Raw genomic sequence first — 230,686 nt, 5'->3', positions numbered from 1 at the left:
GAAAACGGATGCGACGGTTTTAATTACAGGGGAGTCTGGAACAGGTAAGGAATTATTTGCTCAAGGGATCCATCTGGAAAGCAGCCGTGCTATTGGTCCTTTTGTTGCTGTTAATTGTGCAGCCTTTCCTGAAAGTCTCCTGGAGAGTGAATTGTTTGGCTATGAAGAAGGAAGTTTTTCAGGTGCAAGAAAAGGCGGTAAACAAGGACTCTTCGAATTAGCACATGGAGGGACCCTCTTTTTGGATGAAATTGGCGAAATGCCTTTGCAGATACAGGCGCACCTTTTGCGTGTTCTTCAGGAAAGGTCTGTACGCAGAATTGGTGGACAACGAACGATTCCTGTTAATGTTCGAATTATTGCAGCCACAAATTCAAATATTGAAGAAGGAATTACCAAGAAGGAATTTAGGACAGATTTATATTATAGATTAAATGTACTCTCTCTTGAATTGCCGCCTTTACGAAATAGACTGGGGGATATCCCTTTACTTACCGGACATTTTATTGAGCAATTCAACGAAATGCATCGCAGGCAAATAGTAAAAGTTGAAGAAGATTTTATTTCTGTTTTGCAGCATTACCACTGGCCGGGTAACATCCGTGAATTAAGAAATGTCTTGGAGCGAATTGTTTTACTGCAAAAAGGAACAGAAATTTTGGCTGAAGATGCTTCCTTTTTTTACCCTAAGCTTAGGAAGAACAACACAAGAACAATAGAGAGCAGTGCAATCACAATAAAAGAGAGTGAAAAAGAGTTAATTCAAGGAGCACTTCAAAAATATGAGAGCAAAGCAGAGGCAGCAAATGCTCTTGGGATTGACCGGTCAACTCTTTGGAGGAAAATGAAAGAATACCGATTATAATGTTTTATTTTGAAACGTTTGTTGTAAAACGCAACAAAAATTCTCTTCGGTACTATTTTTTTACGTGATAAGTTCAGAAAATTTAAAATTAACAGAATTGGCACGAAACTTGCAAAGTAATTATCATTAACAGAACAAAATGAGGTGATAACTTGAAGCATTTTTCGATTGCCGCCATACCTGGAGATGGAATTGGGCCTGAAGTGATGGCAGAAGGGTTAAAAACATTAAAAAGGATTGAGGAACTTCACGGAGGGATTCATTTTTCTATCGACTCCTTTGATTGGAATTGTGATTACTATTTAAAACATGGAAAGATGATGCCTGAAAATGGTTTGGAAATTTTGCGGGATTACGATGTCATACTGCTTGGAGCGATAGGAGCCCCATCTGTACCTGACCACATATCCGTTTGGGAGCTGATCTTGCCTATTCGGAGGACTTTTCAGCAATATATCAATTTACGTCCAATTAAACTTCTAAGAGGATTGGACAGCCCTCTTCGTTATAAAGCGCATGATGATTTGGATTTTGTAGTAGTCCGTGAAAATACGGAGGGAGAATACTCCAACATGGGAGGGCGGATACACGAGAATACTCCCTTTGAACTTGCTGTACAAAACAATGTGTTTACGAGATATGGAACCGAACGAGTGATCAAATATGCCTACTCCTTGGCTGAAAAAAGAACCAAAAAACGGCTGACCGCAGCTACTAAATCGAACGGTATTAATCACTCAATGCCTTTCTGGGATGAAATCGTAAAGGAAGTCAGCCGGAATCATCCATCTATACGAACTGATATTTATCATATTGATGCACTGGCGGCCTATTTTATTACACGGCCTGAAGAACTTGATGTTGTTGTAGGAAGTAACCTTTTTGGTGATATCTTAACTGATCTTGGGGCAGCTATTGTAGGTGGCCTTGGACTAGCCCCTTCAGGAAATATTAACCCTGAAAAAACGTACCCTTCAATGTTTGAACCGATTCATGGTTCTGCGCCCGACATCGCCGGAAAGGGAATAGCCAATCCCATTGCTCAGATCTGGAGTATCAGCTTAATGATGGAGCATCTTGGTTTTTCTGAAGTTGCGGACTTAATTGTAGACTCGATCGAAGAGGTACTCCTTGAAGGAAAGGTATCAACACCAGATCTTGGCGGGAAAAACACGACGAGTGAATTTGGAAGTGCCATTCATGAACAAATGACGTTTAAGAGTATGAATTTTAATTAGGGAGATGGATGAAGGATGACCGAGACACAAACTTCATTATTGAATGATAAAAAACTCTATTTGTACATTGATGGAAAACACGTTCAAACCGAACAAACTATTCCTGTTTATCATAAGTACACAGGGGAGGTGATTGCAAACATCGCTAAAGCAAGTAAGCTTCATGTGGATCAGGCAGTGTCTGCGGCTAAAAAAAACTTTAAGACCGACAAATTAACAGCCTTCCAGCGATCTACAATTCTTTCAAAAGCAGCTGATTTAATGGAGGAGAGACGCAGGGATTTTGAACTCTCATTAGTAAAAGAAGTGGGTAAGACCCAAAAAGATGCGGCGGGAGAACTTGACCGAACGATTAACACGATCCGTTTGTCCTCGGAAGAAGCCAAAAGAATCGCCGGAGAAATGATTCCGCTGCAGGCGACGGAAGGGGCAGATAACCGGTTAGGCTTTACAATACGTGTTCCAAAAGGGGTTATTGGAGTCATTACTCCATTCAATTACCCTTTGCTGTTAGGGGTTCATAAAATTGCTCCCGCTCTTGCTGCTGGAAATACCATTGTAATTAAGCCTGCTACCACTACCCCGCTGGCGACTTTTCAGCTAGTGGATCTTTTGGAGGAGGCAGGTCTTCCGAAAGGCTATGTAAACATCGTCACCGGTGCAGGCAGTGAGGTTGGTGAATGGCTCTTGGAAGATGAGCGCATTGCGATGTATACATTTACTGGTTCAGGTGAAGTCGGAAGGCATATTAAAGAACGAAGCGGTTTAAGGCCAGTAGCTCTTGAGCTGGGCAACAATTCCCCGAACATTGTTCATAGTGATGCAGATTTAGAGTTAGCTGCGAAACTTACGGCGAGCCGCAGTTTTCATAATGCCGGACAAGCATGCATAGCTGTTCAGCGCCTATATGTTCATCAATCTCTCCTGAATGATTTTACAGAGCGTTATTTACATTATGTACAACTATTGAAAGTGGGGGATCCAGAAATAGCAGAAACAGACGTAGGTCCGATGATCAGTGAAAAAGAAGCCATTCGTTCAGAGAAATGGGTGAATGAAGCCATTGAACAAGGAGCAAAATCCTTGTTGCCTGTAAAAAGGGAAGGTGCCTTATTATTTCCAACAGTACTCGTCAACACGAAACCTGAGATGAAAGTGGTATGTAAGGAAGTGTTCGCTCCCATTGTTAGTATCATTCCTTATCAGGATATTGAAGAAGCATTCCAATGCGCCAATCAATCAGAGTATGGGTTGCAGGCTGGCATTTTCACCCGTGATTTACAGCTGGCGATGAGAGCGGCTAAAGTTTTGCAATACGGCGGGGTAATCATAAATGATGTATCAACTTATCGTAATGATGTAATGCCATATGGCGGTGTGAAAAACAGCGGGATTGGAAAAGAAGGACCGCATTACGCCATTCAGGAAATGACAGATGAACGTATGGTGGTGATGAATCTATGACTGCAGGATTGCTAGAAGGAAAAACAGCTATAATTACAGGGGCTGGCTCGGGTATGGGGAAGGCTGCAGCTAAGGTGTTTGCAGCCCAAGGAGCAAAGGTCGTGTTAGCAGACTTAAACAGAGACGCTGCTAACCTTACAGCCGAAGAAATAGGACAAGCAGGAGAAGTAATGGTCGTTCAGACAGATGTGGGAGATGATGAAAGTGTCCAATACCTGATCAAGGAAGCCGTCGATAAATACAAAAATTTAGACGTCCTGCTAAATTGCGCGGGAGTTCCACAGTTTTTCACTCCCATTGAAGAAATGAGCATAGGTGAATGGGATAAGATTATGAACGTCAATGCGAAATCGATTTTTTTGACCACACGGCATCTTGTTCCTCATATGAAAAAAATGAGAAAAGGATCGATAATTAATATCGCTTCCATTGCAGGAATACGGGCCAGACCTGGATTAAACGCTTATTGTGCATCGAAAGGGGCGGCGATCATGTTAACCAAGGCACTGGCACTTGAATTAGCCCCTTATAAAATCCGGGTTAACGCCATTAATCCAGGACCAGCTGAAACTCCTATGCTGGGAAAATTCTTACCTGGTGATGAGGAAAAGGTTGAGGAAGACAAAAAGAAAATTTTTCTCGACAGCGTCCCTCTGGGCACTTTGATTCAACCGGAGGATATTGCGGAGGCAGCTTTATATCTAGCTTCTGATCTAGCAAAAGCCGTCACTGGTGAAATTATGAATGTCGATGGAGGCCGGGGAATCTAGTCTGAATTTAAGTATTAAGAAATCAGAATGAGAAGGGGAGGTTTTTATGAATCAACTTAATGTATCAATTGAAGAGCGTACAACAAAAAAAGTATTTTGGAGAATCATTCCGTTTATCTTTTTGTTATACATTGTTGCCTTTCTTGACCGAGTAAACCTTGGATATGCCGCATTAGATATGAACAAAGATTTAGCACTGGCAAGCTCTACGTTTGGTTTAATCTCTGGTATTTTCTTCTTTGGATACTTTCTGTTTGAAATTCCCAGCAATATACTCTTGCACAAAGTAGGAGCAAGAAAGTGGATCGCACGGATCATGATCAGCTGGGGATTAGTTGTTATTATGACAGCTTGGGCTCAGAGTGCTGCACACCTCTATGTTTTGCGTTTTCTTTTAGGAGTAGCGGAAGCGGGATTTTTTCCAGGAGTTATTTTATATATTACCTACTGGTTCCGGGCAAAAGAGCAGGCCAGAGCCTTCGCCTTATTTATGACAGCTCTTGCAGCTTCAAATATCATTGGAGCTCCATTATCTACTTGGATCATGGATTCTATTAATTGGGCAGGGATGCCTGGATGGCGCTGGATGTTCGTTTTAGAAGGAATACCTGCAATCATCATTGGAATTGTTACGTTTTTTTACTTAACGGATCGTCCACAAGACGCAAATTGGCTGGAAAAAGAAGAAAAAGAGTGGCTCATCCAGGAAATTCAACATGAAAACGGACAGAAAGGGAGCCTGAAACACCATTCAACTCGTCAAGTGCTAACCAACCCTCTGGTTTGGAAACTATCACTCATCTACTTAACGCTGGTTATCGGTCTATACGGCATTGGATTTTGGATGCCGACCATCATAAAATCATTCTCTTCGTTGCTCACTAACACCCAAGTCGGCCTTATTTCAATGGTGCCTTACATTGCTGGAGGAATTTGTATGATTTGGTGGGCCCGACGGTCAGATCGAACAGGTGAGCGAAGATTATTTACGGCTCTACCTCCTTTATTGGGGGCTCTAGGCTTAATTGGGGCAGGGATGACGTCTAATCCTTATCTTTCTATTTTAATGATGTCCATTGCAACCGTTGGAATCTACAGCTTTTTTGGTCCCTTCTGGTCACTCCCTGCTTTATTTTTGACAGAAGCCTCAGCAGCAGTAGGAATAGCACTGATTAACTCGATTGGTAACTTAGGAGGATTTGTCGGACCTTACATGATCGGTTATTTAAAAGATGCTTCTGGAAAGATGGAGGCAGGGCTATTTTTTCTAGGCTTTAGTTTAATAATGACGAGTTTGCTAGTTTTCAGTTTAAAAAAGCAAAACTCAGTTATGAAGGCTGATGAACCCCTGGTAAAAACGAAAACGTTATAGTTACCAGAGCATAGGGGAAAGGGGATTTTAATGACAAAACCTCTTATTCAAGTTAGCGACCTTAGTTTTGAATATAGTGTGAATAACAATACTTCCATACCGGTATTGAATGGAGTTACTTTTGATATTTTTCCAGGAGAATATGTTGCGATTGTTGGACATAACGGCTCCGGCAAGTCCACCCTATCAAAACACCTGAATGGAATTCTTAAGCCAAGTAATGGCGATGTGTTGGTAAGCGGTTACAATACAAAAGAAACGAATGTAATCCGGGAGATTCGCCAAAAGGTAGGTATGGTATTTCAGCATCCCGATAACCAGATTGTTGCGACAATCGTTGAAGACGATGTCGCCTTTGGTTTAGAGAATATTGAAGTACCCGCATCCGAGATGAAAGAAAGAATTGAATATGCATTGGAAGCAGTAGGGATGAGCGAGTTTCGAAAAAGACCGCCACATCACCTATCAGGCGGACAAAAACAGCGGGTCGCCATTGCGGGAATCATTGCAATGAAGCCAGATTGTTTAGTACTTGATGAAGCTACCAGTATGCTGGATACCCATGGAAGAAGAGATATTTTGGAAGTTGTCCGCAAACTGAATAACGACGGAATGACCATAATATCCGTTACCCACCATATGTCGGAAGTAGCAGAGGCCAGCCGGGTGATCGTTATTGAACAAGGCCAGATTGTAATGGACGGCCCGCCCAGAGAAATCTTTCAGCAGTATGAACTGTTGCATCAATTGAAGCTTGATGTTCCTGTTGCCAGTCAATTAGCAAGATTGATTCATGAATACGACGAAGAATTTCAGGCAGACTTAATCCAGAATAACGAGATTGTCCAAGAAGTTGTACGTCTATCAGCCAAAAGAGGGGTGATTGTAGGATGAGTGATCTTCCCATTTTAGAAGTGAAAGATTTATATCATACGTACATGGAAAAGACCCCTCTTGAATACCAGGCGCTTTCAGGGATTAATTTACAAGTGAAAAAAGGGGAATGCATCGCGATTATTGGTCATACGGGATCCGGCAAATCCACGTTAATTCAGCATTTCAACGGTTTGATGCGTCCTCAGCGCGGAGAAGTATTGGTGGATAGCCAAAATTTATCTGATTCAAAACTTGATGTAAAAGCTTTGAGAAGAAAAGTAGGCCTCGTGTTTCAAAACCCTGAAGACCAGATTTTCGAAAAGCTGATCGGTGATGATATCGCGTATGGCCCTTTAAAAATGGGACTCCCATTAAAAGAAGTGAGGGATCGTGTCAAGTGGGCAATGGAATTGGTCGGACTTTCTTTTGAGGGACTGAAAGACCGGGTGACCTATGCCCTGAGCGGTGGACAAAAAAGAAAAGTTGCTTTGGCCGGTGTTCTGGCATTACAACCCAAAATTTTGGTATTAGATGAACCTACAGCAGGTCTTGACCCCCATTCGAGACAAGAACTTTTGCACAAAATAGGTCAGTTGAACGAGAAAGAGAACATGACAGTCATTTTTGTTTCTCACAACATGGAGGAAGTGGCCTATTTAGCTCAAAGGATTTATGTGTTGGCAGAAGGGAAGAATCTGGTTGAAGGATCACCCCGAGACATTTTCGGTAATTCGGAAACCCTAGCTAAACACCATATTGGAGCACCTCAAACTGTAGAGATTCTCGCACGTTTAAAAGAACGGGGTTATCCAGTCAATCTTAAAGCATATGAAATGGAGTCTGCCGCACAGGAAATCGTTTCTATCCTTCATAGGAGGTGATAATGTTGGCTGGTTTTGAATTTGAATTAACACGCAATATAACGATTGGCCAGTACTTGCCTACTGGTTCACTTGTTCATCGTATGGATCCCCGCGTAAAGCTTTTAGCCTTCACGATTCTAGTCATTGCAATGGCTGTATGTGACACCTACGGAGGTAATATTATTGCTCTTGCTTTTGCCTGTTGGTTATTTTACATGTCACGTATTCCCATTAACTATGGTTTATCAGGAGTCAAGCCTGCAATCCCATTCATTTTGATATTAGCCGTGCTGCAATTGTTGTTCTATACCAAAGTTGCTTCTGGTGGAACGGTTTTAGTGGATTATGGATTTATCCTGATAACAAGTAACAGCATAAGGCTAGTCGTCGTTTCTGCCTTTCGTTTTATCGAGATCATCTTTTTAAGCAGTGTACTAACCTTAAGTACTTCTACAACACAAATTACACATGGGATTGAGAGTTTATTAAGACCATTAAAGCATGTAAAGTTTCCGGTTCATGAATTTGCGCTGATTATTACGATAGCAATCCGTTTTGTTCCAACGTTTGCTATGGAAATGGAAAAAATGATGAAGGCCCAAGCATCCAGAGGAGCGGAGTTTGGAACGGGTGCCTGGTGGAGAATTATCCAAAGAACAAAGGATGTATTCCCTATTATTATTCCATTATTCAATGTTGCTATGTCCCGGGCAGAGGACTTAGTGCTCGCAATGGAAGCAAGGTGCTATACACCAGGAAGTGAACGGTCAATTTACACAAAGTATAAGGCTCAAACCAAAGATTATATAGCTATTCTTTTTTGTATTTTATTCGCTGCATTCTTACTAGCATTCCCTTTTCCCTACTAGAATCACTACCAAACTATCATTTTTAAAAAATAAGGAGGGTAATCGAATGGAAAGAGGATTAACCACAAGAAAGATTGTCATTGCAGGTGTCTTAGGAGCGGTAGCTATTTTGCTTGGTGTCACTCGGTTAGGTTTTATTCCTGTTCCAACAGCAGCAGGAAATGCAACCATCATGCATGTTCCTGCAATCATTGGAGGAGTTATGCAAGGGCCATTTGTTGGACTGGTTATTGGATTAATCTTCGGTGTTTCATCTTTTTTGGATGCAACGATACCACTATTCAAGGATCCACTAGTGGCCATCCTTCCTCGATTGTTTATTGGTGTCACTGCTTACTTCTCTTATATTTCACTTCGGAGAGTCAACGAATATGCAGCTATTGGAGTGGCTGGCTTTATCGGAGCTTTTACCAATACGCTCCTCGTTTTAATCATGGCGGTGGTTAGAGGCTATATTGCACCGGGTGTTGCGGTTACAATTGCGGTTACTAATGGCATACCGGAAGCTATAGTCTCCGTTATCATTACCCTGGCAGTAGTTGTAGCTTGGAAAAAACTGGATCATAGCGGGAACAGAAAATCCAAGATTTCTGGAGATATGTAGTGGAATGTTTTCAAAATATTACGGATGTCCCTGGCATTAAAATCGGCAATGAAGAAGACCGTATAGGTTATACAGGATGTACTGTTTTAATAATGCAAAAAGGCGCCGTTTGTGGTGTGGATGTTCGGGGGGCTGCTCCAGGGACTCGGGAAACGGATCTGCTTAACCCCCTGAATCTCGTTGAGCAAGTGCACGGTATTTGCCTGGCAGGAGGAAGTGCCTATGGTCTGGATGCAGCAAGCGGGGTCATGAAGTTTTTAGAGGATAAAAGGATTGGTTTGGATGTTGGAGTAGGAGTTGTTCCGATTGTTCCCTCAGCTGTCCTTTTTGATTTGCCTGTTGGTGACCCTTCGGCAAGGCCAGATCGGGAAATGGGTTATCAGGCAGCATCCAACGCGGAAAGGGGACATTTTCCACTTGGTAATTCAGGAGCAGGATACGGGGCCACGGTTGGTAAAGTAGCTGGCCATCATCGAGCAATGAAGGGAGGTCTCGGTTCGGCGTCTTTAATTTTGCCCAGTGGTTTAATTGTGGGTGCTATTGTTGCCGTTAATGCCATAGGGGAGATTCGAAATCCTGAAACTGGAGAAGTCATTGCGGGTGCAAGAGATGACCAAGGGAATATAAGAAGCAGCTTAGAATGGATGATTGAGCAACCTGAAATTCCATTGACTGCTGGCACGAATACAACGATCGGAGTTGTCGCGTGCAATGCTAAGTTAACGAAGTCACAAGCTTCGAAAGTAGCCTCCATGGCTCATGACGGATTAGCGAGAACGATTTATCCTGTGCATACGATGTATGATGGGGACACCATATTTTCTTTGGCTACTGGAGATATGAGTGCTTCTGTTGATCTGATTGGAACCATTGCTGCAGACGTTTTAGCACAGGCAGTCATCCAGGCCATTATGAAGGCTGAAGGGATCAAGAACTTTCCATCAAGTAAAGATGTCAAAAAATCACTTTGGAAAGGAAGGGAGCAATGACAACTGCTATAGAATCTATTCTCCAATATGTTGATGAAAAAGAAGTAGTCGAACTGACAAGAAGCCTTATCCGTATTAAAAGTGTTTATCGCCCAAATCTTGAAGACGGAAACGAAGAAAAGGTAGCCCGTTTCATCGTTGATTATCTTAAGGACATAGGATTAGAAGTTTACTATGAAGAAGTAGTGCCTGGACGCCCGAATGTTATAGCAATCTATGACTCTGGTATTCCCGGAAAAACCCTTCTGTTTGAGGGGCATACAGATGTGGTAACTGAAGGAGACCTGGACTCCTGGACGTATGACCCCTTTGGGGGAGAAATCAGTAACGGTAAAATTTATGGAAGAGGTTCTTGTGATACAAAAGGGAATTTAGCGGCTGCAATTTCTGCTGTTCATTCTATGAAAAAATCAGGCGCAGCATTCAAAGGTAAAATTATACTTTGTATCCCATGTGACGAAGAAGGCATGATGATTGGTATTAAACATTTTATAAAGAATGGCTGGGCGAATGATGTGCATGGTGCCATTATTTGTGAACCAGAGGAGAATCAGCTATGCATTACCCAAAAAGGTGCGATGAGGATCGTTTTGAACACATATGGAAAAATGGCTCATGGCGCTATGCCGCTCACAGGAATAAATCCTGTTACAAGAATGGCTAAATTAATCGTAGAATTGGATAAACTGGAACAAACAGAAAAAGAAAGACTGGGAGAACATCCTTATCTCGGATGGCCAAGTATCACGCCTACAATTCTCCAAGCACCAGTAAAGGGGGAGCCGCAAATCAATGTAGTTCCTGCACAGTGTATGGCCACTCTTGATATTCGGACGGTACCGGGACAGGAGCACGAACAATTAAGAAGCAAAATTGAAGATATTATTGAGCGGCTTAGTGAAGATGATGATGATTTTAAAGCAACACTCGAACTGATTGAAGACCGTCCTTGGACTGAGACGCCAAAAGATCATGAATTTGTACAAGCGATGGCACAGGCATATACCCAAGTTACGGGCAAGGATCCTGTTTATAACGGTGTACCAGGTGCAACAGATGGTACTTTTCTTCATCTTGCAGGGGTGCCAATCGTTACAACAGGAGCAGGTGATCGGTATATCCCGCACCATGCCGATGAATATGTTGATATTAAAGAACTTGTTGAAACTGTGAAACTTTACACTCTTTCCGCACATAATTTTTTGAAATAGCTCCTAACAAATCATTAAAGGGGCTGTCCAAGAAGTCTGGTAGCTGTTGATCTCCGCTCCAGTCTGCTCGCTTTCCGCGGGGCGTGCGGTGAGCCTCTTGGCGCAAGCGCCTGCGGGAGTCTCACCTGTCACGCTAGTCCCGCAGGAGTCTCGCACCTTGCACTCCTATCAACTTTTCATTGAAGATTTTTCACGTCAAAGGAGCTGCCTGAAGGTCAATTTTCGACTTTCAGGACAGCCCCTTTTGAGGTTTGATGAAATCGGGGTTTAAGTGTGGGTAGAATCTTTCAATGTTACTGCAGCTAACTTCTTATGATGGAAAACGTACGAACCTGCAATCAAGATAAATCCAACAAAAAAGATTACCCAAGAACTGAAGGGATCTCCAACAGCGATCGTAGAATACATCGCACCGGCCAGATCGAAGAAAAAACCGGCATAGGCCCACTCTTTTAATCTTGGAACGCCTGGCACCAGAATGGCGATAACACCTAACAATTTGGCAATTCCGAGAAAAGGCAAAAGATAGTCAGGATAGCCCAAATGATTAAATAAATCCACAGCAGCAGAAACAGAGAGAATATCAGGAATGGAACCTGCGAGCATTAAGGCTGCTAACAATGCTGTGAAGACCCAATACCAGACACGAATTCGCTTCATCATCTCATTCCCCTCAAAATAATTTTGCATTGAATTTTTGTTTCACCATCATCCATATACAAAGGGAATGAGGAGTAGAATGAGACTTTCTATTCAATTTAATATAAGAACATTGAGTCTAGTAATGGTTTAAAAGTAAATGACGAAAATACAAAGATGAGGTAAAGGATATCCTGCATTTTGACTTTTAAGAATACTTCTTTTTTACAAGCCGAACTTAGGCAAACGTTTCTATGGTCTTCTTGTTCTTGCTGGATTCAACCATTTCTATAAGCCCTGTTACCTCAAATAATCGGCGGACGCGATTCGACATACCTCTTAGCATTAACGTACAGTTGTTCCTTTTCGTTGATCTAAGCACGCCAGCGAAAACTCCTAACCCAACACTATCTATGAAATCAATCTTTTCAACATCAATAATTATGTCTTGTTTAGTTTTTTCTGATAATGGGACAAGTATTTTTTTCAACTTGGGTGCCGTGTAGCTCTGAACTTCTCCTACTAATTCCAAATAATGAGTGCCGTTCAATTTTTCATGTGTAATTTTAAGATCCATAACATTCCCCATTGACATACTCATAAGGCAAAACTCCAGGAGAAAGACTTTACCGTAATTGCAGGGCCACCTGTTTTTGCTATGGCTCGTTGATGATCCGATAACTCAGTAAGAATTTGTTCGTTTGTTAATGTCATCGTTTCCTCCTTCAATGTTGTCTAATATCTTCATTAAACGTTTAATCGGTTACTGTCTGAGTCGCGAATATCGTCCAATCTACTACGTATTTTTGAGTGATGCAATGAAACACATGGTTAAGTTGCCGTTTGCGTAAATTACAATAGGCATTCATTACCGTTCTTTCAGTTAATAGTTTAATACGTAAATATAAAAGATTAGTGTGTAGATTATAAAGAATTATTAAATAAACACATTAAACCTGTATTTGGATCGCTTAGTTTTGTTTTTGGCAAACGCTCATTTCCCTGAGATCATCGAGGGCAACCATTAGCTTGTGAAAGAAATGGAAGAGGTTCGAAAGTTAGGTAATGGTCTAGAAAAGGCTTTTTATCTTTGGCTGTTTTCGTAACCTTTGTTGCTCTTAGGAGTGGTTGATTTCCGTTTCAGGATGCTCGCTTTCCGCGGGGCGTGCGGTGAGCCTCCTCGGCGCACGCGCCTGTGGGTCTCACCTGTCCCGCTTTTCCCGCAGGAGTCTCGCACCTTACACTCCAATCAACTTGTCAATGATGGCTGTTTACTAAAATGACCCAAAAGCAACAATCTTTTAGAAAAGAGCTTTATCTTTTTAAAGGTAGGCATTCACCCTTATATATGGTGAACATATGTTAGCAGAAAAGGGAAAGGATGATTGTATGGGTGGAAAAGTGCTTCATTATTATGCAGGTGGAAATACAGCTAAAGGATATATTAGTCTTTATGACTCTGCATTAAGGGGATTGAATCGTGTGTTTTTACTTCAAGGGGGGTTACGATCAGATAAATCTGCCTTCATAAATACAATAGGTGAAACATTAAGAGCAGAAGGACATACAATTGAATATTTGCATTGTGCATCTAATAATGATTGGACAGAAGGTTTAATCGTTCCTGATGCCGGTGTTGGAATTATTGACGATGCAGTACCTGAGATTCTCAAACAGGCAGCAAGCGAAAATTTGCAAATAACCATTCTTGAAAATGAAAGGACTACTAAACATCTTTCTGAACATAATGAGGAAATTCATCAGCTTAATATGGACATTTCCGCAAAATTCCAAAAAGCATATACAACATTTGCAGAATCACTTAAAGCACATGATGACATTGAAGATATCTATATCGCTAACATGAGTTTTGCTAAAGCCAATGAATTGACAAATGAGCTTATTGACCTTTTCTATGGAGAGGAGACTGCTGGAAAAACTTCAAATGTAAAACATCGTTTCCTAGGTGCTGCAACTCCAAATGGCGCAGTTGACTATATTCAAAGTCTAACAGAAGATATTTGCAAACGTTATTTTATTAAAGGCAGAGCGGGATCAGGGAAATCAACAATGCTGAAGAAGATAGCAGCTGCTGGAGAAGAAAAAGGATACGACGTTGAGATTTACCACTGCGGATTTGATCCAAACAGTTTAGACATGGTCATCCTTCGCGAAAAAGGCATCGCAATATTTGATAGTACAGCACCTCATGAATATGACCCTGAACGAGAAACAGATGAAATCATTGATATGTACGAAACTTGTATTACATCTGGTACGGATGAAAAGTTCGCTGCAGAAATCGAAAGAACAACCAAACCTTATAAAGAGAAAATGAGGGAAGCAATCTCTTATTTGGCGGAAGCAAGGAACATGATGGTTCAGATTGAAGATCTTAAATGTATAAGAAACTCTTCTATATCTGTTAGTCTTTATGACTTAGTGGAAGAGGAAATAAAACTGAGCCTGAAACAAAATAAGTAAAACAACTCAAGTAGAGCTAACGAACATTTAGCTCTATTTTTCATACTGTTAGTTTATAGAAACAATTCTCAAACGATTAAATTGTAGAAACGGGGAAACCACATAGAGTATGATTGGACTGTTTCAGGCACTTTCTTAAATTATCTATATAAAAGAAGCGTCATAAGTCCAAAACTGGACTCATGACGCTTTTCCTTAATACCAGAACGTTTTGCCCCCTTATAAGCATCACTGTTCGGTATGGCATGTTTGCCCTGTGCCTGCGATTTTCTTGGGGCATAATCATATACCATTCCTGTATAGCAGGAAGTTTGTCCTTTATTCACTGGCCGTTTCCTCCTGAACCGTCACACGTTAGGGCTTTGCCGTCCGTATTGCGCACAATTCTCGCATCTATATAGGATCAGAATTTAAAGCGTTTTGAATGGTTTCGAAGCTTTTTTCAATATGTGTGATCATTTCCTGTTCGGCTTTACTAGCTTTTCGCTCTTTAATAGCCAAATAAATCCGTTCATGATCATCTACAAAATCCGAGAAATTTTTAAAATGATTTTTTAAGACATTGTTCCTAATATAAAGCGTTTTTGTTTTGATCACCTCGCATAATTGGATGAGCTGTTTATTATGGGAGGCCAAGTCAATGATATCGTGAAACTCCTGATTTAGGTTGGTAAGTGTTTGGGTATCATTTCTTTTTACCGCCTTTTTTGATTCCTCAAGAACGAAGCCAAGCCGATTCAATTGCTCGTCCTGAATATGAGTAGTTGCCAATTTGACGGCAAGAGACTCCAGACTTTTCCTGCATTCATACACATCCACTATATCTTGAACACTAGGGTTGTAAACAAATATGACATTATTATCCCGTGTGAGCAAACCATCCTTTAACAGCATCTGAAAGGCTTCACGGACGGTTCCTCTGCTTACGCCAAGCTGTAAGGCGACCTTCGTTTCAACTAATCGTTCTCCAGGTTGAAATTCACTCTCCATGATCATTGCTTTTAATATCGTATAAACCTGACTATGCAAAAGTTCTGTTTTTTGAATTTCCCTCAATTCAAGCCCTCCTAAGCAACATGGGTTCAAGGCATTCTTTCTGTCTACTTATTAGTTTACATTAACTCGAGGGGTTGTTAAAGAATAACAGAAGCCATTCTTTAAAAAAATGTCAACGGTTAACCGTTGACAAAGAAACCGCTGATAACTATTATTATAATTATCAGAATTTTTATATAATACAAGATCAAATCCTTTAAGAAGTGACAGAAAAAGTGTTCGCTGCAATGGATGTAAAGCGCTTACATCCATTGCAGGTTAAACTACTAGAATGGAGTGGAAGTATGATGGATCATCAAAAGAGAGGGCCTTTAAAAGGACTGAAGGTTTTGGAAATAGGGAGTTTAATAGCTGGACCATTCGCAGGAAGATTATTGGCGGATTTCGGTGCTGAGGTTATTAAAGTTGAACCGCCAGGAAAAGGAGACCCCATTCGGAAATGGAGAATGCTGCATGAGGGGACTTCTTTATGGTGGTATGTGCAGTCCAGGAATAAGAAGAGCATCTCTTTAGATCTTCGCAAGGAAGAAGCGCAGGAAATTATTCGAGAGCTTGCTAAAGAGATAGATATTATTATTGAAAACTTTAAACCTGGCACGCTGGAAAAGTGGGGCATTGGTTATGACGACTTAAAGAAATATAATCCCTCGATCATTATGGTTCGTGTTTCAGGATATGGCCAGGACGGTCCTTATCGGAATAAACCGGGCTTTGGCAGTATTGGGGAGGCAATGGGAGGGATTCGGTATTTAACGGGCTATCCCGATCGGCCGCCGACCAGAGTAGGGATTAGTTTGGGAGATTCTGTAACTGCTCTCTATGCCGTGATGGGGGCATTGATGGCTGCCTATCATAGAGATCATACGGGAGAAGGGCAATGTGTGGATGTCGCTCTTTACGAGGCCATCTACAGCTTAATGGAAAGTGCCGTTCCAGAGTATGACCAATACGGGGTGATCCGTGAACGGACGGGCAGTACATTACCCGGAATTGCACCGTCCAATACGTACCTTTGCAGAGACGGAAAATATGTGGTTATCGGAGCAAATGGGGATGGAATCTTTAAAAGGCTGATGGATGCCATCAATCGAGAGGATTTGGGTGATGATCCTGATTATGCTTCCAATCATGGACGTGTACAGAAGTCCGAGTATTTGGATAAAGTCATAGGCGGCTGGACAATCCAGCATAACTTAAAGGATGCGCTGAAAATACTGGATGAGTACAACATTCCTGCCGGCTCCATTTATAGCGTGGAAGATATGATGGAAGACCCTCACTTTATTGCTCGTAAAATGATTTGCGAATTGGATGTAGATGGGTTAGGAAAACTTAAGGTCCCTGGCATTGTTCCAAAAATGAGCAAGACACCTGGAAACATTAACTGGCCTGGACCTAAGCTGGGAGAACATACGGAAGAGGTATTAAAAGGGAAGCTCGGGATTACAGACTCGCAATATGAAGAATGGCAAGAGGAAGGGATTCTCACCAATAATGAAACAGGCGCTCTAAAACGATAAGGGGGAGAGGGACTGATGAATTTACCAAATCGTGTAGAAATCATGGAATCGGGGCCACGAGATGGCATACAAAATGAAAAAACGTTTATCCCAACCGAACAGAAATTACAGCTCATTCATGCCTTAGGTGAGACAGGGATCAAAAGAATGGAGGCAACCTCGTTTGTGTCGCCAAAGCATGTGCCGCAAATGGCAGACGCCGATGTTGTCTATCGAAACATTAATCAAAAGCCGGATTTGCAATATCTGGTCCTCATTCCGAATAAAAGAGGATTTGAACTGGCAAGAGAAGCGGGCGCTAAAAACCTTGCTCTTGTTGCTGGTGTAAGCGAGACGTTTAATATGAAAAATGTTCGGATGTCCGTGGAAGAATCACTGCACCAATTATCGCTAGTGGTAGAAGAAGCAAAAAGTGAGGATATGTTTGTTAGGTTCAGTATTGCCACCTCTTTTCACTGTCCGTATGAAGGGATTGTAGCGGAAGAAACAACATTGAATATGGTGAAGACATTGGAAACGTTAGAGGTAGATGAGATTGTTCTATGCGATACGATCGGCCGTGCGAATCCACATCAGGTCTATCAGTTATTCTCAAAAACCTTAGACCTCGGTACAAAGGCTAAAGTTACAGCACATTTCCACGATACATACGGATTTTCAAAAGCTAATTCATTAGCTGCTTTGCAAGCTGGAATAACCTCTTTCGATACAGCCATTGGCGGTCTGGGTGGATGCCCATTTGCGCCAGGCGCTGCAGGAAATGATTCTACCGAAGACTTTGTATTTATGCTTAATGAAATGGGTATCGAAACCGGAATTGATTTTGAAAAGCTGATGGATTGCGTAAGTCTTGTAAAAGAAATGACAGAACGGAGGCTGACAGGCCACCTGCAGCAAGTGAGAGGGGGGAGTCTGAAACAGAGGGTATAGGAAAAATTGTAACCGCTTTCTACTCAACGAATAATAAGGGGGTTTAGGGAATGGCTATTTTAGGATTTTTAATGATTGCTACTTTTCTTTATTTGGTCATGACGAAACGGGTTTCAGTACTTATTGCTTTTGCACTCGTACCGATTGTATTTGGTCTGATTGGCGGCTTTAGGCTTGAAATGGGAGCGATGATGCTTGAGGGCGTCCAGAAAGTAACACCGACGGGCATCATGATCGGGTTTTCTATCCTTTATTTTGGATTAATGATTGATCGAGGATTGTTTGACCCGATGATCTCCCGATTGATTCGATTTGCTAAGGGCGATCCGCTTAAAATCGTGATGGCTACTGCTGTTATTACATTAATCGTTGCTTTGGACGGAGATGGTTCTGCGACATTTATGATTACAATCACAGCATTGCTCCCTGTTTATAAAAGGCTGGGCATGAATCCTCTTATCCTGGCAAGTACCGTAGCTCTTGGAGCGGGAGTCATGAACATTATTCCTTGGGGCGGACCGCTTGCAAGAGCCATGGTTTCACTAAATGCCTCTTCTTCACAACTATTTAATCCGATTATTCCTTCCATGCTTGCAGGTATGGCCTGGATTGTGTTTGTTTCTTATGTCCTTGGCAAGAAAGAGAGAAAACGTCTAGGGGTTGTTCAATGGACAAAACATCATGGGAAAAATGCTGAAGAGGAGACGGCAGCTGCTTTGGATATGCCAGCAACTGGACTCCCAAAAATGTTCTGGTTCAATCTTATTCTAACGGTGGTTCTTATAACGGTTTTAATCATGGAATTAATGCCAGTACCTGTCTTATTTATCCTTGCATTTGCCCTTGCTTTAATCGTGAACTTTCCAGATGTAAAGAAACAGAATGACCAAATCGCTGCACATGCAAAAAGCATGGTCTTAGTGTGCTTTACCATTTTTGCCGCAGGTATTTTCACTGGCGTCCTTTCAGGCACAAAAATGCTGGATGCCATGGCGGTGTCAATGGTCTCCATCATACCGGATTGGATGGGGCCGCACCTTCCGACTTTAATAGCCGTCATCAGTATGCCGTTGAGTTTAGTATTTTCTCCCGATGCCTTTTATTATGGAGTGCTTCCGATTCTGAGCGAATCAGCAGCCTCGTTCGGTATTGATCCTTTGGACATTGGCCGTGCCGCATTACTAGGAAACGCTACAACAGGGTTTCCGTTAAGCCCATTAAATCCATCTGTCTTTGTTCTTCTTGGTTTATGTAAGGTGGATCTGGGTGACCTTCAGAAGAGTGTTTTCTTCTGGGCATTTGGAACGACCATCGTTATGACGGTTATTGCGCTTATAACGGGTGCTATTTCTTTCTGAATTTCCTTACGCCCCACTCTAGCTATCAGAGTGGGGCGAGGTTTCGATTTATGAATAGAAAGGAGGATTTGAATGCTGCCGTTAGATGGGATAACAGTTGTTACGCTGGAGCAGGCAGTAGCGGCACCTTTTGCTTCCAGACAATTAGCGGATTTAGGGGCACGCGTCATAAAAGTAGAGAGGCCGGGCACCGGGGATTTTGCCCGACAATATGATTCAGCCGCCAAGGGCATGTCCAGCCACTTTGTCTGGCTCAATCGTTCAAAAGAGTCAATAACGCTTGATTTGCAACATCCAGATGGTAAATTCATATTGGATAAAATTCTATCGGAGGCGGATGTTTTTATTCAGAATCTAAAACCTGGGGCTGTTGATCGGCTTGGATTTTGTTCCGATGTTTTAAAAGAAAAGTATCCGCAGCTTATCATCTGTGGAATTTCGGGGTATGGATCGTATGGACCCTATAAAGATAAAAAAGCGTATGACCTTCTGATCCAATGTGAGACAGGGGTGGTTTCGATTACCGGTACAGAAGAGACACCATCCAAAGCAGGAATATCCATTGCTGATATAGCCGCCGGGATGTATGCGTACTCTGGTATTTTAACCGCCTTGATTTCCCGTTTTAAAACAGGAAAGGGGCAAGTGTTAGAAGTTTCTATGCTTGAGGCTCTTGGAGAATGGATGGGTTATCCCCTCTACTATTCTGAGTATGGAGGATCTGAACCGAAACGAACTGGAGCAAGCCATGCCACGATTTATCCTTATGGACCTTTTCTAGCAGGAGATCAAAAACTGGTTTTCATGGGGATACAAAATGAACGAGAATGGGCGAATTTCTGTGAGATTGTCTTAGAAGACCCTGCATTAAAGGCGGATACCAGCTTTAACAGCAATGCCAGGAGACTGGCCAATAGCAGTCAGCTGAAAGAAATCATTGATGCTGTATTCCAAAACCTGAGTGCAGAAGCAATTATCAGCAGGCTGGAAAAGGCTGAAATTGCTAACGCTCATTTGAATACGGTTCAGGAATTTGTTAATCATCCACAGTTGAAAATCAGAAATCGCTGGAGAGACGTCCAATCACCGGCGGGAATGTTGAAAGTTTTAATTCCGCCGGTAACGTTTGAAGATTTGGAACCGGCAATGAATCCGATCCCGGCAGTAGGGGAACATACAGAGTCAATTTTAAAAGAGTTCGGCATTGATGCATCAACAATTGATAAATATCGGACAACGGGAGTTTTGTGAGAGTTTAAAAGGGGGTGATGTGCTTGAATGAATATCGTACATGGATGTTTGTACCTGGGTCTGATGAAAAGAAATTACAAAAGGCAGGCAGCTTAAGTGCAGATGTGCTGATCTATGATCTGGAGGATGCTGTTTCTCCAGATGAAAAAGAAATGGCCAGAACAAGAGTGAGAAAAGCGATTGATCTTCATGCAAACAAAGTGAATTTTGTAAGGATCAATAGCTATCATTCTCCTTACTTTTATGAGGATCTGACGAATGTACTGAGGGCTGGTGTATCAGGGATTGTCTTGCCGAAGGCCGAAACCAGCGAACAAATCGTTTTTCTTGATCGCATAATCAGCGAATTAGAAACGAAAAGAAACATGGATTCATATCAAATTAAAATCGTTCCCATTATCGAATCAGCTCTAGGGGTCCATCACGCTTTTGAAATCGCGTCTGCAAGCCCCCGTGTAATACGTATGGCATTTGGTTCCATGGATTTTGCTTTGGACATCCGGGCGGATCTGACGAAAAGCGGAATGGAATTGCTCTATGCACGGTCGCACCTCGTGATTGCATCGAAGGCAGCAGGCATTGATGGCCCAATTGACACGGTGTACGTGGACATAAAGGATTGCGATGGTTTATTAAAAGAAACTACGTTGATCAAGCAACTGGGCTTTCATGGAAAACTGATTATTCATCCTGACCAGATTGAGCTTGTTAGCCAAGTCTTTGCTCCGACAAAAGAAGAGATAGAAGAAGCGGAACGACTAGTAAAAGCCTTTGAACGTTCATTAGTAAACGGCTCGGGTGTTTTGCAGCTGGACGGGAAAATGGTTGATCTGCCGATTGTAGATCGGGCCAGAAGAATATTGCAATCAGCAGGGGTTCATTCTTCTTAAAGGATAACGGATGGGAGATTAAAGTGTGAGGACGATAAGGATTGGTGCAGGTGCAGGCTATGCAGGCGACCGGATTGAGCCTGCCGTTGAATTGATGAAAAAAGGGCATTTGGATTATATCATTTTTGAATGTTTGGCTGAACGAACCATTGCCTTAGCTCAACAAGAAAAATTGAAGGATTCAGATAAGGGTTACAACCGATTACTGGAGTACCGAATGGATAAAATATTGCCCTTGTGTGCTGGAAGCCATATTAAAGTGATTACGAATATGGGAGCTGCCAATCCATTATCAGCAGCGAAAGCGGTCAAAGCAATGGCACAGGAACAAGGAATCCGCAACCTGAAAATTGCTGCTGTTACAGGAGATGACGTGTATTCGAACATCGAGCAGTATTTAGACTTACCCGTTATGGAAACCGGGGAGAAGCTGAAAGAAATTCAAACACCCATTATTTCGGCGAACGCTTATATCGGCATGGAGGGAATCGTTAGGGCTTTAAAAGAAGATGCTGATATCGTGATAACGGGCCGAGTCTCTGACCCTTCTCTGACGGTCGGTCCGTTAATGTATGAATTCGGCTGGGAGATGACGGATTACGAACGACTGGGAAAAGCAACCGCTGCAGGCCATTTACTGGAATGCGGCGCCCAGGTCACAGGAGGCTACTTTGCTGATCCAGGCTATAAAGAAGTAGAAGACCTATGGAATGTCGGGTTTCCAATCGCTGAAATTAATGAGGATGGAGATATTACTTTAACTAAGCTTGATGAAGCAGGCGGGGTTGTATCGACGAGTACGGTAAAAGAACAATTGGTATATGAAATTCATGATCCCGCGAGGTATTTAACCCCTGATGTGATCGCGGATTTTTCTCAAATTGAAGTGGAGGAGACGTCTTCTGATCATGTGTTTGTGAAAGGAGCGTCAGGAAAGAAAAAAAGCGGTTTTTATAAAACAAGCGTTGGGTATAAAGATGGATTCATTGTGGAAGCGGAAATCAGCTATGGCGGTTCAGGTTGCTTAAATAGAGCTAAACTGTCTGAGGAAATCATTAGGAAAAGAATCGATCACAGGGATATTAAGATACAGGATTTAACCATTGATTTTATAGGAGTGTCCTCATTATATGGAGAGTCAATATCAAGCTTATCAAGTGAGAACATTACACCTTCAGAGGTTCGTTTACGAATAGCGGCTAGGAGCAGCGAAGAGAAGGATGCTCTGGCAATAGGACAAGAAGTAGAAGCCCTCTATACGAATGGACCTGCAGGAGGCGGGGGTGTACGGGTAAACATTCAGGACATTGTTTCCATTGCCTCAATACTCATCCCTGAAAGTGATATCCAAATTGACGTGGAATACGAGGAGGTGTAAATTTTGAAACTAAAGGAAATCGCCCATTCAAGAACTGGAGATAAAGGAAATATCTCGAATGTTTCTGTCATCGTTTATGAAATGGGTGATTATGAGAAGGTGAAAAAATCTATAACCGCAGAGCGGGTAAAAGAATTTTTTCAGGAAATTGTAAAGGGAGACGTTATTCGATATGAACTCCCTAAGATCGGTGCTTTAAACTTTGTTATGGATAACGCATTAGGAGGGGGTGTGACTCGTTCCCTTTCATTAGATCGCCATGGGAAAAGTTTGAGTTCAGCGCTAATGGATATGGAAATCGTTCTATAAATTAAAATGGAAAGAGATAAACACTCCTGTTTTGACATTCTGGATTATAATGAAGTCATCCAATTATTGTTTATGAAAAAGGGGTGAGAAAAATTAATATAAATAAATTACTAGTCGTAAGCTCCATGTACGAAGAACTTAAGACTATTATAGAAAAGGAAGATTTACAAAAAGATTTCCGTTTTCTGCCTGAAGAACAGATGACGCAGGAGGATCTTGCGTGGGCTGATGCTTATGCTTCCTTTAATTTGAAGTCCGATTTTGACTATAGTTCAGTAAAATGGGTACACTCCCTTGGAGCGGGTGTTGACTGTTTTTTATACAAAAAACAGTGGAACGAAGATGTCTTATTAACCAGAACAATTTGTTCCTTTGGACAAAGAATTGCCGAGTATTGCTTGAGCTACATACTTAAGGATGTACAGTTACATGACCAATTTCAAGAATTAAGACACCAAAAAAAATGGCATCCCATTTCACCAAAATTATTAAATAAACAAAAAACCATGGTTTATGGAACCGGTGAGATCGGCCAAACGGCTGCAAAGATTTTCTCAGGATTTGGGATGGAAGTCTATGGGGTCTCTTTAAGCGGGAAGAAAAAAGAATATTTTAAAGAGGTTATGACTGTAGATGCCCATTTTTCACAGTTAGCTGAAATGGACTACATCCTTAATACTTTACCGTTGACCGAACAAACAGCCAATTTCTTTGATGGGCAGTTCTTTCATCATTTAACTGATGCGGGTTTTATAAATGTAGGAAGAGGTGCATCGGTTGATAATGATGCGATGATTCATGCTCTAGATTCAGGTCAAGTCAGATTTGCTGTGCTCGATGTATTTAACCATGAGCCGCCGCCAGACGACCACCCATTTTGGAATCATCCCGATGTTCATATCACTCCCCATATCTCAGCAGTTACCACACCTGAGGAGGGTGCAGCCTGTTTTGTAGAAACACTAAAAATGATTGAAGAAAACAGGGTGCTACATAATAAGGTTGATTTTAAAAGAGGGTATTAAACCGTCCTATAGCTTTCCTTTACTCCAGGACAATTCTCAGACATAAACACCCCTGTCGAATATCGAAATTCGACAGGGGTGTTTGAATGATATTGCAAAATATGTACTGATAAGGGGCTATACTGAGGTAGAGGTACTTCTGAATTTTCCTTGTCTTTTTGGGCTTGTATTCTCCCAATTTGACGTCCATGCGATTCCCATAGCAATCAAGAGAAAGATTCCTGTTACTAGAAATACGATGTGAATTGTGAAAATTCCACCAATAAAACCGCCCAGGACAGGACCAAGCATTCCTCCGATTTGATTCGCGGTTTGATTCAGTCCAAAGGCCCTGCCTCTAAAATCATCGGGTGTTAGTTTTACAACCAGACCATTTAATGCAGGAAAAACTGCGCAGAAAAAGATGCCGAACATAAAACGTACGATGGAGAATCCCCAGATCCCGTGAAATAAAATTTGTGCTAAAGTACCAAGTCCGCCCCCGCATAATCCAATAATTAAAACCGTGCGAAACCCGATTTTATCTGCAACTTTACCCCAAAACGCTCCGAATAAAATACTTGCAATTCCAGGTAAAGAAAAGATCACGCCTGCCAGGAATGAAATATTTTGGACAGAGCCTCCTAATTTTTTTATGTATAAAGGTAAGACAGGCTCAATGGTCATAAGCGAACAGACGGTCACCATCGTTAATAATAAGACAATCATAAATGGGCGGTTAGCTCCCGCTGTTTTGATATCATTAATGACCGAACCTCTCGTTGTACTGGGGGTGAAATTATCCTCTGTTACCATAAAGATTACGAGAATCGTAGAAAATAGTACCAATAATCCTCCGCTGGCAAACGACCATCTGTTTCCGACTAATGTGGATATACCGCCCCCGAGGAGAGGTCCGATGATCCCGCCTGAAGCCGTTGCTGTCGATATCATTGCCAGGGCGTATCCTACATTCTTCTTTGGTGTATTCGTACCAATTAGAGCGATGGCTCCCGGGATGAATCCTGTTAAAAGCCCTTGCATGATTCGCAGAAGCAGCAATTCATAAGGATTGTTCACAAAGGCGGTAAGTGTATAAATGACAAAAAGAGAAAAACCAGCTCTAATGATCATAGGCTTTCTTCCATATTTGTCCGCTAAAAGGCCCCAATAAGGTGAGGAGATGGCACCTGCCAAAAATGCTGCACTAAATAATACTCCCGCCCAGATCTCGGTGTGATGGTGCACACCAATCTGAAGAAGAAACAGAGGCAAAAAGGGGATAACCATAGAATAACTGGCCGAAGTGAAAAAAACTCCGATCCATAAAACCCACATATTTCTTTTCCAACGTTCCATCCGTCATCACTTCCTTAAAATTTGCATGTAGATTAATATTTAGCAATTATAACATTAAAGATAGTGGAATAATGGAACGGATTGAAGGATGTACCAAAAATAGAATTGAACACAAAAAGACGGATTTTTCTCCGTCTTTTTGCTGCTATGAAAAAGCAGCTCATGGGTGAAAGTGACAATAAGTTATTACTGATAGATGAGCCAGAAGCTTTTTTGCACCCAGAAGCAGTTAGAGCACTAAGTCGATCTCTATATGAACAACTGCAGCTGGTTCAATTGAAAAGTAAATAAAACAATCCGAAAAAATTTTGAGAGCATTTTTGTATCATTTTTTATTTTCGTCTCAATTTCAGTAGTAAACTTAACGATTGATACAGATTTTGTTCTATTCTGCATAGCTTCCTAGAATATATATTATGTTAACTAAAAAAACACAAAATTAGGTATTATTTATCTTTGCCTCTTTTTCATTACAGTCCCTTTCTGGTTTGGATTGAAATGATTCGGTTTCTTATATTGCTAGCGAAAAGAAATTCGACTGTAAAGTCATAAGAAATATAAGTAACGGGATCCGTTTTGGAGTGCGAAACCCAAAACAGCAGCCTAATTAGCACCACAATTAGTTTCACAAAGACGTTAAAAGTCTTGTCATAAATTTATGACGAGACTTTAAAATTTAAACGCTGGTGTGAGCTACAACACACTTGTTCAATTAATACACCCGTTACTTTAAGTACATCTTTTCACAAACTACTCCCAAATTTCATCTAATTTATTCGAGTAGAAATCAATTGCTTTTTTATAACCTAAAATTTCATCGTCTGTTGTTGTATCTGTTAAGCATTTTAATAATAACTCCATCGCTTTACTATGTTCGTTCAAATTATATAAGGTCATCGAATAGAAGATTTGAATTGCTTTATTGTTTGGAAATGATTCAATTCCCTTTAGAAATGTACTTTTGGACTTTTCATATTCTCCTAATGTTCTATATGTACTCCCTAATCCCAATAAGGCTCCCTCCAGGTCCTTTGAAGACAACCCTAATTTAATTGCATTTTCGTAAAAGGGGACTGCTTTCGATTCTTCCCCTAATAAATCAAAACTCCATGCACATTGATAGTTTATCGATGCATCATCAGGAAACTCCTGTACCAGTTTCATAAGTAATTTGTTGGATTCTTTATGGTTTCCACCTTTCCGTAATTCAATTGCTTTGTATAGCTCTTTTTCCATCATCTTCAACCCCTATACTTTATCTGTTTATACCACTAAACTGTTTTACGTTAGTTTAAGAAAAAGTGCCACCTCCAGCCTTGAAGAAAAGCACCCCTTTGTAAAAACAATTTACATATATTAACTTATTCAACACAATTGCAAAAAAACTTCTTATCTGCCCCGTAAGTTGAATAAGGTAATTTCTAATAATTAAGATATAAACGATCCTAAAGCAAGCAGCCTATTTGAATTTTTGCCAATGTTGTTTAATAAGATTAATTAGCCTCGTTATTTCTTCTTTTGAATGAATTTTTATATCTGGTTGGGGATCCTTAGAGTTTCCTAAATCAAACTGGTTGCTTGCAAGAATTTCTCTAGATAAATGTGAAAATATTACAATATGTATGTGATCATGTTTTCGCCGAGGTGCAGCACTTAACAATCTTCTCCTTTTTTTAGCGTTGTAGTAATAAACCATTACACCGTACTCTCTCCCCTTATCTGGTACAGGACTTTCACCAATTAGCTCAACCAATCCAGCACTAGCTTCTTTTTTATTACTTTCCATTAATTGATAACCTTCTACAAACAGGAGGTTTATAATTTAATTGTCTGAATAATATAAAATTTTGGGGGGCGATTTAGATTAGTAAAAAAATTTTAGCAGCTTTGCTTTGTTTAGGGTTAATTGTGGTCTTTTATTTTTTTTCATCACGTCCTAGCTCTGTACCTAGTCATGCACCTAGTCCTGGTAATGCATCCTTGGAAGATATAATCTGTTCAAAAGTATCAGCAAAACATATGGAATGCAAACAAATTCGTTTGATTGATATGAATTCAAATTTGGCCTTTGTAGAGACTGAATTCGGAATCCTTCCTGTTCTTATCAGCAAAGACCATACCGAAATGGTAAAAATGATTCCAGGATTGGATTTCCAAGAATTCAGAGAGGAAAAAGAAGAAAACGGACCCATAACCTCGAGAGTTGGAAATGATATCCAAAAGGATTTCTCTATTCTATACGGGTTTGCCAGAGACAAGGCAAAGACCATCATTATAAATAGTCAAGACAATATACAGCCCAATAAATTTTTCATTCGGGACGACTTGGCTGGTATGAACGGAGGACCAGGTACGGCTCCATTGTGGTTTTGGTATGTTACATCGAAAGATAAAATTAAATTGCCAGTTAAGTCAACAGTTTATGATTCAAACGGTCATATTATTTACGGAGGAAATGAAGAGGAATAGTGAAGGGTTAATGTTCGGGAACTAAGAAAAAAGATGGCTGTATCATCATGTTCAACTCGCTTTTCAAACGCCATCTAATTTGTTAAAAAACAGCAGCGATACGCTGCTGTTTTTTATGTGTGTTTTTATTCAAAGGAATATTCCACTTGTTGTTCGGGAGTAAAATTAATTTATCCTCTCCATCCGTAACTGAACGAGTAAGACGAATGGAGTTATTCGGAATAATAAAAAAGTATACTTTAGAAATTGACTATGAAAAATTAGGACTACCTATTCAATGTATAATAGAGGCAACAGTAAAAAATGGGGACTATAAACGATTTAAGAACTGCATAGAAAGTCTTCCTAATGTTGATTTTTGTTACCGAATAGCGGGTAATGCTTGCTATATGCTTAAAATGCAATTTGAAAATTTTTCTAAAGCAGAAGAATTCATTGAGACTGTAAATCCATTTGCTTCAACTGTTACACATTTTATATTTTCAGAAGTCCAGACAAGTTTGAAAATTGATTCACAGTGACTCATTTAACATTAAAAAAGTTCGTCAATATTTTGACGAACTTATCTTAAATAGATTATATCGTTTAAGTCGAACTGATAGACAGTTTCACAAACAAGGTCCAAAGAAAGGCATTGCTTCTTCATCTATCTTGCCAGTTAGTTGAATAAGATTTAGAAGGCTACAATGCTAAAACAGCGTAAAAAAAGAGAGGGATTTCTAATACCAGTGTCCCCACCGAAATCAAACCATTCCCTATCGATATCATATCCCTTAGATACTTTCATAATGAAAGGAAGGATAATTCCTTCCCCCCAAAAAAGAAAGTAATAAATAAAGTTGGTCACAGTTCCTGAAAATAATCGGTTAATGTTTGCTGAAGCGTACCTTTAGTTGATGCATACTCATCAAAAGAAACATCCAAATGAATCATTTTCCTGACGAGTTCTGCACGCAGACCCGTAATGACCGCCTCACATCCCATCAAGGAAACGCCACTCATCATTCTTTGAAAATGGTGGATTACCTCAATATCCATATCTGTAATGCCTGATAGATCCAAAATTAACGTCCGTACTTTCATCTTCGAAATATCCGTTAATACTTTTTCTTCAATGGTATCGATACGGTACACATCAATCACGCCGATTAGAGGAAGAACCGCTATTTGAGGACTGATCGGTATAATAGGAACCGATAAATGTTCAACCATTTTTCGCTGAGCGTTGATTAATTCATCTTTATAAGCCGAATAGCTTAGGAAAAAACTATTAAGAAATTTATCGAGGCCGTCATTGATCCGCATCTCCATCTTAAAAAACGAATCTCTATATTCTGAAATGCTGAGTCCATGTGTGTTCTGTTGATCATATTCAAACAGATAGTGCCATATCGTCCTTCTAATCGCATGTACCCACTCCAGCTTAAGAGTAAGGGTTAAAGAATGCTCTGCCCAGGCCACTCCCTCTTGCTCAGCAAAAGAAATAAGTTCGGTCTCTTTCCCTTTTACCACATACTTTACCATCTTCTCAGCGTTTTTCAAAAGATCAATATTTCCTGACTGTAAAATATCATGTATTTTACCTGCGACTTCCACAGCCTCGGATAACAGCTTATTTTGAAACTCTTCTCTGTGGCGGATGATATACTCCGTAATCTCTTGTTGCTGCTGCTTTTCCATTAGTTTTTCTCCTTCCAGTATTTAATAAATATTCAATATCTAAAATAAACAGAGCACCCACTTAGATGCACCGTCCTTTAAACTTCTAGTTCGCAAACTTCACAAAAACAGGCATTCTTAACAAACCCGCTTTAGTGTAGTTCCTGTACTTTACAGTACATCGTACCGTTGGTTTCAGATAGACAACATCTTCTGTTTCATTCGCAACCAAACCATCAATCATTTGATTAAATTTCATTCGAGCCATAGGTGGCACAAATTCGGTAACCCCCATCATATTCATCTTAACTTCTATACCCTTACCAAGAATCCATCCAAACTCCTTCCTACGATGACCCATGATAAATACGTCTTCATATTGATAATTGATGACTTTTATCCATGCTGGAGAGCGGTAATCGCTTTGATATTTGGAACTTGCCTTCTTTAAGACAATTCCTTCTAGCCCATTGTCCTGGCAAAGTGAAAACAACTCAATTCCTTTGCCGTTCAGCCAACGGATTTGCGTTAGACACTCACTTTCGCTAACCACGGAATCCAATAACTTTTTCCTTTCTAACAAGGGAAGGTTCATCACAGATTCACCTTCATGATACAGAATATCAAAGGCACAGAAATGAACAGGACAACTGCGGGAGAAGCGATGAATTCTGTCCTGGCTCGCAATCTGAAAACGGCTCATGATGGCCTCAAAATCAGGATGGCCATTTTGATCGGTTAAGATTAGTTCTCCATCTAGGACCGTGCCTTTAGGGATGCCCAAGTCCATTAATTCAGGGAACTTTTTCGTAACCTCGTTCTTATGCCTTGTATATAGTTTGACAGAATCCATATGGGAATAGATTAAACGGATTCCGTCGAGTTTAAGCTCACTTATAAAATCGTCATGATTGAATGGTTCTTCCATTCGTTGCAGTAACATTGGAGATACAAACAATTAACTCACCCAATATAAGTTTATCATTGGATGATTTTTGCAAGCTAATGTAAGGCACAAGTAATTTTTGGTAATAACCTCGCTTTATTGAACCAACACCCCCCGTTAGTTTAAGTGCATTTATTCACAATGTTCGCTGTCTATACAAAGAAGAAGCTTGCTGACTCTTACAAGTTAGTGAGACTAACAGCAAGTTTGCTTAAAATTTTAATTGTTGTAAAATAGTGTAAAGTAATTTTATTTTACGGAGGTTAATGAAAATGAAGATTTTGTATGATGAAACATACACTTCAAATGAAGGAAGGCGAGCAAGCAGGAATATTTGGTATGGAGATGCTGATATATCAGTTGATGGTGAGCATGGAAAAATCATTAATCTTAATGAAGATTTTATGGATAATTTATGCGAAATAATAAAAAATGATTTATCTAAAAATGCAGCAAATAAGCCTACTGAAACTAACTGGTATATTTATGGAAGTAGTGTAACTCTGGAAACTATTGGAGACAATAACCTTCCGACAATTATGATTCGTGAGAAGTCTGACGAGTTTATAACTAATTTTAATATCAGTGACCACGATTTTGCTGTAAATATTGATGCTATTCTGCTGTTTAAGGCTGAATTTGAAAAACGTTTAGCTAGTAATTGAGGAGTAATATCACTATAAGCATTTTCAAACTATTTGAGGGGATGATTTCATAATGAAATCATTCTCCTTTTTCATGTGATGGGAGTCTTTTTGTGTGGAGGAAAAGGACATTTGAAATACAGATTGTGAATAATTACACTTAAATTAACCTGCCCCTTTAGTTCCATAAGAAAAAGCTGCCTTATAGACAGCTCCAATCTTCAGCTAACGCACCCGATTGTGGAAGATAATAAAGATAAAGTATCATATACAACAATTGATCTTTTTCTTATCACCTAAACATAGTTAAGCTGTCAGGCGGTGTGGTGTGCAATAATAACGTATTCCAGTCCTGGACGATCAGGGGCTTCTCTTACACCTTCAACAGACAGTCCTACATCCCAAAGAGATTTGCTAATTTCCTTAAGACTCCTAAACCGCAAAGTTGAGTCTGATGTGATTATTGCACCATCGCTCTCAAAAACATAAGTCCATCGAAAAGACACCAATGAGCCTTGAACATCGGTAACATCAACCCAACCTTCGACAACGCCACTGTCAGGTATATCAATTCGCTTATTAAGCGTCTAAATCAGAACGGTCTGAATCAAATGGATCATAGATATCAGCCAATCTAGGGTTTTCAAAAATTTCATCAGCCATTAAACTTCCTCCCACCCAATTAATTTGCTAATTTAACATAAATAACGATATAAAACTCAACACTTATCTCAAAGTTTAACCCTCTTTTACTATCTTGCACTTTACTTCAATAAAAAAGTACACTTCTCCTTCTTAGAGAAATGCACCCGTTTATTGAAGAAAAAGGGATATTCTATTTAAAGAATACCCCTATAATTTAAGGATTGATTATATTTTAGTTAGTTCTGCTTATTACTTTAAGTTAGAAATGCATTTTCCCGTTTCCATACTGATTGGTAATGATGAATGTTGATGTATTATTTTCCAAGAATTATTTTCCTTTTTTAATCCAAATGTAAATCTATTAGTAATCTGGCGTAGTTTCTCTTCAGACCCATTGTAAGCTATTAAAGACATATTACTATATATGAAGGCAAGTCCCGCATTTTCTTCAACAACTAAATCATTCAACTCTACTTTGAGTTGAACACCTCCCTCTTTCAAGTGGTTGAACCAACCATTCACAGCTTCCTTCCACTTCGAAATACCTTTATACTCCCAGTCTTCCCAACAATCATAAACTTGAATGTTAGTTGCGTATGCTGATACAAACTTCTCAACATCCTGTTCATAAACGGCAGACTTATAATTTTCTATAACGTCCTGAACCTTTGTAAATCCATCATTCATACTATAACCTCCCTCGTAATTTTTTGATAATATAAAATAATGAGATAATATATAGTGGAGTTTAACATAATGTTGTAGCTAAATACATATTATTCCTTTATTTCCAAACTCTTATTAAACAATCCTGCCCGTTAGCACAATAAAAAAACGGGATCACCGCAGCCATCCCATTTTTAACATAAGCTACCCGATAGTGTAAGTACAATTCAAAAACTCATTAATTGTTGAGTGTACAATTGGCATTACCTTAGAGCTTCCAGGCTTCTTTTAATAACTTAATTCCTGTATTGATTTCAGTTTCCGTTAATCCTCCAAATCCAAGCAAAATTCTAGAACCTACGCTTCCTGTTTCTCCGCTATAATATATCGATAATGGATAAACCTACACCAACATTCATTGCAGCATTAATTAACCCGTCTTCTTATCCCTTTACGTACTTAGTACAACAACAATAAAAAATGACCTTCAAGTTAGCATCCAATTTAACCTCCTGAAATTCTTTTTATCTCGGTGTATATCTAAAAAGATTTTATCGAAAAATAAACAAAGGAGGTGTAAGAAATGAGGCATATTTTTAGAATTGTCATGAAGTTTATTGCAGCTGCTGTTGTTCTGGGCATTATCGATGCGTTGGGCTACGATTTGGGTGCTTCTGATATCCTAGGGATTTCAGCGGTATTAGCTATTGTTAGTTATGTAGTGGGTGACTTATTTATTTTACGGGTTACCAATAACACAGTGGCAACTATTGCTGATTTTGCCTTAGCGTTTGTAATTCTCTACCTATTGATCGATAATATGACCATTGAGGATGACGTGTTATCCGCTTCACTTATTGGCTCGATAGCAATCACAGCTTTTGAAATCTTCTTCCATCGCTTATTAGGAAGAGAACCTGGCAAACAGGCTTCCAATCAGCGACAAACCATGCAAACTGGAAGACCACAATTTCAAACAGAAGCGTCTTCTGAATTAACTCCTGTTAAACGGGATGTAAGAAGTGCTCAACAGGACAAGTCTCAGGAGAACCAAGATAAACAATAATAGTCAAAAAAGCGTACATTCCAAAGAATGTACGCTTTTTTATATTAGACCAATTATTCCGCTGGTGGATTTTCGACGGCAATTTGATATGCGTTCAAGATGGCATTGCTCTCTGCCGGGTTCGTAATTCCCACCGAAACCTATTACGATACATATCAATTTATTACCCATTTCTTCAACTATCCTGCCCCGATAGTTGCATTAGAAAAAAGCTGCCTTAACAGACAGCTCCTATCTGATTAAAACGAGAGATTTCATATAAGCAATATCTGGATACAATTCTCCAGCAAAATTCCCGATCTTAGGCACCAAAAATATGCACAATGCAAGAACTGGGATTCCAGCCAGAAAAATAAAGTTTGGCTACAACGAGTATTTATACGCATATCGATTTTGAACAGAAAAAGAAAGCCATTCATAGCTTTTTAATTAAGTAAGCAAAAAATCAACACAAAAAGATGCTCAGAGTCATTATGTTCTGAGCATCTTTTATTCTTGTGCTTATTCCATTAAAGCACCCGATTGATTGTGTAAGATCATTAAACTTCAGCTATAAGCTGCTTTAGCATAATAAAAAGATTCATACTTTGTTGGGCTGACTCAAAAGTTTAAGTCCGCCCCCCATTCTAATTCACCTATATTAAGTTTTTAATGCTAGTATTGAAATTCTTCTTTTAATAACCACATCACGACAGTGTCATAATATTTTCCGTCTATATACTCTTCTTTCCACAAACGCCCTTCTACTACAAATCCACATTTTTCATATGAACGAATGGCTTGAACGTTTCCACTCCATGTTTCAAGCTTAATACGTTGTAAATTCATCGTCTGAAATAAATAGTGAATAAGTGTTTTCATGGCATCCGTTCAATTTTGTTCAACAATCGGGCCATTTAGTTGAAGATCTCATCAGATAAGTAATAATAATTAAAGGAATAATTCATTCTGATTAAGAATATTAAAAAATGTGATGATAAGGAGGCGATTGTATAGCAAATCATGTAGAAAATCTATATAACTATCATGTATGGGCAAATCAACGGATTATTGATCATCTTAAGACACTTTCTCCTGATAAATATCAGAAGGAAATGAAAAGTGTCTTTTCTTCTGTTTCAAAGGTTTTATCACATCTCTATTTGGTGGAATATGGATGGCTTAATACCATCGAGGGTCAGAGTATGAATGAAGCAATGCAATCTTCATTTCAAATTCAAGAAAAGATTGAGAAACTGCCCATTGAAGACTTAGAAACGGAATTTCACACTTTAACATCTCGGTTTAAATCCTTTTTGAACAGACAGGAAGATATGGAAAAGAGAATAATGTTAGATAATCCATGGGCAGGATTAAGAGAAACAAGTATATCTGAAATGGTCTTACACGTTGTAAATCATGGAACCTATCATAGAGGGAATATTTCAGCTATGCTACATCAGTTGGGTGATTCTTCAGTTATGACTGATTATGCTTTTTATTGGTATTCTGAAAATGCTATTCCTAACGGATAACTTTAATTAAACAATTGTTAATCCAAAGTAATCTCACTTTTCTACGATATTTAACATTACCATCAAGAATAAGTTAATTGCTTCCACGATACCGGATAATATGAACTACTTGTTTATTCAAGAAAAGGACGCATTAATGAAGTAACTAAAGCCTAATTTCTCGGTGTTAAAAACGAGAAATTAGGCTTTTTTTTATATTTGGATTTCCTTACCGTTGTAAACCCGTATTTTCCTGATGTTACTCTCTTAGCGTATGTTTTCCGCGTTTTGTTGGTAGGACCCCTATTGGAACAAGACTATGGAGGAAGAAACTAGCACCAGCTACACTTGATCTCTAAGTATGCACACTTAGTTCAATAAGAAATCCCTTTCATCGATTTTGTTTACTAACACTTGTTACTTTCCAACCTTTTTGATCAACCCATTCAAGATTCACAACATACATCCAACTATCTTCGCCGTCAGGGCTCACTTTTCCCACTGATTTTTGCGGTCCCCCGCCATTTTCAATTCGCCAGATGTTCATGTTGTCCCCTAGACCTGTTGCCATTTGGATTGCTTTTACTTTTTCGTTCCAATCCACTGAATCCTCAACATAACTCGAAGTATGTGGTCCAGTCTGACTCGTTCCAATGGGTTCCGACGACCCAGATCCTGTAACTTTCTTCTCGTCTTGAGACCTTTGCTTATCGCGTTCTTCCTTGGCTTCTATTGCTTTCTGCTCTTCTCTGTCTTTTTCTGCTTTTTGTTCTTTTTTAGCTTCCTCGGAGTCTTTCTGGATTCGCTTAGCTTCTTGCTGGTCTTTAGTTTTTTTATTTTCTCTCAATTTTATCTCTTGGTTTTTCAAATCGGTCTCTTTATCTTTTCGGATCGTGGTGTCATTATTTTGTTGGTTATTTTGTTCACCTTTACTTCTGGTTTGATTTTGTGGGTTATTGGTTGAGGCCTCATTACTGTCTCCCCATATTATATTTCCTGCTACAATAAATATTAGGACCAATACGATACAAATTAAGGCGTTCAGACTAACATGGAGCTTTTTTCTCTTTTGGCGTTGAAATCTCGATCTCATCTTATCCCTCCTTCAGTTTTATCACTTCACCGCAATGGTTTTACAAAAGTTTTGATTTCTTCTTTACCAACGGAAATGATGTTGTTTGGATAATATTCGACAGGTTTTTTATAACATAAGGGGTAAAATAAAGAGGTAAAATATTCTTAACATTGGGGAAATGCGAAGTCAAAGGGGCTGTCCAAGAAGTCTGGTAGCTGTTGATCTCCGCTCCAGGCTGCTCGCTTTCCGCGGGGCGTGCGGTGAGCCTCTTGGCGCAAGCGCCTGCGGGAGTCTCACCTGTCACGCTAGTCCCGCTGGAGTCTCGCACCTTGCACTCCAATCAACTTTTCATTGAAGATTTTTCACGTCAAAGGAGCTGCCTGAAGGTCAATTTTCGACTTTCAGGACAGCCCCTTTTTTGGTACAAAATAGCCAGTTGAGAACATTTACGAATACCAATAGAGGTACTGGCAATTCGCTTAATACCTTCCCAATCTTTAAAAACCGTTAGAAACTCTGGGAACAGGAATGCTGCTCGTTAGTTCAATAAAAAAAAGAGCTGCGATGCAGCCCTGTTAAGATTTATTGTTTTCTCTGCTTTATTCGACAGGTTGTTTATCATTATTATACGCCCATCATATTCATTAATTGGCGGAGACCTTCTAGAGCAAATCCCCCTAAATATCTATACGCAATTAAAGCGATGATAGGTGAAAAATCAATTACACCAAGAGGCGGGATAAAACGCCAAAAGATAGCAAAGTAAGGGTCAACTAGTTTACTAATCCATATGCCAACTTTTGTGGCATAAAATTGCGGAAACCAGGAACCGAGAATGGATATTAACATTAACCAATAATAAATATCGTAAATATATTGCCCAATTTGTATAATGATAGAGCCCAATTTTTATTTCTTCCCGTCTATTATAATTTTTTTAAATACCATTAATACAATGAATGCCTGTGCTTTAATTTCCTTCTTATGATTCATATACGTTTTTATTTCCAATAAGGTTTCGATATTTCTTCCTTGTTCAAGATTAAAAGGATATTTGTTATGGATAACTATATTTCGTTAAAACATAAAGAGCTGTTCGAAAAATAGATGCCTGAAGATTTCCTAAAGCAAAAAGGGGCTGTCCAAGAAGTCTGTAAGCTGTTGATTTCCGTTCCAGGCCGCTCGCTTTCCGCGGGGCGTGCGGTGAGCCTCTTGGTGCAAGCACCTGCGGGAGTCTCACCTGTCACGCTAGTCCCGCAGGAGTCTCGCATCTTCCACTTCAATTAACTTTTCATTGAAGATTTTTCAAGCCAAAAAGGGGCGCCTGAATGTCAATTTTCGACTTTCTGGACAGCCCCTTATGAATTCAATACATTATTTTTTCTGCCCATCATTTATTTTTGGGTTTCGCCCAAACCAGATGGAAAACATCCAGCCAATGATGTTCTACTTTCTGGATCTCAATAGAAGAAAGGCTGATCAGTTCCATGATGTCTCTATTTTGATGGCACCCAATCGTTCTAACAGCCAAAGGATCTAATACCTTTTGTAACGTTGAGAAAATGAAATTAGAACTGATACCATGCTCCAATAACAATATTTGTCCCATTGGTTTACACCATTTACTTAGGTTCTCTAACGTTTTTAATGGTTGAGGGTAACCGCAGAATGAAAGCGTAGAAACAATGGTATCAAACTGATTCTCCTCAAACTCCAATTGATCAATGTCACTTTCAACAAATTCGATTGGAAGATGATATTGATGTGCTGCTACTCTTGCTTTTTCTAACATTTTAGGACTAAAATCCACCGCTGTAATTTTTTCAATCTCCTCACGGTTATAAAACGGGAAGTTTCCTCCTGCTCCGACTGCCACTTCTAGAACGGATCCTTGGGCCTCTTCAATTAATTTTTCTCTCCACTTCCTTTGGATTTGTTTTTCTCTTATTCGATCGTAAGTATTTGCTTGTTTATCAAACTTTTTTATCAGCTTCTTATTGTTCATGCTTGCCCCCTTACCTTAAACAACTACCGACAGTTAACTAATGGACAGCAATGGATATTCCTTTTTAGCTATTGCTTTAAAATGCAATTTTCAAATTAATATTTTCTATTGTGACTTTAATCAGATTTATATTTACAACCTCATTTAACGGGATTTCCAGTGTTCGTAACATCTTGTCGCTGTCCATTTCCCGCCTCCATTTTTATCTTATTCAATTAAAACAATAATACCATTCTTCAAAAAATCTGACCGTTGATACAATAAAAAAAAGCTGCCAGTGTTGGCAGCTTACATCTTAAAGCACCTGTTAGTTCAAGAGTAATTTTATTACCTTATACTGTGTTCATTTTCTGACGACACTCTAAGAACCATTCATATGGCAAAGAAACTTTGGATAAATCAAATTCCCTCAATTCTTTATGAGGATACTTATCCGACTAAATACAAATCCCACTGACATTCGATATACCAGCTTACGAATAATGCCTCTAGTCTAAAAAGTAGAACTCCAATATGAATACTGCCCTTTTACTTACTAACAGGTGAATTTCATGCATTAAAACTTAACTTCATCTTGATTTGTTACAACTAATAGCGTTTTTCCCTTGTCTAATTCTTCTTCTAGTTGTTCAGCCTTTGATTGGTCAAATCCAATTTCCTTCATTTTGGATCTTAATTTATCACCTTTGCTTTTGAACACATTTTTCGTCGCAGTGCCCAACCCAGTTACGTTGACCCCAATCTTATTGGCATCTGTTTCCTTCCTATCGCGTCTGACATGATCATTATCATGAGCAAGAATGTAGATATCATCATCTCGAATTCCATTGTTTCTAAGCTTGTCAATTGATTCACTCAAATGTTCATCATTGTGGAATATTTTAAATTTGGGATTCAATTAAATCACTCTCCTTAGGACAAAAAGTACCCGATTTTGAAAAAAACTAAACAATAGGATCGTGTTTTATATACCTAAGGATAAAATAGAGGCTCAGTCCCAAATGCACGATCTACGTCATAATTTTCTAGATAAATATGAAAATATTACAATATGTATGTGATCTTGTTTTCGTCGAGGTGCAACTCTTCTCCTTTATTTAGCGTTGTAGTAATAAACCATTACACCATAGACAAAAATAAAGAGGCTGACTAAAAAGGATTTACTATGATATTAGAGATTAATGAAAACTGGATTCCTCCTTCTTTTTAAAAATAGGTATTTATATATGTCCACTCCCATTTTGGATACATATCTTAGTAAGGGAGTTTATTTTGAGAATTTTGAAAGGAGAGGTTATTTATTTATCAATACGGTTCTCAACCATATGTCCAGCAGCAATATGGTTCTTATCAACCATATGTCCAGCAGCAATACGGTTCTTATCAACCATACGTCCAGCAACAGCAATACGACCCTTATTCACAACAGTCGAATGATTATTATCCTCATCAGCAACATGACCCAGATAGACAGCCTCCAATAAGGCAGCTTGAAAGGCGGGTTAATCAGCTGGAAAACAGAGTCAACCAGCTTAATCGGGAAGTTAACCAACTTGAAAACACTGTTGAACGCCATTCACGCCAGTTAAACCGATTAAACCAACGCCTGCGCATAGTGGAAGAAAGATTGCGAATTCCTTTTCATCCTTTAGAAGGCGGCTTTTAATTAATGGGACCCAGAGAAATTCTGGGTCCGTATTACTAATTTTTGTATTTTTTACTCCTATTATTTCTTTCTCGATTAGTAAAACCCCTTTAGGTTTTATTTGTCTACTAGCTGTTTAAGCTTCTTGTACTCCTCTTCTTTAATATCCCCTGAAGCAAGACGGCGTTTCAGTATAACGGAAGCGTCGTTTTGACTGTTCATATAGGAATGGCACCTCCGAAATGCTATCATTTTAAAAATGATCAGTACGGTTACTAGACTCAAAAAAATTAATCCGAAGAATGGAAATGGAAATCCGTGATGTTCCCAGCCCATACACTTTCCTCCTTTTATTTGATCATGGTTAACTGCTGCCAGTCCGGCGTCCCCATGGCTTAAATACTGACAGCATGAACATCGTCCCAGTGGAAAGGATCTGAAGAATAATACCTATGAACAACTGCAGCCGGTTCACAAGGAACCCCTGATCATGCAGCGCACGAAGACCTTCCGTTGCCGTTATAGAAGAGGCATCGAGGATCCAGTAGTACATCCCGAAGATTCCTAGCCCTATAGAAAGAATCGTTAAGACTTCCTTTACGATGATCCAGTGGAATTTGAACAGCCCCCACTTCGTCCAAACCGACAGCAAGATCCCCGTTACGACGACACCGATCGTTGATGCACGTACTGACGAAGCTGCAAGAATGTACATGACCGTATAACAGCTCTTCAGTATGGCCACGTCATCCGTAGCAGCTGCGGTAACACTTAGTACAAGAAAGGATACAGTGACTCCAAATAAAATAGCAGCGAATAAAAGATGGAGGATTACCAGTCATTTTTTTGCCCTGCCTGTCAACTGCTTCATCATCAACACCTCCTTTTCGTCACTATTCCCTTTCACCTCATGGTATCCATGAATTCTAAACCACTTCTAAACAAAATCTTAAATTTCAATAAACTTTTTAAATCGCTGTTGCATTCTAACGAAAAAAACCCGGACTATGCCGGGTTTAACCTCTGAATCGATAGCCGGCCCCCCAGATTGTCTCAATGTACTGTGGATTGGAGGGATCAATCTCTATTTTTTCACGGAGCTTCCGGATGTGCACCGTAACCGTCGCGATGTCACCCATCGAATCAAGGCCCCAGATTCTTTCGAAAAGATGTTCTTTGCTGAACACATGATTCGGATTCATCGCCAGAAAGAAAAGCAGATCAAATTCTTTTGCCGTAAAGATCACTTCACGCTCATTCATAAGCACCTGACGGGAAGCTTTCTTTATGTGAAGGCCGCGAATATGGATCTCATCAGCCGGATTTTCCCGTTTACTCAACCGATCATATCTTGCCAGGTGTGCCTTCACTCTCGCCACGAGTTCGCCCGGACTGAACGGTTTTACAATAAAGTCATCCGCCCCAAGCCCAAATCCCCGTATTTTATCAATGTCATCTTTTTTGGCGGATACCATTAATATCGGGATATCTTTTTCCTGCCGCAGCTTTTTGCATAGTTCAAATCCATCCATGTTTGGCAGCATTAGGTCCAGGAGAACGAGGTCAAACGGTTCAGAACATGCTTTTTGTAGGCCTGTATCCCCTGTTAAAGCGATTTCGGCCGCTAGCCCATTGATCTCCAGATAGTCACGCTCCAATTCGGCAATACTCACATCATCTTCAATAATTAACACCTTTTTCATGGGCTTGCCTCCTCATTCACGGCTTTTTTTAGCGTAAAAAAGATACTGGTCCCTTCATTCTCATGGCTTTCCGCCCATATTTCACCGCCATGATCTTCGATGATCCGTTTTGCAATAGCCAGTCCCAGTCCCGACCCGGTTGTATTCCTGGATGGATCCGCCCGGTAAAAACGATCAAAGAGGTGCGGTAAAGAAGATTCCTTGATCCCAGGGCCGTTGTCATGCACTTCAACCAACACGGTTTCTTCATTGGAGGATAACACGATATCAATTGACTTTTCTTTTTTATCCATGTATTTGAGGCTGTTCTCTATAATATTGGTGAAAACCCGTTTTAGTTTATCCCGATCAGCAATCACTTCAAATTCTTTTCCCTCCTTAACCGTAAGGGACAACCTGACCTGACCGACTGTATCATCCATTCTTAATTCTTCGATATAATTCTTGATATACCCGCTGGTTTCCATTTTTTCAAAATGAAATGGGACTTTTTTTAAATCCAGTTTGGAATACAAAAACAGTTCATCAATGAGATGGTCGAGTTCGTTTGCCTTTTTGTAAATCGTCTGTGTATACCGATCCATTTTTTCTGAAGTATTTGCCACGCCGTCACGGATTCCTTCCACATATCCTTTAATGGCGGTTAATGGCGTTTTTAGATCATGGGATATGTTGGAGATCAGTTCTTTCCGGTTTTCCTCGTACTGCAGCTGGATTTCCGTTGAAGCTTTTAGCTTTTTTCTCATCGTCTCAAATGCTTGGCAGAGCTGGCCAAGTTCATCGTTTCTTTTTGATACTAATTGAAAGTCCAGATTTCCCTCACTGATCTTCCTGGCCCCTGCCCTTAGTTCGTTCACAGGATATAGGATGCTTTTGGATACAAAATAGGTGAGCAGCCCATTTGTAATGAGCATGATGAACAGGAAACTACCAAAAAGAAGGGGGAATATCTGTTTTACAAAATCAGCATCTCGAATAAAAAATAACGTCCCTGTTGATCCATTTGAGAAGTAAAAATCATACTTTTGCATGGAATAAAGCTTATTGCCCAATCGCGAAACCGGGCGGTTCGATCCCTCGAATCCAAAAGGTGGAAGATCCTTGATTTCCAAGGATTTGTCTTTTACGGGACGGTAAATGACTTTGTCCCCTCTTCTTACGACTAAAGCTGCACCCTGTTCATTTAATTCCTTATCTGCCCTGATTAAATACCGGACGTTCAATAGTTTTTCCGGTGTTAAGGCTGCTGTCTTCTTTAATTCCATGACTTGCTTGTCCGCCGGCCGGGCACCTTCCGTCGAACCCAACGAGCCAAAAATGGAGCGGTGATCCTCGTGTTCGACAAAGACGAACGAGAAGAGCAAAAAAGCAGCCAGAACGAACAAAATGACGGGCATTATGATCATGGCAAGATTGGATAAAAGCAAACGTACTCGAATAGACATAATACTTCCTTCCTGTTCCCTAATGATTAAAAATGTCCATTTAAGTATATCCTTCAAATCTAAAATTTTTCTAAACTCGAATGAAATAAATGTATAACACCTGAAAAAAATGCGGTTTCGGTTAGAAAATGTTCTGTGAATCCTAGTTCTCCTACTTGTACTTAGCAACTGTCCCCGCGATAGAGTCATAAACAGTTTGTTTATTTTTGCTTTTCAAGGGACTAATCAAGTAAATAAAATAAGGCCTCTGAGCTGACTTTTACACTCTTGTAGTGTAACTATCAGTCCCAGAGACCGTTAAATTTTTTTAAACCGCTAATTGAAGAAGAGTTCATTGATTCATCTCCTTAAGTACTTGAACAGTGAAAATTACACTGGTCTTGGACAAAGCAATAAAGTGCGGGAAACTTATTTAAACCAGCCTTTTTCCTGGAATCTGGTAATGGCTTCAATCCGATTGGTGACTTCAAGTTTTTCTAATATCGTTGAAATATAGTTTCGCACCGTTCCAGCTTTGATGGAAAGCTGATCGGCGATTTCTTTTGTGTTTTTTCCATCAGCCACGAGGGATAAAACTTCTTTTTCCCGGTCAGTTAGAGGGTTCTCCTCACTGTATGCATCCTCCACGAGTTCCGGGGCATAGATTCGCCTGCCTGCCATCACACTGCGGATGGAGCTAGCCAATTCTTCGCTCGGACTGTCCTTCAACAAATACCCTCTGACCCCCGCCTTTACGGCCCGCTGGAAATATCCTGTACGAGCGAATGTCGTTAAAATTATTACTTTGCAGCCTGATCCTTTTAGTTCTTCCGCTGCTTCAAGTCCCGTTTTTACTGGCATTTCAATATCCATGATACAAATGTCAGGCTGATGCTGATGAACAAGCGAAATCGCTTTTTCTCCGTCGCTTGCCTTTCCGACCACTTCCATATCCTCTTCCAAATTAAGCAGCAAACCCAGTGCCCCCAACATCATTTGCTGGTCTTCCGCAATGACGATCCGAATCATTTATCTCCCTCCTTTTCCGCCGATTTTATAACATTCGGCACTTGTATGATTAACGTCGTCCCCTCCTCTGAAAAGATCTCCAGACGACCGTTGACAAATTCAAGCCGTTCTTTTATTCCTAGTAGTCCGTGGCCTTTTGTCATATCTTCATCAACTCTTATTCCTGCTCCGTTATCCCGTATGGAAATCATAATTTCGTTTAACGATTGTTTGATTGATATATGACAGGTTGTCGCGCCGCTGTGCCTTACGACATTGGTTACCGCTTCTTTCAGACACATGCTCAAAATATTTTCGATCAGCAGGGAAACATTCGTGAGGTGTAATTCTTGTTCACCTATATATTCAATTTGCGCCGCTTTAAGTATTTGTTTGACGTTGATGAGTTCCTCTTCTAATCGAATGCCCCGCATTTGAGACACCATTTTCCGGACTTCGTTCAGTGCTGTTCTAGCGGTCTGTTGTACGTCGTTCAACTGAGAACGAGCCTGCTCGGGGTCTTTGTCAATTAACTTTCTGGCCAAATCACTTTTCAACCCGATCAGTGAAAGTTTTTGTCCTAAAGTATCGTGAAGATCACGGGCAATCCGCTGGCGTTCCTGCTGTTTTACTAGAACAGAATTCGCGTCTTGCAATTGTTCTTCCAGCTGCTCACGCTTTTTTCGGTTAGATAAACTGAAAGGCATAAGGATGATACTGACCCAAATGATGATGATAAAAGGCAATTGTTTTAAGAACTGATCATCTTGAAAAACTATGTTGAAGTTAAAAGAAACAGTCGTGCTGACGAGATGAATAATATATAAGGAAATAAAAGGAATACGTTCTTTTATATTACCAATAAAATAAGCAAGAAAAAATGCAAAATAAACATAGTTAAAAAGGCTTGTCATGGTAATCGATATGGCAATTAGAATGCTAGCCCATACGTAAACAGGCCACCCTTTTGATATGAAGGCAAAACGATAGGTGATAAAGAATAAAATGGTCAGCAAAATACCCACGACAATTTGTTTCGTGGATGAAGATTGAAAAATAAAATAAAACGGCAAAATACTAAAAACGCTCCACACATACGGGGAAATCCCGGTATTTATTTGAAACAGCTTATAGATCTTTTTCATATTGAACCCTCTTTTGCGGTATTGAATGCCTATTGCTATTTTATCACAATTACTTTTGAAGACAGAATAGAGTCCTGAAAACAAGGGTTTTACACCTGCTTTCAGGACTTTATTTGTTATCGGCCGCTCAAGCTTGATTTTAAATGGGCCGCTCTTGTATTATTCTTGTTTGATTTTATCTTTTTAATGTCTTTAAAGCTGACAAACGTTCTGCTCTCCTCATTCCAAAGACGGAATCCCAGGGAACGAAGACTTGAAGCAAGCGTGATCGTTTGTACATTTTGAAAAGTTGAATCAATACTATGAACATCTTCCAAGTGATAATTTGGCACCCTTGGGCTTAAATGATGAATATGATGAAATCCAATATTGCCTGTCAGCCATTGCAGGACTTTCGGAAGTTTGTAGTAAGAGCTCCCATCCATAGCGGCTTTCACGTAATCCCAATCTTCGTCTTTTTCAAAATAAGAGTCTTCAAACTGATGCTGTACATAGAACAGCCAAATGCCAGCAACACCTGATACGAAGAAAATAGGGCCTTGAACAAGCAAGAATGCTTCCCAGCCGATGGTCCAGCAAAGCAATGCGGCCAATGCAGCGATAGAAAGATTCGTTATATATAAATTCTTGCGTTCTTTCGATCTTGCTCCTTTTCGGTTAAAACGGTTCGTAATCAGAAACACGTAAATCGGGCCAAGACCAAACATCACGATTGGATTGCGGTACAATCGATAAGCGATGCGAGTCCAAAAAGATGCAGCTAAATACTCATCTACCGTCAGGATCCAAATGTCACCTGTACCGCGTTTATTTAAGTTACTGCTTGTAGCGTGATGGATGTTATGTTCATGCTGCCATTGGTGGTACGGGAATAACGTAAGGATTCCTGTAATCGTTCCCACTATTTTATTGGCTTTTCGATTTCTAAAGAATGAATGGTGGCAGCAATCGTGAAAAATAATAAAGATCCGCGTCAAAAATCCCGCTCCAATAATCGTTAATGGCAAAGTGATGAAATAGGAAATAGACAGGCTTTCGTAAGCCAGGTACCACAATAGAAAAAATGGAACAAGCGTATTAATGAGCTGTGCTACACTATTTTTCGTATTCGGTTTTTCATATGGGGCAACTTGTTTTCGTAAGTTAACATTTTTTTGTTTCGTCATTAGTATGTTTCCCTCCCATTGGTTCAATTCAAGTATAAAGATGGGAGTCTGGTCTTTTAAGACATACGTGTCATGTCCAAAGTATGATAAATGTCATGTATACGGATTCTCTTTGTTGATGATGAGCCTTGAAAACCTGCCATAATGGTAATAAATCCAACGACGGGTAAAAACAACGGGTGAATTTTAATATTTCTTGATCCAAGCATCTTTCCAATCGCCTTATTCATAGCCCAACCACAATCCTATTAGAAAAAGTACTAACAAAATTATCTTATTGCCATGAGAGTATTTGTAACCGAACGAGAATAATAAAAAGACCAGAACTATCATGCTAATTAACTCACTAAGATAATACTTTCAAATTATTGAGTTTGTTACTTTGCATTGTTAATATGATTAAACATAAAGAGGACGATCAAAAATGATGGCTGTCGTCCCACCACTCCTGGTCGTCCTCTTCCGGGTATTTTTATACTATTTTAAACTTGCTAGCACAGCTCCAAGAATTGTAACTATTCCGCCTAAAAGGGTGATTCCAGATATATGTTCTTGCAACAATAGAACGCCTAACAAAACAGTCCAAACTGGGAGAAGGTTAATATATGGAGCTGCACGCCCTGCTCCTACAATTTTCACTCCGGTATTCCACGAAAAATACGCAATAACTGAAGCAAATGTACTCACATAGAAAATACAAATCCATGCATTTCTCGTCATATGTATCATATATGGATGTACCGTTCCAATACAGCTTATCGCACTAAAAATCGTCCCATAGAAAGCGGCTCCAGCGGTCATGGTAAGGGGATCTATCTTTTTGCCATATTTCTTACCAAGTACTGTATACATTCCCCAAGCCAAGCATGATAAGAGAATTTCAATTTGTCCAACAATTGAACCTTGAGAAGAGTTTGCTTGTCTTCCCTCAACCAAGAGAATCACGCCAAAGATTGAGATTGCTGCACCAATCCATGCTTTTGTTTTGATCTTTTCTTTAAGAAAAAAAGGAGTGAATAATAAGATGGTAATTGGTATACCTGCTGATATCATCCCTGCTTGTGATGCGCTAATCGATTTAAGACCTAAATAGTTTAATGTAGAAAAGGCGAATATGCCAAGAAACCCTTGTATTACAAATTCTCTCCACTTAGAAATGATCGGGAGTGGTTTTTTGTTAAGCATCAGTAATCCCCACAGGAGCCCCGTTGAAATAGCCCAACGGATAGTGTTTAATAAAGTTGCTGGCAAGGCCGGTGCTAAATACCGGCCGCATATGTAATTACCTGCCCAAAGAAAGGTTGCCGCCACCAATAGTAAAATCCCTTTTTTCATGATGTTGACCCTCTCTTTTCTCTGATTTTTGGCTAAACCATTTACGCAGTTGATTAATATGTGCCTGATGATATCCGTTATGGTCTGCGATATGCCAAATACCCCATTGGATTGTGGCTTTGTAGCCATTTTCATATTCAACAGTTTGATGTAACTGTTTGTCTGTTAACTGATAACACATTAATTTAATCATCTGTACAACATGATCATAATCAGTCATGAGCACATCCACAGAAATCCCTTTCAGCTGCGGCAATTGGTCGTTTTTATCAAAACTAGGCCCAAATTTCTCTTCAAGTTCCCTCGGCACCGCCTCACCCTTGATTCTAAATATCCATTTGAGATCCACGTATGCTAAGTGCCTTACTAACTGCGCAGTACTGTTATATTTTTGGTTCGGACCTTTATAATCTAATTCCTCTTGTGACATACCTGCAACAATTGTTTTTAACCGTTTGTAATTTCCGTCTACCATTGAGTAGAGCATTCCAACTACAGGTTCCATTCCCGGCTCTCCTATTAAATCTAAAACCATCCAATCACTCCCCAGTACTTGTTATGGTCTCAAGTCAATTATACTCCAGAAATGGGCAGTTTTTTGCGATTCGTTATCGTCAAAAGAAAAAACCGACAGAAAGACCCAAATAAAAAAGCAGACGGATGGTCTGCTTTTGATGCACTGCCTATACTTTAAACGATTGAACTGGACAAGTTTATCGGATACAGCTTTCCATCCACAGAGAACGAAACCCTGCCCGTTTCTTCATATACCACGAGTACCAGTGCATCACTAATCTCGGTCAATCCTATGGCTGCTCGATGACGGGTTCCCAGTTTTTTTGAACTTGAATGGAATTTTGGATAAGGGAAGTACGTTTGCTGCCGAAATAATAAGGTCACCTCGAATTAAGACCGCTCCATCATAAAGAGGATTTCCCGGATAAAAAATGGACTCTAATAACGGAAACGTTAATGTTGCTCCGATCGAATTGCCCGCGCTGTTCCCGTTCGATGGCGATCAGCGCTCCATGTTTTTGTCTGGAGAGATGCTGGATATAAGTTGAAATTTCAAGGTGTTTTTCTGTATAGGGAGACAAATAACAGTTTAAATAAAATGATGTTGCTGCGGTTTGTGTTTGTTCGAAAAGTTTATAATAAAAAGCTGCTGGGAGTTAGCATTCCTCTTCCCGTTGACTTATAAAAGTAACGGTAGAGACAAAAGACCAGCTGTCATTGATCAGCTGGTCAAGGAATCATTCCTCCTGTTGCCATACTCAAGATGCTCTGGGTTTACCCCTGATGATGTTTCGTTTAGATACTCCTGGATGTCCATATTTGCGTATCCCGGAATGGAAATTCGTTTATAACGCATCGGTTCACTGTTAAGTGGAACTGTACAGTCAAATCCCGTTTTCGAGCCGAACCCGTCATTTGTGGACGGATCGAGTTTTGAGCCTTGCGCCCCCTCTACTACAACTAAATCCTTGTCCACCTGGAAACGCGTAGCAATTGCCCATTCTACTTCCTCCATGTTAAATATATCTACCTCTTCATCGACGACAACCACGTGCTTTATATCAAAACTGTTTGCGAAGGCAGCGAGGATGGCATTCTTAGCTTCACCTTTGTTTCGCTTTTTTATGGATACGACCGCATGATAACGGCATGTCCCGCCTGGACTCATGTGAACCGCAACGGCAGAAGGCACAGTCTGGCGGACACTTTGAATGAGGCTAGCCTCACGTGGAATGCCCCCGAGCAGAAGATGCTCGTATCCAGCCGGGATAATCGTATAAAAGATCGGGTCTTTTCGGTGTGACACGGCGGTTAGCTGAACAATTTCCTTGTCACTCCGCGGGCCGTAATATTTAGGGAACTCCCCAAACGGTCCTTCCGGCTCCCGAATATGCGGGAGGATTTTACCTTCTAAAACGATCTCCGCATAGGCAGGCACATCAATGTCCACCGTTTCACAACGAACGGTCTCAAGTGGTTCTGATCGCAGAGCACTGGCTATTTCCAGCTCATCTATCCCGAATGGGGTACTCGCCTGTGAAGCAAGAAGTGTCACAGGATCCACTCCTACAACTATGGCACATTCGAGCGCCCTTCCTTCCTCCTCTGCCTGTTTGTACAAATGAAAGGTGTGCCTCGGCAGCAAAAGTACTCCCAGTTTATCCTTTCCAGAAATCTGCAGGCGATGAATGGATACATTTTGCTTTCGGGTCACCGGATCACGGGTAATGAACAGGCCTGCGGTAATGTAATTTCCAGAATCCATCTCATGGTGGACGGGAATGGGAAAGGTCTTAAGCAAATCGATGTTCTCGGTGATGATATTTTCCTTTACCGGGGCATCTTGGTTGCTCACTTTTCTGCATGCTTTTGGTGAAGTTACTGCTTCAGTGAATTTTGGAATGATTCCATATTGGTCTGTTTCCAATGCTTCAGCAAAGTCATCTCTTGTAGAACATATCCCCGAAACGACAGGCATCCCATAGTTCTCAACATTTGAAAAATATACCGCTTTTTTGCCGTCCAGTTTCTTTGCGACAGCAGCGGTCTCATACTCCAGACTCACTTTTTTATCGATGGCCACCAGCCTCCCTGTCGATTCAAGGTGAGCTAGCCATGTACGAAATGTTCTTGCCTTCATTACACCTTTCCCCCTTATCTCTATTGCACCTTGTATTGGTGGCCGTTATTTCATTTGAACGTTCCTCATGAACCACAGTTTTGTTTTTTCGCCAAAAATGATCGATTCCCATTACGATAAGAGGTGCAACAGCAGCGATATAAATGTTATCGATACCGAACGGGTTTCCTGCAAGAAACCAAACTGTTGTTGTAATTACAGCGAATATCATTCCAAGGGCAGCCCCTATTCCGCTGCTGAAACGGGGAAAATAAAACATCAAAACCACGATAACGGCGATTGTTGTACGGAGTGCCCTGGCAAAAAAGATTGTGTTTAGTATTTCCGGGGTAAAAATGGCGAACGGAATAGGTAAAAGACCCATCACAATAGTCGCCACTCTTGAAAACCTGAGTGATTTATTGTCTGATCCTTCTTTATTAAAGAGCGGAGTATAAAAGTCATTTAACAATAGGGCAGCTGCTCCAATTGTTGAGGCGGCCACTGTTCCAAAAACCGCGGCGATTAATCCGGAGATCACAAGACCCGCAAGGAAAGGATTCATAAGGGTAGTCAACATCGGAAAAGCCTCGGAAGATACGATATTCGGAAACAATATAGAGGCTGTCATCCCAATGAGAGCGGCCATGATTCCTACAGGAATTACGAACACTCCTGCGTAAATACTTGCTTTTTTTGCGTTGACCTCATCATTAGTCGAGCAAACCGCCTGAATGATGTATTGAGTAGAAAAAATAGAGCCAATGTTGGCGATGGTCCATGCAATAATGGTTTGCCATGAAATGCCTGTCCAGTCAAACATCGCTGGCTTTAGCTGCAGCGACAGACCTGAAAAACCGCCTGCTGCAGTTAAACCGAACGAGACTGCCAGAATTAATCCCAAATATTTAAAAAACGCATGAATAAGGTTGGTATAAGCAACCGCAAACATTCCGCCCAAGGTAACGTAAACAACTGTGACTACCCCCACCACAATTGCTGCCATCGCATGGGGGACGTGAATAATCGCAGATAAGGTCGCCGCCCCTCCCGCGTACATTGATACGTTGACCACGCTTAGGGCATAAATCATAATGACTGAGGTAATCGTTCTCGCACCATTTCCGTAAGTTTTCGATATAGCCCCAGAAATGGTATACTCTCCACGCTCATGGAACTTTTTTGCCAGTGTGTAGGCAAACAAAGCGAAAGCAAGCGCGAGTGTGATTAAGTTCCAGGAAGCCGAGATTCCTCTAGAAAAAGCGGTTTGCGCGGTGCCGATCGTAGAGCCGGTGCCTATGAATTCAGACATCATCAAGACCCCGATAATAAAAGGGCCGAAAGCTTTTCCTCCTGTCATATATTTGTCCGAGCTTTTTGAGAATTTCTTCGTATATAGTCCAAGAAAAGCAGTGGCTAGCACATACAAAATGACTATTCCTATGATTATGGCACTGGCTGTCACCAAGCGATTCCCTCCTTATTTAACTCACGGATCGCACTCCGAATATGTCCTTCAGGCGCCTTTCAAAAAGCTTCGTCACCCGCTGCCGGCCGTTCACCTCCACCGGGGTTGGAACCTCGCGTCCGCCAACCACTACCGGCTGATCGTAGCGAATCAAAATGTAGGGAAGATATTCACTATAAATCTCTCGTATTCTATTGGCGTGCTTTTCATTTCTTGCGAGCAGCTTTAACATGCGAAGCCCAAAGCCGACGTGGCGGCCTTCATCCTCTTTTATACGTTTGAAGCCTTCTTTCAACCCGGGCAGGAGTCCTTTACTTCCATAAATATCCTCAAATACATCGTACCCCGCCATGGCTTGTACACCTTCAATGATTCCCTGGTAGTGAGTCAATCCTTCAACGAGGGCAGCTTCGCGTTCCTCTATACTGCCTTCCAGTGCATTGAGCATCATTTTGCCCCGCTCATCCAGCTTTTGCTGAACGAGATTTTGCACTCCATGTATACGTTTGATGCCGAGTACCTCTTCAAAGTACCGAAGGAAAAATTCGGTATGCTTGAATTCCTCCAACAACTGAGTACTGAGGAAGGCTTGTTGCTGGGTGGATGCCCCAAGCATGATCCAGGGACAAAATTTTAAGGCAACATTCTCTTCTGCATCAAGAAATCCGGTGCAAAAGTGAATGAGGTAATCTTTCAGGTCTTGATCAAGTGCTTCAAAATCATCTCTGTCATGGGTTAAATCGATCTCAGCAGGATCCCACGTTCCAAACCGTATCGCTTTCCGGTATAAATTCCAGGCTACCTCGTCTGTACTTTTTTCCAAACTAAGAATCAACTCATCGCTCATTAAAAAAACGCCTCCGTTTTGTTTGTGAAGTCTAGTAAACTCGCTTTAACAGATCCAGAACGTCAGCCTCTGCTGGCTGCCGGGGATTAAACCTCATCATCCCGCTTTGAAAAGAGTCACTTGCAATTGCAGCGAGCCTGTCCTCAGGGACGTTCAATTCCTTCAACCGGGTAGGCAGTCCAATTTCTCGCACCAGGAAAGCCACTGCTTTAGCCGCCTGACCGGCCAACTGTGTTTCGTCTTCTCCCTCAACCCCCAACAACTGCGCAATCTTAGCCGCTTTAAGTGGGCACACTTGAGCATTGAACTCAACGACGCGGGGGAGGAGCAAGCCGATGGCTATTCCGTGAGGAACATGGCAATGACCGGAAAGAGCACTTCCAATGGCGTGGGCAAGCCCAAGGAAGCCGTTGTTAAACGCCATCCCTGCCAGTAAGCTTCCGTGCGACATTCCAATTCGTGCTTCCTTATCTTTTCCGTCCACAACAGCCTGTCTAAGGTGTGAACCGACAGTGGTAATCGCTTCAGTGGCCAGTGCATCGGATGCAGGGCACGACCGTAAGGAAAAGTAGGTTTCGATTCCATGGGCCAGAGCATCAATTCCGGAGGCTGCGGTCATATTTTCTGGTAACCCCATGGTCAGTTCAGGATCAACAATAGTAAGAGTCGGAGCCATATGCTGGCTGGTGACGGTCACTTTTACATTGTTCTTCCAGTCTGAGTAAACACCGAAGATAGTCACCTCACTCCCTGTCCCGGATGTGGTTGGTATCGTAAGCAGCGGAATAGCTGAGGAGCTTACGATTTTATCGACTCCTGCATAATCGCGGATGCTGCCGCCCTGGCTTGCTACAATCCTAATCCCTTTTGCAGTGTCTATGACACTTCCGCCTCCTACTGCAACGAGACAATCATAGTGCCCCGATAGAAAATACTCGGCTCCACGATCAATCGTTTCAAGACTCGGATCAGGCTCTACCTCTAGATAGAGCTCGCTGACAATCTTTGAATCTTGCAGCGATGAAATGATTCCGCTCAATAATCCGGCGGATTCCACCCCTTTATCACTGACGATAAAAACCCTGTTCACACCAAGATTTACGAGGTTCTCCGCAAGGAGGGAGGATTTTCCATACCCGAACTCTATCCGCGTAGGCAAATGAAAGGAGAAGTCCTGCCCTGTCTGTTTTACTATAGAACTCATGTTCATAGAGAAGCCCCCTCACGAGGGTCCATTTCAATATGCACATGCTTCGTCTCGCAATATTCCATCAGGCCATCCACTCCCCTTGTTCTTCCTAAACCGCTCTGCTTGTAACCCCCAAATTCTGTTTCAGGAAAGTTTTTGTTGTACGTATTGATCCAGACGGTTCCCGCTTTGATCCCTTTGGACATCCGTACCGCTCGGTTGAGATCAGATGTCCATACACCGGCGGACAAACCAAAATCACTGTCATTCGCAATGTGAAGTGCTTCTTTTTCCGTTGAGAATGTCTGAACAGCGAGAACAGGCCCGAAAATTTCTTCTTTGACCACGCGGCTGCCGGCCATGAGCCCATCAATGATGGTAGGAGCGAAATAAAAGCCCTGATCATATGTTTCGCCTGCCATTCGGTAGCCGCCAGTAATGATTCTTCCTTCTTTCCGCCCGATTTCACAATACTCTTCAACAAGATCCAATTGGCTTTGTGAGACCAACGGCCCCATATCAGCCGTTTCCAGAAGCCCGTTTTCCACCCGCAGCTGTTCGGCATATTCTTTTAGACGTTTGACCACTTCGTCTTTAATGGATTCATGAATGACCACCCTGGAACCGGCCATGCAGATTTGGCCAGCGGAAATAAAAATGGAACGTCCGATGACCGGAACAGCTTTATCAAGATTTGCATCCTCAAAGACGACGTTCGGAGATTTCCCGCCAAGTTCGAGTGCTACTTTTTTGACATTTCCTGCTCCCATTTCAATGATGGACTTGCCAGTAGAGGTGTCCCCCGTAAAGCTGATCATGTCGATCTTGTCACTGGCTGCCATGGCTGCTCCAATGGACTTTCCTGGACCGGTCACGATGCTAACGATCCCTTTTGGAAAATGAGGAATTTCAGCAATGAGCTTAAAGATCTCTACGGATATTGAAGGAGTAAGGCTTGCTGGCTTGACGAGAACTCCATTACCGGCAGCAAGAGCAGGTGCGAGTTCACGAATCATGAGCAACGCGGGCCAGTTCCAAGGTGATATGATTCCCACCACGCCAACCGGCTCTTTTACAACGACACCAAAATTATCGGGTTCAAGCTGCATGGAACGGCCAAAGACAGAACGTGAGGCTCCTGCAAAATACTTCAGTGTATCAATACAGCCTGACAGCTCGATCCGCGACTCGCGAATTGTCTTTCCCTGATCCATCGTGAGGATGAGAGCAAGGTGCTCCAGCTTTTCTGTCATTTTTTCGGCCAACGAATGCAACGCTTCATAACGGCGCTTAGGATTCATTGACCAATCACTTGTCAGGAATGAATGCTGTACTGACTCTATAATCTGGGATACATCCTGAATATTCGATTTTTGCGAATAGCTGACCAGTTCTCCGGTCGCCGGATTAAACGATTCTATCAGCTCCTTAGAAGTCGCTTCAGTCCACTCGCCGCCTGCAAAATTATAATAAGTGGGTATCTTTTTATGGACGATAGTTGACATCGATAAAGTCTCCCTTCTTTCTATTCAGATCAAACGGGTGTAAAACTCTGATGTTGCGCTATTGCAGTCTGCCTCTCGTTTCTGGGATGATAACGCTTCCAATAATGTAAATCAGATATATCACGATCGTAAAATACATCAATGTATGGGGAATGTTTTCAATGGATCCACTCGTCAAAGTAACAAAAGTAGGCATCATTCCACCGACGGCAAAGCCCATATTCCATGAAAGGCCTGTCCCGGTTGACCGGATGGAGGTAGGAAAGCGCTCGTTTAAAAAAATCAGGACAGGTGCATACGCCGCATTGCCTAATAGTACAAGACATATGACATAAAAATAGATGGATGAAACGGACGCAGCATCAGCCAGTGATAGATAAAAATAAGGTAATCCGATAACGTTCAATACGCCGATGACAAGGAATACCTTTTTTCTGCCAAAGATTTCACTCAGATGTCCGGCAATGAGTGCAGATATAATGGTAGCTATACTGGCCGCAATAAGAACGCCGGACAGCGTCGAAGAGGATACTTTATTTACGACATTAAGGAAGGTTGGAATAAATCCGGCAGTCAGGTAATAACCCGATCCGCCTCCGATAACGATCATTAAATTCACCAGAAGTACACGGGAGTATGTCGTAAACAGCGATTTAACCGGTTTTTGTTGGACGATTTTTTGTTTTGAGTTTTTTTTCGTTTTCATTTCGGCCCATAACGGGGATTCCTCCAGCGTCCTAAACACAAAAAGGCCCGCAATGGCTCCTAAAATACCTGTAAAGAACATGACTCTCCAGCCCCAACTATCAAAGGCTTCACCGGGAAACAGTGCTGAAACGACTGTAAAAACGATGGAAGCAAATAGTGCGCCTAGCCCAGCGCCTCCTCCGCCAATAAGGCCTGACATTAATCCTCTCCATTTAGGAGGTGCCGTTTCGGTTCCAATGGTATGGGTGGAGGCGACTACCCCACCGACAAAGATTCCCTGGACGAGCCGCAGCAGTAAAAACAGGAAGGCAGCGAAAAAGCCGATTTGCGGAACCGTTGGCAGTAATCCAAAAATAGCAGTACTAATACCAACCCCGACGATCGCCACTGTCATGGCATTCTTTCTGCCATGCTTGTCGGCATACGATCCGAATATGGCGGATCCGAGTGGTCTCATAAGCAGTGTGACGGCAAAAGAAGCATATACAGCAGCCAGGGACAGTGTGGGATTAGTTGTAGGAAAAAATAGCTTACCTATGGTTGGTGTAACATACAGGAGAATGAAGAGATCATATAAATCAAAGGACCATCCTAATAATGAAGCAGCTGTTGCAGAAACCATTTGCCTGTTACTCACTTTTGGTGCTTCCGTTTTTTGAACAACCTCAGAAGGTATTGCACTTGACATGTTATTTCCTCCAATACTAAAGTTTTTTTGGCATGACTTAGCTTGGATGAATGAAATGAAGACTGAATTTTCAGTCTTTTGAACTTATAGAAGTATATTTAGGAGAAGAGTAATCCTGGTGTGCACAGGATTACTCTGTTCCACTTACTTCCCGGTAAAGTTCGGTTTTCTTTTCTCAACAAATGCATCAACACCTTCTTTGAAGTCTTCGGTGCATCTCAGCATGCCATACGCTCTTCCCTCAATCTCTAATCCGGTGCTTAACGGGCCTTCCTCAGCAGCATTCAATACTTCTTTACAAACACGCTGAGCAAGTGGTGAAAACCGTACGAGCTCAGCCGCCAGTTGATCCACTTCATTGTCAAGCTCCTCTTTCGCCACAACCTTAGTAATCAATCCCCATTGGTACGCCTCTTCAGCAGGTATCCTTCTTGCCCTCATGATCATATCCTTTGCTCTTGTAAGGCCTACAGCCCGTGCCACACGCTGCGTCCCTCCGCTTCCGGGAATCATGCCCAAATTCATTTCCGGCAACCCGAGGAGGGTGTCGTCAGCAGCGATTCTGAAATCACACGCCATGGCAATCTCAAAGCCTACCCCAAATGTATATCCTTGAAGCTGTGCGATGACGGGCTTCGGGGAACGCTCTGGTGCGGCAACGTTCACTCTTAAACGGGACAATTCTTCAGGATGAGTTTCCATGAACTGAGGAATACTTCCGCCAGCACTAAAACACTTGTCGCCTTCACCCTTTACAATGATGACACGTACGCCTTCGTCATCGTTCAATTCTTCAAAGATCTCAGCAAATTGTTTCCTGGCGAGCATACTGATGTAATTCATTTTTTCCGGTCGGTCGAATAAAATGGTCGCTGTTTGTGTTTCCCTGTTCTTTTCTACACGGATGTGATCATATTGAGTAGTGGTTGTCATATTGATTTCCCCTTTCGATTTTAAGAAATTAAACTACTTTTTCTGATTTGAACAATTCAAATTCCCCATCCCGCAATTTCCGCCTCAACACTTTTCCGACAGGACTTTTCGGAATTTCCTTAACAAATACATACTTTCGCGGCCTTTTGTAGTTGGAGAGCTGCGGATGGTTTTTGCAGAACTCGTCCAGCTCTTGAATCGAGACAGTATGGCTGGCGGGAACGACGAACGCTGATACAATCTGTCCCCATCTATCGTCTTCTTCTCCGACAATGGCGACTTCGATTACATTCTCATGCTCGGAGATGACGTCTTCGACTTCCAGAGGGTGGATGTTTTCGCCGCCTGAGATTATCATGTCGTCCACTCTGCCGACGACATGCAGATCGCCGTCTTCATCCAGCACACCAAGATCTCCTGTAAAATACCAGCCTTCACGAATCGCTTTTTGGGTCGCATCAGGCCGGTTCCAATATCCCTTGAACGCTTCAACTGATTGCAAATTGACAATGATCTCACCGATTTCACCTTTTCCTACGATCTCTTCGCAGGTTGAATGTCCGTCCGGGTCTGCTCTAACCAGCCTGATGTTTTGATGAAACCCTGGTTTGCCTGCACAACATGGCTTTTCGAAGACATTTGAATTGATGGTAAAGGTGTACACCTCAGTACTTCCATAATGATTGACGAACACCTCAGGCTTCAGCCGCTCAATACATTTCTCTGTAAGGGAAGAGGTCATGGAGGCCCCGGCATATCCTATTTTTTTAAGGGCCGATAGATCATAATCGCTAAATTTCGGATGCTTTAATATGTCATGGTACAGAGTAGGCACAAGATACAAACAAGAAACAGCTTCCTTAGAGAGCAATTCCAGCGCATCCTTAGCGTCAAAATCAGGAAGTATGACAAGCTTTCCGTTTAAAAATGTAATTGAAAGCAGCGATCTCATTCCCATGGTGTGGTAGAGAGGCATTGTTCCGAGTGTGCTCTCCCCTTCTATATAATGATTTTGGATGATATGGGCAAGGGCGGCCGCATACTCATTTTTATGACTTCTTGGAACTCCCTTTGGTTTTCCTGTGGTCCCCGAAGTATAGAGCATTAAGGCGATATCTTCATCCAGTATGTCTGGTCTGTCATACGTTTCAGGGCTCCGTTCAATCAGTTCAGAAAAGTAGATATCTGCTCCTTGTACACCCTCGAGCCCAATATAGACAGGCCTCTCATTGAACCTTGCTTTTAACACCGCCGCCTGGCTCGCATCCTCATAGACAATCACAGTTGCTTCCGCATCGTTAAAGCAATACTCTACTTCCTTTGCTGAAAGCCTGAAGTTTATCGGTGTATAAATGGCACCCAATTTTTGCAGCGCCCAATAGAGAATGACATTTTCGCTCCGGTTTTTTAACAAAACCATGACACGATCCTGTTGTTTTATTCCGATGCGCTGAAGGGAGGCGGCCAGCTTATCAACCTGGCTGTTCAGCCTAGCATAGGATAAACGCTGATCTTGCTGAACGACAGCATCCTTGTTCGGGAAGCGCTCTACTGCGAATTCCAGTAACGTTCCGAGATTCATGGATTCAACTCCTTTGCAAGACTTCTTTATTGTTGTCTTGAACCGTTTTCTCTACAGCCTTCACAATTCCGTCATATCCTGTGCACCGGCACAGATGTCCTGACAGGGTTTCTTTGATTTCTTTAACCGAAGGCTGCGGGTTCTTTTCCAAAAAATCAGTGATGGACATTAAGATGCCAGCGGTGCAAAAACCACATTGCAGACCATGGCATTCCACGAAATTTTTTTGAAGCGTTGTCATTTCTCCACTGCTGGCTAGACCTTCGACCGTTTTAATTTCGCGGTTATCCGCCTGCACCGCAAAGATTAAGCACGACCTTACCGCCGACCCGTCCAAGCTGACCGTACAGGCCCCGCAAACACCGTGCTCGCAGCCTACATGAGTTCCAGTTAGTCCGCACGATTCACGTATGAAATCACTCAACAGCATTCTTGGTTCAACCCACTCTGAATACGACTTGCCGTTGATCGTTACATTTACTTCGGTTAAGGACATGCTGCTCACCCCTTTGCTCTCTCGTATGCTTGATATAAAACTCGTGTCGTCAAAACCTTGGCTAATTGTGTACGGTATGCTGCCGAGGCATGCAGATCGGACTCGGGCTCCACACTCTTGGCCACAAGCTCGGCGATTTTTTGCACAGCTTGGTCTGTAACCTTTTCACCAGCAAGAAGTTCTTTTGCATCCTCGATTAAGAGCGGAATAGCCTCTACCCCGCCGAGCGCAAGCCGGATATCTGAAATTCTGTCATGAGCGTCAAGCTCAAGCTGACAGGCGGCTGCTACGAGCGCAAAATCACCATGGCGCCTCGCGACTTCCTGAAAGGAAGAGCCGACTCGTCCCTTCCATATGGGCAGATGAATTTCGGTCAGCATTTCATTTGGCATCATGTCTGTCGTTAGAAACGTAAGAAAGAAGTCCTCCGCATTCACGCTTCTCGTTTCTTCTTCTGAAGAAATGTGAAGTGTTCCATTGAGCGCCATCAAAACGAGGGGAAGCTCAGCACTAGGGTCTGCATGGACGATGCTCCCACCAATAGTTCCCCGGTTTCTCGTTTGAAGGTGGCCAATATGGGCAACAGCTTCCGTCACCAATCCGCATTTCTTTTTCACGAGTTCAGAGGTTTCCACCGTACTCTGCCGTGTCATCGTCCCGATTTTTAATGTATGATCATCGCTATCGATAAAATTTAAATCATGCAAGCCATTAATGTCGATTAAACACTCAGGGGTGGCTAGCCTCATGTTCATGATGGGAACGAGACTCTGTCCCCCCGCAATAATCTTGCCGTCAAAACCGCTGGATTCCAGCAGAGAAAGGGCTTCTGAGACATCTTTAGGCCGGTAGTAATCAAATTTTGCGGGTTTCATAATCAGCACGGCCCCTTTCTTTAAGCGCTTTGTTCAATTCGTTTTAATTCCTTGCCTAATTTTTTGAAAAAGTCCTGTATGACCAGCTTGGCTACTCCACCTAGCATCCGCTGTCCTACCATCGCTACCTTTCCGCCTACTTCAGCTTCGTATGAGTAGTTTAATAGAGTGGAGCTTTCACTTTCCGGGGTCAGGTCTACAATTCCGACCGCTTCTACAGTTCCCGGTGATCCTTCTCCCTTTACAGCGAGCTTGTAATGGTTAGGCTCCTCCAAATCGAGGATTTCGATCGTAGAGGAGTAGTTTCCTTTTATGGCCGCGATCCCAATGGACAGCTCGGCCTCATACTTGTTGTCCTCCACCAGGACGAGTTTTTTGCAGCCCATGATACATTTTTCAAGAACGTTGGGATCGAGCAGCACTTCATAAGCTCTTTCCACTCCTGCATCTAAAACTAGCTTTCCTTTGCCTTCCATCAGATGGTCACCTCTTTATGTTTGTTTTTTTTGGCTTGATTCAGCAGAGTCCATATTCGATTTGGACTGAGCGGCAGGGTATCAATCGCCACATTATACGGAGAAAGGGCATCACTTACCGCGTTGGCGACAGCAACTGGAGCGCTCATTGTGTTACCTTCTCCAAGTCCTTTTGCACCGAGCGGAGTCATAGGTGATGGCGTTTCAATATGCTTGATCGTGACATTTGGAATTTCAGGAGCGGTCGGGCACAAATAGTCCATGAATGAACCGGTAAGCAGCTGCCCTTTATTGTCATACACGAGCTCTTCAAAGAGCGCTCCACCCAAGCCATGCGCGAGTCCGCCAAATATCTGTCCATCCACGATGAGCGGATTGAGCAGTTTTCCGGCATCATGGATTGTTATATAGTCCAGAATGTTTACCTCCCCTGTCTCGGGGTCAATCTCGACCGTTACCAGATCGGCGACAAATCCATAGGTCACCGATGAGTTGATGAGGTCATTTTCATCAGGAGGCTCTGCCGCTTTTACAGAATAATAGTAAGTTTCATAGATTCCCGGCTCCATTCCCTCCGGAAGGGATAACGGATTCCAGTGCGCGGATCCTGCAGCCCTCTTCAATGCATATTTTTTTGCAGGATCTGCCTTTACATAAAAAGCACCATCCCTTAGTTCGAGTTCATCATGATTTACATTCAGCTGGTGAGAAGCAATCTTGATCAACTTTTCCTTCACCTTGTGTGCCGCATAAAAGACGGCACTGGATCCTAATGAGGCAAAGCGGCTGGAATAGCTTCCGGATGCAATAGACCATGCGCTTGTGGATGTATCCAGCTCCGCGACAACCTTGATTTTATCCGTTGGGATGCTTAAAACCTCTGAAACAATTTGTGCTGCAACGGTTTCATGCCCCTGCCCGGACGGAGTCGTGCTGATCCTCACATTAACGCTTCCCATCGGATCCATTGAAACAGTAGCAGCCTCCGAACAACCTGATTTGGGCAGGGATTTTGCTCTTTCTTCAGGAGTTAGGGCAACCGTGATATATCCCATGTTGGAACCCGACGGCTCGACAATACAGGCAAGGCCGACACCGAAAATTTTTCCGTTCTTTCTTGCTTCCTCCTGTTTTTTGCGGAATTCCCCATATTTTCCGGTCTCAAGTGCAAGCTCGAACCCCTTGATATAATCGCCGCTGTCGTACAGGCCGCCCGAAGCTGTCTTGTAAGGAAACTGATCCTTTTGGATAAGATTCCTGCGGATCACATCCGCCGGATCCAAGTTCAGCTCGAATGCAACCTTCTGCATGATTCGCTCTAGAGGAAAATACAGCTCCTGGCCTCCATAGCCTCTGATTAATCCTGTGGGAAGCTTGTTGGTCATGATCGCGTACGCATCAATATGAAGATTCGGAATATCATAGGCACCGGTTGAATTGGCATGAGTACGATACAAACAGGCGGGTTCCGGAGCCCGGATGTAGGCACCGACATTGTCAATCATCTTCATGCGTAAGCCGGTAACCTTTCCGTTATTCTTTACCGCCGCTTCAATATAGGTGACCCTGTCCGTCCCGCTGGAGCTTGCCGACAAATGCTCCTGCCGATCTTCAATCCACTTTACCGGACAACCGGCAATTCGGCTCGCTACAGACAGAAGAACCATATATGGAAATGTTCCCGCTTTTATTCCGTAGCTTCCGCCAATATCCTTTGGAACAATGATTCTTAGCTTATTGCTTGGAATTTTCAGCGCTTGAGCCATAATGGCCTGGATTACAAAAGGTCCGTGAAAATTGGCGTGAACTGTATATTGATTTTCACTTGATTCATAATGAGCGATAATACCGTATGTTTCCACAGGTGTAGCGGTATATTTAGGAAAAAGATATTTATGTTTAATGATGGTATCCGCTTCTTCAAAAGCCTGATCCACTTTTCCGTAATGAAACGTCCGGTGATTGGCTATATTGGATCCCACGTTTTCATGAAGCACCGGTGCATCCTTCTCAAGTGATCCTTCGATATCAACGACAGGCGGAAGGGATTCATACTTCACTTTAATGAGCTCCATCGCATCCTCCGCTAAGTAACGGCTTTTTGCAATCACAACCGCTACAGGCTCTCCTACATATCTGACTTTGTCGATGGCAATAGGATAGTAATGAACTGGAGCACTGACACCTACACTAAATGGTTCGAGATACTCCTTCACCTGTTCTCCGGTAATTACCGCCTTTACTCCGGCTATTCTTTCAGCCTCTGTCGTATCAATCGAGACAATTTTCGCATGCGGACTTGAGCTTCTTAGAATGGCGGCCTGAAACGTCTGGGCCGGTGTACCGATGTCATCGATATATTTGCCCTGTCCGGTTAAAAGTCTCATGTCTTCTACCCTGGTTATCGCTTTACCAATAACCTTGTTCATTTAAGAGACCTCCTTTCTTAAAAGCTTTTTGTAATCGGCAATTGTATCAATATCAAACGGATAGTTTTTCCCCATTTCAATAATCTTTACTTGATCGGTATATTTCTTCACTAAATCTCGGCCGCCTTTGTCACCTTTTATTTCTAACAGCCTGTTAAACATCCTCCGGTGAAACAAGACAGGATGTCCTCTTTTCCCTATATAAGATGATTGATAAATAAAATGTTCATGGTCAGCATGGAACTCTTCCAGCAGAAGATTGATCTCTCGTGTAGATATCAAAGGCTGATCCCCTAGGAGAAAAATGGCAGCTTCCACCTCAGCAGGCAAAACATAAAGCCCTGATTTTACGGAAGATGATAATCCTTTGTTTGAGTGGTTATTCAAAAAAATCTTATTCACTCCCGCCACCGTAGCCTCGGCAAGCAAACCTTCCACTTCAGGGTTAATAACGACCACAACATCATCTACATCTGAGTCGAGTGCTGCATCGATCACATGGCGTATGAGTGTTTTTTCCTGATAGCGGAGCATCATTTTAGGTGTGCCCATACGCTCAGACTTGCCGGCTCCCAGTATAATGGCCCAGGTCTCCCTCTTTTCAGTTAAAATGCCAGTTCACCCACTTTCTTATGCAGGTACTTAGTGAAGCTTGTCTCTTTCATAACATGAAGGGGTTTTCCGCTCCCCTTCCCTCGATGGACCATTACCATTTCTGCAAGAATACTGAGTGCAATTTCTTCAGGAGTCTGTGATCCAATGTCAAGCCCTATTGGACTATAAAGCCGTGAGAGACATTCCTCATGAAATTCTCTTCCAAGCCTATCCATCAGCTGGTAAGTACGTTTGTTGGGTCCAAGCACTCCAATATAGGGAACATCTGTTTCAAGAATTTGCTCAAGCAACAGAAGGTCCTGATCAAAATGATGGGTCATGATAACAACAAAAGAACGGCTTTCTAACTCCAGTTTTGGCCATTTTCCTTTAGGGATGCAAAGCAGTTGATCAGCCTCAGGAAAATTCTGTTTGTTTACAAAAGACGGGCGATGATCAATTACGGATACGTGCCAATTCAATTGTTTTGCACCATTTACGAGTGGAACAGCATCCGGACCTGCTCCGAATAGCGTTAGTCTGGGAGTGGGTGTAATGGTGTCTGTAAACACAAGGACCTTTTCTTTTTCATAGGTAACAGAATGAAGTCCTGATTTCACGGGATCAGAACTATTATTTTTGACCATCCATTTTTTCCCTATAAGTGATGGGGTTTCTGCTTCGACGATTGTCGCCAAGCTTGTTTCATAGTTGTCCGCTTTTTGATAGATTTCTAAGCTGCGTTCTGTGCTTTCTCGAAGGTGTACAGGGTCAAACGGTTCCAAAAAAATATCAATCGATCCGTTGCAACCAAGCCCAAGCCCCCACAAATCATCGCCTTTGTCTCGAAAATCATAAGCTAGCGTTTTGCAGGAAAAGTGATTCAGAACTTCCCGGGCATGTTCGGCCAAATCTCCTTCCACACAGCCTCCGCTCAATAAGCCTGTCAGCTTTCCGTCTTCTGCCCAAAAACATTTGCTGCCTTCCTTTTGATAGGTTGACCCTTCAGTACGAATAATCGTTCCGAGAACTCCCCGGATGCCATTTTCAGCACAGCGCTTCATTTCAAGATAAATGGGAAGCATTTATGCACCTCCTGCTGATATAGTTAATCCCGGCTCTGATTGTAAATGAAATTGCTCACGGTATTCGCTCGGTGTAATACCAAGCAGCTTTTTAAATGTAGTGGCAAAGTATCCTGAATTAGCAAATCCAGAATTATTGGCGATGACTTCGATGGGCAGTGAAGACATTCGCAATAGTCCTTTTGCTTTTTGAACTCTGACAAAAGACAGATATTCAACAAAAGTCATTCCAGTATCTTCTTTAAACATTTTGCTGAAATACGAGGGGCTTAAGTAAACTTTGTCCGCCAGGCTCTTTAAGGTTAGCGGCTCACCGTAATAGATTTGCATATATTGGATGGCGCTGCCGATAGGATTTTTTAGATCAGCTGTGAAATGATCTTCACCCGTTTTCATCACACGGTTCACACTTTTGCCGAGAACCGGGATTAAAACCCTGTCCAGCGTTTCAATTAGTTCATGTTTAGAAAGCGGTTTCAATAAATACCCTAAAAATCCGGAATTAATAGATGACTGAACAAGTTCAAACATCTTTAACTGGGTAATCACGATGATGGGGAGATCTGGATACAATTGAAGGGCTGTTTTGCCAAAAGCGATACCATCCATATCGGGTAAAGAAAGATCAATCATCAGCGCACTCGGTTTACTTTGTTTCAGCAGCAGCATACCCCGGTTAGCCGTGCTCGATTCATAGATCGATAGAAAGCTGTATTTGCTTTCTTCAATTAACGAGCAGACTTCCTTGCGGCTTTGTTTATCATTATCGACAATGAGTAACTCGGACACTTGTGCCCCCCCTCACATATTTAGGTTAACGCGATTGAGTAATAAGCAGTTTTAAAATCTGATAATCATTTTTATAAAATCGTGTTATAATTTTCTGATTATTTCCATACTAATTGACAAGGTAAATGCCTGGTTCTAATTTCTTGCTTTGGGACTTATAAAATCTTCTTTTTTTACCTGAAAATATTATTTAAAGATATAAATAAGCTTGTACTATTCCCCGTAGTATACAATAAAATGACTATTTCAAAGCTGCATTAAAAAAGTATCCCAGGAATATTCCGGGACACTTTGAATGAATTTTCAGTATTAATGGACTGGATTCCACTTCTACACCATCAACCTATGATTTTCTTGATCAATCCATCTAGAAACTTAAGCCCTTTCGACAAACTCTTTCTTACTTGCATAAATTCGGATCACGTCTTTTATTTCTTCAGCCAGGAACGTTTGATTTCTGTTGTTAGCAAGTGATTCATACCCTGAACCCCGATGAAGGTAATCGGATGTAGCCACTGTGTACCAGTTTTCTAAATTTTCAAAATGACTTTGAAGGTCGTTCGTATGTATAATGTCTAATCTCATTGCTTCCCCCATTCGTTCGCAAACTCCCTTTTCACTTGCTGCACATTTCCTTCGTGGCAGCTTGAAGTAAAACTTGATTCATACGGCATCTCCTGCCTTAACTGGCTTAATGTTTGTTCATCTTCATTTTTAACAGCCTCTATTAACCGGGAAAGATAGGTTTGGGATGCTTCAATTCTTTGCTTCATCTCTTCTTTACTTTCAGTTGTTTTGCCATGGCCGGGTACCAAAACACTTGGATGATGTTTATCCAATATTGTATTTGCTTTTAGTAGTGTTGACTGATAAGCCTTTACACTATCAAATACAAAAGGAAGTTCAAAATCCGAAAGGTAATCCCCGGCAATCCAAATCCCCTGAGGCTCAATGATTGTAAATATTCCATCATGAGTATGACCAGGCGATAAATAAAAGGTTAACGTTGTGCTTCCTAATGCAAGCTGCTGGCCATCTTTGTTGATCTCAATATCAACAACTGGAAATTTAGGCTGATAAGGCCTGTCTATGTAATATTTACGATCAAAATCCTTTATAAGACCAAGTTTATAATCTTTAGCAGGATGATTACTCACACCTTCGCTTGCAATGACCTTAGCATTTAAGAACGCTGAGTAACCAATAATATGGTCAAAATCTCCATGGGTAAATAAAAGATATACTTCTTTATTTCGATTAAGCTCCTCAACGTGTTCTTGAATGGCTTTAATTTCATGGGGGAGCCAAGAAGGATCGACAATAAGGACAAACTCATCTTCCTCTACTACTGTACTTGTTGTTTGCCAAAGCGCACTTTGAAAAACGGTCAAACCATTTTTTTGATAGTGAATCATGAATATTCCCCTTACCTATTTAAGAATTTTTTCTTCTTACATTCAATAACAGGAAACTATATCCTATCTCCAATAATATCAAAGAAAGAGATAATTTCAGTCGAAAATTTCCGATACAACCCCGGGTTTGGTGGAATTGAAGTGCATCATGACAGCAGCTAAATGAAGATGAATCTTAAATGAAAAAAACAGTAACCATAAATTTTGATGGATACTGTTTTAATGTTTTTATTGTTTTACTGCACTTGGCTTCGGCAGAATTCCTTAAGCTCATCTACTTCGTCGTCTTCTAATTCAAAATCAAGAGGATTGTTTGTTGTGTCTTCGTATAAGTGGTATTGAACAATTCGGGGCTCTTGAGGCAGAGCAGCATAAATCAGTTTAATATATACACCATTTTCCATATACAGTTCATCGTCTTCTTCAACCTCTATATGTATGATAAATTCGTATCGATCCCCTTCGAGAATATTGGTAGGATCCCGAAGCTTATCAAGTGTATGTCTAATTACATTCATAAATATATGTACCTCCTTATAGTGTATTCCTTATTATACCCTTCAAAAAGTATATAACAACAAACAAAAGCAGCGGATATCCGCTGCTCGGTTTCACAACGTCACTTCCTATTCCCGTATCTGTCCGTTTCCTCTGATCACATATTTGCTTGAGGTTAAGGCGGGCAAGCCCATCGGCCCACGAGCGTGAAGCTTTTGTGTACTGATGCCGATTTCAGCGCCAAAGCCGAATTCATGGCCATCGGTGAAACGGGTTGAGGCGTTATGATAAAGCGCGGCGGCATCTACCAATTGAAAAAATGAACGAACGTTATCTTCAGCTTCCGTGATGATGGCTTCGGAATGTTTAGAACCATAGCGGTTAATATGTTCAATGGCCTCCGATGTGCCCGACACGGTTTTTATCGCTAAAATATGATCTAAGTACTCTGTTTGCCAGTCTTCCTCGGTTGCTAATACAATGGCTGGAAAGAGCTCATGAATGTTCTGGTCGACTCGCAGCTCGACCCCTCTCTCTATGAGGTTTTCGACCATCTCTTTCATATGTTTTTTCGCCCAGGTTTCATGAACGAGCACGGTTTCTATAGAATTACAAACCGACGGACGTTGGGTTTTGGCGTTGAGAACGATGTCAATCGCCATTTTCTTATCAGCACTTTTATCGATATAAACGTGGCAGTTTCCGGCACCTGTTTCTAAAACGGGAACAGAAGCGTTTTCGACGACGGCCTGAATTAACGCCTTCCCGCCTCTCGGAATCAAAACATCAAGATAGTCGTTCATTTTAAACAGCTTTACAGCTGTCTCACGGCTCGTATCTTCGATTAACTGAACAGAATCTACTGGGAGATCACTAAGTTCAAGTGCACGGTGGATCACAGAAACTAACGCTTTGTTTGAATGGATAGCTGAAGAACTTCCTCGAAGCAGGACTACGTTTCCAGTCTTTAAACACAGACTGGCGGCATCTACAGTGACATTGGGCCTTGCTTCATAAATCATCCCAATGGCTCCTAGCGGGACAGCTACCTTTTCAATAATGAGCCCATTGGGACGTTCAAATCTCTCTAGCACGTTTCCTGTTGGATCGGGTAAAGACGCTAGCTGCACCAGTGCCTTTGACATATCCTTTATTCTTTGCTCATTCAGCATCAGTCGGTCAATTAAGGACTCATGCACACCAGTGTTTCGAGCATGCTCTATATCTCTATTATTTTCCTGAAAGATGTAGGGTATCTCTTGGATCAACTGGTCCTCAATGCGCAGCAACGCTTCGTTTTTTTGTGAAGTCGTTTTTGTGATGAGTTCAGTGACCGCTTTTTTTGCTTTTTTTGCTTTGGTAATTAATTCTTTCATACGATTCTCTCCTTTATCATGGACAGCCATCTGTTGCGATGAACTACTTCAGGGTGAGTATTCTTGGTCTTTTCCATCGCTTCTTGACTCGTTAATCCTTTAATGATTTGTAAGTCTTCAGAGGAATACTGAACCTGGCCTTTACCGATGACTTCTTTTGCGGAATTGATGATTTCTACCACTTCCCCGGTTGAAAACACACCACTGACAGCACGAATTCCCGCTGGCAACAAACTTTTTCCGTCGAACAGAATAGCCTTTGCTGCTCCATCATCAATTTCAATGATTCCGCTGATCGGTGAATGAAAAGCCAACCATTGTTTCTGTGTTTTTAATGGAGTGGCAGGCGAATTGCCGATATATGTTCCGTCGCCCATGCCATCTAAAATATGAAGGAGTTTTTCCTGATGGGAGCCTGTACCGACAAAGACGTTTACCCCCAGCGAGAGAGCGGTTTTTGAGGCCAGGAGTTTTGATTTCATACCTCCTGTACCAAATTTTGATGCCGACGCCAAGTTCGTCATCTGAATATGGTCATCTGTAATGTCGGAAAGAAAATCATACCGGTGAGCTGTTGGAACCGTTCGAGGATCTTGATCATACAGTCCATTGATATCCGTCAATATCATCAAAAAATCTGCATGCACGAGGCCGCTGACAAGGGCGGAGAGCATATCATTATCTCCAAAGGTCAATTCATCTATCGAAACGGAATCATTCTCATTAATGATTGGAAGAACGGAACGTTTTAACAGTTCGGATAACGTCGCATAGGCATTACTGTACTGCTCTTTTTTATAAAAGTCATTCCGTGTTAACAGCAGTTGGGCAGCAACAATTCCATGTTGTTTAAAGATTTCAGTATAAGCTTGAATTAATAACCCTTGCCCCACAGCTGCAGCGGCTTGTTTCCCGGCTGTTGTTACAGGACGCGCGGGATACCCTAAATCGGCAAACCCCGCTGACACCGCGCCAGAAGAGATCAAGATAACTTCATGTCCCTGTTTTCTTAATTGGACGATTGCTTCCACATGTTCGGTAAGTTTACTCTTACTTAGTCCGCCGTTCTTGTTGGTTAGGGAACTGCTCCCGATTTTTACAACGATTCGTCTTTTGCTCATGTATCCGCCACTCCTTTTGTTTACTAAAAAAGACCCTTCCCATCCTTAAAAAAAGGACGGAAAGAGTCTGTCATCCGCGGTACCACCTTTATTAGTATCATCTAGGCAGATGATACTCTCTTAAAACCCGTAACGAGGGAAACGGCCAGGTTATTCGCCTAGCAGCTCAAGGGGTAGGTTCAATAGTTTCTTCAGCGATGGAATCTCTCAGCCTGATGAATTCCACTCTCTTTCGCCTGATAGCATATTTACTGGCCCCTATTAACGCACCAGATAATTTTAAAGAATATTATGCATTACTTCATCAACAAATGTCAAGAAAATTCAGGTAATTTTACCGTAAGTAATAAAATCGGGGTTCGCAGCCTTCTATTTTTGCAGGATTTCATACCTTCTGCCCACCTGTTGGTTATAAATATGATTAATGTAAATAAAAAACAACCCACCTGCAACGTAAAATGAAGGTGGGTATGTGCCTTTGGTTCAATATTCATTCTATTAATCATCATCTTTATGATGGAGGTAATTACTTTCGTATTTGATAAACTCTTGTTCCTGAAAAGCGGCTACCATACCGTGGTAGCTAATATCTAATCCAACCTCTTCCTCTTCTTCAGTCGAGCGGACAGGTATCCACAATTGAATCAATGTAAGTCCCATCCAGGTTAAGACAAAACCCCATATGCACAAGACGAGTAATCCTAAAAACTGAACGCTTAACAGGTGCCAGTTACCCGTCGTAATAAGACCTTTATCTGTTGCAAACAACCCTACCGCTATGGTTCCCCATATTCCTGAAACCGCGTGAACGGGAAACGCGCCTACAGGATCATCAATCCTTTTGATCTCTAACCAATAAGTGGCGAAAAGCATAAGCAGACCAGATACAGCTCCAATAAGGATAGCAAAAGGATCACTGACAAAAGCACATCCTGCTGTGATCCCTACCAACCCAGCCAATGATCCATTAATAACCGAAGGGGCATCAGAGCGCTTATAACGAAAAAGGGTATAAAGCATTGTTGCTGCACCGCCTGATGCTGCTGACAGCATGGTTACAATGGCAATATGTCCAATTCTGGCATCAGTGGCACTTAACGTACTTCCCGCATTAAAACCAAACCATCCAAACCAAAGTAAGAAGGCGCCTACAGATGCTAAGGGAAGATTACTTGGCAAGGAGACTGTACTAACTCCTTGAGGAGTGAATTTTCCTTTTCGAGGACCGATAAATATTGCTGCGGCTAAAGCAGAAAAACCACCTAGTGCATGAATAACCGCAGAACCTGCAAAGTCCTGCATTCCAAGCTTTCCGAGCCATCCTTCGCCCCAGACCCAGTGGCCTGCAACCGGGTAAATAAAGGTTGTCATGATAACGGCATAAAGAATGTAGGCACGGAAATTAATACGCTCAGCAACAGCGCCAGATACAATGGAAATGACGGCAATAACAAACGCTGCTTGGAATAACCAAAAGGTATCAACAGAAATTAAAAAGTGTAAATGTGAGAGATCTCCTTTTATCATAAATCCGTTACTTCCAATTAAGCCCGACAAATCCTTTCCATACATTAAACCAAACCCAATAAGGTAAAAACAAAGGGTACCGATTGTAATGTCTGCAAATACCTTCATGAGAATATTTACGTTATTCTTATGTCTGACGAATCCGGCTTCTAATAGAGCGAAACCACCCTCCATTAGTATAATCATAGCTGCAGTCAAGACAACCCAAATGGTATCTAACCCTGTATTTAGTGTATGAATGGTCATGTTGTTTCCTTCCCCGATTTCCGATTCATCTTTATTTCCCCAATAATAGTGCGTGAAAGGATAATCTCATCTTTTGATGGTTCTTCTTTTAGACCGTGGATGGAATGATCCAGCTCAAATAAACCTTGTTTTAATTTATCAATTTGTTTAAGTGGTTCTTTTACATGTGCAATGTATTCAACTGCTTGATGATGGCTGGGAGAACGGCCTGTAAATAATTTTCGAAAAGGGGATAGTGATTGATAAAAGGCATCTTCGGCATTTTTCTTTTGGACGTATTTATTAATCTTGTTTTTAATCCGTTCAATTTCTTGTTCTTTTTTTGTTTTCATGAATTGCAGCATTTTTAAAAGTTCTGATGGTGAAATTCGAATGTTAATATTTGGATTTACTTCATCACGTACTAACATGTAAATACCCCTTACATTTCAATGTTATATTTTCTGACATTATATCGATAAGTTACTTGCGAGTCAATGATGGAATGTTGAAAAATAACATGTAATTGTCAAAATAGGTAGATTTTGAGTTTAGATCTTTAAATATAATTTAATTTTTTTAATATTTAAAATACGGTACGTGAAATTGTTAAATTTATCTGATTGCCGGAATGTTGGTTTTTACGCATGAAAAAAGAGCATTTCATATACAATGAAAATGCTCTTCGTACAATAATTAAAAATTTGATTAATCCCCAACCCCCAGCACATCTGTATTGGGCGGTTCATAACCCATATGTCTGGCCATCGCCATAATTTGGCCTTTATGATGGTATTCGTGTGTTACCACATGCAGAAGAAGCTGTGCAGCTGAAATGGAAATAGGTTCTCCATGCTCTCTCCAAGGGATGGCTCTTATGATAAGCTCATCCATCTGCCCATCCAAATCATTAAGGACATCATCAACATAGGCATCAGCCTGGATAAATCTCTGTTTAATTTCTTCTAAACTTGTTTTTGAAATGTTTTCTTTTGGTGTCAGAGGCGTTTTCGTCTGCAATAAAATATAGGAACCGAGCCATCCATGATAGCAGTTTGCAACATGAAGCAGTGAATCCCGCACACTTTGGAAGCCGAACCCATCAATGTGTCTTGTGAAATCTTCAGGTTGAAGCTCATCACAAAATTTCAAAAGAATTTCTCTCGTCTGTTTGACCCATTCATATTCGATCCGATTCATTCTTATCCCCCTTCATCTTTCATAAAAAAAGAGCCGCTGAAACAGCTCCTCTCACTATATTCTAATTCGCATTCCCATTTACCTTCTCTGCCTGCCAGTAAAAGCTGCTGAACACATCTGCAAAAGCATCTGCGGTTCTGTACAGTTCACGGAAGTCGTTATCGATTCCTCCCATTTCAATCAGCATGGCGTTGTTCGAAAGATCCTGGTTGTATATGCCGTTGCCTTGGGATTTATTCTTAATAATGACCCCCCGGCTGAGATGAGGATACTTTTTATTTACAAGACTGTTCAGTTCTTCTGCGATCTGAAGGTTCTTTTCAAAAGACGGATGTTCCCTTCCAACGATAAAACATAATCGCGCATAAGGCTGGTTGTTGATAGAGATCGTTGTCATTTTCCTAGGCTGAGAATCACGATGGATGTCAATTAGGTAAGATAGATCACGGTCTTGTGAGACGGCATGCTGGACGGTTTCTCGTGACAGTGCATACGCTCGATTGGTATTCCACTTTCTGGCATTTAACTTTTCCCCTACGTTAGTGGTGTCATGGTCTACGCCAATCCCTCTGCTCTCCAGATCCTGTTTTAACCGGTCACCTACCGCTATAATGTTGGTCTTTGGATTGGAACTTGTAAATTTGCCTCCTTGCAGGATCGGCCTGAATGATTCATAGCTGTGTGAATGGTAAATATAAACGACCTGGCCTTTCGTTTTTAATTTGGGCGGAGGAATATCTTCGTTCGGGTTATCGATATTCACATTCTTTTTATTCGGTTCGTTCGGCTTTAGAATTTCCTGAAGGGGCAATGTCGGTTCAATCGGCAATGTAGAATAGGTTGTCCCTTTTCCGGCAATATAAATCTCTGAATCATAGATCGCAAAGCCCGGCAGTTCCGTTCCGATCAAACTTCGCGGGTCCCCTGGCCTCAGGTTGGTCATAAGCTGCAGCATGATGGAAGAAGCGGCTGGCGGTTTGCTCTCTTTTGGAAGTACCTGCGTATAATAAGGATTCTCTGATCCGATGGCATATACCAAGGCTTCCGTTGTAAAGTTATTAAACCACTTTTTAACAAGGGACGAAGATACATCGAACTTAATTTCTGCGGATGATATAAATCCCGCTACAAAGAATAGAAGAATGCTAAGGAGAGAAACCTTTATACCCGTTGAAAACAAGCCGTTATTGCTGTCTCTCATCCCATTCCTCCTCCTCTTTAAGATCAATGGCAATGTAGGCTAAACACACCATGATGAGCCCGGTAACAAGGAACCCAACAGTAAATAGCGAGGATAAATAAAGATAACTGAACCCTGTCGTAGAAATCATGATGAGAATCCAAAAGTACACTGCTTGAAGTCTCATAGAATTCACCTTCTTCCGTCCGTTTCTAGTAAACTATATTCAATCTGAGAGATTTTATTCTGAAAAAGATGGAAGAATGCAAAGAAAAGCGAAAGCGGGCCTGGAACGAAAATCAGCTATTCATGCGGCCGGACAATTTTTATTACTTCATATAATGGTTCTTCTTAACTAAGCAGAGAGTTTGGTAATGAAACTATTTTCGCATTGACCAAGTTAGAATTTGATGTGAAAATGATAATCGTTATCATTTGTTATTTAGGAGGAATTCTATGTTTATTCAATGGTTAAGAGAAAATCGTTTAGCCTCTTATGTGCTTACACTTCTTCGGTTGTATCTTGGAGTTAAGTGGGTTCAGGCAGGATGGGAAAAAATCAGCAGCGGACATTTTGATGCCAGTGGTTTTATGCTGGGGGCTCTTAAGCAAGTTTCTGGTGATCATCCTGCTGTTCAGCCCTGGTGGGGTGATTTCTTGCGGCAAGTCGCTCTGCCGAATGCTGAAATCTTTAATGCGCTCATTCCCTGGGGAGAATTTTTGGTAGGTCTTGGGCTCCTGTTAGGTATGTTTACTAGTTTAGCGGTTCTCATGGGGCTTACAATGAACTTTGCATATTTATTCTCCGGTACAACATCTGTCAACCCGCAAATGGTTCTAGCAGGTATGATCGTTCTGGCAGCAGGAGCAAATGCTGGGCGAATCGGTATGGACCGCTGGGTTGTTCACTATCTTGGATTGAAATTCAAGAAAAGGAAATTATCGAATACTCCTTTGTCTAAAAGTGCATAGTAGAATACATAACAATAACAAAAAGGGGCTGTCCAAGAAGTCTGTAAGCTGTTGATTTCCGTTCCAGGCTGCTCGCTTTCCGCGGGGCGTGCGGTGAGCCTTACCGGCGTGAACGCCTACTTTTTGGTGCAAGCACCGGCGGGAGTCTCACCTGTCACGCTAGTCCCGCAGGAGTCTCGCATCTTCCACTTCAATTAACTTTTCATTGAAGATTTTTCAAGCCAAAAAGGGNGCTAGTCCCGCAGGAGTCTCGCATCTTCCACTTCAATTAACTTTTCATTGAAGATTTTTCAAGCCAAAAAGGGGCTGCCTAAAGGTCAATTTTCGACTTACTGGACAGCCCCTTTTTCTTTTTATTCACTAAGGTCTACGTTGTGGTAAACCTGCTGAACATCTTCCAAGTCTTCGATCGCATCGATCATTTTCTCAAATTGATTCTGTGCATCTTCAGGAAGGGACAGGTCATTTTGTGCCAGCATGGTAAGCTCGGCTACTGCAAATTCGGTAATCCCGACATTCTTGAATGCTTCTTGTATAGCATGGAATTGGTCTGGCTCTGCATACACGATGACAGAACCGTCTTCTTCAATAATGTCACGGGCGTCAACATCCGCTTCCATTAAGATTTCCAGTACTTCCTCTTCCGTTTTATCTTCGATGCCAAATACGGCTGTCGCATCAAACATATAGGCCACTGAGCCGGAAACACCCATGTTCCCGCCATTTTTCGTGAAGGCTGCACGCACATCCGCAGCCGTCCGGTTCACATTATTTGTTAGCGCGTCAACGATGACCATTGAACCATTTGGGCCGAATCCTTCGTAACGAAGCTCGTCATACGTTTCATCCGATCCGCCCTTCGCCTTTTCAATGGCACGATCGATGATATTTTTAGGCACACTGTATGTTTTTGCACGTTCAAGAACGACTTTTAATGCCTGGTTGGATTCAGGATCAGGTTCTCCCTGCTTTGCCGCCACGTAGATCTCACGGCCGAATTTAGCGTAGATGCGGCTCGTATTGGCATCTTTTGACGCTTTTTTCTCTTTAATGTTGTTCCACTTACGTCCCATTATGTTCCACTCTCTTTCAACTTCATTTTCAATAACACAACTTACCGTTCAACACCTCTTATTATACATAAAATGGACTTTTTTCTCTATTCAATGATTCGGTTATAATAGAAATGGATCAACCAAGTAAAGGATGCTGAAAAAATGCAAAGATATGTTATCGTCGGTGCAGGAATCCTCGGGGCGTCTGCCGCTTATCTTTTAAGCAAAAAAGGTGCTGAGGTCATCGTTGTCGACCGGAAACACCAAGGGCAAGCCACAGATGCTGCAGCAGGCATCATCTGCCCATGGCTGTCTCAGAGGCGGAATAAAGCATGGTATGCACTGGCTAAAAACGGCGCAGCCTTTTATCCGGCTTTAATTGAACAGCTGCGAGCAGATGGTGAAACAGAAACGGGCTATGCTCGTGTAGGTGCCGTCAGCCTGCATCATGACCATGAAAAACTGTGGAAGATGGAAGAACGTGCGTTGAAACGGAAAGAAGAAGCACCTGAAATGGGAGAAATAAAAATCCTGACTCCTGAGGCAGCTCAAGCTCTGTTCCCTGCTCTAAAAGAAGACTATGGTGCCGTGCATGTGAGCGGCGCGGCACGGGTTGATGGACGTGCTCTTCGTGATGCTTTGCTTCGCGGCGCACAAAAAAATGGAGCTCTCTTGGTGAAGGAAGATGCCTCTCTCCTATTCAGCGGAAATAGAGTAACCGGTGTTAAAGCCGGTGGCGAATCGATAGAAGGGGACAAGGTTATCGTATGTGCAGGGGCGTGGGCGAATGCGCTGTTTGAACCATTGGGAATCCATATGAAAGTAACGTATCAAAAAGCGCAGATCGTTCATCTGCAGTTTCATGATACTGACACGAGTCATTGGCCTGTTGTGATGCCGCCCAGTGATCAATACGTGCTGGCGCTCGAGGATGGCCGCATCATTATCGGGGCGACTCATGAAAACGATCCTGATGGCTATGACCATCGTATTACAGCCGGAGGTCTGCATGAAGTATTTAATAAAGGATTAGAAACCGCCCCGGGTCTGTCTGATGCCTCATTCACCGAGGCTCGAGCAGGCTTTCGCCCATTTACTCCAGGATTTCTGCCTGTGATTGGGAAACTGCCTGGCTGGGAAGGAATTCTGTTTGCCAACGGACTCGGTGCTTCAGGGCTAACGATGGGTCCTTTTATCGGAGAGCAGCTTGCTAAACTGGCGTTAGAGATGGAACTGGATATTGATCTATCCCTCTATCCTGTTGAAGATGCCATTCAATTATCATAAAAAAGGGGCTGTCCAAGAAGTCTGTAAGCTGTTGATTTCCGTTCCAGGCTGCTCGCTTTCCGCGGGGCGTGCGGTGAGCCTCTTGGTGCAAGCACCGGCGGGAGTCTCACCTGTCACGCTAGTCCCGCAGGAGTCTCGCATCTTCCACTTCAATTAACTTTTCATTGAAGATTTTTCAAGCCAAAAAGGGNGCTAGTCCCGCAGGAGTCTCGCATCTTCCACTTCAATTAACTTTTCATTGAAGATTTTTCAAGCCAAAAAGGGGCTGCCTGAAGGTCAATTTTCGACTTTCTGGACAGCCCCTTTTCGCATGCTGTTATCAAGAAATGACTTTCTCTGTCACCCCGCTGAAAAGACCTTTGGCATTCTCATTAAACATTTTTTCAAATTGCATAATGGTCACTCCTCTTTCCTTTAATTCAGGCAGGATGTTGAGGGAAAGATGAGCAGGTGTCCAATTCTCCATGAGCAGTTCCTCTTCTTCATTAAATCTCCCCAGAAATCAATGTCTAACAGAGATAGGACCTGTCACCGTTTCCACCATTGAATTCATCGTCCAGACACTGCCTCATCTTACAATTTTTCTTCTTCCTGAAGCTTTCTTCACTGATGAAGAGGCATATTTTTCTTTTTTAATTGTATGTTCTTCTCTATTATTATGGCTTTAACAGCAGCTTTCCTTTTGTCTTTCTTGACTGCATGAGGTCATGAACCTGTGCAGCCTCTCTTAAAGGGAAAACTTCACCGATGGTCAGTTTCAGCTTGCCTTGAGCCAGATACGTAAACAGCTCCTGAAGGCTTGGCTTTAACAGGTCAGGCCTTCTCATGATCTGCGGAAGGAAAAATCCTATCACGGATTGATTTTTTCCCATAAGGTTCGAAGGATAAAATTTGCTTGGCTCCCCGCTAGCGACACCATAAACAACAATCCTGCCAAACACAGCGAGACATTTCAGTGTCTTATGGAACACATCGCCTCCTGCCATTTCTAGAGCCACATCTACGCCTTTGCCATCTGTTGCTTCGAGAACTTTATTTTCCCAGCCATCCTCCGTATAGTTGACCGCCACATCAGCGCCCATCTGCCGCGCAAGTTCCAGCTTGTCCTCAGAACTGGCAGTTGCTATGATTTTTCCGGCTCCAAAAAGCTTCGCAAGCTGGACAGCGATCGTTCCGACTCCTCCGCCTGCCGCATGAACGAGCACCGTTTCTCCTTCTTCAAGCCTTCCCATCGTTTTAAGAATATGGTAGGCGCTTAATCCCTGCAGAGGCAATGCAGCAGCCTGCTGAAAATCGAGATGGTCATCAATCGGTATTACAAATCTTCCATCAGCCAGCGCATATTCTGCGTAGCCACCGGATTCGATTAAGGTCACGACCCTTGTGCCAGGTTTTATGTGAGCGGATTTCTCTCCTGTTTCAACAACGACCCCTGCGACTTCAGCTCCAGGAACAAATGGCAAAGGTGTAGGAATGACATATTGGCCTTCTCTGCGTGCCGTATCCGCATAATTCACGCCGACAGCATGGATTTCAATCAGTACTTCATGTCCTTTAGGAACAGGTTTGTCGAGTTCAACATTCTCCAGCACTTGCGGTCCGCCATATTCTTTAAATCGTACTGCTTTCATCGTCATCCTCCTATTTGCCGGTAAACACGGGCTGTCTTTTTTCTTTAAACGCCGAAATGCCTTCTTGATGATCTTCTGTTGAGATCATAAGTGTCTGGTTTAAACGTTCCTGCTCAAGAATCTCTTCAAGGGTAGATTGATAGGAAGCATCAATAAGCTTTTTCATCTTTCCAAAGGCTGCCACAGGACCGTTTGCCAGTTTAGCAGCCAATTTGAACACTTCAGCCTCCAGCCTTTCAAGTGGAGCCAGGTAATTGATTACTCCTAGTTGATAAAGTCTCTCTGCTGAAATCGGCTCGGCGCTGAAAAAGAACTGTTTTGCTAGATGAGGCCCGATGAGCTTAGGCAGGAAGTAAGAGCCTCCTCCATCAGAGATCAGTCCGACCTGTGAGAAACTCAGCGCAAATTTGCTGTCTTCTGCAGAGACGATTAAGTCGCAGGCCATCGCAAGGTTAAAGCCGGCCCCCGCAGCAAATCCGTGGACAGCAGCAATGATCGGAATCTCCGTTTCTTTCATCGCCAGGATGCAGCGGTTGAGTTTGCCGATATGCTGATACACATCATTGGAAGTCGCCTGCCCCATCGTTTTGACATCACCGCCTGCACTGAAAGAGCGACCAGCTCCCTTGAGCACGATGACTTTTATATCTTCTCGGTTTTGTGCTTCAGCGCATGCATCGGTCAATCCGGTGATCATTTCCTCGCTGAAGGAATTTAAACTCTCCGGTCTGTTTAAGGTGAGGATCATTATCGGACCCTCGAATTCTACTAAAAGGTGTTCTTGATTCATTATTTTCTCCTCCTTTAATTACATGATGAGCCAGCCGCCGTCAGCTAGTACGTCTGACCCTGTCATATAAGAAGCTTCACTCGATGCTAGAAAAGATATAATATTGGCGATCTCCTCCGGCTTGCCGACCCTTTTTAATGCGGTATTTTTTTTGATGGCTCTTACAAATTGTTCATTCTCAAGGCCTTCTTCTGTGAGCGGTGTTTCAATAAAACCGGGAGAAACAGAGTTGACCCGGATGCAATAAGGGGATAGTTCCAAGGCAAGTGCTCTCGTAAAATTGATGACCCCGGCTTTTGCAGCACTGTAATGCGGAATATGGGCACCTGCCTGATGTCCCGAAAGGGAGGCTACATTGACAATGGCCCGGTTCTGCCGGTTTGTTTCTTTTTTGGCACCATCAATCATGATTTTTCCTAGCATACGAGAAACGAGAAACACGCTCTTTAAGTTAGCGCTTTGTACGTGATCCCATTCACTGGCAGCAGTTTCCATGATTCTTGTTTGGGAGCTGCCGCCTGCATTATTGATCAGCACGTGCAGCTCACCAAATTGCGATTGGACGTGTTCTGCCAATCCCTCAACTTCTTTTTCACTCGTTACATCTGCTGTGAAAATTCCCGCTGCCTGAGCATTGGGAATTTTGCTGATCTCTGTCGACGTGTTTTCCAGTTTAGACTTTGTCCGGCCGACTAAAATCATTTTGGCTCCCTCTTTCGCCAGTTTGATTGCAGCGGCTTGCCCTATTCCGCTGCCGGCTCCGGTGATTAGGGCAATAGAGTGCGTGAACTTCATAACCCTGCTCCTTTAGCAAATAAAAGTATTTGCTTCATATTGTTTCTCTGCGATCATGCGGTTTCTAGCGACACTTTTCCCAAATTGATGACAGCAGTTACAAGATTGCGTGATCAACAATACAAGCTGATTTGTTTTCTCACCATCCGTCAGTTCGTGGACAAGCTTGCGTGCCAGCATTTCAGCTTCCCACAGACTGTCTTCTAATATCGTGTGGGTCAGGGCTGTTTTGAGGGCTGCCTTTTCAGCCCCGCTTTTCTTGACGGCTTTCAAAGTACGGAATACAGAAGATTCAGCTGCATAAAGGTTTATGGCTAAATCAGCGAGTGCCATTAAAGCCTCCTGTTCCTGAATCAGTCCATCACCAAATGCTTCATAGGCTATACCTGCAGAGAGAAGGAACAGATGGCGTATGGTTTCTATAGCGTGCCGTTCTGCAGCCATAAGGGAGGTGCCTTGTTCCTTCGCCTGCTGCAAGGACCGGACCGCACCTTGGATAGAGGTTTGAAGGTCGATCTCCCCTTTTATTGCCTTTCTAAAAAGGTGGGTTGGGATCAGCAGCCGGTTAATTTCGTTCGTACCTTCAAAGATACGGTTGATCCTTGAGTCTCTGTACATCTGTTCAATCCCGTATTCTTTTATAAATCCTGCACCGCCATGCAGCTGAAGCGCTTCATCAGCGATATAATCCAATGTTTCCGATCCATAGACTTTACAGATCGCACATTCTGTGGAGTATTCACTCAACCGTGTTCCGACAGTTTTCAAATCAGAAGAATCATTCAGATCTCGAAGAGCATCTTCAATTAAGCTTGCCGTCCGGTACTGGAGAGATTCTGCCGCATACAGGCGGGCAGCCAGTTTGGAGATTTTTTCTTTCGTAGCTGGAAAGTCAGCGATCCGCTGCTTAAATTGTTTACGTTCCTGAATAAACTGTACCGCTTTCTGGTACCCGTATTTTGCAGCTCCCATGGTGGCGGATCCGAGATTAAATCTTCCAAGGTTCAGGACATTTAAGGCGATAACATGGCCTTTTCCGATATCGCCAAGCAGGTTTTCCACGGGTACGAGACAATCTTCAAGAATAACCGACCGGGTCGATGAACCTTTGATCCCCATTTTATTTTCTTCGGGTCCAAGTGCTAAGCCTGGAAAATCCTTTTCAACAATAAAGGCTGTAAATTTCGATCCATCCACTTTGGCATACACGATAAAGGTGTCTGAAAAAACAGCGTTGGTAATATAGATTTTTGTACCGTTTAAAACATAATGAGTGCCTTCCTCGTTCAGGACTGCTGTCGTTTGCGCGGCCAAGGCATCTGAGCCGGCATTCGGTTCTGTCAGACAATAGGCACCTAGGAATTCGCCTGATGCCATTTTCGGAAGGTATTTTTTCTTTTGGTCTGGTGTACCGAAATAGGTGATTGGCAGTGTGGCTATACACGTATGATTGGAATGCGCTACGCCGTATCCGCTTGAAGGGCCGACCATCTCACCGACGATGCCCTTGCTGATCTTATCGAGGCCCAGCCCGCCGTATTGTTCAGGAATACTGTGAGCCAAAAGGCCAAGCTCCCCTGCTTTTTTTAATAAAGAAACAATCCGTTTAAAATCCTGGCTCTCGATGTTTTCACGATAAGGTCCGACTTCTTTTTCAATAAATTGCCTGGCCGTTGCCTTGATCATCACATGTTCTTCAGTGAAATCCTCCGGGGTAAACAAGTGCTCCAAATCTATGGATGAAAATAAAAATCCGGAGCCTTTCACTCTCGTACCGGTTTGTGCCATGAAAGTTCCCTCCCTTTCTGTGTTTAAGATTGCTGTTGGGCGCGCGCTTGTTCAATGGTGGCTTTCCCATCCTTCAGCACCGCAACAACAGGGGCTGCATCGACAGCAGAGGCAAAATCCAAGTCGTCAAATAAGCCGTATCTGGCAAATAAATTTCCAACATAGGACGACTGAAGAACCTGATAAGCATTCTGTCTGTTTCCTTTATACAGATAGTAGGCCGTTTGGGCAGCGTCACTCAGCTCCAGCGGTTCTCCACCCAGCTCAACTAACGCCGTAATGAGATGTCCTGCTCCATATACATCCTCGAGGCTCACCTCTCCGGAATTGCCGGAGCAGATGATAACGATCGTACTCGAACTATTGTGATGTAACAAAGCCTTAGCAGTCGCTGTATTATTCAGTAAAGAAGAAATATATACTTTTTGTGCCCCTGCTGTTTTTCGAAGAGCCACTGTGCCGTTCGTCGTGGATAAGATAAGTGTTTTTCCCTGGACTTGGCGGCTGAGCAATAAAGGGCTCGGATATAGAAAACCGTCAATTGGTTTGGCATGCAGCTCTCCGGCCAGAAGGTAATCTCCCTTTTGGAACATTTTTGATAACTCCCGCGCTTCTTTGTGGTCTTTCACAGGAATTACATCTTTTGCTCTTTGATACAACGCAGATACGATGGTCGTGGTCGCCAACAAGACATCAAGTACCACGGCAATCTTGTTATTTTCAGCCATCTTTTCAGAATGGATCTCTTCCTTTTTCAAAAGCAAATGGACTTTCATCTCTTCACCTCATTGTCCAAAAGCAGTATGGGAGGCATGCAGGATCAAGCTTTTGACAAAGTGATGAAATTGTGAAAAGCGGGCATCCTCGGTTTGCCCTTTTTTATACCGGTAATAGATTTGCTGGCAGATAACAGCTAGTTTGAAATAGGCGAACGTTAAGTAAAAATTGATTGCGCTAACGTCTCTACCGCTTTTTTTAGCATATTCCTCTATAAACTGTTCCCTCGTAAAAAAACCTTCCATAGTGGTTACAGGCGGTTTTCCCAGTCCCGTTTTCAAAAGATCGGGATCATCGGCTTCAATCCAGTATCCCATGGCGACTCCAAGATCGGCGAGGGGGTCTCCAACCGTACTCATCTCCCAGTCAAACAATCCTGTCATGTGGTTCAAGCGCTGATCAAACATACTGTTATTGAGCTTGTAATCATAATGGATCATGGAAACGGGCTGCTGTGTTGGGATATGGTCCGCAATCCATGTGGTCAAATGCTTTACTTCCGGAATATCATCGGTTTTCGAACGATCATATCTGGATATCCATCCATGCACCTGCCGTTCCATGAACCCATCAGGCTTGCTGATTTCAGATAATCCTGTTTTTTTGTAGTCAATGGCATGCAGCTGGACAAGCTGATTCACCATCTCACTGGAAATCTGGCCGCATAGATGCCGAGTCACCTGGACTCCCTTCGGAAAAGAGGTATCAACTACGATTCCATGTTTTCTTTCCATCAAGAAAAACGGTCGGCCAACGATCTCCTCTCCTTTTGAAAAAAGAAGAGGCTTTGGAGCAGGCGGGAACATTTCATGAATCTCAGACAGAATACGGAATTCCCGCTCCATATCGTGGGCTTTTGGCGCAACGGGGCCAAGCGGCGGCCTCCTCAGAACGGCTTCCCATTCTCCCATTTTGAGCTGATACGTCAAATTGGAATGGCCACCGGAGAACTGCAGGATTTCCAGCGTCTCTTCCGGCAATTCATCCATGGAATGCCTAAGGAAACGCTCAAGAGCAGCAAGATCCAGTTCTTCTCCCTGGCGAACGGCTATCGTATCCTTACTCATGTCTTCCTCCTCCTCGATTCATTTATTTCAAGATTCTGACTCTTGAGTCTGCAATACTAGATTCTCTTTCAATGCGTCGCGCAGAAATTCTGGTATATGAGCAGTCTGCTGTGTTTTAAAGTCAAAATACACAATGACTGCATTCCCTCTCGCAACTAACTCCTCGGTTTCTGCTTTATAGATTTCGTGTTCCAATGTAAAGCTTTTTGTTCCGATTTTTGATACCCCGGTCCGCACCACTAGTCTTTCGTTAAAATAACCTTGTGCCATGAAGTCACATTTTGTGGAAGCAAGAATAAAGCTCCATTCGTTCGTGTTCATTTCAAGGCCGAGGGTTTCAAAGCAGCGGACCCTCGCTTCTTCCAGATAAATAAAATAACTCGTGTTGTTAATGTGGCCCAGGGCATCCGTTTCACAGAACCGTACCGTCAGTTCAATTTCATGCATGTCTTTCCTCACTTTCTGCCTCTTACCGATCAACGATGCTGAAAGGCTGGTTTTCTTTTTTCAAAAAATGCCTGAACGCCCTCTTTAATATCTTCCGTTTGGAACACTTCCTGAAACAGAGAAGCTTCCACTTCGATGCCTTCATTCAAGGATTTGTTAATGCCTACATCAACCGATTGTTTAATTCGTGATAGAGCCTGAAGAGAGTGGCGGGTGATTTTACTTGCCAACTGTTTGGCACTGACCAGTCCTTCACCGGAAGGAACTACCTTATTGACCAGTCCGATTCGTTCAGCTGCGGCTGCTGAAATCGGTTCCCCTGTAAACATCATTTCTTTTGCTTTCGCTTCTCCCACTAAGCGGGGAAGACGCTGTGTTCCTCCCCCGCCAGGAAATAATCCGAGGGTAACTTCAGGCAATCCGATCTGGCTGTGTTCCTCCGCAATCCTCATATCGCATGAAAGGGCAAGTTCGCAGCCGCCTCCGAGTGTCAAGCCGTTCAGGACAGCGATCGTAGGCTTTGGAAAAGAATCAATTCGGTTTAGGATATAATGGACCTCCATCACTTGTGCCCTCATATCAGGGTTCCCCATCATCTGAGGAAACTCTTTAATGTCGGCTCCAGCAACGAATGCTTTTTCTCCCTCTCCCGTTAGTACAACAGCTACCGTTTCCCGGTCATGTTCCAACTCCATGAACGTATCATCAAGCTCCTGGAATACGGCTCTGCTCAATACATTCAGCGGCGGATTGTTTATCGTAATGACAGCGAGATGATGGTCTTTTACTACCTCAAGATATTTTCCCATTATAGTTTCACTCCTTCAGTTTCATAGTTGTACCAGCCTTTGCCGGTTTTTCTCCCTAAATGGCCTTGCTTCACCTTCTCTTCAATGCAGGCAAACGGCTTGTCTTCTGGATCGCCCGTCTCTTTATAGCGCTGTTCCATGACATAGTAGCCGACATCGATGCCGGATAAGTCCATAAGTTCAAATGGTCCGATCGGGTGGTTCAATGCTTTACGGCAGATGATATCGATGTCTTTATAGTCAGCGATTCCTTGTTCATACAGGTAAACGGCTTCTTTCTGCAGCGCACCCAAAATACGGTTGGCAATAAAACCCGAAATCTCTTTTTTAAGCAGAACTGCGGTACGGTTGATCCGCTTGCAAATCTCCATCGTCAGCTGAGCCGTTTCTTCGGATGTTTGGTCACTCATCACCACTTCCACACAATCCATCACGAGAGGCGGGAAAAAGAAATGCATGTTAACTACCTTCTCCGCACGGTTTGTCTCTGAAGCAATCAGACTATTGACGATTGTTGAACTGTTGGTTGCAAAAATGGTATGCTCAGGCGCCAACTGCTCAAGCTTCGCAAACACTTCTCGTTTAACATCCAGTTTTTCCACAACAGCTTCAATCACAAAATCGGTATTTCTGACCGCATCTTCAAAGCTTGTTGTGAAACGAAGGCGCTGAAAAGCCGCTTCTTTCTGATCGTCAGAAAGCTTTCCTTTAGTCACCCATTTGTCCATAATGGCATTGAGTTTGCTCTCTGCTTTGGAAAGCGCCAGTTCCTGCACGTCCTGTATGACAGTTTCAAATCCGCCAAGCGCGCACAGCATGGCGATCTGATGTCCCATTTCGCCTGCACCTAATACAGTAATCTGCTGTACATCTTCTGCTTTCATCGTATAGCCTCCCGTTAATTAGTATCAATTTCTATGTGCTATGCCATTTAGAATCATTTCTACAAATATTTCGGCTACTTCTCTTTCTGACATCATTCCATCCGGATTGAACCATTGATAGCTCCAGTTAGCTGCGCCAAGAATTCCAAACGTAACGATGGATTCGTTCAGGTCAGAACGAAATTCACCGTTTTCAATGCCGTCATGGATCAACTGCTCCAGATTAAAGCGGAAACGGTCCCGTTTAGGAATAATCAGGGAGAGGCGCTCTTCGTTCAGGTTTTTGATTTCCCTGAAGAACACTTTTGCACTGGCTCCGGCCTGTCTGATGTTGCCGATTAACGCATAAACGATCTCAAACAGCTTTTCTTTGCTTGATTTCGTTTCATCAGAGATGATTCGTTCCTGCTGGTTTAATAGTTCATCAATATATCTGTTGTGAATGTTCATCAGCAGTTCTTCTTTGCTTGCAAAATAATAATAAAAAGTCCCTTTTGTTACGCCAAGAGCATCAACAATATCCTGTATGGATGTTTCACTGAATCCCTTTTTCTCAAATAAACGGATGCTGCATTCCGTAATTTTTTCCTTCATGTCTGTGTCCTCGCATTCTTTAATCAATTTCAGGCAAAATTATATCATTCTCTTTCTCTCCTTTTCTCAATGAATCTATAAAATTGTCCCTACCTTGTCTTTATTCTTGCTTCTTCCCGCAAAGCTCTGCGCAGAATTTTACCGACATTCGTCTTTGGCAGCTGCTCGCGAAACTCGATGATATGCGGGATCTTATACGCAGATAAATTTTGTTTGCAATAGTAAATAATCTCATCCTCTGTCGCGGTTTTCCCTGCTTTTAATACGACGATAGCCTTCACATCCTCTCCTCTGTAAGCATCAGGTACACCAATCACAACGGCCTCCTGAACGGATGGAAATTCATACAGCACTTCTTCTACTTCTCTTGGATAGATGTTATAGCCGCTCGCGATAATAAGATCCTTCTTGCGATCCATGATGAAGACATAACCGTCATCATCCATCTTGGCTATATCTCCGGTGTAGAGCCAGCCGTTGCGAAGGGTATGTTCTGTCTCCTCCGGCATGTTCCAATAACCCTTCATGACTTGCGGCCCCTTGATAATGAGCTCGCCAAGTTCACCTGTCTTTACGTCTTCAGTTCCTGTTGCCAAGTCCACGATATGGTAATCTGTCGACGGCAGACCAATGCCTACGCTCCCTTCTTTTTGTTCAGAAAACATCGGATTGCAATGTGTGGTCGGTGAGGCTTCTGATAATCCGTAGCCTTCTAGAATCTTTGAACCTGTCTTTCTCTCAAAATCCTGAAGCAGTTCGACAGGCATCGGAGCACTTCCGCTGTTGCACACTTTTATACTGTCTATACCGAAGTTTTCAGCTTCCGGATGGTTGGTGATCGCAACATACATCGTCGGAACACCGGGAAAAACGGTCGGTTGTTCTTTTTTAATTGTTTGAAGAACCTCATTGATGTCGAATCTCGGGAGCAGGATTGATTCTGATGCGGTATAGATTGCGAGATTCATACAGGAAGTCATGCCAAACACATGGAAAAGAGGAATGACCGTTAAATACTTTTCTTTCCCGATCTCAATGTTATATTTAAAAAACTCATGTGATTGAAGGACGTTAGCGATAATATTTTTATGCGTCAGCATGGCGCCTTTGGAACGTCCAGTTGTCCCTCCGGTGTATTGTAAAACCGCAACATCCTGTTCAGGAGCGATCGCTGCAGGATCGATCCGTCCGGTGCCGCTTTGCAAAAACTGAGAAAAAGACCAGTCAGGTGAAATATCTTTTGGGTTTTCATCAAAACTAACCGAGATGATCCGTTTTAAAGGAGAAACATGCTGTTGCTTTTTCACCTGTTCATAAAGCGGTTCATAGACGACGATGGTCTCAGCTCCGCTGTCTTCGAGGATATGCTGCAGTTCCCGCTCAACGAGCATCGGATTAACCTGGGTAACGATCGCTCCGGCAGTCAGGACTCCATAGTATGTAATCACATATTGAGGACAGTTCGGCAGCATGATGGCCACACGGTCTCCGGCTTTCACTCCCGACTGCTGCAAAGCGGATGCAAAACCGTTTACGAGATTCTGCAGTTCACCGTACGTGGTCTTTTGGCTATAAAAGGATAAAGCGTTGTAATTAGGATATCGTTCTGCTGTCTGTTGAAGCAACTGCGGGATGGACAGGTCAGGAATCTGTATATCTGGTTGAATGGTTTCAGGATAATGGCTTTTCCAAACTTTGTTTTCGCTCATTATTAACCCTCCAGATTTTTAAAAGTTGATGAGATGGCTGTTTTGGCGGTAAAAACTTTATTATCGATCAGATGATACTCGACAGAAGTCAACCAATTTTGACGTCATGAGTTTGTCGGGAAAATACCAGTGAAGCCCGTTCTAAAAAACACTCAAAAAATCAGCCCGCCGCCATCCACAGATAAAGTGGCTCCTGTAATAAATGATGCTTCATCTGAAGCGAGGAACAGCACCGCTCTTGCCACTTCTTCAGGTTTTCCGATCCTCCCGAGAGCATTGGCGGTAGAGATGATCGGCCATTTTCTTTCATTGTTCTTCCAGTTATCGATGATGCTCGTATCGATAACTCCTGGAGCAACGGCATTCACTCGAATGTTATGTCTGCCATATTCAAGTGCGGCGTTCTGAGTGAGCAGGATAACTCCGCCTTTTGATGCATTATAAGCGGATAAGTATTTCTGCCCTTTAAGTCCAAGCAAGCTCGAAGTATTGATGATGACTCCTCCTCCGGCTTTGATCAGTTCCGGAACGCCGTGTTTGATTCCGAGGAAGACCCCTTTTAAGTTGATATCCACAATGCGGTCCCATTCTTCTTCAGGAAGATCTGTACTTTTTACCTCAGGGTTTCCGATACCGGCATTATTGAACAAAATATGCAGAGCCCCAAACTCGCTAATGGCCGCGTCGATCACCTTTTTTACCTGCCTAGAGTCTGTAACATCTGTTTTGATAAAAATGGCCTGTCCACCTTGTTCTCTAATTAAACGAATGGTCTCTTCCCCAAAGTCTTCTTTCACGTCAGCGATGGCCAGCTTCGCGCCTTCCTTGGCAAAAAGAAGAGCAGCAGCCCGGCCGATGCCCCCTCCTCCGCCTGTAATCACCGCTGTTTTTCCCTGCAGTCTCATAACTTCAACCCTTCCCTGCTTCTGTCTTTACAAGGCATGTGCCCCGCCGTCTACAATCAGCACGTCTCCTGAAACATAATTAGAAGCATTTGATGCAAGGAAAAGAGCGGCTCCTTTAAGATCATCATCACTGCCAAAACGGTTGAGGGGCGTCCCCTCTAGAATGGCATCTTTTCCGTGTTCAATGAGCACTTTCGACATTTTGGTTGGAAAAAATCCTGGAGCTATCGCGTTCACATTAATATTGTGCTGCCCCCATTTCACGGCAAGATCCTTTGTGAAAGTTATGACTGCTCCCTTGCTCGTGTTGTAGCCGATCGTATCCATATAACGCGGATCTGTGCCCCCAAGTCCCGCAACAGAGGCAATATTGATGATTTTGCCTGATTTCTGTTCTATCATCACTTTCCCTGCAGCCTGGCTCATTAAAAATGTGCCTGTCACGTTTACGTCGATCACCTTTTTCCATGCTTCATATGGCATTTCTGCGGCGGGTGCGCCCCATGTCGCTCCGCTGTTATTGACGAGAATATCGATGGAATCAAATTCCTGCAGCGTTCGATCGATCACAGATTGAACATCTTCCGGATTTGAGATATCGCACTTCAAGGCGAGTGTCTTTATTCCGAGTTGCTTTAACTTCTGAGCTGCTTCCTCACAGGCCTCAACTTTTCTGGAACAGAGAACAACGTTGGCGCCTGCTTCAGCGAACGCTTCGGCAATCTGCTGCCCTAATCCCCTTCCTCCGCCTGTAATGATCGCTGTTTTACCTGTTAAATCAAACAGCTTGAGTACATTCATGTTTCTGCCCTCTTTCTTTGAAAATTCTAATGGACCAACAGTTCTTGCGGGTATTTTTTAAGTTCTAGTCTGGCTAGCTGTGCTCGGTGGACTTCATCCGGACCGTCAGCAAGCCTTAATGTTCTTGCATTCGCCCACTGGGCAGCAAGTGTAAAGTCGTCAGAGACCCCTGCTCCTCCAAAAGCCTGAATGGCGCGGTCCAGCACGCGCAGCGCCATTGAAGGTGCGACAACTTTGATCATAGCGATCTCTGTCTTGGCTTCTTTATTGCCGACGGTGTCCATCATATATGCTGCTTTTAAGGTCAGGAGCCTGGCTTGTTCAATTTCAATCCTTGAATCAGCGATCCATTCACGGATTACTCCTTGATTTGCAATTGGTTTTCCGAAGGCTGTCCGTTTTTGAACGCGCTTACATAATTCTTCAAGCGCTCTTTCTGCTGCTCCGATCAGCCGCATGCAGTGATGTATCCTTCCCGGTCCAAGCCTTCCTTGAGCGATAGCAAATCCTTTCCCTTCACCCCAGATGATATTCTCAGCCGGCACTCGTACATTTTCATAGGTGATTTCTCCATGTCCATGCGGAGCATGATCATAACCGAAAACGGAAAGCATCCTTTCCACCTTCACCCCAGGGGTATCCAAAGGCACAAGAATCATGGATTGCTGCTCATGCCGGTTCGCACCTGGATTGGTCTTTCCCATCACGATAGCAATTTTGCATCGAGGATCCCCGGCTCCGGATGACCACCATTTCCGTCCGTTGATGACATATTCATCTCCATCCTTTTCAATGCGTGCTTCAATATTCGTGGCATCCGAGGAAGCGACTTCGGGTTCTGTCATGGAAAAACAGGATCTGATCGTCCCTTCTAAAAGGGGCTTGAGCCACGACTCTTTCTGTTTTTCCGTTCCATAGCGGACAAGTACCTCCATATTTCCTGTATCAGGTGCACTGCAGTTAAAGGCTTCTGGCCCAATGAGGGATCGTCCCATAATTTCACATAGCGGGGCATACTCCTGACTGGTAAGTCCAGCTCCATCTTCACTGTCAGGCAAGAACAGATTCCATAAGCCTTCTTTTCTCGCTTTTACTTTCAATTCTTCCATTATCGGCGGAACTGCGCTCCATCGGTCCTTTTGCTTATTAAGCTGTTCTTCATAAAGAGCCTCATTCGGATATACATACTGTTCCATAAAAAAGATGATCCTTTTCTGCAAGTCTTTCACTTTTTCAGAATACGAAAAATCCAAAATCTTCATCTCCTCTCAACTTACTAACCGGTCGGTATGTTAGATTATCTAAAGTATACTCTTTTCGGTAAAATTATCAATAAAATAAACTTATTATTCAAAAAATTAATAAGAAAGTCCTTTATGTAAGGCTCTTTACTAAAAGATTGTTGCTTACGGAACATTTTTGTAAAGACTCCATTGATAAGTTGATTGGAGTGGAAGGTGCGAGACTCCTGCGGGAGAAGCGGGACGGGTGAGACCCACAGGCGCCTGCGCAGGAGGAGGCTCACCGCGCGCCCCGTGGAAAGCGAGCAGCCTGGAACGGAAATCAGCACCCCCAATAGCAACAAAGAATACGAAAACAGCCTTATGTAATTAATTCGGGTATAGGAAATACTAATCCCGGAGGTGGAAGCTTTGAGCAAACCAAAGATCATCATTCTGTGGACCGTGGCTGTCTTCTTTCTTTATTTCGCGTGGTCAGACTTTGTACAGGGACAGTTTAAATTTTCTGAATTTGAAGGCCGTGTGCTTGAAAAGGATTACTCAGAAAAAGCGGTAGAAAGAGGAACAAATATTCAAAGCCTGCCCAACTATACCATTCGCCTTTCATCAGGCCAGGCTGTTTCTGTTTCGTCACTGGATTTTAATTCTATAAAGAAGGGAGACCATGTCTTCTTCATCAAACAAAATGGAAGCATAAGTCTCTATAAAAGAGAAAGCCAATCCTAAAAAGGACTGGCTTTTACACGTTTTCTTTCACTTTTTTCGTTAAAAAGAAATATAAAACAAGAGCTACTGCTTCACACAGTGCAATGATGAAAGCCATTGAACCAGCAGGATTACTTCCCCAGAGCCCAACCAATGGTGCTGCAATACCACCAAGTATAAAAGGCAGCAGCCCTAGCAGCGCAGAAGCACTCCCTGCTGCCTTTTGCTGATTCTGCATAGCGAGTGAAAAACTGGCCGTACTGACGATTCCTACGCTTGATACCGTTAAAAATAAGGAAATGAGCAAGCCGAATAAGCTTTTCGTTGCAAGACTTACGATGACCATTAGGATACTGCCTCCTAACGCAATCAGCAACCCGCTTCGCAATAGTGCCGTTTCGCTGACTTTTCCTGCAAGTTCTCCAGCAATCTGGCTGGCGATGATAATTCCAACTCCATTGATTGCAAAAAACACACTGAACGCTTGTGGTGAGGCACCGAACAAATTTTGAATGACGAAAGGAGATCCTGAAATATAGGCGAACATAGCTGCCATGACAAGCCCCTGTGAGGCTGCATACCCCATAAAAACACGGTCACTCAGCAGTTTTTTGTAAGTCATAAGCGTCTGTTTGATCCCGCCAGATGTCTGATTCTCTGCTGAAAGCGTTTCTTGCAAACCAAAGAAGGCAGCAAGCAGCATAAGCAGACTTAAGACACAAAGAACAATAAACACGCCTCTCCATGAGGTGAACTGCAATAATTGTCCTCCTGCCACAGGAGCCAGGATCGGAGCGATACCGTTAATCAGCATCAATAAAGAAACGAACTTCGTCATATCCGGGCCGGAAAAAAGATCTCGGACCATGGCTCTGGATATGACAATGCCACCGGCTCCTGAAGCTCCCTGAACAAATCTAAGGAAAATGAGAATACTGATATTGGGAGCAAAAACACAGAGCAAAGAAGAAACGGCATATAGCCCCAGGGCGATCTGCAGCGGGCTCTTCCTTCCTCTTCTGTCACTGATAGGACCTACAAACAATTGCCCCACGGCAATCCCCAACAAGCAGGCAGTGAGACTGAGCTGTGCGGCTGAAGAGGTGGTACTCAGCTCTTTTGTTAGATTAGGTAAAGCAGGCAGATACATATCAATGGATAATGGACCGATGGCCGTCATCGAGCCTAAAATTAATGCAAGCCAGAGCCTTTTGGATGTGCTGGATTGTTGAATAGCTGAATAAGGTGAATTTTCTGGATTAGTTTGATTCATGGCTCTTCCCTTTCGATTCGGTTATACGGTGCTTACTGATCGATTCCAGCTCTCTTATTTTTTCTTCAGCATCTTCTTTGTGTTTCTGAAGAATGTCCAGGAATGAATCCAGGTTTCGTTTTTCGAGCTGGAGCTTGATCTGCTTGAGTGGGACTCCCATAGATTTTAAATAATAAATGATGTCCAACAGTTCGAATTGCTCAATGGAGTAGTAGCGATAACCAGAAACGGGATCAACATTCACTGGCGTAAATAAACCGATTTCGTCATAATAGCGCAGCGTTTTAAGGGGATGTTGTGAAGTTTAGCCATCTGGCCAATGGAGAATCTGTTTTTCATGAAAACACCTGCTTTATAATAATGAACCTATCTTAACACAAAAATGGCAGCTCCTCCTTATGAAGTAAGCCGCCATTTATTTGCGTACTCTGCTCTATAGGTTCACACCTTTCATTCCGGCTTCAGGATATCGTTCACCTGCAGCCGCTCCCCTTGGTGCAGCCTCATTGATCCGGTTTAGGTCATCTTGTGTCAGTTCAACCTTTATTGCCCCAACATTTTCTTCTAAATAACGGGTTTTCTTTGTTCCGGGAATTGGGACGATATCATTACCTTGTGCAAGCAGCCAGGCTATAGCCAGCTGTGATGTACTGCAGTTTTTTTCTAAAGCGATCTCTTTTATTTTTTCAACAAGATCTAAGTTCTTTTGAAAGTTTTCTCCTTGAAACCTTGGAGAAAACCGGCGGTAGTCATCCTCAGCCAAGTCTTCAAATTTTTTGATCTGACCTGTTAAAAAGCCTCGGCCAAGCGGGCTGTAGGGAACAAATCCGATGCCAAGCTCCCGGATCGCAGGCAGAATTTGTTCTTCAACATCCCGGCTCCATAATGAATATTCTGTTTGTACGGCTGTAATGGGATGGACATCATGTGCGCGCCGAATGGTTTCAGGAGAAGCTTCTGAAAGGCCCAGATAGCGTATTTTCCCTTCCTGAGCAAGAATCGACATTGCCCCTACCGTTTCTTCTATAGGGATCCCTGGATCGACTCTGTGTTGATAGTAGAGATCAATGTAATCCGTGCCAAGCCGCCTCAAACTGTTTTCACACGCTTCTTTCACATATTTCGGATGTCCGTTTACACCTAAAAAGGAACCGTCTTCTCCCCTTACATTGCCAAATTTTGTAGCAAGGATGACATCCTTCCGGCAATCACTGATCGTTGTACCTACCAATTCTTCATTTTTGCCAACACCATACATATCAGCGGTATCCAGGAAGTTTACACCTAATTCAAGTGCATGGTGAATGGTGAATGGTTTTTAGTGACTCCTGATCATCTTGTCCGCTGTAAAAGTCCGACATGCCCATGCAGCCCAATCCAAGGGATGAGACTTCCAGACCCTCATTGCCTAGTTTTCTTTTTTGCACATTGTTCATCCTCTCTCATTTAGTCAAACCAATTCATACAAAGTACCTTTACCCTGTTTTCCTCCATAAAAAAACGAAGAGAAACGTGTTGGCTTCTCTTCGTGTTGTAATCGACTATTTTAACCACTCGGTGATTTCCTGATAGGGTTGTTTTTTGATAGCCGCAGGCGCTTTATTTGGATAGCCAAGATAGATAAATCCAGCCATTTCACCTTTGTCTGAGAGGCCGAAATAAGACCTTACTCTGTCGTCATAACAAATCGTGCCTGTGCGCCAAACAGCCCCAAGACCGAGCGCATGGGCAGCAAGCAGCATATTTTGAATAGAGGCACTGACAGCTGCTGTTTCCTCCTTATGAATCACTTTTTGGTGATCTCCCGGCTCTACTCCTACCGCAATAATAACCGGTGCACGAAGAGGTTTTTTCTTTACCCTCTCCAATTTTTGCTGATCCTCTTCTGACAGTGGTTCATTCATTGCAGACTTTGTGATTTCTGCCAGAAGCTCTCCAAGCTTGTTTCTCCCTGCTTCGCTGATGACAAAGAATCTCCAAGGATTCGTACGGTGGTGGTTTGGAGCATATGTTCCTGCTTCTAAAATTTTTTCGATAAGATGATCGGGAACTGGATCATCCTTAACCGAACCTATGCTTCTCCTTGTTTTAATCGCTTCAAAAATATCCATACTGCATCATCCTTTTTAACTACCTTATGCTTATTTATGAATCCATTATAACGCTGCTGATTTTCAGGAGCCAATGTTTTACTTTTAAACAGTTGCAAGGATCTGAAAAACGAATGCCTTTTTTCATTTTCGGAAACCTTAATAGACGAGCAGCATTGTCTGCTCAATTCTATGCGGGGGTGTTGCATCATGGCAAGAAACAAACTTTTGGTACCTGGTTCTGAGAATGCGTTAAATCGGATGAAAGAGGAAATCGCCAATGAGTTTGGAGTGAAGCTTGGTGCAGATACGACCGCACGGGCTAATGGATCTGTAGGCGGAGAGATGACAAAACGTCTCATTTCCATGGCAGAACAGCAGCTTGGAAATCAGCCCCGATAGTGTTGATTTCAAAAAAAGAGACCCCATTCGGGTCTCTTTTTCACTTTAACGCTTTGTTAACAATGATGTTGGAATTAAGTTGATAGAAGAAGGCCTGATAAAATCAACAAAATGCTTTTACAAAACCTACTTTAAAAACCGATTCATATTTCTTCCAAAATAGATCTCATCCATCTCCTCGGTAATTCTTTTGGTGATTTCCGCTTGTTCCTGTTCGGTCAGTGTATCCCTTGAGTACCCGAATAAGTAATTGTTCAGGTCAAAATTTTTCAGCTTGCATTTCGTATGAAAAATATTTTCCTGATAGATGTTTGAATCAATCATATCAAATTCGTTTTTAAAATCCTCGCTGATAAAATTTTGTATGGAAGATATGTCATGATCAATAAAAAGCTTTTGGCCATTAATATCTCTTGTGAATCCTCTAACCCGGTAGTCGACGGTCATAATATCGGTATCAAAGGAATCGATGAGATGATTTAAAGCTTTTAAAGGAGAAATCTCTCCGCAAGTTGAAACATCAATATCCGCTCTAAAGGTGCTGATTCCTTCGTCCGGATGATACTCGGGATACGTATGAACGGTTAAATGGCTTTTGTCCAGCTGCATGACTACAGATTCAGGCATGGCTGCCGGTGTTTCATCAATATTTTCAGTAGGCACTTCGACAATTGGGCCTTCAGAAACTAATAATGTTACACTGGCTCCTTGGGGAACATAGTCTTGTTTAGCGATATTTAATACGTGCGCGCCAATCGTGTCGGACACTTTCTGAAGAATGCCGGTTAACCGCTCAGCGCTGTATTCTTCATCGATGTAATCAATATAGGCTTCCCGCTCTTTCCTTGTCTTCGTGTAGCAAATATCGTACATATTAAAGCTTAATGATTTGGTCAGGTTATTAAAACCGTGCAATTGAATTCGCTGCTCATGTGTTCGGCTCATGAATGATTTCCCCTTATTAGCAAAGTATTGTAATTAAACATTTACTCCATCAAATATTGTTAAGATACCCTCCATTCGACATAAAAAAACAGCCCTATTGTAAATAAGGCTGTAAAATAGCTCGTCCTAAAACATACTTAGATCGTATCGTTTAGAAAGCATCTCCAGAATTTTAAGTCCGGCTATGCTATTTCCTTTATCATCAAGTGCCGCACCAAAGATCCCGATGCCGAACCGATTGGGCACGGCACCCATGATTCCTCCAGAAACACCGCTCTTCGCGGGAATCCCAACTCTTACGGCAAATTCGCCGGACATTGTACATGCCGCACGTCACCATTAAAGTCTTGCAGATTCGAGTGATATGCGTGGGGATTAACCGATTATTCGTCAATGGGTCAATACCATCAAGGGCAAGAACAAGGCCAATTTTCGCTAAATCAAGGCAATTCATTTCTATTGCGCATTGCTTTGTATAAAGGTAGATGAGATCATCCACATCTTCATTAATGATGCCGTGCTGCTTCATAAAATAACAAAGTGAACGGTTTAAATGTGCGGTCTCAAACTCTGATAGAGCAACTTCTTCACAATGAGAGATGGAAGGATTCCCAGCCAGCTTCCTGACAAATTGAAGAAGACGTTCAACCCTCTATGGACCGAATGTCCTTTAACCATGTGAGTTACGGTTTCGAAGGTTTACTGACCTCCAGCTTTACGATGGAATTGAAAGGATCTCCAGTAGGCTCATACCCGATTTTACAAAATACCTCATCTTCGCCGCAGTCCATTAATGCGAGGGCGAGAGCCAGCACTTTAGAAATGCTTTGAAGCGTTATCTTCAATTGTACATCTCCTGCGGATAAACATGTACCATCAGGGTGGTAGATGGCGACAGATAAGTCATCAGGATCTGCTTTTTTCAGTGCAGGTATGAAATCCGCTACTTTACCGAACTTCGTGCAGTCCTTGGCTTCCAATACTAATTGATTAAGCTCTTTACTAGAACGACAAATCATGGCAGCTCTCCGATTGTTCAACATATGGGTAGTTTGAGCAATCGTAAGCCGGATAATACTCCTATCATCCGGTGAAACATAATTCTTAAGCTCGTACATATGGTAGTAAAAAACCATTGTTCGGAGATGAAAGATAATATGATGAAATGGCTCGCCATCGGCTGCGGCAGTACTTTATTGGGAATTGGCATTAATGGCTTCATCCTGCCCATGCATATCTTGAACGGAGGATTTATTGGTTTGGCACTGCTGCTGAACTATACACTTGGTGTAAAAGTTGGCTTGACCATTATTATTCTAAGTGCACCGGTTTTTCTGTTAGCCCTTCGATTTGATAAGTCCTATTTTTTTAACAGCCTGTTTGGAATGCTCATTTCTTCGATTATTATTGACTTCCTGCTTCCCATACAGCAAATGTTTCATTTGCGGATTTTTGTGAGTGCTCTGATCGGCGGGTCTTTAATCGGAACTGGAATCGGTATCATGATGAGGCACAATACGTGTGTAGGAGGCTTGGATCTTTTAGCACTTCTGCTTTCAAAATGGTATCTCGTTAACGCTGGGTTCTTAATGATCATCATGGATGCTGTCATTATTTCGGCAGGTATGATCATTCTCCATGACAGCCGCCTGCTTTTTTCTTTTATCACCATTTTGACCGCCGGAGCTGTAACAGCCTTTTTGACCTCCTTTAAGTCCATCGTCGTATGGGACACAAAATGAAGAAACCCACCGTCTGCAAAAAGACGATGGGTTGATTTACTTTATGTTAATCTATCGCTAATTCCATCAGAGTACCTGAAGGATCTTTTACAAAAAGAAATTGATCAAGTTGCTGGACATGATAACCTAATTTTCCAAGCCGGTCTGCGGCTTCATCTCTTGCTTCAGCTGACGGATAAACCACAGTAAACTGTTTCAATCCTGCGCGGTGTTCATCGGGAGCAGGTGCACCTTGGCCGTTCCAGATGTTTAAACCGAGATGGTGATGATAACCGCCGGTTGAGATAAATAATGCATGGTTGCTATAACGAAGAACAACTTCGAAACCTAACCCTTTACAATAAAATGATTCTGCTTCTTGTAAATCAGATACATGCAGATGCAGATGGCCCATTATGGTTTCTTTTGGCAGCCCTTCATAGGTGGAGCCGTCACTCTCAGCTAACAGCCCTTTTGCATCAAGAGGCTCCGTAGTCATCTCCACTTGTCCATTTTCCCATTTCCATTCATTTGAATCACGGTCTACGTATATTTCAATTCCGTTGCCATCCGGATCAGCCAAATATAAAGCTTCGCTCACAAGATGGTCCGATGCGCCCTGAAGTGGATAACCAATATTAATAAAGTGATGCAGCACTTTGGCTAATTCTTTACGGTTTGGGAGAAGCAGTGCAAAGTGATACAATCCTGTTGTTCGGGGCTGTTTTGGTTTCGCATTTTCAGGCTGCACGACAGATAAGATAGAGTTGTGGCCATCCAGTGTTAAGAAAACGATTCCCCTTTCTTCTTTAAGAACAGAAAAACCTAATATATCTTGATAAAAAGATAGGGATCGATTCAAATCCTCCACGATTAATTGAACGTGTTCTACAAAAGTGTGCGGACGTGTGTGAAAGTTCATCTTATATGCTCCTTTATGTTTTGTAACATACAAAAAGTAAGTTTGTTACTATTATTATATATTTAGAAGAAAATATCAAGTTATAAACGGATTTTTCCATTCCATCAATACGGCATAATTTTGAGATCCTTCATCTTCAAGATAATTTTTTACCAATTTAACTGAAGTACGCCTGCATTGTAGCAAAACGTATGATTGCAGAGACAGGCTGATGGTTATGAATTATCAAAAATTTTTGGTGATACATTGAAAATCTCATCTCCCTTTTTTGTAGTATTACGGTGTAAAGTTTTCATTTACCCTATGAAATCAATACGAGGTAAAAGACAATGAAGATTTCCTTTGATACACTTGTTGTAACTAAATTTAGTGGAATGGGAGGCTATCATGAAAGCACTTGTTCATAAAAATCAAAAAGGTTTATCAGGACTCGTCTTTACTGAATTTGAGGAAAAAGGCCCAAAACCTGGAGAAGTAAGAATTAAATTAGTAACCGCAGGCTTAAATCACCGTGATTTGTTTGTGATGGAAAGACACCAGCCATCGGATCCCCCTTTAATCATAGGATCAGACGGAGCAGGAATTGTTGAAGCTGTTGGAGATGGCGTAAACAACGTGATTGTCGGAGATAAGGTTATTATTAACCCGGGGCTCGGCTGGAAGGAAAAAAGTGATGCACCGCCGGAAGGTTTTGAAATACTAGGACTCCCCTTTCACGGAACCTTTGCAGAAAAGGTGACTGTTCCGGCTGAAAATGCCGTGCCTAAACCAGCACATTTAACGTGGGAAGAAGCGGGAGTCTTATCATTAGCCGCGTTGACGGCATACAGAGCTCTTTTTACCAGAGGCAGACTGAAAGAACATCAAAAGGTTCTTATACCCGGGATAGGCAGCGGTGTGGCTACCTTCCTGCTGCAATTTGCAAAAGCAGTTAATGCCGAAGTATATGTGACTTCCCGTTCTGAAGAAAAAGGCCAAAGAGCACGCAAATTAGGTGCCGTTCAGGCGATAAACAGCAATGAGGATTGGAACCGGCAGCTTGATAACCAAAAGATGGATCTTGTGATTGAAAGTGTGGGTGCAGCAACTTTTAACAAATCATTGGATCAGTTGCGTACAGGAGGCACAATCGTAACATTTGGTGCATCAGCCGGTGACCAGATTCAGCTTGATTTAAGGAAATTCTTCTATGGACAATATAGCTTCTTCGGAACTACGATGGGTAGCAGTGAAGAATTCAATGAAATGATTCAATTTATTAACAAACATAAAATCAGGCCGATTGTTGATAAAATGTTTGATTTAAATCAATTTGAGCATGCTTTTGAGCGTTTGAATAAAGCTGAACAATTTGGAAAAATAGGATTTAGGATCAACAGCCAGTCCGATTAAAAAAGAAGCCCCGGAAATCAATCCGGGGCTTCTTTTTATTTTGCCATTCTTAAAGCAAATTGTTGATTTTCAATCATATTGGACATCGCATAAAGATGCTTAAAAGAGGCCCTCAAGTCTTTTTCTCCAATAAGAACTGATTTGTGAAAAAAATGAAGCGCCCGAAAAGCAGAAAGGAAAAAACTTGCTTATTCCCTTCTGCTTTTCAGTAGGCGGTTCAATCACACCCCACCAAAAATCAACAACATGGACTAACAGAACTTTTATTTTAATTTTCTATTGGAAACCATCCTGGTGTATTCATGATGGCCTGCCAGAGTGGTTCAGGAACGACGAGCTCTTCTTGTGCGTCTTTTCTTAATTTCGTTTCAATCTCAGAGGCTCTTCCCTCTTCGATCTTTTGGACCCAATCAGGATCAATGATTAATTCTCTGCCTAAAGCAATAAAGGGGACTCCGGTATTCAAGGCTTTTAACGCATCCTCTGCTGTATAAATGGAACCCACCCCAATCACGGGAACCTGATCTCCGACTCTTTCCTGGATGATCTCCATTCGAGAGCGATTATCGTCTACACCTCTTCTTGGAACAGACCAGAAATCCATAAGTGATACATGAAGATAGTCCAGTTTCTTTTTCACAAGTTCATCCATTAATCCTAACGTTTCATCCATCGTAATTCCAGGGGTTTCAGGTTCTTCAGGTGAAAGTCTGTAACCCACCAGGAAAGGCTCTTTGGCATGTGTCTGGACAGCGGCTGTTACTGCATCAATAACTGCCAGCGGAAACGCCATACGTTTTTCCAAACTTCCTCCCCATTGGTCATCACGCTGGTTTGAATGCGGAGAAAAGAACTGTTGAATTAAATATCCGTTTGCTCCATGAATTTCGATTCCGTCAAAGCCCGCCTCAATCGCTCTGCGTGCAGATTCGCCAAAGTCAGAGATGATTTCTTCGATCTCTGAATGGGTCAATTCACGTGGTACTGGCTGTTCACCAGTAGGTGTTTTCTGTTCTGGAGGAACAGCACTGGCACTTACCACATCTCCATTGGGTACCAGCGAAGGAGGACACATTCGCCCGCCATGGAAAACTTGAAGAATGGCCTTTGCTCCCTGTTTTTTTATGCTGGAAGCAAGCTTTCTTAAACTTGGAATCATATCATCACTATGGCTTCCGAACTCACCATGAAATCCCTTGCCGCTTGGTGTAACATATGCGCAGGCTGTAATCACCAAGCCTGCTCCCTTTGAACGGCGAACATAATAGTTAACTTCCTCATCAGTCACTGTTCCGTCTGGATTGGAAGAAAAATTGGTCATTGGAGCCATAACGATACGGTTTTTCACTGAAAATCCCTCTGCAAAAGTATAAGGCTCTAATAATTTTTGGTATGTGTTGTTCATGAGCGCACTCCTTTTCTTGTTTCTTCTTTCCTACCCATCATACTTTTAAAAAGTAATTTATGCATTAAAAGTGCCCGGAGTTAAATTTACATGGTTTAGTATGCCTTTCTTATTTCGTGAAATACTAAAAACGTTTTTAGTTAAGAGCTAATAAGGTGTAAAGGAGCAGTCTCTGTGAGAAAAGCAATTTCAATACCGATGGCCTTCTTATGTATTCTTGTTTTCAGCAGCGGATGCAATAACATGAAGAAGAATGAACTGGGCCAGGATCAGCAGCATAAAAGAATGGCTAATAAAAATATGATGAAAACAGGAAATGGATATTTAACGAAAGAAAAGATACCCTACCAGTCGAAAGCTGGACGAAAGAAAGAAATGGTCCAAAGAGAAAACATTTCCTACAACAATCCAGATATGAGCATGGAAACCAACCCGGAAATTAATGGAACAGTTCCTCCGGCAGCTCCTCCTTCAGGAAATCAGGGCTATAGCCAGGAGATGATTCAGCGGGTCGTAGAGCTAACGAATCAGGAGAGAAGAAAGTATGGGCTTTCCGATTTAAAATGGGATCCTTCATTAACCAACGTTGCGCAAGTAAAAGCAAACGATATGGAGAAGAATAATTACTTCTCACATAACAGTCCAACATATGGATCCCCTTTTGAACAGATGGATAAAATGGATATCCCGTACAGTTCTGCCGGAGAAAATATTGCTGTCGGGCAGCAGTCTCCAGAACAAGTGGTCAATGACTGGATGAACAGTGAAGGACACCGCAAGAATATCCTTAATCCCGACTATACTCATATTGGTATTGGATATACGGATAATGAGGATTTCTGGGCCCAGGAGTTCATCAAAAAGTAAAAATAAAAGAGAACAGCCTATAAAATCGGCTGTTCTCTTTGTTATATTTGATTACTGATTTTATCATCGTGTTGGCACATCTTGGTTGGGTAGCCTCGTTCATCTGTACACCATGATTGGGATAAGAAGGCAAGAAAAATGGCCGTCCATTGATTCTCGAATTGCAGGAATAACGCCCCATCGTGCCAAGTTCCGTTATCACCTGCCCAATCTCTTTCATTCTGCTTGTCTTCATTCCCCTGGTTCATGTGTATGTTGTGCATCCCGTTTGTTGGCTGAAAACCAAATACTTTATCCGGCTGTGATTCAGGTCCGAATTTGGACCCATATACATAGATGAATGCTTTTTCAGAAATGGCTTTCTGAATGTAATGATCAAGTATATCGTTTAAATCGTTGTCTGGTCCTGTTGCGTCGCTTGGCAGGGGTTTCATTAAAGATGGATCAAAGAGCCCGTCCCTGATGTAATCAATAGCAAGTTCCCTGTTTTCATTCCCCAGCTGCAAATAGGTTTCAGGAAGCTGTGTTAATTTTTCAGTAAGGGATGAATTGAAATTTTCATTAACCAGATAAAGAACCTCGGAGTTTTCTGAGCTGGACATAACGTTAACCGCTATACGATAATGTACACTGTTTTCGTCCACTGAATGAATCTGATAATGAGGAGTATCTAAATCCCTTTCCATTCGAGACTCTATGACCGTTCCCTTCAGCAAGCCGTAGTTTTTAACTGCCATGATAAACCTCCCGCCTCTTGGGCCATAAATTTTGTCCTTTAATCCTTTCGCCAATTTGCAATGCAATCCCTTTATTGACTAGACAAAAAACAGCATTACACCTATGTGTAACGCTGTCTCTTATCATATTTATTGGATACGGCTGAAGGCATCTGTTAAAACTGGAACGATTTGTTTCTTTCTGGATACTACACCTTTAAGAACAGCTGTATTATATTCAAGGTTCACATTATAAGCTTGTTCTACGGCTGCAGCTTTGCTTCCGATTGCAAGCCCTGTTGAGTCGTTTGTTAAAATATCAGTCACAACGAACAAGAAAAGATCGAGTCCTTTATCTTGGACAACTTGGCTGATGGCTTCCTCGATTTCTGCCTTGCGCTCAAATACCTCAGCTGTATCAACCGTATTTACTTGTGCAATTTCTACTTTGCTGCTGCCCATCTGAAATTCCTTGGCATCTAAAGTGATGAGCTGGCTTACAGATTTGTCGCTTAAGTCTGCTCCCGCTTTCAGCATTTCCAAACCATAACTTTCTGCATCTACACCCGCGATTTCCGCAAGTTCCTGTGCAGCAGCGATATCTTGCTCTGTGCAGGTTGGAGATTTAAAAAGAAGGGAATCAGAAATGATAGCGGACAGCATTAGGCCTGCGATGTCTTTTTCAACAGCAACCCCATGCTCTTTGTACATTTTGTTTAAAATGGTTGCGGTACATCCTACAGGTTCAGCGCGGTAATAAAGTGGATCACTTGTTTCAAAGTTTGCGATGCGGTGGTGGTCAATGACTTCAAGCACGCGGACTTTTTCGATATCAGATGCACTTTGCTGGCGCTCATTGTGGTCAACGAGAATAACTTGATTCGTTTCGTTTGCTACAGTTTCCACCAGACGAGGCATTTCCGCCTTAAATTGCTCAAGGGCATATTGTGTTTCACCATTAATTTCTCCTAAACGCACAGGTTCTGCATTAAATCCCAGTTTCGTTTTAAGATCAGCATACACGATAGCTGAGCAGATGGTATCGGTGTCCGGGTTCTTGTGTCCAAAAATCAATACTTTTTCCATAATCCTTCTCCTTTATCAATAATTCTCGGTATACTTTCCCTTTTCGTTTTATATTTTAGCATTTACTGACGTAAGGGTAAAACAGAACTTACAAATAAGCTTATATGGAATATCTAGGAGTTTAGTAGTGTTTCAAAATAATTCTATAACAGATGTTGACTATTTGTATCTGTTATAATACAATGAATTTAATTCAAAAACAGGAGGTAATGCTGAATGTTGACGTTGGAATTTTATCGTAATTTACCTAAGAAGCAATGCCGGGAATGCGGAAAAACGATTGAAGAACAGCATGAATCATACGTTTATGAATGTGAAAGATGCATGGGACTACATGAAGCATAGGTGATTGGAAATGATGAATGTGCGTTACGGATAATACCCTGATTACCGAGGAAAAGGTGAACAGGGTATTTTTTGCTGGTTAAAATGTTTTACTAGAAAAATAGATTCTTATCCACAGGAAAAACCGCCTGCCTTAAAAGGAAGACGGTATTCTAAACGATATTCATTACACCAATACTGTGCTGCCCATCAAATACTTATCTACTTCGCGTGCGGCTTCTCTGCCTTCCTGGATCGCCCATACGATTAAGCTCTGTCCGCGTCTTGCATCCCCCGCGGCAAACACCCCTTCTACGTTTGTGCGATAATCACCATGTACGGCGGAAATCTTTTGATTCTCTGTTTTCACACCGAATTGCTGAAGCAGCGGCTGTTCAGGGCCCTCAAAACCAATCGCGATAAATACGAGCTGAGCGGGCCATACTTTTTCTGTGCCGGGAACTTCTTTTAGTTCGGGCTGTCCCTGCTCGTTCGTTGTATATTGCATTTGAACCGTATGAAGTTCTTTTAAGTTTCCATCTCCATCTGCAACGATGTTTTTCGTCTGTACCGTATATTGCCGCGGATCTTCACCGAATTTCGCCTGTGCTTCTTCATAGGCATAATCCATCGTAAAAATATTAGGCAGTTCAGGCCACATATTATCAGGTGTCCTGGCTTCTGGAAGTTTAGGATACTTACCGAACTGAACGATGCTTCTGCACTCTTGACGGAGAGCTGTTGCAACACAGTCTGCACCTGTGTCGCCACCTCCAATTACGATAACATCTTTGTCTTTAGCATCGATGAATGCTTCATCAGATGGATGCTGATCCAGAAGATGCTGTGTGGATTTTGTAAGATAGTCCATAGCGAAGTGAACACCTTTCGCTTCGCGGCCTTCGAGTTCCAGGTCTCTTTGCTTCTGGGCACCGACACAAAGTATGACCGCATCGTACTGATCTTTAAGTTCTTCGGAAGTGATGTCTTTTCCAATCTCCGTATTCAGCACAAAGTTAATTCCTTCTTGAGAGAGTAACTGAATTCGGCGTTCTACGATATCTTTTTCAAGCTTCATATTTGGAATACCATAGGTAAGCAATCCTCCGGCACGTTCTGCTCTTTCATAGATTGTGACGGAATGTCCGGCTTGGTTGAGCTGATCTGCGGCAGCCAAACCGGCTGGACCGGAGCCCACAACAGCAATCTTTTTGCCGGTTCGTCTGTCGGGGATCCGGGGTTGGATCCAGCCGTTTTCGAAACCTTTATCAATGATGGCCTGCTCAATGTTCTTAATGGTTACTGCAGGTGAAGAGATTTCAACTGTACATGAACCTTCACATGGCGCTGGACAGACGCGACCGGTAAATTCCGGAAAGTTGTTCGTCTTAATTAACCGGTCAAGCGCTTCTCTCCATCTGCCGCGGTAGACCAGGTCGTTCCATTCAGGAATGAGGTTATGGATGGGACAACCAGAGGTCATCCCGCTAATCTCCATGCCAATATGGCAAAATGGTGTTGCACAATCCATACACCTCGCACTCTGGCGGTGAAGGGTATCATCACTCATCAGTTCTGTATGTTCATTCCAGTCTTTTAAGCGTGTGAGAGGATTCCGTTCTTTGGCTTCTTCTCTCGCATATTCCATAAATCTTGTTGTTTTTCCCATTCGTCCTCTCCCCTTTCCTAATTAAGAATTAACTGAGTCTTTTTTTTGACCGGGGTACTTTTTTTTAGAGATGATGTTTCTAAAAAGGCACTCATTACGGCTTCATCATGTTGTAACCCTGCCTCTTTTTGTTCCTCGATCAGACCGATCATCGCTTTATAATCTTTAGGAATAACTTTGACAAATTGTTTTCTGTATTGTGACCAGTTGCTGAGGATAAAAGCTGCTTTTGAGCTGAGCGTATAATGATAATGACTCAAAATCATCTTTTTAACCTCTGCTTCTTCCTGATCAGCCTGCAAAGACTCAAATTCAACACTATCCTTGTTGCATAACGATATGAAATGTTCTTTTTCACTGGCCAGAACGTAGGCAGTCCCCCCAGACATACCAGCAGCGAAGTTTTTGCCGGTTTCCCCAAGAATGACCACTCTTCCGCCGGTCATATATTCACATCCATGATCACCGATGCCTTCTACAACAATATTTGCTCCGCTGTTCCGTACAGCAAAACGCTCTCCTGCAGATCCATTGATGTACGCTTCTCCGCTGGTTGCGCCATAGAAGGCAACATTCCCAGCGATAACGTTTGTATCCGATAGAAAATCAGATTCTTTCGGGGCAGATACCGTTATTTTTCCGCCAGATAATCCTTTTCCTACGTAATCATTTGCGTCACCAGTTAAATATAGTGACATGCCGCGCGGGATGTAGGCACCAAAGGATTGTCCCGCTGAACCGTAGAATTGCAGATTGACCGTATCTTCGGGAAGGCCGTTCTCTCCATATTTCTTTGAGATTTCACTTCCGGAGATAGTTCCGGCTACACGATTTGTATTATTCAGCTGAAACGATAGATTCACTTGTTCTTGATGCTCCAAAGCCTTGGAGATGGCTGGAAGAATCTCTCTCATATCCATGGATTCTTCGATCTTATGATTTTGCGGTGTCTGGAACGTTCTGACAGAACCATCTACAGTATGTGTGAGATTGGCCAAGTTCAATTGTTTAGCTTTCCAATGGTTTTTCGTGCGTTCTGAAATGCTCAGTATTTCGCTGTGGCCAATCATCTCGTCCATCGTTCTGAACCCAAGCTCAGCCATGATCTCACGGACTTCCTGAGCAACAAAGTGCATGTAGTTGACGACATGATCTGGATCGCCCATAAATTTCTTCCGCAGCTCTGGATTTTGTGTCGCAACCCCTACCGGACACGTATCCAGGTGGCAGGCACGCATCATGACACAGCCAAGAACAACGAGTGGAGCTGTAGCAAAACCATATTCCTCTGCTCCCAGTAAAGCTGCCAGTACTACATCTTTGCCTGTCATCAGCTTGCCGTCGGTTTCCAATACCACACGGTCGCGCAATCCGTTCAGCATTAACGTTTGATGGGCTTCCGCCAATCCCAGCTCCCAAGGCAGTCCCGTATGCTTGATGCTTGTTTTGGGTGATGCACCTGTCCCTCCGTCGTAGCCGCTGATCACTATTACATCGGCAGCTCCTTTTGCAACGCCTGCAGCAATCGTTCCTACACCTGCTTTCGCAACGAGCTTAACGGAAATACGCGCATCACGGTTTGCGTTCTTTAAATCATGAATGAGCTGTGCCAAATCTTCAATGGAATAGATATCATGGTGCGGAGGAGGAGATATCAGTCCTACCCCAGGCGTTGATCCTCGCACATCTGCTACCCATGGATATACTTTGTTTCCAGGAAGCTGGCCGCCTTCCCCAGGTTTCGCTCCTTGAGCCATCTTGATCTGCAGTTCATCAGCGTTGACGAGGTAATGGCTTTTCACGCCAAATCGTCCTGAAGCGATCTGCTTAATCGCACTTCTCCGCGAATCACCATTTTCATCCAATATAAAGCGGCTTGGATCCTCTCCGCCTTCCCCGCTGTTGCTTTTTCCGCCCAAGCGGTTCATGGCAATAGCCAATGCTTCATGTGCTTCTTGGCTTAGAGAACCGAACGACATTGCTCCTGTTTTAAACCGGCGCACAATGTCTTCAACAGACTCAACCTCTTCGATTGGGACAGCTCGGTCTTCTGAAGGGAAGGAGAATAAATTCCTTAAAAAGTTAAGGCGTTCTTCGTTTGCCGCCTTAGAATACTGTTTGAACAGGCTGTAATCATTTTTTCGGCAGGCCCATTGCAATGTATGAATGGTTTTAGGATTAAAGGCATGATGCTCGCCTGTCTTCCTCCATTGAAAATCACTGCCGGATTCAAGCGTTTCCTCCATTGTCTCCCGATAAGCCTTAGAATGGCGCCGTATGGCTTCAAGGCCCATCGTTTGAAGATCGATGCCATCAAGCTGAGATGCCGTTCCAGTAAAGTATCGGTCAATGGCTTCTTGGCCGATGCCTACCGCTTCAAAAATTTGAGCTCCTCGATAACTTTGGATCGTCGAGATGCCCATTTTAGACATCACTTTAACGACACCGTCTGTCACTCCTTTAATATAACCTTGAACAGCTTGATCAAAAGAAACGGACAGATGGCCATCAATAATTGCCTGATGATACGTAGCATAAGCAAGGTAAGGATGAATGGCGTCTGCTCCAAAGCCAATGAGTGCTGCAAAATGATGGACTTCTCTGGTTTCCCCGGAATCAACAATTATGCTTACTTTCGTTCGAAGTCCTTTTCGAACAAGATAATGATGGAGTGCGCTTGTTGATAACAGAACCGGCATCGGGATGTTCTTATCATTCATTTCACGGTCTGAAAGGATGAGAAGAGTATGTCCTTCCTCAATCGCTCTTTCTGCTTGCGAAAACAATTGATTCAAACTTGATTCCAAATCTTCAGAAAAAAGTGTATGCAGAGTCTTGCTCGAAAATTCAGGCCAGACATTTTGTTGTAATTGGTTGAATCTTCCGGTTGATAGGATCGGGGTATCCAATTGGATACGACGGCAGCTAGCTGCGTTCGCTTCAAGCAGATTGCCCTCCGCTCCTAAATAACTGACTGTTGATGTAACCACTTGTTCACGAAGAGAATCGATCGGCGGATTTGTTACTTGTGCAAATAACTGTTTAAAATAATTGAACAATGATTGGGGGCGGTCTGACAACACAGCTAAAGGTGTATCATTCCCCATGGATCCGACTGGATCTTTTCCTTCTGTGATAATAGGAATCAAGTATTTATGAATATCTTCATGCGTGTAGCCAAACGTCTTCTGCCGGAGTACGAGCTGATCAACTGATTCAGCACTTTCTTCATGTGAGCCGCTGTCCAGATGGATCAGATTTTCCTCTAGCCATGAGCGATAAGGCTTGGCATGGGAAAGTTCAGTTTTAATTTCTTTATCTGAAACAATTCTTCCCTTTTCTAGATCAATAAGAAGCATTTTTCCTGGACTTAACCGATCTTTATAGAGTACATTCTCTGGTTCTACATCAATGACCCCAACCTCGGAAGAGAAAATAATATAGTCATCCTTCGTTACATAATAGCGCGCGGGCCGTAAACCGTTTCGGTCAAGGACGGCGCCGATTTGTCGGCCGTTTGTGAAAGAAATGGCTGTGGGGCCATCCCACGGCTCAATTAGACAGCTATGATATTCATAAAAAGCTTTTTTTTCATCTGTCATATGAGGATTTTCAGACCATGGTTCAGGAATCAGCATCATGGCTGCATGTGCAAGTTCTCTCCCCGCCAGTACAAAAAACTCAAGAGCGTTATCAAGTACGGAGGAATCACTGCCTTCTGTATCAAGTATCGGAAGCAGTTTTTCTAAGTCATCTCCAAAAGCCTCAGAAGCAAATTGCTGTTCACGCGCTTTCATCCAATTAATATTGCCTCTTAACGTATTAATCTCGCCATTATGGATGAGGTACCGGTTTGGATGAGCCCTTTCCCAGCTCGGAAATGTATTTGTGCTAAAACGGGAATGCACTAAAGCGAATGCTGAAACAAAAGAAGGGTCATTTAGATCCCGGTAAAATGCATCTACCTGTTCAGGTGTCAAAAGCCCTTTGTATACAATAGTGGATGAAGAAAGGCTAGAGAAGTAAAAGTTTAATTGGTTTTCTTTTCCCCATTTCTCTGCTAGTTTCCGAATGATATACAGTTTGCGCTCAAACGCCAGTTCATTCTTGGTATGATCTGAGGCTTTAATAAAAACCTGATGAATGGATGGGCAGCTTTCTTGTGCGATAGTTCCGATTTTTCCGTCAATTACAGGCACACTTCTCCATCCAATGAGGCTTTGGCCTTCTTGTTCAATGATTTGGTTTAATTTATTCTTAACGGATTGCTGTTCGTTTTCGTCTTTTGGAAGAAACATCATGCCAACTCCGTATCTTCCCTTTTCAGAAAGATCGAATTGAGGGCATGCTTTTTTGAAGAACTCGTGTGGAAGCTGTACCATAAGTCCAGCACCGTCTCCGGTTAGCGGGTCGCTTCCCTGCCCTCCCCGGTGATCCAATTGGCAAAGCATACTTAAACCTTTTTTTACAATATCATGGGTAGCTAATCCTTTAATATGGGCGTATAAGCCAATACCGCATGCATCATGTTCAAATTCCGGACGGTAGAGGCCCTGTGGTTTTGGTAAGTTATGGAATGTCATTGTTCGCTCCCCCGTTTCAAATGTCTTTTTTATAGTGTAGGTTTAATAATTCATCCAAACAATATATAATTTAGATAAGATTAATCTATTTTTGAGAATGATTGCTGGAGGGTATCAAAATGGAACTTCGTCAATTGTACTATTTTATCGAGGTGGCAGAGCGAGAACACGTGTCCGAGGCGGCACAGCATCTGCATGTGGCACAGTCCGCAGTCAGCAGGCAAATTGCCAACCTGGAAGCAGAATTAAATGTCGAACTGTTTGAGAGAGAAGGCAGAAATGTAAAGCTGACCCCTGTAGGAAAACTTTTTTTGACCCATGCATCCACTGCATTAAAAGCAATAGATTATGCAAGAAAACAAATAGAAGAATATTTGGATCCCGAACGAGGTACAATCAAGATCGGTTTTCCGACCAGCCTCGCAAGCCATCTTCTGCCTACTATTATTTCAGCGTTTAAAGAAGAGTATCCGAACATCGCTTTTCACCTGCGTCAAGGATCTTATCATTTTTTAATCGATGCTGTGAAAAATGGGGATATTGATCTAGCGTTTTTAGGGCCAGTTCCAGCAAATCAACCTGATGTTAAAGGCCACATCCTTTTTACGGAAAGAATTTCCGCATTGTTACCAGCTGACCATCCAAAGGCAGATAAAAGCAGCTTGGTTTTAAGTGATTTAAGAAATGACCGATTCGTCTTGTTTCCTGAAGGCTATGTGCTGCAGGAAGTAGTCATTAATGCCTGTAAAGAAGCCGGTTTTTCGCCTATCATATCTTCTGAAGGGGAAGATATGGATGCGATCAAAGGGCTGGTTACGGCAGGAATGGGTGTAACCTTATTACCCGATAGTTCTTTCTATGAAACCACTCCTCGCTACACAGTAAAAAAGCCCATTGACTTTCCGCTTGTTCAGCGTACAGTTGGGCTTATTACACCAAAGAAACGGGAATTGGCACCGGCTGAAAATGTGTTTTACGACTTTGTTATACATTTCTTCTCTAAACTTGAGCAATATCAGTAAAAAAAGCTGCCATGTGCAGCTTTTTCTTTATACCGCTTTTTGTTCTTTTTGAAGCAGGGCAACAGCGTACAAAAGCAAGTATCTCTCACGGGGAGTCAGTCTGAGCCAATCTTTTACTTTGTACTTCAAGCCAATACCTCCTCTTTACAAATAGATTGAAACCACTGCATCTATTAAACGACCTTTATTTTTAAATGTATCTATATATTACCACCTGTTGTAATTCGCAAACTTTTTCTTGTTGTAAATCTTTCTCTTTAATTCTTCCTAAATCTGCATAAAAGTGTAATAATACGGAACTTTTAGCGGATATTCAGAGGATGGAACGCGTCAAAGCAGAAATAAGCTAAAAGATTGTCGATAAATTTTAGGTAATTCCATAAAAAACGAACTCCCTGCTCAGGGAGTTCGTTTTATATCATCCAAGATTTTTGCCTTTATCTTTTCTTTGAACCGTGAATTCTTCTGTGCTGCGTTCTTTATGCTCGGTCTTTTCGCCCATTCCTTTTAAAAATGTCATGAGAAGTGTTATGGAGCGATTGATTTCAGGATCTTTAAGTGCACGTAAAAGATCAAAATAACTTGTTTTTTCTTCGGTATCTTTGTGTTCGGCTACTTTGGCTGCCCCTGCGTTGACTTTCAATAAAAGGGGTTCAAGCTGTTTTACATCGAGAGTGCCCAATACACCCATCATCAAAAGAAGGTTTTTAAGAGTGTTCGAGGTCTCTGGCGTATCAGCAGTCTTAACCAAAATCTCAAGTACTTTGTCTCCTTGTCCGAACAGCCCGTTTAACAGAGAGATGATTCCTTTTTCATGCATATGATTGATAACACTGAGTGATTCCAGAAGTGCATCTTTGTTTTTAATCAAAGCATCTTCTACTTCTTTTAAGTCTCTGGTTCGCTGCTCTTCCTCTGTAACTTCCAGCCTCTTTATGATTTTCGTTGCTTTAGCCATCCTGCTTCATCTCCTTTTTTACAAGGTCACCAGGAAAAACGTAATCTTTTCTTGCCCATTTCTTTTGCACATTTACACCAATCTGCGGCTGTGGGTTTCCGTTCCGATGGTTGATTCTTGGGATAGGGTCGACTCCTTCAGTATTCAGGACTTCCAGCTTAGCCATGGCTTCCTTATAAGCTGGTGTATCGGTATCTTTATCAGCATAACTGCTTGTCAGAAGGTTGATCGCTGCGTCTCCGTTATCATTCAGCGGAAGGTAAACTTCTTTCCCTTTCACCCGATCGGTAATATGGCATCTCACTTTAACATTTCCATAAGGTGAAGTAAGGCGGACAAGAAAACCATTCTTCAGTCCGCGTTCCTCCGCAAGCTCGGGAGAAACCTCCAGGAAAACATTTGGTGTTTTTGAGGCGATTCCTTTTGCTTTATATGTCATATTCCCTTCATGGAAGTGTTCAAGCAGACGGCCATTGTTTACATGGATATCATATTCTTTTCCAAAATGGACTGGTTTTGTCCATTCTAATGGAAAAAGGTTGGCTTTCCCGTCAGGAAATGGAAAGTCCTCTGTAAATAATAGAGGCGTGTCCTTTCCGTCCACTGCCACTGGCCACTGCAAGCTTTTATACCCTTCAAGGCGTTCATAAGTTACTCCTGCAAATAAAGGTGCAAGAGGAGCAGCTTCCTCCATAATATCGCTAGGATGTTCATACTTCCAGTTTGCACCCAGTGAATTTGCTATATGTTGAATGATCTTCCAATCAGGTTTGGAATCACCTAAAGGCTCCAACACCTGATATAAACGTTGAATTCTTCGTTCAGTGTTTGTAAAGGTGCCTTCTTTTTCAAGGCTGGGGCTTGCAGGAAGAACAACATCAGCAAATTCTGCTGTCCTGGAAAGGAAAATATCCTGTACAACGAAAAACTCAAGCTTTTCGAATGCTGCATGTACATGGTTGATATTAGAATCAACGATTCCCATATCTTCACCTTTTAAATACATGGCTTTGAGTGTACCATCATGGATGCCAGCAACCATTTCATGATTATTTAAGCCGATTTTTTCCGGCAGCTTCACGCCCCAGGCCTGTTCAAAATTTTTCCGCACCTGCTCCTCTTCAATATGCTGATAGCCCGGAAGTCTGTTCGGCATGCTTCCAAAGTCACTTGCTCCCTGTACATTGTTATGCCCTCTAAGTGGGTACGTACCTGCCCCAGGCTTGCCATAATTGCCTGTAATGAGCATAAGGTTTGAAATGGCTGTACTCGTATCGCTTCCTGCGCTGTGCTGTGTGACCCCCATGGCCCACAATACACAAACAGAATTCGCTTCATGAATCATTTCAGCAATTTTTATGATTTGTTCTTTCGGCATACCAGTCAGCTTTTCAGCATAGTCCAATGTAAATGGAGCAAGACTTTCAACATAGTTTTCTAATCCGTTCACCCTGTTTTGAATAAAGTCATTATCGGCCCAGCCCATATCAAGAATATATTTGGACACTGCTGACAGCCAGATAAGGTCAGTCCCTGGTGCTGGCTGGACAAACAAATCTGAGCGTTCTGCCATCTCATGTTTTCTTAAATCAGCTACAATCAGCTTTTGTCCGTTCAGCTTATGTGAACGTTTAATTCTTGTGGAGAGTACAGGATGCGATTCAGAAGTATTTGTACCTATACCAATGACCAGTTCAGACATCTCAATATCTTTAATACCGCCCGAATCTCCGCCATGTCCTACTGTTCGAAACAGACCTAGGGTGGCAGGTGTCTGGCAATACCTTGAGCAATTGTCAATATTGTTAGTGCCGATGACAGCTCTCCCTAGTTTTTGCATCAAATAGGCCTCTTCGTTTGTGCATTTGGAAGAACTGATAAAACCTAGCGCGTCTGCTCCATGGTCTTTCTTGATTTCAGAAAACTTTTCCGAGATCAGGCTAATCGCTTCATCCCATTCGGCTTCCCGGAATCCGTCAGCTTCTCTGATCAAAGGTTTAGTCAATCTTTCTTCACTGTTGACAAACTCCCATCCGAATTTCCCCTTAACACATGTGGATATCCCATTTGCCGGAGCTTCTGCCTGAGGTTCAACTTTGATTATCTCTCTGCCTTTTGTCCAGATGTCGAAGCTGCACCCGACACCGCAATACGTACATACGGTTTTTGTTTTTTTGATCCGTTCCTCACGCATCGCAGATTCCATATCTGAAATGGCCAAAATGGATCCATAACCCGTTTCTACACTTTTTGTAATTTCAATCATGGGACGAAGGGTTTTACGGTCAATCCCGGTCATGTAGCCGGCCTCTCCTTCCATCCCCTTTTCCATCATGGCGTTGCAAGGACAAACGGTGGAACAATGGCCGCAGGATACACATGATGATTCATTAATCGGTACATCATTGTCCCAGATCACACGAGGGCGATCCCTTTCCCAGTCGATTGTCAGTGTTTCGGTGACCTGAACATCCTGGCAAGCTTCCACACAGCGTCCGCATAGAATACATTGGTCAGGATCATACCGGTAATACGGATGAGACTGATCCGCATCATACGGTTTATGCTCAAACGGGATGCTCTGATGGTTGACTTTCATTTCTTTTACCGTATTGTGTACTTCACATCCGCCGTTATTGTAATCACATACCGTACAGTATAATTCATGGTTATGTAATATCCGGTCCATGCCGATGACTTGTGCTTTCCTGACTTCTTCTGATGCTGTTTCAATTACATCTCTATTTTTTAAAGAAGTTGAACAAGATCTTACAAGCTCTCCGTTCACACTGACAATACAAGTATCACAGGTTTCAATCGGTCCGAGACTAGGGTGGTAACAGACACTGGGGACGTCAATGTCATGTTCTGAAAGAAGCTGTAGAACGGTTTGATCTGATTGGGTTGTTTTTTGAATGCCGTTAATTTTCACATGTATTGAATCTGACAATATCGCTCACCACTGCTTTCCTCTTAAATTGTTATAAACTTTTCATTTCCTCACTACCCTTACCGTGAATTTTTAAACTTTTACTAAAAAAAGGGGCTGTCCAAGAAGTCTGTAAGCTGTTGATTTCCGTTCCAGGCTGCTCGCTTTCCGCGGGGCGTGCGGTGAACCTCTTGGTGCAAGCACCGGCGGGAGTCTCACCTGTCACGCTAGTCCCGCAGGACAAGGAAGGCTCCGGCAGCTTTTTATCGCACGAAGAAAATGTGAAGTTCATTTTCGAGGAGTCTCGCACCTTCCACTTCAATCAACTTTTCATTGAAGATTTCAAGCCAAAAAGGAGCTGCTGAAGGTCAATTTTCGACTTTCAGGACAGCCCCTTTTCAAACTAGGATTTATGTTTTTATTTTTGGAGTCTTCCGTTATGTTCTTTTAATGATTCTAAACCTTTTTCTACATCAATGGCGGTTGATATATTTTTCATGGAAATTCCCATCTCATTCAGTGTAATGGCAACCAGAGGCTGAACACCCGTTACAATGACCCTGGCTCCCATCAGATCTGACATGTTGACAATATCAACTAGTATTTTGGCAATAAAGGAATCCACCAGATTGACCAAAGAGAGATCCATTACAATACCTCTAGCATTGGTAGATTGAATCTTTTTTAGAATATCTTCCTGAAGCTGTATTGCTGACTGATCGTCCAAATCTTCCTGAATGGAGACAAGCAATGAATCATTGACTTTTAGGATGGGTATACTCATTTTGAAAAAACCTCCCTATAGGCTTTAATGCAGCATGATTGAATTCTTTTGAGGATTGTACTCCAGATCAACTTGAATGATTTCATCCAGGTTCCGCATGAAATACGTTTTTTTATTAAGGCCTTTATTTTTTAAATATACGGCATGTTTTGGTTTCAGGCCGATCACATAACAGATTACGCCTACAAGATTCAGACTGTGTATGAGCTGTGAAAATGATTCAATGCCTTCACTGGTAAGTTTACCGACACTGCTGAAATCAAAAAATACCATAGTAAATTTTCCATCGTGTGCAATATGGTTAGGGTTAAATGGTTTTCTCGAATCAATTCCGGATTGAGCTCGCCAGTAAGCGGAACTAGTCCTACAGATTCAGATAACTTAATAAAATGTGCAGAAAGCTCTAATATCCGTTTTAAAGATTGTTCAAGCTGCTCTTTCTGTACAAGCAGTTCAAAATTGGTTTCAGCCAGCCGCTTGCACTGCTTTTCAATTTTAGATTCAAGATTCTTTAGTTTGTCCGTTTGTTCAATACAAACAAGGTAACCGATCCCTTCATTCCAGTGAATGGAACAGCTGAACAATGAATAAGGTGAATGAGCCGTCTGAAGAACCAGCTCGATTTCTTGCTGCCGTTTTTTAGAAACAAGAAATATCAAAGCATTCTCACGGCTTTCGAGATCAACAATATCTGAAAAATTTCCTTTATTACAAAAAGTCTCGACTGATTTGTCGGATTGAGCCAAGATATTCATTTCTTTATCAGTTTCAAAGTATGGAATGGGCATGTACTTGATCTTTGATTGATATTCGTTAATCATCTTGCACCTCCTAGTCCTCCCCCTAAGGAAAACTTAGCGATAGCAGTCTGGATAGTAAAAGAGCGAGGAACTAAATTTCTTCCTCGCTGGATGCCTGTATAATATATTGTTAACAAACTTATAAACATAATATAACATATAGCACAAATATTTACATTCAAATGAAACCAGTTCCTCGCAGGTATGGAACTGGTTTCTGTTTCGCTATGAATGAGGTGTTTTGTCATGCCCAAAGGTCTCGGACTCTGCTAGAGTCTTTTCGCCCCTCGCATCAAGTTGATAATCTGAGCCTGCCAGCATTAATATCTTCCCTGCTTCTAGTTCAGATGCATAGGTTATGGCTTTGTTTTCCGGGAGGCCTAGCCCAGCCAGTTTTTCTTCGAAGTTATTTGTATACGGATCATTCGAGAAAATATTTTTAATTTTTTGGAATATTGTTTCTTCTTGATTAATGATATCAACCGCAGCTCCCGTCCTCTTTTCGAGAGTATCTTTGAATCCATCATGGTTGATGACAAATGAGATTTCATCAATAGGATAACCGTCTGACTTCAACTGCTGTACAGCAATGACTGCTTCCTCATCATAATTAAAAACGCCCAGGACATTCTTGCCCATAAAGATTCCTCCTTTTAAAGCTTTTGGGTGTTTACATACCCGGGCGGGAGGTTTATAAACGTTGCTTTCTAACTTTCAAAGGAAATAATCATTTTAGCCATTCCAAACGATACTGCCAGATTTGCTTTCGTTATCCAATTGAACTGAAAAATGGTGCTTTTCATAAAAATGGACTAGCCGGTTTACGTGGTCCCAGTCTCTTGGAGCAATGTCCCCTTTTATATAAGGGATGTTTTGGTCCTTCGCCAGTTCCTTCAAATATCGTATACAAATTGAGCCATAACCCATGTTGGCGGGTCCCCTAATGTCTCCGATAAAGATACTATCATTGCTGTCATAAATGGCATCAATGGAAAAATCCCAAATTCCTTGAAAAGAAGTGGAGCAGTCATTCAGCATAATTTTACACTGATGTTTATTTTCCAATTTGTACACGATGGTCAGATGGTCATCTTTTGTCAGTTCGACCCCAAGGACATCCCACTTTTTAGCTATTTTTTTTAAATCATTCTGCATTCGAAGCACTTGAAATTCCAGACTGTTCCGCGCTTGTTCAACCGAAGCTGTTTCTCTTTCCATTACGTTATGCATCCTGACTTCCCCCTTTCTCTTTGGTCGATTCACTTCACACAGTTTGCCATTTTACTAAGGATTCCTTAAGTTTTCAACTGATTTAGCACAGTAATTCTTTCCAATTGGCTTTTTTAAAGCATATTGTTGATTTTCAATCTTAAAGGGCCTCGCATACTGATGCTTAAAAGAGGCCCTCAAGTCTTTTACTCCAATAGGAAGGGGTGATAGCTGACTATGATATGACGGATCTTCAATCATACCCCACCAAAAAACTTCATGGACTAACAGAGCTTTCCAATTTAAAAAACCCTGAATCAGATTCAGGGCGGTTTCATCAAATAACATTTTGTTTATTTATCGCTTTCTCTAATCTTGTTAATCCTTCTTTCAAGGTTTCAAGAGGACAGGCAATATTGATTCGTTCAAAGCCTTCTCCTTCTTTCCCGAAGATATAACCTTCATCAAATGCCAATTTTGCTTTATCTTGCATAAAGCTCTCCAACTTTTTATGATCCATGTTTAGATTGGAGCAGTCCAGCCAAACTAAGTAGGTTCCTTCGGGTTCGATCACTTTAATTTGGGGAAGCTTCTCTTTTATAAAATTTTTCAAGTAGTCCAGGTTGCTTTCCAGGTATTCCATTAAGCCCTCAAGCCATTCTTCCCCATGCTGATAAGCAGCTTCCGCAGCAATGATCCCCAATGATCCTGGTGAAAAAAAACCAATTGTTGCTAAATAATCACTAAATTTGTCCCTTAGTGTTTTATTCGGAATAATAATTGTAGAAAATTGAAGTCCTGCAAGATTAAACGTCTTGCTTGGAGCAATTCCTGTGATCGTCCTGTCCTCAATTTCAGGGGACAAAGAGGACAAGATCGTATGCCTGTACTTCTTATAGATCAGATCAAAATGAATGTCATCTGAAAACACCAATACGTCATATTGAATGCAGAGTTTTGCCAATTTTCCCAGTTCCTCTTTGGTCCATACTCTGCCCACAGGATTGTGAGGGTTGCAAAGGAGCATCAATTTAATATTATTCGTCCGGAACTGTAACTCAAGGTCTTCAAAGTCCATTTCATAGGTTTCACCGTTATAGCGCAAAGAATTCCTGAAAAGTTTTCTATTGTTCTTTTTCACCATGTCACCAAACGGGTAATAAACCGGGCTCTGGATCATCACCCCATCATTTTGGTCGGTATAGGTATGGATCGCTGCAGAAAGAGCAGGAACAACACCTGGGGTAAAGACGATCCAATCACTTTGAATGTCCCAGTTATGCCTTTTCTTCAACCAGTTTATGACGATTTGCTTTGTATCTTCCGTGGCCATAGAATATCCGAAAATACCATGGTCAATTCTTTGTTTCATGGCATCGATGACTGGCTGCGGAGCTTTAAAATCCATATCTGCCACCCACATCGGCAGTAGATCTTCTTTTCCAAATATCGCTTTCGTATGATCCCATTTGACGGAGTGGGTGTTCAATCTATCAATTCTTTCATTGAATGCTTTCATCCGTTCTGTGTTCCTCCCTTTCTAAGGCTCTAAAGAACGAAGTCTTTTATGAATCCAAATCGCTGCCTGAACGCCATCTCCCATGGCTATGGCAACCTGCTCGGAGTGAGCGACTACATCTCCGGCCGCCCATACATTTTCGATATTGGTTTCTTTCGTTCTTGCATTAACAACGATGTGTTTTTTCTCAAGTTGAACCCCCAGCTTCTCTGCAAGTTCTGAATGTACCCTGTTTCCTCCAAAGGCAACAAAACCACGCTCACCCATTATTTTTTCACCATCTTTAAATAGGACTCCTTCAAATATTGACTCGTCCTTCACGATAATTTCCAGTATGGGTTTCGAGATGTGCAGAATGCCTAAGTCCTTTAAATCCTGAAGCGTTGATTCATCCAATTCTTTTTGCTCATGGTTAATATATGTGATGTCTTTCGTCCAATAATTCAGCGTGATGGCCATTCCAGCTCCAGCCTGTCCTGAACCAATAACTATCAGTTTTTTATCTTCAACTTCATAGCCGTCACAGTCAGGGCAGATAAACATGGTTTCACCCAGACATTTTTTCAAATTTTCGATTCCTGCAGGGAGCCTGTCCATGACGCCAGTGGCAATCAATACGGTTCGGGTCTGCAGGAATTCCTGCTGATCAGTGGTTATGGTAAAGATGTTATCACTTTTATTCAACTTGGAGGCTTTTTGCTCCTTAAATATGACACCAACCCTTTCAGCCTGCTTCTTTCCACTTTGCCTTAACGTTTCTCCGCTTACCCCTTCAGGCCAACCCAGTATATTCCGGTAATTTTTGCACAAGTTGGATCTTCCATTATTGGAATCCAGTATAAGTGTTTTGTGTTTATAACGTCCTAGCTGAATACCTGCCTGTAATCCTGCAATTCCGCCGCCAATTATGATGCAATCATATGATTTTTCCATACTCTCCCCCGATCTTTTGCGAAAAGAATATTGTTTTTCTTACTTTCACTGCGCCGCCAAAGCTGAAACCTGAACATGATGTTTAGTTTAACCCAAATTAAGGCAAAGCATAGAAGTAAAATAGAACGTATGGAGGGGAACAATCATGGAAGAAAACAATGTGACGTGCACCGCTGTTGCAGAGCACTGCCGATGGCCAACAACGCAGAAGATCAGCTTATGTTCTCTTTCCGTCTTCAGCCAAACGAATGCCGCTGAACTGCCACCTTTTCTCCGGCTGAAAGAAGTTCCGGTAAGTCGGTCGGAAGTGTGAGGATGAGGTGGCACAGGATCCGCCTCTCAGCACCATCTGGTTACACATGAATTTTGCGTTGTACTCTCCGAGAGCTCCCTCATAAGGTTTGTTCCCAGGATAAGAAACGTAAGGGCTCTTCGTCCACTCCCACACATCGCCGAAAGTCTGATATAAGGGACCATCTTCATGTAAACCGGAAGAAACCGGATGATAGTTTCCACTTTCTGCAAAGTTCCCCTCCACTTTTTTCCCTGCCAGTGCATGTTCCCATTCCTGTTCTGTAGGAAGACGTTTACCTGCCCACCTTGCATAAGCGTCCGCTTCATAAAAGCTGACGTGGCATACAGGTTCATCGTGATCTAGCTTCTTCTCTCCACCAAGGGTATATACATGCCATTCATCATCCCTCTTAAACCAATACAATGGCGACTCCCATTGATTTTTACATACCACACTCCATCCGTCGGAGAGCCAAAACTGCGGTTTTTTGTATCCTCCATCCTCAATGAATGCCAAGTATTCTCCATTGGTAACAAGATGTGTGGCCAATTTGTATGGTTCGAGCCATACTTTGTGAAGAGGTGTTTCATTATCAAAGCAAAACATTTCACCATTGTTCCCGATTTCAAAGAGCCCGCTTTTTAGTTCAACATAAGTTGCAGCACCGGCAGAAGGTTTATTTCTCTCCTTTTGTTCTTGATAGGCCGGCAAAAAAGGGTTCTGAGATAAATTGTACTTTATATCTGTCAAGAGCAGTTCCTGATGCTGCTGTTCATGATGTAATCCGATCTCAAGAACCTGCAGCAGCTCTTTCTTCTTTTCTTCAGAAATGCCGGATTCCAGAAGATCAGCCATATGTACGTCAACATAACTGCGGTATTCAAACACTTCCTCAACCGAAGGACGAGTGATCAGACCTCTCTGAATTCTGGGATGAAAAGGGCCCACTGTTTCATAATAAGAGTTAAACAAATAATCGAACTGGTCATTAAACCCCCGGTAATCCTCGGCGAATTCTTTTAAAATAAACTTTTCATAAAACCAAGTTGTATGGGCCAGATGCCATTTAGGAGGACTGGTATCTTCCATGGATTGAATGATAAAATCCTCCAGATTCAGCGGCTGCACCAGCATTTCACTGAAAGATCGAACCGTCTGATAGCTCTTCAGCATTTTGTTCATTTCTGTTGCCTGCGTTTTCACACTTTACCTCCTCATAACTGAACAGTGATTTTTAAAGGTTCATCTGTCGGTGGTACATTCCCTTCTTTCATAGAATGATAACCGATTTTTATAAGGATTCTGGTATTGGCTTTTCCATCTCTTCCACTGGAACAAAATATCCGCTTTTTCTATAGGCAAGAGCTTCCATTACAGCAATTAATTCTCCTTCACTTTCAACTCTGATGTTATACCAGGCGGTTCTGTTGTTTTTCTTTTCTTCAGAAGCAACCGCTTTCAGTTTAGCGCTTGCTCTGCCTGCTGCCATAAAATTCACCGTGGTGGAAAGTCCGACTGAAGTCTTCCCATAGGAATTGCATGCGGCAGCAAACACAAAATCAGCCAATGCAAAAATCACGGCTCCATGAGCGGTGCCGTGGGAATTTAACATGTGAGCTTCAACTTCAATCTCTGCTGTTGCTGTCCCTTCTCCTAGTTCCAATAATTTGATGCCTAAAAACTTTGCATACGGTTCATTTTCGAAGAACTCAAAAATTTCCTTTTTAAACGTTTTGTGAATGTTCTCTTCCGATCGTTTCTGATTCATGATAGTCCTCCTTAAACGTTCTTATAGCCAGTATATATAAAAGTAAGAATATTATAAAAAGATTTGCATAAAAAAACAGCCTGCTCTTGCTCGAATCAGACTGTTCTTCACTATTATCCTTTGACAGAACCTGCCAAAAGGCCTTTTACAAAAAATTTACCAAGGAAAATATAGACGAGAAGAGTAGGCAAAGCGGCCAATAAAGCACCGGCCATTTGAACATTCCATTGTACAATCTGACTTCCTGAAAGATTTTGGAGTGCTACCATGATCGGCTGCTGCGACGAAGTTGTAATCGTTACAGCAAATAAAAATTCATTCCATATGTTTGTGAACTGCCAGATTCCTACAACAACAAACCCGGTAATAGAGAGCGGTACGATGATATGCTGATAGATTTTAAAGATGCCAGCTCCATCAATCTTTGCTGATTCCATCATTTCCTCAGGTATGCTGGCGTAAAAATTTCTGAACATTAGAGTAGTAATCGGAATTCCGTATACTACATGAACAAAGATCAGACCCGGTATGCTGTTATAAAGGCCTACTTCACGCAAAAATTGAATGAGAGGGATCAAAATGCTCTGATAAGGGATAAACATACCGAACAAAATAGCGGTGAAAATCCAGTCGGCTCCTTTAAATTTCCACTTAGAAAGCACGTATCCATTTAACGAACCTAATAAAGCGGACAAAAGTGTCGCAGGAATCACCAGATAAATACTGTTCATAAAATTGGGGGAGAGTCTCTCGAACGCCTGCTGATAACTGCTGAAATCAAGTGAATGCGGGAGTTCCCACATTTGTGACAGTGTAATCTGGTCAAGCGGTTTCAGGCTCGTAATCAGCATGACATAGACAGGCATAAGATAGAAAAAACTTAAGATGATCAGCAAAACGTAAAGCAGGGTACGATAAACAGAGCGTACTGCCATCACGATTCCCCCTTTCTGCTTGAAATAAGGTAAGGTACGATAAAGACGGCAACGGTTACAAGCATGATGATGGAAATGGCAGCACCGTTTGCATAATAGTTGCCCCTGAATGTGGTCTCAAACATATAGACGCCGGGAACATCTGTGACAAAATTGGCTCCTGGCCCTGTCATGGCATAGATCAAATCAAAGATCTTTAACGATATATGGGCCATTATGATGACAACACTCACGGTTACCGGAGCAACGATTGGGAAAATGATTTTACGGTAGATCTGAAATTCGGAAGCACCATCCATTCGGGCAGCCTCTCTGATTTCTTCCGGGATGGCTCTCAATCCTGCTAAATACATTGCCACTGAAAACCCGGTCATCTGCCATGCAGCGGCGATGACGACTGCGATCACCGCAACAGGAACACCAAACTGAATTTTCCCCCATTCCACTCCAGGAATAATTTTTACTGAAGTATACCAAAGGGAATCCAGACCTAATTTCTTCAAAAAGAGATTGACCCCTGTTGCCGGATTCAGCAGCCACTGCCAGATGACGCCTGTAACAACAAAAGAAAGGGCCATAGGGAAAAAGAAAATATTTCTGAAGAGCCCTTCCCCGCGGATCTTTTGATCAAGGAATACAGCGAGCAACAATCCCATCACAAGAACAGCAAGAATAAAGAACACCGTGAAGAACAGTGTATTCCTTAAATCAGCCTGAAACCGGAAATCCTTAAACAGGAAAACATAATTCTTAAACCCAGCAAAAGACATGTCTGGAACAAGAGAGTTCCAGTTGGATAATGAAACATACCCGGACCAGGCGATGAATCCATAGACAAACACACCTACTGCCAAAATGGAAGGGAGAATAAAAACAAAAGACAAAAGCTGATCTACATTTCGTTTTTTCCGTTTCTTTGCTGAAACGGCTAATGAAGTGCCTGATTGAAGAGAAGGCAATATTTTGGGTTCCATCCAACCGTTCCTCCTTAATCTTTGTTGGTATTAAGAAAAGAGGAAGAGATGTCCTCCTCCTCTTTTCTCTCAATCCTTACTTTTTCAGTTCACTGCTCGCTTGTGTTAATGAATCGATCAGCTGGTTCACATTCTTTTGGGTTACAAAAATATTGACCGCCTGATTAGCTTTTGTTACAAATCCTTCAGGAGCGGCTGAACCATGTGCAAGGCTAGCAGCCAGCTGTGCCTCTTTAAATTCCTTAATCGTCTGTTTTCCGTATTCATCATACTTGGAAACATCCGCGTCAGTTCTAGCTGGTATAGACCCTTTTAATGGATTAAAAGCATCCTGGCCATCAACTGAGCCTAAAACAGATAAGAACTGCTTGACATCCTTTGCATTCTTCACACCTTTAGGAAGTCCGAACGTATCTGTGATGATCATAAACTGATTTTCTGTGCCTGGTGTCGGCACCCATCCGAAGTCTTCGTTCACTTTAAGCTTAAGATCATTCACGAAATAGCCTTTGGCCCAGTCTCCCATGATGTTCATCGCTGCATCGCCCTTGGCGACCATTTGAGAAGCATCCTGCCAGTTTCTTGAACTATGGTCAGAATTAATATAAGAAAGCATTTTTTTATACGTTTCAGCAGCCTTCTTCACTTTTGGGTCATCAAACTTCATTTCGCCTTTCCACAATTTCTGATAGTCTTCATTTCCCAGCGTTCCGAGAAGGACGTTTTCAAAAATCATGGTGGCTGTCCACGGCTCTTTATCCCCAAGGGCAAGAGGTGTGATTCCTTTTTTCTTTAATTGGTCAGCAACCTTGAAAAATCCATCAAACGTTTTTGGAGCTTCAAGATTGTTATCCGTGAAAATTTTCTTGTTGTACCAGAGAACGTTTCCGCGGTGGATATCTACTGGAACAGAGTAAATTTTCCCGTCTTTGCTGACCATGTCAATCAGCTGCTTAGGAAACTTGTCATTCCATCCTTCTTTGTCATACAGATCATTCAAAGGCTCCATCTTGCCTGCAGCCACCCAGCCGTCGTTCAGTTCAGAACCGCCATGTACCTGGAAAGTAGCAGGAGGATCATTCCCCTGCATACGGCTTGCCAGTACTGCCTTGGCATTCGTGCCTGCTCCTCCGGCTACAGCCGCATTCTCGATTGGGATATCAGGATTTTTTTCTTTAAATAGCTTGATAAGAGCTTTTAATCCGTCCTCTTCACCGGCACCTGTCCACCAGCTGAAAATCTCCAGCTTGCCAGAGCTTTTTTTCTGATCACTCTGTCCCGAGCTGGATTGGCTGCATGCTGACAGAATCAAACTAAAAGCCAGTACAGCATAAATCCATACTTTCTTTTTCAAGTGAACCTCCCCCTTCATTTACGTTGTTACCGCTTACATCACTAGTATAAAAAGGATTGGCAGGTTCTTGTTTGCCAATTTTCTGTACTTTTTTATCATTATCTTCACTTTTTTATGATTTGGCGTCCTCTGCTTTTTGTCTGACATATTGTTTAGGCGAAAGCAGAAAATGCTTTTTAAACACACGGCTGAAATAATTCGGATCTTTATAACCGACCATAAAGCAAATTTGTTTCAGGCTGTACTGATTTTGGTTTAGCAGTTTCATCGCTTTCCGGAGGCGGATTTCTGTTAGAAATTCAATAAACGTAACATCTGTCTCTTCTTTAAATAGCTTAGTAAAATAAGTCGGGCTCAAGCCCGCCATTTCTGCTACCTGCTCCAAAGATACAGCTTCATGAAAGTGTTCATCGATATATTTCTTTGCCAGTTTTATCGGATCATTCGTTTCCTTGTTTTCATTGATCATCCTGCAAGCATTTCTGATTAATTCCTCCCAAGCATTTCTATTTTCAGGGTAGGACAAATCACTGACGTCTATTTCTTCCTGAACCAGTCTTTCCCTGAGTAAAATGTATAAATCCATTAATTGAATGGATGACAGTTCTTTTCCCAGCATACTTTTCGCTCCATTAGAATCGTTGCTGAAAATAGCCTCAACGATCTCATCGAGTCCAGTTTCTTTTGCAGGGTCAACTTGGGAAAAATGAGCAAAATGCCCGCTGTTTTGCTTTTTCAGAAAATGAACAGTCTTAGCGGCTTCCTCATAGGAGTGCCTGATCTCTTTTAAATCCGTATATGGTTTTCCCACTCCAATCCATAATTTTTCAAAGACTTCAGCTTGAAGCCTCTTTGCCAGCTGCAAAGAATCATTTATTGGATTGCTCTTGTGGCTCATAAAAAGCAGAACGAGCTGATTTCCATAAGGAAGAGAAATAAACGGAAATGGTGATCTTTTATTAAGCACAGAAATCACTTGCTCTAATTGAATGTTTTTTTCACATTCAATGACAGAAATAAAGGAATTCCGCATATTTGGAAATAAAACAGCTAATTGCTCTAGAACCTTATCGTTATGCTCATATTGCAGAATCTTCAACAGAATATTTTCTAAAACAATCTCTGCTGTAGCGGAATAGCGGCTTTGCTTATCTTGCTCTTCAGAAATGGATTGGCACACTCTTTGAATCGCATGGACCGTTTCTTCTGCTGTACTGGGCTTTAACAAATACTCTCTTACCCCCTCCTTCATCGCTTCTTTTGCATATTGAAAAGATTCATAGGCAGTAACCATGATAAATTGCATGGAAGGGTTTTGTTTCTTTATGATTTGGATAGCTTCAATTCCGTTTAAACCGGGCATCTTAATATCCATCAGCATAAAATCAGGTTTGTGTTTTCTGGCCATTTCAACGGCTAATCTTCCATTGGAAGCTTCTCCTGCAATGGTCATATCAGGAAAGTGATCTTCAATTATTCTTCGTAATGCTTTCCGTTCCAGGCTTTCATCATCCGCTATGATTACTTTCAACTGAAGCCGCCTCCTTCTGGGGAAATATAAGTTTAACCGATGTACCTTTTCCAGGGGTTGAATGGATCTTTACAAGGTTATCAGATTGATAGAAAAGCGCCATCCGTCTCATGACATTTTCCAGACCAATGCCAGTTGAATGGCCCACATGAGCCGAACCTGTCTGTTTCCATAATGCATCGGCAGGCATTCCTGCTCCATTATCCTTTACTTCTGCTATGATTGTTTCTCCTTCTGTATAGATGGCCAAGAAAATCTCACCCCCATCCTCCATACTTTCGACACCATGGATAAAAGCATTCTCAACAATAGGTTGAAGAATCAGTCTTGGAACCAAGATGTTCGTACAATCTTCATCAATTTTAGTGTGAAACGCGATCCGGTCGGAAAACCGCGTCTGCTGAATATGAAAATACTCAATGACTACCTTTGCCTCTTCACGCAAGAGGACAGATTGATTAATATCATTCAGGCTGTATCGAAGGAGCGTGGAAACAGAATGAATGAGTTTTGACGTCTCCTCTGCCTGCTCAAAAAAGGCCATCCTTGAGATGGTATTCAATGTATTGAATAAAAAATGAGGATTGACTTGATTTTGAAGATGCTTCAGCTCCAGTTCTTTAAGCAGGGAATCGAGCTCGGACTTTTCTTCAATCTCAGAGATGTACTGACGTATGTTTTTGCGCATCAGATTGAAGGTTTCACCCAGCAGCTTCAGCTCATCGTTGGACTGGATCAGTACGGGCTTCCCATCAAGCTTTCCGGCGGAGACTTCTGATGCGGCTTTCGATAAAATTTGTACAGGTTTATTGATTCCTCTGGAGAACCACAGGGCAAAAAAGATGGCGAGAAGAACAGTCGTATTAAATAAAAACAAAGTAAACCACTTGAATGATTCATTTCTCTTTTCGAGGTCTGCATAAAAAGATTGGTAATCCGTCAGTTCAAGATCGATCAGTGACAATGTGGTGTCTTGAAGATAAGAAGACGTGTTCCTCGCTTCCTTTAAATGCAGTGAGTACTGATCGATATCATCCTGAATGGCAAATCCGATCGATAACTCGCATTCTTGTATTAAGGTTTGGACCATATGGACATAGGTTTGCAGCTGAATATTGTCAAACCCTTTCTGATCCTTTTGAAGTAATCCTGTCTTTTCGTTTAGTTTATATCGTAATTTATGAAACTCAGTAATTACTTTTTTGTTTCGTTCAACCACATACTGATTTGCTTTATCGTACAGCTGGTCAGACGTCTGTGAGATTTCGTTCAGGAGCAAAAATTGCTTAAATCGAGAATCATACTCTAACAAAAAGGATCGGCTGCTGAAAAAAATGGAGATGGAAACTACGTTAAATAGAATGACAAAGACAAAAAAATAGAGCAACAGCTTGCTGCGGATCGTTTTCATCTTGAGGCCCTCCACAGCTTAGCTGGTTTCGTTTTTTTGATGATATCCGTTTTTGTATATTGAAGCGGTTGAGGCAGCTTTCCTTTTTTCACCGACAGAAGAGTTCGGACGGCCTTTTCGCCCATCTGATAGGGATACTGTCCGACTGTTGCATTAATTTGTTCAGTCCTGATAAGGGTCATGGTTTCGGGCAAGGTATCAAAAGAAATAATAAAAGGTTTGTTCTTGCTTTGATATTGTGAAGTGACCTGGCTGATGCCAATGCCATCCAAAGCACTCGTCCCAAAAAAGGCCGTAATATCCGGATCGTTCTTGAGTAATTCATAGGTAGCTTGCAGCGCACCACTTTTTGTGATGTTCGATTCTTCAATGCCGGCGACCTGGATTCTTTTATGTTTAGCAAGAACGTCTTCAAATCCTTTTACCCGCAGCTTCTGATTGGACGCATCAAGCCGGCCGGTAACAATTCCTACTTTTTGTTTACCTTGTGTATTCTTCACCAGTTCTTCTCCTGCAAGCTTGCCGGCCCTGTAATTGTCAGAACCTACATAGACCTGGCGTTCACTGTCCGGAGCATCGGTGTCAACGGTTAGGAGTGGGATTCCTTTTTGTACAGATTTATTAACGAGGTAGTTAAACTTTTCATTGGATAATCCCTGGGTCATTATCCCATCGACCTTGCCTGCGATGGCTTTATCGATTAAGGTAAGCTGTTCTTCATTGTTTGCCTGCTTGGGCCCGAGATACTCCAAGTGAATATGATGTTTATCTGCTTCTGTTTTTGCTCCTTTTTCTACAAGCCGCCAATATTCATTATCTATTTCCTCTGATATCAGGACAAAATGATAAAGATATTTCGGTGTTTGTGCAGCGGAGGGCTTTACCTGAAACGTTTCCCTTCCGAAAAACAGCATATAACCCGCGTTTAAAAAAAAGATGGCTATAAATATGGAAAGACCTATTTTTTTCAATCCCATAGAAACCCCTTCTGTAAGCGTTTTTATACTTATAATAATGGATTGTAAAAAAATTGAATAGACCGATTTCCGGAAGATAAAGGAAAAGCCAGCCTCTTAGCGGGCTGGCTGGTTTGTTCTTTTTGAAAATATACCTGAAATCAATAGATAGAGAACATGCAATCCGACATAAGAGCTTGAAAGCAAAAATAGATGATTTAAAAAGATTTTATGAACTATGGTCATGAAAACCTTATGAGTGACGATGACATCATAAACGGTTGTATGGATAGGCAAGCACAGATAAAACTCTTTCAAAAAGAGGATAACCATTTCTTCCTTCCCTGTCTTTTATGAACTCTAACTTCTGCTGCCCATTTGATAGTAGTTTGCCATTACTTCATCAGGCACCATACTGCCGCCAGTTGCCCATATGATGTGAGTTGCTTTTTCCATTTTCTCCACCAGGTGATGTTTCTTGAGATAACCGGCGCCTTGTGTGGTCTTTAAAAGTCTGGAAGGTCCAGCTGCACCGGCTAAGGCGGAGGGCTCGAGAGATTGCTTCTCAGAGTCGGAAATATGTCGAAGAAGCCTGAACAGTTCTCCGTCCGTTATCGTATAAATACCGCTTAAATACGGTTCCATGAATTTCCCGACAAAGCCGGAAGGACGGCCGACTGCCAAACCATCAGCTGCTGTATCATTGGTTAATCCAAAGTCAAATACGGATACCTCTTCATGAAGGCCTGTCATCATTCCTATAAGCATGCAGGGAGATTGTACCGGTTCAGCAAAAAAGCAGTGGACATTCTCCTTAAACAAAACTTTTAATCCGTACCCCACTCCCCCTGGACCCCCACCTACTCCGCAAGGGAGGTAGACAAATAAAGGATGATCTTGATCAACAGGAATTCCTTGTTCTTCGAGCTGTTTTTTTAATCTCAAGGCAGCTACAGAGTAACCTAAGAAAAGAGTAGTGGAATTCTCGTCATCAATAAAATAACACCTCTCGTCGAGTTCGGCCTGTTTCCTTCCCTCCTCAACGGCTAAGCTGTAATCCGCATGATATTCGATGACTTCGACTCTCTTGCTTCTTAAAAGGTTTTTCTTCCATTCTTGTGCATCACTCGACATGTGGACGGTTACGTTGAAACCTAATTTCGCACTCATTATTCCTATGCTCATCCCTAAATTTCCGGTAGAGCCTACAGCAATGGAATATTGGGAAAAGAACTGTGTAAACGGTTCTTCCACAAACTTTGCATAGTTCTCGTCCCTCGTTATCAACTGATTTTGAAGAGCCAATTCTTCAGCATGCTTCAATACTTCGTAGATGCCGCCTCTCGCTTTGATCGAACCTGATATAGGAAGATGGCTGTCGCATTTTAAAAGCCATTTGCCCGGATGACTCAAATCTTCTATATCTGTTATTGCCATTTGGAAATCAGGTATTTCCAGCAATGGGGATTCAATAATCCCATTTGTTGACCTCGTTTCAGGAAAAACCACTGATAGATAAGGAGCGAACCGATGAAGCCTCTCTTCAGCTTCCTTAATATCTGTTAAAGTGAGCGCTTTAGTTTCCGGTCTATGCTCTGGGGTATATCCTGGATTACTCCAAAACACTTCTTCCCCGTCAGAGGCTTTACTCAATAAAGGGTATTTATTTAAGTAATGCTGCATCGTTTCTTCTTTAAGCGGTTTCCTGGTTTCCACAATATCAACTCCCTGTTTAACATCTCCCTCCAATTATAACACGGCCAATTTCATTGTTTTTGAGCTTTCAGTAGATAGGAATTATAAAAAAGGGGGCCGTCCAGAAAGTCGAAAATTGACCTTCAGGCAGCCCCTTTTTGGCTTGAAAAATCTTCAATGAAAAGTTAATTGAAGTGGAAGATGCGAGACTCCTGCGGGACTAGCGTGACAGGTGAGACTCCCGCCGGTGCTTGCACCAAAAAGTAGGCGTTCACGCCGGTAAGGCTCACCGCACGCCCCGCGGAAAGCGAGCAGCCTGGAACGGAAATCAACAGCTTACAGACTTCTTGGACAGCCCCTAGTTGCAATGAGGTTACTCTATTCTTGATCTGAAATATAAACACGGTGATCTTTAAAGAACTCTCCAAGATCTTTCCCGGTTTCTCTTTCCATGATGGTGACGAAATCTTTTGTCGTCGTCACGTCAAACTTCTTCTCTTTAAAGTAGGCTTTCATTGCAGAGTAGAATGCTTTGTCCCCTACTTTTAGACGGAGATCATTGAGTGTGCGGGAACCGTAGCCATAGATCATTTGATAGTAAGCGTTAATCCCTGAATCTCCGTCCGCTGTAAATGTTGAGACTGGAGAAGAAAGATGGTAATTCTTATTTGGTACGGCTGGTGTGGTCAGCTGATTTAACTCATTGTCATATAAAGCTGCCGAAAATGTTGCAAAGGATTCATCCAGCCAAGGCTCATCATATTCGTTATCCCCAATAATTCCGTAAAACCATTGATGGCCGATCTCATGTGCAGTCACGGATTTTACCCATTCTTGAGAACGTTGCCCTGCGATACTGATCATAACGAGCTGAGGGTATTCCATACCGCCGAACCAGCCTTCCATTCCGACAATATCAAGCTCAGGCCATGGATAAGTCCCAAAATGATCACTGAACAGATCGATGCTCTTCAGTCCGGATTGCAGCATTGAATCGGCATAGGCTGCTTGTTCAGCTGTATAGTAGACATTGATTTTTACGTTGTTGACCATCCCTTTTTTGATCTTGTAGGTAGGATCCATCTCCATGGCAAAATCTCTGACATCATGGGCTTTGTAGCGGTGTACAGCAAGGTTACCGATGCTTTGCGGTTTTCCAACTTCCGTTCCAGAGGCTGCAATGACTTGTTTTTTGTCAGTTGTCACGGTTACATCATAATCCCCTGTTAAAGAATAAAAGGATTCACCGGCATGGAAATAGGGATCCACATTCCAGCCTTCTTTGTCATAGACTGCAAGAATCGGAAACCAGTTTCCTAGTGATACAGTATTTTTGAACCAGCCGAAGCGGTCCTGCTGTTCTGGAACCTTTACAGTAAAGTTCATGCTGACAGAAGCTGATTTATCTTTTTTTATTTTTACAGAAGGGATATGCAGCGCAGTTCCATCAACGTTGTATACCGCACGTTTTCCATCCACTTTCACATTGCTGACGTCCATGCTTCCTCCATTTTCCGCAAACATGTCCGCGTTGCCCCAAAGATTGAAATAAAGTTCATTTAAGTTTTTCTTCAAGTTGTTTTTAAACTTTACAGAGAGCTTTCCTGAAATTTGGTGCTTCGAAGTGTCATAGAACACATTCATCTTGTAGCTAGGTTTTGAAGGACCCATCACATTTAATCTGCTTCCTTGTTTCGCAAGGTCCTGAAAAGGAGCTTTTGGCATCTGACTGTATTTTTGGATGGGATGATAGCCGCCTTTCATCACATGCGGCGGAGAAACGATTCCTTTCCCTTGAGCAGCTGCAGCAGCGGACCCTGTAAATAAACTTGCTGCAAGCAAGGCAGCTGTTGTCATCGTTACGGCTTTTTTTGCTGGTTTTTTCATGATACATCCTCCTTTGGTTAACTGCCTTACCTATTTCTGGATGCCAAAGTGTGACTCCTTGCAACAAAAGGACGAATCATTCGACACACCAAAGGAGAATAAAGGTAATATTATCCTGGGTCATTTGGATGAATTTGTAAAAAAGGAAATTTTTTGAAAATATTTTCGGGATATCAAACGATAGAAAAAGGGAATGGTGCAAATAATGACGAAACTAGTAAGGATAAACGCATTCTATCCATAGGGGGTCAAAAATGAAGATTAAATCAAATTACATACCAAAAACGAAAGTAACATACGTCACAGAGAATACATCGATCAGCGAGAGCAGAAGACAGCTCATTCAGTCAGGATACCGCTGTATTCCCGTTCTTGATGAAAAAGAGGAAAAGTTTCGGGGGCTGATCTATAAAGAAACAACGTCCGATTATATCATTGATGAAGCCGGTTCTACATCCGATCCAGTGAGCAAGCTGATTCAGGATGAGGAAAGCTATGTGTATGAGGATACGCCATATTTTAAAGTTTTGTTTTCTATCCGGCGCCTTCCTTTCATGGCTGTTATTGATCAAAACGGCTTTTTTCAGGGAATCGTCACCCATTCAAAGGTGATGGATATTCTTGAAGATTCCTATGGCATAAAAAAAGGTGGATATTCGCTCACTGTCTCCACTACAGAAGGGAAAGGATCATTGAAAAAGCTGTTTTCTTCTATAAATGATGAATATAATATTGAAGGAGTCTTCACACAGGATGCGGGCAAGCAATTCGTGCGCCGGATCGTTATTACTCTTAACCGCTCTGTATCAAAAGAAGAAGTGGAACAGCTGATTCATAAGATTGAACACAGCGGGTTTAAAGTAGCAGAAATAGAAGATTTAAGAGAGTTTGAGAATGCAATTCTATAAGCAAGACGATAAGAAAGACGCATGATATCAATCATGCGTCTTTTATCTGCTACGGGTGATGGATAAGGAGTATACCGATTGCAGCTCCGTTTCTGCTGGAGTCCTCAATAAAAATACTTTGAACATTGCCGATTTCATCCCCTGCTGCGCCAAATTTATGACCTATTTGATTGAGCTTCGCAACAGCCGCCTCAGGAATCCCTTTTTCCTTCATATAATTGCTTGTATTGTTGGTATATATTCTTGGCTCCTCAACTGCTGCCTTCAGTTCCATATCGTACTCGAGTGAATGAAGTATGGATCAACTGCAAGGCTCGGCTCCATAACAAGAAAAAAACTGAGGACGAGACTGATCGTAACCGATGCTTTCTTTTTCAAAGACTTCCTCCTTTTATTTTGTTTGAATATTAAGAAAATTAATCCTAATAATTTACCGTGCCTTCTTATTTGTAAACGTAATCATCAAATGGGGCATACTGGAAAGAAACAGAAAATGCCTGAAAGGATTTAATGCTATGAAAAAAGTCTCGCCTATGATCATGATTACAGTTTCAAGTGCTGAACATAATGGAAACCAGAGCTCTATTTTACACCGTAAATACAGTGACGCAATTATCCAAGCGGGGGGTCTTCCCGTCTTGCTTCCATCTGTAAACCAGGGGTTAACAGAACAAATGATTTTGAAGTGCGATGGGATTGTACTGCCTGGAGGAGATGATGTAGATCCTTTCTTCTATCAGCAGCATCCAACGCCGGAGCTTGGCATCGTAAACAGGACGCAGGATGAATTTGAAATCCAAGCTGTAAGGTTAGCTGAACAGAATAAAAAGCCGCTTTTAGGCATATGCCGCGGAATGAACATTATCAATGTTGCGTTAGGAGGAACACTGATTCAACACATTCCTGCTGAAACTGAACAGCCGGTTAAACATAAGCAACAGGCACCAAGAAATATTCCCACCCATGAAGTTTCGATCAAGAAGAGTTCGTTCCTTCACGAACTTGCAGGAACTCCTACGCTTCAAGTGAACAGCTTCCATCATCAATCCGTAAAATCTGCAGCTCCGCCTCTTCTACCCTGTGCATTTGCACCGGATGGAATCGTGGAAGCCATTAAAAGCAGAAACAAAGACCATTTTATCCTGGGTGTTCAGTGGCATCCAGAAGAGCTGACAGCTTCCCCTGGAATGATGAGCATATTTCAAGCTTTAATTGCCGCAGCAAAAAAGTGACTCCCGAAAAAAGGGAGCCACTTTTTACTTTGTCTATTGATCCAGCTTTTCCAGCGGTTCGGTTGCCGGGCCTTCCAGTACCTCACCCTCAAACGAGAAGCGCGATCCATGGCACGGGCAGTCCCACGAGCGTTCGGCATTGTTCCATTCCACCTCGCATCCGAGATGTGTGCAGGTGGTATCGAGTACATAGAGCTTTCCCTCTTTATCTTTGTACGCTCCTGCTCTTTTGCCATTGTACGTAACTGCTGCCCCTTCATCCGGTGATAGATCTCCTGGAGTTTTATCCGGCATCTCCAGCTTGCCTTCGATCAGGTGCTTGGCAACATCAGCATTTTCTACAACCAATGTTTTCAGGCTTGGATCAGCCTTGAACCTTGATGGTGAAAAGACGTCGGCATACGGATTCTTCTTTTCTAAAATCAGATCTTTTATGAGCAAACCTGCCGCCGTTCCATTCGTCATTCCCCACTTGCGATATCCTGTGGCAACCAGGATATTTTCATGGGGGGCAGTAATCGGACCGATGTAAGGGATTTTATCTAATGTAATTAAGTCCTGTGCAGACCAGCGATAAGCGATGTCGGATATACCTACTACCTTTTCACTGAATGCTTCCAAGGCTTCATAGTGCTTGCTTGTGCACATTCCCTGTCCTGTTTGATGGCTTTCACCGCCAACGATGATTAATTTCTCACCATTGTAATTCGTGTATCTTAAAGAACGGGTCGGACTGTCCGCACTTAAATACATCCCGCCTGGATAATCTCTTTCCGTCGTAACACCAATCGCATATGAACGTTCAGCGTGCATCCTTGCAAAATAAAACCCGGCTCCATCGAAAAAAGGAAAGTGAGAAGCAATTACAGCATGTCTGCAGGTAATTTTATAACCGTCTTTTGTTACGGCTCGAGGGCGATTTCCAGTTTCAACATCAACTGCGGTGGTATTTTCAAAGATTTTGCCGCCGTTCTTTGTAATCTCCTGTGTGAGTGCGGAAAGATACTTAACCGGATGAAATTGTGCCTGGTTTTTCATCGAAACGGCTCCTCGCACAGCCAGATCCAACGCGATGCTCTCAGAGTATTCACTGCTGATGTTCAGCTTTTGGTAGGCATCATATTCCTTTTGAACCTGTTTGAGATAGGTTTCCGATTCTGCATAGATGATTGCGTCTTCTTCGGAAAAATCGCAGTCAATCTGATGGTCCTGGATCATGGACCTGATAAAATTCAGAGCACCGTTGTTTGCTTCATAATAGAGCTTCGTTTGTTCTACTCCAAAATGCTGAATTAACTCATCATAGATGATACCATGCTGGCTCGTTATTTTTGCGGTTGTATGGCCGGTTGTCCCATTTAATATTTTACTTCCATCCAGTAGGATTACGCTCAGCCCTTCTTTCGACAGAAGATAAGCAGTTGTGATTCCTGTAATTCCTCCTCCTATAACCACTGCATCTGCTTCTAAATCGGTTGATAAAGTTTCATATCCCTGTACTTGGCAGGATTCTTTCCAGTAGGATTCTGAAAAATCGGGCAGTTTACTCTTTTTCATGATTAAAAAGATCCCTCCTCGTTTCTTCCTATATTTCCCTCTTTTTTCTATTTTCATGTGGATTTTGATTAATTATATAAATAAAAAAAGCCAAAACAACAGTAACGCTGTTCTGGCTTTTCCCTTATATTTGTTTTGCCCCTAAATACCGGGGTGCCCAATATGTATTACTCATGGAAGCTATACTGACTCCGTTTGATGAAGTAGCGGAAATAAACTGGTTGTTTCCAATATAGATACCGACATGTGAAGCACCGGTCTGATAAGTTTCAAAGAAAACCAAATCTCCGGCGCTTAGAGTAGTAACCTTTGTACCTACTTTATAAATATCTGCAACCGTTCTTGGCAGTGTGATTCCCGCCGATTTTTTAAATACATAGTCGATATATCCACTGCAGTCAAAGCCTGAAGGTGTCGCACCACCCCACACATAAGGGACACCTAAGTAAGTTTTAGCAGTGGAAACAAGTTGAGTTTTGCTATAGGACGGAAAGATTCCCAATGCCTTAAAGGTGGCCGGCCCTGCAACTCCGTCAGCAGTAAGTCCTTTTGATTTTTGAAAGCTTTTCACAGCATTCACTGTATATGTACCAAAATAGGTTGTAGTCGTGCTGTACGTAAAGTAACCTTTCGTTTTTAACGTTTGCTGCAAATCTTTTACTTCTGTATGAGTCATTCCGTATTTTAACGTATGATCTCCCAGTGCTGCCTGTCCCACTAAAGGATTTGCAGTTAAAATGCCTGCAATTCCCAACCCCATAAGTAATCTTTTCAAGTTGCTCTTTCCCCCTAAAATTTTCTTGCGATACCAATAAATTAATAATATAAAATATTTATAACAAAATCATTTTAGGGAGATTACAATAATATTACAAAATACTATTTTATTCATCTATTTCTAACAAAAAACTACATTTAATAATTTATCCATTAGTGGAAAGTAATTGATATCGTTATTTTAGAAAGCATAGAGTAGAACCCTGTTTTTCTTTTGTTATTTACAGCAGGTTTTTCAGGATTGATGTATAATTAAGCATTGTTCCGTTTTATTTAGCCTCTTTGTAAAATTCTTTTTTTCTATTCTTTCTTTTGTTCAGGAAGGAGATTGTATGTTTAATTTAGCTCAACAAATTTTAGAAAGACATTTTGGCTATTCTTCATTTCGGCCAGGACAAGAACAAGTGATCAAGAGCATCTTCCAGCATAAGAATACATTGGGGATCATGCCTACAGGGGGAGGAAAGTCCATCTGCTATCAGGTTCCTGCTATGCTGCTCAATGGAGTGACCCTGGTTATCTCTCCCCTTATTTCGTTGATGAAGGATCAGGTCGATTCCCTTGAGAATGCTGGGATTCCTTCTACATATATTAATAGTTCACTATCTGACGAAGACATTCAGGACAGGATACAACAAGCGGCAAACGGTGCCTATCAGTTGATTTATGTTGCGCCTGAACGGCTGGAGTCCATGGCGTTCAGACGTCTCATAGGAAAAATGAATATATCCATGATTGCCATCGATGAGGCTCATTGTATTTCTCAATGGGGACATGACTTCCGTCCAAGTTATTTGCGTATCAAAGATATGCTGGCTTCACTTCATCCGCGGCCTGTTATCGTCGCCTTGACGGCTACAGCCACCAAGGAAGTAACAAAAGATATCTGCCGGCTGTTAGACATTCAGCCAGAAAACACTTTTGTTACGGGTTTTGCTCGGAATAATTTAACGTTTTCTATTATTAAAGATGAAGTTAAACGTGAATATCTGCTTCGATATGTAAAGAAAAACAGTTCAAATTCTGGAATTATATATGCTTCGACTAGAAATGAAGTCGATCAGCTTCATAGTTTTTTAAAGAAAAATGGTTTTACTGTTTCAAAATATCATGCCGGCCTATCCGAAGAGGAAAGACGGGAATCACAAAATCAATTTATTTTTGATGATACGGCAATCATGGTAGCTACAAATGCTTTTGGAATGGGGATTAATAAAACGAATGTCCGCTATGTCATTCATTACAATCTTCCCCGCAATCTTGAAGCCTATTATCAGGAAGCGGGGCGTGCGGGCAGAGACGGCGAACCAAGTGAGTGTATTCTATTCTTCTCCGCACGGGATGTCCAGCTTCAGAAATTTTTAATTGAACAAGGAACCATGGATGAAGCAAGGAAAGGAAATGAATACAAAAAGCTTCAGTTTATGACAGACTATTGCCATACTGAACAATGCCTGCAGCGCTTTATTGTCGAGTATTTTGGAGATGAGGAATCAGCTGATTGCGGGAAATGCGGAAATTGTACCGACCAGCGTGAGCAAACGGACATTACCACTCAAGCGCAAATGGTTTTCTCCTGTGTGAAACGCATGAATCAGCGGTTTGGAAAAACAGCAGTCGCACAAGTGCTGAACGGATCGAAAACAAAGCGAATCCAAGAGCTGGGGCTTACCTCTCTAACGACCTATGGATTAATGAAAAACCGGCCTCAAAAAGAAATTATGCAGCTTATTGATTATTTGACAGCGGAAGGCCTCCTTCAGTTATCCGATAGCCAGTACCCTGTGCTTATGCTGGCACCCAGAGCACTGTTTGTGTTAAAGGGAGAAGAAAAGGTTTATCGAAAAGAGAAACGAAAATCGATTACCAGCTTTACTGAAAATAACGAGCTCTTTGAACATCTGAGGAACTTGCGTAAGGAACTGGCAGATCAGGAAAACGTACCTCCATATGTCGTTTTTGCAGATAGTGCCCTAAAGGAAATGAGCGAAAAAGTTCCTGGTAATGAAGAAGAAATGCTGGAGATTAAAGGCGTCGGAAAAGTGAAATTTGACCGTTATGGCCAGATTTTCCTGGACACACTTAAGGAATTCACTACTTCAGCAACTGCTGCAGCGGAAATGGAGAGTTCATCAGATTCTCCAAAAAAGGACAGCCATTTGGATACTTACGCACTCTTTCAAGAAAACCAGCCTATTCCTGATATCGCCAAAACGCGGAATCTTTCGGTGCAAACAGTAGAAAACCATCTTCTCCGTTGTGCAGAGGAAGGAATACCGCTAAACTGGGAAAGAATTATCCCGGCTGAGCAAGAAGCTATGGTCTTAAACGCTATTGATCATCTTGGAAGTGAAAAGTTGAAACCATTGAAGGAAGAACTTGGGGAAGAAGTTTCCTATTTTACAATAAAAGCGGTCATTCAAAAAAATAAAAGACAGCTGGTTCATAAGTAGATGTCTGTGTAAAAGTAAAGAACGCTCTAGAAATGAGCGTTCTTTACTTTTTTTCACGAGATCGGATATGATCGGCTGCTTCTAGCAGATGGATTGCCATGAAATCAGCTTTTCCTATTTCCCCGCCAATTTTTATAGTGGTGACACCGGCTTTCCTTCCTGCTTCAATATCTGTTTCACGATCCCCGATCATATAACTCTTAGTGAGATCAATATCGTACCGGTCTGCCAGGTCCAATATCATTCCAGGGCTTGGTTTTCTGCAGGAGCATCCTTCATTCGGCTTGTGGCAGCAATAAGCGATATCTTTTATCACACCACCTGCATTTTCCACTTCTAAAACCATTTTATCGTGAATTTTCTTTAGCGTTTTTTCCTGGAGGAATCCAAGCCCAACTCCCCCTTGATTCGTTACAACAAATAAATGAAACCCCATTTCGGTCAGTTCTCTTAATCCTTCAAGAGCGCCCTTCAGAAAATAAAAATTGCTGGGATGATTAACATGTTTGACTCTTGACGACATAACTTCATTAATCACACCGTCCCTGTCAATAAATACAGCTTTAGTCATTCCTGTCGATCCTTTCTTTTTACAGTAATTGGCTCATTTGTTACAGATGGACTGTTTATTTGAATAGGTATTGCATTGCCTATTGTCATTATAGCCGAAGCAGCAAGCATCCAAATCATATGGGGGGGCACTTTGCTTCCCTTCTTCTCATCCATGTTCATTCTCCAAACAAAAAAACAACAAGCCTATAGGCTTATTGTTTTTCTTGAAAGTACTCTTTATAAAATCCTGCGACTCTGCCCGAGTTATCAACTACAAAATAGAATTCTTCTGTTTCGTTCTTTACTTCGTACGTTTTTCCCTCGGTCAGCACTCGGTCTACCATATACTTTGCTGCATTTGTATGGATACATGTAACCGTTTTGATCGTTGCTTTGTCTTCCCATGATTGGTGGATCATCATTCAGCCTCCTACTTTTGTGTACCTTTTTATTTTAAAGGAATCTCTTGTTTTTTAAAAGAACAAAAGAAAAGCCTGATTCCTCTTTGTTCTCTCAGGTGTTTATGCCGCTCAGGATTTAAGCGGTGCTGCCTCATATGAAAAATGGGCTCCAGATGGATCTGTTAGTCCGATCCCTTCAATCAGATCTGGCACAGCGGACAATTAACAACCGATTTAATACCATTAAACTGGTTTCCCGTCTCTTAAAACCTATCGATCTGTTAAAGTGAACAGACTCATCAAAAAAAAGCGCCAAGGAGGCGCTTTTTTTATGCTGTTCTTCCCTGGGACTTAAGTTCAAGAAAGGCTTCTTCACTTTTTTTCTCATCAAATTCATTCTCACTCTTTGATACAACGATAGTTGCGATCCCGTTTCCGATCAAATTGATGATCGCCCGGGCTTCACTCATGAAGCGGTCAACCCCAAGCAGTAAAGCCAGTCCTTCTACAGGGATAACCTGCATGGCTGAAAGTGTTGAGGCAAGTACGATAAAACCGCCGCCTGTAACAGCCGCTGCACCTTTAGACGTTAACATAAGGATGGCAATGATGGTAATTTGCTGTGTAAGGCTTAAGTCGATATTAAAAACTTGAGCCAGGAATACGACGGCCATCGAAAGATAGATGGAAGTACCGTCCAGATTAAAAGAGTAGCCTGTAGGGATCACCAGTCCGACTACTGACTTGGAACAGCCGAAACGCTCCATCTTGTTCATCATCCTGGGAAGGACAGATTCGGAGGAACTCGTTCCAAGTACAATTAGAATTTCATCCTTAATGTACTTTAAGTATTTCCATAAACTGAAACCATACATTTTACAGATGATGTTCAACACGATGACTACGAATAAGATCATCGTCATATAGACGGAAATCATAAGCTTTCCTAAAGGCAGCAATGATGAAAGTCCGAAGTTTCCAATGGTGAAAGCCATCGCTCCAAAGGCCCCTATCGGCGCAGCTTTCATGATATAACCGACGACATTAAAAAAGATCTGTAAAAGCTTATCAAAAAAATCAATCACTGGTTTCCCTTTTTCTCCCAGAGCCGTTAAACCGACTCCAAACAAGATAGAGAAAAAGAGGACTTGAAGGATATCACCTTTCGCGAACGCGTCGACCATATTCTGGGGTACAATATGGGTAACGAAATCTACCCAGTTGATTCCTCCTTCTGCACCGCCGGAAGTAAATTGAGAAACATCTCCTTTTTGCAGCTTGTCAAAGTCTAGCCCCGCTCCGGGTTTAATGACATTGACAACGATTAAACCAATGATCAGAGCAAATGTAGTGACGACTTCAAAATAAATAAAGGCTTTACCGCCAACTTTACCTACTTTTTTCATATCCCCCATTTTGGCGATACCTAGAACAATGGTGAGAAAAATAATAGGCGCAATGACCATTTTAACAGCGTTAATGAACGTATCACCCAATGGCTTCATGTTCTTTCCGGCTTCAGGCCATAGCAGCCCCAAAGTGATACCGAGAATAATAGCAATAATGACTTGGAAGGTTAAATTCTTAAACAGGGGTTTCATGTTCTTCCTCCTTTATTAGCTAATAACATACTGAAAGCGTTATCATCCATGAAATTGATGATAACGCTTTCTGAAAATTTAGTGAATATTTAGGTTATATTGTCCTTTTTGGTCTTTTTGGTCTTTCGTTAGCCAGATAACCTTAGAAGTTCTTCATGAGATATCGATTAACCGGTCTCCCCACCCCTCCATACTGCATATCCAGTATGATTTCCCCTCTTTTTTCTAAATACTCAAGATATCTTCTGGCTGTCACACGGGCAATCCCGACCCCTTCAGCTACTTCTTCGGAAGATTTACCATACGATTGCTCTTGTAGATAGGTGATGATCTGTTTCAGGGTGAGTTGATTCAACCCTTTAGGAATCCCTTTTTGTTCTTGATTTTGATGTTCATTATGTATACCTGATAATACAGTATCCACTTCTTTTTGAGACATTTCACCGTCCGGACAAAATTGTGTGTAATAGTCTTTATATCTTTCCAAAGCTTGCTTAATTCTAGCAAACTTAAACGGTTTGATGATATAATCCATCGCACCCTGTTGAAGCATCGTCTGTATCGTGTCCCTATCCTTGGCTGCAGATATAATAATAACATCTACTTTCTCTTTATTTTTCCGTATTTGATAAAGTGTTTCGAGACCGTCTTGTTTGGGCATGAAGATATCAAGAATGACAAGGTCCGGCTGTAGTTCCTGAATTTTTTTTACACCCTCCACTCCGTTAGCAGCACTGCCGGTCACTTCAAAACCGCTGACTTTTTCAATAAATGCTTTATTGACTTCCTGCACCATCGGATCGTCTTCGATTAAAACAACAGAAATCTTTTTTCTTTTCATGACTGTCTCCTCCCGTTCATTGGGAACGTGATGTAAAAACTCGTCCCTCCATTTGGATAGGAAGATAGGTTAATGTCCCCTTTTCCCTTATCTATAATCTCTTTAACTAAAAATAAACCAAGTCCCAGTCCTTTTTCACCTTTCGTAGTGACTCCTTTGTCAAAAATGTAAGGCATCAGGTGTTCAGGGATTCCTGGGCCATTGTCTTCGACCAGGACAGCACAAATTTCATTGTCTTGTTCAATACTGATATCAATTTGTTGTTCAGGAGTATTTGAGTCATTTAAGGCATGAATGGAATTTTCTACGAGATTCCCGAGGATCATTACAAAATCGTGTTCATTGAGCAGGTAAGGAAGTTCTTCCAAATGGCTCTGGCTGTCGATCGAGACGTCGATTTTCAATTCTTTTCCCCTGCTTACTTTGCTTAAGAGAAGACCTGCAATACTGTCGTTTTTAATATTTTTTGTAACGAATCTCGTCAGATTCTCCTGTTGCTCCGATATATCAAAAACATACTGAAGCGCTCGTTCACGCTTTTCCAGCTGGATGAGTCCGGCTATCGTATGAAGCTTGTTCAAATGCTCGTGATTTTGAATACGGAGTGCCTCTACGAATGCCTTTACCCCCGTTAGTTCTTCCGCCATTTTTGCAACCTCTGTCCGGTCCTGAAAGATCGCTACAGCTCCGATGACGGAATGATTGACTTTTATCGGAATTCGATTGCTCATAATGATTTTGCCGCTCACATTAATCTCTTGGTTGTACACGGGTTTTCCAAACTCAATAATTTCAGGAAGCCTGGTATCCGGGATCACCTCGCGTATCGATTTGCCGATCAGACTCCCTTCCACTCGAAATATAGATTTTGCTTTTTCATTGAATATGGTGATGTTCTCTTTTACATCTACAGCAATTACTCCTTCATGCATAGCATGAAAAGCGGCTGTACTTTCTTCATACATACGCACAATTTCATGCGGCTCAAGCTCAAACATCTGCTGTTTAATGTGCCTTGCCAGCATCCAGGAACCAAGCAGGCCGAAGAACAGGGTTAATATTATTATAAGAGCGGCCTGTGCTTTCAAGCTTTGCAGGATTTCAAGATAACCCGGAAGTATGTTTCCAACGATAATGACACCAACTTGTTCAAGCTGTTCATTTTTAACAGGCATAAAAGCACGTACAGCAACTCCCAGCTCTCCTTTTGCTTTTGATATGTAGGTATGGTCTGCAAACGCCGGTTCTTCATCTTTGCCTTCTGATCTTGTTCCAATAAGTCTATATACAGGATGAGAGTATCTGACATGATCCATGTTTAAAACGACGATGTAATCTGTACTATTTATCACTCTTATTTTTTCCACAATGGGATTGATGACCGCAGCTCCATCTTTCTTTTGGATCTTCTTCTGTACTTCAGGAAGCTGAGCCACTGTCCGGGCAGTAATCATTGCACGTTTGCCAAGTTCCTCTTCCCTCATATCGACAATTTTACCTATTATGATAATGCCTCCGATCAAAAGGGAAAAAAGAACAATTCCGAACGATAAAATGATGATTTTCCAGCGGATGGGTAATCTTAAAAATTTCATATGGCCAAGCCATTCCTTCCAGTGAATTCTGTGTAATATTGTAACATGGTTTTTAAGTTATGCTAGACTTAATAGAAAAAGAGTACAAAAGAGGCTGAACATGAAGCAAATCATCGGAATTTTAATTTTTCTCGTCACAGGCTTATTGCTTTCTTTTTATATAGGGTTTCATTTTAATAGCAAAGAACAAGACCTGGCTTTTGATGATGAACAATCTGGCATTCGAAAACAGATTGTGATCAAATTCAGCCATGTGGTTGCAGAGAACACACCTAAAGGATTGGCGGCGCTAAAATTTGCTGATCTGGTGGATCAAAAATCCAATCACAGAGTGAAGGTGGAGGTATTTCCAAACGGCAGTCTGTATTCCGATAAAGAGGAATTGGAGGCATTGAAGGACGGCAGGGTACAAATGATAGCCCCTGCTACATCAAAACTGGGAGGTGTTTCATCAAAATGGCAGGTTCTTGATTTGCCGTTTGCTTTTCCTACAGAAACAGCGATCAATGATGGGCTGAACGGAGACATAGGGAAATCATTGCTTGCATCTCTTTACAGCCAAAAAATAAAAGGCCTTGGTTTTTGGGTGAACGGTTTAAAGCAAATCACCAATAAAAGCCATGCGGTTATTCAACCAAATGATTTTAAGGGTGAAAAGTTCCGTATTATGTCCAGCAATGTACTGAAAAAACAGTTTGAGCTTCTTGGCGGCCAGAGTAAACCGATGGATTTTAATGAAACCTATAGAAATTTGGAATCCGGTAATGTTAGTGGGGAAGAAAATACGATCTCTAACATCTATTCAAAAAAATACTACCGAGTTCAAGATTACATGACGATCAGCAACCATGGATTTTTAGGGTATGCCATATTAATAAATGAGGATTATTGGCACAGCCTTCCTGCAAAGGTCAGGCTGATCATACAAGATTCCATAAATGAAACGGTCAAGTGGAACCAGGACCACTATCGATCCATGAATAAAGAGCAGCTGAATCTGATAAAAAAAGAATCAAGTATTCAAATCCACGAACTGACATCAAAGGAAAAAATAGAATGGATTGAAAAGTTGAATCCTATCTATAAACAATATGAACCAATAGCAGGAAGAAAATTGATCTCCGAAATAAGAAACATCCAAAGAAAATATGAAAAACAATTATTCCGATAGTATGAGCGTTAAACATAAATAAAAAACGCCCCTGATGTTCAGAGGCGTTTTAACTGGTAACCATATCTTTTGACGTTTTCAAGAATTGAATGGTCTGTATATCTGTGGAAGCTGGCAATTTAAAGGATTGTTTGTAGGTTTCCTGACCTTTACCTGTAATGAAAACCCAGTCGCCGTTTTCAGCTTTTTCCCAGGCGTGCTGAATCGCCTTTGTTCTGTCAGGTATGATCTCGGCACTTCCGTCCGCAAAATCTTCGTTCAATTCTTGCAGTTCTTCCACCATCCGGTCTGAGGGAACACCATTTAGATCATCAAAAGTTAAAATCAATTGTGAGCAGACATCTGAACAAAGCGCAACAATATCTCTTCTCTTGGAAAGATCCCTTTTGCCTCTAAACCCAAGAATATGAATGATCCGTTCGGCATTTTCACGTTCGGCCGTCTGGTAACAGTATTCAATGGCGTCTTCCGTATGGGCATAATCAACAATGAAGGTCGCTCCCGCAGGATGGCTGAATGTTTCAAAACGTCCTGGCACTCCATTAAACGACGATAGGTAGGAGGCAGCTTTCTTTAAAGAAATTCCCATTTTTTGTACAGTTAACAGCGCCCCTAGAGTGTTCCATACATTATGCATACCAGGCAAAGGAATCTGGAGAAAATCTGTTGTATCACCCAGTCTGACTTTAATGGTTGGAAAATACTCAGTACATACGTTCAAGAGCTGCATCTCGTCCTCGCTCTGTTTGCCGAATGTAAGCACATTATGCCCTGATTCGGACAACCTTTTCTGCAGCTTCTTTCCCCATTCATTATGTGAAGCAATAATTGCTGTTCCTTGGCTCTTCATTCGTTTGAACAGTCGAGCTTTCACATTAAAATAAGCTTCCAGGCTTTCGTGATAATCAAGATGATCATTTCCCAAATTTGTGAAAAGAGTATAATCAAATAATATTCCTTCCACCCGCTGCTGCTCAATTCCGTGTGAAGAAACTTCCATAATGACGACTTCGTCACGGCTTTCTGCAAGAAGTGACTGTAATTCAAGAGGATCTGGAGTGGTATTTTTGGACTGTATGGCCTGATTATTTATCATGTTGTTTACTGTGCCGATCATTGAGCATGTTATGCCTGACTGTTCAATGATATGTTTTAATAAATAAGCTGTTGTCGTCTTTCCGTTCGTTCCAGTTATTCCGATCATTATATGGTTTTTAGATGGGTGGCCATAAAAGTTGCTTGCCAGCCTCGCCAATGCCTTCCTTGAGTCGGAGGTCTGATAATAAGGGACGTTTAACCCATATACATTTTGTTCTCCGACCACCGCGGCTGCCCCATTGGCAATCGCTTGATTAATATAGCGATGCCCATCGGCGCTAAACCCGTTAATAGCTACAAATAAATCCCCCGGCCTGATTTTGCGGGAATTGAATTGAATCCCTTGAATCAGCATTGATGGGTCATGGCTTTCAGGTTGTGCAAATTTAATCCCTTTTAATAGTTCGTCCATTAACATGACTGCGTGCGCCCCTTTTTCAACTAAATTGAGCTGTACACATATCATTTCGCTGGACAATGCTGTTTATCGTACTTCGTTTCGACAAATTTCGATAATAATGTGTGGAATTAATTTACAGTATTTAGATCGATTAATTCATATGTGATTTCTGTATCTCCGTCTTTCCATTTTAGTTCACAAATTTTAGCGATAGCCACAGGCTTTGATTCCTTTGTTTTTCGAATCTCCAGGGGGATATCGATAGGATATAGCCGATAGCCTTCTTTAATTAGCTTATAAAAATTGGACGACTCCAAACGGATTTCTTTGTTCTTTGTAACAATCATAGTATTCAATTCTAATGGCATCCCCATTTTCTCAGCCCTTTCTTTTCTCAATTAGTCTTTCTACTCTTTATTTTAAAGGGAAATATCCCATTTGCCTACATGCCGCCCAACATATTTAACACAAAAAAGCCAGGGATTCGGCCCCTGGCTTCAAATTATTTAACCTTGTAATAATAATGACTCTGGATCCTCCAGCATTTCTTTAACCTTCGCAAGGAAGCTTACTGCTTCACGTCCGTCAACGATACGGTGGTCATATGAAAGTGCAATGTACATCATCGGACGATTTTCCATTCTTTCTGCATCAATAGCAATAGGACGCATCTTGATGCCGTGCATTCCCAGAATCCCAACTTGAGGAGCATTTAGGATCGGTGTAGACATTAAGGAACCAAAAATTCCTCCGTTCGTAATCGTGAACGTACCGCCTTGCAGCTCAGAAAGTGTAAGTTTGTTGTCTCGCGCTTTTTTACCAAGAGAGAGGATTTCTTTTTCGATACCAGCAAAGCTAAGCTTGTCAGCATCTCTTACAACAGGGACAACTAGTCCTTCCTCAGCTCCTACTGCAATTCCGATGTCATAGAACTTCTTAAGAAGTACTTCATCACCTTGAATCTCAGCATTGAGAAGAGGGAATTGTTTTAAAGCACCTACAACTGCTTTTGTAAAGAAAGACATGTATCCGAGTTTCACGTCATTCTGCTGCAAGAAAGCATCTTTTCTTCGTTTGCGGATATCGTTGATCGCCGTCATGTCCACTTCGTTGAAGGTTGTAAGCATCGCTGCTGTTTGCTGTACTTCAACGAGGCGTTTTGCAATCGTTTGGCGGCGGCGGGAAAGTTTGATGCGTTCAACGGGTTTCCCAGACACGTCAGCCGTTTTTGGAGCATTGGATGCTTTTTTCTCCGGAGCTTTTGGTGCCTTTTGTTCAGGCTGGCTTGCCGGTTTTTCAGAAGCTGCTTTTACATCCTCAGGGCGTACTCGTCCAAGAGGATCGCGTGCTTCCACTTTTGAAAGATCAATTCCAAGTTCACGAGCAAGCTTGCGTGCTGCAGGTGAAGCTAATGGACGGTCTGTTTCTTTTCTTTGCTCTGTTTCTTTTACTTCTTCAGGCTGCTTGTTTTGTGCAGCTGCCGGAGCTTCAGCAACTGGCTGTACAGTTTCTTGTTTGTTTTCAGAAGCAGCTGGAGCTTCACTTGATGCATCCCCTGTTTCTTTAAGTACAGCGATAACATCGCCAACTTCTACCGTATCGCCTTCTTCACGAAGAACTTCTTGAATAATGCCATCATAGTCCGCGCTGATTTCAATGTTGACTTTATCCGTTTCAAGTTCGACAATGTTATCGCCTTTTTTAACGTTGTCACCTACATTTTTTAGCCATTGGGCGATCGTGCCCTCGGAGATGGATTCTGCTAGTTCTGGTACTTTAATTTCAATCACGTTCATTGCCTCCCTCTGAAGTTATCGTTTTGGTTTGGTCTGCTCTTAGAGCGACAGATACAATACGCTCTTGTTCTTTTTTATGAATATCAGGGTCTCCGCCTGACGGACTGGATCGGTCTGGACGTCCAATATATTTTACGCTTGCGCTTTCTGGAGCGGCAGCACGCAGCTTGGATTCGATATATGCCCATGATCCCATATTTTTCGGCTCTTCTTGAACCCATGCGACCTCCTCTAAATGAGGGTAGCGCTCAAGAATCTCTTTAACCTCGTTTTTAGGGAAAGGATACAGCTGTTCCACGCGAAGGATATGAAGGTGATTCAATTCCTCAGCTTTACCTTCAGCTTCAGCCGCTAAATCAATAGCAACTTTACCTGTGCAAAGAACGACGCGCTTTACTTGTTCCGCATTTTTTCCAAGCCCCTCTTGCTCAAGAACCGGTTTGAATTGACCTTCTCCAAGCAGGCTTCCTGCTGAAGATGTTCTTGGATTTCTTAGGAGGCTCTTAGGCGTCATGATGACGAGCGGGCGAACTTCTTCCTTATCCAGAATTGCGGCCTGGCGTCTTAGGATATGGAAGTACTGTGCAGCGCTTGATAAGTTAGCCACTGTCCAGTTATTTTCCGCAGCGAGTTGAAGGAACCGTTCGATTCGGCCGCTTGAATGTTCAGGGCCTTGACCTTCATATCCGTGTGGAAGAAGCATAACCAGACCTGATTTCTGACCCCATTTTGCTCGTCCGGCAGAAATAAATTGGTCGAAGATGACTTGTGCTGCATTTGCAAAGTCTCCATATTGTGCTTCCCAAAGAACAAGAGTTTCAGGTGCGAAAACATTGTATCCATATTCAAAACCGACGACAGATGCTTCAGAGAGCGGGCTGTTATGGATGCCGAATGCTGCTTTTGCCTGCGGAATCTGATGAAGCGGTGAAAATAGTTTTCCGCTTTGGCTGTCATGCAGAACCAGATGTCTTTGAGCGAATGTTCCACGCTCAACATCTTGTCCGGTAATACGGATCGGCGTACCGTCACTTAAGATGGTTGCAAAAGCAAGTGTTTCAGCAAGTGCCCAGTCAACTTTGCTTCCTTCATCAAGGGCATTGGCTCTTCTCGCCAAAATCCGCTCGAGTTTAGGGTAGACAGTAAAGCCTTCAGGTCTTTCTAGAAGAGCTTGATTGATTTCTTTTAGTTCATCTATCGCAACAGATGTATCTAGAGCAGGGAATCCCTTGACAATCGTTTCAGGGACTTCTACATCCTTCACTTCTCGGTCTTTAGAAATGCCTTTTACTTTTTCATATTCAGCCTGAAGTTTCTGCTGAACGTCGTTATCCATTGTATCGCCTTGGCCTTCTTTGATTACTCCTTCAGATTCAAGCTGTTTGGCAAACAACGCACGAACAGTAGGATGGCTGTTTACCTTTTCGTAGGTTGCAGGCTGCGTTACTGCAGGATCGTCCATTTCGTTATGGCCAAAACGGCGGTACCCGATCAAGTCGATCAAGAAGTCTTTTTGGAAACGCATACGGTATTGATAAGCGAGTGTGATCGCAGCGATACAAGCAATCGGATCATCCGCGTTAACATGGACAATAGGAATTTCAAAACCTTTAGCAAGGTCACTTGAATATCTGGTTGAACGTGAATCAGAACTTTCAGTCGTAAATCCAATCATATTATTCGCGATAATATGAACAGATCCACCTGTTTGATAACCTTTCAATCGGCTGAGGTTAAGTGTCTCAGCAACAATTCCCTCACCCGGGAAAGCCGCATCCCCATGGATTGAAATGGCGAATGATTTATTCACATCCTGTTTAGGATATCCAGGTTCTGTGCGCACTTCTTGAGCTGCACGAGTGTATCCGACGACTACCGGATTAACAAACTCAAGGTGGGATGGGTTATTAGCCAGCGTTAATGTTGCTTTGGCTGTGTTTTCTTCAATGGAACGGTCTGCTCCAAGATGATATTTAACGTCACCTGTCCAGCCGAAACTAATTCCTCTCGAACCTTCAGAAGGAATCAGCTCCTTGTTTGGCGAATGATGAAATTCAGCGAAAATTTTCTCGTAAGGTTTCCCTAAAGTATGAGCGAGTACATTCAGGCGTCCACGGTGTGCCATTCCGATCATCACGTTGCTTGTTCCGCCTTTAACGCTCTGATGGATCATCTCATCGAGCATTGGAACTAGAATGTCAAGACCTTCGATGGAGAAACGTTTCTGTCCGACAAATGTACGATGAAGGAATTTTTCAAAGCCTTCCACTTCAGTCAGGCGCTGTAATAATGCAATCTTTTCTTCATCAGTCATTTCAGGATAGATGAATCCAGATTCCACCATGTTATTTAGCCAGTTATGTTCTTCTTCAACATGCACATGGCTGAACTCATAAGCCATTGATTTCGTATAAATGTCTTTTAGGCGTTTAATCGCTTCCAATCCATTTTGAACATCTCTTGGCGCTTCAGTCCAAATTAAAGAGGCTGGAATCGTTTTCAAGTCCGCCTCGCTCAGTCCATAATGGGATGGATTCAGCAACTTAATTTCTTTTGACACTTCTTCAAGGGGATGAATTTCTGCTGCCAAATGTCCGTAGGTACGGATGTTTTCGGCTAGCTTCGATGCGGCAACAATCTTGCTGACTGAAACTCCGGATTGAGCTTGCTGAGACAGGCTGGTGCCTGCATCTTGATTTGCTTCATCAGAAGATGGTGGCGGACCCCACTCTTCAAACTGTTTTCTTAGTTCCTCGTCAACTGAATTGGGATCAGCTGAATACTGTTCGAACAATTCAATGACATAACCAAGGTTCGGTCCGTAAAATCCCTGCCATGGTGAATCCTGGCTTGGACGGTTTGTGCTCATTGGTTGATACCCCCTGCTGCGATTTAATATCAATTTTTAACAACTAATTAGGAGAACGACAAGAAGTTCTCAAAGTTCCTGTTTTTAAAGCAAAAGCAAATCTATCATCATTGAAATACATCCCCTGAATACTCAACAATAAAACGATTCTTTTACAAATCACAGTAAATTCAATCTTTTGCAATAAAGCGAAAGCAGATTTGAACTTCTTTATTAAACGTTTTCATGGTTATTTTAGCACAGTATGGGCGTAGGTCAAAAGTTAACTTTCAAAAAAATTGGCGAAAAGTAGAGAATTACGGCGAAAAATGCTCAAGTACCGTATGTTTTATGCTTATTTTTAGGCTGTAAGCGAGCCATCCACCTTGTTTTAGAAATTGAGAAGATAACCAGAGCCATCCAAATTAAAATAAAAGAAAAAAGACGAGTATTTGAAAAATCCTCATGATAGAGGAAGACCCCAAGGATGAGCATGATGGTCGGTGCGATGTATTGCAGAAATCCGATCATGGATAAAGAAATCCGTTTAGCGCCCTGTGCAAAACATAATAAAGGAATGGCAGTTACTATTCCCGCTCCCATCAGCAGCAAAGTCACTGTGCTGTTTTGTGCCGCAAAGGCTTCCGTACCCTTCTGCTGGGCAAAAACGATATAGATGAGGGCAAGAGGTGCCACAAACATGGTTTCATAAGTCAGCCCAAGGATAGAATCATAGCTGCCCATTTTTTTGGTGAGGCCATACAGACCAAAGCTCAATGCAAGGGATACGGCAATCCATGGGAATTTTCCGTATTGGAATGTTAGCAGACCCACCCCGACGAGTGCGACCCCGAATGAAACGATCTGCCAATAATTCAACTTTTCCTTCAGAACAATAATCCCCAATAACACGCTGACAAGCGGGTTGATGTAATAGCCCAGACTAGCCTCAACGACATGATTATTATTCACGGCCCAAATATACATCAGCCAGTTGGCACTGATTAAAAGAGATGAAGACAAAACCGCAAAAAAGTTTTTCTTTTGTAAGAATAGGCTTTGTAAATTGCTGAAGAAAGATGATGTCTTCTTCATAAAAAGGATGACCAGTATCATAAATACAAAAGACCAGAGGATCCGGTGGGCAAGTACATCTCCAGATTCAACAGATTGGAGAGGCTTCCAGTAAAGCGGAAGAAAGCCCCACATCAAGTACGAAAGAGCAGCGTACCAGATGCCGATAGATTGTTCAGTTTGTTTTTCCATTTTTACGCCTCAATTCTTTCAGTTCTCTGCGTCTTATTTCTCTATTATAGTGGGTGCCAAATTTATGACAAAATAGTTTGCCTGCATGACAAAGGGAGCAGCTCCATTTTTGAGCTGCTCCCTTAAGCTGTTCTTACAAAAGATTTTTCAGTTCCTCTTTTATGCTTTTATTGACGGATTCCCATAGAGCTTGGTCTGTTGTCATCCGAGCTCTGAAATTCTTGTACATCTCTTTTTGTTTTTCTTCAAAAGATGGATCTTCCTTTGCAGGCAAAGTGCTTCGTTCGTGCATGATCAGAGACTGTACCTCTGGAGAACGAGGCCCCCATACCGCTTTCTCATTTCCCTCTTGATCCATGAAAATGAATTTCGGAATGGCGCGCGCTGTACCGTTCGTTAAATATCGATCCATAAGCTCAAGATTTTCATCACGGATTAAAAAGCGCAGCTCGATACCAGCATATTCTGCAATTCTCTGAATGACCGGAACACATAGCAAAGCATCACCGCACCAGTCAGCCGTCAGCACTGCTGCCTTCAGTTCAAGAACAGGAAACTGCTGATAAAAATCCTTGTCTTCCTCAGTAAGGGAGAAGCTGTTGTAGATCGACATCAGCTCTTCCTTATTGACTTGCATACTTTCAATATATTCGTCTTTTGTTAAAGCTTTTTGAAACCATTCATTTAAATTTTTCAACCTGCTCACCTCTTTCGTAGTTTATATTGTAAAGGTTTCAGGATGAATTTGAAAAGTATTAAAGACTCATGAAAGTATCAATACCCATGGCTGCCATACCGATGACGATAATAGCGCCTACGATGGTCATCCATAACGGATGCTTATAAGAACCGACAATTTTTTTATTGTAGGCAGCGACAAGCATAACACCGAGCATGATCGGCAGGATCATTCCATTTAATGCCCCTACAAACACTAGGATTTTAACTGGATTTCCAATCGCGACAAAGCATAGTGTTGAGAATAAGATAAAGACTACAATCAATAGGTTTCCGTATTTTTCAAGTTTAGGATGAAACGTTCGGATGAATGAAACAGACGTGTAGGCAGCACCGATTATTGACGTAACTGCAGCCGACCACATCACAATTCCAAAAAGCTTGTAGCCTATGTTTCCTGCGGCATGCTGAAATACGGATGCTGGCGGATTGTCAGGATTTAATGTTGCGCCGCTTGCTACGACTCCAAGAGCTGCAAGGAAGAGGAAAATCCGCATAATCGAGGCGATCCCGATAGCCGATACTGCACTTTTGTTCACTTCCCCTAACGCTTTTTCACCTTTAACACCAGCATCAAGCAGTCGATGTCCACCGGCAAATGTAATATATCCGCCGACCGTTCCGCCGACGAGAGTAACGATAGCTGCAAAATCAATTTTGTCAGGTGCAAATGTCTTTGCCACTGCTTCACCTACTGGCGGCGAGGAAGTAATCGCAACATAAACTGTGAGAGCTACCATAACAAAACCTGCGACCAGTGTAAAACGGTCCATCGCTTTTCCGGCTTCTTTAACCAAGAAAATGGAGATGGCAATCGCCCCGCTGATCGCTGCACCAGCCTCAGGAGAAATTCCGCCGAACATTACATTGATTCCCAGACCAGCTCCCCCCACGTTTCCGATATTGAAAGCAAGTCCGCCAATAACAACAAGCAGAGCAATGAAATAGCCGAGTCCCGGAAGCATCAAATTCGCTATATCCTGCGCTTTTCGCTCAGACACAGCGATAATTCGCCAAACGTTTAATTGTGCTCCGATATCAAGAAGAATGGATATTAAAATAACAAATCCGAAGCTTGCAGCTAAAGATTGTGTAAATACAGTAGTCTGTGTTAAGAATCCTGGCCCGATAGCAGATGTTGCCATTAAAAATGCGGCCCCTAACAGGAGCTGCCAATTGCTTTTTTGATTCATTCGTTTACCTCGCTTATCTGTGTTGTAGTCGTTGAATGCCTTCTTTCTCGAATGCTTTGTTTATCTTTTGTGCAAAAGACAGGGCATGCTCTCCATCACCGTGGATACAGATGGTCTCTGCTTTAATTCCGATATCGCCGGCAGGAGTGCCTACCTTATCGTACTTCACCATCTTTATGACTTGATCGGCCGCTTGCTGATCATCGGTCAAAACACTGTTCGGTTCGTTTCTTGGAGTAAGTGTGCCGTCAGCCTGATAGGTTCGGTCAGCAAAAACTTCACTGCATGTTTGGAGCCCAATTTCTTTTCCAGCTTCAATCAACTGGCTCCCCGCAAGTCCAAACAGAGTTACATCAGGATCCATGTTATAGACCGCCTTAGCAATTCCGAGAGAGAGATCCTTGTTAACCGCAGCCATGTTGTACAAAGCTCCATGCGGTTTGACATGGCGAAGCCTTCCGCCTTCTGCTCGTACAAAGGCTGATAATGCTCCAACTTGATAAAGGACATATTCATAGGCTTCCTCAGGAGTAAGATACATATTTCGGCGTCCAAACCCCATGAGGTCAGGCAAACCTGGATGCGCTCCAATGGCTACCTTTTTTTCTAAAGCGAGCTGAACAGTGTGTTTCATAATAGAAGGGTCGCCAGCGTGAAAACCGCAAGCAATATTAGCGGATGAAATAAAATCCATCATTTCTTCATCAAAGCCAATTTGATAACGGCCAAAACTTTCACCCATGTCACAATTCAAGTCTACCGAAAAATTCATGTCCTCACCTCTCCCTGTTCTTTAAGCCGATTCCGGTTTTTAAGTAGTTCAGCTGTATTTTTTGAATTATATAATTAATCTGTGCTTCTTCGTCTGATATCTCTTGAAAGACAATCGAGTCTCCCGGTTTTGCCTGTGCAAGCTTTGGCAAGTCAACATACGCCGCCTGTGCAATTTTGGGATATCCGCCTGTCGTTTGGCGATCGGCCATTAATATGATGGGCTTGCCTTCTGATGGAACTTGAACGGTTCCAAAAAGGACAGGCTCGGAAAGGATCTCTCGTTGTTCTTCCAGCTGCAGGGCCGTACCCTCAGCCCTATATCCCATTCTGTCGGACTGAGTAGAGATCTTAAATCCTTCATTAAAAAAAGCTGCTTGGCTTTCCTTTGTAAAAAGTTCAAAATGTCTTCCTTTAACTGCTCGGATGGTGTTCTTATTTGAGTAAACTGCTCTTAATTCATGACTTACAAACCAATTTAATGAAACCGGATGAAAGGAGTCTCCATCTGAACAGACTGATAGAGTATCACCTTCTTTGAGTGCTCTGCCTTTGTAACCTCCAATGCCTGCACGCAAATATGTGCTTTTGCTCCCCATCTCCCGCTTAGTATCAAAACCTCCAGCTACAGCAATGTAGGCCCGGCATCCCCACTTGCACTTTCCGAATTCCAGAACATCCCCTTGTTTAACGGAGATTGTTCTCCAGTTCTCAATGGGTTTTTCATTAATAGACGGGGTGAGATCAGCACCGCAGATAGCAATGTAAGTATCTATCCCAAAAGTAAGCTTAGGGCCGGTCAGTGTGACTTCAAGCGTTGCTTCTCCTTCAGGATTTCCAACTAGCAGATTGGCTGCAGTATGTGCAAAAGGATCCATCGCTCCATTTACAATGACCCCATATTGCTGATAAGTATAGCGTCCGAGATCCTGAAGGCTGGTCAGCATCCCAGGTTTATCAATCTTGATGGTCATCTTCAGCCTCCCATGAATGATATTCTTCTGTTGTAATCTCATAAAACTCAACTTGATCTCCAGCCTCAAGCAGTGTTGGCGGATTTTCAGTAGGCCTGAACAGTTCCAGGGGCGTCCTGCCGATCAATTGCCAGCCACCGGGAGTTTCAATTGGGTAAATCCCTGTCTGTTCTCCTGCAATTCCCACGCTTCCTTTTGGAATGGACAGGCGGGGAGAGGAAAGCCTTGGAGCAGCAATTTCAGAAGACATGCCTCCTAAGAAAGGAAACCCTGGCGCGAAGCCGAGCATATATACGTAGCAGGTCTTCTCAGTATGTATTTTTATCACTTCTTTTTCTGTAAGCTTGTTAAATTTCGCCACGTTCTGAAGGTCAGGACCAAAGTCTCCCCCGTAACAAACTGGAATTCTTATTACCCTTCCTGCGGCAGCGCTTTCTTTTGGCATAGATTCAATACGAATTTCAACCCGATTTTTTGCCAGTTCGAATGCTGATTTTTCAGGGTGTACAAATTTCATAGGATCGTATAGTACAGTAAGTGTGGTGTAAGCAGGAATTGTTTCAATAAACCCATCAAAAGGATTCTCATTGAGCCATCCAGAGATTTCATGAATTTGCTGATTCATTTCTTCACTGACCTCATGGCCAAATTCCATGAGAATTCCAGCTTCCCCAAAGCGGAAATAATTAATATCTTGAAACATTTCAGCATCCTTTCTAAATTAATAATATTCACACTATACAAAGAAAAAATTTAAAAAACAAGGGAATTCAGACAATGGGAAATAATTCTACCATATCAATCACAATTCATAGAAAGAAATGTTAATATTTTCAGATAAATGGAATTTACATAAAATTCCCAATATAGTACGATTGCATTAGAAGTATATAGTCTATATTTCCCGATTATTTTTATTCCGTTTCATTAATTGTTTTATCTCTTGCTGCTGCTTTTCTCTTTGGCTTGTTAACTGTCTTTATCTGGTTATAATTACCTCAAAAAATAAAAAGTAAACTTAGAGCTGTACCGGTGCTTTTCGAGACTATTCAATACCACTTTTTTGCTGGCAATTGGAAGTTTGTACAAATAAAAAAACGGCCGAGGGCCGTTTTTTTATTTGTACATCTTTTCTCTTTGTTTTTGAAGCTCTTCGTTTTCAAGAAATTCATCATAGGACATTTGTTTATCAAGAAGTCCATTCGGTGTAATTTCAACAATTCTGTTTGCGATGGTTTGAACAAATTGATGGTCATGAGATGTAAATAAGATGGACCCTTTGTAGCTGATCAAACCATTGTTCAATGCAGTAATGGATTCTAGATCCAGGTGATTTGTCGGATCATCCAATAATAAGACATTGCTGCCGCTGAGCATCATTTTGGAAAGCATGCAGCGGACCTTTTCTCCTCCAGAAAGTACTTTTGATTTTTTCAGTACTTCTTCACCGGAAAACAGCATACGTCCCAAGAAACCACGCAAAAAGCTTTCTGATTGATCGACAGGAGAGTATTGGCGCAGCCAGTCAACAAGGTTAAGCTCATTATTTTCAAAATAGGAAGTATTATCTTTTGGGAAATAAGCCTGTGATGTTGTAACTCCCCATTTGAAGCTGCCGCTGTCTGCTTCCATTTCACCCATTAAGATTTTAAAGAGGACAGTTACTGCGTTTTCGTCTTTGCCGACAAATGCAATTTTATCACCCTTATTCATTGTAAAGCTAACGTTGTTTAATACTTTTTCCCCATCAATGGTTTTGTTGAGGTCCTTCACCATAAGAAGGTCATTGCCGATTTCACGGTCAATGGAAAAGTTTACGAAAGGATAACGCCGGGTAGAGGGCCGAATATCATCCAACGAGATTTTGTCGAGCAATTTTTTTCTGGAGGTTGCCTGTTTTGATTTAGATGCATTCGCACTGAATCGGGCAACGAAATTTTGAAGTTCTTTGATTTTCTCTTCTTTTTTCTTGTTTTGTTCCTGTGCCATTTTTAATGCAAGCTGGCTGGACTCATACCAGAAATCATAGTTTCCAACATAAAGCTGAATCTTTCCAAAATCCAAATCTGCCATGTGGGTACAAACTTTATTCAAGAAGTGGCGGTCATGGGAGACCACAATAACTGTGTTTTCAAAGTTGATCAAAAATTCTTCAAGCCATTGGATCGCACGCAGATCCAAGTGGTTTGTCGGCTCATCCAGAAGCAGAATATCCGGTTTCCCAAATAAAGCCTGAGCAAGCAATACTTTTACTTTTTCAGACCCTGAAAGGTCAGCCATCTTTTTATAATGAAGATCTTCACCGATACCTAATCCTTTTAAAAGGATGGCAGCTTCAGACTCTGCCTCCCAGCCGTTCAGCTCTGCGAATTCGCCTTCAAGCTCGGCAGCTTTAATTCCGTCTTCATCAGAGAAATCGGCTTTCATATAGATCGCGTCTTTTTCCTGCATGATTTGGTACAAGCGGGCATGCCCCATAATAACGGTTTGCAGTACTTCATTTTCTTCGTATTCGAAGTGGTTTTGTTTTAAGACAGCAAGACGTTCGCCGGGTGTTATATTTACATCTCCGGTTTGAGGTTCGATTTCACCGGACAGAATTTTGATAAACGTTGATTTTCCAGCTCCGTTAGCTCCGATCAAGCCATAGCAGTTTCCTGGGGTGAACTTAATGTTTACATCTTCAAAAAGCTTTCGGTCGCCGTAGCGGAGACCTACATTTGTTACTGTGATCATAGTTATATTTCTCCTTCGCTAATTCCATACTCTCAATGATTGTATCATACCATATCCTTTGGGCATACATCCAAGCAAGAATGTAAAGAACTCCTTCACATACAACTTAAAAAGCGGAGAGGCGCATTAGCCTCTCCGCAGTTTATGCTCTGTACTGAATTTTTTCTACTATAATAAAGGTGTGCAAACTAAACTCTGATATTTTTGCTCTGCAGGTGATCGAGCTCTCCGAAAAAACCAGGATACGAAACGGCTACAGCCTCACTGTTTAACAGCGTGGTTTCACCTTTACACAGGCAGGATGCGACAGCGAGCATCATGCCGATCCGGTGATCTCCATGGCTGTCTACTTCGGCTCCCTTTAGTAATGATGTTTCGCTAATGATCATCCCATCTGAGGTCGCTTCAATTTTTGCGCCCGTTTTTTGCAGTTCGTGAACGACAGTATCAATCCTGTTTGTTTCTTTCACTTTTAATTCCGCCGCATCTTTGATCACTGTTGTCCCTGATGCTTGAGTGGCAGCCAGAGCAATAATCGGAATCTCATCTATTAACCTGGGAATGATCTCTCCGCTGATCTCAATTCCTTTAAGTTTTGAAGTTCTTACTGTAAGGTCCGCGTACGGCTCAGCACCCTCCCCTTCAATCGGTGAAATGGTAATATCTGCGCCCATTTGTTTTAGAACATCGATGATCCCTGTCCTCGTTGGATTCATCCCTACTTTTTTCAAAGTGATCTCACTCTCGGGTACAATGGAGCCAGCGACAAGGAAAAAAGCGGCAGAAGAAATATCTCCGGGTACTTCTATATGTGTTCCTTTTAAAACTTGACCTCCTTTTATACTTGCTGTGTTGCCATCGACAGCTACCTTGCAGCCAAACGCTCCAAGCATCCGCTCAGTATGATCACGGGATTTATGTGGTTCTGTAACAGATGTTGTTCCTTCAGCAGATACCCCTGCAAGCAAGATCGCTGATTTCACTTGTGCACTGGCAACCGGTGACTGATAATCGGTCCCCTTGCATTGGCCTCCTCGTATGCTTAAAGGAACAAAATTCCCTTCATCTCTTCCTTCAATGGCAGCACCCATACTCCTTAACGGGCCGGTTACCCTTTTCATTGGCCGTTTTGCAATGGATGCATCACCGGTAATACAGGAATGAAATGGTGTATTTGCAAGGATGCCAAGCATAAGCCGAATCGTAGTGCCGGAGTTTCCGACATCCAAAATATCAACAGGTTCTTTGAGCCCTTCTAACCCTTTTCCTTCTATTATAACTGTGTCATTTTCCTGATGAATGCTGACTCCCATTTTTCTGAAGCAATCAATGGTACTTAAACAATCATCTCCAGGAAGGAATCCTTGAACAGTTGTACGTCCTTCAGCAATTGAACCGAACATAACCGCCCGGTGAGAGATGGATTTATCTCCAGGAATTTGGATGGTTCCTTGCAGACCGGAAACTGGCTTTAATTGTTTTGACATCAAATTGGCCTCCTTTGCTACATTGCAATGTAGGTGGTAAATTGCAGGTGTTCAAGACTCTCTTTTGCTTGCTGGCGGTCCCCCTCCGACTGGAAGCTGACTCGAAGTACTCCGTAAATATCCTCTCTTGCCTCAATCACTCGGATATTCGTAATGCTGATCTTTTTCTCAGCAAGAATAGAGGTAACACGGGAAATCACTCCGACATCATCGATAATGTCTACATACAGATCATAAAACGATGTGATAGCACCTTTGGCTTTAATCGGAAGAGCATCCCGATATTGTTTTGCACCTGAAAAGTAATCAAGCAATCCTTGGTCGCTTCCGCTTTTAACAAGATCCTTCACACATTCCATTTCCATGATCCATTCATCAATAAAGGTTAAAATGTTTTCCTTGTTGTGCTTGATAATGTCTTTCCACATAACAGGACTGCTGGAAGCGATTCTAGTGATATCTTTAAAGCCGCCAGCAGCAAGGTCGTTAACTTGATGGTGTGAGTGGGAATAATGCTCTACTTGGCGTACAAGGCTCGCTGCGACGACATGGGGAAAGTGACTGACGACCCCGGTAAGAAGATCGTGTTTCTCGGCATCCATGACGATGAATTTTGCACGTGTCCCTTTTAGCCAGTCCTTTAATTCTTCTATTCTTTGGTCAGGAGTTTCTGGCCCAGGTGTGATCATATAGAACGCATTTTCAAACAGATGTGCTTTGGCACTGCCCGGTCCTGATTTATGAGATCCGGCCATCGGATGCCCTCCGATGAATGTAATGCCTTTATCTACTATGGAAGAAGCTTTTTCCATGATTCTCGATTTTGTGCTGCCTACATCTGTGATGAGGGCACCTGGGGGGATGGTAAAGTCAGAAAACCATTCAAGCAGTCTTTCCGTTTCCTCCACCGGTGTAGCCAATACAATCAGATCGGCCATCTCTGCTTCTTTTTGGAGATCAGTACAGATTGTGTCAATGATACTTAGCCGTTTTGCGAGGTTGGCATGATCGGCAGAAATATCATGTCCTATGATGGTGCAAGAATGTTCTTTTTTTATAGCCATTGCGATGGATCCGCCAATAAGGCCTAATCCAATCAGCAGAACCCGTTTATTCACTGTATTGCTCCTTGTCTGTCAAAATAAATTCTTGGAGAGAGTCTAATAGGAAGGAGTCACTGACTTCTTGAACATAGGCTCGTCCAATCTCCTCTAGAAGCACCATATTCACATGGCCCATCGTCGATTTTTTATCTCTCTTCATGGTTTCAAGCAACTCTACTGCTTCCAGTTGAGGAGGAAGTGCAGGAAATTGATAATCATGAAGCCAATCACTGATCATATTATAATGAAGATTTTTGCCAGAGATAGATTCGCTGAGCTTCAATGCGAACCGCATTCCGATTGATACGGCATCTCCATGGGAGATCGCACCATAACCAGCTTTGCTCTCAATCGCATGTCCGAGGGTATGGCCAAAATTCAAGATCGCACGCAATCCGCTTTCTCTCTCATCTTGTGATACGACTTGTGCTTTTATTGAAATAGCTCTCTTCAATAAATAAGCCAGTTTATCTTCAGAAATATCTTGTAATCCAGAAACTTCTTTAACGAGCCAATGATAGAATTCCTCATCAGCAATAAGAGAATGCTTGATGACTTCTGCAAATCCTGATCTCCATTCTGCTTCGGGCAGAGATTTCAAAAAAGCAGTAGAATAAAAAACTGCTTCGGGTTGATGGAAAACGCCGACCATGTTTTTTCCGAGAGGGTGATTGATCCCCGTTTTTCCGCCTACCGCACTGTCATGAGCTAATAGAGTTGTTGGCACTTGTATGAAACGGATGCCTCTCATATATGTTCCTGCTACAAAACCGGCTAGGTCTCCGATCATTCCTCCGCCAAGGGCGAGGATCAACGAATGTCGATCCAATCCTTGTTCAAGAGCGAACGTCAGACACTCATAATAATTATGAAATGATTTTTCCTTATCGCCGCTCGGTACAACAAAGGAATGCAGCGATTGGCCGATACTTTCAAGTTTCCCTGCCGTTTCTTTGAGATAAAGGCTGCTTACGGTCTCATCAGATAGTATAAGGATACTCGTCACTTTTGAAGACAAAGCCTGAATGAAATCAGGCAGTTCATCGAGAACAGTTCCTCCTATGAAGACGGGGTATCGCTTGGACTCCGTGTTAATCTTCAGGGTTTCCATTAAAACTCACGCGCCTGACGGTTATGCCGTCCGATATTTTCTTTAATTCGTTCCATGTTGTCTACTCCGAACTGTTCAACAATGACTGCTGCCAGCTCCCAAGCAACCACAGCTTCCGCTACCACGCTCGCTGCCGGCACTGCGCAGCTGTCTGAACGTTCAATGCTGGCCTGGAATGGTTCCTTAGAATCAATGTCAATACTTTGAAGAGGTTTGTATAGAGTTGGAATTGGTTTCATTACGCCTCTGACGACGATTGGCATTCCGGTCGTCATTCCTCCCTCTAATCCGCCAGCGTTATTGGTTCGTCGAGTATAACCATCTTCTTCATTCCAAAGGATTTCGTCATGAACGAGGCTTCCCGGTTTATGAGCGGCTTCGAATCCGATGCCGATCTCTGCACCTTTAAATGCGTTGATGCTCATGATGGCCGCTGCAAGCTTTGCATCAAGCTTCCGATCATAATGAACATAGCTTCCAACCCCGACCGGCATGCCTTCTACGATCACTTCAACGATGCCTCCGATTGAGTCACCCTTCTCCTTCGCCTCGTCGATGGCACGCATCATTTTCTTTCCAGCCTTTTCATCCAAACAACGTACAGGAGAAGCTTCTGTTCTTTCCTGGAGGTCTTCTATGGATTCAAAGGATAGCTGCTCCGCCACGACTCCTCCAATTTCAATCACGTGGCCGCCGACTTTTATCCCAAGCTCCTTCAGAAGCTGTTTTGCTACTGCACCTGCCGCTACCCTCACTGTAGTCTCTCTGGCAGATGACCGTTCCAAAACGTTCCTCATATCTCTATGGTTATACTTGATGGCTCCGTTTAGATCAGCATGCCCCGGTCTAGGTCTTGTGATCTGGCGTTTTACTTCATCACTGTCCTCTTCCAAAGGTTCAGCCCCCATGATCTTCGTCCAGTGTTTAAAATCCCGGTTCTCTACGGCAAGAGTTATCGGAGATCCGAGCGTATAGCCGTGGCGGACACCACTGTTGATAATAGCTTGGTCCTTTTCAATCTGCATCCTTCTTCCGCGGCCATGCCCTTTCTGCCTGCGGGAGAGTTCTTCGTTAATTTCTGCTGCTGTCAGTGGCAGTCCTGATGGAATGCCTTCCAGTATAGTTGTGAGCTGCGGGCCGTGTGATTCTCCGGCAGTTAAATACCTCATAATATTGCCTCCTTATTTTTCTTTAGGAATACAAAAAAGTCCCTGCTATAAATAGCAGGGACGAATTTATTCGCGGTACCACCCTCATTGCGGAAAAAAACATTCCGCCACTTCATTCACGGATAACGGAGTAAACCGTCCTTTTCTACTGAACCATGAAACAAGATCGTTCAAAAAGGAAGCTCGAGGGTGTAATTCGCATTCTCCTTTGTACTGGTTCGCACCGTCCACCAGCTCTCTTAAAACAGGGAGAAGAATACTACTGTTGCCTGTCATTGCGATCGTTTAATTGTATTATATCAAGTTTTAACACGGTTAGAGGCGATTGTAAAGAGGGATGGCCCATATTTTTGAAAATTAACAAAGCTTTGAAGAAATCTGAAAATAACCCCTTGACAAGATATACTATCGTGCTTTAAAGTAGCAAACAATACTCAAAAAATTATTCGAAAAAGGGCCGGCGCCGCCCTTATGAAAGAAACAATTTTGAAGGAGTAAACACCTATTTTATAAATCATGAGGAGGAGCTTAGGATGTCAAAAGAACTGGAAGAACTTCGCAGTGAGATCGAATCCGTCGATCAAAAGATTCTTGATTTGTTAAACGACCGTGCTTCCATCGTACAAGAGATTGGAAAATTAAAAGAAATGCAGGGTGTTAAGCGTTTTGACCCTGTACGTGAACGCAAGCTTCTTGATCTGATTGAAGACCGTAATAAAGGGCCGTTCGAAACGTCTACCCTTCAATATATTTTTAAACAAATTTTCAAAGCCAGCCTGGAGCTGCAGGAAGATGATAACCGTAAAGCGCTGCTGGTTTCCCGTAAAAAGAAACCTGATGATACCATTATAAACATAAAAGGCGAGCTTATTGGAACAGGTGAGCAGCATTTTGTGATGGGACCTTGTGCGGTTGAAAGCTACGATCAGGTCAAACAAGTGGCAAAAGCATTAAAAGATCAAGGATTGACGCTTATGCGCGGCGGAGCGTTTAAACCCCGTACTTCTCCTTATGATTTCCAAGGTCTTGGCATGGAAGGACTTAAAATCTTAAGACAAGTTGCTGATGAAGAGAACCTCGCTGTTATCAGTGAGATTTTAAATCCAAACGATCTGGAAGAAGCTTTGGATTATGTGGACGTCGTTCAAATCGGTGCACGCAACATGCAAAACTTCGAACTTTTAAAAGCAGCTGGCGCGATCAGAAAGCCAGTATTATTAAAACGCGGTCTATCTGCAACGATTGAAGAGTTCATGTACGCAGCAGAATACATCCTAGCTCAAGGAAACGACCAAATCATTCTCTGTGAGCGCGGAATCCGTACGTATGAAAAAGCAACACGGAATACGCTCGATATCTCTGCTGTTCCGATTCTTAAAAAAGAAACTCACCTTCCAGTTATGGTCGATGTGACCCACTCTACCGGAAGAAGGGATCTATTGCTTCCTGCGGCAAAAGCAGCGCTAGCGATCGGTGCTGACGGTGTAATGGCTGAAGTTCATCCGGATCCAGCTGTTGCTCTATCTGATTCTGCACAGCAAATGAATATTCCACAATTCCACGAGTTCATGAACGAACTGAAAAAACATTTGGTTGTTCATTCTTCCTAAATTGTAAAAGGGGCTGTCCAAGAAGTCTGGTAGCTGTTGATCTCCGCTCCAGGCTGCTCGCTTTCCGCGGGGCGTGCGGTGAGCCTTACCGGCGTGAACGCCTACTTTTTGGCGCTAGCGCCGGCGGGAGTCTCACCTGTCACGCTAGTCCCGCAGGAGTCTCGCACCTTGCACTCCAATCAACTTTTCATTGAAGATTTTTCACGTCAAAGGAGCTGCCTGAAGGTCAATTTTCGACTTTCAGGACAGCCCCTTTTCTTTTGTGTTTTTCATCTTACTTCCTGCGAAATAACTGCCCTCCCCTCTTTGCCCATATGTTATAATTTCCATTATTACAGACTTGGAAAAGGAATATGAAATGGAAAAAACCCAAACGATCAAGCAAAAAATTTTATTGTTCATCAAGCTGGTGCTTCCTGTATTGGTTACACAGATCGGATTATTCGCGATGAATTTTCTTGATACAGTTATGTCCGGCCACTCAGGCCCGAAACAGCTTGCTGGTGTAGCGATCGGTTCAAGCATCTGGGTCCCTGTTTTTACTGGATTAAGCGGAATATTGATGGCGCTTACCCCCATCATTTCCCAATATAATGGTGCCGGAAATAAAGAAAAAGTACCGTACGCTGTCATACAGAGCATCTATCTTGCGTTTGCTCTTTCATTTGCTGTAATTGCTGTTGGATTATTGGTACTAAATCCCCTGATGAATGCCATGAATCTCGACCGTCAAGTAAGGGAGGTAGCTTCTGGGTATCTGATAGCCCTTTCGTTCGGTATGATTCCTCTGTTCTTATATAACGTTCTCCGCTGTTTTATCGATGCTCTCGGCAGAACGAGGGTGTCTATGCTGATTACGTTAACTGCACTTCCCGTCAATGCCCTCTTCAATTATTTATTGATTTTCGGTAAGTGGGGGTTTCCGGAGCTTGGCGGTGTTGGTTCGGGTTATGCTTCTGCTCTTACGTATTGGTTTATTGCTTTACTTGCGTTCTATATCATTCACAAAAAGCTGCCTTTTTCTGATTATCAAGTCTTCAGCAAGTTTTACTCCCTTTCGATTTCAGCATGGAAAAGCCAGCTAAAAATCGGGCTGCCGATTGGATTTTCCATCTTTTTTGAAACGAGTATCTTTGCAGCCGTAACGCTGCTGATGAGTTCATTCAATACAGCAACGATTGCCGCACATCAATCTGCACTTAATTTTGCTTCGTTTCTTTATATGCTGCCTTTGAGTATCTCCTTTGCACTTACCATTGCGGTCGGTTTCGAAGTCGGGGCTCATCGGTATAAAGACGCTAAGCAATACAGTTATCTCGGAATAGGAATTGCGGTTATTCTTGCCTTGCTGTGTGCAGCAGCTTTGCTCATCTTCCCCAGCCAAGTAGCCGGAATGTATTCAAACGATTCATCTGTCTTAAAATTAACGAAGCATTTTTTGCTTTATGCGGTCTTTTTTCAGCTTTCCGATGCTATTGCCGCTCCCATACAAGGAGCTCTGAGAGGGTATAAGGATGTAAACGTAACGCTTGTATTATCTTTAATATCCTATTGGGTGATCGGGTTGCCGGCTGGCTATGTGCTGGCTAATTATACTGCCCTTGAAGCGTATGGATACTGGGTAGGATTGATCACAGGCCTAGCGATGGGTGCGGTCACTCTTTACTTCCGTCTCGCATATATTCAACAAAAAAAAATGAAAACAAACCATTAAAAAAATCCAGGATACCCCTCCTGGATTTTCTTTTTCAGTTCAACATCGCATGCTGTTGCTTAAATGAGACCTTCAAATCTTTTTTACAAGTAATGGATGAGATAGCTGTCGATGAAGCCAGCTAATTTTTGGAACACAAGCTTTTTTAAGATAATCTGAAAAGAAGCTTGCGCAGGACAGGCACTAAATAACTGACGAGTTCTGCTGCACTGGGTACGACCACCTGATGGCTCCCATATATATTTTTCATTAGATTTTGAGCTTCCTCGGTCACTTTTCCATTAGAAATGTACATCCCCAGCGTTTCAATCCCCATCTTACGAGTATTGGCTACAGCTTCATACGTGTCCAGAATGCCATGGTCCTCATAATCAAACGCCGCTGGCTCTCCATCTGAAAAGACGAGTAAAAACTTTTGTTTTTCCTTCCGGCGCAGCAAATCCTCTGCCTTTTTCCGGATGGAATAGCCATCTCGATTATCTTCCTGAGGCTCCAGCTGCAGAATTTCAGGTCCAGACTGATTTTTAAGTGAGCTCGTGAACGAAATCACTTCCTGAAAATAATTAGGCTGGCTGTCTTTCTTCGCATCAGCCGCATCTTCCCAAAAGCCTACTATGGAATGTGGGATGCGGACGGCCTTTAGGGTCTCATGGAACAGGACAATAGCCTGTTGTGTTTCTTCCATTTTGTCAAACATGGAGGCCGAGCAATCGACAAGCAAAGTAAAGACGGCATCGAGTTCTTGCGGTGATTCCGCTTTTTTAAAGAACAGCCTTGGATTTTTATCGGTCAGTAGCCGTGTTAGCCTTTTGTTTAATCGGCCAAAATGCAAATCGTGGTTTGGTACATTTTTTTTATGTTCTATGGTCTTCAAAAAGCTTTGTTTCAACAGGCTGACAGAAGATTGTACAGCAGATTTGAACTCCTGATAATCCTGTACTTCCTGAAAAGAAGGCTTCTTCGGTAGGATCTTTTTTTCAACAGCAAAACGGTTCATCTCACCGTATGGAAAAAGGCCTTGCCCTGAACGCCCGTCTGTTTGGTCTATACTTGCACCAGTCTCCCCTTTAAAATCCTTGCCTTTTGAATCTTTCGCTCCAGCCTGAACCGCTCCGAAAGCCTGATCTCCTTCCTCAGCTTTCCTCCCTCCTTCACCAAGCAAATCGGTTGATGTCCCTTGATCCAGATCAAACTGAAGAAACGAGTCAGACGGAGAAGAGGTCTCTTCGTGCCAGCTTGGCATTTCTTCCCGTTCCGTTTCATCACTGCTTTTTTCGTCTTCTGATGCAGTCTGTGAATGTGGTGCTTTTACTTCATTTTCTCTTGAGATATCTTTAAAATTCAACTTTTCCGATTCGTAGAACGACAGATAAGAACTCGTCATATCTCTTTCGTTAAATGTTCTTAATGCTCTCTTTATATCATGAATTACTGCAACTAGCTCTGATGTGCTTCCAGCAGTGTTTAATTTTATTAGATCATGGCACAGCTCAACATACCATTCTTTTAATGGTGTTTGAAGCGGCACGAGCCGGTGGTTGGCAAACAGAAAAATACAGCAGAAGAACGCGTCTAGCCATCTTCTTTGCTGGATATGCTGACGGTACTGCCTATGATAATGAGTAAGAAGAACTTTCTTCCTCTCCAAGAAAGAGACAGACATACCAGGCCGTTTAGTCACACATACTTTTTCCAGGCGAAAATCTTCTGAAAACAAAAGCAGATGCTTAAGAAATTGAAAATGCTCTTCATTTTTTAAGGACTGAAGTGCTTCTTGCAGAGAGGTATGATCCGAAAAAAAGAAATTCCCATAGCTTCTTAAGTAAACTTCACTTTTTAATCCATGAAGCTGCAGGCTGGCTGGATAGGTCATCCAAAACTGGCTGACATGCAGCACATGGCCAGGTTTGTTCAAATAAGAATGGTATGAGAATTCTACATCCATTTTTGGATCTCTGGACAGGGTTTTCGCAAGGTCGATCAGCTGCATATGCAGAAAAGAATCGATTTTTGTATCTGCAAATGTTAAAAATTTCATGCGCTACTTCACCTCCTTGACATCCACTCTACATAAAAAGGGTATCTGAAATGTTATGGATTAATGTTTTTTCCCGTTCGTCTTCTAATTTATCAGCTACAGCACGCTGAATCGCCCTCTTTGGCGGCATATAGGCCGATAAGTCTGCTGCGTCAAGCAAAGCCCTGATGGACGCTGCGTCCTCCGATAACTGCCCCGTCTTAGTCTGCTGAACAAGATCTGAAGAAAACTGAACAAATTGTTTTAGAATTCCGCGGTCTTTCTGTTGAGAATGGGATAGTAGCATCTCAAAAAGTGTATCTCCTTGAATATAAGGGACTTCAATAACAACAAAACGGTTTTTTAATGCTTCATTCAATGGAACGGTCCCAATATATCCCTCGTTGATCGCTGCGATCACGTTAAAACCCTCAGCAGCTTTAATAATATCACCTGTAAACGGATTAGTAACTGTCCGTCTGTAGTCGAGAATACCGTTTAAGATGGGAAGTGTTTCTGGCTTTGAAACATTGATCTCATCAATGTATAAGAAATGGCCGAACGCTGCCGCTTTTGTTACCGGCCCCGGAATAAATTCAATTTCAGAATGTCCGTTTTCGTAGGAGATGGTCTTATGTCCCAGTAATGCTTCAGCATCCAAATCCACTGAACAGTTGATAGAATGCAGAGGCTGCTGAAATAAAGAAGAAAGGTATTCCGCCAGCTTTGTCTTGCCTGAACCTGTAGGCCCTTTCAGCAGAACATTCTTCCCCATCAGCAAGGCAATCACAGCGTCTGTTACAATCTCATTATCTTCCGCTGTGTACCCTTCTGATCCGATTAGACCTTGAAACTCAGGAGAATTGTTTTCATTTCGTCTATTTCTTTCAAAATTTAATTTTTCAGCCAGTACGTTGGGTAATTGCAATTGATCTATGGTCATGTAAAAATCCCTTTCATCATAAAAACTATAAAAATCTATTATATAGTATATCTCTTCTTCTTTCCTTTCAAATGCTTAGTTTAGGGCATCATTGACATTCGGTGGGAACCGAATTAGAATTAGGACCAGGTACTAAATGCAGAATGTGATAAAGGACGTGTTTTTGTTGACAAGAAAAGTAGCTTTAATTACAGGCGGCACCAGAGGTATCGGTAAAGCCATCGCCTCCAAATTTGCCTCCGAAGAATATGATCTCGTGTTGAATTTCATGAGGAAGAAGAAAGACGCAGAAGAGACCAAACAAGAATTTGAATCTCAATACGGAATTAAGGTCCATTTAGTGAAAGCGAACGTCGGTGACCTTGACCAGATCAAAGCCTTGTTTGCGGAAGTAAAAGAAACCTTTGGCCGTCTAGATGTATTTATAAACAATGCCGCTTCCGGTGTTTTAAGGCCCCTGCTGGAAATTGAAGAAAGCCATTGGGATTGGACTCAGGACATCAACGCAAAAGCGTACCTGTTTGCCTCCCAGCAAGCAGCGATGCTTATGGCAGAAAAAGGTTCAGGTGCTATCGTTGCTCTATCGAGTCTTGGATCAATCAGAGCACTTCCGAATTACGTAGCCGTTGGTGTATCCAAGGCTTCGGTTGAAGCAATCACCCGTTATCTTGCTGTTGAACTTGCGCCTAAAGGAATTGTTGTCAATGCGGTATCTGGCGGAGCTGTTGATACGGATGCACTGAAGCATTTCCCTAATCGGGAAGAACTCTTAAACGAAGCGAAGAAGAAGAACCCGGCGGGACGAATTGTTGAACCGGTTGATATCGCTGAAACGGTTTATTTCCTCTGTACACCTGCAGCCAGCATGATTAGAGGGCAAACCATTATAGTGGACGGCGGCCTGTCATTGCTTGCTTAAATAAAACTGGAAAAACGCCTAATAATTTTTGGGCGTTTTTTTAAATTATAAGATTGACTGACTGGTCATATCAGTAATATAATGATTTAGTGATTTTAGTTTAGTAGGTTAATTAAATTGAGAATTTGACTGGGGGTCATTTCATGGAAGGTGATCAAAACGAATTGTAAAAATACTAGTTGAAGGAGTATAGCAAAGATTAACACTTAAAGATTCAATTAGTATAACAACAGAATGGAGAAGAACAATCATATGAAAATTGAACAACAAATGCCTATCAACCGCAATATGGTCCTTTTGGGCCTTATTATTGGGATGTTTTTCAGCGCAATGGAACAGACCGTGGTTGGTACAGCGATGCCTACCATTATCGGTGAGTTAAATGGATTTTCTATTTTTGCCTGGGTAACTACTGCCTATTTAATTACATCTACTACGATAATTCCGATCGTCGGAAAGCTTTCGGATCTATACGGACGCCGTTCCCTTTATTTGATTGGAACCGTCATTTTCGTCATTGGCTCCGGGTTATGTGCAACAGCGAATTCTATGGAACAATTGATTTTCTACCGCGGGCTGCAGGGTCTTGGCGGCGGTATGATCATGCCTCTTTCACAAACCATTATCGGAGATATTTTCACAGCGGAACAGCGTGCGAAATGGCAGGGAGTATTCGGAGCAATCTTCGGATTAAGCTCTGTTATCGGTCCGTTCATCGGTGGATTTTTAGTCGACTCGATCAGCTGGCATTGGATTTTCTTAATTAATGTTCCTTTTGGTCTCTTATCTGCCATCCTCATTTTTGTTGGAATGAAAAATGAACTGGTAAGGCCAAAAGAAGAAGTGAATATCGATTATCTTGGAATCATCACTCTAATCCCTGCCATCGTCTTATTGCTCCTTGGTTTGACGTTTGGCGGAGATAAATTTGAATGGGTTTCTCTGGAAAGCGGATTGATCTTCGGCTTCTCCATCGTTCTCTTGATCGTATTCGGATTTGTAGAAAAGAAGGCAAAAGAGCCTGTCCTAGATCTTTCACTATTTAAAAACCGTGTTTTTGCCACAACAAATGCTCTAGGGTTTTTACTGGGCTTAGGCATGTTCGGTGCGATCATGTTCGTTCCGATGTTTATGCAGGGTATTCTGGGTGTAACTCCGACACAAGCTGGTTCTACCATGACACCGATGATGATTTCTCTCATCCTGGCGAGTATAATTGGAGGAAGACTTCTATTGAAAGTTCCTTATCGAACCGTATTGACTGCGGGCATGATCATTACAGCAGTAGGCTTCTACTTGATGAGTACGATGGGTGTTGATTCCAATGAAATTACAGCATACGCTTATATGATTATTATGGGATTCGGAATGGGTCTTGTTATGCCGACACTAATGATCGCGATTCAAAATGAATTTCCGAAAACAAAACTGGGAGCTGTTACTTCTGCATCAACGTTCTTCCGTTCAATTGGCGGTACGATTGGTATCACTGTTCTAAATGTAGTGATGAACCATTCCTTAGAAACAAAAATGAAAGATGTAGTGAGTGAACAAACGAACCCTATGGTTCAAGGGATCTTTCAAAAGTTAGCAGACAAAACAGATGCATTGTTCAGCATTTTAATCCATCCAGATCTTCTTAAATTGCCTGATACAATTAAAGATACCGTTATTCATTCTATACAGACCGCATGGAGTGATTCTTTTACCACTGTATTTTTAACAGGCTTGATTTTTATTGGAGCGGGTATTTTGGTCGCTTTATCCGTCGGCGGCGGAAGAATTAGCCGGGAGCGCCCTGAACAGCATACGCCTTCTAATCAGACGGCGGTTATTGAAAAACCAGCTGTTGAATAGTGATAAATAAAGACATGAGGATGATATCCTCATGTCTTTATTGTTTCTCTCATAAATTCTTTGAGCAAGTTCCCCCACTTATCAAATTCTGTCAGAAATCCATCATGGCCAAACATGGTGGATACCTCAAGATATTTTGCTCTTTTATTTGCAGCTTGAACATCTTTTACAAACTGTTCCATTAAATCAGAAGGATAGAGCAAATCACCGGTGAAACCAACACAAAGCATTTGAGCCTTATAGCTCTGGGAAGCAGCCACTACTCCTCCCCTTTCTCTGCCGATATCGTGAGTATCCATCGCTTTCAATAGTGTTAAGTAACTGTTGGCATCAAAACGGTCCGCTAATTTATCCGCTTGGTATTGAAGATAGGATTCAACTGAAAAGGCTGCATCCTCATGAATGGTTTCCCAATTCTCTGTTTGTTTTCGCTGAAATCGATGATTGAACAATGCTCCCGAACGATAAGTGAGCATACCGATCATCCGAGCAATGCCAAGCCCTTTCCTTGGTGTATTTTCTTTACCGTACTGTCCGTTATTCCATAAGGGATCACTGAGAATGGCCGTTCTTCCCGCTGCATTGAAACCTATCGCATAATCACTTAGAAAAGGGGTTACGGCAATCGGGATCAGACGCTCCATAAAATCAGGATACATCAGTCCCCACTCTAATACCTGCATGCCGCCTAACGATCCGCCGATTACTGCCTCTAGACGTCCCAAGCCGAGTACGTCCAAAAGTTTCTTTTGGGCCTGCACCATGTCTCTGATGGTTATCAATGGAAATTCAGCTCCGTAAGGACTTCCAGTAACGGGATTGACCGAGAGTGGTCCTGTTGATCCGTCACACCCTCCCAATACATTTGAAGTAATCACCTGGTATTTCTCCAAATCAATATACTGCCCATTTCCCAATAGACCTGCCCACCAGCCTTCTCCCATCTCACTGTTTAACGTATAATGATTACCTGTAAGTGCATGGCATACGAAAATGGCAGGTGCATTTGCAGCACCGATTCTCTGGTAAGCGATATGGACATCTTTCAGCTCTTTTCCAGACTCTAACGTAAGTTCTCCTATTGCTGCCGTATCATTTACAGCAGATAATTGTGTATTTGCCAACAGATATCCCCCCATTTATTCAACAAAAAACACCTCTCTAAAAGATTCAGAGAGGTGCAATTATCCGCTTGGGCTTGACCTTCTCTTATCTCTCAAAGCCTTCTGCCTTGCAGGATTTGGCACCTGTTCAGAAATAATCTGCAGGTTGCCGGGTATCATCGGGCCAGTCCCTCCACCACTCTTGATAAGAGTCAATTATGAATTTTTCAAATACTTTAATACGTTCAAAAATACCTTACTCCTATAGGTTTGTCAAATGGAATTTGGAGGTTGGGTACAAATGTTACGATTATGTTTGCCTCTCTTATATATAGGGAATGAATTTATATAAGTTTACAAAAAAGGGGTGATTTTTATGCCTTATTACGAAAAAATCCTTGTTGGTGTGGATGGATCGGAATCTTCGGAGGTTGCCTTTTACAGAGCTATAGAAATTACGAAAGAATATCATGCGCAATTGCTAATTGTTCATATTTCTGAGGAAAAAATCCCTACTGCTCCATTAGACGCAGGTGCAGTTAGCATCGAGATGAACCGTGACAAGAGTTTTAGTGAATCCCTTCTTGAAAATTATGATGAAATGGCAAGGAAACATGGATTAAAAAATGTTAAAACCTTATCTAATTACGGAACTCCAAAAACAGAAATCCTTTCTTTCGCTTCCATGCATGAAGCAGATTTAATTGTCTGCGGTGCAACCGGGTTAAACGCTATGGAACGCATTTTTATCGGCAGTGTTTCACAATATATCACCAGGCATGCCACTTGTGATGTTCTCATCGCCCGGAACAGCCAAAAAATTGAATCATCGGGTCTTAGCATAAAGAGCTCAAGTGAACGATAATAAAACCTCGGACCTTTCAATGGCCTGAGGTTTTAATTTACTTGCTGAATGTATGGTTGCCGATTACTATATTGACAGGCTTTGTATCGAGCCAACGGCTTACCGCTGTCGTTTTATTATAGAAAAACAGCGATCCATTCGTATTGTCATAACCGGATAATGCTTTATCAACAGCTTTTTCTGATGAAGGTGAAGGCTTTTTCAGGTTGTTTTCCATAACAGGCTGAAACTGACCTTTGTCGTAGATAACCCCTTTGATCGTATCCGGAAAGCTATCAGCCTTTACTCGGTTCAAGACAACAGCAGCAACTGCAGCTTTACCTTCAAAACTTTCACCCATTGCTTCAGCTTCAACAAGAGAAGCGAGAAGTCTTTTATCTTCTGAAGAAGCTTTCACTTGATCTTCACTTACCCCTTTAACTGCCGGTATGTTTAATTGCTGGCCAGGTCTTATCATATTTCCGTCTAAATTGTTGTCTTTTTTAATACTTTCATAAGGTACGTTATAAGACTGACCAAGCTTCCAAAGTGTATCTCCTTCCTTTACCGTATGTGCGCTTGCATTTGTTCCTCCTGCTATAGAGAGCCCAATGGCTGTTATTCCTGTAATTAAACCAATCTTTTTATACATAAACTTTATACCTCCTGGATCGTTGTGTTTTCGTCAAAAGTAAAAGGACGATTCCTGGTCACCCATTTGTTGTTGCGAACTAACGCAGCCCCTAGGAGTAATGTTTCGGATATATGATATTTTTTGTGACCATTGACCGATTTTCCTTCTGAGCACATGCTGGATAAGTGGCTCCAATATACTATAGATAACCCCATTTAATTCGGCAGGAGGATGATAACTTGCTATTCCTTACTAAGATTGAAAAACTCTTCACTCCGCTCGTTCAACCTACCTCACAGGAATTGCTTGATGCTATCCATAAACTGCAAGCTAGTGTAAAGGACGCCGGCCCTTTTATCAGGGATCCAGAAAACAAACCCTATGGCAGGAAATTAATTTATAAGAGTGATCACGTAGAAATTCTCGTTATGCATTGGGCATCTGCCCTGGATTGCTCTCCTCATGACCATGGGCAGTCATATGGGTGGGTCCAGATTTTATCTGGCTCTTCAAACCACACACTCTATAAGCTCCAGCCCGGCGGACAGCCTGTGCCAGTGAAAGAACAGGTTGAAAATAAAGGATCGCTCCTAAACGTTGGAAGAGGAATGATTCATAAGATGGGTACTCATGAAAAGGATCCGCTGATTACTTTACACGTCTACTCTCCCCCAATTTCCGGTATGAAAGTGTTTGACCTTGAAAAATGTGCAGCTTGCATCGTCTCAGAAGATTGTGGAGCATGGTGGCCTGATGAACAAAGACAATTGCTGCAAACCATTTTGCTCCCGTCACAGCCTGCTAAGCGATGAATGTATTTCCGCATATCCAGGGATTTAAAAGGTTTTCCCATAATTTCTTACAATATGTGCAGTTTAGCCTCCTTAATACTCCCTTTCTTTAGAGATTATTGGCTATAACGGACGATGTCCCGGTAAAGGGTTGAAACCTCTTCTTTACATGTTAAGATAGGACCTTAAGTGAACTCAGCACAGCAATAAGGAGAGGTTGCATGTTAGAAACTAAAAAGGTGCTTTTTATCGGGGCAGGTTCCATGGCCGAGGCAATAGCTGCCGGAATGGTCAATCAAGATAAATTACCGCCCAGCAATATCATGATGACGAATAAACAAAATGAAGAACGACGAATTGAACTGATGAAAAAATATAAGGTGATTGCCTTACCTTACAGTGAAGTAAGGGTCCAAGAAGCGGATCTGATCATCTTAGCCATGAAGCCGAAAGATGCAGAAAAAGCATTAATCGAGCTGAAACCCAAACTAAAGCCAGATCAAATTGTACTCTCTGTTCTCGCGGGGATATCTACTGGCTTTATGGAAGAAATTCTTCCTGATGAACAGCCGGTTATTCGGGTAATGCCTAACACTTCCAGTACGATTGGAGAATCGATTACGGCCGTAACTGGTGGACAATCGGTCACAATGGAGCATATAGAAATCGCAAAAGAATTATTTTCTGCGATCGGCAGGGTAAAAGTGATTGAAGAAGAACAGATGGATGTGTTTACAGGTATAGCAGGAAGCGGTCCGGCTTACATTTACTATGTTCTTGAACATATTGAAAAAACAGCTCAGGCTGAAGGACTGGATGAGGATCTTGCAAGGGAGATTGCAGCACAAACGGTTTTCGGCGCCAGTAAAATGGTGCTGGATACAAATGCATCACCTGAATCACTAAGAAAAAAAGTTACATCCCCAAACGGCACAACAGCAGCAGGGTTGGATGCTCTGCGGGAAAATGAAGCTGGCCAAGCTTTTACTAAAGCAATCATCAGCGCAAAAGAACGATCTGCTGAGATCCGCAAAGAATTCGAGAAAGTTTCTGTATGATAATAAAAAATCGCCCGACCTGGGCGATTTTTTATATTTTAGGATAAGGTATAACTGCCGGCTGTGTCCCTCATACTGATAAAAAGGAAATCAGGAGGAGCACACATGGAAATAAACCATCCAAAAAATATTCATCTGTACATTCTGTTGCTTACTGCGCTTGTTTTCATCTGGTCTGCTTTCCGCCCGGCTGATTATTTCACTTGGGTTCTTGAAGTATCACCTGCTGTCCTTCCAATCCTAATCCTTATGCTTACTTATAAACGTTTTCAATTTACAACTCTTTCCTACAGCCTTTTTTCCATCGTGTTCATATTAATGTTTATCGGTGGCCATTATACGTACGATGATGTCCCCCTTTTTGAGCGGATTCAGAATACCTTTCATCTTAAACGAAATGATTATGATCGGTTCGGACATTTCTTTAAGGGGCTCACGATTATTCCTGTACGAGAAGTTTTGCTCAGGCTGGCCGGCCTCCCTCGCCGTTTTTGGCTTATTCTCCTCAGTTTAAGCATCATTCTCTCCCTCGCCGCAGGATATGAGATTATCGAGTGGCTGGTTGCGAAAACGGAAGGGCATTCTGCCAAAGATTTTCTGGGAATCCAAGGGGATATCTGGGATTCACAATGGGATATGTCCCTTGCTTTTGTCGGGTCGATCATTGGCTATCTTCTACTATACCGCCTTCATGATCAGCAACTTGAAAAACTACGATAAATATTTCTTTAGAATTCGATCTATGGGGCGACCGTATGTTTCTCCAAATGAATTCAAATGAACGAGAAGATAAAACAATTGTCCATGTTGAATATAAGCCGTTCGGCTGCGGAATGGTTCCGATGAAATTGTCGTTATTCAATCCATAACGCACCGGTCCGGGAACTGCGAAGAGCAGCAAGTCTTTCTCCCAGTTTTCTTTCTGTATCTTTCGTTTTCTTTCCCACAACTCACTCTGCCAAAAGAAGGCTTGCTTTGTCCCCAGTCCTGTTGTCTTCATACGTATAAACGTCCGGAACATCTCATTGATGCTGCCCCCGGATTGAAGTGATTCAGCCGGATCTTGAAGACGTTCCAGATGTTCTTTTAACAGCTTGCAGAACGCTGTGTTTTGTTCATTATTCATTATTCATAATTGCCCTCACCTGCTTCATATAGATTGGAGATGTGATGTATTGATTTCTTACTCTAGTCATCCGGGAAGGGTGTAACCCCAATGCTCGATTTGGATAAAATCAGAAATGAGGTTGAACGGCGCTGCCATGATCTGCTATCTTTACAGCAGGCAGATGGCTCGTTTAGATTTTGTTTTGAAAATCCAGTTACAACAGATGCCTATCTGCTTGTCCTTCTTGTATTATGGGAGTGGAATGATAAGCCGTTAAAACGAAAATTGGCTGAGCGCATTCTTTCAAAACAAGAATTGGACGGAACATGGAAAGTATACCCTGATGAGAAAGAAGGCAATCTTTCTGTTACGATTGAAGCGTATGTTGCACTCTGTTACGCTGGATATCACAATATTGACAGTCCACGGATGAAAATGGCCAAGGAATTTATTCTCCATCAGGGCGGATTAAAAAAGGCAAGTTTTTTAACGCGCGCTTTTCTGTCTGTAAATGGCATTATACCTTGGCCCAGTATCCCCTTTGATCCCGGTTTATTAATCGATTCCCCATCCTTATCTCCTATCCAGTTCTACGATATGAGCAGCTATGCGAGAGCTCATTTCGTACCAATGATAGCTGCCATGAGAAATGATTTCTTTGTATTTCATCCTTGTAGCCAGCAGCTCTCTGCTTTAACGGGTGATCGGAATCATGAATACTATTGGCCGGAACTTGAAAATGATTCGGTAATTCGTTTTTTTAGCGGCTTAGAGGAGCCCTCTGATTCTGTTCATAAAAAATTGGAACGGTACATGCTGGACAGAATTGAAAAAGACGGAACCCTGCTTAGTTACGCCTCTTCAACGTTCTATATGATTTATGGTTTGCTTTCCCTTGGCTATCCGAAACATTCACAAATCATTCTTCAGGCCATTCAAGGGATTATTTCTCTTTTATGTAATAATGGCACTCATTTTTTTGTTCAAAATTCACCATCTGCTGTATGGGACACCTCACTTCTTCTCTATTCCTTGATCGAAGCCGGCATCTCACCTGCAAATCATCACATACAAAAAGGGGTTCACTTTCTGCTCGAACAGCAGCACACCAAAAAAGGCGACTGGCAGGTTCATTGTAAAGAAACCGCTCCCGGTGGGTGGGGTTTCTCTGAGATCAATTCCATCCATCCCGATACGGATGATACACAGGCAGCTTTACGCTCTGTTTCAATACAGGCTGCTTTCTCACCCCTTTCCTTTCACTCTTGGCAAAAAGGAATAACCTGGCTGCTTGCCATGCAGAATGATGACGGCGGCTGGCCTGCTTTTGAAAAAAATACTAATAAAGAATGGCTTGGACTGCTTCCTGTTAAAAATGCATCCGACGCTTTGATTGATCCGTCAAACCCTGATATCACAGGAAGAGTTCTTGAATTTTTAGGCAGTTATACAACCTTGACTATAAAGGATCCTGCTGTAAGCCGTGCCGTGAATTGGCTGAAGTCCCATCAGGAGTCCGATGGATCATGGTATGGACGATGGGGTGTCTGCTATATCTATGGAACATGGGCGGCTGTAACAGGGCTTGCATCTGTTGGAATACAGGTAAACAGAGATAAATGTCTTAAAAAAGCTGCGAGGTGGCTTGAGTCTATTCAAAATACGGATGGGAGCTGGGGTGAATCATGTTATAGTGATGAGGCGAAGAGGTATGTACCTTTGGGTTATGGAACGGTTGTCCAAACTGCATGGGCCATTGATGCTCTCACTTCGATAAGTCCGCAGCCAACAACCGCTATTGCTAATGGAGTAAATTATTTGCTTTCTTCCTATCATGATGCATCCGCGTTAAATTACCCAACGGGATCCGCCCTGCCAGGATTTTTTTATGTTTTGTATCACAGTTACAGCCGAATTTGGCCACTGAATGCATTAAGTCATGTTTTCAGAAAATTTTTTCAGTCAAAGTGAGGGCTTAACGGGCCAAAACCCGTGTCGTAGACTGCTTGAGCTATCATTTTATGGCCGAGGTTGTTAGGATGGATACTGTCCCATGACAACAATTCTTTTTCTCGTCTTACGAATAAGGAGTAAATATCTGCGACCCTTACGTTGGGGTACTTCTGGAACGTCTGGATATAAGCATTGAATAAGTTTACCCATTTATAAGCAAGATCCCACTTGTGGTAAGGATTGTATATATTCGTTAAGCGGATAATGTAATTCTTTTTCCCCTTCTCTTTCATTTCAATAATGTTCCTTAAAATGGCAGACATATTCCTTTGGCACTCTTTTAACGTGTGATGAAATTCCACTTCTTCCTTTTTTAAAAGATATTTTTTCCCAGCCCTAATCAAGTCATTTCCACCTGCAGTGATAGTAATGATCTCTGAATTCATGAGGGCTTTTCTGATCTTCGGCTCCTCAATCGAAGAAAGTACATCGAGTGTTGTAAAGCCATTTTTAGCGTAATTTGAAAGATGATATGTCTTGAAGAGAGTATGCTCTAAGAGAACGGTATACCGCTGGACGAAGCTTCCCCATTCCTTGGATGAGCCGATTCCCACAGAAATGGAATCTCCTAAGGCGGTATAATGAGAATTTACTTTCCAAGATAAGCCCATCCTTCTCCGCACCTTTCACTCTCAGTTACTTTATAAATATGAACTTACAGTGGAAAAGGTACAAAAAATGAGAAGAGATAAAATTCTTGCCAATTTTTTTAAGTGAGTGTTATATTTTAGTTGATGACGGGATGTACCACAGAATATCAGCGTACATGCATAGCGTGAAGGATGCTGAAGGATCTAATTTTTTTCATCCCGGCCATTACATATGAATGATCGGCAGCTGAAAGCTGCTTTTTTTATGTCATAGGGGGTATACTCTATAAGGGAAGAACTGAATTGTAAAGCTTTTGTAAATGTTTTATTTCAATTCAAAAAAGCTGTTTAACTTTAGAATCATAAAAGTTATAATACGATTTGTTTGGGTTAGCAAAAAATTTAGGAGAAATTTACTTTTTCTTAACAAACGGAGGTTTTTGTACATGATATTTTCATCGAAAAAGGATTTGTTTTTGGACTTACTAACCAGCATCGCAGATAACGTCCGCGACTCCGCACAATACTTTGTGGATTTTAAAATCAAATCCGATGATGATTTAAAAGAATTTGCAAGAAAAATGAAGGCATATGAAAACAAGGGCGATAAATTTATCCACGAGTTGATTATCGGTTTGAACAAGACCTTTATTACTCCCCTAGAACGTGAAGACATTTTAGAGCTTGCCAATAAAATGGACGACATTCTGGACGGCATGGAACAATGTGCTTCCAGATTTGAAATGTACAACATCACAACACCAGACCCATACATGGTTCAATTTGCTGGCCATATTCTAGAAGCAACATACGAGGTTGCTGAATCCGCTAAATTATTGCACAAGAAAAAACTTATGGAAATCCGTCCGCATGCGATTAAGCTGAACGATCTTGAATCTGTAGTTGATGACCTGCTTCGTACAAGCATCAAAAACTTATTCAGCGTCGAAAGGGACCCGATTAAAATCATGCAATATAAAGAGCTTTATGAGCTTCTTGAGGCTATTTCCGACAGCACTGAAGATGTTGCCGATACTCTTGAAACCATCATCATGCGTAACGCCTAAGGAGTGATTGGCTATGGATACGTTATTTTTTCTTATCGTTTTAGTCGTTATCTTCGCATTGGCCTTTGATTTTATCAACGGTTTCCACGATACAGCCAATGCGATTGCGACCTCAGTGTCAACAAAAGCGCTGCCTCCAAAGGTAGCCATCGCACTTGCCGCTACAATGAACCTTATTGGTGCATTGACCTTTACAGGCGTAGCCAAAAGTGTAAGTAAAGATATTGTCGATCCTTTTCAGTTTCATGATGAAAAAATAGGATTGCTCATTGTATTGTCGGCCCTTATCGCTGGTATCGCCTGGAACTTGATTACCTGGTATTACGGGATTCCATCAAGTTCATCTCATGCTATTATCGGATCGATTGCAGGTGCTGCTATTTCTGCAGCAGGATTCGGGGTCCTCAACTACGATGGGTTTCTAAAAATCATTCAAGCTTTAATTATTTCACCGTTTGTTGCTTTAGCTGTCGGTTTTATCATCATGACTCTATTTGCGGCGATCTTTAAAAACTTTAATAAAACAAAAACAAATAAAGGCTTCCGTACCTTTCAAATTTTCACTGCCGCTCTTCAGTCTTTCTCACACGGAACGAACGATGCACAAAAAGCGATGGGGATCATTACCCTGGCCTTGATTGCCGGTGGATACCATACCACAGAAGGCATCCCAATGTGGGTAAGGTTTGCCGCAGCTCTTTCAATGGGTATCGGAACATCCGTGGGCGGCTGGAAGATCATCAAGACCGTCGGTGGAAAGATCATGAAACTTCAACCGGTAAATGGAGCTGCAGCTGATTTATCATCTGCCCTGATTATCTTCACGTTTACGGCTTTAAAACTGCCTGTCAGTACGACTCATGTTATTTCATCTGCAATCATGGGTGTAGGTTCTGCTAAGCGTGTTAAAGGAGTTAAATGGGGAGTTGCCCGGCGAATTGTCCTAACATGGATCATTACATTGCCGATCTCAGCGGTATTAGCTGCCATTATCTATCAAATTTTAAATTTATTCGTATAATAAAAAGCTTTCGGGATCATTTCCCGGAAGCTTTTTTTAATGAAAAGCTTTATTTTATGAAATAAAGACCCTTGTCTATACTCTTTTCTTAAATAAGCATATACATATAAGGAAAAAATTCGAGGTGAAAAATTTGTATAACCAAAGGAAGAATAATGGTACATTGCGTTATTTTCCATATGGAGGCTATGATCCGTTCCATAAAGAATCGGTGTCCCATCATCCTGAACTGATTGAACATTCTCCTCCCCGTCCGCCGCTTCCTGCTTCTCCTCCATCAGGGAGCCAGCATTATGCATCAAAACCGAATCCTTATATGGCTGCCTATCCTCCGTATCCTCCGCCACCTAATCCCTATATGAATCATCATATGCTCCCTCCTCGCCCACCCTATCCCTATAACCCTTTTCTTGGTGGTCAGGGCGGGAATGGAAAGTTGAATAAACAAAATAACAATCAAGCGGCCAATGCCATGTTTCCCAACCTGTTTCCATTCGGGAACGGCGGGTTTCCCGGCGGACAGCAATTCCCATTTAACCAGCAGCCATTCCAGAACCCCGGCAATCAAGGCAGTCCATTCAGCTGGGGTAAAACAATCAATGGAATAAACTCTGCCATGGGAATGATGCAGCAATTAGGATCCATCATCTCCATTTTTAAATAATCTTCGTTAAAAAGAGAGCTCTTTCCTAACTGAGTTCTCTTTTGCTTGTTTTAGAATAAAAATTGTTTAGCCAGCACTGCACCCTCCAGTTGATGTAGATCGGTCCAATATTCTCTTTCTTCGAATGCAGGTTTTGTTTTAAATAAGAAATTGAATTGTTCAGGCACGTCTTTACCGTTGGCTGTTTTCGTAACCTTTGTTGCTCTTAGGTAATTGATTTCCTTTTCAGGATGCTCGCTTTCCGCGGGGCGGGCGGTGAGCCTTACCGGCGCAAGCGCCTGTGGGTCTCACCTGTCCCGCATCTCCCGCAGGACAAGGAAGGCTTCGGCAGCGTTATATCGCACGAAGAAAATGTGAAATTCATTTTCGAGGAGTCTCGCCCCTTGCACTCCAATCAACTGGTCAATGAAGGATCTTTACAGTAATGTCCCCAAAGCAACAATCTTTTAGAAAAGAGCCTTACCGTTAAACCAATCTCCCTTCACTGGAGAATCAGTAAAAAATGTATTCCAGGCGTTAAGCAATTTGGGGCTGTTGGTCCGCAAATCGCAATATACAAGGTTGCAGCCTTTCATGAAAAAGCTGCCGGTATAGGTGTTTGCCTGTTTCTATCCTGCTGGCTAGATCGTTAAATCTGGTGACCCGTATGCCAGCAAGTTTGGCATGGTTGTTATTATGAACCACCCGATCATCAATAAAATTTTGCTCATTAATAATAAGAGCCATGGTAAGGATCCGGCTCTCTTGACTGTGCCAAAAATGTTCCCAAATCGGTTTCATGAAGGCGGAGGTTTCAAGCCCTGGCAGCAAATGAAAAAGACTTCTTCTGGCACGTTTTCTTTCCTCATACAAGAGAAGCTGCGGGTATACATCTTGAAAGATGAGGCTGTTCGCTGTCTCTAATGCCCAATAGATTGGAAAGCGCTGCTCATCATTCAGGAGCCTTGTCAGAAATTCTCCCTTTAAATCCGTCATCTGATATCCGGCATTCCTGGACACCATGTGCGCAAGCAATGCCCAATGAACCTCGGAATGATTTTTATAAAAGTGATAATAAGCCTCCGTTCTTGTGATATTGTTTCGATTATGTAATTGCGTCTTTTCTTTAATGAGGCTGATCAAGCTTTTTTCGTTGCCATAATAAAAAGAGAGTCCACTTTCAGAACTCGCTTTGTTCATTCTGTCCGTGATCCATTTTCGGTCTTGCTGAGGGATTGCCCAGAAATAGATCTTTCAGAAGGAATAAAGCTGCGAAGGATGCGAACAAAGAAACCTGAAGGAATGATAACAGCTTTTGTAAGAGTGCGGTACCTTCTTTTCATGTTCATTTGATGTCTCCTTAAGAATTCTCTTCTTAAGAAGGTATGAGGCGGAAATAAAAAATAAACCCTCAAGCGCGGCAGGAAGACCGTTCTTGAAGGTTCAACAAAAGCAAGTTTCTCTTATTTGGACGCTACTCCTCCCGAAAGAATAAATTTCATGGCATCTTCAGGTTTAATGTCCAAAACAGTAATGTTGGCTCTTGGAACCAAAAAGGTAAAACCGGCAATCTGAAACGTTTGCGGAATATAAACCGCCACATGTCCCATAAATGCCTCTGAAAGAACCTCTGGATTGTCAGTCGTAATAAAGCCGATGCTTTTCAAACCATTTTCAGGCATTTCAACCAGTACGACTGTAGAAAACGATCGTTTCTCCCCCAGTAAGGACTGAAAAGTATCTTTAATGACAGAATAGAGAGTTTTGACGAGCGGGATCCTTTCTAAAGCCGAATCCAGTAATGATATGAACCGCCCACTGATATATTGAGACGAGAGCCATCCTAATATGGTTAAAAGAACAATTGTCGCAAGTATGCCGATTCCCGGAATATAATCATTCTTCATATAATTTTTCAAGGTATCGCCAAGGATGCTGTCTAGAAAATCAAACACCTTTACGAGAACATAAAAAACCAAAATAATAGGCAGTGCAGTCAAAATTCCATTGATAAAATATTTCGCAATAGCTTTCAAACAAATACCCCTTTAATTTAGAACAGTCGGCTGGTTTATTTTTTCTTTAAGTTTCTTCTGAAGAAGTCGAGTAATCGGACCAATCGGATAGGTCCCTTTTTTGTCTCCCGTCACTGCAATGACAGGGGCAATCTCCATCGTTGTGCTTGAGATGAAAACTTCATCTGCCTCGAGGAGGTCATCCGTAGTAAATGCCTGTTCAGTGACGTCAAAATTCTCTTCGTTTGCAATCGTTAAAATATGCTGGCGAGTAATGCCGTTAAGGATCAGGTTGGTAGCCGGATGCGTATACAATGTTCCGTTTTTCACGATAAACAGGTTAGAAGATGACCCTTCTGTACATGTTCCTTCCCGATGCTGGAGCGCTTCGTGGCATCCATGGTCTGCCGCTTTTCTCTTGGCCATCGTGTTGCCCAGCAAGTTCAGGCTCTTTATGTCACACCTCAGCCAGCGGATATCTTCTGTAAGATAGGTTTTTACCCCATTCTCCTGAGCTTGGACGGGTGGATCCATTTTTCTTGCAAAGCCTGTGATCAGGCAGGCTGAGTCCCGCTCATATAAATGATTCCTTGGAGATGCTCCTCTTGTCATCTGTATGTATACTATTCCATTATGAATCTTGTTGGCTTCAATCAGTTTAACTGTCAGATCTATAATCGTTTCGAGTGTGTAAGGCAGCTTCATTTCAAGCTTGGCTGCACTTTCGGCAAATCGCTTGAAATGCTCTTCCATTGAAAATGGTTTTCCGCCATAAATATAAACCACTTCATAAATTCCATCACCAAAATTATAGCCTCTGTCTTCCATATCAATAGATGCTTGATTTCTCTTAATAATTTGGTCTCCATACAATACATACTGAGTTTCCATTTAGATATCACCTCGTAATCGATTATATGACAGCAGCGGGCTGTTTATCTACCCTAAAGAAACGATTCCTTACCAAGTCATAAAAAAACCGCAGAAAAACTTCTGTCTTTCTGCGGTTATCGATTAATATGAGCATGAATCACCGTCCTTCGGTATGAGAACTTGGCTAGACATTCCAAGATCACTGCAATAATGATCCAGCTCTTCTCTTGTTAGCAGGCAGTGATTTAGAGCTTCCATATGGCATACGAAAATTTTAGCTCCAGGGGCTGCCCTATGAGTTTCATAGACATCCTCTTTCGTCATTGTTATAGGACCGCCTTTTAGGAACTGGGCCGCTCCTGCATTTAATACAATCACTTCCGGATCATGGCTCAGCAAGGCTTCCTTAACATCGTCGCACCAAACCGTATCCCCTGCTGCGTATAGCGTTTTTAGGTATACATAGCTTTTTTCAAGTGTTTTCGGGATATTGCTTGAATTGTGAAAAGAATGTTGTCGGTGATGGACAATACCGATAAAAAAAATAGAAGTTCTTTCAAATAATGGCCGAATGACCATGAAAGAACTTGGGAAGAAGGTTCATTTAACAGGCCAGGCTGCGTCATCCAGGGTCTTGAAATTAGAAGATGAAGGCATCATAGAAGGATATACGATTCGGATGAATTATAAAAAATTTGGCTTTTCTCTACATTGTTTTATCAATATATTTACTAAAAATGTTCATCATCAGCCGTATTTAACGTTTTTGGATGCGCAAAAGGAGTTTGTCATGAATAACTTCAAAATAAGCGGAGATGGCTGCTGCCTTTTGGATTGCAGGTTTCCATCCAATGAAATACTCGATCAATTTCTGGTTAAGTTAAACGAACATATAAACTTTCCATTGTTATTAACCGTGCATGAGAAAACCCTCAGCCCTGCAGGCTGAAGTGTTATTGATTAGGCTGTTTGTTTTTGCTTCGTGCGTTTTTCCTCCAGAGAAGGCAGCACTTTAATAAAAATGGCAATTCCTGTACAAGCCATTAACATGAATATAAAGGTCATCCCCATTCGAGGGATAAAATGGCCGAGTGTAATGCTGACTGCGGCAATGGTCATTGCTCCCCGGTATACCATTCCGCTCACCGCCATGTAAGAACTGCGGAGATCATCGGGAGGAATGTCGGCAAGATAGGACTGTTCAATTGGAACAAACATCAATTCTCCAACCGTAGCGATGACCATAACTGTAAGCAGAATCAAGCCATGATTGCTGTAGGATATGGTTAAGTAACCCACAGTATACAAAGCAAGTCCCAGAAAGAAAACACGTTTGTCTTTGAAGCGCGAAGTGATCTTGCTGACAAGAACAGCAAGAACTACGACAAGCAATGTGTTTTCTGTTCTCAGAATTCCCAGCATGTTGAAGCCATCTACTGAGAAGTTGAAAAATTTCTGAACAGGCATATCTTGGCTTAAGCGGACAGAAACATAGTTTGATAAATGAAATTCAAGAGATAAGACCAATAAATAAGCAACAATAAACAAAATGAAAGTTGTATCTTTAAAAACGATTCTATAGCTGGATAAAATATCAGCCAGTACGCTTTTCTTTACTGTCTTCTTCACAGGAACATAGGTTTCCTTGATAAAAAATACGACAAGAATAACGGATACCATGGAAACAATGGTTAGGCCGATAAGCAATTCAAAAAGATAATCTTTAAACAAGTAGCCACCTGCCAAACCCCCAAGAGCAATTGAAAGATTATTTGTCCAATAGGTGATACCATACATGAATTTCCGGTTCTCTGGAGTGCTCACATCAATCAGCATCGCACTGGCCGCTGGGCCTGCCAGTCCCCAGCAGATGCTGTTAACCATCATCATGGCTATTGTTATGTAAGCAGCGGCCATTTCCGAATGTACCCATGGGCCATTTGCTGCTGCCATAATCAGTACACTAGCAAATCTTAACGTCTCTGCAATGGCCATGATTTTCTTACGGCCAATGGTGTCTGCGTAATAACCGCCGTAAAATCCAACGAGGAAGCCAACCGCTATATTGATAATTAACAATATGCCGGTTAGGGATTCACCAACTCTTTCTGCTAAATAAATAGCCATAAAAGGATAGATCATGGCTCCTATGGATCCCGAGAGCAGTGATTCAACAATCCGGATTTTAATATTGGGGTGAAAATCTTTAAAACGCATGTTCACCCTCCTTCTTTTCGACTTTTATGATTAAAGCTTTGGTACATCAGCTTTCTAACTATACGAAAAATACCATATCCTGTCAAATTGGTTGCTGGAAAACTTGAAATGTTTTAAACCTTCTAAATCATTTTTTCCTCAAAAAAAGATTGCCTTTATTTTGGCAATCTTCTTGTGTTTAGGACTCCTTCTTTGCTGAAACCACTTTTTTGTTTTTCAATGTGACGATATAGCGTTCTTTCCCTACTTTAACTTTAAATTTATTATCGTATTGGCTTTTCAGATCTTCATCTAACTCAAACTTTTTGTTGAAATAATCGCCCATTGCTTTTAAGTTCTCTTTTCGGGTATTTTCCCTTTGTATGGAGGAAAATAATACAATAACAAAAACAAGTGTACTGATTACAAATACAATTTTTGCTTTTTTACTCACAGTTTGCTTCCTTTCTCACATCATTCCAAAATAAGTATACATCATCTTTTCCATGAAAAAAAGCAGACATTTGTCTGCTTTTAATGAGTTTCACTTTATTTCCACCAATTATCATCAGGAGCTGCAGGCAAACGGCGCTTGTGCTCAGTAATCATATACCTGTGTTCAATTTTTTCTTTCGATTCAGGTGATACTTCTTTGCCTTCCAAGTAATCATCCAGTTCTTCATAAGTAATTCCAAGAGCGGTTTCATCCGGTACGAGCGGCTTGTCGTCTTCCAAATCCGCCGTAGGTACTTTCAAATAAAGTTTTTCGTCTGCCCCTAGCTCTTTCAATAAAGCCTTACCTTGCCTTTTGCTAAGGCCTGTGAGCGGAACAAGGTCACAGGCTCCGTCCCCATACTTTGTAAAGAAGCCCGTAATAGCCTCGGCTGCATGGTCGGTTCCTATAACAAGAGATTTATTTGCTGCAGCGATATCATATTGAACCTTCATACGCTCTCTCGCTTTAATGTTGCCTTTTAGAAAATCTGTTATTTTCCCGCCGGTTGCATTATGAAATGCTTTAGCAGAAGCATCGACCGCTCCCTTAATATTGATGGTAAGGGTTTTATCTGGCTGGATAAATTTTAATGCTCGCTGTGCATCTTCTTCATCTTTTTGTACTCCGTACGGCAGCCGTACTGCAATGAACTGATAGTTTTGATCGTGGGTTTCTTCTTTTAATTCGTTGATTGCCAGCTGTGCAAGTTTCCCGGCGAGCGATGAATCCTGGCCTCCGCTGATGCCTAGAACAAAGCCGTGCAGACCGTTCTTTTTTAAATACTCTTTCATGAATCCTACACGGTTCTGAATTTCTTCCCGCGGATTAATTTCAGGTTTTACTCCGAGGTCCTGAATAATTTTTTGCTGTGTCTCATTCATCATGCCATCCACCTTTATCGTAGCGTTAAATTTATATTACCCTGTAACCTGTCATCAAAAACCATGTCAGGTTTTATCACATCATATTATAACACTTGCGATTTTTTCATCATAGTTTTATCTATAGCTTGTATTCTTTTTTTAGCTTCTTTAATTCTTCCAAAGATTTTTGAGCCCACTGATTGTCTGTTTCCACTACTTCAAGAAGATGTTCCTCAAATGCAGCTTTTAGGGAGGAGGAATAATCGGGAATCTCTCCATCAAATGGTTTTACAGTATGGATGGGAGCCCAAGTCTTTTCATGCAGGGCCAGTGCTTTTCTTTGATGAAAAAACGGAACATCCGATTGGTTCGGATTATGCAGATCACCTTGTCTAGGGTGTTTCAATACAGAGAGAACACTGACAAGCACCTTTCCATTTTTTATTTGTTCTGCTTCACCTATGTATTTCCCCGTTTTATAAAGCGCCGTCACTTTCATGCCTGGTTCAATCTGCTCCATGTTTTGCTCTCCTTTCGATTTCGTTTGATACTTCAAATGCCAAATCTTCGTTTCCGAACAAAGATAATACACCAAGGACGGTTGCATCCGGGATTTCTTCAGCTTCCTCTTTAGGGACGGTTTGTTCAAGCATATGGTTTAATAATTCATTCTCAGTCTGGCCCGGATATGCCCGAAAATAGAGCTGTTTTGGATCAATTCCTTGATTGATGCACCATTGAGCAAATACAAGAATCATCATGCCTTCATCCTGTTTAAAATTTTGAATAATTTTGTTTTCAATTTCATTGGGATCCATCTTTTACACTCCTTCTTAGACCTCTCTTTTCTATCATAGCATCACTTCCGGGAAAAGAAAAAGCCATCCATTTGGCGTTGGATGGCTTACCTGGTTTTATTGCTGAACAGGTTTTTTCCAGAACCCGACAAGAACCGCTGTCACGATGGCTCCAATTAAGATTGCGAGGCCATATAGAAGAGGATTGCCTTCAACAAACGGTATAACAAATACTCCTCCATGAGGTGCCCGCAGACCGATACCAAACAGCATGGTCAACGCTCCAGCTGTTGCAGAACCTGCCACAATGGAAGGAATGACTCGTCCAGGATCAGCAGCAGCAAATGGAATGGCTCCCTCGGTAATGAAGGAAAGTCCCATAACATAGCATGTTTTTCCGGCTTCACGTTCTTGCTTTGTAAACTTGTTTTTAAAAATAGTAGTTGCAATGGCTAATCCGAGTGGCGGAACCATACCGCCTGCCATAATGGCAGCATGGGGAGCAAAGTTACCTGCATCAATCATAGCAATACCAAATGTAAAGGCTGCTTTGTTGATTGGTCCTCCCATATCAATCGCCATCATTCCTCCGAGCAGCAAGCCCACCAGGATGGCATTCCCTTTTCCTAATCCTTGCAGCCAGTCAGATAGCGCTACATTCAATGCGTGTACAGGTCCGTTTATGACGAAGATCATAATCAATCCGGTAAGTAGAATACCAAAAACAGGATAGAGAAGGACAGGCTTAATTCCTTCAAGAGAAGTTGGCAGCCATGCCAGCAGTCTTTTCAGCCCAAGGACGATGTACCCTGCAAGAAATCCTGCGATTAGTCCACCTAAAAACCCGCTTTGGCCCGTTGATGCCAAGAATCCTCCGACCATTCCCGGTGCGAATCCAGGACTGTCAGCAATGCTTCGTGCAATGAAACCGGCAAGTACGGCTACCATCAATGCAAAGGCTGTTTTTCCTCCGATCGTATCGAGTGCAGCTGCAAACTGGTTGTAAGAAGGATCTTTGGGATCGGCAGAATGGATACCAAACATAAAGGAGATGGCAATCAGGATACCTCCTCCGACTACAAACGGAAGCATGTTGGACACACCATTCATAAGATGGCGGTAAAAGGCCGACTTTTGTTTCGTTTTCCCTTCGTTTTCTGAGCCCGATGGCCTGTTTCCTGGATTGTAAACGGTTCCCTTTTTAGCCGCTGCATCTTTCAGCAGGCTTTCTGGATTTCTGATTGCCTGTGCTACAGGTACTTGTATCAGTGTTTTTCCGCTGAAACGTTCCATTTCCACTTGTTTATCAGCAGCAACAATAATGGCAGTGGCCTTTTCAATTTCTGTGGAGGTTAATTTGTTCTTTACACCGCTTGAGCCATTTGTTTCTACTTTTAACAGCATACCTAATTCTGCTGCCTTTGCTTTTAGAGAATCTGCAGCCATATAGGTATGGGCAATTCCTGTAGGGCAGGCAGTAACGGCAAGAAGCAATGGCTGATCTTTTTCTGTTTCAAGAGGTCCAGCTTCCTTTTCCTTTCCTGCTTCCTCAGCCTCTTCTTTTTCGTTGATCATCGCTATTATTTCATCTTCATCCTTGGCATGAAGAAGCCCTTCACGAAACTTCATATCCATCAAAAATGCAGAGAGCTTGGATAACGTTTCAAGATGCTCATTGTTGGCTCCTTCACTGGCGGCAATCATAAAAAACAGCTTGGAAGGCTGGCCGTCCAGGGAATCATAATCAAGCCCATCCACACTTCTTCCGAAGGCGATGGCAGGAAATTGGACTGCAGCAGTTTTGGCATGCGGAATGGCGATGCCTTCTCCAATCCCTGTCGTGCTTTGTGATTCTCTCGCCATTATAGCCTCTTTAAAAGCTTTCCTATTATTCAGTTTTCCTGCTTCATCCAATTTCTGAACCAGTTCATCTATCACATCTGCTTTTTCCTTCGATTCAAGATGAAGTTTTATCGTCTCTTTCGTGATTAATTCTGTAATTTTCATTCTTATCCCCCTCTATAACTTCTACCTTAACTTCAGGCAGATATCTCTCGATTTCAGCTGCTGTGCAGAATCCGGCTGAAAAGGCGGAAGCACTGCCGGCAGTGACACCATACTTAAAGGCCTCCAAAAGATTTTGATGCTGTGTGTAATGTGCTAAAAAACCTGCTACTACGGAATCGCCTGCACCGACTGAGTTTTTTACGATTCCAGATGGGACATTGGCATACGCAGAAATTGTTTTTGATACAAAAACAGCACCTTGGCCCGCCATGGAAACTAAGACGTTTTCCGCACCTTCATGAATCAGCTGCTTGCCATAAAATACGGCATCAGATGGATTTTCAATGGCTGCTCCAACTAGATCTCCAAGTTCATGATGGTTTGGTTTAATTAAAAATGGATGATGCCTTAATGCTTCCTGCAATGGATTTCCCTTGGTATCCAATAGGACTTGAGATCCTTTCGATCGGATGCCTGCTATTAGTTGACCATAAAATTTGACAGGTAAACTAGAAGGAAGACTGCCTGCTAGTACAACAAAGTCATCTTCCTTTAATTTGGAAAATAAATTCTTCTCCAGCAAAGAAAGATTAACTGAGCTTATCTCCGGGGAGATCCCGTTAATCTCTGTTTCTTTCCCTGTGTTTAGTTTAATGTTGATTCTTGACTGTTCATGAACTCTGACAAACTGTGTGCCTATGTTATCTTTCTGAAGAGACTGTTCAATATAATCCCCTGTAAAACCGCCTATAAAGCCTGTGGCAATACTTTCGATTCCAAGGTTTTTTAAAACTTTTGAAACGTTTATTCCTTTACCGCCAGCCACGATGTTTTGCTCGTCAGCAAGGTTGATGGATCCTTCATTCAGCTCATTGACTTTAACAAAATAATCAATGGAGGGATTTAAGGTAACTGTATAGATCAAAATTCCACCGCCTTTACAATCGTCTTCTTTTCATAAGATGTCAGTTGAATGTTGCTTTTCACTGTGATGATGGACGCTTCTTGCAGTGAAGCTACTTTTGAAAACGTGCTTTTTCCGAATTTCGAGGGGTCTGCTAAAACAAAACTTTCTTGTGAGAGTTCCAGCACCTTCTGCTTTAAAATGGACTCTTCAGGGTCTGGCGTCGTGTAACCCCATTCATCGTGAATCCCATTAATACCGATAAAGCATTTGTCAAACCGATAATTCTCAAGACTTTTTATGGCACCGCTGCCGATCATGGCTCCGGTTTTAGATTTAATCATCCCTCCGACCAGATAAGTAGATATTCCTTTTTCTACTAGTGGCCCAACCTGCTGAATGCCGTTTGTCACCACAATGAGATTTGAGGGATTTAAGTAAGGTATCATTTGGAGCGTTGTCGTGCCGGCATCAAGATAAACACATTCATGTTCTTCAATAATAGAAGCGGCATATTGAGCGATCGCCCGTTTTTCGTTCATGTTTCTAAGATTTTTTTCTTCTACGGACGGCTCTTCCAATTTATCTTCTATCCTGGATGCTCCCCCATGAATGCGTTTTAGTTTTTTTGCTTTTTCAAGTCTGTCCAAATCTCTGCGGATCGTTGACTCTGAAGAACCGGTTTCCTGAACAAGCTCTTCAAGTGTAACCACTTTTTGTTTTTCCATAAGTGAAAGAATAATTTCTTGCCGCAATGTAAATAACATACCAGCCCTCCCTCTTAATAACCCATTATAAAGTAAGCCCTTTCAAAAAACAATCAAAAACTATCATAAACAATCAATATCATTCAAATAGTTTAATTTTCTGTCAAAATCATTCAAATTGAAGGTGAAAGATTTTGAAAGAAAAAAGCAGCCAGCGTAAGCTGACTGCTTGAGTGATTTTATTATTGTGCTTTTGTTTCTAGAACTTCGTTTTCAATCTCATAACGGTTTTTCGGATGCTCACGGCATTCATCGGAACAAGATCGTTTATATTTCTTTTCACATTCTTTACAGCAAACATGTTGTCGATTGCATTCCGGATTTGCACAGTTAACATAACGATCTTCTGTTTTACCGCAATAGTAGCATTTCGCGACTACCACATCTTCTTCTGTTCGGTTGACCGGTACTGAAATCCGCTCATCAAAGACGTACATTTTACCGTCCCAATAACGGCCTTTCGTTTCCTCGTCTTTTCCGTATGTGACAATACCGCCGTGAAGCTGGTAAACATCTTCAAAACCTTCCTGTAGGAGGAAGCCGGAGAATTTCTCACAGCGAATTCCTCCAGTACAGTACGTGAGGACTTTTTTATCTTTAAATTGGTGAAGGTTTTCTCTCACCCATTTTGGAAAATCACGGGATGCCTTAACATCTGGCCGGATGGCATTTCGGAAATGGCCGATCTCATATTCGTAGTCGTTTCTTCCATCTACGATCACGACATCATCTCTCTGAATCATTTCCATCCATTCTTTTGGGCTTAACCGTTTCCCTGTTAATTCATTAGGGTCGACATCTTCATCGAGGCGCCAGGTTACAAGCTCTTTTTTAGGACGCACGAACATTTTTTTGAACGCATGCTCGTCACTCTCGTCAATTTTAAATACCATGTCAGCAAAACGGGGATCGCTTTTCATATCCCTCATATATTGCTCTGTCTGCTCCACTGTTCCTGAGATCGTTCCATTAATCCCTTCAGGAGCAACAATAATTCTGCCTAGAATGCCTAATTCTTTACAATACTTTAAGTGTTTTCGGGCAAAATATTCATGTTCTTCAATTGGAACATATTTATAATAAAGTAAAATCCGATATGGCTTTTGCATTTCGTTTGACATTATGATCACCAACCTGCAACGTTGAATTTTTTTTGAAATGCATATAAAAAACCACCGGTATGACCCCGTGGTATTTATAACTTTTAAATGGCGCGCCCACCAGGATTCGAACCCAGAATACGAGAGCCGAAATCTCGTGTGATATCCATTTCACTATAGGCGCTTGGTTACCGTCACGAGATATATCATAAACAATTTCCGAGAATAAAACAAGCGTTTTTCAGAAAATAAATTTTAAAATATTTTCCGGACTTAATTTTCCAAAGATTTCCGGTTGATATAACCGTCTTCTTTTCCATGATAATACGTGATCGCAGGTTCTCCCTGCCTCCAGCAAAGCAGCACTTCTTTATCCCCTATAATAGCTGGAAAATCAACAAGGCCTGAATGGATATCTTTTAGTTCAGCACCGAAAGAATGAATGTTATGGATGTAGCTTTGAGCTTCAATCTCCATAAAATCCAGTTTGCTTTCGATGGTAAAAAAATCATCATTCGGGGGATTTTCAGATAAACGCAATCGTTCTAATTCATCATAAAATTGTACAAACGAATGCTGAAGCTGCTGAAGGGATTCTAACTCACGTGAAATGACTGGCAGAAGCTGATTCGCTTCTTCAACAGTAAAATATTTCATGCTTAAAAACTCCTCTAGTGTAAAAGTACTCTTCTATTATAGCAACACTTTGGAGAATTGGCATCAATTATGTTCTTCAGCAGGGGAAATGCCGGGCTCCTCCCGGCATATTTATGCCCGTATCGCTTGCTTTCGAGGCTGTTTTAAGTCCAGATAAAAATCTCTTACGGTTTCATCCTCAAGGAGTTCCGAAAAATCCCTTCTATATTCTGAACTGATCAATATATGTGCAACCAGCGGATTTGCCTTCTTTTTAAGCAGCCGTCTGAGTGTCATCCACTTTTCACTTTTGGTTTTCAAATGAAATTTTGTAATAAACAGCATAATTCTATCATCCGTGCTGAAGTCCTTCCCATTACAACTGTATAATGTAAGACTAGTAAACCCTTTCATAATACGCTCACCTTCCCCTTCGCGTTCTTTTTACCATTATTATTCAATATTTTCGGAAATATACTTGTCCTGAAAAATAAAACTAGTTTATCTACCAATCTCAATTACTAGACTTCGGTTTGCTAACCTGCTCCTTTTTTGCTTTAATTGAATTATCAAAAAATGGGAGTTGCGATGATGGACAAATCAAATTTTCTGTTAAAGATCAACAGAAAAAGATATTAGGAAACTTTCAATCCATATTATCGAATGATCAATCCTGGCGTACGGGAGGATTTCCTCTGCCAGATGGAGGCTTCCATGAGTTTAGAGAGCCTGAAGCTGTTGTCATTGTGAGGTATGATCACTTGTATGTCCATGCTAATCCTTTGACCACCGCTTAAATTCAACAGCTTTACTGTTGCACTGGGGCTCATGGCGGAAAAAGATTTGTCGCCTGAAGGCAGCACTTCGCTGCATGGGCAAGGAATTGTCGGAGAATGGTTTCCTATAACGATCACAATTAACGAATAAGAAAGCGGGGTTTCCTGATGACCATGGTCAATCATTCAACATTTGTTCTTGAAGAAACAACGATTGCTGACATTCAGAATGCTATTGATCGCCAAGAACTAACATCTGTGCAGCTTGTATGTCTTTACCTTAAACAAATATCCCTTCACAATCACCGAGGATCTAATATTAATGCCGTGATCGAGGTCAATCCCGATGCTCTTCATATCGCAGAATCGCTGGATGCCGAAAGACTGCAAAAAGGAAAACGCGGTCCTCTCCATGGTATACCTGTTCTGCTAAAGGACAACATCAACACAGGTGATGCGATTCATACCAGTGCCGGTTCACTAGCCCTTGCTGATTCCTATGCTGACGAGGATGCTTTCATAGCAGTTAAACTTAGGGAGGCTGGTGCAATCATACTTGGAAAAACGAACATGACCGAGTGGGCCAACTTCATGACAGAAAACATGCCAAACGGCTTCAGTTCCCGTGGTGGACAGGTTCTAAATCCATATGGCCCAGAATCGTTTGATGTCAGTGGTTCAAGCTCAGGCTCTGGAGCTGCTGTGGCTGCCAATTTTGCAGCAGCTGCAATCGGAACAGAAACTTCCGGATCTATCCTTTGCCCCGCTTCGGCAAATAGCATCGTTGGCATTAAACCTACTACAGGATTACTTTCGCGTTTCGGCATTATTCCCATCTCGTCTAGCCAGGATACGGCCGGTCCGATGGCCAGAACGGTTACCGATGCGGCAATACTGCTCGGTGGCATGACGGGAGTGGATAACAGGGATCCAGCAACACACAAATCTATTCACGCATTTGAAACGGATTATACTAAACATTTGAAGAAAACAGCGCTTAATGGTGCAAGGATCGGTGTTTCTTACCATTTTTGCACAAAAGAACTCTCTTCTTCTGAAAAGGAGCGTTTCGATGATTCAATCGAGGTCATCAAACAGCAAGGGTGCGAAATCGTAATCATCGACTCTGCCACCCCTTTAGAGCATGTGGAATGGGACTATAATGTACTTCTGTATGAGTTTAAATCAGGAATCAACCATTATTTACAGCAGCACACGCGGCTTGATTCCATCACTTCTTTAAAAGATATCATTGCCTTTAATAACGCTAATGCAGCAAAATGTTTGCGCCATGGACAAGTTCTTTTGGAGGAAAGTGAAAAAACATCGGGTACACTCACTGAATTTGAATATTTGGAAAACCGGATGAATGATCTTCGAAAATCCAGAGAGCTGGGGATTGATAAAGTGATAAAGGAATTCCAGCTGGATGCCCTGCTTTACCCTGGAGATACAGGATACGGTTTTTCGGCTAAAGCAGGATACCCATCGATCAGTGTGCCTGCAGGCTATGATGAAAACGGCAGGCCGATCGGTATTGTCTTTACCTCTTCAGCCTTTAAAGAACCAGAGTTAATCGGGTTTGCCTACTCTTTTGAACAAGCAACAAAGCACAGAGTCACCCCAAAACTCTAATCAAAAAAAAACCAAACCCTTTGTTAAATCGGGATTGGTTTTTTTGTTTTGACCGTTAGTGAAGGATAACTTTTGCTGATACGATTTTTGAGATCTTTTCGACAGCCTGTTCGATATCTTTGATGGATATTTCATAATGTGTTGTAAAACGTATGGTTTGTGGTCCAAAAGCCACAGCCAGGACTCCTTCTTCTTTCAATAACTGTAAAAAATGGCTGGTAGAAAACCCAGTTTGTCCAATATTAACGAGCACTATGTTCGTATCGACCCCGTTCTCCACAAAAAGTGCTGGCTGCTCCGCCAGGCTTTGCGCCAGCTTTGTCGCCTTTACGTGATCATCATGAAGACGGCGAGTCATCTTCTTTAGAGCGATCATTCCTGGAGCCGCAAGGACTCCCCCTTGCCTCAGTCCGCCTCCAAGCCGTTTTCTCCATTTTCTTGCTTTATGAATAAATGAAGCAGAGCCAGCCAGGATAGAACCTGCCGGAGCACCCAGTCCCTTCGATAAACAGATTTGTACAGTATCACAATGTGATGAAAGTTTCTTTACGGATAAATTGCATGCGGCAGCTGCATTAAAAAGCCTGGCCCCATCAAGATGTACAGGAATCTTATTGGTCCTGCATATTTTATAGATTGCTGCCATGTCTTCTGCTGAAATAACTGCCCCTCCAGCTCGATTGTGTGTATTCTCCAGACAAACAAGGCTAGTCTCAGGATGATGAATATCTTCGCTTCTGATCGCCTGTAATAAGTCCTCAGGCTGTATCGATCCCCTTATCCCCATTAGCGGACGTGGCTGAATCCCCGCAAAGGCGGAAGCAGCCGCCGCTTCATACATAAAAATGTGAGAATCTGCTTCCATGATAACCTCACTGCCTGAAACAGAATGGGTCAGAATTGCTACTTGATTCCCCTGGGTCCCGCTCGTAACAAAGAGCGCATTTTCTTTTCCAAGGATTTCTGCAGCTGCTTCTTCTAACGCATTAATGGAAGGGTCTTCACTGTATACATCATCCCCTACTTCTGCTTCATACATGGCCCTGCGCATTTCTTCGGTCGGTTTCGTTACCGTATCGCTTCTTAAATCAATCATGGCCAGCCTTCACCTCCAAATTTTCTTTTTATCTATAGTAACATAGTTATCTGACAATTAAATAAAAAACTCCCGGCATCGGGAGTTTATTTAATATGGCGATCCCAAACGGATTCACAGTGCTGGCAATCGTCCAGCGGACTGGCATAATGAGTGGATAGATTCGCATGCTTGTTGCTCTTCTGAACTTCAACCGTGATTTTTTGATAGTTCAAGGAGGAGACCACAAATTCACCAATTTGAGTACCCAGTTTAACCCCCTCTTCATTATCGGCATGAAAATGCACTCCTGCAAATAATCGGGAAGCCGCATCTTCTTCAGCTATACCATGCAATTTCTCTGCTTCGTGAGGAAAAAAATGAGAAAGAATTGTGTTTGCGCAACCAGCTACTGCTGCATGCCCAGAGACATACGAAGGGAAGCGCGGAGTACATATGACGGTTTTCAGAGAAGGATCAAGCTGTATTGGCCTTGCGACATCCCAGAGATATTTGTAATGCCAGACGACGCACAACGTATCAGAAATACCCAGCTGCAACGCAGACAGCAAACGTGCTGCAAGAGGGGGCGAAAGCTGATAAGCGCTGATCAGTTTTCCTGCCACCATTGACCAGTTGGATGTCGGCAGCCCTGCATAATATTTCGCTATTTTTTTTTGCTTGGCAGTCAGTTTATTTAATGTTGATCTAACGATTGTTAACTCTTTGCCTGTAAAATCAACTTCCGATGGGTTTTTGATCTCCCATTCAATAACTTCTCCTTTAAAATCCGTAAACTCTCCCCTTCTGTTTCTTCTTAGGAAATAGGTCGGCCAATTGCCTGCGGTCGGTTCCACTCCAACTGCTTCTCTCTTCTCAAATTTTTTGTACAGTGAATTCCAGGTCGGATACGTTACGTGTTTACCCATACATCTCCTCCAATGTCCTAAAAATCAGCTATATAAATTAACCATATGGAGGAAACGAAAAATCTTTCTTGAAATTTTGCAGTGTGAATGACTTTTCTTTTTGAGGAATTCCTTACATAATAAAAGAGATTAAGAATTTTAGGAGGTCGAACATGAACTATTATGCTGTACGTCTACCGATACTGGATGAAGAAAAGAGCCGCGTTTACCGAGAGGATCATTTGAAATATCTTGAAGGTCTTGTTGGTCAGGGAAATATCTTTACATATGGAAGATTTACTGACGGCACTGGGGGCCTTGTTATTTATAAAGCGAAAGATCTTGAGGAAGCTGCTGCTCTAGCAAAGCAGGATCCTTATGTATCCTCAGGTGCAAGGGATTTTGTAATTAATGAATGGGCAATGAATACAGACGTTCTGTCCCGTTAATAAGATAAGTGCAAAAGACACAAAAAGGCCCAGTAAGCAGAAGAGCTGTTTACTGGGTTTTTTCACGAATATAGCGGATGAACCCTTCTTTGGATCCATCATTTGTCAGAAGCTGCTGAACATAATAAACATCTTTAAGAGGGCCGTTCTGCTCAAATGAAGCAATCAATCCACAGGACCGGGGATCCTCAGCTAATTCCTGATACCAAGTCTGAGCTTTTAATTGATCCATGTAATCTTCGAGGTCAGGGTCTTTTATTCTGAAAATATGTTTTTTAATGAAACCTGCAATCCCAGCCCCTGCTAAAAGCAGTAAAAGCAATCCTGTTATCATTTGAAACTCCTTAATTAGTTAATTCGATAACCGCATAATGAAATTTAGAAGATGGCCTTTTAATAACCGTAAATCCAAACTGCGAAAACCTGGTACTCTTAAAATGGTCCTTTAAAACGACCCTTCGCCTTGCCACACGTTCGGCCTCATTTATCGTTTCTTCTGTTATAGGCACATAGGCAGCCATACCCTTTAAGCCTTTGAGCCCTGGCGAGTCAATGGATTCCTCAAACATCGGATCAAAATAAACCACATCGAACGAATCATCAGGAAGGGTTTTCAAATAGGAAAAGTGGTCTTCGTTCAAAATGGCGATTCGTCGCATCGCATCATCCATCTCTTTAATACCGCTATCCCACGTGACAAGTCCGCTTTCTACCAAAAAAGCGATATAGCGGTTTTTTTCGATGCCAACCACCTTACCGCTGTTTCCGACAGCCAGACTGCAAACAATGGCGTCAGAAGCCAGTCCAGCTGTACAGTCCAACATGGTCATTCCCTTTTCAAGCCTTGCTGCTGAAAGTAAGGGATCCGTTTCACCGCGGAGTATTTGTTTCACTCTAAACATGGAGGAATTCGGATGAAAAAAAAGCGGTTCTGATTGTCCCAGTGGATGAAGTGTTAATTTTTCTTTGCCAACCATTAATATATGGTCATTAAATTGGGTATGTAAGGAAGATATGGATTGATTTTTTCTGGAAACCAGCCTGCCATGTACCATTCGATTTATTTTTTCTGCCTTTTCTATCAGTTTATCATCAAATTTTCCTGCTGTAGTCACAATCATATCCACGTCACCTGTTACCTTGTTTATTTAATCTTTTCATCTATATCACATTTACCGGTAAAGGGCAATATTCAGCCATCGTTGTATCACTTAATAGGAGGAAGAAAATGAGAGACAAGGGCATCTTTCAAATGATTGGAAAAGGGGCTTTTAAATACCGCAAGCTCATTATCGTATTTTGGGTTTTAGCGACAGCAGCATTCAGCATGCTGGCCATTAAACTTCCGGATTCATTAAGCGGCAGCGGCTTTGAGATGGAAGGTTCATTCAAGAAAGTTGAAAATATAATGCAGAAGGACTTTAACCAGCCAAAATCGTCTGTAATGATTCTGTTTAAATCAAGTAATCTCTCACCTGATGATCCAGTATACAAGAAGACGGTAGATGAGGCTCTGAGAAAATTGCAGTCTGTTGATCACGCAGTAAGTGTAACGTCCCCCTATGGGTCACCAAAAATGATTAAAGGGAAAACAGCATACGCTACCGTGAATTTTGATAAAAGCTTTGATGAATTAAAGGATTCAATCAAGCAGATTCGGAAAAAGACGAAAAGTACAAAGGATATGCAGATTGGGATTACAGGCGGACCAGTGATTGCAGAAGATATGAATACCGCCAGCCAGAAGGATCTCGCCCGAGCGGAAGCGATCGGCCTTCCTGCAGCACTGATCATATTGCTGCTGGCGTTCGGGGGATTAATCGCAGCCGGGTTGCCCATAATCATCGGCTTGGTCAGTGTGATCTGTGCTATGGGGATTCTTTTTCTGATTGGCCAGGAGTTCAGCTTAACCATATTCATCCTTAATGTAGTGCCAATGATCGGGCTCGCCCTAGGTATTGATTTCGCACTCCTGCTCGTTAATCGGTTTAGAGAAGAACTTGAACGTCAGAGTATTGAGGACGCAGTTGTCATCTCGGTACTTACTGCAGGAAGATCGATTGCTTTTTCAGGATTTTGTGTGTTTCTGGGTCTTTCAGGGATGCTGCTGATTCAGATTGATATCTTCAGATCCGTTGCACTCGGCGGAATGGTCGTCGTCATTATTTCTGTTATTAACGCACTCACATTTCTTCCTGCTGTTTTGGCAGTACTCGGTAAACGAATTAATTCTTTTATGCTGCTGAGGCGAAAAAACGGCCGTTCAGGATGGAGAAAATTTGCTTCATTCGTGATGAAAAGACCTGCAATCATGCTTATATTTTCAGTAGCGATCTTAATGTTGGCCCTAATCCCTGTCCATGATTTAAAGCTTTCTATCCCTGAAGCCGAGTCTCTTCCGCCTCATTATGAATCAAGAATTATGTTTGAGCGATTTGAAGACACGTTTGGCAAGAAAGAATTATATCCTGTAACCATTGTTGCTGATGCCGGCGGAAAGGTATTGACCGACCGCCAATTATTGAACACCGAAAAGCTCGTTAAGCGGCTTGAAAAGGAAAAAGCAGTAGAACATGTTGACTCCCTGTTTTCCTACACAGGAAGCCTGACACCGGCTGAAATTCTTGCAACCAGCAAAACTAAACAAGGCAGTGAAAAACTGAAGCCTGTTTTAGATCGCTATGTAAAAAACGATAAGACAGTGATCAGAGTTTATCTTTCAATTGATGTCACTTCAGAAAAGGCAAAAAAATGGGTGAAAAAATGGGAGGGCAAAGAGAATGGATTAGAGCTGATCCTCGGCGGACCCACAAAGTTTAATCAGGAGATTTTTGATGAAATCATTAATAAAACACCAGACGGTCTATCCATTGTCCTTTTATCGACTTTTGTTGTTCTTCTAATCGCCTTTCGATCGCTATTTATCCCTTTAAAAGCCATTTTAATGAATGTTATTAGCCTTTCTGCGACATTCGGAATTCTCGTGTGGATTTTTCAGTGTGGTTACTTAATGGATCCTGTCAGTATAGGTTTGATGATCCCAGTCTTTACGTTTGGTATTGTGTTTGGTCTCAGTATGGATTATGAGGTTTTCCTGATTTCCAGGATTCAGGAGGTCTATCAGGAAACCGGTGATAATGATAAAGCGACATTGGAAGGTTTAACGTCAACCTCCAAAATCATTACATCCGCGGCAGCCATCATGATTGTCATTACGGGATCGTTCGTATTTACAGATGTTATGCCTGTAAAACAAATTGGTATCGCCATCGCACTCGCCATCCTTATTGATGCCACACTAGTCAGAATGATCCTCGTCCCCTCATTAATGAGACTGATGGGCAGATGGAACTGGTGGCTGCCCTTTCGAAGGAAAAATATAGCGAAGAACCATGCTCATTAAAGCATGTGTTTTTTAGGTTCGGCTTTTCCCGTTCCAGCTTCAGTGCTTGCCAGACCAAAACAGACACTACAGCATTTCAATCTAAAAAACATCTGTTACCTGGAAGCGATTGCATATATAATAAGAAGAAAAGACAGGCAGAAGGTGAATCATTTGATACTTTTAATTTTGGTCTTATCTTATATCATTGGTTCCGTTCCTTTTGCGCTCATCGTAGGCAAATGGAAGTATGGAATTGATATCCGCGAGCATGGCAGCGGAAATTTGGGAGGTACCAACACCTTCCGTATCCTTGGAAAAAAAGCGGGTTTCATCGTAACGATTTCAGACATTCTTAAAGGGACACTTGCAGCCTCCCTTCCGTTGCTGCTGAATACGGATTTGCATGTCCTGTTAGCTGGAATACCGGCTGTTATTGGACATTGCTACCCTCTTTTCGCAAGATTCAAAGGCGGAAAAGCAGTGGCCACTTCTGCGGGAATCTTGTTATTCTATGCACCGTTAATGTTCTTACTTCTTATTGCCGTCTTCTTTATGGTACTCTACCTTACGAAATATGTTTCTTTATCTTCATTGGTTGCTTGCATGGCCGCAGTATTATATGGAATCGTTGTCCACGATATTTTATTAATAACCGTTATGTCTGCATTCTTGCTCTTTTTGCTCTATCGGCATCGAGCGAATATCGGCAGAATTATCGCAAAAACCGAACCTAAAATTAAATGGCTATAATGAGCGTTCCATCCGGAATGCTTTTTTATTTTCAAAAAATCCGCATTTGTCCGTTACCGAGCAGGGCGAACGTACATAGGCTGTATGGAGATATATACCTAATATTATTTAACGACGGAGGGACAATAATGGAAAATAAAAAAATTAATGTACCCATGGCACCTGTTAATAAACCAGTAAACACCCCTTTAAATATTCCTATGAATGCACCGGTAAACGCTCCGGTCAACCTGCCGCTCAACGTGCCGGTTGTACCCGGCAAGGCGATCTATGATCACCATCACCACGGACATCACGGCTACGGATATGGATGCGGGTATGGGTATGGAACTGGACACGACTACGGAACAGGTTATGGATGCGGGTATGGGTATGGAACTGGATACGACTACGGAACAGGTTATGGATTCGGCGGAGGAAGGCACGGCTATACATTGATTATTGTGCTGTTTATTTTATTGATCATTATTGGCTGTTCTTGTTGGTCCGGCTTTTCTGGAGACGAATGTTGCGAAAGCAGCAGCAGCAGTAGTAGACTCAGTAAATAAGAATATTAAAAAAAGAAAGCGGAGAAAATTTTCTCCGCTTTCTTTTTAATTTATTTGATATAAACGTAAAGATCTTCAAGTGTCTCGATACCTTTTTCTCTGCAAAGGTCCAATAGGCTTCTCCAAAGATCAACCATGATCAAAACATCTCCTTGAGCACTATGTCTGTTGCAGCAATCGATGTCAAAGTAAGAAGATGCACTGTCCAACGTTGGAAAAGCAGATGAACCTACAAGTTTTTCTGTAATCAATGCCAGTTCAAGTGATGGCTGTTTTAATGAAGAACGGTATCGTTTCCACAAGTAATGGTTAATAAAAGCTATATCATGTGAAATATGATAACCGATTATCACTCCGCCCGAGAGAAAGCGAAAGATTTCTTCCGCTTTCTCATCCAGCGTTGGAGCGTTCTTCACATCGTCTTCAATGATTCCGGTTAAACTTCTGATCTCGTCTGGAATTTTGACAGAAGGATTAATGAATTGGTGGTATTGTTCAATAACCGTCGAATTCTTCATCTTTGCGGCGGCAATTGAGAATATTTGATCCCCATGTTCCGGCCTGAAACCTGTTGTTTCAGTATCCAGAATAATAAATAGAACGTCATCCAGCTTTGTTTTTAAATCGGCTCGTTTGGAAGCTTTCTCTTTCAGGATTTTTCTTATCCAGGCTTCATGCTGAAAGGAACCAGGATTTCCAGGAGGGACTTCTTCCCGATTCAATCCAAGATTGAATAATCTATGCATAATATACTTTAGATTTCTTTCAGATCCCGGCTGATTGTTCAAAACTTGTTCCTCTCTTTTTGATCTGTTTTTGTATCAGTTTGGTCAGTTTCATTGTGCGTTTAAGCTGCTGAGCCGCTTTAGAATCCATAGTAGTCAACCATAAATGATAATCAAGTCTATCATCCATTTCCTTCAGATCAATCGAGTGAGCTAACCGCAGTTCCAATAGAAAATCATAAGCCGCAACGCATTCATCCATCTGTAAAGAGGAAAAACAGCCTTTCTCGTTCAGACCGAAGATTCGTTCTCTTGTAGACTGAGCGCCTTCTCCATACAACAACGACAACAATTTAATGTTATTGGTAAACGGAGCGAATACTCCTTGTTTCAAGTCGAAGCGCCCTGCATATTTCCCCCAGCGTTCTGTAAAGATCATTCCGAACATATTAATCGGTATTTCGTGTGAAGTTACGAGTTCTACCATTTTTTTGAGGATAAACGGACGCTGGCGTATTTCCTGGACAATCCATTCCCTTAAGCGATACAGAAGTGCAGGGAGGCCATAAACAGGCTTTGTATCCAGCATGATCATCATGTATTTCAAATCATCTTCTGATCCTTTATTTAAATAGGAGGATAGCTGATCTTTCCACCCCTCATCACTATTCCTCCATCGAAGGTTGGACGCCATCACGTTTCCCTGGCATAAGGGATAGCCTACTTCAGCTAAATAATGGACAGCCGTTCGCGAAAATTCTTCAGTAAAGGCCTCAACCGCTCTTTTATCTTCATGACCAGTCTGATAGATTAGCCCATTATCCTGATCTGTCCATATCGTTTGTTCGTGTCGTGCACTCGATCCCATACTGAAGAAGCAATATCTTTCTCCAGGGGCTGTTCCTATAGTCTCTCTTGTTGTATCGTAAGCAAACGAAACAGCCTTACGGGTTAAAACATCGTGAATATCGTTCAGTGAATTGTATCTGTTATTAATAGAGAGACCAGAAGCTTCCAGCCCTTGAATAAACGGAATGATCTCCTCATGAATCTCCCTAAGTTCCTCCAGTGCAGCAGCTTTTTTCACTCGTTCTTTCATCTCATGAACTGTCACCACGTCTTGGTATTTCGATTCATCAAAAAGATTAAGCATAAGAATCAGTTGGCTTTCTGAGTAATTGCCGGATCTAAATGCTCAGGGTATCCATAGGAACCATGTTCACTGATATCAAGGCCTGAAATTTCCTGCTCAGGGGTAACCCTTAATCCGAAAAGTTTCTTCAATGCAAATAATAGAATAAAAGAAACGATAGCTACATATCCAGCCGCACCAATTACTCCTACTGTCTGAACGAAAAGCTGATGAACTCCGCCGCCATAAAAAAGACCTGCCTTTCCGACACCAGTTTGCTCTACTAGGCGCGGCGATGCGAAAAAGCCGGTTGAGATCGTTCCGATGATTCCAGCGATACCATGAACCGAAAAAGCATAGATCGGGTCATCAATACCTTTTCTCTCAAAATATATAGAAGTCCAGAATGTAAATGCTCCCGCGAAAGCACCGATCACGATTGCTGCCCATGCTTCCACAAAAGCGCAAGCAGCCGTAATGGCAACTAATGCTGCGAGCACCCCGTTTACCATTGCAGGAATATCCGCTTTTCCTGTTAATAGTTTTGAAGTCAGAATAGCGCCGATTGCGCCAGCTGCTGCGGCAAGGTTGGTTGTTAAAGCGATATAACCGAAGAATCCATCCGCTGTCCCCATTGTGCTTCCCGCATTGAATCCAAACCAGCCAATCCACAGGATGATGCCTCCAAGAACAGTGTAGACCTGATTATGGCCAGGGATGAGATTTGGTGTGCGATCTTTATTGAATTTTCCAATTCGAGGACCTAAAAGCAATGTAGCTACAAGTGCAGCGATCGCACCTTGAAGATGGACGACAGTTGATCCAGCAAAATCCTGCATGCCCATTTTCCCAAGCCATCCTCCTCCCCAAACCCAATGGCCGATGATCGGATAAATCAAAACAGTAAACACTGTTCCGAAGATAAAATAGACGGATAGTTTTGCCCGCTCAGCAAATCCTCCCCATGCGATTGCCAATGAAACACCTACAAATGCGAGTTGAAATAAAAATTTAAGAGAAAGCGGAACATTGGCCCAGGACAAGGAATTAAACGTTTTGCTGTCACCGTGCAAGAGCCAGCCCGTCGTTCCTAAAAAGCTGTTCCCTTCCCCAAAGGTAATGCCAAAGCCAGCTGCCCAAAAGGCAATTGTAGCAATAGCAAAACTTAATATCTGTTTTCCTGCAACATGACCCGAATTTTTCATTCGGGTGGATCCTGCTTCTAAAAGTGCGAATCCAGCTTGCATTCCAATTACTAAAATTGCAGCAACCATTACCCATAAAGAATCAATGAACATCAATACCGTACTTTCTTTCATGTTATCTCTCCACCCTTCTCATGTCATGTTTTCTAACATCATTAGATATACTATATGACATGAGAATAAAAATGGCAATTGTTTTCTGAATATTTTCTCAAAATTAGTTGTGAGATTGTTGTTTTTTCGCACAAAAAAAGAACTCAAAATGAGTTCTTTTTATTATTTATTATTTTTATCATAGGCGGTTACAAGATTATCTACAATTTCTTCTGCGCTGTGGTTCTCAATATCGTGACGATGGATAAAATGCACCACTTCTTTTCCCTTTAAAAGTGCCATGGAAGGTGAAGAAGGAGGGTAACCTTCAAAATAATCTCTCATCCTTGCTGTTGCTTCTTTATCCTGACCTGCAAAAACTGTAACAATGTTATCCGGTTTTGCTGAATGATTCAAAGAGTAGATCGCAGAAGGCCTGGCCAATCCAGCAGCACATCCGCATACTGAATTAATAAAAACGAGAGAAGTTCCTTCCGTATTCTCCATAAAATGATCAACTTCTTCTGGTGTTGTCAGTTCACTAAACCCTGCATTTGTAAGCTCATTTCTCATCGGCTGAGCCATCTGTCTCATGTATTCTTCGTAAGCGTTCATTATATCCCTCCAAATAGATTTGTACACTAATTATAGCTGATTCCGTTGATGGAATAAACTCATTTATCTTGTACCTTTTACTTTGCCATCTCTTCTGATTCAATTACAGTATTACCTTTTATATTCGCTTGAGCAAACTCGTACATGGAACGCGCAACCAAATTCCCGGAAACAGGCAGATACTTTCGAAGTTTCCCTTTGAACAGAAAAGATAAAGAGTTGGCGAGCCATTCTCCTGCTTTTTCTCCCGTCCTCGACTCCTCACGGTTCCCTGTTAAAAGTGAAGGGCGGAAGATTCCAACACAAGGAAGAATTGCTTTCCTTACGGCTTGTTCCATTTCTCCTTTTACACTGCTGTAAAAAAACCTGGAATCTGGCTTGGCACCTATGGCAGAGATTACGAGAAAGCGCGAAGCACCATGTTCTGCGGCAAACTGAGACATCATCACGGGATACTCAAAATCAACTTTTCGAAAGGCTTCTTTCGTTTTGGCCTTTTTTATCGTCGTCCCTAAACAGCAAAAGATATCATCTGCCGTAAAAAATTGCTGATAGGATGGAAGTTCGTCAAAATTAAACTGCTTTTCGATGAGTTTTTTATGATGAACGCCTGTTTCATTTCTTGTTAACACGATGACTTGATCATAGTCATCACTGCTGACAAGCAGCCGGAGAAGTTCTTTTCCTACCAAACCGGTTGCTCCCGCAATCAATGCTGTTTTTGGCATGTGATCATTCCTTCCATATGATCTTGTGGCTTGAGACAATTAAAAAGGCGGAGCTGGCCGCCCGCCTTCCTACGAATCAAAATATTGAAGTAAATTGGCTGTCCTTAATTACCTTTGCGCCTAAAACGTTTGTAAAATGCTGGAGTGCCCATTGGTGCCCTTCCGAATTAAAACTTTGCACAGCATCCTCGTGAATCACAATTTTATAGCCCTTATTGTAAGCATCAATAGCTGTATGAAGAACACAGATGTCAGAACATACTCCAACGAGATGGAGCTCTGTAATGTTTCGTTCTCTAAGTTTAAGATCCAGATTGGTACCCGCAAACGCACTGTATCGTGTTTTATCCATCCAGTAAATGTTGATTTTTTCCTGTGCAGTTAGAGAATCAGCAAGTTCACCAAGTTTTCCATATTGCTCCCGGCCTTTCGTTCCTCTGATGTTATGAGATGGAAACAGGCGGGTCTCTGGATGATAAGAATCTTCTTCTTCGTGGAGATCAACAGCAAAAACAACAAAATCCTTTTGTTCAATGAAATGTTTTGTTATTGTTGTAATCCTTTTTTCTATGGACTGACCTGGAACTCCGCAAGTCAGCTTTCCATCGTCTGCTACAAAATCATAGGTATAATCTACAATCACTAACGCCTTCATTCACAGGGCCCCTTTTATGAAGTTAGCTCAACGTTTCAATTTCTACGTTTTGAACTCCTTTTATCTCTTTAATATCATAATAAATGTCAGTTGTATATCTTTTTTCATAAATGCTCAAGGTAAGCTCCATTTTACTTGTGCCATTGTCCAGGTCCTTCACTCGAACATTCAGGATCTTTAATTGTTTTTGTTTGATTTCTTTTACCATCTCAGTCATGTTCCATCCATCCGGCACAATAATGCGAACACGGGCTTCTTTTTCTCTCAGCGTTTTTGGGCCCATCCATTTCATGATCATTGGAATTAACTCAACACTGATTAGGATCATAAGAGCTCCAGCTGCTGCTTCTAAATAGAAACCTGCACCTGATGCTATTCCCAGCCCGGATGCTCCCCAAATCATTGCAGCTGTAGTCAGTCCGGAAATTACATCATTGCTTCTCCGTAATATCACCCCTGCTCCAAGAAAACCGATCCCGCTTACGACCTGTGCAGCCAGACGCATTGGGTCCATCATCGTTCGCCCGGTTAATTCAGAGAAGCTCTTCGCTGACTCGATGGAAACGATCGTTAATAAGCAGCTGCTGATTGAAATCACCAAACAGGTCTTTAACCCGACAGGTTTTCGCTTAAGCTCTCGCTCGAGACCGATAACTAATCCAAGAAATGCCGAAATGCCAAGTTTAATTAAAATCAAGCTCAATGCTTCTCACCATCCTTCTTTCCTTCTTCCTATGTATATGTAAGGTAAATATCCTAAAAATACTATAACCTTAAGCTAACATCAACTTATATCTTTTAAAAAGCTAGATAATAAGCCGTAATTTTTATATAATGGAAATGATTTAATTTTCAGAAAAAAACAAAAAGGAGTGTTGCATGATGTTAAACAATATACCCGCTCAGGCTCAGGAGGGGATAGAGTGTTAGCAGAGAAAAAATCTGAAAACAAAAATATTAATTATTCCAAGATTGCTTCTTCTGCGTCCTTTAAACAATTACTTCAAGCAAAAAAGAAATTTCTTCTTCCGATGTCCATTTTCTTCTTTGTTTTTTATTTTACTCTCCCTATCATGACCTCATACTCTACAATTCTTAATACTTCTGCATTCGGTGAAATTAGCTGGGCCTGGGTTTTTGCTTTTTCACAATTTATTATGACATGGGTATTATGCAGCCTTTATTCTAAACGAGCGGTTGCTTTTGACAAACAAGCAGATGAGATTATACGTCAGTCTTTAAAGGAGGCTGACAGAAAATGAATACAGCTTTTATGCTATTTATAGCAATTGTGGCACTTACCCTTGTGATTACTTATTTTGCAGCGAAACGCACAAATACAGCCAATGATTTCTATACAGCCAGCAGTGGACTGACAGGCTGGCAGAATGGCTTCGCGATCGCAGGGGACTACATGTCAGCAGCATCTTTCCTCGGGATTGCCGGGTCTATTGCACTTTCGGGTTTTGATGGCTTTTTTTATTCCATCGGCTTTCTTGTGGCTTACCTTGTTGTCCTCTATCTCGTGGCTGAGCCTTTGAGAAATCTGGGGAAATATACAATGGCTGATATGATTGCGGCTAGGTTTAATGATAAAAAAGTCCGGGGTGTGGCTGCGTTAAACACCATCACTATTTCAATCTTTTACATGATTGCTCAATTGGTCGGTGCGGGCGCGCTGATTACCTTATTACTCGACATAGAGTATACAACTTCTGTTCTAATTGTTGGTGTGCTTATGACAGTCTATGTGGTGTTTGGAGGAATGATGGCGACAAGCTGGGTTCAGATTGTAAAAGCGGTACTGCTGATGGCAGGTACTTTCATTATCTCTCTGATGGTATTTGCAAAATTCGGCTACAGCATCACGGGTATGTTTGAACATATAAAAACAGCCACCCCATTAGGTGAGAGTTTTCTCCATCCAGGAAACAAATACAAAGATCCTCTGGACACTATCTCTCTGAATCTGGCACTCGTTCTGGGAACGGCAGGACTTCCCCACATACTTATTCGCTTTTTTACTGTAAAGGATGCACCAACCGCAAGAAAGTCAGTCGTTTATGCGACATGGATGATTGGTATCTTTTATATTATGACAATCTTTCTTGGTTTTGGAGCTGCTGCTTTCGTTGGAACTGATTCTATCATAAAAGCAAATGCCGCCGGAAATATGGCTGCCCCACTGCTTGCAAAAGCGCTTGGGGGAGATTTCTTGTTTGCTTTTGTATCTGCAGTTGCTTTCGCTACCATTCTGGCAGTAGTTGCTGGTCTAGTCCTTTCAGCTGCTTCAGCATTCGCCCATGATTTTTACAGTCAAATCTTACGGAAAGGCGAAGCCACTGAAAAAGAACAGATGAAAGCTGCCCGTTGGTCTTCCATTGGGGTAGCCATCTTGTCCATTATCCTCGCGTTATTTGCACAAAAATTAAACGTAGCTTTTCTCGTTTCACTTGCTTTTGCTGTAGCTGCCAGCGCGAACCTTCCCATTCTATTATTCACTGTATTTTGGAAGCGCTTCAATACAGCCGGAGCCATTTCTGGAATGCTGGTTGGGCTCTTAAGCTCACTTATTTTAGTAGCTCTAAGCCCAAGCGTTTGGTCTCCAGAAGCAGGGATGGCGATTTTGGTCGGGGAACCTGTCTTCCCATTAGCAAATCCGGGTATTGTTTCAATTCCACTCGGATTCATTGGTGCAATTGCAGGTACCCTTCTTTCCTCTAATAAATCTGATGATGGCAAATTCGATGAAATCGTAGTCAAGGTCAATACCGGAATCGGTCTCCGAGATAATGCTTAAAATATAACAAATGAAAGAGGGGCTGTCCAAGAAGTCTGTAAGCTGTTGATTTCCGTTCCAGGCTGCTCGCTTTCCGCGGGGCGTGCGGTGAGCCTTACCGGCGTGAACGCCTACATTTTGGTGCAAGNACCGGCGGGAGCTCACCTGTCACGCTAGTCCCGCAGGACAAGGAAAGCTTCGGCAGCTTTTTATCGCACGAAGAAAATGTGAAGTTCATTTTCGAGGAGTCTCGCATCTTCCACTTCAATTAACTTTTCATTGAAGATTTTTCAAGCCAAAAAGGGGCTGCCTGAAGGTCAATTTTCGACTTTCTGGACAGCCCCTTTTTCTTTCTTCCAAAAATGCTTCCTTACCATCGGATAAAAAATGATTCCTGATACAAGAAGCACCATGCCGAAGAGGAAGGTTTTTATATCGGCGGTTCCTGCTTTTATGACCCATAAGGAGTATATAGCCGCTAAAACAGCAATGAGGCCATCACTGTATCTGTTTTTATTGTTGTTTTCATAGGTATCGCCCAGAATGACCAATTTGATCTGATAAAGCGAAGCCATTAAATATGGGACCAGAAAAGCCAAGGTAGCAACAAATATGACAAAGTCAAAAGCTTCAGCCATCGACTGGGAAACAACTGAAAAGATAAAAAGCTGTGTCATGATATTTGTTACTGTTAATGAGAATGAAGGTGCTCCATATCTGTTTTCCTTAGAAAAAGCAGGGATGAACATAGATTTATTAGCTGCTTGATAAGGTACTTCTGCAGCGAGCAAGATCCATCCGATTGTCGCTCCAAATAATGATACGATGCCAAGAAGTGCCATAATACTGCTTCCTGAAGGTCCAACGACACTTTCAAGCGCATCGACCAGTGGCTTTTGGGAATGGATCAGTTCTTTTTGCTGAAGAGTTCCCATGACAAGCACGGTGATTCCAATATAAATTATGAGTGCAATAAGAAGTCCAAGAATGGTTGCTTTTTTGACATCGTTTTGTTTTCTGGCACGATTTGAAAACACTACGGCGGATTCCACTCCAACAAAAGCCCAAAGGGTTGCAATCGCAGCACCGTTCAACTGTCCAAGAAATCCGGTTGTTTCTCCGGTATTGCTGTCAATTTTCGTTTCGATAAAAGGGATGAGATTGCTGGACTTAAAAGCAAACAGACAGATGATAATAAAAAATAAGAAACCAACTACTTTAGCTATGGTTGCAATAAGGTTTGCTTTACCGGCTCCTTCTATTCCCTTTAGAATGGCAAAGTGGAGTCCCCATAAAAAAGCCGAGCAAACCAGAAAAGTTATGGCTCCCCCGAGGCGGATTGAAGCTGATCCAACATTAAAAAGATGCTGCTTGCTCGTCATAACCGGAAAAAACGTTGACAGGTAACTGGCGAACGTTGTTATGATTGCAACATTTCCAGCCCAGTTCGCTACCCAGTAACCCCATCCGACCAAATAGCCGGCAATTAAAGATGACTCTGTTCCTTCCTTAAACAAGGCTTGTGCATAATTCTGTGGCCCACCATTTAATGATGGCTTCCTAAGTGCAAGGTTTCCAAATACCAATGCGGTTAGAAGCACACCGGCACCCGTCAGGATCCATGCACCAAGTACACCTCCAGGACTTGCAACCTCAGCTAAAGACCGAGGGAGCATAAATATCCCTGAACCTACCATGTTTCCAACAACCAGGGCCGTCAATACCCACAGGCCAAGCTTATGATCTTTCAATACAGCAACCTCCTGAAAAATAAATAATACCCCCCTAATATTTCCGTATTTCATGAACGCTAACCATCATCAGGGCAAAAGTAAAAGCATGCAGACCGTTTATCTTCTGCATGCTTTATAAAAAAAACTCTGTTAGTCCATGTTGTTGAATGAACATTCTAAATCTTAAGGTACGTTTTTCCGTTCTCTTGCTTGATTTTATTTTCTTTGATCAATTTGCCCAGGGCCCGTTTAAATGCCGCCTTGCTTATATCAAATTCATTTTTAATCTCATCCGGACTGGATTTATCCGTATAAGGCATCTGGCCTTTATTTGCTTTTAGATAGGTGTAGATTTTTTCGGCATCCTCACTATATGCTTGTTCTTTCCTCGGCTTCATCGAAAGATTTACTCTTCCATCTTCCCTTATGAATGTGACGCGGCATTCTACCCGCTCACCGAGGCGGAGCCGGTGGCTCATTTCATCTTGATGGATAAAGCCGATCAGACTGTTCTCTGTAAAGATTAATGCTCCTGAATCATTGAGCTTGTACACATGTCCAGTAACCATTTGATTAAAATGGCTTTCATTCGCAGATTCTGCCTGTTCAACAATTTCCTGTTCATTCGCAAGGTCTGCAAACAGCCTTCCCTTCTTATCCAGGCGAAGACCGCAGTACAATTGGTCTCCAATTACAGGCCACTGCTCTAAAGGGCCGGGCAGATCATCGTTTGACAGCAATACATCCTTATGTATGCCAATGTCCAGGAATACACCCAATCGTTTCGTAGAGCCAACGACCTTGAGCCATGCCAATGTATCCAGGCGGACTTTTGGCTGGATCATGGTTGCTGCCAATCTGCCTTCATGATCCTGGTATAAAAATACTTCGACCGTTTCTCCTTCATTCAGCTCTTTAGAAGCTTCTCTTTTATGCAGCATAACTTCTTCCGTTCCAAGGCTTAAAAAATAGCCGAAATCGCTCAACCGTTCAACTTTTAATGTAAATACCTCTCCGGCTCTTAATTTATTTTCCATCGCAGCTCAATTCCTTTGTTCTTTTTATAATAGTATGGACGTTAACATCGAAAAATAGAAACCTACTTTTAATCCGTAAAGTAGGTTTCCGCCTTTTATTCTTCCTTTTTTGTCTCTTCTTCCTCAGAAATTTCCATGAGTTTCTTTATTAAAATATGCTGAGGCATATGCATAATCTGTTCAAGCGGAACATTCAGCTTCTTGGACAGCATGAGAGCTGTTTCTGCTGAAATTTGCAATGGTTTCATAATGTGCAGCCTCCCCTCCGCTAAGTATACCAAACCTGCTTCTCTTTTAAAACAATCCCACTGCTTTCCCGTCTTCTGTAACATCCATATTCAATGCTGCAGGTGCTTTCGGCAATCCCGGCATCGTCATCACATCTCCGGTCAGTGCCACAATGAAGCCTGCTCCAATTGATGCCTTTAATTCACGAATAGTGATCACAAATTCCTCAGGTCGTCCAAGTCTTTTCGGATCATCAGAAAGTGAATACTGGGTTTTGGCCATACAGACAGGAAGGGTTGACCAGCCTTGAAGTTCAAACTCTTGAAGCTGTGTCAACGCTTTTGGTGAAAACTGAACCCCGCTTGCACCATACACTTTCTCGGCAATCGTTATGATTTTTTCTTCAAGTGGCTGATCCAGTGTATACAACGGCTGATACTCATTGGTTCCATTCTCGATAATATCGAGTACTTTTCTTGCCAGCTCTTCACCGCCTTCTCCGCCTTTCAGCCAAACATCGGATAGTTCAACAGGTATATTCTTCTCGCTGCACCACTTCAAGATATACTGAATTTCAGAATCATGATCGGACACAAAACGGTTGACAGCTACCACAAAAGGTACCCCAAATGCCTGGATCGTTTCAATATGTTTTTCAAGATTGGCCATTCCATCAGCCAATGCTTTAAGATCTTCCGTTGACAATTGATTTTTATTCTGTCCTCCATGCATCTTCAATGCACGTGCTGTAGCGACGATTACGACTGCACTGGGTTTCAGATCAGCATAGCGGGCTTTTATGTTTAAAAACTTCTCCGCCCCGAGATCAGCACCGAACCCTGCTTCTGTTACAACATAATCTCCAAGTTTGCTGGCTAACTTTGTCGCGATGATGCTGTTGCATCCGTGGGCAATATTGGCGAACGGGCCTCCATGAATAATAGCTGGAGTATTTTCAAGCGTTTGAACGAGATTAGGTCTGATCGCATCTTTTAAAAGCAGGGTCAGTGCACCTTCTACTTTTAAATCGGAAACGGTAACGGGTTTATTTTCATAGGTATAGCCAACAACCATTCTGGAAAGTTTCTTCTTCAAGTCATCCAGATCTTTGGCAAGACAAAAGATGGCCATGACTTCAGAAGCTACTGTAATATCAAATCCATCCTCACGCGGCACACCCTGCACGGGTCCGCCAAGACCGATGACAATTTTCCGAAGTGCTCTGTCATTCATATCGAGAACACGCTTCCACACAATTTTCCGAGGATCAATGTTCAGTTCATTCCCGCGGTGGATGTGATTATCGATGACTGCTGCCAAAGCGTTATTGGCAGTTGTAATCGCATGAATGTCGCCAGTAAAGTGAAGATTGATATCTTCCATCGGAATAACTTGGGAGTATCCCCCTCCAGCTGCACCGCCTTTAAGTCCCATACTAGGGCCAAGCGAAGGTTCTCTTAGAGCAATAATGGCTTTTTCTCCGATTCGGTTAAGAGCCTGTCCAAGGCCTACCGTTACCGTTGATTTACCCTCACCAGCAGGAGTTGGATTGATGGATGTTACGAGTACAACCTTACCCTCCTGCTTCGTTTTGAGTTTGTCGAACAAACCCAGTGAAAGTTTTGCCTTATAGCGCCCATAAGGTTCCCAGTCTTCTTCTTGAATATTCAATTGAGCGGCGATCTCTTCAATTCGAAGCATGTTCGCTTTTTGTGCGATTTCAATGTCGGACTTATGCTTGACTTCCTTTGTCATGTGTAAGGTACCCCCTGTAAAATACGTACATATTATCATTTTACATAAAATCATTTATAAAATGGAAACATTCTTGTCGTCCTATCGATTTAGTTTATCCTAAATTTTGTTTTTACCGAGATTAGTTTATCGTATAATAGAAAGGATTTGATCTTGCAATTCTAAAAGGAGGAATTGAGATTCATGGCAAAAATCACTGTACAGGGTTTTGGTGATTATGAAATTGAAAATGGAAAAAAACTTGTAATCGGACTTGAAGACAATGGAGTGGATATTCTTCACCGCTGCGGCGGGAAAGCAAAGTGTACAACCTGCCGGGTAGAGGTTGTCTCCGGTGACCTGGGTGAGATGAACGAATTTGAACGGAATATCATTGAAACGAAAGGGTTAGGCGAGGGGATTCGTTTATCTTGTCAGGTAAGGGTTGAGCAAGATGCTGAAATCCGTCCTGCGATGACCGTTTCAAAAGATGGGCTCGATCCAGGTCCGCGCCCTGCCGAATAAGCTTTAACAAAGGAGGCTCCATTCTTTTAGAATGAGCCTCCTTTGTTTATAGGGTTTATTATCGGATGCCTTCCCACTCAGAAAAAAACACATCTAGATACGATACCATCTGTTGATGTCTGCTCTCTGCAAGTTTTTTTCCATGCTCTGTATTCATTCGGTCTTTCAATGTCAGCAGTTTTTCATAAAAATGGTTGATAGCAGTTGACACTCCATTTCGGTATTCACTTTTTGTCATTGTGTTCCGTACAGGAATATCCGGGTCATAGATCATTTGTCCGACATGCCCGGAATACGCAAAAGTTCTTGCGATGCCGATCGCACCAAGGGCATCCAAACGATCGGCATCCTGGACTGCCATTCCCTCAATTGTCTTCATCCCTGTTGAATTTCCGCCTTTAAATGACATGGTTGAAATGATCTCAAGAACATGTTGCTTTTCGGGGTTTGTTACCTCATGCTTGGTTAGCCATAAGGATACCTTTACAAGTCCTGCTTTTTCAGATGCATTAAATTTTTCATCTGCTATGTCATGCAGGAGTGCTGCCAAGCTGCAGACAAAGGGATCCGCACCTTCTTTTTCTGCAATGGTAAGAGCTAGTTTATTCACCCTGTATATATGCCACCAATCATGGCCGCTGCCTTCCCCGCGCAAAGTTTCTTGAACGTACCGCTCGGCAGCTTCAATAATTTTTCTTTCCATTGAATTTTTCCTTTCTCATTATAAAAGTTTGTTCCAAAAGACATACTAAAAGTAAAACAGGTAGGTGAATTATATGTCAGAACCGTATAACGATCTTAAACAGGTAGACATGACCATTCAGAGTGCACAACGAATCATCGGACATGCTACGATGAGTATGGATCCCGGCCAGCTTCATGCAGCCAAAGAAGCGCTGAATACTGCTAAAGAGCATTACGATGCCATGATGAACAACCAGACAGGAATGGATGGCATGTTTTTGGAGAATGCCCGTGAAACATTAGAACGCTGCGAACAGCAGATCAATGAAGCATTAAAACAATAAAAGCCGGATATCCGGCTTTTTTTTATGAATAAGAAACGTTAACCTCTTCTTCAAGATCATTCACATATGTATACGCTTTTCTTTTTGTTTTAATTTCATTCTGCTTAAATTCCTCTAAAAGAGCAATATAGTAGCTTCCGTCGAACTCTCTTTGGATTTTTAACGTAATTTCAATGGCGACGCTGACCATATAATCACTCATTCCAGTAAAGTGCTTACCGAATTCAATAAATGCAGTATCACTTTCTTTTAATTTAATCCCCTTTGAAGCCAGGTACCGGAAGTATTCCTCGATTGAAAACTGAGACAATTGCATCCCATCCTATTCTTTGAAGATTCATGTAAATTGTATCAGTCAAAAATACCATTAATCAATGATTTCTTTTTTACCATGGATCATGTTCTTGTGAAGTGCCTGTGTCGCAAGGGAATCTGCCTCTTTATTTTCTTTCCGGGAGATTAACTCATAGGATGGTTTGATTCCGAGTATTTTCAGTTTTTCTTCAATTTTGTCCATCCATTTTTGCAGATTTTTTTCGTAACAAGGCCATTCCCCGCTCATTTGCTGAATAACCACCATCGAATCCCCTTTAATCGTTACCGGTGTCCGCTGTACACCCAGACGTTCCAGTTCATTTAAAAGCAGCCAAAGCGCCGCATATTCCGATTCATTATTCGATTCAATCATATGGTAAGAGGCATTGGAGCGTACCCGGTAATTTTTATTCGATTGTTTGTAATAAACTGCTGTTCCCTGCCCGGATAAAAGCTCATCTTTTTGAAACCCGCCATCAAAAAACGCTGTGATATCCGATGGTTCTGTCTCAATAACAGCCACCATTTTTTGAAGTTCTTTTTTAGACCAATAAACACCAGTTTCATCAAGAAACGTAAGATTTCCAAGACGGCCTGTTCTTTCAATGTCAGCAGCAAGCTGAACCGCTTGCGCCACCGTCACGGGATCTGAAACAAACCGTATCATATTCTTTGATCTTGAGGGCTTATATTCCCATTCCAACGTAACTTTCATCGCAGGTCCTCCCTGAATTTGTAATATCTCATTTCTTATTGTATCCCATTTCGCTATAATAGAAAAAAACAGGAGGGGATCGGATTGATCGAAGTGTATATTGACGGAGCAAGCGCAGGAGATCCGGGTCCTTCCGGGGCAGGCATCTTTATTAAACTAGGAAATGGAACGGTTGAAAAACACAGCATTCCGCTCGGAAGCTTATCCAATCATGAAGCGGAATTCCGCAGCCTGCTTCTTGCTTTAACGATTTGTGTGGAAAAGAACTATGACCCGGTTTCATTCAGGACCGATTCTCAAGCGGTGGAAAGAGCGGTAGAAAAACGGTTTGCCAAAGACAAACGATATGATCCCTTATTGCAGGAAGCCTTACATATGATTGATCAGCTGCAGTTGTTCTTCCTGAAATGGATACCGAGCAAACAAAATAAGGTGGCGGATGATCTTGCTCGAAAAGCTGTCCAGCTCAATGAAGTGCAATGAAAAGAAAAATAGCAGATACCGGTCTTCTTCTTGTTGCATTGGTGTGGGGAACAACATTTGTCATCGTTCAAAACGCGGTTGCCTTCCTCCCTCCGTTTGCATTTAACAGTATCCGTTTTTTTTTGGCTGCTATAATATTGGGAGGCTGGATCGTTTTTGCTGCACCTGACAAGAAGCAGTTTCTCAAGAGTAAACGCATCTGGCATAAAGGGATCTCACTCGGCTTCTGGCTATACCTGGGATATGGATTTCAAACTGTCGGATTAGTCTACACGACATCGTCGAAGACTGCGTTCATCACGGGATTGAGTGTGGTTGTCGTTCCCCTTATGGCCGTCTTTTTATTAAAACAAAGGCTGAATCTCTCCTCTGCAATCAGTGTAATAATGGCAGTAGCTGGTCTGTATCTACTAACAGGAGGAAGCGGCTTAGCTATGAATAAAGGCGACTTTTTCGTCCTGCTATGTGCATTTTCATTTGGTATGCATATTGTGATGACTGCTAAATTCGCTTCCGGTGCCCCCGTTTTATGGTTAACACTCATTCAGCTGGCAACCGTCTCATTCCTGAGCATGATCACATCGCTCTCCATTGAAAACTGGAAACCCGCTTTCAAGTGGGACATCATGCTCCAAAAGGAAGTGATAACAGCTCTGGTCGTCACTGCTATTTTTGCTACAGCTCTCGCGTTTTTAGCACAAACCTATTTTCAAGGCTACACTACTCCAGCCCGTGTGGCTCTCATTTTTGCTCTCGAGCCCGTTTTCGGTGCTCTGACAGCTTATGTTTGGGCAAATGAAACCCTTGGTGCGAAAGGGATCACAAGATGTATCCTTATCCTTGCAGGAATGATCGCTGCTGAATTTCCATTTGCTAAATTTTTAAAGAAGAGAAAAACAAAAGAGTGGGTAAATTCTTAACCCACTCTTACATTTATCTCAAGCTCAGTAAGCTCGTCCAACAATTTTGATTTATCTACTTTGATCTGTATCTGATCAAAATCAAGCTCAAGAATATCCGGAACATCTGTATATATTTTGCAAAGATCCTTGCTAAGGAACGCCATTTCTCTTCCAAGCTGAAGCTTTTTGAAATACCTTTTGTATTTCTCGTCCAGTTCATCTACCTTATGATAGATGCCCTCAACATTTCCATACTGCTGAATGAGAGGCAGAGCTGCCTTTTCACCTACACCGGCAACACCGGGAATATTATCGCTCTTATCCCCTAACAGTGCTTTTACATCCACCCATTGAGACGGTTCAATGCCATAGTCTGAGTGAAAATGAGTCAGCGTATACTTGGTTTCACCCTTCTTTGCAGCGATAAGCTGAGATGTTTTTCCGCATAGCAGCTGAAGCAGGTCCCTGTCGTTACTGTAAATGATGCATTCCCCGTCTTTTTCATCTCTCCATTTTTGAACAAACGTCCCAATGATATCGTCGGCTTCATATTTTGGAACCGTAAACTGAGGAATACCTAAGCTATTAAATAGGGAAACTGCTGTTTCATATTGCTGGATCAATGGTTCCGGCAATTCATTCCTGGTTCCCTTGTAATCTTGATATTTCTGTTTGCGCAGCGTTTCATTTCTTTTTACATCCCAAGCGATGGCTAAGTGAGTCGGTGTGTGGATCCTCAACAATTGCAGCAATTTTTGAATTTTAGCGCGCAGACCATTTATAAACAACCCTTTAGAGTTGCGTTGAAGCTGATGAAGTTCTTTTCCGTAAGCCGTAGCAAAATAACACCTGCTCAGTAAATTAAACCCATCAATCAGCAATAGTTTCTCATGTTTTTCATCAACCATTTCATTCACCGTCCCGCATACCCGGCCATCTCGTCTGCCAAGTTATTTTTATTTCATATTTGAGAAATTAATGAAGTTTTTATTTACAAAATAAAAACTTATAAAAAAAACTTATTTTACGTAGTTGTAAAATAAGCTGTTTATGTATGTCCGCTCTGCCGTAACTCATCCTGTCTTAAAACCCGTTCTCACAGGTGGGTATCCGCAGCTGTATTTTCACCTTCCTCTAACGAATGGAGAGGCACGATGTATTCAACAGACATTTAGGATTCCCTTATTACTCATATCGGTTTAAGACAAAATAAGAGCTACTAACATCGCAGACTGTAATTATAACGCCATATTTAAATTTTGTAAATAAGTTTACTTCGTTTTCTTGCCATGGCGATGGCCGCTGCTTCTGGAATCTTCCATAGCAGCAAATTCAGAATCGCTTCGCTGTGCCATTTGTTTCGCATTGTTGTTGCGCTGGGCATTGGCATTTCCTTTTTTCTGTTTTCCCAATGTTTTCAGCTCCTGTTATATAGAGTATAACTATTGTTTCCATTCGTCAAAAATAAATGCGTAACATAATTTTCCTGACAATGGTAACCCTATGAACAGGAGGTTGATGTACAATGTCAAATGCTTATCTATGCCCAAACTGTAAAACCAATCGTACAAGGTTTAATCTGATCGCGCAAGTTCCGCAGTCTGTAAAATTAGATCCGTCAACAGGCTCAGTTGTCAATCAGTACGAAAATGCTGATGACTTGGATCCCTTCCATATTCCGTACAACGGAGCGGAAAGGCTCGTGCAGTGCGCTGCTTGCGGAGTCATCGGTGAAGAAGCTTCATTTATTAAAAGAGCACAGCACAACCCTCGTTAAAAAGATGAACAGTATTGTTCATCTTTTTTTTGGCTGAAAAAGGAAATCATTCTACGGCGGCGAAATGTAGAGTAAATACCAAAGGAGGAATAAAGCGATTGCACGATAAAAGTCCAGGATCCCATTTGTTTAAAATACCGAGATGCAGCATTCAAAACGATGAGTTTCAAATTGTCTCTCAATATTATGAAAGCGAATACTTGGCGTACAGAACATTTATCGTTTCAAAATTAGGAACACCCTATCTCCTTTATGAACTCGGCATTACATACGGTGCTGCGTACGAGCTGAATCAGTCGTATCCTCTGCATGTTCCGGCCTTTCTGCTTCCTCTTGGATTAAATTTTGTTTATGAAATGCTTGCAGCTCCCTGCCCGCCCCATTGTTCATCCTTAATCACGAAACAGCATATCACCTCACTTACTATTCATTGGAGCAAACTCCCTCCGATCACCGATCATTTCACTTCTCATTCATTCCACAGTTAAAGAAAAAAAACCCGCCTCAGCAGGTTTTACGTATCTTTTTTGACGAGCAGATTTTCTTTTGTTTCTGTTTCAATCCCGCCGCACCAATCCATAATCGTTAAAGTGATAATTTCAGCTGCCTGAAAAATTTTATCCAGCTCAATATGTTCGTCCGGATAATGGGCAACTGAAGTTACTCCAGGCCCGAATACAATGCTCGGTGTATGGCCGACAGATGTTAACAACCCTCCATCTGTTCCCCATGGTGATGCTTCAATAACAGGTTCACTCTGACAGATTTCAGTAAAACGATTGGACAAAAGCTTCATGAGATCATGGTCTTGTTCAATGCAGCCAGGCAGCCACTGTGCTCCAAACCATTCCACAGCGGGAGGATGTTCTTTAAGCCATTGATCGTTGAGGCTCGCCATTCGATTTTCTAGCTCGCCTTTCACATCCTCAAGTGTTTCACTTGGAGCCACACCTATTCTCCCTTCAATAACAATATGATCGGGAACAGATGAAGGCCATTCCCCGCCTGATATTTTCCCCAAGTTAATCGGTACAGGGATAGGAATATTTTGATAGAGAGGATCTGTAATTCTTTCATTTCTTGCTTTCTCAAGGTCTTGCAGCTCCTTAACAACAATCATCGCCTTTTCAAGCGCGCTGACCCCTTCGTATCTTGTTCCTCCATGGGCGGATCTGCCGTACACATTTATCCTGAACCACATGGATCCTTGCTGGCTTGGAAATATCTTCATATTCGTCGGTTCCGGAATGATAGCAGCATCTGCCGTATATCCCCTAAGAATAGCGGCAAGTGTACCTGCGCCTCCGCTCTCCTCTTCCATTACACTATGGAAAATGACATCTCCTTTTAACGGAACGTTCAAATCCTTTAAGCATTGTATTGCTAGAAGCAGGCATAAATTTCCGCCCTTCATATCTGTCGCGCCTCTGCCATACAGTTTTCCGTCCTTAATTTCACCGCTATAGGGATCGTTTTCCCATTGGCTGAGATCACCTGGAGGCACGACATCCACATGCCCGTTCAAAACGATCGACCGTCCTCCTCCGCTTCCTTTTAAAATCCCCGCAACGTTAGGGCTGTTTGAGAAATCTGTTCTCGTCGCACAAAAATAAGGATGCCGGAGAAACGCTTCGCCATCCGGATGCCAAACATCTACTTCCAGACCTATATCCTGAAGCTTATCTGCGATTAGCATCTGGACTTCTTTTTCTTTTCCCTGTTCACTGTTCGAACGTACCATCTTCTGCAAAAATGAGATGGCTTCTGGCTTTTTGCTGTCCATCCACTTTTGAATTTCCTTTTTCATGTTCACCCTCCTGCCGTTTTTTACTGAAAAGTTCCGATCTGATCGAGAATTTCTAAAGGAGCACCCGTTGATTTCACCACATCATCAACGGTATAGGGATGCATAATTTCTCTTAATACAAGCTTTCCATCCATCACGTCAATTACAGCTTTTTCTGTAATGATCATGTGAGCGCCTTTCTGCACCGTAAGCGGCAATTTGCATTGTTTTACGATCTTTGGATTGCCTTCTTTATCCGTGTGATTCATAAGAACGATGACCTTTTTGGATTTTTGTGCAAGGTCTATGGCTCCCCCCATGCCCGGCACCCTTTTTCCGGGTACAATCCAATTGGCGATGTCCCCTTTTTCACTGACTTCCAAAGCTCCTAATACGGTAATGTCCAGAAGTCCGCGCCTTATGATGCCAAAAGCTGTGGCACTGTCAAAATAGGATGCTCCTGAGATCAAAGTGACTGGATAACCTCCGGCATTGGAGAGGTTGCCGTCTTCTTTTCCCTTTTCTGGTGATCCGCCCATGCCTAGAATTCCATTCTCTGTATGAAGCATGACACCGTGGTCATTCGGGATGTAATCCGCAACTAGCGTAGGTATGCCGATCCCTAAATTGACGATCGTTCCTCTATCGATTTCAAGTGCTGCCCTGCGTGCTATTCGGTGCCTTGTTTCAATTCCCAAACCCATTCCCAATCCACCCCCTTGCTTTGAACGATATAATCCACGAAGACACCAGGCGTTATAATACTTTCCGGATCCAGTTCACCTGCGGGTACGATTTCTTCTACTTCTGCAATCGTTATGTTGCCTGCCATAGCCACGAGAGGATTCGTATTCCGCGCGCTTTTATCGTAAACTAAATTTCCATAGGTATCGGCTTTTTGTGCATAAACGATAGAAACATCGGCTGTAAGGGCAGGCTCTACCATATAAGTCGCTGAGTTAATATCCACTTTCTGCTTGCCGGATTCAACGACCGTTCCAAGGCCTACATCCACTAAAATTCCGCCAAGGCCCATCCCGCCGGCCCTGATTTTCTCGGCCAGGGTGCCCTGAGGAATAAACTCCACAGCCAGTTCACCGCCGTGCATCTGTTTACCCGCTTCCGGATTGGAACCGATGTGGGAAGCGATAAGACGGCTGATCCGCTTCTCAGTGATCAGTTTGCCCGGTCCGATCCAAGGAAAGCCGGTATCGTTGCTGATCATAAAAATATCCTTGATGTTTTGGTTAAGAATGGCATTGATTAAGCAGGGCGGAGCCCCCACCCCTCCAAACCCTCCTACCATCAGCGACATGCCATCATAAAAAAGAGCAGCTGCTTCTTCCATCGTGATGAGCTTTGTTTTTAATGTTGTTTCATTGGTATTGGACAGCATGGTTTTAATCTCCTTTCTTCTAGCTCGTTGCTCGATGAATCACAATTCCTGAAGATACAAGATGGTTCATTAATTCTTGCAAGCTTTCATCCAATATTCTTAATATCTCGTAAACTTGAAAAGAAGTAACAATTAATGGAGGAGAAATTAACACAGCATCTCCCTCGTATCCGGTAACTCCTCCGAAAGCAGGATATATGATGAGTCCTTTGTTGAAGCAAATGGAGATCAGCTTTTCCCCTACACGGTCGCTGACAGAAAATGGCGCGTGGTTCAGCGCATCATTGACAAGTTCTAATCCGCATAAGAGACCTTTACCGCGAACATTGCCGACAAAAGAGTATTTTTGCTCCAGTTCT

General features: G+C 42.1%; 239 protein-coding genes, 1 tRNA gene, 1 other RNA gene, 8 pseudogenes, 1 riboswitch and 1 other annotated feature (2 of these 251 cut by a window edge). Of the genes and pseudogenes, 76 read left to right on the top strand and 173 right to left on the bottom strand.

Annotated elements, in window-relative coordinates:
• The 12 genes from AR335_RS04640 to AR335_RS23620 all read left to right on the top strand — a co-directional run.
• A protein-coding gene (locus tag AR335_RS04640; RefSeq protein ID WP_082683343.1) for a sigma-54 interaction domain-containing protein crosses the window boundary here: on the top strand, positions 1-865 show its end. 971 nt of this gene lie to the left of the window's left edge; only the last 865 of its 1,836 coding nucleotides appear in the window; its start codon lies beyond the left edge, outside the window; the stop codon is at positions 863-865.
• A gap of 152 nt (positions 866-1,017) precedes the next feature.
• Entirely contained in the window at positions 1,018-2,103 is a 1,086-nt protein-coding gene (locus AR335_RS04635; protein ID WP_062232358.1) for a tartrate dehydrogenase, read from the top strand.
• Positions 2,104-2,118: 15 nt separating this feature from the next.
• Positions 2,119-3,567 carry an aldehyde dehydrogenase family protein gene (locus AR335_RS04630; protein ID WP_062232355.1) on the top strand — a complete coding sequence of 483 codons (1,449 nt, stop codon included), beginning with the start codon at positions 2,119-2,121 and terminating at the stop codon, positions 3,565-3,567.
• Entirely contained in the window at positions 3,564-4,337 is a 774-nt protein-coding gene (locus tag AR335_RS04625; protein WP_062232353.1) for an SDR family NAD(P)-dependent oxidoreductase, read from the top strand. The genes AR335_RS04630 and AR335_RS04625 overlap by 4 nt, the downstream gene beginning before the upstream one ends.
• A gap of 46 nt (positions 4,338-4,383) precedes the next feature.
• Positions 4,384-5,709 (top strand): MFS transporter, encoded by a 1,326-nt coding sequence (locus AR335_RS04620; protein ID WP_062232351.1) that lies wholly within the window; start codon positions 4,384-4,386, stop codon positions 5,707-5,709.
• 30 nt (positions 5,710-5,739) lie between these two features.
• Positions 5,740-6,603: an energy-coupling factor transporter ATPase gene (locus AR335_RS04615; protein WP_062232350.1), complete on the top strand. Its 864-nt coding sequence runs from the start codon at positions 5,740-5,742 to the stop codon at positions 6,601-6,603.
• On the top strand, positions 6,600-7,466 hold the full coding sequence (locus AR335_RS04610) for an energy-coupling factor transporter ATPase (RefSeq protein ID WP_062232349.1): 867 nt from the start codon (positions 6,600-6,602) through the stop codon (positions 7,464-7,466). The genes AR335_RS04615 and AR335_RS04610 overlap by 4 nt, the downstream gene beginning before the upstream one ends.
• A gap of 5 nt (positions 7,467-7,471) precedes the next feature.
• A complete protein-coding gene (locus AR335_RS04605; RefSeq protein WP_234293188.1) occupies positions 7,472-8,317 on the top strand; it encodes an energy-coupling factor transporter transmembrane component T family protein in 846 nt (281 codons plus the stop codon).
• A gap of 46 nt (positions 8,318-8,363) precedes the next feature.
• The gene (locus AR335_RS04600) at positions 8,364-8,921 is read left to right on the top strand and encodes an ECF transporter S component (RefSeq protein WP_053358239.1); all 558 of its coding nucleotides are present in this window, start codon (positions 8,364-8,366) and stop codon (positions 8,919-8,921) included.
• Positions 8,921-9,910 carry a P1 family peptidase gene (locus AR335_RS04595; protein WP_062232346.1) on the top strand — a complete coding sequence of 330 codons (990 nt, stop codon included), beginning with the start codon at positions 8,921-8,923 and terminating at the stop codon, positions 9,908-9,910. The genes AR335_RS04600 and AR335_RS04595 overlap by 1 nt, the downstream gene beginning before the upstream one ends.
• Positions 9,907-11,121, top strand: coding sequence for a M20 family metallopeptidase (locus AR335_RS04590; protein ID WP_062232345.1), 1,215 nt, complete (start codon positions 9,907-9,909; stop codon positions 11,119-11,121). Before AR335_RS04595 ends, AR335_RS04590 begins: the two co-directional genes overlap by 4 nt.
• A gap of 46 nt (positions 11,122-11,167) precedes the next feature.
• Positions 11,168-11,392: a hypothetical protein gene (locus tag AR335_RS23620; protein ID WP_156418845.1), complete on the top strand. Its 225-nt coding sequence runs from the start codon at positions 11,168-11,170 to the stop codon at positions 11,390-11,392.
• On the opposite strand, the gene AR335_RS04585 is transcribed toward AR335_RS23620, so the two are convergent.
• On the bottom strand, positions 11,389-11,784 hold the full coding sequence (locus AR335_RS04585; protein WP_234293187.1) for a DoxX family protein: 396 nt from the start codon (positions 11,782-11,784) through the stop codon (positions 11,389-11,391). The genes AR335_RS23620 and AR335_RS04585 overlap by 4 nt on opposite strands.
• A 214-nt stretch (positions 11,785-11,998) precedes the next feature.
• A complete protein-coding gene (locus AR335_RS04580) occupies positions 11,999-12,361 on the bottom strand; it encodes an STAS domain-containing protein (protein WP_234293185.1) in 363 nt (120 codons plus the stop codon).
• A gap of 527 nt (positions 12,362-12,888) precedes the next feature.
• On the opposite strand from AR335_RS04580, the gene AR335_RS23615 reads away from it, so the two are divergent.
• Together AR335_RS23615 and AR335_RS04575 are read left to right on the top strand one after the other, a co-directional pair.
• Positions 12,889-13,038, top strand: a complete 150-nt coding sequence (locus AR335_RS23615; RefSeq protein WP_156418844.1) for a hypothetical protein — start codon at positions 12,889-12,891, stop codon at positions 13,036-13,038.
• Positions 13,039-13,149: 111 nt separating this feature from the next.
• Entirely contained in the window at positions 13,150-14,244 is a 1,095-nt protein-coding gene (locus tag AR335_RS04575) for a PRK06851 family protein (RefSeq protein ID WP_062232342.1), read from the top strand.
• A gap of 195 nt (positions 14,245-14,439) precedes the next feature.
• On the opposite strand, the pseudogene AR335_RS04570 reads toward AR335_RS04575, so the two are convergent.
• Positions 14,440-14,638 (bottom strand): annotated as a pseudogene (locus tag AR335_RS04570) (DUF2690 domain-containing protein); the annotation flags it as partial.
• Positions 14,638-15,300: a GntR family transcriptional regulator gene (locus tag AR335_RS04565; protein WP_062232341.1), complete on the bottom strand. Its 663-nt coding sequence runs from the start codon at positions 15,298-15,300 to the stop codon at positions 14,638-14,640. The gene AR335_RS04565 and the pseudogene AR335_RS04570, both read right to left, overlap by 1 nt.
• A 287-nt stretch (positions 15,301-15,587) precedes the next feature.
• Here AR335_RS04565 and AR335_RS04560 point away from each other — a divergent pair, with 287 nt between their 5' ends.
• From AR335_RS04560 to AR335_RS04525, 8 genes are all read left to right on the top strand, one after another.
• A complete protein-coding gene (locus AR335_RS04560; protein ID WP_062232572.1) occupies positions 15,588-16,820 on the top strand; it encodes a CaiB/BaiF CoA transferase family protein in 1,233 nt (410 codons plus the stop codon).
• Between the two features lie 15 nt (positions 16,821-16,835).
• Positions 16,836-17,750, top strand: coding sequence for a hydroxymethylglutaryl-CoA lyase (locus AR335_RS04555; protein WP_082683342.1), 915 nt, complete (start codon positions 16,836-16,838; stop codon positions 17,748-17,750).
• A gap of 50 nt (positions 17,751-17,800) precedes the next feature.
• Complete coding sequence (locus tag AR335_RS04550) at positions 17,801-19,108, top strand: CitMHS family transporter (protein ID WP_062232339.1); 1,308 nt, start codon at positions 17,801-17,803, stop codon at positions 19,106-19,108.
• Positions 19,109-19,180: 72 nt separating this feature from the next.
• Complete coding sequence (locus tag AR335_RS04545) at positions 19,181-20,359, top strand: CaiB/BaiF CoA transferase family protein (protein ID WP_062232338.1); 1,179 nt, start codon at positions 19,181-19,183, stop codon at positions 20,357-20,359.
• A 23-nt stretch (positions 20,360-20,382) separates the two neighbouring features.
• Positions 20,383-21,249 (top strand): HpcH/HpaI aldolase/citrate lyase family protein, encoded by an 867-nt coding sequence (locus AR335_RS04540; protein ID WP_199805047.1) that lies wholly within the window; start codon positions 20,383-20,385, stop codon positions 21,247-21,249.
• Positions 21,250-21,274: 25 nt separating this feature from the next.
• Complete coding sequence (locus AR335_RS04535) at positions 21,275-22,627, top strand: acyclic terpene utilization AtuA family protein (protein ID WP_062232335.1); 1,353 nt, start codon at positions 21,275-21,277, stop codon at positions 22,625-22,627.
• A gap of 3 nt (positions 22,628-22,630) precedes the next feature.
• A complete protein-coding gene (locus tag AR335_RS04530) occupies positions 22,631-22,936 on the top strand; it encodes an AtuA-related protein (RefSeq protein ID WP_062232332.1) in 306 nt (101 codons plus the stop codon).
• A gap of 125 nt (positions 22,937-23,061) precedes the next feature.
• Positions 23,062-23,961: a D-2-hydroxyacid dehydrogenase gene (locus AR335_RS04525; RefSeq protein WP_234293184.1), complete on the top strand. Its 900-nt coding sequence runs from the start codon at positions 23,062-23,064 to the stop codon at positions 23,959-23,961.
• 117 nt (positions 23,962-24,078) lie between these two features.
• On the opposite strand, the gene AR335_RS04520 is transcribed toward AR335_RS04525, so the two are convergent.
• On the bottom strand, positions 24,079-25,299 hold the full coding sequence (locus AR335_RS04520) for an MFS transporter (protein ID WP_062232330.1): 1,221 nt from the start codon (positions 25,297-25,299) through the stop codon (positions 24,079-24,081).
• An 81-nt stretch (positions 25,300-25,380) separates the two neighbouring features.
• Here AR335_RS04520 and AR335_RS23610 point away from each other — a divergent pair, with 81 nt between their 5' ends.
• Entirely contained in the window at positions 25,381-25,590 is a 210-nt protein-coding gene (locus AR335_RS23610) for an AAA family ATPase (protein ID WP_062232328.1), read from the top strand.
• Positions 25,591-26,049: 459 nt separating this feature from the next.
• Here the strand turns inward: AR335_RS23610 and AR335_RS04510 are convergent, their stop codons facing one another.
• Positions 26,050-26,535 (bottom strand): tetratricopeptide repeat protein, encoded by a 486-nt coding sequence (locus tag AR335_RS04510; RefSeq protein WP_062232326.1) that lies wholly within the window; start codon positions 26,533-26,535, stop codon positions 26,050-26,052.
• A 223-nt stretch (positions 26,536-26,758) separates the two neighbouring features.
• Entirely contained in the window at positions 26,759-27,085 is a 327-nt protein-coding gene (locus tag AR335_RS04505; protein WP_062232324.1) for a hypothetical protein, read from the bottom strand.
• A gap of 194 nt (positions 27,086-27,279) precedes the next feature.
• Between AR335_RS04505 and AR335_RS04500 the strand changes: the two genes are divergently transcribed.
• A complete protein-coding gene (locus tag AR335_RS04500) occupies positions 27,280-27,768 on the top strand; it encodes a hypothetical protein (protein ID WP_062232323.1) in 489 nt (162 codons plus the stop codon).
• 155 nt (positions 27,769-27,923) lie between these two features.
• Positions 27,924-28,289: pseudogene (locus tag AR335_RS04495) on the top strand (Lrp/AsnC family transcriptional regulator); the annotation flags it as partial.
• A gap of 322 nt (positions 28,290-28,611) precedes the next feature.
• Here the strand turns inward: AR335_RS04495 and AR335_RS04490 are convergent.
• Together AR335_RS04490 and AR335_RS04485 are read right to left on the bottom strand one after the other, a co-directional pair.
• The gene (locus AR335_RS04490) at positions 28,612-29,448 is read right to left on the bottom strand and encodes an STAS domain-containing protein (protein ID WP_062232320.1); all 837 of its coding nucleotides are present in this window, start codon (positions 29,446-29,448) and stop codon (positions 28,612-28,614) included.
• Between the two features lie 85 nt (positions 29,449-29,533).
• Positions 29,534-30,385 (bottom strand): RNA ligase family protein, encoded by an 852-nt coding sequence (locus AR335_RS04485; protein WP_062232318.1) that lies wholly within the window; start codon positions 30,383-30,385, stop codon positions 29,534-29,536.
• A 260-nt stretch (positions 30,386-30,645) separates the two neighbouring features.
• Between AR335_RS04485 and AR335_RS04480 the strand changes: the two genes are divergently transcribed.
• The gene (locus AR335_RS04480; protein WP_062232316.1) at positions 30,646-31,038 is read left to right on the top strand and encodes a hypothetical protein; all 393 of its coding nucleotides are present in this window, start codon (positions 30,646-30,648) and stop codon (positions 31,036-31,038) included.
• 873 nt (positions 31,039-31,911) lie between these two features.
• On the opposite strand, the gene AR335_RS04475 is transcribed toward AR335_RS04480, so the two are convergent.
• On the bottom strand, positions 31,912-32,349 hold the full coding sequence (locus AR335_RS04475; protein WP_062232314.1) for a YybH family protein: 438 nt from the start codon (positions 32,347-32,349) through the stop codon (positions 31,912-31,914).
• A 562-nt stretch (positions 32,350-32,911) separates the two neighbouring features.
• On the opposite strand from AR335_RS04475, the gene AR335_RS04470 reads away from it, so the two are divergent.
• Positions 32,912-33,394: a YndM family protein gene (locus AR335_RS04470; RefSeq protein WP_062232312.1), complete on the top strand. Its 483-nt coding sequence runs from the start codon at positions 32,912-32,914 to the stop codon at positions 33,392-33,394.
• Positions 33,395-33,631: 237 nt separating this feature from the next.
• Here AR335_RS04470 and AR335_RS23605 read toward each other — a convergent pair.
• Both AR335_RS23605 and AR335_RS04465 read right to left on the bottom strand, forming a co-directional pair.
• A pseudogene (locus AR335_RS23605) lies at positions 33,632-33,748 on the bottom strand (DUF2975 domain-containing protein); the annotation flags it as partial.
• 300 nt (positions 33,749-34,048) lie between these two features.
• Positions 34,049-34,255 carry a GNAT family N-acetyltransferase gene (locus tag AR335_RS04465; RefSeq protein WP_062232310.1) on the bottom strand — a complete coding sequence of 69 codons (207 nt, stop codon included), beginning with the start codon at positions 34,253-34,255 and terminating at the stop codon, positions 34,049-34,051.
• Positions 34,256-34,386: 131 nt separating this feature from the next.
• Here AR335_RS04465 and AR335_RS04460 point away from each other — a divergent pair, with 131 nt between their 5' ends.
• Positions 34,387-34,908: a DinB family protein gene (locus AR335_RS04460; protein ID WP_062232308.1), complete on the top strand. Its 522-nt coding sequence runs from the start codon at positions 34,387-34,389 to the stop codon at positions 34,906-34,908.
• 370 nt (positions 34,909-35,278) lie between these two features.
• On the opposite strand, the gene AR335_RS04455 is transcribed toward AR335_RS04460, so the two are convergent.
• Positions 35,279-35,980: a YrrS family protein gene (locus AR335_RS04455; RefSeq protein ID WP_062232306.1), complete on the bottom strand. Its 702-nt coding sequence runs from the start codon at positions 35,978-35,980 to the stop codon at positions 35,279-35,281.
• A 200-nt stretch (positions 35,981-36,180) separates the two neighbouring features.
• Here AR335_RS04455 and AR335_RS23600 point away from each other — a divergent pair, with 200 nt between their 5' ends.
• Complete coding sequence (locus AR335_RS23600; RefSeq protein WP_156418843.1) at positions 36,181-36,402, top strand: hypothetical protein; 222 nt, start codon at positions 36,181-36,183, stop codon at positions 36,400-36,402.
• 184 nt (positions 36,403-36,586) lie between these two features.
• Here AR335_RS23600 and AR335_RS04450 read toward each other — a convergent pair whose 3' ends face one another.
• On the bottom strand, positions 36,587-36,868 hold the full coding sequence (locus AR335_RS04450; protein ID WP_062232302.1) for a YggT family protein: 282 nt from the start codon (positions 36,866-36,868) through the stop codon (positions 36,587-36,589).
• Positions 36,869-37,123: 255 nt separating this feature from the next.
• Between AR335_RS04450 and AR335_RS25100 the strand changes: the two genes are divergently transcribed.
• A complete protein-coding gene (locus AR335_RS25100; RefSeq protein WP_255357538.1) occupies positions 37,124-37,249 on the top strand; it encodes a hypothetical protein in 126 nt (41 codons plus the stop codon).
• A 103-nt stretch (positions 37,250-37,352) separates the two neighbouring features.
• On the opposite strand, the gene AR335_RS04445 is transcribed toward AR335_RS25100, so the two are convergent.
• The gene (locus AR335_RS04445) at positions 37,353-37,967 is read right to left on the bottom strand and encodes a class I SAM-dependent methyltransferase (protein ID WP_062232301.1); all 615 of its coding nucleotides are present in this window, start codon (positions 37,965-37,967) and stop codon (positions 37,353-37,355) included.
• Between the two features lie 556 nt (positions 37,968-38,523).
• On the bottom strand, positions 38,524-38,865 hold the full coding sequence (locus AR335_RS04440; RefSeq protein WP_053354181.1) for a general stress protein: 342 nt from the start codon (positions 38,863-38,865) through the stop codon (positions 38,524-38,526).
• Between the two features lie 402 nt (positions 38,866-39,267).
• Here AR335_RS04440 and AR335_RS25425 point away from each other — a divergent pair, with 402 nt between their 5' ends.
• A complete protein-coding gene (locus AR335_RS25425) occupies positions 39,268-39,633 on the top strand; it encodes a hypothetical protein (RefSeq protein ID WP_082683359.1) in 366 nt (121 codons plus the stop codon).
• A gap of 96 nt (positions 39,634-39,729) precedes the next feature.
• Here AR335_RS25425 and AR335_RS04430 read toward each other — a convergent pair whose 3' ends face one another.
• From AR335_RS04430 to AR335_RS04265, 35 genes and pseudogenes are all read right to left on the bottom strand, one after another.
• The gene (locus AR335_RS04430) at positions 39,730-39,948 is read right to left on the bottom strand and encodes a hypothetical protein (RefSeq protein WP_061969704.1); all 219 of its coding nucleotides are present in this window, start codon (positions 39,946-39,948) and stop codon (positions 39,730-39,732) included.
• Positions 39,949-39,976: 28 nt separating this feature from the next.
• Entirely contained in the window at positions 39,977-40,357 is a 381-nt protein-coding gene (locus AR335_RS04425; RefSeq protein WP_234293183.1) for a hypothetical protein, read from the bottom strand.
• Positions 40,358-40,628: 271 nt separating this feature from the next.
• Complete coding sequence (locus tag AR335_RS04420; RefSeq protein ID WP_062232298.1) at positions 40,629-41,315, bottom strand: response regulator transcription factor; 687 nt, start codon at positions 41,313-41,315, stop codon at positions 40,629-40,631.
• Positions 41,312-42,760 (bottom strand): sensor histidine kinase, encoded by a 1,449-nt coding sequence (locus tag AR335_RS04415; protein WP_062232297.1) that lies wholly within the window; start codon positions 42,758-42,760, stop codon positions 41,312-41,314. The genes AR335_RS04420 and AR335_RS04415 overlap by 4 nt, the downstream gene beginning before the upstream one ends.
• 408 nt (positions 42,761-43,168) lie before the next feature.
• On the bottom strand, positions 43,169-43,768 hold the full coding sequence (locus AR335_RS04410; protein WP_062232296.1) for a response regulator transcription factor: 600 nt from the start codon (positions 43,766-43,768) through the stop codon (positions 43,169-43,171).
• Positions 43,765-44,892: a sensor histidine kinase gene (locus tag AR335_RS04405; protein WP_062232295.1), complete on the bottom strand. Its 1,128-nt coding sequence runs from the start codon at positions 44,890-44,892 to the stop codon at positions 43,765-43,767. Before AR335_RS04405 ends, AR335_RS04410 begins: the two co-directional genes overlap by 4 nt.
• Before the next feature lie 116 nt (positions 44,893-45,008).
• Positions 45,009-46,058: a fatty acid desaturase gene (locus AR335_RS04400; RefSeq protein WP_062232293.1), complete on the bottom strand. Its 1,050-nt coding sequence runs from the start codon at positions 46,056-46,058 to the stop codon at positions 45,009-45,011.
• 477 nt (positions 46,059-46,535) lie between these two features.
• Positions 46,536-47,393 carry a DMT family transporter gene (locus AR335_RS04395; RefSeq protein WP_082683339.1) on the bottom strand — a complete coding sequence of 286 codons (858 nt, stop codon included), beginning with the start codon at positions 47,391-47,393 and terminating at the stop codon, positions 46,536-46,538.
• The gene (locus AR335_RS04390; protein WP_082683358.1) at positions 47,341-47,898 is read right to left on the bottom strand and encodes a DinB family protein; all 558 of its coding nucleotides are present in this window, start codon (positions 47,896-47,898) and stop codon (positions 47,341-47,343) included. Before AR335_RS04390 ends, AR335_RS04395 begins: the two co-directional genes overlap by 53 nt.
• A gap of 185 nt (positions 47,899-48,083) precedes the next feature.
• Positions 48,084-48,342 (bottom strand): annotated as a pseudogene (locus tag AR335_RS25420) (diadenylate cyclase).
• Between the two features lie 288 nt (positions 48,343-48,630).
• The gene (locus AR335_RS04385; protein ID WP_062232290.1) at positions 48,631-50,049 is read right to left on the bottom strand and encodes a UbiD family decarboxylase; all 1,419 of its coding nucleotides are present in this window, start codon (positions 50,047-50,049) and stop codon (positions 48,631-48,633) included.
• On the bottom strand, positions 50,009-51,493 hold the full coding sequence (locus AR335_RS04380; RefSeq protein ID WP_234293199.1) for a sodium:solute symporter family protein: 1,485 nt from the start codon (positions 51,491-51,493) through the stop codon (positions 50,009-50,011). Before AR335_RS04380 ends, AR335_RS04385 begins: the two co-directional genes overlap by 41 nt.
• 19 nt (positions 51,494-51,512) lie before the next feature.
• On the bottom strand, positions 51,513-52,343 hold the full coding sequence (locus AR335_RS04375) for a R2-like ligand-binding oxidase (protein WP_062232289.1): 831 nt from the start codon (positions 52,341-52,343) through the stop codon (positions 51,513-51,515).
• 31 nt (positions 52,344-52,374) lie between these two features.
• Complete coding sequence (locus AR335_RS04370; protein ID WP_062232287.1) at positions 52,375-53,553, bottom strand: iron-containing alcohol dehydrogenase; 1,179 nt, start codon at positions 53,551-53,553, stop codon at positions 52,375-52,377.
• On the bottom strand, positions 53,550-55,037 hold the full coding sequence (locus tag AR335_RS04365; protein ID WP_062232286.1) for an aldehyde dehydrogenase family protein: 1,488 nt from the start codon (positions 55,035-55,037) through the stop codon (positions 53,550-53,552). The genes AR335_RS04370 and AR335_RS04365 overlap by 4 nt, the downstream gene beginning before the upstream one ends.
• Before the next feature lie 58 nt (positions 55,038-55,095).
• Complete coding sequence (locus AR335_RS04360) at positions 55,096-56,433, bottom strand: MFS transporter (protein ID WP_062232285.1); 1,338 nt, start codon at positions 56,431-56,433, stop codon at positions 55,096-55,098.
• Positions 56,434-56,577: 144 nt separating this feature from the next.
• Complete coding sequence (locus AR335_RS04355) at positions 56,578-57,366, bottom strand: enoyl-CoA hydratase/isomerase family protein (protein WP_053354196.1); 789 nt, start codon at positions 57,364-57,366, stop codon at positions 56,578-56,580.
• Positions 57,367-57,394: 28 nt separating this feature from the next.
• Positions 57,395-58,948, bottom strand: coding sequence for a class I adenylate-forming enzyme family protein (locus AR335_RS04350; RefSeq protein WP_062232284.1), 1,554 nt, complete (start codon positions 58,946-58,948; stop codon positions 57,395-57,397).
• 4 nt (positions 58,949-58,952) lie between these two features.
• Positions 58,953-59,444 carry a (2Fe-2S)-binding protein gene (locus AR335_RS04345; RefSeq protein ID WP_053354198.1) on the bottom strand — a complete coding sequence of 164 codons (492 nt, stop codon included), beginning with the start codon at positions 59,442-59,444 and terminating at the stop codon, positions 58,953-58,955.
• A 5-nt stretch (positions 59,445-59,449) separates the two neighbouring features.
• Positions 59,450-60,319 (bottom strand): FAD binding domain-containing protein, encoded by an 870-nt coding sequence (locus tag AR335_RS04340; RefSeq protein ID WP_062232283.1) that lies wholly within the window; start codon positions 60,317-60,319, stop codon positions 59,450-59,452.
• Positions 60,320-60,339: 20 nt separating this feature from the next.
• Positions 60,340-60,795 (bottom strand): SRPBCC family protein, encoded by a 456-nt coding sequence (locus AR335_RS04335; RefSeq protein ID WP_062232281.1) that lies wholly within the window; start codon positions 60,793-60,795, stop codon positions 60,340-60,342.
• A complete protein-coding gene (locus tag AR335_RS04330) occupies positions 60,795-63,224 on the bottom strand; it encodes a xanthine dehydrogenase family protein molybdopterin-binding subunit (RefSeq protein ID WP_062232280.1) in 2,430 nt (809 codons plus the stop codon). Before AR335_RS04330 ends, AR335_RS04335 begins: the two co-directional genes overlap by 1 nt.
• Positions 63,225-63,800 carry a nucleotidyltransferase family protein gene (locus AR335_RS04325; protein ID WP_255357540.1) on the bottom strand — a complete coding sequence of 192 codons (576 nt, stop codon included), beginning with the start codon at positions 63,798-63,800 and terminating at the stop codon, positions 63,225-63,227.
• A gap of 29 nt (positions 63,801-63,829) precedes the next feature.
• On the bottom strand, positions 63,830-64,903 hold the full coding sequence (locus tag AR335_RS04320; protein ID WP_062232278.1) for an XdhC family protein: 1,074 nt from the start codon (positions 64,901-64,903) through the stop codon (positions 63,830-63,832).
• Positions 64,904-65,692, bottom strand: coding sequence for a response regulator transcription factor (locus AR335_RS04315; protein WP_062232276.1), 789 nt, complete (start codon positions 65,690-65,692; stop codon positions 64,904-64,906).
• 375 nt (positions 65,693-66,067) lie between these two features.
• Entirely contained in the window at positions 66,068-66,277 is a 210-nt protein-coding gene (locus AR335_RS04310) for a hypothetical protein (RefSeq protein ID WP_062232274.1), read from the bottom strand.
• Positions 66,274-67,107 carry an MBL fold metallo-hydrolase gene (locus AR335_RS04305; protein WP_062232272.1) on the bottom strand — a complete coding sequence of 278 codons (834 nt, stop codon included), beginning with the start codon at positions 67,105-67,107 and terminating at the stop codon, positions 66,274-66,276. The genes AR335_RS04310 and AR335_RS04305 overlap by 4 nt, the downstream gene beginning before the upstream one ends.
• A 236-nt stretch (positions 67,108-67,343) precedes the next feature.
• Positions 67,344-67,625 carry a DUF6509 family protein gene (locus AR335_RS04300; RefSeq protein WP_062232271.1) on the bottom strand — a complete coding sequence of 94 codons (282 nt, stop codon included), beginning with the start codon at positions 67,623-67,625 and terminating at the stop codon, positions 67,344-67,346.
• Between the two features lie 108 nt (positions 67,626-67,733).
• The gene (locus AR335_RS04295; protein WP_062232270.1) at positions 67,734-68,981 is read right to left on the bottom strand and encodes a glutamate-5-semialdehyde dehydrogenase; all 1,248 of its coding nucleotides are present in this window, start codon (positions 68,979-68,981) and stop codon (positions 67,734-67,736) included.
• Positions 68,978-70,102 (bottom strand): glutamate 5-kinase, encoded by a 1,125-nt coding sequence (gene proB / locus AR335_RS04290; protein WP_062232269.1) that lies wholly within the window; start codon positions 70,100-70,102, stop codon positions 68,978-68,980. Before proB ends, AR335_RS04295 begins: the two co-directional genes overlap by 4 nt.
• A gap of 498 nt (positions 70,103-70,600) precedes the next feature.
• The gene (locus tag AR335_RS04285; protein WP_062232268.1) at positions 70,601-71,875 is read right to left on the bottom strand and encodes an ammonium transporter; all 1,275 of its coding nucleotides are present in this window, start codon (positions 71,873-71,875) and stop codon (positions 70,601-70,603) included.
• Positions 71,872-72,285: a hypothetical protein gene (locus AR335_RS04280; RefSeq protein ID WP_053354210.1), complete on the bottom strand. Its 414-nt coding sequence runs from the start codon at positions 72,283-72,285 to the stop codon at positions 71,872-71,874. The genes AR335_RS04285 and AR335_RS04280 overlap by 4 nt, the downstream gene beginning before the upstream one ends.
• Before the next feature lie 277 nt (positions 72,286-72,562).
• Complete coding sequence (locus tag AR335_RS04275) at positions 72,563-73,054, bottom strand: DinB family protein (RefSeq protein WP_053354211.1); 492 nt, start codon at positions 73,052-73,054, stop codon at positions 72,563-72,565.
• A gap of 61 nt (positions 73,055-73,115) precedes the next feature.
• Positions 73,116-74,255 (bottom strand): stage II sporulation protein P, encoded by a 1,140-nt coding sequence (locus AR335_RS04270; protein WP_062232267.1) that lies wholly within the window; start codon positions 74,253-74,255, stop codon positions 73,116-73,118.
• A complete protein-coding gene (locus tag AR335_RS04265) occupies positions 74,239-74,421 on the bottom strand; it encodes a hypothetical protein (protein WP_053354213.1) in 183 nt (60 codons plus the stop codon). The genes AR335_RS04270 and AR335_RS04265 overlap by 17 nt, the downstream gene beginning before the upstream one ends.
• Positions 74,422-74,690: 269 nt before the next feature.
• Here AR335_RS04265 and AR335_RS04260 point away from each other — a divergent pair, with 269 nt between their 5' ends.
• Together AR335_RS04260 and AR335_RS23590 are read left to right on the top strand one after the other, a co-directional pair.
• Complete coding sequence (locus AR335_RS04260) at positions 74,691-75,206, top strand: DoxX family membrane protein (RefSeq protein ID WP_062232265.1); 516 nt, start codon at positions 74,691-74,693, stop codon at positions 75,204-75,206.
• A 51-nt stretch (positions 75,207-75,257) separates the two neighbouring features.
• Positions 75,258-75,404: a hypothetical protein gene (locus AR335_RS23590; RefSeq protein ID WP_156418804.1), complete on the top strand. Its 147-nt coding sequence runs from the start codon at positions 75,258-75,260 to the stop codon at positions 75,402-75,404.
• A 155-nt stretch (positions 75,405-75,559) separates the two neighbouring features.
• Here AR335_RS23590 and AR335_RS04255 read toward each other — a convergent pair whose 3' ends face one another.
• On the bottom strand, positions 75,560-76,279 hold the full coding sequence (locus AR335_RS04255; RefSeq protein ID WP_062232264.1) for a YebC/PmpR family DNA-binding transcriptional regulator: 720 nt from the start codon (positions 76,277-76,279) through the stop codon (positions 75,560-75,562).
• A gap of 144 nt (positions 76,280-76,423) precedes the next feature.
• On the opposite strand from AR335_RS04255, the gene AR335_RS04250 reads away from it, so the two are divergent.
• Entirely contained in the window at positions 76,424-77,548 is a 1,125-nt protein-coding gene (locus tag AR335_RS04250) for an NAD(P)/FAD-dependent oxidoreductase (protein WP_062232262.1), read from the top strand.
• A 31-nt stretch (positions 77,549-77,579) separates the two neighbouring features.
• A complete protein-coding gene (locus tag AR335_RS25095) occupies positions 77,580-77,705 on the top strand; it encodes a hypothetical protein (RefSeq protein WP_255357535.1) in 126 nt (41 codons plus the stop codon).
• Between the two features lie 162 nt (positions 77,706-77,867).
• Here the strand turns inward: AR335_RS25095 and AR335_RS23585 are convergent, their stop codons facing one another.
• From AR335_RS23585 to AR335_RS23580, 16 genes are all read right to left on the bottom strand, one after another.
• Positions 77,868-78,014, bottom strand: a complete 147-nt coding sequence (locus AR335_RS23585; protein ID WP_156418842.1) for a hypothetical protein — start codon at positions 78,012-78,014, stop codon at positions 77,868-77,870.
• Positions 78,015-78,204: 190 nt separating this feature from the next.
• Positions 78,205-79,179, bottom strand: coding sequence for a quinone oxidoreductase family protein (locus AR335_RS04240; protein ID WP_062232259.1), 975 nt, complete (start codon positions 79,177-79,179; stop codon positions 78,205-78,207).
• A gap of 10 nt (positions 79,180-79,189) precedes the next feature.
• Positions 79,190-79,969: an enoyl-CoA hydratase/isomerase family protein gene (locus tag AR335_RS04235; protein ID WP_062232258.1), complete on the bottom strand. Its 780-nt coding sequence runs from the start codon at positions 79,967-79,969 to the stop codon at positions 79,190-79,192.
• Positions 79,970-79,987: 18 nt separating this feature from the next.
• The gene (locus AR335_RS04230; protein WP_062232256.1) at positions 79,988-80,764 is read right to left on the bottom strand and encodes an SDR family NAD(P)-dependent oxidoreductase; all 777 of its coding nucleotides are present in this window, start codon (positions 80,762-80,764) and stop codon (positions 79,988-79,990) included.
• A gap of 12 nt (positions 80,765-80,776) precedes the next feature.
• On the bottom strand, positions 80,777-82,552 hold the full coding sequence (locus AR335_RS04225) for an acyl-CoA dehydrogenase family protein (protein WP_062232254.1): 1,776 nt from the start codon (positions 82,550-82,552) through the stop codon (positions 80,777-80,779).
• Positions 82,553-82,575: 23 nt separating this feature from the next.
• Complete coding sequence (locus AR335_RS04220) at positions 82,576-83,328, bottom strand: 2-phosphosulfolactate phosphatase (protein WP_062232253.1); 753 nt, start codon at positions 83,326-83,328, stop codon at positions 82,576-82,578.
• Between the two features lie 9 nt (positions 83,329-83,337).
• Entirely contained in the window at positions 83,338-84,396 is a 1,059-nt protein-coding gene (locus tag AR335_RS04215) for a phosphotransferase family protein (protein WP_062232252.1), read from the bottom strand.
• 27 nt (positions 84,397-84,423) lie between these two features.
• Positions 84,424-84,843 (bottom strand): acyl-CoA thioesterase, encoded by a 420-nt coding sequence (locus tag AR335_RS04210; protein WP_062232567.1) that lies wholly within the window; start codon positions 84,841-84,843, stop codon positions 84,424-84,426.
• A 29-nt stretch (positions 84,844-84,872) separates the two neighbouring features.
• On the bottom strand, positions 84,873-85,652 hold the full coding sequence (locus AR335_RS04205) for an enoyl-CoA hydratase (RefSeq protein WP_062232250.1): 780 nt from the start codon (positions 85,650-85,652) through the stop codon (positions 84,873-84,875).
• Positions 85,652-86,536, bottom strand: coding sequence for a 3-hydroxyacyl-CoA dehydrogenase family protein (locus AR335_RS04200; protein WP_062232248.1), 885 nt, complete (start codon positions 86,534-86,536; stop codon positions 85,652-85,654). The genes AR335_RS04205 and AR335_RS04200 overlap by 1 nt, the downstream gene beginning before the upstream one ends.
• A gap of 24 nt (positions 86,537-86,560) precedes the next feature.
• Positions 86,561-87,130 (bottom strand): TetR/AcrR family transcriptional regulator, encoded by a 570-nt coding sequence (locus AR335_RS04195; protein WP_053354223.1) that lies wholly within the window; start codon positions 87,128-87,130, stop codon positions 86,561-86,563.
• A gap of 89 nt (positions 87,131-87,219) precedes the next feature.
• Positions 87,220-88,839: a long-chain-fatty-acid--CoA ligase gene (locus AR335_RS04190; RefSeq protein ID WP_062232247.1), complete on the bottom strand. Its 1,620-nt coding sequence runs from the start codon at positions 88,837-88,839 to the stop codon at positions 87,220-87,222.
• Between the two features lie 152 nt (positions 88,840-88,991).
• Complete coding sequence (locus AR335_RS04185) at positions 88,992-89,744, bottom strand: SDR family NAD(P)-dependent oxidoreductase (RefSeq protein ID WP_062232245.1); 753 nt, start codon at positions 89,742-89,744, stop codon at positions 88,992-88,994.
• A 27-nt stretch (positions 89,745-89,771) separates the two neighbouring features.
• Entirely contained in the window at positions 89,772-90,545 is a 774-nt protein-coding gene (locus tag AR335_RS04180) for an SDR family oxidoreductase (protein ID WP_062232244.1), read from the bottom strand.
• Positions 90,546-90,571: 26 nt separating this feature from the next.
• On the bottom strand, positions 90,572-91,798 hold the full coding sequence (locus tag AR335_RS04175; RefSeq protein ID WP_062232242.1) for an acyl-CoA dehydrogenase: 1,227 nt from the start codon (positions 91,796-91,798) through the stop codon (positions 90,572-90,574).
• A gap of 44 nt (positions 91,799-91,842) precedes the next feature.
• On the bottom strand, positions 91,843-92,130 hold the full coding sequence (locus tag AR335_RS23580; RefSeq protein ID WP_156418841.1) for a hypothetical protein: 288 nt from the start codon (positions 92,128-92,130) through the stop codon (positions 91,843-91,845).
• Positions 92,131-92,197: 67 nt separating this feature from the next.
• Between AR335_RS23580 and AR335_RS04170 the strand changes: the two genes are divergently transcribed.
• Positions 92,198-92,512: a hypothetical protein gene (locus AR335_RS04170; protein WP_062232241.1), complete on the top strand. Its 315-nt coding sequence runs from the start codon at positions 92,198-92,200 to the stop codon at positions 92,510-92,512.
• 13 nt (positions 92,513-92,525) lie between these two features.
• On the opposite strand, the gene AR335_RS04165 is transcribed toward AR335_RS04170, so the two are convergent.
• The 4 genes and pseudogenes from AR335_RS04165 to AR335_RS04150 all read right to left on the bottom strand — a co-directional run bounded on the left by AR335_RS04165 (position 92,526) and on the right by AR335_RS04150 (position 95,875).
• Positions 92,526-93,764, bottom strand: a complete 1,239-nt coding sequence (locus AR335_RS04165) for a multidrug effflux MFS transporter (RefSeq protein WP_062232240.1) — start codon at positions 93,762-93,764, stop codon at positions 92,526-92,528.
• Complete coding sequence (locus AR335_RS22915; protein WP_234293182.1) at positions 93,751-94,008, bottom strand: MerR family transcriptional regulator; 258 nt, start codon at positions 94,006-94,008, stop codon at positions 93,751-93,753. The genes AR335_RS04165 and AR335_RS22915 overlap by 14 nt, the downstream gene beginning before the upstream one ends.
• A gap of 189 nt (positions 94,009-94,197) precedes the next feature.
• Positions 94,198-95,191, bottom strand: a pseudogene (locus AR335_RS04155) (aldo/keto reductase).
• Between the two features lie 114 nt (positions 95,192-95,305).
• A complete protein-coding gene (locus tag AR335_RS04150) occupies positions 95,306-95,875 on the bottom strand; it encodes a nitroreductase family protein (protein ID WP_062232237.1) in 570 nt (189 codons plus the stop codon).
• 189 nt (positions 95,876-96,064) lie between these two features.
• Here AR335_RS04150 and AR335_RS04145 point away from each other — a divergent pair, with 189 nt between their 5' ends.
• Positions 96,065-96,256 (top strand): alpha/beta-type small acid-soluble spore protein, encoded by a 192-nt coding sequence (locus tag AR335_RS04145; RefSeq protein ID WP_062232236.1) that lies wholly within the window; start codon positions 96,065-96,067, stop codon positions 96,254-96,256.
• Between the two features lie 126 nt (positions 96,257-96,382).
• On the opposite strand, the gene speD is transcribed toward AR335_RS04145, so the two are convergent.
• On the bottom strand, positions 96,383-97,201 hold the full coding sequence (speD, locus tag AR335_RS04140) for an adenosylmethionine decarboxylase (RefSeq protein WP_053354234.1): 819 nt from the start codon (positions 97,199-97,201) through the stop codon (positions 96,383-96,385).
• 126 nt (positions 97,202-97,327) lie between these two features.
• Positions 97,328-98,220, bottom strand: a pseudogene (gene glsA / locus AR335_RS04135) (glutaminase A).
• A 138-nt stretch (positions 98,221-98,358) separates the two neighbouring features.
• Here glsA and AR335_RS04130 point away from each other — a divergent pair.
• The gene (locus AR335_RS04130; RefSeq protein ID WP_062232235.1) at positions 98,359-98,943 is read left to right on the top strand and encodes a YitT family protein; all 585 of its coding nucleotides are present in this window, start codon (positions 98,359-98,361) and stop codon (positions 98,941-98,943) included.
• 46 nt (positions 98,944-98,989) lie between these two features.
• Here AR335_RS04130 and AR335_RS04125 read toward each other — a convergent pair whose 3' ends face one another.
• A complete protein-coding gene (locus AR335_RS04125; RefSeq protein WP_062232233.1) occupies positions 98,990-99,844 on the bottom strand; it encodes a VOC family protein in 855 nt (284 codons plus the stop codon).
• 387 nt (positions 99,845-100,231) lie between these two features.
• Between AR335_RS04125 and AR335_RS04120 the strand changes: the two genes are divergently transcribed.
• Positions 100,232-101,236: a zinc-binding dehydrogenase gene (locus AR335_RS04120; RefSeq protein ID WP_062232232.1), complete on the top strand. Its 1,005-nt coding sequence runs from the start codon at positions 100,232-100,234 to the stop codon at positions 101,234-101,236.
• 268 nt (positions 101,237-101,504) lie between these two features.
• Here AR335_RS04120 and AR335_RS04115 read toward each other — a convergent pair whose 3' ends face one another.
• Positions 101,505-102,641 carry an NADH-dependent flavin oxidoreductase gene (locus tag AR335_RS04115; RefSeq protein ID WP_062232231.1) on the bottom strand — a complete coding sequence of 379 codons (1,137 nt, stop codon included), beginning with the start codon at positions 102,639-102,641 and terminating at the stop codon, positions 101,505-101,507.
• 174 nt (positions 102,642-102,815) lie between these two features.
• Between AR335_RS04115 and AR335_RS04110 the strand changes: the two genes are divergently transcribed.
• On the top strand, positions 102,816-103,508 hold the full coding sequence (locus tag AR335_RS04110; RefSeq protein WP_062232229.1) for a CAP domain-containing protein: 693 nt from the start codon (positions 102,816-102,818) through the stop codon (positions 103,506-103,508).
• 41 nt (positions 103,509-103,549) lie between these two features.
• Here the strand turns inward: AR335_RS04110 and AR335_RS04105 are convergent, their stop codons facing one another.
• Together AR335_RS04105 and AR335_RS04100 are read right to left on the bottom strand one after the other, a co-directional pair.
• On the bottom strand, positions 103,550-104,245 hold the full coding sequence (locus tag AR335_RS04105; RefSeq protein WP_062232228.1) for a YukJ family protein: 696 nt from the start codon (positions 104,243-104,245) through the stop codon (positions 103,550-103,552).
• Positions 104,246-104,374: 129 nt separating this feature from the next.
• A complete protein-coding gene (locus AR335_RS04100) occupies positions 104,375-105,310 on the bottom strand; it encodes a manganese-dependent inorganic pyrophosphatase (protein WP_062232226.1) in 936 nt (311 codons plus the stop codon).
• 216 nt (positions 105,311-105,526) lie between these two features.
• On the opposite strand from AR335_RS04100, the gene yhfH reads away from it, so the two are divergent.
• Complete coding sequence (gene yhfH, locus AR335_RS22910; protein ID WP_082315898.1) at positions 105,527-105,655, top strand: protein YhfH; 129 nt, start codon at positions 105,527-105,529, stop codon at positions 105,653-105,655.
• Positions 105,656-105,821: 166 nt separating this feature from the next.
• On the opposite strand, the gene AR335_RS04095 is transcribed toward yhfH, so the two are convergent.
• Both AR335_RS04095 and gltB read right to left on the bottom strand, forming a co-directional pair.
• Positions 105,822-107,303 carry a glutamate synthase subunit beta gene (locus tag AR335_RS04095; RefSeq protein ID WP_062232224.1) on the bottom strand — a complete coding sequence of 494 codons (1,482 nt, stop codon included), beginning with the start codon at positions 107,301-107,303 and terminating at the stop codon, positions 105,822-105,824.
• Between the two features lie 17 nt (positions 107,304-107,320).
• Entirely contained in the window at positions 107,321-111,886 is a 4,566-nt protein-coding gene (gene gltB / locus AR335_RS04090) for a glutamate synthase large subunit (RefSeq protein ID WP_062232222.1), read from the bottom strand.
• A gap of 119 nt (positions 111,887-112,005) precedes the next feature.
• Here gltB and AR335_RS04085 point away from each other — a divergent pair, with 119 nt between their 5' ends.
• Complete coding sequence (locus AR335_RS04085; RefSeq protein WP_062232221.1) at positions 112,006-112,908, top strand: LysR family transcriptional regulator; 903 nt, start codon at positions 112,006-112,008, stop codon at positions 112,906-112,908.
• Positions 112,909-113,326: 418 nt separating this feature from the next.
• Here AR335_RS04085 and AR335_RS04080 read toward each other — a convergent pair whose 3' ends face one another.
• Together AR335_RS04080 and fdhF are read right to left on the bottom strand one after the other, a co-directional pair.
• On the bottom strand, positions 113,327-113,866 hold the full coding sequence (locus tag AR335_RS04080) for a DUF1641 domain-containing protein (protein ID WP_062232220.1): 540 nt from the start codon (positions 113,864-113,866) through the stop codon (positions 113,327-113,329).
• Entirely contained in the window at positions 113,859-116,816 is a 2,958-nt protein-coding gene (gene fdhF, locus AR335_RS04075) for a formate dehydrogenase subunit alpha (protein WP_062232219.1), read from the bottom strand. Before fdhF ends, AR335_RS04080 begins: the two co-directional genes overlap by 8 nt.
• A 119-nt stretch (positions 116,817-116,935) precedes the next feature.
• Here fdhF and AR335_RS23570 point away from each other — a divergent pair, with 119 nt between their 5' ends.
• On the top strand, positions 116,936-117,160 hold the full coding sequence (locus AR335_RS23570; protein WP_156418840.1) for a hypothetical protein: 225 nt from the start codon (positions 116,936-116,938) through the stop codon (positions 117,158-117,160).
• 53 nt (positions 117,161-117,213) lie between these two features.
• On the opposite strand, the gene AR335_RS04070 is transcribed toward AR335_RS23570, so the two are convergent.
• The 18 genes from AR335_RS04070 to AR335_RS03985 all read right to left on the bottom strand — a co-directional run bounded on the left by AR335_RS04070 (position 117,214) and on the right by AR335_RS03985 (position 134,846).
• On the bottom strand, positions 117,214-117,579 hold the full coding sequence (locus AR335_RS04070) for an STAS domain-containing protein (RefSeq protein ID WP_062232218.1): 366 nt from the start codon (positions 117,577-117,579) through the stop codon (positions 117,214-117,216).
• Positions 117,580-117,603: 24 nt separating this feature from the next.
• The gene (locus AR335_RS23565; protein WP_156418839.1) at positions 117,604-117,747 is read right to left on the bottom strand and encodes a hypothetical protein; all 144 of its coding nucleotides are present in this window, start codon (positions 117,745-117,747) and stop codon (positions 117,604-117,606) included.
• Positions 117,748-117,770: 23 nt separating this feature from the next.
• Positions 117,771-118,400 carry a hypothetical protein gene (locus tag AR335_RS04065; protein WP_062232216.1) on the bottom strand — a complete coding sequence of 210 codons (630 nt, stop codon included), beginning with the start codon at positions 118,398-118,400 and terminating at the stop codon, positions 117,771-117,773.
• A 204-nt stretch (positions 118,401-118,604) separates the two neighbouring features.
• Positions 118,605-119,018 (bottom strand): general stress protein, encoded by a 414-nt coding sequence (locus AR335_RS04060; RefSeq protein WP_062232214.1) that lies wholly within the window; start codon positions 119,016-119,018, stop codon positions 118,605-118,607.
• A 93-nt stretch (positions 119,019-119,111) separates the two neighbouring features.
• Positions 119,112-119,609, bottom strand: a complete 498-nt coding sequence (locus AR335_RS04055) for a hypothetical protein (protein WP_062232212.1) — start codon at positions 119,607-119,609, stop codon at positions 119,112-119,114.
• A gap of 316 nt (positions 119,610-119,925) precedes the next feature.
• Complete coding sequence (locus AR335_RS04045; RefSeq protein WP_062232208.1) at positions 119,926-121,107, bottom strand: MalY/PatB family protein; 1,182 nt, start codon at positions 121,105-121,107, stop codon at positions 119,926-119,928.
• A gap of 21 nt (positions 121,108-121,128) precedes the next feature.
• Complete coding sequence (locus AR335_RS04040; RefSeq protein WP_062232206.1) at positions 121,129-122,040, bottom strand: NAD(P)/FAD-dependent oxidoreductase; 912 nt, start codon at positions 122,038-122,040, stop codon at positions 121,129-121,131.
• Positions 122,041-122,257: 217 nt separating this feature from the next.
• Positions 122,258-123,538, bottom strand: a complete 1,281-nt coding sequence (gene egtB / locus AR335_RS04035; protein WP_234293181.1) for an ergothioneine biosynthesis protein EgtB — start codon at positions 123,536-123,538, stop codon at positions 122,258-122,260.
• An 88-nt stretch (positions 123,539-123,626) separates the two neighbouring features.
• On the bottom strand, positions 123,627-124,103 hold the full coding sequence (locus AR335_RS04030) for a hotdog fold thioesterase (protein ID WP_062232204.1): 477 nt from the start codon (positions 124,101-124,103) through the stop codon (positions 123,627-123,629).
• Positions 124,104-124,216: 113 nt separating this feature from the next.
• Positions 124,217-125,038 (bottom strand): carbohydrate ABC transporter permease, encoded by an 822-nt coding sequence (locus AR335_RS04025; RefSeq protein WP_062232202.1) that lies wholly within the window; start codon positions 125,036-125,038, stop codon positions 124,217-124,219.
• On the bottom strand, positions 125,038-126,012 hold the full coding sequence (locus AR335_RS04020; protein ID WP_062232200.1) for a carbohydrate ABC transporter permease: 975 nt from the start codon (positions 126,010-126,012) through the stop codon (positions 125,038-125,040). Before AR335_RS04020 ends, AR335_RS04025 begins: the two co-directional genes overlap by 1 nt.
• Before the next feature lie 76 nt (positions 126,013-126,088).
• The gene (locus AR335_RS04015; protein WP_062232198.1) at positions 126,089-127,384 is read right to left on the bottom strand and encodes an ABC transporter substrate-binding protein; all 1,296 of its coding nucleotides are present in this window, start codon (positions 127,382-127,384) and stop codon (positions 126,089-126,091) included.
• A 94-nt stretch (positions 127,385-127,478) separates the two neighbouring features.
• Positions 127,479-128,897 (bottom strand): response regulator, encoded by a 1,419-nt coding sequence (locus tag AR335_RS04010; RefSeq protein ID WP_062232196.1) that lies wholly within the window; start codon positions 128,895-128,897, stop codon positions 127,479-127,481.
• Positions 128,875-130,308, bottom strand: coding sequence for a sensor histidine kinase (locus AR335_RS04005; RefSeq protein ID WP_062232194.1), 1,434 nt, complete (start codon positions 130,306-130,308; stop codon positions 128,875-128,877). The genes AR335_RS04010 and AR335_RS04005 overlap by 23 nt, the downstream gene beginning before the upstream one ends.
• Positions 130,305-131,285: a sugar-binding protein gene (locus AR335_RS04000; protein ID WP_062232192.1), complete on the bottom strand. Its 981-nt coding sequence runs from the start codon at positions 131,283-131,285 to the stop codon at positions 130,305-130,307. Before AR335_RS04000 ends, AR335_RS04005 begins: the two co-directional genes overlap by 4 nt.
• A 339-nt stretch (positions 131,286-131,624) precedes the next feature.
• Positions 131,625-132,947, bottom strand: a complete 1,323-nt coding sequence (locus AR335_RS03990; protein WP_062232563.1) for a D-serine ammonia-lyase — start codon at positions 132,945-132,947, stop codon at positions 131,625-131,627.
• Positions 132,948-133,144: 197 nt separating this feature from the next.
• Positions 133,145-133,291: a hypothetical protein gene (locus AR335_RS23560; RefSeq protein WP_156418804.1), complete on the bottom strand. Its 147-nt coding sequence runs from the start codon at positions 133,289-133,291 to the stop codon at positions 133,145-133,147.
• 46 nt (positions 133,292-133,337) lie between these two features.
• Positions 133,338-134,846, bottom strand: coding sequence for a M1 family metallopeptidase (locus tag AR335_RS03985; protein ID WP_062232188.1), 1,509 nt, complete (start codon positions 134,844-134,846; stop codon positions 133,338-133,340).
• Positions 134,847-135,100: 254 nt separating this feature from the next.
• Between AR335_RS03985 and cbpA the strand changes: the two genes are divergently transcribed.
• On the top strand, positions 135,101-135,754 hold the full coding sequence (cbpA, locus tag AR335_RS03980; RefSeq protein ID WP_062232186.1) for a cyclic di-AMP binding protein CbpA: 654 nt from the start codon (positions 135,101-135,103) through the stop codon (positions 135,752-135,754).
• A 49-nt stretch (positions 135,755-135,803) separates the two neighbouring features.
• On the opposite strand, the pseudogene AR335_RS03975 reads toward cbpA, so the two are convergent.
• Positions 135,804-136,055, bottom strand: a pseudogene (locus AR335_RS03975) (gamma-glutamyltransferase); the annotation flags it as partial.
• Positions 136,056-136,269: 214 nt separating this feature from the next.
• Here AR335_RS03975 and AR335_RS03970 point away from each other — a divergent pair.
• Positions 136,270-136,986: a gamma-glutamyl-gamma-aminobutyrate hydrolase family protein gene (locus AR335_RS03970; RefSeq protein WP_062232183.1), complete on the top strand. Its 717-nt coding sequence runs from the start codon at positions 136,270-136,272 to the stop codon at positions 136,984-136,986.
• 33 nt (positions 136,987-137,019) lie between these two features.
• Here AR335_RS03970 and AR335_RS03965 read toward each other — a convergent pair whose 3' ends face one another.
• Positions 137,020-138,543 (bottom strand): FAD-dependent oxidoreductase, encoded by a 1,524-nt coding sequence (locus AR335_RS03965; RefSeq protein WP_062232181.1) that lies wholly within the window; start codon positions 138,541-138,543, stop codon positions 137,020-137,022.
• Positions 138,544-138,667: 124 nt separating this feature from the next.
• The gene (locus AR335_RS03960) at positions 138,668-139,318 is read right to left on the bottom strand and encodes a C40 family peptidase (protein WP_062232179.1); all 651 of its coding nucleotides are present in this window, start codon (positions 139,316-139,318) and stop codon (positions 138,668-138,670) included.
• 334 nt (positions 139,319-139,652) lie between these two features.
• Between AR335_RS03960 and recQ the strand changes: the two genes are divergently transcribed.
• Positions 139,653-141,773 carry a DNA helicase RecQ gene (gene recQ / locus AR335_RS03955; RefSeq protein ID WP_062232177.1) on the top strand — a complete coding sequence of 707 codons (2,121 nt, stop codon included), beginning with the start codon at positions 139,653-139,655 and terminating at the stop codon, positions 141,771-141,773.
• A gap of 43 nt (positions 141,774-141,816) precedes the next feature.
• Here the strand turns inward: recQ and AR335_RS03950 are convergent, their stop codons facing one another.
• Genes AR335_RS03950 through AR335_RS03945 form a run of 3 tightly spaced genes read right to left on the bottom strand, consistent with a single transcriptional unit; the run spans position 141,817 to position 142,744 of the window.
• Positions 141,817-142,344: a D-glycero-alpha-D-manno-heptose-1,7-bisphosphate 7-phosphatase gene (locus AR335_RS03950; protein WP_062232174.1), complete on the bottom strand. Its 528-nt coding sequence runs from the start codon at positions 142,342-142,344 to the stop codon at positions 141,817-141,819.
• Positions 142,341-142,499 (bottom strand): hypothetical protein, encoded by a 159-nt coding sequence (locus tag AR335_RS23555; protein ID WP_156418838.1) that lies wholly within the window; start codon positions 142,497-142,499, stop codon positions 142,341-142,343. The genes AR335_RS03950 and AR335_RS23555 overlap by 4 nt, the downstream gene beginning before the upstream one ends.
• 38 nt (positions 142,500-142,537) lie before the next feature.
• Entirely contained in the window at positions 142,538-142,744 is a 207-nt protein-coding gene (locus AR335_RS03945) for a DUF6501 family protein (RefSeq protein WP_053354268.1), read from the bottom strand.
• 137 nt (positions 142,745-142,881) lie between these two features.
• On the opposite strand from AR335_RS03945, the gene AR335_RS25090 reads away from it, so the two are divergent.
• Entirely contained in the window at positions 142,882-143,016 is a 135-nt protein-coding gene (locus AR335_RS25090; protein ID WP_255357534.1) for a hypothetical protein, read from the top strand.
• 39 nt (positions 143,017-143,055) lie between these two features.
• On the opposite strand, the gene dctP is transcribed toward AR335_RS25090, so the two are convergent.
• The 3 genes from dctP to AR335_RS03930 all read right to left on the bottom strand — a co-directional run bounded on the left by dctP (position 143,056) and on the right by AR335_RS03930 (position 146,763).
• A complete protein-coding gene (gene dctP, locus AR335_RS03940) occupies positions 143,056-144,327 on the bottom strand; it encodes a C4-dicarboxylate transporter DctP (RefSeq protein WP_062232172.1) in 1,272 nt (423 codons plus the stop codon).
• 142 nt (positions 144,328-144,469) lie between these two features.
• Positions 144,470-145,168 (bottom strand): response regulator, encoded by a 699-nt coding sequence (locus tag AR335_RS03935; RefSeq protein ID WP_062232170.1) that lies wholly within the window; start codon positions 145,166-145,168, stop codon positions 144,470-144,472.
• Positions 145,165-146,763 (bottom strand): ATP-binding protein, encoded by a 1,599-nt coding sequence (locus AR335_RS03930; protein ID WP_062232168.1) that lies wholly within the window; start codon positions 146,761-146,763, stop codon positions 145,165-145,167. Before AR335_RS03930 ends, AR335_RS03935 begins: the two co-directional genes overlap by 4 nt.
• Before the next feature lie 100 nt (positions 146,764-146,863).
• Between AR335_RS03930 and AR335_RS03925 the strand changes: the two genes are divergently transcribed.
• Positions 146,864-147,934 (top strand): DctP family TRAP transporter solute-binding subunit, encoded by a 1,071-nt coding sequence (locus AR335_RS03925; RefSeq protein WP_062232166.1) that lies wholly within the window; start codon positions 146,864-146,866, stop codon positions 147,932-147,934.
• 49 nt (positions 147,935-147,983) lie between these two features.
• On the opposite strand, the gene AR335_RS03920 is transcribed toward AR335_RS03925, so the two are convergent.
• The 15 genes from AR335_RS03920 to aroC form a co-directional block, all read right to left on the bottom strand.
• Complete coding sequence (locus AR335_RS03920; RefSeq protein WP_062232164.1) at positions 147,984-149,450, bottom strand: UDP-N-acetylmuramoyl-L-alanyl-D-glutamate--2,6-diaminopimelate ligase; 1,467 nt, start codon at positions 149,448-149,450, stop codon at positions 147,984-147,986.
• Positions 149,451-149,560: 110 nt separating this feature from the next.
• Entirely contained in the window at positions 149,561-149,806 is a 246-nt protein-coding gene (locus AR335_RS03915; protein WP_053358262.1) for a DUF2584 domain-containing protein, read from the bottom strand.
• Positions 149,807-149,938: 132 nt separating this feature from the next.
• Positions 149,939-151,222: a 2-oxoglutarate dehydrogenase complex dihydrolipoyllysine-residue succinyltransferase gene (gene odhB, locus AR335_RS03910; protein WP_062232162.1), complete on the bottom strand. Its 1,284-nt coding sequence runs from the start codon at positions 151,220-151,222 to the stop codon at positions 149,939-149,941.
• Positions 151,215-154,097, bottom strand: a complete 2,883-nt coding sequence (locus AR335_RS03905) for a 2-oxoglutarate dehydrogenase E1 component (RefSeq protein WP_062232160.1) — start codon at positions 154,095-154,097, stop codon at positions 151,215-151,217. Before AR335_RS03905 ends, odhB begins: the two co-directional genes overlap by 8 nt.
• Positions 154,098-154,409: 312 nt before the next feature.
• The gene (gene rarD / locus AR335_RS03900) at positions 154,410-155,342 is read right to left on the bottom strand and encodes an EamA family transporter RarD (RefSeq protein WP_062232158.1); all 933 of its coding nucleotides are present in this window, start codon (positions 155,340-155,342) and stop codon (positions 154,410-154,412) included.
• Between the two features lie 133 nt (positions 155,343-155,475).
• Complete coding sequence (locus AR335_RS03895) at positions 155,476-156,039, bottom strand: thioredoxin family protein (protein ID WP_156316203.1); 564 nt, start codon at positions 156,037-156,039, stop codon at positions 155,476-155,478.
• A gap of 58 nt (positions 156,040-156,097) precedes the next feature.
• Positions 156,098-157,273 carry an NRAMP family divalent metal transporter gene (locus AR335_RS03890; protein WP_062232156.1) on the bottom strand — a complete coding sequence of 392 codons (1,176 nt, stop codon included), beginning with the start codon at positions 157,271-157,273 and terminating at the stop codon, positions 156,098-156,100.
• A gap of 13 nt (positions 157,274-157,286) precedes the next feature.
• Entirely contained in the window at positions 157,287-158,045 is a 759-nt protein-coding gene (locus tag AR335_RS03885) for a LamB/YcsF family protein (protein ID WP_062232154.1), read from the bottom strand.
• A gap of 4 nt (positions 158,046-158,049) precedes the next feature.
• Entirely contained in the window at positions 158,050-159,018 is a 969-nt protein-coding gene (locus AR335_RS03880; RefSeq protein ID WP_053354280.1) for a biotin-dependent carboxyltransferase family protein, read from the bottom strand.
• Positions 159,002-159,721, bottom strand: a complete 720-nt coding sequence (pxpB, locus tag AR335_RS03875) for a 5-oxoprolinase subunit PxpB (protein WP_062232153.1) — start codon at positions 159,719-159,721, stop codon at positions 159,002-159,004. The genes AR335_RS03880 and pxpB overlap by 17 nt, the downstream gene beginning before the upstream one ends.
• Before the next feature lie 413 nt (positions 159,722-160,134).
• Positions 160,135-161,754 (bottom strand): ABC-F family ATP-binding cassette domain-containing protein, encoded by a 1,620-nt coding sequence (locus AR335_RS03870; RefSeq protein WP_062232151.1) that lies wholly within the window; start codon positions 161,752-161,754, stop codon positions 160,135-160,137.
• Between the two features lie 188 nt (positions 161,755-161,942).
• A complete protein-coding gene (aroA, locus tag AR335_RS03865) occupies positions 161,943-163,241 on the bottom strand; it encodes a 3-phosphoshikimate 1-carboxyvinyltransferase (protein ID WP_062232149.1) in 1,299 nt (432 codons plus the stop codon).
• Between the two features lie 17 nt (positions 163,242-163,258).
• On the bottom strand, positions 163,259-164,359 hold the full coding sequence (locus tag AR335_RS03860; RefSeq protein WP_062232147.1) for a prephenate dehydrogenase: 1,101 nt from the start codon (positions 164,357-164,359) through the stop codon (positions 163,259-163,261).
• Positions 164,352-165,455, bottom strand: coding sequence for a 3-dehydroquinate synthase (gene aroB, locus AR335_RS03855; protein WP_062232146.1), 1,104 nt, complete (start codon positions 165,453-165,455; stop codon positions 164,352-164,354). The genes AR335_RS03860 and aroB overlap by 8 nt, the downstream gene beginning before the upstream one ends.
• A complete protein-coding gene (gene aroC, locus AR335_RS03850; protein WP_062232144.1) occupies positions 165,455-166,624 on the bottom strand; it encodes a chorismate synthase in 1,170 nt (389 codons plus the stop codon). Before aroC ends, aroB begins: the two co-directional genes overlap by 1 nt.
• Positions 166,625-166,677: 53 nt before the next feature.
• Positions 166,678-166,909: a binding site (T-box leader), on the bottom strand.
• A 248-nt stretch (positions 166,910-167,157) separates the two neighbouring features.
• Here aroC and AR335_RS03845 point away from each other — a divergent pair.
• The 3 genes from AR335_RS03845 to AR335_RS03840 are packed head-to-tail and all read left to right on the top strand — an operon-like array spanning position 167,158 to position 169,948.
• Positions 167,158-168,234, top strand: coding sequence for a bifunctional 3-deoxy-7-phosphoheptulonate synthase/chorismate mutase (locus AR335_RS03845; RefSeq protein WP_062232141.1), 1,077 nt, complete (start codon positions 167,158-167,160; stop codon positions 168,232-168,234).
• Positions 168,235-168,270: 36 nt separating this feature from the next.
• The gene (locus tag AR335_RS23550; RefSeq protein WP_156418837.1) at positions 168,271-168,591 is read left to right on the top strand and encodes a hypothetical protein; all 321 of its coding nucleotides are present in this window, start codon (positions 168,271-168,273) and stop codon (positions 168,589-168,591) included.
• Position 168,592: 1 nt separating this feature from the next.
• Positions 168,593-169,948 (top strand): MATE family efflux transporter, encoded by a 1,356-nt coding sequence (locus AR335_RS03840; RefSeq protein ID WP_062232139.1) that lies wholly within the window; start codon positions 168,593-168,595, stop codon positions 169,946-169,948.
• Between the two features lie 145 nt (positions 169,949-170,093).
• Here the strand turns inward: AR335_RS03840 and AR335_RS03835 are convergent, their stop codons facing one another.
• On the bottom strand, positions 170,094-171,986 hold the full coding sequence (locus AR335_RS03835) for a vWA domain-containing protein (RefSeq protein ID WP_062232137.1): 1,893 nt from the start codon (positions 171,984-171,986) through the stop codon (positions 170,094-170,096).
• Positions 171,987-172,014: 28 nt separating this feature from the next.
• Entirely contained in the window at positions 172,015-172,908 is an 894-nt protein-coding gene (locus tag AR335_RS03830; protein WP_062232135.1) for an ATP-binding protein, read from the bottom strand.
• A gap of 166 nt (positions 172,909-173,074) precedes the next feature.
• Here AR335_RS03830 and fabL point away from each other — a divergent pair, with 166 nt between their 5' ends.
• Together fabL and AR335_RS03820 are read left to right on the top strand one after the other, a co-directional pair.
• Entirely contained in the window at positions 173,075-173,827 is a 753-nt protein-coding gene (gene fabL / locus AR335_RS03825) for an enoyl-[acyl-carrier-protein] reductase FabL (RefSeq protein ID WP_231689113.1), read from the top strand.
• Positions 173,828-174,079: 252 nt separating this feature from the next.
• Complete coding sequence (locus tag AR335_RS03820; RefSeq protein WP_062232133.1) at positions 174,080-175,684, top strand: MDR family MFS transporter; 1,605 nt, start codon at positions 174,080-174,082, stop codon at positions 175,682-175,684.
• Between the two features lie 29 nt (positions 175,685-175,713).
• On the opposite strand, the gene metX is transcribed toward AR335_RS03820, so the two are convergent.
• Positions 175,714-176,808, bottom strand: coding sequence for a homoserine O-acetyltransferase MetX (gene metX, locus AR335_RS03815; protein WP_231689114.1), 1,095 nt, complete (start codon positions 176,806-176,808; stop codon positions 175,714-175,716).
• 82 nt (positions 176,809-176,890) lie between these two features.
• A riboswitch (SAM riboswitch) is annotated at positions 176,891-176,999 on the bottom strand.
• A gap of 164 nt (positions 177,000-177,163) precedes the next feature.
• Between metX and AR335_RS03810 the strand changes: the two genes are divergently transcribed.
• Positions 177,164-177,652: a universal stress protein gene (locus tag AR335_RS03810; protein ID WP_062232131.1), complete on the top strand. Its 489-nt coding sequence runs from the start codon at positions 177,164-177,166 to the stop codon at positions 177,650-177,652.
• A 37-nt stretch (positions 177,653-177,689) separates the two neighbouring features.
• On the opposite strand, the gene AR335_RS03805 is transcribed toward AR335_RS03810, so the two are convergent.
• Positions 177,690-178,283, bottom strand: a complete 594-nt coding sequence (locus tag AR335_RS03805; RefSeq protein ID WP_053354295.1) for a cell wall hydrolase — start codon at positions 178,281-178,283, stop codon at positions 177,690-177,692.
• A 221-nt stretch (positions 178,284-178,504) separates the two neighbouring features.
• On the opposite strand from AR335_RS03805, the gene AR335_RS03800 reads away from it, so the two are divergent.
• The 3 genes from AR335_RS03800 (at position 178,505) to AR335_RS03790 (ending at position 180,834) form a co-directional block, all read left to right on the top strand.
• Positions 178,505-179,077 carry a cysteine dioxygenase gene (locus AR335_RS03800; RefSeq protein ID WP_062232129.1) on the top strand — a complete coding sequence of 191 codons (573 nt, stop codon included), beginning with the start codon at positions 178,505-178,507 and terminating at the stop codon, positions 179,075-179,077.
• 200 nt (positions 179,078-179,277) lie between these two features.
• Complete coding sequence (gene proC, locus AR335_RS03795) at positions 179,278-180,114, top strand: pyrroline-5-carboxylate reductase (RefSeq protein WP_062232127.1); 837 nt, start codon at positions 179,278-179,280, stop codon at positions 180,112-180,114.
• Between the two features lie 105 nt (positions 180,115-180,219).
• Complete coding sequence (locus AR335_RS03790; protein ID WP_062232125.1) at positions 180,220-180,834, top strand: DUF2238 domain-containing protein; 615 nt, start codon at positions 180,220-180,222, stop codon at positions 180,832-180,834.
• Here the strand turns inward: AR335_RS03790 and AR335_RS03785 are convergent.
• Positions 180,776-181,240 carry a hypothetical protein gene (locus AR335_RS03785; RefSeq protein WP_062232121.1) on the bottom strand — a complete coding sequence of 155 codons (465 nt, stop codon included), beginning with the start codon at positions 181,238-181,240 and terminating at the stop codon, positions 180,776-180,778. The two genes, AR335_RS03790 and AR335_RS03785, sit on opposite strands and share 59 nt — an antisense overlap.
• A gap of 90 nt (positions 181,241-181,330) precedes the next feature.
• On the opposite strand from AR335_RS03785, the gene AR335_RS03780 reads away from it, so the two are divergent.
• A complete protein-coding gene (locus tag AR335_RS03780; RefSeq protein WP_062232119.1) occupies positions 181,331-183,193 on the top strand; it encodes a terpene cyclase/mutase family protein in 1,863 nt (620 codons plus the stop codon).
• Here AR335_RS03780 and AR335_RS03775 read toward each other — a convergent pair.
• Positions 183,181-183,846 (bottom strand): GDSL-type esterase/lipase family protein, encoded by a 666-nt coding sequence (locus AR335_RS03775; RefSeq protein ID WP_062232117.1) that lies wholly within the window; start codon positions 183,844-183,846, stop codon positions 183,181-183,183. The two genes, AR335_RS03780 and AR335_RS03775, sit on opposite strands and share 13 nt — an antisense overlap.
• 425 nt (positions 183,847-184,271) lie before the next feature.
• Here AR335_RS03775 and AR335_RS03770 point away from each other — a divergent pair, with 425 nt between their 5' ends.
• The 4 genes from AR335_RS03770 (at position 184,272) to AR335_RS23540 (ending at position 187,002) form a co-directional block, all read left to right on the top strand.
• Positions 184,272-184,892, top strand: a complete 621-nt coding sequence (locus tag AR335_RS03770; protein ID WP_062232115.1) for a DUF47 domain-containing protein — start codon at positions 184,272-184,274, stop codon at positions 184,890-184,892.
• 13 nt (positions 184,893-184,905) lie between these two features.
• On the top strand, positions 184,906-185,913 hold the full coding sequence (locus AR335_RS03765; protein WP_053354304.1) for an inorganic phosphate transporter: 1,008 nt from the start codon (positions 184,906-184,908) through the stop codon (positions 185,911-185,913).
• A 124-nt stretch (positions 185,914-186,037) separates the two neighbouring features.
• Positions 186,038-186,577: a hypothetical protein gene (locus AR335_RS23545; RefSeq protein WP_156418836.1), complete on the top strand. Its 540-nt coding sequence runs from the start codon at positions 186,038-186,040 to the stop codon at positions 186,575-186,577.
• 230 nt (positions 186,578-186,807) lie between these two features.
• The gene (locus tag AR335_RS23540; protein WP_156418835.1) at positions 186,808-187,002 is read left to right on the top strand and encodes a hypothetical protein; all 195 of its coding nucleotides are present in this window, start codon (positions 186,808-186,810) and stop codon (positions 187,000-187,002) included.
• Between the two features lie 91 nt (positions 187,003-187,093).
• Here AR335_RS23540 and AR335_RS03750 read toward each other — a convergent pair whose 3' ends face one another.
• From AR335_RS03750 to AR335_RS24815, 5 genes are all read right to left on the bottom strand, one after another.
• Complete coding sequence (locus tag AR335_RS03750; RefSeq protein WP_062232109.1) at positions 187,094-187,756, bottom strand: DUF2515 family protein; 663 nt, start codon at positions 187,754-187,756, stop codon at positions 187,094-187,096.
• Complete coding sequence (locus AR335_RS23535) at positions 187,753-187,905, bottom strand: hypothetical protein (protein WP_156418834.1); 153 nt, start codon at positions 187,903-187,905, stop codon at positions 187,753-187,755. The genes AR335_RS03750 and AR335_RS23535 overlap by 4 nt, the downstream gene beginning before the upstream one ends.
• 114 nt (positions 187,906-188,019) lie before the next feature.
• Positions 188,020-188,592, bottom strand: coding sequence for a DUF502 domain-containing protein (locus AR335_RS03745; RefSeq protein WP_062232107.1), 573 nt, complete (start codon positions 188,590-188,592; stop codon positions 188,020-188,022).
• Positions 188,593-188,604: 12 nt separating this feature from the next.
• The gene (dat, locus tag AR335_RS03740; RefSeq protein ID WP_062232105.1) at positions 188,605-189,462 is read right to left on the bottom strand and encodes a D-amino-acid transaminase; all 858 of its coding nucleotides are present in this window, start codon (positions 189,460-189,462) and stop codon (positions 188,605-188,607) included.
• A 123-nt stretch (positions 189,463-189,585) separates the two neighbouring features.
• Positions 189,586-189,843: a hypothetical protein gene (locus AR335_RS24815; RefSeq protein WP_062232103.1), complete on the bottom strand. Its 258-nt coding sequence runs from the start codon at positions 189,841-189,843 to the stop codon at positions 189,586-189,588.
• A 120-nt stretch (positions 189,844-189,963) separates the two neighbouring features.
• Between AR335_RS24815 and AR335_RS03730 the strand changes: the two are divergent.
• Positions 189,964-190,393: pseudogene (locus AR335_RS03730) on the top strand (Lrp/AsnC family transcriptional regulator).
• Positions 190,394-190,404: 11 nt separating this feature from the next.
• On the opposite strand, the gene AR335_RS03725 reads toward AR335_RS03730, so the two are convergent.
• The 13 genes from AR335_RS03725 to AR335_RS25595 all read right to left on the bottom strand — a co-directional run bounded on the left by AR335_RS03725 (position 190,405) and on the right by AR335_RS25595 (position 200,172).
• Entirely contained in the window at positions 190,405-191,661 is a 1,257-nt protein-coding gene (locus AR335_RS03725; protein WP_062232101.1) for an MFS transporter, read from the bottom strand.
• 178 nt (positions 191,662-191,839) lie between these two features.
• Positions 191,840-192,094, bottom strand: coding sequence for a hypothetical protein (locus AR335_RS03720; protein ID WP_053354312.1), 255 nt, complete (start codon positions 192,092-192,094; stop codon positions 191,840-191,842).
• 95 nt (positions 192,095-192,189) lie between these two features.
• Positions 192,190-193,017, bottom strand: coding sequence for an ammonia-dependent NAD(+) synthetase (gene nadE, locus AR335_RS03715; protein WP_062232098.1), 828 nt, complete (start codon positions 193,015-193,017; stop codon positions 192,190-192,192).
• A 121-nt stretch (positions 193,018-193,138) separates the two neighbouring features.
• A complete protein-coding gene (kapB, locus tag AR335_RS03710) occupies positions 193,139-193,519 on the bottom strand; it encodes a sporulation phosphorelay system protein KapB (RefSeq protein ID WP_062232096.1) in 381 nt (126 codons plus the stop codon).
• The gene (locus AR335_RS03705; RefSeq protein ID WP_053354315.1) at positions 193,506-193,817 is read right to left on the bottom strand and encodes a hypothetical protein; all 312 of its coding nucleotides are present in this window, start codon (positions 193,815-193,817) and stop codon (positions 193,506-193,508) included. The genes kapB and AR335_RS03705 overlap by 14 nt, the downstream gene beginning before the upstream one ends.
• A gap of 96 nt (positions 193,818-193,913) precedes the next feature.
• Positions 193,914-195,803 (bottom strand): PTS fructose transporter subunit IIABC, encoded by a 1,890-nt coding sequence (locus AR335_RS03700; protein ID WP_062232094.1) that lies wholly within the window; start codon positions 195,801-195,803, stop codon positions 193,914-193,916.
• A complete protein-coding gene (gene pfkB, locus AR335_RS03695; RefSeq protein WP_062232092.1) occupies positions 195,754-196,728 on the bottom strand; it encodes a 1-phosphofructokinase in 975 nt (324 codons plus the stop codon). Before pfkB ends, AR335_RS03700 begins: the two co-directional genes overlap by 50 nt.
• Complete coding sequence (locus AR335_RS03690; protein ID WP_062232090.1) at positions 196,725-197,474, bottom strand: DeoR/GlpR family DNA-binding transcription regulator; 750 nt, start codon at positions 197,472-197,474, stop codon at positions 196,725-196,727. Before AR335_RS03690 ends, pfkB begins: the two co-directional genes overlap by 4 nt.
• Positions 197,475-197,656: 182 nt before the next feature.
• Positions 197,657-198,595: a rhodanese-related sulfurtransferase gene (locus AR335_RS03685; protein WP_062232088.1), complete on the bottom strand. Its 939-nt coding sequence runs from the start codon at positions 198,593-198,595 to the stop codon at positions 197,657-197,659.
• Positions 198,596-198,683: 88 nt separating this feature from the next.
• Positions 198,684-198,758 (bottom strand) — tRNA-Arg (locus AR335_RS03680).
• Positions 198,759-198,847: 89 nt separating this feature from the next.
• Complete coding sequence (locus AR335_RS03675; protein ID WP_053354319.1) at positions 198,848-199,231, bottom strand: DUF2203 domain-containing protein; 384 nt, start codon at positions 199,229-199,231, stop codon at positions 198,848-198,850.
• A gap of 111 nt (positions 199,232-199,342) precedes the next feature.
• Entirely contained in the window at positions 199,343-199,555 is a 213-nt protein-coding gene (locus AR335_RS03670) for a hypothetical protein (RefSeq protein WP_053354320.1), read from the bottom strand.
• A gap of 311 nt (positions 199,556-199,866) precedes the next feature.
• A complete protein-coding gene (locus AR335_RS25595; protein ID WP_156418831.1) occupies positions 199,867-200,172 on the bottom strand; it encodes a hypothetical protein in 306 nt (101 codons plus the stop codon).
• On the opposite strand from AR335_RS25595, the gene AR335_RS03665 reads away from it, so the two are divergent.
• A complete protein-coding gene (locus AR335_RS03665; protein ID WP_062232561.1) occupies positions 200,161-201,621 on the top strand; it encodes an amidase family protein in 1,461 nt (486 codons plus the stop codon). The two genes, AR335_RS25595 and AR335_RS03665, sit on opposite strands and share 12 nt — an antisense overlap.
• Positions 201,622-201,676: 55 nt before the next feature.
• Here the strand turns inward: AR335_RS03665 and ltaE are convergent, their stop codons facing one another.
• Both ltaE and AR335_RS03655 read right to left on the bottom strand, forming a co-directional pair.
• Positions 201,677-202,717: a low-specificity L-threonine aldolase gene (ltaE, locus tag AR335_RS03660; protein ID WP_062232084.1), complete on the bottom strand. Its 1,041-nt coding sequence runs from the start codon at positions 202,715-202,717 to the stop codon at positions 201,677-201,679.
• Between the two features lie 86 nt (positions 202,718-202,803).
• Complete coding sequence (locus AR335_RS03655) at positions 202,804-203,625, bottom strand: vanadium-dependent haloperoxidase (RefSeq protein WP_062232082.1); 822 nt, start codon at positions 203,623-203,625, stop codon at positions 202,804-202,806.
• Between the two features lie 152 nt (positions 203,626-203,777).
• Between AR335_RS03655 and AR335_RS03650 the strand changes: the two genes are divergently transcribed.
• Entirely contained in the window at positions 203,778-204,053 is a 276-nt protein-coding gene (locus tag AR335_RS03650; protein ID WP_053354323.1) for a YciI family protein, read from the top strand.
• Positions 204,054-204,102: 49 nt separating this feature from the next.
• On the opposite strand, the gene AR335_RS03645 is transcribed toward AR335_RS03650, so the two are convergent.
• Together AR335_RS03645 and AR335_RS03640 are read right to left on the bottom strand one after the other, a co-directional pair.
• Entirely contained in the window at positions 204,103-204,387 is a 285-nt protein-coding gene (locus tag AR335_RS03645; protein WP_062232080.1) for a hypothetical protein, read from the bottom strand.
• A 10-nt stretch (positions 204,388-204,397) separates the two neighbouring features.
• Positions 204,398-205,174 (bottom strand): class I SAM-dependent methyltransferase, encoded by a 777-nt coding sequence (locus AR335_RS03640; RefSeq protein ID WP_062232078.1) that lies wholly within the window; start codon positions 205,172-205,174, stop codon positions 204,398-204,400.
• A 107-nt stretch (positions 205,175-205,281) separates the two neighbouring features.
• On the opposite strand from AR335_RS03640, the gene AR335_RS03635 reads away from it, so the two are divergent.
• The 3 genes from AR335_RS03635 to yjcZ all read left to right on the top strand — a co-directional run bounded on the left by AR335_RS03635 (position 205,282) and on the right by yjcZ (position 208,736).
• On the top strand, positions 205,282-207,456 hold the full coding sequence (locus AR335_RS03635; protein WP_234293178.1) for an MMPL family transporter: 2,175 nt from the start codon (positions 205,282-205,284) through the stop codon (positions 207,454-207,456).
• 153 nt (positions 207,457-207,609) lie between these two features.
• Positions 207,610-208,188: a glycerol-3-phosphate 1-O-acyltransferase PlsY gene (plsY, locus tag AR335_RS03630; RefSeq protein WP_053358265.1), complete on the top strand. Its 579-nt coding sequence runs from the start codon at positions 207,610-207,612 to the stop codon at positions 208,186-208,188.
• A 266-nt stretch (positions 208,189-208,454) separates the two neighbouring features.
• Complete coding sequence (gene yjcZ, locus AR335_RS03625) at positions 208,455-208,736, top strand: sporulation protein YjcZ (RefSeq protein ID WP_062232557.1); 282 nt, start codon at positions 208,455-208,457, stop codon at positions 208,734-208,736.
• 50 nt (positions 208,737-208,786) lie between these two features.
• On the opposite strand, the gene AR335_RS03620 is transcribed toward yjcZ, so the two are convergent.
• The 7 genes from AR335_RS03620 to AR335_RS03590 all read right to left on the bottom strand — a co-directional run bounded on the left by AR335_RS03620 (position 208,787) and on the right by AR335_RS03590 (position 214,592).
• The gene (locus AR335_RS03620) at positions 208,787-209,524 is read right to left on the bottom strand and encodes an exonuclease domain-containing protein (RefSeq protein WP_062232075.1); all 738 of its coding nucleotides are present in this window, start codon (positions 209,522-209,524) and stop codon (positions 208,787-208,789) included.
• Positions 209,502-210,560, bottom strand: coding sequence for a DUF294 nucleotidyltransferase-like domain-containing protein (locus AR335_RS03615; protein WP_199805045.1), 1,059 nt, complete (start codon positions 210,558-210,560; stop codon positions 209,502-209,504). Before AR335_RS03615 ends, AR335_RS03620 begins: the two co-directional genes overlap by 23 nt.
• Before the next feature lie 59 nt (positions 210,561-210,619).
• A complete protein-coding gene (locus tag AR335_RS03610) occupies positions 210,620-211,912 on the bottom strand; it encodes an ammonium transporter (RefSeq protein ID WP_053354328.1) in 1,293 nt (430 codons plus the stop codon).
• Positions 211,913-212,074: 162 nt separating this feature from the next.
• The gene (locus AR335_RS03605) at positions 212,075-212,509 is read right to left on the bottom strand and encodes a BrxA/BrxB family bacilliredoxin (protein WP_156418855.1); all 435 of its coding nucleotides are present in this window, start codon (positions 212,507-212,509) and stop codon (positions 212,075-212,077) included.
• A 74-nt stretch (positions 212,510-212,583) separates the two neighbouring features.
• Positions 212,584-213,234, bottom strand: a complete 651-nt coding sequence (locus AR335_RS03600; protein ID WP_062232069.1) for an SDR family oxidoreductase — start codon at positions 213,232-213,234, stop codon at positions 212,584-212,586.
• Between the two features lie 76 nt (positions 213,235-213,310).
• Positions 213,311-213,889: a cysteine hydrolase family protein gene (locus tag AR335_RS03595; RefSeq protein WP_062232067.1), complete on the bottom strand. Its 579-nt coding sequence runs from the start codon at positions 213,887-213,889 to the stop codon at positions 213,311-213,313.
• A gap of 22 nt (positions 213,890-213,911) precedes the next feature.
• On the bottom strand, positions 213,912-214,592 hold the full coding sequence (locus AR335_RS03590) for an MgtC/SapB family protein (protein ID WP_062232066.1): 681 nt from the start codon (positions 214,590-214,592) through the stop codon (positions 213,912-213,914).
• A 220-nt stretch (positions 214,593-214,812) separates the two neighbouring features.
• On the opposite strand from AR335_RS03590, the gene AR335_RS03585 reads away from it, so the two are divergent.
• Both AR335_RS03585 and AR335_RS03580 read left to right on the top strand, forming a co-directional pair.
• Entirely contained in the window at positions 214,813-215,151 is a 339-nt protein-coding gene (locus tag AR335_RS03585; RefSeq protein ID WP_053354333.1) for a DUF485 domain-containing protein, read from the top strand.
• Positions 215,148-216,689 (top strand): solute symporter family protein, encoded by a 1,542-nt coding sequence (locus AR335_RS03580; RefSeq protein ID WP_062232064.1) that lies wholly within the window; start codon positions 215,148-215,150, stop codon positions 216,687-216,689. Before AR335_RS03585 ends, AR335_RS03580 begins: the two co-directional genes overlap by 4 nt.
• 296 nt (positions 216,690-216,985) lie before the next feature.
• On the opposite strand, the gene AR335_RS03575 is transcribed toward AR335_RS03580, so the two are convergent.
• The 4 genes from AR335_RS03575 to AR335_RS03565 form a co-directional block, all read right to left on the bottom strand.
• Positions 216,986-218,419, bottom strand: coding sequence for an amino acid permease (locus tag AR335_RS03575; RefSeq protein WP_234293176.1), 1,434 nt, complete (start codon positions 218,417-218,419; stop codon positions 216,986-216,988).
• 158 nt (positions 218,420-218,577) lie between these two features.
• Positions 218,578-219,438, bottom strand: coding sequence for a CvfB family protein (locus AR335_RS03570; RefSeq protein WP_062232061.1), 861 nt, complete (start codon positions 219,436-219,438; stop codon positions 218,578-218,580).
• 95 nt (positions 219,439-219,533) lie between these two features.
• The gene (locus tag AR335_RS22900; RefSeq protein WP_082315907.1) at positions 219,534-219,686 is read right to left on the bottom strand and encodes a YycC family protein; all 153 of its coding nucleotides are present in this window, start codon (positions 219,684-219,686) and stop codon (positions 219,534-219,536) included.
• Positions 219,687-219,732: 46 nt separating this feature from the next.
• The gene (locus AR335_RS03565) at positions 219,733-221,421 is read right to left on the bottom strand and encodes a formate--tetrahydrofolate ligase (protein ID WP_062232059.1); all 1,689 of its coding nucleotides are present in this window, start codon (positions 221,419-221,421) and stop codon (positions 219,733-219,735) included.
• 183 nt (positions 221,422-221,604) lie between these two features.
• Here AR335_RS03565 and AR335_RS03560 point away from each other — a divergent pair, with 183 nt between their 5' ends.
• The gene (locus AR335_RS03560; RefSeq protein ID WP_062232057.1) at positions 221,605-221,925 is read left to right on the top strand and encodes a 2Fe-2S iron-sulfur cluster-binding protein; all 321 of its coding nucleotides are present in this window, start codon (positions 221,605-221,607) and stop codon (positions 221,923-221,925) included.
• 58 nt (positions 221,926-221,983) lie between these two features.
• On the opposite strand, the gene AR335_RS03555 is transcribed toward AR335_RS03560, so the two are convergent.
• Positions 221,984-222,628 carry an HD domain-containing protein gene (locus AR335_RS03555; protein ID WP_062232055.1) on the bottom strand — a complete coding sequence of 215 codons (645 nt, stop codon included), beginning with the start codon at positions 222,626-222,628 and terminating at the stop codon, positions 221,984-221,986.
• 73 nt (positions 222,629-222,701) lie between these two features.
• Between AR335_RS03555 and AR335_RS03550 the strand changes: the two genes are divergently transcribed.
• Positions 222,702-222,953, top strand: coding sequence for a DUF2564 family protein (locus AR335_RS03550; RefSeq protein ID WP_062232053.1), 252 nt, complete (start codon positions 222,702-222,704; stop codon positions 222,951-222,953).
• Positions 222,954-222,975: 22 nt separating this feature from the next.
• On the opposite strand, the gene AR335_RS03545 is transcribed toward AR335_RS03550, so the two are convergent.
• A complete protein-coding gene (locus tag AR335_RS03545) occupies positions 222,976-223,263 on the bottom strand; it encodes a DUF6123 family protein (RefSeq protein WP_231689119.1) in 288 nt (95 codons plus the stop codon).
• 57 nt (positions 223,264-223,320) lie between these two features.
• Positions 223,321-223,983 carry a reverse transcriptase-like protein gene (locus AR335_RS03540; RefSeq protein WP_062232051.1) on the bottom strand — a complete coding sequence of 221 codons (663 nt, stop codon included), beginning with the start codon at positions 223,981-223,983 and terminating at the stop codon, positions 223,321-223,323.
• Positions 223,984-224,067: 84 nt separating this feature from the next.
• On the opposite strand from AR335_RS03540, the gene AR335_RS03535 reads away from it, so the two are divergent.
• A complete protein-coding gene (locus AR335_RS03535; RefSeq protein ID WP_053354343.1) occupies positions 224,068-224,466 on the top strand; it encodes a reverse transcriptase-like protein in 399 nt (132 codons plus the stop codon).
• Positions 224,463-225,386 carry a DMT family transporter gene (locus AR335_RS03530; protein WP_062232049.1) on the top strand — a complete coding sequence of 308 codons (924 nt, stop codon included), beginning with the start codon at positions 224,463-224,465 and terminating at the stop codon, positions 225,384-225,386. Before AR335_RS03535 ends, AR335_RS03530 begins: the two co-directional genes overlap by 4 nt.
• Here AR335_RS03530 and AR335_RS03525 read toward each other — a convergent pair.
• From AR335_RS03525 to AR335_RS24640, 3 genes are all read right to left on the bottom strand, one after another.
• Complete coding sequence (locus tag AR335_RS03525; protein WP_062232048.1) at positions 225,383-226,276, bottom strand: 5'-3' exonuclease; 894 nt, start codon at positions 226,274-226,276, stop codon at positions 225,383-225,385. The two genes, AR335_RS03530 and AR335_RS03525, sit on opposite strands and share 4 nt — an antisense overlap.
• 143 nt (positions 226,277-226,419) lie before the next feature.
• Positions 226,420-226,605: non-coding RNA, 6S RNA (gene ssrS, locus AR335_RS03520), on the bottom strand.
• Between the two features lie 34 nt (positions 226,606-226,639).
• Positions 226,640-226,780: a hypothetical protein gene (locus tag AR335_RS24640; protein WP_197275459.1), complete on the bottom strand. Its 141-nt coding sequence runs from the start codon at positions 226,778-226,780 to the stop codon at positions 226,640-226,642.
• Between the two features lie 113 nt (positions 226,781-226,893).
• Here AR335_RS24640 and AR335_RS03515 point away from each other — a divergent pair, with 113 nt between their 5' ends.
• Both AR335_RS03515 and AR335_RS03510 read left to right on the top strand, forming a co-directional pair.
• Positions 226,894-227,145, top strand: a complete 252-nt coding sequence (locus tag AR335_RS03515; RefSeq protein WP_062232046.1) for a hypothetical protein — start codon at positions 226,894-226,896, stop codon at positions 227,143-227,145.
• 98 nt (positions 227,146-227,243) lie between these two features.
• Entirely contained in the window at positions 227,244-227,633 is a 390-nt protein-coding gene (locus AR335_RS03510) for a hypothetical protein (protein ID WP_062232044.1), read from the top strand.
• Positions 227,634-227,659: 26 nt separating this feature from the next.
• Here the strand turns inward: AR335_RS03510 and AR335_RS03505 are convergent, their stop codons facing one another.
• The 4 genes in view from AR335_RS03505 to AR335_RS03490 are tightly spaced (at most 20 nt apart) and all read right to left on the bottom strand, a layout consistent with a single transcriptional unit that may run on beyond the window.
• The gene (locus AR335_RS03505; RefSeq protein WP_062232041.1) at positions 227,660-228,952 is read right to left on the bottom strand and encodes a peptidase; all 1,293 of its coding nucleotides are present in this window, start codon (positions 228,950-228,952) and stop codon (positions 227,660-227,662) included.
• Between the two features lie 20 nt (positions 228,953-228,972).
• Positions 228,973-229,635, bottom strand: coding sequence for a 3-oxoacid CoA-transferase subunit B (locus AR335_RS03500; protein ID WP_062232039.1), 663 nt, complete (start codon positions 229,633-229,635; stop codon positions 228,973-228,975).
• Positions 229,602-230,327: a CoA transferase subunit A gene (locus AR335_RS03495; protein WP_062232037.1), complete on the bottom strand. Its 726-nt coding sequence runs from the start codon at positions 230,325-230,327 to the stop codon at positions 229,602-229,604. Before AR335_RS03495 ends, AR335_RS03500 begins: the two co-directional genes overlap by 34 nt.
• Positions 230,328-230,346: 19 nt before the next feature.
• Positions 230,347-230,686 carry the final stretch of an aspartate aminotransferase family protein gene (locus AR335_RS03490; RefSeq protein ID WP_062232035.1) on the bottom strand. 1,028 nt of this gene lie beyond the right edge of the window, so only the last 340 of its 1,368 coding nucleotides appear in the window; the start codon falls outside the window, past its right edge; its stop codon occupies positions 230,347-230,349.

The sequence above is a fragment of the Fictibacillus sp. FJAT-27399 genome, from assembly GCF_001510655.1.
In the GTDB taxonomy this organism is placed as follows: Bacteria; Bacillota; Bacilli; order Bacillales; family Fictibacillaceae; genus Fictibacillus_C; species Fictibacillus_C marinisediminis.
Note: the sequence above shows the minus strand (reverse complement) of the source record. Positions and strands in the feature narration are given on the sequence as shown.

Bases quoted from the DNA above. Each gene is read 5' to 3' on its own strand.
- AR335_RS03515 (WP_062232046.1), top strand. From the start codon at position 226,894: ATGTCAAATGCTTATCTATGCCCAAACTGTAAAACCAATCGTACAAGG.
- AR335_RS04015 (WP_062232198.1), bottom strand. From the start codon at position 127,384: ATGAAGGGGGAGGTTCACTTGAAAAAGAAAGTATGGATTTATGCTGTA.
- AR335_RS03640 (WP_062232078.1), bottom strand. From the start codon at position 205,174: ATGATTGTGACTACAGCAGGAAAATTTGATGATAAACTGATAGAAAAG.
- AR335_RS04240 (WP_062232259.1), bottom strand. From the start codon at position 79,179: ATGAAAGCAGTACGATTTAAAGAATATGGCGGACCGCAAGTGCTGGAG.
- gltB (WP_062232222.1), bottom strand. From the start codon at position 111,886: ATGACATTCCATAACTTACCAAAACCACAGGGCCTCTACCGTCCGGAA.
- AR335_RS04310 (WP_062232274.1), bottom strand. From the start codon at position 66,277: ATGAGATTAGACATTATACATACGAACGACCTTCAAAGTCATTTTGAA.
- AR335_RS04545 (WP_062232338.1), top strand. From the start codon at position 19,181: ATGCTGCCGTTAGATGGGATAACAGTTGTTACGCTGGAGCAGGCAGTA.
- aroC (WP_062232144.1), bottom strand. From the start codon at position 166,624: ATGAGGTATTTAACTGCCGGAGAATCACACGGCCCGCAGCTCACAACT.
- AR335_RS04255 (WP_062232264.1), bottom strand. From the start codon at position 76,279: ATGGGACGTAAGTGGAACAACATTAAAGAGAAAAAAGCGTCAAAAGAT.
- ltaE (WP_062232084.1), bottom strand. From the start codon at position 202,717: ATGATTGATTTAAGAAGCGATACGGTAACGAAACCGACCGAAGAAATG.
- AR335_RS04390 (WP_082683358.1), bottom strand. From the start codon at position 47,898: ATGGAACCTGTAGTTGGAATGCTCTACTCAATGGTAGACGGAAATTAC.
- AR335_RS04370 (WP_062232287.1), bottom strand. From the start codon at position 53,553: ATGAACATGAGTTCTATAGTAAAACAGACAGGGCAGGACTTCTCCTTT.
- AR335_RS04575 (WP_062232342.1), top strand. From the start codon at position 13,150: ATGGGTGGAAAAGTGCTTCATTATTATGCAGGTGGAAATACAGCTAAA.
- AR335_RS03950 (WP_062232174.1), bottom strand. From the start codon at position 142,344: ATGACTAAAGCTGTATTTATTGACAGGGACGGTGTGATTAATGAAGTT.
- AR335_RS03595 (WP_062232067.1), bottom strand. From the start codon at position 213,889: ATGAAGGCGTTAGTGATTGTAGATTATACCTATGATTTTGTAGCAGAC.
- AR335_RS04260 (WP_062232265.1), top strand. From the start codon at position 74,691: ATGTTTATTCAATGGTTAAGAGAAAATCGTTTAGCCTCTTATGTGCTT.
- AR335_RS23540 (WP_156418835.1), top strand. From the start codon at position 186,808: ATGCTCGCTTTCCGCGGGGCGGGCGGTGAGCCTTACCGGCGCAAGCGC.
- AR335_RS04475 (WP_062232314.1), bottom strand. From the start codon at position 32,349: ATGAATGATGGATTTACAAAGGTTCAGGACGTTATAGAAAATTATAAG.
- AR335_RS04420 (WP_062232298.1), bottom strand. From the start codon at position 41,315: ATGAAAAAGGTGTTAATTATTGAAGATGATGTGAGTATTGCCGAATTG.
- AR335_RS04480 (WP_062232316.1), top strand. From the start codon at position 30,646: ATGAAGATTTTGTATGATGAAACATACACTTCAAATGAAGGAAGGCGA.
- AR335_RS04525 (WP_234293184.1), top strand. From the start codon at position 23,062: ATGTACGAAGAACTTAAGACTATTATAGAAAAGGAAGATTTACAAAAA.
- AR335_RS03810 (WP_062232131.1), top strand. From the start codon at position 177,164: ATGCCTTATTACGAAAAAATCCTTGTTGGTGTGGATGGATCGGAATCT.
- AR335_RS04270 (WP_062232267.1), bottom strand. From the start codon at position 74,255: ATGAGAGACAGCAATAACGGCTTGTTTTCAACGGGTATAAAGGTTTCT.
- AR335_RS03570 (WP_062232061.1), bottom strand. From the start codon at position 219,438: ATGGAAAATAAATTAAGAGCCGGAGAGGTATTTACATTAAAAGTTGAA.
- AR335_RS04510 (WP_062232326.1), bottom strand. From the start codon at position 26,535: ATGGAAAAAGAGCTATACAAAGCAATTGAATTACGGAAAGGTGGAAAC.
- AR335_RS04185 (WP_062232245.1), bottom strand. From the start codon at position 89,744: ATGAGACTGCAGGGAAAAACAGCGGTGATTACAGGCGGAGGAGGGGGC.
- AR335_RS04415 (WP_062232297.1), bottom strand. From the start codon at position 42,760: ATGTCTATTCGAGTACGTTTGCTTTTATCCAATCTTGCCATGATCATA.
- dctP (WP_062232172.1), bottom strand. From the start codon at position 144,327: ATGAAACCCCTGTTTAAGAATTTAACCTTCCAAGTCATTATTGCTATT.
- AR335_RS03990 (WP_062232563.1), bottom strand. From the start codon at position 132,947: ATGCAGCATTACTTAAATAAATACCCTTTATTGAGTAAAGCCTCTGAC.
- AR335_RS04070 (WP_062232218.1), bottom strand. From the start codon at position 117,579: ATGAGTATACCCATCCTAAAAGTCAATGATTCATTGCTTGTCTCCATT.
- recQ (WP_062232177.1), top strand. From the start codon at position 139,653: ATGTTTAATTTAGCTCAACAAATTTTAGAAAGACATTTTGGCTATTCT.
- AR335_RS04130 (WP_062232235.1), top strand. From the start codon at position 98,359: ATGATGAAATGGCTCGCCATCGGCTGCGGCAGTACTTTATTGGGAATT.
- AR335_RS25595 (WP_156418831.1), bottom strand. From the start codon at position 200,172: ATGATTGACCATGGTCATCAGGAAACCCCGCTTTCTTATTCGTTAATT.
- AR335_RS04280 (WP_053354210.1), bottom strand. From the start codon at position 72,285: ATGTTAGTACGTGATGAAGTAAATCCAAATATTAACATTCGAATTTCA.
- AR335_RS03505 (WP_062232041.1), bottom strand. From the start codon at position 228,952: ATGAAAAAGGAAATTCAAAAGTGGATGGACAGCAAAAAGCCAGAAGCC.
- AR335_RS23585 (WP_156418842.1), bottom strand. From the start codon at position 78,014: ATGGAGAATTGGACACCTGCTCATCTTTCCCTCAACATCCTGCCTGAA.
- AR335_RS04060 (WP_062232214.1), bottom strand. From the start codon at position 119,018: ATGGGCAAGAATGTCCTGGGCGTTTTTAATTATGATGAGGAAGCAGTC.
- AR335_RS04275 (WP_053354211.1), bottom strand. From the start codon at position 73,054: ATGAATCGGATCGAATATGAATGGGTCAAACAGACGAGAGAAATTCTT.
- AR335_RS25090 (WP_255357534.1), top strand. From the start codon at position 142,882: ATGAAAAATGGGCTCCAGATGGATCTGTTAGTCCGATCCCTTCAATCA.
- AR335_RS04340 (WP_062232283.1), bottom strand. From the start codon at position 60,319: ATGAAACCCGCAAAATTTGATTACTACCGGCCTAAAGATGTCTCAGAA.
- aroB (WP_062232146.1), bottom strand. From the start codon at position 165,455: ATGGAAACCCTGAAGATTAACACGGAGTCCAAGCGATACCCCGTCTTC.
- AR335_RS04210 (WP_062232567.1), bottom strand. From the start codon at position 84,843: ATGCATGAAATTGAACTGACGGTACGGTTCTGTGAAACGGATGCCCTG.
- pxpB (WP_062232153.1), bottom strand. From the start codon at position 159,721: ATGTTTCAAGATATTAATTATTTCCGCTTTGGGGAAGCTGGAATTCTC.
- AR335_RS03965 (WP_062232181.1), bottom strand. From the start codon at position 138,543: ATGAAAAAGAGTAAACTGCCCGATTTTTCAGAATCCTACTGGAAAGAA.
- AR335_RS04365 (WP_062232286.1), bottom strand. From the start codon at position 55,037: ATGTCAACTATCGTCCATAAAAAGATACCCACTTATTATAATTTTGCA.
- AR335_RS23555 (WP_156418838.1), bottom strand. From the start codon at position 142,499: ATGGATGAGAAGAAGGGAAGCAAAGTGCCCCCCCATATGATTTGGATG.
- AR335_RS04505 (WP_062232324.1), bottom strand. From the start codon at position 27,085: ATGGAAAGTAATAAAAAAGAAGCTAGTGCTGGATTGGTTGAGCTAATT.
- speD (WP_053354234.1), bottom strand. From the start codon at position 97,201: ATGAGCCGAACACATGAGCAGCGAATTCAATTGCACGGTTTTAATAAC.
- AR335_RS03665 (WP_062232561.1), top strand. From the start codon at position 200,161: ATGGTCAATCATTCAACATTTGTTCTTGAAGAAACAACGATTGCTGAC.
- AR335_RS04385 (WP_062232290.1), bottom strand. From the start codon at position 50,049: ATGAAGGCAAGAACATTTCGTACATGGCTAGCTCACCTTGAATCGACA.
- AR335_RS03925 (WP_062232166.1), top strand. From the start codon at position 146,864: ATGAAGCAAATCATCGGAATTTTAATTTTTCTCGTCACAGGCTTATTG.
- AR335_RS04215 (WP_062232252.1), bottom strand. From the start codon at position 84,396: ATGAGTAAGGATACGATAGCCGTTCGCCAGGGAGAAGAACTGGATCTT.
- AR335_RS04550 (WP_062232339.1), top strand. From the start codon at position 17,801: ATGGCTATTTTAGGATTTTTAATGATTGCTACTTTTCTTTATTTGGTC.
- AR335_RS04610 (WP_062232349.1), top strand. From the start codon at position 6,600: ATGAGTGATCTTCCCATTTTAGAAGTGAAAGATTTATATCATACGTAC.
- AR335_RS03845 (WP_062232141.1), top strand. From the start codon at position 167,158: ATGTCAAAAGAACTGGAAGAACTTCGCAGTGAGATCGAATCCGTCGAT.
- AR335_RS03830 (WP_062232135.1), bottom strand. From the start codon at position 172,908: ATGACCATAGATCAATTGCAATTACCCAACGTACTGGCTGAAAAATTA.
- cbpA (WP_062232186.1), top strand. From the start codon at position 135,101: ATGAAGATTAAATCAAATTACATACCAAAAACGAAAGTAACATACGTC.
- AR335_RS04520 (WP_062232330.1), bottom strand. From the start codon at position 25,299: ATGGAACGTTGGAAAAGAAATATGTGGGTTTTATGGATCGGAGTTTTT.
- AR335_RS03705 (WP_053354315.1), bottom strand. From the start codon at position 193,817: ATGGATCCCAATGAAATTGAAAACAAAATTATTCAAAATTTTAAACAG.
- AR335_RS04065 (WP_062232216.1), bottom strand. From the start codon at position 118,400: ATGATTAACGAATATCAATCAAAGATCAAGTACATGCCCATTCCATAC.
- AR335_RS04345 (WP_053354198.1), bottom strand. From the start codon at position 59,444: ATGTCCTTAACCGAAGTAAATGTAACGATCAACGGCAAGTCGTATTCA.
- AR335_RS03700 (WP_062232094.1), bottom strand. From the start codon at position 195,803: ATGAAAATTACAGAATTAATCACGAAAGAGACGATAAAACTTCATCTT.
- AR335_RS04490 (WP_062232320.1), bottom strand. From the start codon at position 29,448: ATGGAAAAGCAGCAGCAACAAGAGATTACGGAGTATATCATCCGCCAC.
- AR335_RS04145 (WP_062232236.1), top strand. From the start codon at position 96,065: ATGGCAAGAAACAAACTTTTGGTACCTGGTTCTGAGAATGCGTTAAAT.
- AR335_RS04195 (WP_053354223.1), bottom strand. From the start codon at position 87,130: ATGAAGGAAAAAATTACGGAATGCAGCATCCGTTTATTTGAGAAAAAG.
- AR335_RS04120 (WP_062232232.1), top strand. From the start codon at position 100,232: ATGAAAGCACTTGTTCATAAAAATCAAAAAGGTTTATCAGGACTCGTC.
- AR335_RS04295 (WP_062232270.1), bottom strand. From the start codon at position 68,981: ATGAAAGAATTAATTACCAAAGCAAAAAAAGCAAAAAAAGCGGTCACT.
- AR335_RS04360 (WP_062232285.1), bottom strand. From the start codon at position 56,433: ATGTCAAGTGCAATACCTTCTGAGGTTGTTCAAAAAACGGAAGCACCA.
- AR335_RS03770 (WP_062232115.1), top strand. From the start codon at position 184,272: ATGATATTTTCATCGAAAAAGGATTTGTTTTTGGACTTACTAACCAGC.
- AR335_RS23535 (WP_156418834.1), bottom strand. From the start codon at position 187,905: ATGAACATGAAAAGAAGGTACCGCACTCTTACAAAAGCTGTTATCATT.
- AR335_RS03775 (WP_062232117.1), bottom strand. From the start codon at position 183,846: ATGGGCTTATCTTGGAAAGTAAATTCTCATTATACCGCCTTAGGAGAT.
- AR335_RS04180 (WP_062232244.1), bottom strand. From the start codon at position 90,545: ATGAATGTACTCAAGCTGTTTGATTTAACAGGTAAAACAGCGATCATT.
- AR335_RS04350 (WP_062232284.1), bottom strand. From the start codon at position 58,948: ATGAATCTCGGAACGTTACTGGAATTCGCAGTAGAGCGCTTCCCGAAC.
- AR335_RS04150 (WP_062232237.1), bottom strand. From the start codon at position 95,875: ATGGATATTTTTGAAGCGATTAAAACAAGGAGAAGCATAGGTTCGGTT.
- AR335_RS04250 (WP_062232262.1), top strand. From the start codon at position 76,424: ATGCAAAGATATGTTATCGTCGGTGCAGGAATCCTCGGGGCGTCTGCC.
- AR335_RS03765 (WP_053354304.1), top strand. From the start codon at position 184,906: ATGGATACGTTATTTTTTCTTATCGTTTTAGTCGTTATCTTCGCATTG.
- AR335_RS04580 (WP_234293185.1), bottom strand. From the start codon at position 12,361: ATGAGTATGTCAATGGGGAATGTTATGGATCTTAAAATTACACATGAA.
- AR335_RS03540 (WP_062232051.1), bottom strand. From the start codon at position 223,983: ATGAAAGTTACGTTGGAATGGGAATATAAGCCCTCAAGATCAAAGAAT.
- AR335_RS03650 (WP_053354323.1), top strand. From the start codon at position 203,778: ATGAACTATTATGCTGTACGTCTACCGATACTGGATGAAGAAAAGAGC.
- AR335_RS04625 (WP_062232353.1), top strand. From the start codon at position 3,564: ATGACTGCAGGATTGCTAGAAGGAAAAACAGCTATAATTACAGGGGCT.
- AR335_RS03675 (WP_053354319.1), bottom strand. From the start codon at position 199,231: ATGAAATATTTTACTGTTGAAGAAGCGAATCAGCTTCTGCCAGTCATT.
- AR335_RS04330 (WP_062232280.1), bottom strand. From the start codon at position 63,224: ATGAACAAGGTTATTGGTAAAGCGATAACCAGGGTAGAAGACATGAGA.
- AR335_RS03750 (WP_062232109.1), bottom strand. From the start codon at position 187,756: ATGAACAAAGCGAGTTCTGAAAGTGGACTCTCTTTTTATTATGGCAAC.
- AR335_RS04045 (WP_062232208.1), bottom strand. From the start codon at position 121,107: ATGAAAGCATTCAATGAAAGAATTGATAGATTGAACACCCACTCCGTC.
- AR335_RS04200 (WP_062232248.1), bottom strand. From the start codon at position 86,536: ATGAAAGCAGAAGATGTACAGCAGATTACTGTATTAGGTGCAGGCGAA.
- AR335_RS04620 (WP_062232351.1), top strand. From the start codon at position 4,384: ATGAATCAACTTAATGTATCAATTGAAGAGCGTACAACAAAAAAAGTA.
- AR335_RS03550 (WP_062232053.1), top strand. From the start codon at position 222,702: ATGTCAGAACCGTATAACGATCTTAAACAGGTAGACATGACCATTCAG.
- AR335_RS03580 (WP_062232064.1), top strand. From the start codon at position 215,148: ATGAATACAGCTTTTATGCTATTTATAGCAATTGTGGCACTTACCCTT.
- AR335_RS04405 (WP_062232295.1), bottom strand. From the start codon at position 44,892: ATGAAAAAGATCTATAAGCTGTTTCAAATAAATACCGGGATTTCCCCG.
- AR335_RS04080 (WP_062232220.1), bottom strand. From the start codon at position 113,866: ATGGCTAAAGCAACGAAAATCATAAAGAGGCTGGAAGTTACAGAGGAA.
- AR335_RS04085 (WP_062232221.1), top strand. From the start codon at position 112,006: ATGGAACTTCGTCAATTGTACTATTTTATCGAGGTGGCAGAGCGAGAA.
- AR335_RS03785 (WP_062232121.1), bottom strand. From the start codon at position 181,240: ATGAATAATGAACAAAACACAGCGTTCTGCAAGCTGTTAAAAGAACAT.
- AR335_RS04600 (WP_053358239.1), top strand. From the start codon at position 8,364: ATGGAAAGAGGATTAACCACAAGAAAGATTGTCATTGCAGGTGTCTTA.
- AR335_RS03870 (WP_062232151.1), bottom strand. From the start codon at position 161,754: ATGATCACAGTAACAAATGTAGGTCTCCGCTACGGCGACCGAAAGCTT.
- AR335_RS03690 (WP_062232090.1), bottom strand. From the start codon at position 197,474: ATGTTATTTACATTGCGGCAAGAAATTATTCTTTCACTTATGGAAAAA.
- AR335_RS04585 (WP_234293187.1), bottom strand. From the start codon at position 11,784: ATGATGAAGCGAATTCGTGTCTGGTATTGGGTCTTCACAGCATTGTTA.
- AR335_RS03615 (WP_199805045.1), bottom strand. From the start codon at position 210,560: ATGAAAGAACGAGTGAAAAAAGCTGCTGCACTGGAGGAACTTAGGGAG.
- AR335_RS03805 (WP_053354295.1), bottom strand. From the start codon at position 178,283: ATGTATAAAAAGATTGGTTTAATTACAGGAATAACAGCCATTGGGCTC.
- AR335_RS04030 (WP_062232204.1), bottom strand. From the start codon at position 124,103: ATGAATCAGAAACGATCGGAAGAGAACATTCACAAAACGTTTAAAAAG.
- AR335_RS04040 (WP_062232206.1), bottom strand. From the start codon at position 122,040: ATGGAAAAATCATATGATTGCATCATAATTGGCGGCGGAATTGCAGGA.
- AR335_RS04400 (WP_062232293.1), bottom strand. From the start codon at position 46,058: ATGACGAAACAAAAAAATGTTAACTTACGAAAACAAGTTGCCCCATAT.
- yhfH (WP_082315898.1), top strand. From the start codon at position 105,527: ATGTTGACGTTGGAATTTTATCGTAATTTACCTAAGAAGCAATGCCGG.
- AR335_RS22900 (WP_082315907.1), bottom strand. From the start codon at position 219,686: ATGAAACCATTGCAAATTTCAGCAGAAACAGCTCTCATGCTGTCCAAG.
- AR335_RS03835 (WP_062232137.1), bottom strand. From the start codon at position 171,986: ATGAAATTTTTAACATTTGCAGATACAAAAATCGATTCTTTTCTGCAT.
- AR335_RS04225 (WP_062232254.1), bottom strand. From the start codon at position 82,552: ATGGCACAAACCGGTACGAGAGTGAAAGGCTCCGGATTTTTATTTTCA.
- AR335_RS03600 (WP_062232069.1), bottom strand. From the start codon at position 213,234: ATGCCAAAAACAGCATTGATTGCGGGAGCAACCGGTTTGGTAGGAAAA.
- AR335_RS03915 (WP_053358262.1), bottom strand. From the start codon at position 149,806: ATGGGGATGCCATTAGAATTGAATACTATGATTGTTACAAAGAACAAA.
- AR335_RS03645 (WP_062232080.1), bottom strand. From the start codon at position 204,387: ATGATAACAGGATTGCTTTTACTGCTTTTAGCAGGGGCTGGGATTGCA.
- AR335_RS03880 (WP_053354280.1), bottom strand. From the start codon at position 159,018: ATGACCATCAAGATTGATAAACCTGGGATGCTGACCAGCCTTCAGGAT.
- AR335_RS04410 (WP_062232296.1), bottom strand. From the start codon at position 43,768: ATGATTCGGATCGTCATTGCGGAAGACCAGCAAATGATGTTGGGGGCA.
- AR335_RS04100 (WP_062232226.1), bottom strand. From the start codon at position 105,310: ATGGAAAAAGTATTGATTTTTGGACACAAGAACCCGGACACCGATACC.
- AR335_RS04590 (WP_062232345.1), top strand. From the start codon at position 9,907: ATGACAACTGCTATAGAATCTATTCTCCAATATGTTGATGAAAAAGAA.
- AR335_RS04465 (WP_062232310.1), bottom strand. From the start codon at position 34,255: ATGAAAACACTTATTCACTATTTATTTCAGACGATGAATTTACAACGT.
- AR335_RS03670 (WP_053354320.1), bottom strand. From the start codon at position 199,555: ATGCTGTTTATTACAAAATTTCATTTGAAAACCAAAAGTGAAAAGTGG.
- AR335_RS03840 (WP_062232139.1), top strand. From the start codon at position 168,593: ATGGAAAAAACCCAAACGATCAAGCAAAAAATTTTATTGTTCATCAAG.
- AR335_RS03560 (WP_062232057.1), top strand. From the start codon at position 221,605: ATGGCAAAAATCACTGTACAGGGTTTTGGTGATTATGAAATTGAAAAT.
- AR335_RS03885 (WP_062232154.1), bottom strand. From the start codon at position 158,045: ATGAATTTTTCGGTAGACTTGAATTGTGACATGGGTGAAAGTTTTGGC.
- AR335_RS04305 (WP_062232272.1), bottom strand. From the start codon at position 67,107: ATGATTCACTATCAAAAAAATGGTTTGACCGTTTTTCAAAGTGCGCTT.
- AR335_RS04470 (WP_062232312.1), top strand. From the start codon at position 32,912: ATGAGGCATATTTTTAGAATTGTCATGAAGTTTATTGCAGCTGCTGTT.
- proC (WP_062232127.1), top strand. From the start codon at position 179,278: ATGTTAGAAACTAAAAAGGTGCTTTTTATCGGGGCAGGTTCCATGGCC.
- AR335_RS03905 (WP_062232160.1), bottom strand. From the start codon at position 154,097: ATGAGCACAAACCGTCCAAGCCAGGATTCACCATGGCAGGGATTTTAC.
- AR335_RS04455 (WP_062232306.1), bottom strand. From the start codon at position 35,980: ATGAGATCGAGATTTCAACGCCAAAAGAGAAAAAAGCTCCATGTTAGT.
- AR335_RS04630 (WP_062232355.1), top strand. From the start codon at position 2,119: ATGACCGAGACACAAACTTCATTATTGAATGATAAAAAACTCTATTTG.
- AR335_RS03780 (WP_062232119.1), top strand. From the start codon at position 181,331: ATGCTCGATTTGGATAAAATCAGAAATGAGGTTGAACGGCGCTGCCAT.
- AR335_RS04055 (WP_062232212.1), bottom strand. From the start codon at position 119,609: ATGCATAACGTAATGGAAAGAGAAACAGCTTCGGTTGAACAAGCGCGG.
- AR335_RS04165 (WP_062232240.1), bottom strand. From the start codon at position 93,764: ATGAATCAAACTAATCCAGAAAATTCACCTTATTCAGCTATTCAACAA.
- aroA (WP_062232149.1), bottom strand. From the start codon at position 163,241: ATGTCAAAACAATTAAAGCCAGTTTCCGGTCTGCAAGGAACCATCCAA.
- AR335_RS04615 (WP_062232350.1), top strand. From the start codon at position 5,740: ATGACAAAACCTCTTATTCAAGTTAGCGACCTTAGTTTTGAATATAGT.
- AR335_RS03930 (WP_062232168.1), bottom strand. From the start codon at position 146,763: ATGAAATTTTTAAGATTACCCATCCGCTGGAAAATCATCATTTTATCG.
- AR335_RS04205 (WP_062232250.1), bottom strand. From the start codon at position 85,652: ATGGGAAAATATCTTGAGGTAGTAAAAGACCATCATCTCGCTGTCATT.
- AR335_RS04300 (WP_062232271.1), bottom strand. From the start codon at position 67,625: ATGAATGTAATTAGACATACACTTGATAAGCTTCGGGATCCTACCAAT.
- AR335_RS03945 (WP_053354268.1), bottom strand. From the start codon at position 142,744: ATGATCCACCAATCATGGGAAGACAAAGCAACGATCAAAACGGTTACA.
- proB (WP_062232269.1), bottom strand. From the start codon at position 70,102: ATGAGCAAAAGACGAATCGTTGTAAAAATCGGGAGCAGTTCCCTAACC.
- AR335_RS03820 (WP_062232133.1), top strand. From the start codon at position 174,080: ATGAAAATTGAACAACAAATGCCTATCAACCGCAATATGGTCCTTTTG.
- AR335_RS03555 (WP_062232055.1), bottom strand. From the start codon at position 222,628: ATGGAAAGAAAAATTATTGAAGCTGCCGAGCGGTACGTTCAAGAAACT.
- AR335_RS04395 (WP_082683339.1), bottom strand. From the start codon at position 47,393: ATGAAAAAAGGGATTTTACTATTGGTGGCGGCAACCTTTCTTTGGGCA.
- AR335_RS04285 (WP_062232268.1), bottom strand. From the start codon at position 71,875: ATGACCATTCATACACTAAATACAGGGTTAGATACCATTTGGGTTGTC.
- AR335_RS03790 (WP_062232125.1), top strand. From the start codon at position 180,220: ATGGAAATAAACCATCCAAAAAATATTCATCTGTACATTCTGTTGCTT.
- AR335_RS03655 (WP_062232082.1), bottom strand. From the start codon at position 203,625: ATGGGTAAACACGTAACGTATCCGACCTGGAATTCACTGTACAAAAAA.
- kapB (WP_062232096.1), bottom strand. From the start codon at position 193,519: ATGGAGCAGATTGAACCAGGCATGAAAGTGACGGCGCTTTATAAAACG.
- AR335_RS03500 (WP_062232039.1), bottom strand. From the start codon at position 229,635: ATGGGTTTGGGAATTGAAACAAGGCACCGAATAGCACGCAGGGCAGCA.
- nadE (WP_062232098.1), bottom strand. From the start codon at position 193,017: ATGAATGAGACACAGCAAAAAATTATTCAGGACCTCGGAGTAAAACCT.
- AR335_RS04025 (WP_062232202.1), bottom strand. From the start codon at position 125,038: ATGGCAGTACGCTCTGTTTATCGTACCCTGCTTTACGTTTTGCTGATC.
- AR335_RS03565 (WP_062232059.1), bottom strand. From the start codon at position 221,421: ATGACAAAGGAAGTCAAGCATAAGTCCGACATTGAAATCGCACAAAAA.
- AR335_RS03685 (WP_062232088.1), bottom strand. From the start codon at position 198,595: ATGTCAAACGAAATGCAAAAGCCATATCGGATTTTACTTTATTATAAA.
- AR335_RS04320 (WP_062232278.1), bottom strand. From the start codon at position 64,903: ATGCTTCCCATTTATCTTGAAATGAAGCGCTGTGCTGAAAATGGCATC.
- AR335_RS03970 (WP_062232183.1), top strand. From the start codon at position 136,270: ATGAAAAAAGTCTCGCCTATGATCATGATTACAGTTTCAAGTGCTGAA.
- AR335_RS04445 (WP_062232301.1), bottom strand. From the start codon at position 37,967: ATGAACAATAAGAAGCTGATAAAAAAGTTTGATAAACAAGCAAATACT.
- AR335_RS04265 (WP_053354213.1), bottom strand. From the start codon at position 74,421: ATGAGACTTCAAGCAGTGTACTTTTGGATTCTCATCATGATTTCTACG.
- AR335_RS04230 (WP_062232256.1), bottom strand. From the start codon at position 80,764: ATGAAGTTCACGCACTCTATTGCCCTAATCACCGGAGCCGGCAGCGGA.
- AR335_RS04235 (WP_062232258.1), bottom strand. From the start codon at position 79,969: ATGAATCAAGAACACCTTTTAGTAGAATTCGAGGGTCCGATAATGATC.
- AR335_RS04355 (WP_053354196.1), bottom strand. From the start codon at position 57,366: ATGACAACCACTACTCAATATGATCACATCCGTGTAGAAAAGAACAGG.
- AR335_RS04220 (WP_062232253.1), bottom strand. From the start codon at position 83,328: ATGAAAGTCCATTTGCTTTTGAAAAAGGAAGAGATCCATTCTGAAAAG.
- AR335_RS04555 (WP_082683342.1), top strand. From the start codon at position 16,836: ATGAATTTACCAAATCGTGTAGAAATCATGGAATCGGGGCCACGAGAT.
- AR335_RS03635 (WP_234293178.1), top strand. From the start codon at position 205,282: ATGAGAGACAAGGGCATCTTTCAAATGATTGGAAAAGGGGCTTTTAAA.
- AR335_RS03495 (WP_062232037.1), bottom strand. From the start codon at position 230,327: ATGCTGTCCAATACCAATGAAACAACATTAAAAACAAAGCTCATCACG.
- AR335_RS04105 (WP_062232228.1), bottom strand. From the start codon at position 104,245: ATGGCAGTTAAAAACTACGGCTTGCTGAAGGGAACGGTCATAGAGTCT.
- AR335_RS03935 (WP_062232170.1), bottom strand. From the start codon at position 145,168: ATGAAAAGAAAAAAGATTTCTGTTGTTTTAATCGAAGACGATCCGATG.
- AR335_RS04125 (WP_062232233.1), bottom strand. From the start codon at position 99,844: ATGAACTTTCACACACGTCCGCACACTTTTGTAGAACACGTTCAATTA.
- AR335_RS04335 (WP_062232281.1), bottom strand. From the start codon at position 60,795: ATGGAAGGCAAAGGAAAGCTAGTTTTAGATGCAGGAGTGGAAAGAGCT.
- dat (WP_062232105.1), bottom strand. From the start codon at position 189,462: ATGGAAACTCAGTATGTATTGTATGGAGACCAAATTATTAAGAGAAAT.
- AR335_RS04005 (WP_062232194.1), bottom strand. From the start codon at position 130,308: ATGAAAACGATCCGCAGCAAGCTGTTGCTCTATTTTTTTGTCTTTGTC.
- AR335_RS04020 (WP_062232200.1), bottom strand. From the start codon at position 126,012: ATGGAACCCAAAATATTGCCTTCTCTTCAATCAGGCACTTCATTAGCC.
- AR335_RS03890 (WP_062232156.1), bottom strand. From the start codon at position 157,273: ATGAATCAAAAAAGCAATTGGCAGCTCCTGTTAGGGGCCGCATTTTTA.
- AR335_RS04095 (WP_062232224.1), bottom strand. From the start codon at position 107,303: ATGGGAAAAACAACAAGATTTATGGAATATGCGAGAGAAGAAGCCAAA.
- AR335_RS04115 (WP_062232231.1), bottom strand. From the start codon at position 102,641: ATGAACAACACATACCAAAAATTATTAGAGCCTTATACTTTTGCAGAG.
- AR335_RS04000 (WP_062232192.1), bottom strand. From the start codon at position 131,285: ATGGGATTGAAAAAAATAGGTCTTTCCATATTTATAGCCATCTTTTTT.
- AR335_RS04430 (WP_061969704.1), bottom strand. From the start codon at position 39,948: ATGGGCTGGGAACATCACGGATTTCCATTTCCATTCTTCGGATTAATT.
- AR335_RS03725 (WP_062232101.1), bottom strand. From the start codon at position 191,661: ATGCGTTTTAAAGATTTTCACCCCAATATTAAAATCCGGATTGTTGAA.
- AR335_RS03530 (WP_062232049.1), top strand. From the start codon at position 224,463: ATGAAAAGAAAAATAGCAGATACCGGTCTTCTTCTTGTTGCATTGGTG.
- AR335_RS03985 (WP_062232188.1), bottom strand. From the start codon at position 134,846: ATGAAAAAACCAGCAAAAAAAGCCGTAACGATGACAACAGCTGCCTTG.
- AR335_RS03920 (WP_062232164.1), bottom strand. From the start codon at position 149,450: ATGTTAATGGACGAACTATTAAAAGGGATTAAATTTGCACAACCTGAA.
- AR335_RS03525 (WP_062232048.1), bottom strand. From the start codon at position 226,276: ATGGTTGATGAAAAACATGAGAAACTATTGCTGATTGATGGGTTTAAT.
- AR335_RS04190 (WP_062232247.1), bottom strand. From the start codon at position 88,839: ATGAGCGAAAACAAAGTTTGGAAAAGCCATTATCCTGAAACCATTCAA.
- AR335_RS03610 (WP_053354328.1), bottom strand. From the start codon at position 211,912: ATGAAAGAAAGTACGGTATTGATGTTCATTGATTCTTTATGGGTAATG.
- rarD (WP_062232158.1), bottom strand. From the start codon at position 155,342: ATGGAAAAACAAACTGAACAATCTATCGGCATCTGGTACGCTGCTCTT.
- AR335_RS04560 (WP_062232572.1), top strand. From the start codon at position 15,588: ATGGATCATCAAAAGAGAGGGCCTTTAAAAGGACTGAAGGTTTTGGAA.
- AR335_RS04375 (WP_062232289.1), bottom strand. From the start codon at position 52,343: ATGAGCGATGAGTTGATTCTTAGTTTGGAAAAAAGTACAGACGAGGTA.